Below are 230,014 nucleotides of genomic sequence, written 5' to 3' on the forward strand. Positions count from 1 at the left end.
CGGAATGCTCGCGGGCACCGTCGTCGTGGAGACCGCCTTCGGCATCAGCGGGATCGGCTCCCTGCTCGTCGGCGCCATCAACACGCACGACTTCCCCGTCGCCCAGGCCGTCCTGCTGCTCATGGTCACCGGCTATATCGCGGTCACCACGCTCGTCGACCTGGTGCACCCGCTCCTCGACCCCCGCGTGAGGGAGGCCCGCACCGCATGACCGCACTCACCCTCACCCCGGTCCGCATACGGACCCGCCGCCCCGTCGGCGTATCGATCGCCGCCGGATTCCTGGCCCTGGTGGTCATTGCCGCGGCGCTGGCACCCGTCCTCGCGCCGTACGCCCCCGACGCGATCGATCTGTCCGCCTCGCTCGCCGGCACCAGCGCCGACCATCTGCTGGGCACCGACTCCTCCGGCCAGGACCTGCTCTCGCGCGTCCTGTACGGGGCCCGCTCCAGCCTGGTCGCGCCGCTGCTGCTGCTCGCGGTTGCCGCTTTGCTCGGCGTCACCCTCGGCGTGCTCGCCGCCTGGCGCGGCGGCTGGGTGGACAGCTTCGTCTCCCGGCTGACAGACGTCATGTACGCCTTCCCCGGGCTGCTGTTCACCGTCCTGATCATCGCGGTCTTCGGCACCGGCATGACCACGTCCGTGCTGGCCCTGGGCCTCGCGTACACGCCGACCGTCGCGAAGTACACCCGCTCGCTCGCCCTGTCCGAGACCCGCAAGCCGTACGTCGACGCCTACCGGGTCCAGGGCATGGGCGGCGTCCGGATCTGCGCCCTGCACCTCGTGCCCAACCTGGGCCGTGCCGTCGTCGGCTACCTCGTGGTGCTGTTCGGCGAGGCGCTGATGTCGCTCGCGACCCTGTCCTACCTGGGCTTCGGCGCCCAACCCCCCAGCTCCGACTGGGGCTTGATGGTGCAGGAAGGGCAGGCCGCCGTCGTCCAGGGCGCCATGCTGCCCGCCCTCGTCCCCGGCACCGCCATCGCCGCGGTGGTCGTGTCCTTCAACGTGGTCGGCGTCTGGGCCGCCGACCGGCTCGGGAGGGAGGGCTGATGCTGCTCACCATCGACCAGTTGACCGTGGAGGTGCCGGGTGCCGCCCGGCCGCTCCTGGACGACGTCAGCCTCCGCATCGGGGAGGGCGAGGTCGTCGGCCTCGTCGGCGAGTCCGGATCCGGCAAGTCGACGACGGCGAAGGCCGCGCTGGGCCTGCTGCCGAGCGGAGCCACGGCATCCGGCACGGTACGTGTCGAGGGCGCCGACGTCCTTTCCCTCACCGGCGAGGACCTCCGCCGGCACCGCGCCCGCACCGTCGCCATGGTCCACCAGGACCCGCGCGCCGCACTCAACCCCGTACGCCGCATCGGCGACTTCCTCCTCGAACGCGGCGCCGACCGGGACCAGGCCGTCGGCCTCCTCGAGGCGGTCGGCCTGTCCGACCCGGAACACCGGATGCGGCAGCGCCCGCACGAACTGTCCGGCGGCATGCTCCAGCGCGTCGTCATCGCGGGCGCCCTGGCCACGCGACCGCGGCTGCTGCTCGCCGACGAGGCGACCAGCGCCCTCGACGTCACCACGCAGGCCGAGATCCTCGCACTGCTGCGCACCCTGCGCGCTGAGCACGGCGCCGGTCTGCTCTTCATCACCCATGATCTGCATCTGGCGGCCGCCTACTGCGACCGCGTGTACGTGATGTACGCGGGCCGCGTCGTCGAGGAACGCACCGCCCAGGCCCTGTTCGCGGCCCCCGCCCACCCCTACACCCGCGGCCTGCTGTCCTGTTCGCCCACCCTCGGCGCGACCCCACGCCGGCTGAAGCCCATCCCCGGACGCCCGCCGTCCCTGGGGGACGCCTTCACAGGCTGCCCGTTCGCGGCACGCTGCCCGGACGCGGAGTCCGCCTGCGACACCTGGTCCCCGGAGCCGGTGGCCCTGGCGGACGGCGGTACGGCCGCGTGCCGCCGTATCCCCGCAGCGGTGCCCGCCACCGCGGAAAGGAGCACCGCATGACCGACGACCTGCGGGCCGACAAGGGCGTACTGGAAGAGCCCCCGGCCCAGGACGAGATGGCGGACGCCCTCCTCGTCGTGGACGGCCTGGCCAAGACCTACCCGCTGCCCGGCGGCGGCCGGCTCACGGCCGCGGAGGACGTGTCGTTCCATGTGGCACCCGGTGGATCGGTCGGCATCGTCGGGGAGTCCGGATCGGGCAAGACGACCGTGGCGCGGATGCTCGTCGGCCTGGTGCGGCCCGACTCGGGAACCGTCACCGTCGGCGGCAGCCCGCGGGCCGCGCGGACGCCGCGCAGGCGGGCCGCCCGACTGGCCCGGGCGCGCGAGATCCAGATGGTCTTCCAGGACCCGTACGTCTCGCTCGATCCCAGGCTCACCGCCGGCCAGTGCCTCCGGACCGCACTGCGTCTGCACGGCCGGGACGAGGCACTGGCCGTCGAGTTGCTGGAGCGGGTGGGCCTCGGCGGACGGGAGGCGGAGGCGCGCCCCCGGCAGCTGTCGGGCGGCCAGCGGCAGCGGCTCGCGATCGCCCGCGCCCTCGCCGTCGAGCCCCAAGTGCTCGTCCTGGACGAGGCGGTCGCCGCCCTGGACGTATCGGTGCAGGCCCAGATACTCGAACTGCTCGACGACATCCGCCGGGACACCGGCGTCGCCCTCGTCTTCGTCAGCCACGACCTGGCCGTGGTCCAGCACATCACCGACGAGGTACTGGTCATGCGCCGCGGCCGGGTGGTCGAACAGGGCCCGACCCGCCGTGTCCTCACCGATCCGGCGGACCCGTACACCCGTCTGCTGCTCGCGTCCGTCCCCGGCGACGGCTGGGACCCGGACGACGCGGTCGCGGCACGGGCGGCGCTCGCCTGACATTGCCCACGGCCGGCGGCGTACGCATGGGTGGGGCACGTACATCTGGGCGACGCGGTGGTGACCGCGCAAGGTCTGCGGAAATGGCACGCATTCCCGGCCGGGCGCTGGCCGGGCGCCGGGCGGGCGCCGGCCGGGAAAAGGGCAAAAAGGCAGGAGCCCTGCGCCGGGAGGGCGCGGGGCTCCTTGGGTACTGCTATCCGGTTCCGGATCAGATCCCGAGTGCTCTCGGGACCCCGATTACATCGGGGTGACGTTCTCCGCCTGCGGGCCCTTCGGACCCTGCGTGACGTCGAAGCTCACGGCCTGGTTCTCCTCGAGGGAACGGAACCCGGACGCGTTGATCGCGGAGTAGTGGACGAAGACATCGGGGCCCCCGCCTTCCTGGGCGATGAATCCAAAGCCCTTTTCGGCGTTGAACCACTTAACGGTTCCGGTAGCCATAAGCCCTCCTTGGGCCAAAGGGTTGCCCTGCTCCAGAACCTGCCTTGTTAAACAATGCAAAAGTCTGAATACGACGAGAGCCCGCGGTCACATGCTCCGCAGGCTCTGTACTGCAAGGGAAACCAAACTGCAACTTGCGGCGAGCGTAGCACGCAGGCTGCCGAAATGGATAGTGGGCAAGATCACGTCACCCATATGTTTGAGTGATGCAAATAAGGTTGACGGAGCCCTCGGAAAGTGCCTGGTGTCGCTGGGTGGGGGGACCCAGGTCCTTGCACCGTACCCCATGGGTCTAATCTCGCGATGTGGACAACTCACAGGCGGACTCGCAGGACTCACCCACCGGGCCGGGCTTCAACACCGGCCCTCGTCGCTCCCGGCCCCGTGTCGGCCACATCCAGTTCCTGAACTGCCTGCCCCTCTACTGGGGCCTCGCGCGGACCGGAACGCTCCTCGACTTCGAGCTCACCAAGGACACCCCCGAAAAGCTCAGCGAGCGACTGGTGCAGGGCGATCTCGACATCGGTCCCGTCACCCTCGTGGAATTCCTCAGGAACGCCGACCGGCTCGTCGCCTTCCCCGATATCGCGGTCGGCTGCGACGGCCCCGTCATGTCCTGCGTGATCGTCTCGCAGGTGCCGCTGGAGCAGCTCGACGGCGCCCGCGTCGCGCTCGGCTCGACCTCGCGTACGTCCGTGCGCCTCGCCCAGCTGCTGCTGGCCGAGCGTTTCGGCGTCCAGCCGGACTACTACACGTGCCCGCCCGACCTCGGCGTGATGATGCAGGAGGCCGAGGCCGCCGTACTCATCGGGGACGCCGCGCTGCGCGCCAATCTGCACGACGCTCCGCGCCTGGGCCTGAAGGTGCACGACCTGGGCGCCATGTGGAAGGAGTGGACGGGGCTGCCGTTCGTCTTCGCCGTATGGGCGGCCCGCCGTGACTACCTGGAGCGCGAGCCCGTCATCGTGAGCAAGGTCCACGAGGCGTTCCTCGCCTCCCGCGACCTCTCGCTGGAGGAGGTCACCAAGGTCGCGGAGCAGGCGGCCCGCTGGGAGGCCTTCGACGAGAGCGTGCTGGAGCGCTACTTCACGACGCTCGACTTCCGCCTCGGCGCCGCCCAGCTGAAGGGCGTGTCGGAGTTCGCCCGCCGGGTCGGTCCGACGACGGGCTTCCCCGCGGACGTACGGGTGGAGCTGCTGCAGTCGTAGCACCCTCCCGACATGCTCCCGGTGCGGTGACACCCCGTAGGCTGCTGGGCACTGGAGTGCGACCGGGGGAGGCCATCGCCCCGTCCCTGCTGCGTTCGTCGGCACCTGGCAGGGCGAGGGCTGCGCTCTGGACGGCACGCCCCCAAGCGGCACGTTCCGGGTGACGGTCCGCCAGGCCGAGGCGGGCGAACAGTTCGCCACGGTCCGCCAGACCGATCTGCTCGGCGGCGTCTGCGACGACGTACTCATCCTCAAGAAGGCCACCGAGAAGGAGATCGTCGCGATCAGCCAAGCCAAGAAGACGAACGACTCCCACTGCACCACAGGCGACCACACGGTCTGGCTGCGCCCGGTCGGCGACGACCTCCGCTACGAGTCCGACAACCCGGACGCGGGAGACCCGGAAGCGAGGATGTCACGGCTCACATGACGTTCGGCCGTACTCCCGCCCGACCTCGGTGGACATGCGGCCGTGTCCGGCCTGACGTCGGGTGATCCAGAGCGCTGGCGTAGGCTGGTTCGGTCCGTCCAACCCTTACGAAAGGGACCCCCGGTGACCGAGAAGGCCGACCTCCAGTCCGTGCTCGACCGTGCCGCCGAGGGCGGGCGGATCACCCCGGAGGAGGCGCTCGTCCTCTACCGCGACGCGCCGCTGCACGCCCTGGGCGCTGCCGCCGACGCCGTCCGCCGGCGCCGGTACGCGGGCACCGAGCACATCGCGACGTACATCATCGAGCGCAACATCAACTACACCAACGTGTGCGTCACGGCGTGCAAGTTCTGCGCCTTCTACGCCCCGCCGAAGGACACCGCCAAGGGCTGGACGCGCGACCTCGACGACATCCTGCGGCGCTGCGCCGAGACCGTCGAGCTCGGCGGCACGCAGATCATGTTCCAGGGCGGGCACCACCCGGACTACGGCGTCGAGTACTACGAGAAGCACTTCGCCGCCATCAAGCGGGAGTTCCCGCAGCTGGTCATCCACTCGCTGGGCGCGTCCGAGGTCGAGCACATGGCCCGCATCTCGGGCGTCTCGGTCGAGGAGGCCATCCGCCGTATCCACGCCGCGGGTCTGGACTCCTTCGCGGGCGCCGGCGCCGAGTTGCTTCCCGAGCGGCCCCGCAAGGCGATCGCGCCGCTCAAGGAGTCCGGTGAGCGGTGGCTGGAGATCATGGAGATCGCGCACGGTCTCGGTGTCGAGTCCACGACGACGATGCTGATGGGCACCGGCGAGACCAATGCCGAGCGCATCGAGCACCTGCGGATGATCCGCGACGTACAGGACCGGACGGGCGGCTTCCGGGCCTTCATCCCGTACACCTACCAGCCCGAGAACAACCACCTGAAGGGCCGCACGCAGGCCACCCTCTTCGAGTACCTGCGGATGATCGCGATCGCGCGGCTCTTCCTCGACAACGTCGCCCACATCCAGGGCTCGTGGCTGACCACCGGCAAGGAGATCGGGCAGCTCTCGCTGCACTACGGCGCGGACGACCTCGGCTCGATCATGCTGGAGGAGAACGTGGTCTCGTCGGCCGGCGCCAAGCACCGCTCCAACCGGCTCGAGATCATCGACCTGATCCGCAAGGCCGGACGCGTTCCGGCCCAGCGGACCACCACGTACGAGCACATCGTCGTGCACGACGACCCGGCGAACGACCCGGTCGACGACCGCGTCGCCTCGCACATCTCGTCGACGGCGATCGAGGGCGGCACCGCCCACCCCGAGCTGAAGCTCGTCTCCTCGAACTAGGGCTGCTTCCGGCGATGTTGACCATCCATGTGGCCGAGGCATCGCCGGACCTCGCCGTCGTGGTCGAGGGAAACTCCATCGTGGCTGTCGGGGCGCCCGAGGAACTGACCGCCGCCCGTCCGGGGGCGCGGGTGCGGCGATGGCCCGGGATCCTCATGCCCGGACTCCTCAACCCGTACGGTCCCGAACTGCTCGAGCAGACCTACCACCCGGACCCGCGCGAGGCCGACGAGTTCGGCTCCGAGCCGCTCACCGGGCCTGCCGCGCAGGCCGTGTTCGGCGCGGACGAGGCACGCCGGGGCGCGAGCGCGCGGCGCGGGGTGCAGCGGATGCTGGCCCACGGCACGGTCGCGGTGGCCGGGCAGCTGCGCAATCGCGCCGTGCTCGATGCCGTGCGGCGGGCCGGTCTCGCGACGGCCGGGCGGACCGAGCCGCAGCCGGGGGTGCCTGCACTCGATCCGTGGGCAACGGGCCGGCCGGTCGTGTGGATGCCCGGGCCGGCTGTGGGCGGGCCGGCGCGGTTCGCGGTCTTCGATGTGCGGGACGAGGCGGAGCTCGCCGAGCGGGGCGGCGGGACGTGCGTGGCGACCGTTATCGATGGGCGGCTGGTGTACCGCCGCCGTTAGGTGTCGCGCGGGGGCGCCGGGGCTGGTAGTCCTCCGTGCCACCTCTTGCGGGCATACGTCCTTCCCCTCCCTGCCGCTTTCTCCGTCACCCTCTACTGCCACAATGGGCCCGTGACCCGCGCATCCCTGGACAAGCAGCCGCACGAAGTCGCCTCGATGTTCGACGGCGTGGCGGAACGGTACGACCTGACCAACGACGTGCTGTCCCTGGGCCAGGCACGGCTGTGGCGCAAGGAGGTCGCGAAGGCCGTCGACGCCCGCCCCGCGCAGAAGATCCTGGACCTGGCCGCCGGTACGGCGACGTCCTCGATGCCGTTCGCGCAGACCGGCGCGTACGTGGTGCCGTGCGACTTCTCGCTCGGCATGCTCCAGGTCGGCAAGCGCCGCCACCCCTGGATGCCGTTCACGGCGGGCGACGCCACGAAGCTGCCGTTCCGGGACGACACCTTCGACGCGGTGACCATCTCCTTCGGGCTGCGCAACGTCCAGGACACGGACGCGGCGCTGAGCGAGCTGTACCGCGTGACGAAGCCGGGCGGGCGGGTCGTGATCTGCGAGTTCTCGCACCCGACGTGGTCGCCGTTCCGCACCGTCTACACCGAGTACCTGATGCGGGCCCTGCCGCCCGCCGCCCGCGCCGTGTCGTCCAACCCCGACGCGTACGTCTATCTCGCCGAGTCCATCCGCGCCTGGCCCGACCAGCCGGCCCTCGCGCAGCGGCTGCAGAAGGCGGGCTGGTCGAAGGTCGCGTGGCGCAATCTGACGGGCGGGATCGTGGCGCTGCACCGCGGCGTCAAGTAGTCGCAGGACGGCCGGCGGCCACCCGTAGCCATCAGCTGCAAGGCAGCCGGAATCACGCAGGCCAGAGCGCCTCGAACGGCTCGCCCGGCTGGTCGAGCTCCCGGTACAGCCCGCCCGTGGGCGGTCCTGGACGGCGCGGCTCGCGCACCCCCGCACCGCCGCCGCCCTCACCCTCGCCGAGGTCGAACCAGACGGTGACGACGGCGCCGCGGGGCACCTCGACGCCCGGCAGCGGGTACTGCCGCACCACGTAGTCGACGACGGTCAGATGGAAGTCGGGCCGGTCCGGAGCCGCCAGCAGCACACCGCCTGCCTCGGCTCTCTCGCGTGCGTCCACGGCCATCAGGCCGACCAGTCGCGGTACGCGCACTTCGGGTGTCTTGGGTGTAAGGCGCACGGACGTCACCCCCAGCGGTACCGGAAGGGTAGACCCCAAACCGGGCATCCCGGAACAGCCGGGGGTAACCGTCAACGTGATTCGTTCGCGCCCGCCGTCAGAGCTCCAGCCGGAAGCAGTGCCCCTGCCGCTTCGACATGGGCGTCGTGAACGTCTCGGCGAGCTCCATGCCGAGCCGCCGCGTCACCGCGATGGAGCGTTCGTTGCGCGCGTCGACCATCGCCACGACGCTGCGTACGCCCGCCGCCCGCACCCGTTCCAGCGCCGCCTGCGCGGCCGCCGTCGCGTACCCCCTGCCCCAGTACGCCCGGCCCAGCCGCCAGCCGATCTCGATCTCGCCCTTCGGTCCCCACTCGTGCGGCCACGGCTGGGCGCCCGTGAAGCCGATCACCTCGCCGGGAAAGCTCTGCTCGTCGAGCATGCTCCAGAAGCAGAAGCCGTGCTGCGCGTCGTGCTTGCGCTGTCGGGCCGTCAACTCCTCGTACACCGACAGCTCGGCGGATTTCCCGCCGTGGAACTCCATCACATCCGGGTCGTCGAAGATCCGGTGCCAGGCGAAGGCGTCCTCGTCGGTCGGGACGCGCAGGTGTACGACGGGGAGACCTTGGTTCACGGGCGGCCCTTCGGCTGGGTGATCAGTGCTGCTGAATAGACTGCCCGTATCCGGTGCCAACCAGCACGCAGATTTCGAGTCTTGGGGAGATCCCGCTGTGACCGAGCCCGTCACCGAACACACCGCTGATGTGATCGTCGTCGGGGCCGGGCCAGCCGGTTCCACCACCGCGTACTACCTGGCGAAGGCCGGGCTCGACGTCCTCCTGCTGGAGAAGACCTCGTTCCCGCGCGAAAAGGTGTGCGGCGACGGGCTGACGCCCCGCGCCACCAAGCAGCTCGTGTCGATGGGCATCGACATCTCCGAAGAGGCGGGCTGGCTGCGCAACAAGGGTCTGCGCATCATCGGCGGCGGTGTCCGGCTGCAGCTGGACTGGCCGGATCTCGCCTCGTACCCGGACTACGGGCTCGTACGCAAGCGGGACGACTTCGACGAGCAGCTGGCGCGGCAGGCGCAGAAGGCGGGCGCGCGGCTGTACGAGCAGTGCAACGTCGGCGCGCCGATCGTGGACGACCGCACCGGCCACATCACCGGAGTGCACGCCAAGCTCGGCGACTCCGGGGAGAAGCGGGACGTCACCTTCCACGCACCGCTCGTCGTCGCGGCGGACGGTAACTCCACTCGGCTGTCCCTGGCCATGGGCCTGCACCGCCGCGAGGACCGCCCGATGGGCGTCGCGGTGCGGACGTACTTCACCTCGCCGCGCCACGACGACGACTACCTCGAGTCCTGGCTGGAGCTGTGGGACCGGCGCGGTCCGGGCGAGGACCGGTTGCTGCCCGGCTACGGCTGGATCTTCGGCATGGGCGACGGCACGTCGAACGTCGGCCTCGGCGTCCTCAACACCTCCGCCTCCTTCAAGGAGCTGGACTGGCGCGAGGTGCTCAAGGCCTGGTGCGCGTCGATGCCCGAGGAGTGGGGCTACGTACCGGAGAACATGACAGGACCGATCCGCGGCGCCGCCCTCCCGATGGCCTTCAACCGCCAGCCGCACTACACCAAGGGCCTGCTGCTCGTCGGCGACGCGGGGGGCCTGGTGAACCCGTTCAACGGCGAGGGCATCGCGTACGCCATGGAGTCCGGCCAGATCGCCGCCGACGTCATCGTCCAGGCACACGCCCGCGCGACCCCGGCCCAGCGCGAGCTGGCTCTGCACAACTACCCGAAGATCCTCAAGGAGACCTACGGCGGCTACTACACGCTGGGCCGCGCCTTCGTGAAGCTCATCGGCAACCCGAAGGTCATGAAGATCGCGGCGCAGCGCGGTCTGACCCACCCGCTGCTGATGAAGTTCACGCTGAAGCTGCTCGCCAACCTGACGGACCCGACGGGCGGCGACGCGATGGACCGGATCATCAACGGGCTGAGCAAGGTGGCGCCGAAGGCGTGACGGTTCGAGGATGATGCTCCGCGGTCGGCTGCTTCACTGTGTGAAGGTCCTCCGCAACCAGGCGATTTCCACCAAAGACCCCTCGATACGCAGAGCCTTGAGCCCCGGCCGCCACTGGCAGCCGGGGCTCAACGCTATCTGCTACGGCATGTGGCTGTGCGTCAGAGAACGCGGACCGCACCGCTCGCCGGGTATCCGGACAGGTCCTGGATGACGACGCCCTTGGACGGGTTGGCGGCGTCCAGGTACTGGCCGTTACCGATGTAGACACCGGTGTGGTACGCGGATCCGGCGCCGCCCCAGTACAGGATGTCGCCGACCTGGAGGTTCGAGAGCGAGACCGGGGTGCCGGCCGTCGACTGGTCCTGGGAGACACGCGGCAGGTCCACGCCGACCTGCTTGAACGCGGCCTGGACCAGGCTGGAGCAGTCCCAGGCGTTGGGGCCGGTGGCGCCCATGACGTACGCGTCGCCGACCTGCGCCTTGAGGAAGCTGATGACGGTGGCGACGCTGCCGCTCGCGGGGGCGGCGACGTCGGATGTGGCGGCGGCAAGGGTGGTGCGTGCGGAGGTCCGCGAGGCGCGCTCCTCGGCGGCCTTGCGCTCGGCCTCGGCCTCGGCCTTCTTCTTGGCCTCCGCCTTGCGCTTGGCCTCGGCGAGGTCCTTCTTGGCCTGCTTTGCGGCCTTCGCGGCGGCCGCGTCCTGCTCCGCCTGCAGCTCGTACTGGGCTGCTGCCTGCTGGGTGGCGTCCGCGGACTGGGCGATCTGCGCGGACAGGCCGGTGGTGAGCGTAGGCAGCTCGATGGTCTCGGTCACGGGCTCGGCCGCGGTCGCCGGCCCGGCCGCACCGGCCACTGCCAGGGTGCTGAGGACGCCACCGGCAACGCCGGCGCGCAGGGCGAGCTTCGACGCTCCGCGGCGGGGCTTCCGGTGGCTGGGTATGTGAGCGGTGTGGGACATGTGTAAAAGCGCTATCAGGGACTCCCCGTTACCTTCAAGAAACGTGTGGTGCGCCACAGTTGCTCATTTCGGACACCGAATCCCGGGTGTGTCGCTCTTTATTGACGCCGTAACGGACATTGCGGGCGGGGTCGATCAGGCCTGTGATCATGGGCTTTCGGTATTACGTCCGAATTGCCCGTCGCCTACCACTCGTTGGGGCGGTTGGCCAAGCCCGGCTTCTCGGCCCGGTCCGTTCGTGTGGCACAGGTCACGGAACGGCCATCGTCGTAAGGGCGTCCGGCTCGTGAACGGATGCACGCGTTCGATGTCCGCCCGCCGCCGCTCCGCCCGCGCGGGGTCGCGCTTCAATATCAGCCGGAGGGCGTCCAGCACCAATTTGCTGTGGAGTCCCCTCGCTTGATAGTGAGCCCCCACCTCCACCTGCGGAAACGAGACAACTTGTGACCTCTGGTGATCACTCAGGCGCTTCGCGTGTGAAGATCACTGCTCATCCGACTTCATGATCCTTCGACAGGTGGTGGAGATCACAAAGTCCGTGACCTACCCCGTGTCGCAGATCACAGACCCGCAGGCATAGGATGCGTGGCAGTTGGGCTTGTGACCTGCTTCACATGTACACGATCTCCGCGGGTCCTTACGGGACTTGTGGGTCACTCGGGGTTCGAGGAGTCCGTGTGGCCGATGGGACTCGTGTGACTAAGAGGAGCAGGGAGCCTGCCCGGCGCCGCCGAAACAGTCAGTGCCGACTGAGAGGAGCGACGAGCGGTGAACGCCTATGCGCCCATCCTCGTACTGGGAGCCCTCGGGGCAGGCTTTGCGATCTTCTCCGTGGTGATGGCCACGCTTGTCGGTCCAAAGCGCTACAACCGGGCCAAGCTCGAGGCCTACGAGTGCGGTATCGAGCCGACGCCGACACCGGCGGGCGGCGGACGATTCCCGATCAAGTACTACCTGACGGCGATGCTCTTCATCATTTTCGACATCGAGATCGTCTTTCTGTACCCCTGGGCCGTCACCTTCGACGCCCTGGGTGTTTTCGGGCTCGTGGAGATGCTGCTCTTCGTGCTCACCGTCTTCGTCGCCTACGCATACGTGTGGCGGCGCGGCGGCCTGGAATGGGACTGACACGCGCAAGGGACAAAGGGGTCTGAGGGGCCACTAATGGGACTCGAAGAGAAACTGCCGAGCGGTTTTCTGCTGACCACCGTCGAACAGGCCGCGGGCTGGGTGCGCAAGTCGTCCGTCTTCCCGGCCACCTTCGGCCTGGCCTGCTGCGCCATCGAGATGATGACGACCGGCGCGGGGCGCTACGACCTGGCCCGCTTCGGAATGGAGGTCTTCCGCGGCTCGCCGCGCCAGGCCGACCTGATGATCGTGGCCGGCCGTGTGAGCCAGAAGATGGCGCCGGTGCTGCGGCAGGTCTACGACCAGATGCCGAACCCCAAGTGGGTCATCTCCATGGGCGTCTGCGCTTCGTCGGGCGGCATGTTCAACAACTACGCGATCGTGCAGGGCGTCGACCACGTCGTCCCCGTCGACATCTACCTGCCCGGCTGCCCGCCGCGGCCCGAGATGCTGATGGACGCGATCCTCAAGCTCCATCAGAAGATCCAGACCTCCAAGCTCGGCGTGAACGCCGAGGAGGCGGCGCAGGAGGCCGAGGAGGCGGCGCTCAAGGCGCTCCCCATCATCGAGATGAAGGGGCTGCTGCGATGAGCGAGCACAACGGCGTGAACCCCGAGCAGGACCTCAACGCCTCGAATCTCCCTGGTCAGCGAGGCGACCAGGGCGAGGAGATCCGCGTCCAGCGCGGCATGTTCGGCGCGAACAACGGCGGCGACACCACCGGGTACGGCGGGCTCGTCCGGTCCGTACGGCTGCCCGGCCCGGCCGTGCGGCCGTACGGCGGCCCACGCGGCGGAGGCGCATATGGATACTTCGACGAGGTGGCCGACGAGCTCGAGGGCGCCCTGGAGGAGCAGGGACTTCTCCCCGAGAACGCCATCGAGAAGACCGTCGTCGACCGCGACGAGATCACCTTCCACATCGCGCGCGAGTACCTGCTCCGCGTCGCCCAGACCCTGCGCGACGACCCGGCGCTCCGCTTCGAGCTCTGCACCGGCGTCTCCGGGGTGCACTACCTCGGCGACAAGGGCCGCGAGCTGCATGCCGTGTACCACCTGCGGTCGATCACTCACAACCGGCTGATCCGTTTGGAGGTCAGCGCCCCCGACGCCGATCCGCACGTCCCCTCGCTGGTCTCCGTCTATCCGACGAACGACTGGCACGAGCGCGAGACGTACGACTTCTTCGGGCTGGTCTTCGACGGCCACCCGGCGCTGACGCGGATCATGATGCCGGACGACTGGCAGGGCTTCCCGCAGCGCAAGGACTACCCGCTCGGCGGCATCCCCGTCGAGTACAAGGGCGCCCAGATCCCGGCTCCGGACCAGCGGAGGTCGTACTCATGAGCGCCCACCCGTCACCCGACCACCACCCCTCATCGACTCCCTTCGGGAGGCACCCATTGGATGGCGCTTCAGCCCGTGAGACCACCGAGGGCACCGTATATACGGTCACCGGCGGCGACTGGGACGAGGTCGTCCAGACCGCGGCCAAGGCCGACGACGAGCGCCTCATCGTCAACATGGGTCCGCAGCACCCGTCCACCCACGGGGTGCTCCGCCTCATCCTGGAGATCGAGGGCGAGACGGTCACCGAGGCCCGCTGCGGCATCGGTTATCTGCACACGGGCATCGAGAAGAACCTCGAGTACCGCACGTGGACGCAGGGCACCACGTTCGTGACGCGCATGGACTATCTGACGCCGTTCTTCAACGAGACGGCGTACTGCCTCGCGGTCGAGAAGCTCCTCGGCATCGAGGACGACATCCCCGACCGGGCGACGATCATCCGGGTGCTCCTGATGGAGCTGAACCGGTTGTCCTCGCACCTGGTGTGCATCGCCACCGGCGGCATGGAACTCGGCGCCACCACGATCATGATCTATGGCTTCCGTGATCGTGAACTCATTCTCGACATCTACGAGCTGATCACCGGCCTGCGGATGAACCACGCGTACATCCGGCCCGGCGGACTCGCCCAGGACCTGCCGCCCGGCGCGGTCGACCAGATCCGCGAGTTCGTGAAGAAGATGAACAAGAACCTTCCCGAGTACGACAAGCTCGCCACCGGGAACCCCATCTTCAAGGGCCGCATGCAGGACATCGGCTACCTCGACCTCGCCGGCTGTATGGCGCTCGGCGCGACAGGACCGATCCTGCGCTCGGCGGGCCTCCCGCACGACCTGCGCAAGGCCCAGCCGTACTGCGGCTACGAGACGTACGACTTCGACATCCCGACCGCCGACACCTGCGACGCCTACGGCCGCTTCCTCATCCGGCTCGAGGAGATGCGCCAGTCGCTGCGGATCGTCGAGCAGTGCCTGGACCGCCTGGAGCCCGGTCCGGTCATGGTCGCCGACAAGAAGATCGCCTGGCCCGCGCAGCTCGCGCTCGGCCCGGACGGTCTCGGCAACTCGCTCGACCACATCAAGAAGATCATGGGCACCTCCATGGAGGCCCTGATCCACCACTTCAAGCTGGTGACCGAGGGATTCCGGGTCCCGCCGGGCCAGACGTACGCGGCCGTCGAGTCGCCCAAGGGCGAACTCGGGGTGCACGTCGTGTCCGACGGAGGCACCCGCCCCTACCGGGTCCACTTCCGCGATCCGTCGTTCACCAACCTGCAGTCCATGGCGGCGATGTGCGAGGGCGGCATGGTCGCCGACGTCATCGTCGCCGTCGCGTCCATCGACCCCGTGATGGGAGGCGTCGACCGGTGACCACCACCCCTTCCGAACAGGGCGTCAGCCTGGGCATGCCGCAGCTGCCCGCGCCCGACTACCCGGACGACGTCCGAGCCCGGCTCGAGGCGGACGCGCGCGAGATCATCGGCCGCTACCCGGACTCCCGCTCCGCGCTGCTCCCGCTGCTGCACCTGGTGCAGTCCGAGGAGGGGTACGTCACGCGCACCGGGATGCGGTTCTGCGCGGACATGCTCGGCCTGACCACGGCCGAGGTCACCGCGGTCGCCACCTTCTACACCATGTACCGGCGCAAGCCGAGCGGTGACTACCAGGTGGGCGTCTGCACCAACACCCTGTGCGCGGTCATGGGCGGCGACGCCATCTTCTCCGCCCTCCAGGAGCACCTGGGCGTCGGCAACGGCGAGACCACCGGCGACGGCAAGGTCACCCTGGAGCACATCGAGTGCAACGCGGCCTGCGACTTCGCGCCGGTCGTGATGGTCAACTGGGAGTTCTTCGACAACCAGACCGTCGAGAGCGCCAGGCGGCTGGTCGACGATCTGCGCGCGGGTGCCGAGGTCCGGCCGACTCGCGGCGCGCCTCTGTGCACGTACAAGGAGACCGCCCGCATCCTCGCCGGATTCCCCGACCCCCGGCCCGGCGCCGTCGACGCGAGCGGCAGCGCGGGCCCGGCCTCCCTGATCGGACTCCGCCTCGCCAAGGGCGAACAGCCCGAGCCGCGCATCGTGCACCCGCGCGGCGAGGAGATCAGGGGCGCGGCACCCCAGGACGAGCCGCCCGCCGAACACCGCAGCTCGCATGACGCGCCGCAGAAGACATCGGCATCCGACCCCGCGCACCCCGCGGGCCCGGTCACCGAGGAGGGGGAGTGATGACCGTGTCCACCGAATTCGGGGGGACCTCCCGGCCCGAGGCGGGCGGGGAGTCGAGCCCGGAGAAGCTGCTCGCTCCCGTGCTGTCGGCGTTCTGGGACGAGGACAGGTCCTGGACGCTGGAGGGCTACCGGCGGCACGAGGGATACGAGGGCCTGCGCAAGGCGCTCGCCATGTCGCCGGACGACGTCATCGCGTACGTCAAGGAGGCGGGCCTGCGCGGCCGCGGCGGCGCGGGCTTCCCCACGGGCATGAAGTGGCAGTTCATCCCGCAGGGCGACGGCAAGCCTCACTATCTTGTTGTCAACGCCGACGAGTCGGAGCCCGGGACGTGCAAGGACATCCCGCTCCTCTTCGCGAACCCGCATGCCCTGATCGAAGGGATCGTGATCGCGTGTCACGCGATCAGGTCGGAGCACGCCTTCATCTATCTGCGCGGCGAGGTCGTCCCCGTGCTCAGGCGGCTGCACGAGGCCGTCCGCGAAGCGTATGCGGCGGGCTACCTCGGCAAGAACGTGCTGGGCAGCGGACTCAACCTGGAACTCACCGTGCACGCGGGCGCGGGCGCGTACATCTGCGGTGAGGAGACCGCGCTGCTCGACTCGCTCGAAGGCCGCCGCGGCCAGCCGCGACTGCGTCCCCCCTTCCCTGCTGTCGCCGGCCTCTATGCGTGCCCCACTGTCGTCAACAACGTGGAGTCGATCGCGTCGGTTCCCGCGATCCTGCACAAGGGCAAGGAGTGGTTCAGGTCGATGGGCAGCGAGAAGTCCCCGGGCTTCACGCTCTACTCGCTCAGCGGCCATGTCGCCAACCCCGGCCAGTACGAGGCCCCGCTCGGCATCACGCTGCGTCAGCTGCTCGAGATGAGCGGCGGGATGAGGCCGGGACACCGGCTGAAGTTCTGGACCCCGGGCGGCTCCTCGACCCCGATGCTCACCGAGGAGCACCTGGACGTCCCACTCGACTACGAGGGCGTGGGCGCCGCCGGCTCCATGCTCGGCACGAAGGCGCTGCAGTGCTTCGACGAGACGACCTGCGTCGTACGGGCCGTCACCCGCTGGACCGAGTTCTACGCCCACGAGTCCTGCGGCAAGTGCACGCCCTGCCGTGAAGGGACGTACTGGCTGGTGCAGTTGCTGCGCGACATCGAGGCAGGCAAGGGCGCGATGAGCGACCTCGACAAGCTCGCGGACATCGCCGACAACATCAACGGCAAGTCCTTCTGCGCCCTCGGCGACGGCGCCGCCTCGCCGATCTTCTCCTCGCTCAAGTACTTCCGCGAGGAGTACGCGCAGCACATCACGGGCGGGGGCTGCCCCTTCGACCCGGCCAAGTCCACGGCTTGGGCCGATCACCGTACGGAGGTGAACGCATGACCATCGCCACAAGCGCTCCCTCCGGGGGCGGCGAGGCCGCGGTGCCGCGCGAGGACCTCGTATCGCTGACGATCGACGGCATCGAGATCAGCGTGCCCAAGGGCACCCTGGTCATCCGGGCCGCCGAGATGCTCGGCATCGAGATCCCGCGGTTCTGCGACCACCCGCTGCTCGATCCGGCCGGTGCCTGCCGACAGTGCATCGTCGAGGTCGAGGGCCAGCGCAAGCCCATGGCGTCCTGCACCATCACCTGCACGGACGGCATGGTCGTGAAGACCCAGCTCACCTCGCCGGTCGCCGAGAAGGCGCAGCGCGGTGTGATGGAGCTGCTGCTCATCAACCACCCGCTGGACTGCCCGGTCTGCGACAAGGGCGGCGAGTGCCCGCTGCAGAACCAGGCGATGTCGGTCGGCGACCCGGACACCCGTTTCGAGGGCAAGAAGCGGACGTTCGCCAAGCCCGTGCCGATCTCCACGCAGGTGCTGCTCGACCGCGAGCGGTGCGTGCTGTGCGCGCGCTGCACCCGCTTCTCCAACCAGGTCGCCGGCGACCCGATGATCGAGCTGCTTGAGCGGGGAGCACTGCAGCAGGTCGGTACGGGAGAGGGCGACCCCTTCGAGTCGTACTTCTCCGGGAACACCATCCAGATCTGCCCGGTGGGCGCGCTCACTTCGGCGGCGTACCGCTTCCGCGCCCGGCCCTTCGACCTCGTGTCCAGCCCGACCGTGTGCGAGCACTGCTCCGGCGGCTGCGCGACGCGTACCGACCACCGGCGCGGCAAGGTCATGCGGCGGCTCGCCGCCAACGACCCCGAGGTCAACGAGGAGTGGATCTGCGACAAGGGCCGGTTCGCGTTCCGGTACGCGCAGCAGCGAGACCGGATCGAACACCCCCTCGTCCGGAACGCCGAGAGCGGTGAGCTGGAGCCCGCAAGCTGGCCCGAGGCCCTGGAAGCGGCGGCCCGCGGGCTGACCGGGGCGCGCGGCAGGACCGGCGTGCTGACCGGCGGCCGGCTGACCGTCGAGGACGCCTACGCCTACAGCAAGTTCGCGCGCGTGGCGCTCGACACCAACGACATCGACTTCCGCGCGCGCGTGCACAGCGGCGAGGAGGCCGACTTCCTGGCCTCGCGGGTCGCCGGTCGCGGCAGGGACCTCGACGGGACGGGCGTGACGTACTCCGGGCTGGAGAAGGCCCCCGCCGTGCTGCTCGCCGGAATCGAGGCGGAGGAGGAGGCTCCCGGCGTCTTCCTGCGGCTGCGCAAGGCGTGGCGGAAGCACGGACAGCGCACCTTCGCCCTCGCCTCGTACGCCACGCGCGGCCTGGACAAGGCCGGCGGCACGCTGCTGCCCGCGGCGCCGGGCACCGAGACCGAATGGCTGGACGCGCTCGCGAGCGGGGTCGGTCTGGAAGGCGACGGGGCGAAGGCCTCCGAGGCGCTGCGCGCGGAGGGTTCCGTCATCGTCGTCGGCGAGCGGCTCGCCGCCGTGGAGGGCGGGCTGACCGCCGCCGTACGGGCGGCGACGGCGACCGGCGCACGGCTGGTGTGGATCCCGCGCAGGGCCGGTGAGCGCGGCGCGATCGAGGCGGGTGCGCTGCCGTCGCTGCTGCCGGGCGGGCGTCCGGCGACCGACCCGCGCGCGCGGGATGAGGTCGCGGCCGCCTGGGGGCTCGCGGAGCTTCCGCACCGCTACGGACGCGATACCGGGCAGATCGTCGAGGCGGCCGCAACGGGCGAGCTCGGTGCGCTGCTCGTCGCGGGCGTCGAGGTCGCCGATCTTCCCGATCCGGCACGCGCGCGTGAAGCACTTCACGAGGTGGGCTTCCTCATCTCGCTGGAGCAGCGCCCGAGCGAGGTCACGGAGCGGGCCGACGTCGTGCTGCCGGTGGCCGCGGTCGCCGAGAAGGCGGGCACCTTCCTCAACTGGGAAGGCAGGGCGAGGCCCTTCGAGGCCGCGCTCAAGCCGGACCACATGACGCGCCGCCTGGCACCCACCGACGCACGCGTGCTGCAGATGCTGGCGGACGCGATGGACGTCCACCTGGGTCTGCCCGATCTGCGCGCGGCACGTGTCGAGCTGGACCGGCTCGGCACCTGGGACGGGCCGCGGGCGACGGAGCCCCTCGAGACGGCGGTGCCCCTGCCGAGGCCGGGTGCCGGAGAGGCCGTACTCGCAGGGCATCGGCTGCTGCTCGACCTGGGCCGTCTCCAGGAGGGCGACGAGGCGCTCGCCGGAACCCGGCACGCGGCCGTGGCCCGGCTCTCCGCCGCCACCGCGGCCGAGGCGGGCGTCAAGGAGGGCGACGTCCTGGCCGTCACGGGCGACGCGGGCACCACGGAACTCCCGCTGCAGATCACGGAGATGCCCGACCGCGTGGTGTGGCTCCCGCTGAACTCCAGCGGGACAGGCGTCGCCTCGGACACGGGGGCGCGGCCCGGCGAACTCGTCCGTATCGGCCCGGCGGTGGAGCCGAAGGCCTCTTCTGTCACGGAGGTGACGTCATGACGCCGCAGGCAGTGGCGCCAGGGGCGCTGACGCCGCTGGCGGCGGAGGACCTGTCGATGTTCGGCACCGACCCCTGGTGGCTGGTCGCGATCAAGGCGGTCTTCTGCTTCGCCTTCCTGATGGTGACGGTGCTCTTCTCCATCGTGTGGGAGCGCAAGGTCGTCGCCTGGATGCAGCTGCGCATCGGCCCCAACCGGCACGGCCCCTGGGGCATGCTCCAGTCGCTCGCCGACGGCATCAAGCTGATGCTCAAGGAAGACGTGATCGTCAAGCGCGCGGACAAGGCCGTCTACATCCTTGCCCCGATCGTCGCGGCGATCCCGGCCTTCATGGCGATCGCCGTGATCCCCTTCGGGCCTGCGGGCAACGAGATCTCGGTCTTCGGCCACCGCACCGCGATGCAGCTCACCGACCTGCCGATCGCGATGCTCTACATCCTCGCGGTCGCCTCCGTCGGCATCTACGGAATCGTGCTGGCGGGCTGGAGCTCCGGATCCACGTATCCGCTGCTCGGGGGCCTGCGCTCCTGCGCGCAGATGATCTCGTACGAGATCGCGATGGGCGCCGCCTTCGCCTCGGTGTTCCTGTACTCCGGGTCGATGTCGACCTCGGCGATCGTCGAGTCGCAGCAGGACCGCTGGTACATCCTGCTGCTGCCGGTGTCGTTCCTCGTCTACATCGTCACGATGGTCGGCGAGACCAACCGGGCGCCGTTCGACATGCCGGAGTCCGAGGGCGACCTGGTGGGCGGATTCAACACCGAGTACTCGTCGATCAAGTTCGCGATGTTCATGCTCGCCGAGTACGTGAACATGGTGACGGTCTCGGCGGTGTCGGTGACGCTCTTCCTCGGCGGCTGGCGGGCCCCCTGGCCGGTCTCCACCTTCTGGGAGGGCGCGAACCACGGTTGGTGGCCGATGCTCTGGTTCGTCGTCAAGGTCCAGCTGCTGCTGTTCTTCTTCATCTGGCTGCGCGGCACCCTGCCCCGCGTCCGCTACGACCAGCTGATGAAGCTCGGCTGGAAGGTGCTCATCCCCGTCTCGGTGGTCTGGCTGATGCTCGTGGCGACCGTCCGGGCGCTGCGGAACGCGAACTACGCCGTCAGCGACATCGCGCTCTACGTCGGCGCAGGCGTCCTCGCCGTCCTGCTGCTGTCCTTCGTCGTCGACATGTTCCGCGCCAGGCAGCCCGCCGAGGAGGCACGCGAGAAGCCCGCGGCCTTCGACCCGATGGCGGGCGGATTCCCCGTGCCGCCGCTGCCGGGGCAGACGCTTCCGCCGGTGCCGAGGCGGCGCCCGCGACGGGAGCGGGAGCTCATTGTCAGTGGCGGCCCGGATACTCCAAGTGACGGACCTACGGATGGAAAGGAGGCGTCCGATGGCTGAGGAGCCCAAGGAGCCCGGGAAGTCCGGCGAGACCGACCAGGGGTTCCAGAACCCGGTGGCCGGCTTCGGCGTGACCTTCAAGGCCATGTTCAAGAAGCGGCTCACCGAGCAGTACCCGGAGCAGAAGAAGACCACCGCTCCTCGCTTCCACGGACGGCACCAGCTCAACCGCCATCCGGATGGCCTGGAGAAGTGCATCGGCTGCGAGCTCTGCGCGTGGGCCTGTCCCGCGGACGCCATCTACGTGGAGGGCGCGGACAACACGGACGAGGAGCGCTACTCGCCCGGCGAGCGGTACGGCCGCGTCTACCAGATCAACTACGCCCGCTGCATCTTCTGCGGTCTGTGCATCGAGGCGTGCCCCACACGCGCGTTGACGATGACCAACGAGTTCGAGCTGGCCGACTCGAGCCGCGAGAACCTCATCTACACCAAGGAACAGCTGCTCGCCGGCCTCCAGGAGGACATGGTCGACACGCCGCACGCGATCTACCCCGGAATGGACGAGCAGGACTACTACCGGGGCCTCGTGACGGAAGCGGCGCCGGGGACGGTCCAGCAGGTCGCGGTCTCCAAAGGGGAACTGCATCAATCAGCAGGCCCTTCGGGCGCGGCCCAAGAGGCATCCTCGGACTTCGGCCCTGACGAGCCCGCCTCGAAGAAGGTGATCGGCCGATGACACAGCTCGCCGCCTACACCACCTCGACCGGCGAGGCCTTCCAGTTCTGGGTGCTCGGGACGGTCGCCGTGATCGGCGCCCTGTGCACCGTGCTCATGAAGAAGGCCGTGCACAGCGCGCTGTGCCTGGCCGGAACCATGATCGTCCTGGCGGTCTTCTATCTCGCCAACGGTGCGTACTTCCTGGGCATCGTGCAGATCGTCGTCTACACCGGCGCGATCATGATGCTGTTCCTCTTCGTGGTCATGCTCGTCGGCGTCACCGCGGCGGACTCGCTGAGGGAGACCATCAAGGGCCAGCGCTGGCTGGCCGCCCTGTGCGGGCTCGGCTTCGCGGTGCTGCTCGTCGGCGGCATCGGCAACGCCTCGCTGAAGGAGTTCAACGGCCTCGGACAGGCCAACTCCGCCGGCAACGTCCAGGGCCTCGCGGAGCTCCTCTTCACCAAGTACGTCTTCGCCTTCGAGCTCACCGGCGCGCTGCTGATCACCGCCGCGGTCGGCGCGATGGTGCTCACGCACCGCGAGCGCACCGAGCGAGCCAAGACCCAGCGCGAGCTGTCCGAGCAGCGTGTGCGCGAGGGCAAGCACCTGCCGCCGCTGCCCGCCCCCGGCGTCTACGCCCGGCACAACGCGGTCGACATCGCGGGCCTGCTCCCGGACGGCACCCCGTCCGAGCTCACCGTCAACAAGACGCTGCGCTCCCGGGGCCAGATCCGCGACGTCTCCAAGGACGCACTGAACGATCTGAAGGCGCTCGAGCAGCGCGCGGAGGACCGCCTTGAACGGCCGCGGCCCGAGGAGGCCTCGAAGTGAACCCGGTCAACTACGTCTATCTCGCCGCCCTGTTGTTCGCGATCGGCGCCACCGGCGTGCTCATCAGGCGGAACGCGATCGTCGTGTTCATGTGCATCGAGCTCATGCTCAACGCCTGCAACCTCGCGCTCGTCGCCTTCTCCCGGATGCACGGCAATCTCGACGGCCAGATCATCGCCTTCTTCACGATGGTCGTCGCCGCCGCGGAGGTCGTGGTCGGGCTGGCGATCATCGTGTTGCTGTTCCGTTCCCGCCACTCGGCCTCGGTCGACGACGCCAGCCTGATGAAGCTGTAAGGGGTCGCTGAACGTGGAGAATCTGATTGCGCTGCTGGTAGCGGCGCCACTGCTCGGAGCGGCCGTCCTGCTGTGCGGCGGGCGCCGACTGGACCGTACGGGCCACTGGATCGGCACGGTGCTGGCGGCCGTCTCCTTCGTCATCGGTGCCGTGCTCTTCGCCGACATGCTGGGCAAGGGTGCCGAGGAGCGGACGCTCACCCAGCACCTGTTCAGCTGGATCCCGGTCGAGGGCTTCCAGGCGGATGTCGCCTTCCAGCTCGACCAGCTGTCGATGACGTTCGTCCTGCTGATCACCGGCGTCGGCTCGCTCATCCACCTGTACTCGATCGGGTACATGGAGCACGACGAGCGGCGCCGCCGCTTCTTCGGCTATCTGAACCTGTTCCTCGCGGCGATGCTGCTGCTGGTCCTCGCCGACAACTATCTCCTGCTGTACGTGGGCTGGGAGGGCGTAGGCCTCGCCTCGTACCTGCTGATCGGCTTCTGGCAGCACAAGCCCAGCGCCGCCACCGCCGCGAAGAAGGCCTTCCTGGTCAACCGCGTCGGCGACATGGGTCTGTCCATCGCGATCATGCTGATGTTCCTGTGGTTCGGCACCTTCGCCTTCGGGCCGGTGCTCGGCACGCACGAGGACCCCGGGCTCGCCGGCGCCGCCGGGGAGGGCGAGCTGACCGCGATCGCCCTGATGCTGCTGCTCGCCGCGTGCGGCAAGTCCGCGCAGGTGCCGCTGCAGTCCTGGCTCGGGGACGCGATGGAGGGCCCGACTCCGGTCTCGGCCCTGATCCACGCGGCCACCATGGTGACGGCGGGCGTGTATCTGATCACCCGGTCCGGCGCCATCTTCAACGGCGCTCCCGACGCCCAGCTGGCGGTCGTGGTGGTCGGCGCGGTCACGCTCCTCTTCGGTGCCATCGTCGGTTGCGCGAAGGACGACATCAAGAAGGCGCTGGCCGGCTCGACGATGTCGCAGATCGGGTACATGGTCCTGGCCGCCGGCCTCGGTCCCATCGGTTACGCGTTCGCGATCATGCACCTGGTGACGCACGGCTTCTTCAAGGCCGGGCTGTTCCTCGGTGCCGGCTCGGTCATGCACGGCATGAACGACGAGGTGGACATGAGGAAGTACGGCGGCCTACGGAAGTACATGCCGGTCACCTTCGTGACCTTCGGCCTCGGCTACCTCGCGATCATCGGTCTCCCGCCGTTCTCGGGCTTCTGGTCCAAGGACAAGATCATCGAGGCGGCCTTCGCTCAGCAGAGCGATCTGCGATCCTGGATCTTCGGTGGAGTCGCACTGCTGGGCGCGGGCATCACCGCGTACTACATGACGCGCGTGATGATCCTGACCTTCTTCGGGGAGAAGCGCTGGCAGCCGGCCCCCGACCCGGACACGGCGCCGAGCGTCGAGCCCGGCATCGAGGTGCACCCCGGCGAGATGCCGCATCCGCACGAGGCTCCGAAGTCCATGACGATCCCCATGATCGTGCTGGCCCTCGGGTCGGTCTTCGCGGGCGCGGTGTTCGGCATCGGCGAGCGGTTCGTGCACTGGCTGGAGCCGGTGACCTCCTTCGACCACCCGCACCCGGTGGTCGGCGTGCCGGTCATCACAACGGCCACGATCGTGGTGCTGCTGCTCGGCGTCGGCCTCGCCTACCTCCAGTACGGGCGCCGTCCGGTCCCCGTCGTCGCCCCGCGCGGCTCGCTCCTCACCCGGGCAGCCCGGCGCGATCTCCTCCAGGACGACTTCAACCACATCGTGCTGGTCCGCGGCGGCGAACACCTCACGCGCTCCCTGGTGTACGTCGACCACACGCTGGTCGACGGGGTCGTCAACGGCACGGCGGCCTCGGTCGGCGGGCTGTCCGGGCGGCTGCGCAAGCTGCAGAACGGCTACGCACGCTCGTATGCGGTCTCGATGTTCGGCGGTGCGGCAGTCCTGATCGCCGCGACCCTGCTGATGAGGGGAGTGTGACCACGATGTCGCAAGTAGTGAACGCGGGGTTCCCGCTCCTGACGGCGACGGCTGCGCTCCCGGCAGTCGGTGCGATCGCCACGGCCGCCGTTCCGGCCGCCCGGCGGACCGCAGCCAAGTGGCTGGCGCTGCTGGTCTCGCTGGCCACGCTCGTGCTGGCCGCGATCGTGGCCGTACGGTTCGAGCCCGGCGGCGACCGCTATCAGCTCGCCGAATCGCACGCCTGGATCGAGGACTTCGGCGTGCGGTACGAACTGGGGGTCGACGGCATCGCGGTGGCGCTCATCGCGCTGACCGCCGTACTGATCCCGGTCATCATCCTGGCGGGGTGGCACGACGCCGATCCCCTGGAGACCAAGTCGAAGAGGTGGCGGCCGACACAGGGCTTCTTCGCCCTGATCCTCGCCGTGGAAGCGATGGTGATCCTCTCCTTCGAGGCCACCGACATCTTCCTCTTCTACATCTTCTTCGAAGCCATGCTCATCCCGATGTACTTCCTCATCGGCGGCTTCGGGGACAGGGCTCATGCAGGGGGCGACGAGGCCGCGGCTACCCAACGCTCGTATGCCGCGGTGAAGTTCCTCCTCTACAACCTGGTCGGCGGCCTGATCATGCTGGCCGCGGTGATCGGCCTCTACGTGGTGGCGGGGAACTTCTCGCTTCAGGAGATCGCCGCGGCCCGGGCCAGCGGCCAGCTCGACATGGCGACCAACACCGAACGCCTGCTGTTCCTGGGCTTCTTCTTCGCCTTCGCGGTGAAGGCGCCCCTGTGGCCGCTCCACACCTGGCTGCCGAACGCCATGGGCGAGGCCACCGCCCCGGTCGCCGTCCTCATCACAGCGGTCGTCGACAAGGTCGGCACCTTCGCGATGCTCCGCTTCTGCCTCCAGCTCTTCCCGGAGGCCAGCAAGTGGGCGACACCGGTGATTCTGGTACTGGCCGTGATCAGCATCGTGTACGGCGCCCTGCTGGCCGTCGGCCAGCGAGACATCAAGCGCCTGGTGGCCTATGCGTCGATCTCCCACTTCGGCTTCATCATCATGGGCATCTTCGCGATGACGAGCCAGGGCCAGTCCGGCGCGACGCTCTACATGGTCAACCACGGGATCTCGACCGCCGCACTCATGCTGGTGGCCGGCTTCCTGATCTCGCGGCGCGGCTCGCGGCTCATCGCCGACTACGGAGGCGTGCAGAAGGTCGCCCCGGTGCTGGCCGGCACCTTCCTGATCGGCGGCCTGGCAACCCTGTCCCTGCCGGGCCTTGCCCCCTTCGTCAGTGAGTTCCTGGTGCTGGTGGGCACATTCACCCGCTACCCGGTGATCGGCATCATCGCCACCTTCGGCATCGTGCTCGCCGCGCTCTACACCCTCGTCCTCTACCAGCGGACGATGACGGGCCCGGTGAAGCCGGAGGTCTCGGCGATGCCGGATCTGCGGGTGCGCGAACTCGTGGTGGTCGCCCCGCTGATCGCACTGCTGATCTTCCTCGGCGTCTACCCGAAGCCGGTCACCGACATCGTCAACCCTGCGGTCGGGCACACCCTGTCCGACGTACAGCAGCAGGACCCCAAGCCCGAGGTGGAGGCGGCCAAGTGAGCGCATCAGCCGTCCACAGCCTGTGGACAACCGCAGCGACAGCGCCTTTGCAAGACCAGATCACCAAGATCGACGCGCCGAAGTTCGAGTACGGGCAGATGTCGCCCACCCTGATCGTCCTGGGCGCGGCGATCATCGGGGTGCTCGTCGAGGCCTTCGTGCCCCGCAAGTCGCGCTACTACGTGCAGGTCTTCCTGTCCGTCGTGGCGCTCGCCGCCGCCTTCGCTGCGATCGTCGCGCTGGCGGCCGGTGGATACGGCACCACGAAGGCGAGGATCTCGGCGATGGGCGCGATCGCCGTCGACGGGCCGTCGCTGTTCCTGCAGGGCACCATTCTGCTGGCGGGTCTGGTCGCGGTGTTCACCTTCGCCGAGCGCAGGCTTGACCCTGCGGCAGGCGCCAACCGCGTCGACTCGTTCGCCGCACAGGCCGCGGCCGTGCCGGGCAGCGACGGCGAAAAGGCCGCGGTGAAGGCGGGATTCACCACCACCGAGGTGTTCCCGCTGGTCCTGTTCGCGATCGGCGGCATGCTGATCTTCCCGTCGGCGAACGACCTGCTGACCCTGTTCATCGCCCTGGAAGTCTTCTCGCTGCCGCTCTACCTCCTCTGCGCCCTGGCCCGCCGCAAGCGGCTCGTGTCGCAGGAAGCAGCCGTCAAGTACTTCCTGCTGGGCGCCTTCGCCTCCGCGTTCACGCTGTTCGGCATCGCCCTCCTCTACGGCTACGCGGGCTCCGTGTCGTACGCGACGATCGCGCAGGTCGTCGACGGCAGCATCCAGAACGTCAGCCCGGCCCTCGCAGACACCATGGGCAACGACACGCTGCTGCTGATCGGCGCCGCCCTGCTGGTGATGGGGCTGCTGTTCAAGGTGGGCGCGGTGCCGTTCCACATGTGGACCCCGGACGTGTACCAGGGAGCGCCGACGCCGGTCACGGGCTTCATGGCGGCCGCGACGAAGGTGGCCGCGTTCGGCGCGCTGCTGCGGGTGCTGTACGTGGTCCTGCCGGGTCTGCGCTGGGACTGGCGGCCGGTGATGTGGGGCGTCGCGATCGTCACGATGCTGGGCGGCGCGATCGTCGCGATCACCCAGACCGATATGAAGCGGCTCCTGGCGTACTCGTCGATCGCGCACGCGGGCTTCATCCTCGCGGGTGTCATCGCCATGACCCCGGACGGCGTCTCGTCCGTGCTGTTCTATCTGGCCGCGTACTCGTTCGTGACGATCGGCGCGTTCGCGGTCGTGACGCTGGTGCGGGACGCGGGAGGCGAGGCCACGCACCTGTCCAAGTGGGCGGGGCTCGGACGACGCTCGCCGCTGGTCGCAGCCGTGTTCGCGGTGTTCCTGCTGGCGTTCGCGGGCATTCCGCTGACGTCTGGCTTCGCCGGGAAGTTCGCCGTGTTCAAGGCGGCGGCGGAGGGCGGGGCGGCACCGTTGGTCGTGATCGGTGTGATCTCGTCGGCCGTCGCGGCGTTCTTCTACATCCGCGTGATCGTCCTGATGTTCTTCAGCGAGCCGAAGCCGGAGGGGCCGACGGTCGCCGTCCCTTCGCCGCTGACGATGACGGCGATCGGGCTCGGTGTGGCGGTCACGCTGGTGCTCGGTGTGGCGCCGCAGTACTTCCTGGATCTGGCGGGGCAGGCGGGGGTGTTTGTGCGCTGAGGTTGGGTGATCTTGAACGCCGGGCGGGCTGAGTCACTCAGCCCGCCCGGCGTTTGAGGACGAGCCCGAAGGGCGATTCGGGGGTCTGGGGGCGGAGCCCCCAGCTTCGGGAAGGGGCGGGACTGGGGAAAGGCCCCGCAGGGCGCCCCACGCACCCCCCAGCCTGTGGATAACTCTTCGGGTGTCAGCGCAGGCCCCTATGGTGGCTGTGGTGGTCGAGGGACGACGCACGGGGGCACGGCAATGATGGCGATGGGCGGAACAGGCGTGATGGCCGAAGCGGAGGCAGGCTCGGAGCCGAGCACGGGGCTGGGCGCGGAGCCGAGCACAGGGCTAGGCGCGGAGCCGCAGGTCGGCTTCTCGGCGCCGGACGACGGCTTCCCCGCGCCGGCGGGCGCGGACGCCGGCGCCGGTCCGGCGCCCGGGTCCGGAGGGCCGACCGAAAGCGACGCGCTCGGCACCCTGCGCCGCGTCTTCGGCTACGAAGCCTTCCGCGGCGAGCAAGACGCGATCATCGACCACGTGGTGGCAGGCGGCGACGCCGTCGTGCTCATGCCCACCGGCGGCGGAAAGTCCCTGTGCTACCAGATCCCGGCGCTGGTCCGCCCCGGCACCGGAGTCGTCGTCTCCCCGCTGATCGCGCTCATGCAGGACCAGGTGGACGCGCTGCGGGCGCTAGGCGTGCGGGCCGGGTTCATGAACTCCACGCAGGACTTCGACGAGCGACGCATGGTGGAGGCCGAGTTCCTGGCGGGCGAGCTGGACCTGCTCTACCTGGCTCCGGAGCGGCTGCGCCTGGACGCCACCCTCGAGCTGCTGTCCCGCGCCAAGATCTCGGTCTTCGCGATCGACGAGGCGCACTGCGTGGCGCAGTGGGGGCACGACTTCCGGCCGGACTATCTGGCGCTGTCGGTGCTCGGCGAGCGCTGGCCGGACGTACCGAGAATCGCCCTGACGGCGACCGCGACGCGGGCCACGCACCAGGAGATCACCCAGCGCCTCGACATGCGGAACGCCCGCCACTTCGAGGCGAGCTTCGACCGGCCCAACATCCAGTACCGCATCGTGTCGAAGGACGACCCCAAGCGGCAGCTGCTGGCCTTCCTGCGCGAGGAGCACGCGGGCGACGCCGGCATCGTCTACTGCCTCTCGCGCAACTCGGTGGAGAAGACCGCGGAGTTCCTGTGCCGCAACGGCATCGAGGCCGTGCCGTACCACGCGGGCCTGGACGCCGGCACACGCGCCGCCCACCAGTCCCGCTTCCTGCGCGAAGAGGGCCTCGTGGTCGTGGCGACGATCGCCTTCGGCATGGGCATCGACAAGCCGGACGTCCGGTTCGTCGCCCATCTCGACCTCCCGAAGTCCGTCGAGGGCTACTACCAGGAGACGGGCCGTGCGGGCCGCGACGGCCTGCCGTCCACGGCCTGGATGGCGTACGGCCTGCAGGACGTCGTCCAGCAGCGCAAGCTGATTCAGAGCGGCGAGGGAGACGAGTCCTTCCGCCGGCGGGCGGCCTCCCACCTGGACGCGATGCTCGCGCTGTGCGAGACGGCCGGCTGCCGACGCGGCCGGCTGCTGACGTACTTCGGCCAGGAACCCGGAGCCCCGGCGTGCGGCAACTGCGACACCTGCCTCACGCCGCCCGAGACCTGGGACGGCACGATCCCGGCCCAGAAGGTGCTCTCCACGGTGGTGCGGCTGCAGCGGGAGCGCGGCCAGAAGTTCGGCACGGGGCAGATAGTGGACATCCTGCTGGGCCGCCGGACCGCCAAGGTCATCCAGTTCGATCACGACCAGCTGTCCGTCTTCGGCATCGGACAGGAGCTGTCGGAGGCCGAATGGCGCGGCGTGGTGCGTCAGTTGCTGGCGCAGGGGCTGCTGGCCGTCGAGGGGGAGTACGGGACGCTGGTGCTGACCGACACGAGCGGGACGGTGCTGCGGCGCGAGCGCGAAGTACCGCTGCGCAAGGAGCCGAAGAAGCCGGCCGCGTCCCGGTCCGGGGTGTCCGCGAAGGGGGAGCGCAAGGCCAAGACGGCCGCGGCCGACCTGCCCGCCGAGCTTGTGCCGGTCTTCGAGGCCCTGCGCTCCTGGCGAGCCGAACAGGCCCGCGAACAGGGCGTCCCGGCGTACGTCATCTTCCACGACGCCACGCTCAGGGAGATCGCCACGGCCTGCCCTCGTTCGGTGGCCGAGCTCGGCGGCATCAGTGGGGTGGGCGAGAAGAAGCTGGCGACGTACGGGGAGGGCGTGATAGGGGTGCTGGCCTCCCTGGACGCGGCCGGCGACGGAGCCCAGGTACCCGACGGAGCCCAGGTACCCGACGGAGCCCAGGTACCCGGGGGAGCCCAGGTACCCGGGGGAGCCCCGGTACCCGGGACCGCCGAGGCGTCCGCACCGGACCCCGACTGGCCCGAGCTGGACGCGGAGCCGGAGCCGGAGGACTGGATATAGAAGCCGCCGCGGTGTGTCTCGGGCGGCTGTCCACTCGGGTCGGCCGCGGACGGTACGTATCCGGCGGCTGACCACGTGGGCTGACCACGTGGGCCGGCCGCTCCATCCGGCGGCCGACCCAGGCCGGTCTGCCCGCCCCCGGTCCTACGCCGACGGGACGATCCTCCCGGTCACCTCGCCCAGAGCCACCTTCGTCCCGCCCGGCCCCGGCGCCCACGCCGACAGGGTCACCACGTCGCCGTCCTCCAGGAACGTCCGCTTGCCGTCGGGCAGATCGAGATGGTCGCGGCCGTTCCAGGTGAGTTCGAGCAGGGAGCCGCGCTCGTGCTCCTCCGGGCCGCTCACGGTGCCGGAGCCGTAGAGATCGCCCGTACGCAGCGAGGCGCCGTTGACCGTCATATGGGCCAGCTGCTGCGCCGCCGTCCAGTACATCGTGGAGAAAGGGGGCCGAGAGACCACATGGCCGTTGATCGCGACCGAGATGCGCAGGTCGTAGCCGCCGGGTTCGTCTGCCGCGGACTCCGCCGAGTCGTCGAGATAGGGGAGCAGTTGGTGTGTGCGCTCCGGGGGTGCCACGCGCGCCGCCTCGAGCGCCTCCAGGGGCGTGATCCATGCCGACACCGAGGTGGCGAAGGACTTGCCGAGGAAGGGCCCCAGAGGGACGTACTCCCAGGCCTGGAGATCGCGGGCCGACCAGTCGTTGAGCAGGCACAGCCCGAAGACATGCTCCCGGAAGTCCGACAGCGCCACCGATGCGCCCATGTCCGACGGCACGCCCACCACGAAGCCGACCTCGGCCTCGATGTCCAGGCGCACCGAAGGGCCGAAGATCGGTGCGGGATCCGCCGGCGCCTTCCGTTGGCCGGATGGGCGTACGACGTCCGTCCCGGACACCACCACGGTGCCGGATCGGCCGTGGTAACCGATGGGCAGATGCTTCCAGTTGGGGGTGAGGGAGTCCGCGGCGTCGGGGCGGAAGATCCGGCCGACGTTACGGGCGTGGTTCTCGGAGGAGTAGAAGTCGACGTAGTCCGCCACCTCGAAGGGGAGGTGCAGCGTGACCTCGGACAGGGGGTACAGCAGCGGCCCGACGACGTCCCGGTGGGCGGGCACGGTCACCCAGGCGGTGAGCGCGCGCCGGACGTCGCTCCATGTGGTGCGGCCTGCCGCCAGCAGCGGATTGAGGGTCGGCTGTGCGAGCAGCGAGACATACGGCGAGCCGAGGGCGGCGGCCGCCGCGCCCGCGTCCAGCACGAACTCGCCGAGCCGCACGCCGACCCGCCGCTCTGGAGAACCGTGCCCGGGGCGGGAGAACACGCCGTACGGAAGGTTGTGCGGGCCGAAGGGGTCGCCCTCGGTCAGGTCGAGCGGGATCTGCTCGGGCATCTGTTCCTGCCTCGCTTTCCGTGTGGTTGTGCCACACGTTACGGGGGAGTTGCGGGCGATGGGCAGTGTCCAAAGAATCCGCAATGCCCGTATGGAGCCGACCTCGCTCTGTCGGCTCAGCCGCGGCCCTCGAAGACCTCCCTGCTCAGAAACACCAACTGCGCCCGCTTCTCCGGCAGGTCGATCTGGGGACCGCGTACGAAGCCCTGCCGGACCAGGCGTGCGATGGCCTTGTCGTTGCGGGCGTCGGGTTCGGCCACGATCCGCTGCCGGCCCGGGACCGAGAGCACGAAGGTGAGGAAGACGGAGAGGAGGGTGCCGGTGAAGCCCGGCTCCGGGGCGCCATCTGGCGGACCGACCATCAGATGGATACCGAAGTCGCCTGGCTGGACGTCGTAGCACTCGCCGACCGGGTCGTGCTCCGGTTCGTACGTCTGGAAGAGTGCGACCGGCTTGTCGTCCCGGTGTATCAGGTACGCGTGGTGCGTGGTGAGGGAGTCCAGGAACTCGTAGATCTCCAGGACGCGCTCCCGGCCGACGTCGCGCATGCCCCAGAAGCGGGCCCGCTCCTCGGCGACCCAGTCGTGGATCAGGTCGATGTCGCCCGCCGGATCCACCGGGACGACGCGGACGGTGCCGAAGCCGTCGACCGTCTGCTCGTACACGGCTTCCCGCGGACGGGCAGGGGATTCAGGGGATTCGGCAGGGGACTCAACAGGGGAGTCGGCAGGGGATGCAGCGAGGGACTCAGAGGTCATGGCTCTCCTCGGTCAGAAGGTTCCAGTCGGTGATCACGGGCACGAGTTCTCCTTGGAGCCACAGCGGCAGCTGGTCGCGGTGGTGGGCGTCACCGGGTACGCCGGAGGCGCCGAAGGGGACCACCCAGAGGCTGTCCTCGCGCCGCGCGAGGTCCCAGACGTAGCGGGCGGCGGGGCCGCGTGCGCTGTGGTCCGTGACCCCGGGGACGCTGGAGGTGGACAGCACACAGTCGTGGTCGCCGGACAGTCCCGGCCACTGCGGCTCTGCGGCGTCGGGCAGAGCCTGCCAGGGTGCGAGCCGGTGCACCTCACCCCACGGCACCGGTTCCCGTCCGTCGGCGGCCATGTCGGCGGCCACCTCCTCCAGGGCCGCTCTGACGAGGTCGGTCCTCAGGTGGTCAGTCCTGTCGACGCCAGGGATCTGACGGGTCGACAGCAGTGCTCCCAGTGCGTACGCGACCCGCGGGACCAGGGCGAGCCACGGCTGGAAGATCGCGGGGTGGGGCGGGGGCTCGCTCAGGCCGGAGAGCGCCGGATGAGCCGCGAGCCGCCGCACCACCGCCGACCGTACGGCCGCATACGCCGTCGCGTCGGTGCTCCCGGCCTCCATCCGGCGGTCCCAGCGCAGCAGCCGCTCCCGCAGCCGCGCGGCCTCCGGGCTGAGCCCGTCCAGATCGCCCAGCCCCGCGAGCAGGTCGATGAGGGGTTGAGCCGAAGCCAGATGGGTGTCGGTGTGGATGGCCGCCATGTCCTTGCCGGACCAGGCCGTCGACTCGTCAAGGAGCTGCTGGATCCGCCGCTGCCGGTGCGGTGGTGCGAACTCGACGCCGACCGGGCCGGCGATGCCCCGCTGGTTCGCCATCACGGCGACGCCGTCGACGTCCTCGTGGGGCATTTCGTGCCAGCCGCGCCACTCGTGCCCCGGCTCCCAGGCCGGTACGACCCGCAGCATGTTGTCCCGGTGGCGGCGAGGCACCGCGCCCGCGACCCGGTGCAGCAGCCCGCCCCGGGTGTCCGCGGCCTGAACGACGTTGACGGGCTCGGCCCACTGGTCGAAGGCCCGGTCCACATCGTCGACGCTCCTGGCCCGGAGCAGCGCCGGCAGCACGCCGAACCCGAGGTCCTCGCGTACGCGCGGGGGATAACGGAGGCTGATGGCCATCGATTCGCCGGGGCCGCCGATCACGACGGGGCCGCGCTCGGTCTCGATCACCTCGACCTCGACGGGATCGGCCCCGGCGACCTCGATGGTCTCGACGTGAGCGGAGGCGGGTCGCCAGCCGTCCGGACCGAGAGCCTCGACGTCGCCTCCCTGTTGCCGGTCTTCGCGGCGCCGGAGCTGCTCCCGGTAGAGGTCCTGGTAGTCGGCCATGGCGTTGGTGATCGCCCAGGCCACCTGGCCGGTGTGCCCGAAGTGCGCGATGCCCGGGACGCCCGGCACGGCGAGCCCGACCACGTCGAACTCCGGGCAGGCCAGGCGGATCTGCTGGTAGACACCCGGGTCCTCGATGAACCGGTGCGGGTCGCCCGCGATGAGGGCGTTCCCGGTGGCGGTGCGGTCGCCGGCGATGAGCCAGCCGTTGCTCCCGGACGTACCCGGCCCGTCCGTGGCGAACAGTTCGATCGCCTCGGCACCGAGCCGGCGGACGACCTCCTCGCGCCACAGCTTGGTGGGGAAGCCCGCGAACAGAATGTGCGTGGACAGCCAGACGCCCAGCGGCGTCCACGGCTGCCAGCGGCCGGGTATCAGACCGGTCGCCTCGAACTGGGGCGCCCGTCGCGCGCCCTCGCCGAGACCTGCGTTGACCCCGTCGACGTAACTCCTGATCCAGGCGGCGGTGTCCGGATCGAGCCGGTCCAGCCTGTCGAAGCAGCGCCTGGCAGTGTCGTCCAGCAATGCCTGCCGCGCGAACCGGTCCCAGCCGACGACCTCGGCACCCAGAAAAGCGGCCGTGGTTCCCTGCGACCGGTGCCGCTCGACCTCGATCTGCCACGCCCGATCCAGGGCGACGTTCCGCCCCTGGGCGAAGGCGAGTTCGAGCGCGCTGCCGGCGCGTAGATGGGGGATCCCCCACGAATCCCGGTAGGCCTCGATGCTCACACCACTTCTCCATCCCTTGGGCCGGCCTTGGTGGGGCAAGGCTGACCGTCGTACGGCAGAGCCGGGCGGATGTGGTCCTTCGAGCCGTGTGGGGCCGGCGAGCAGGCGCCGCCCACCGCGTTTACTTCGGTTAGGTTAACCTAAGTTCGAACGACGTCCAGTGGCCCCCGAGTCAGACGAAGAAGAGAAGACGCCGCCATGTATCGAGCCAGAACCGCAGACCTCCTCCGACGCGGACCGCTCGGCACACAGTCGTGACGGCGGCCCCCGACACGGCCGCCGATGGATCCACCGCGGCCCCGGCAGGTGCCAGGCTCCCCGCCCGTTGGCTGATCCTCGCCGTGATCTGCCTCGCCCAGCTCACGGTCGTGCTCGACAACACGATCCTGAACGTCGCGGTCCCCACTCTCAGCAGGGACTTGAAGGCGACCACGGCCGACATCCAGTGGGTCATCAACGCGTACTCGCTCGTCCAGGCCGGCCTGCTGCTCGCCGCGGGCAGCGCCTCCGACCGGTACGGCCGTAAGAAGCTGCTGCTCGCCGGGCTCGCCCTGTTCGGCGTCGGATCGCTGGCGGCCGGACTCGCCCAGTCCAGCGGCCAGTTGATCGCCGCGCGGGCGGGCATGGGCGTGGGCGGGGCGCTGCTGCTGACCACCACGCTCGCCGTGGCGATACAGATATTCGACGCCGACGAGCGCCCCAAGGCCATCGGCATCTGGGCCGCGGTGAACGCCCTCGGCTTCGCGGCAGGGCCCCCGATCGGGGGGCTGATGCTCGCCCACTTCTGGTGGGGTGCGATCTTCCTGATCAACATCCCGGTCGTTCTGCTCGCGCTCGTCGCCGTCCAGGCACTGGTGCCCGAATCCAAGAACCCCAGCGGTCACCGGCCCGACCTCCTCGGCGCGCTGCTGTCCACCGTCGGTATGTCCGCGGTCGTCTACGCGATCATCTCGGGCCCCGAGCACGGCTGGGGCGCCGGCCGGGTCCTGCTCCCGGCCGCGGCGGGCGTAGTCGTACTCGTCGCCTTCGCCCTGTGGGAGCGCCGCGTCCCGTACCCCATGCTGGACATGCAGTTCTTCCGCGACCGGCGCTTCGTCGGGGCGGTCGCCGGCGTGGTGCTCATCACCTTCGGCAGTGGCGGCACGCTCTATCTGCTCACGCAGCAGCTGCAGTTCGTCCGCGGGTACGCGCCTCTGGAGGCGGGCCTGCGCATCGCGCCCTTCGCGCTCACGGTCGTCGCCCTCAACTCGGTGGGAATCTCGGCGCGGCTCATGCGCCGCCTCGGCCTGCCGCTGTCGATAGCCGTCGGCATGGCGCTGCTGGCAGCCGGTTTCATGGTCGCCGCGCTGCCCTCGTCCGACGGTTACGGTGTGCTGCTGGTCGGTCTCGTCCTCATGGGCGCGGGTTGCGCGCTCGCCAACCCGGCCATCGTCGAGGCGATCATGGGCGCCATCCCTCCGGAGAAGGCCGGCGCCGGCGCCGGGGTCGACGGCACCATGTCCGAACTGGGTACCAGTCTCGGCGTCACCGTTCTGGGCGCCGTCATGAACGCCCGCTTCACCGCTCTCCTTCCGGCCGCCGTCGCCGGCGCGGGCTCCCTCCCGGCCGCCCTCACCGCCGCCGACACGGAGGCCGAACGTGGCGCCGTCATGGACGCCTTCATCTCCGGCATCGAGACCAGCCAGCTCGCGGGAGCCGCGGCGGTCCTCGTCGGCGGCTGTGTGGCGGCGCTGCTGCTGCGGAGGGCGGAGCGGCCGGCGGTGGAGGGGGACGAGACGACGAAGGCGGAGTGAGGCGGACAGCCAGGTGCCGACGGCGCCGGGCAAGGGTGGTGCCGTTGTGACTGGATCCAACCTGTGCATCCCCTGGGGCTGATGAGCCGATGGTCCGTATTCTCAGGATCATGGCCGCACCCACCGCACCCACCGCACCCCTCGCATATTCGCTTATCGCCACAGACCTGGACGGAACGCTGCTCCGCGGCGACGACACGCTCTCCGACCGGTCGCGGGCCGCGCTGGCGGGGGCGGCCGCCGCCGGCGCGCGGCATCTCGTGGTGACCGGACGCCCCGCGCCCCGTGTGCGGCCACTGCTCGACGACCTCGGCTGCCAGGGGCTGGCGGTGTGCGGTCAGGGGGCGCAGCTGTACGACGCCGGGGCGGACCGCATGATCTGGTCGGTGACCCTGGACCGCGAACTGGCGGAGACGGCGCTCGGGAAGATCGAGGCCGAGGTCGGCGAGGTCTACGCGGCCGTGGACCAGGACGGGGTGGACGGTCTCACGCTCATCGAGCCCGGCTACCGCATGCCGCACCCGCTGCTCCCCGCCGTACGCGTGGACCGGCGCGACGACCTGTGGACGGCGCCCATCAGCAAGGTGCTGCTGCGCCACCCGTGGCTGTCGGACGACGAGCTGGCGGCGGCGGCACGGGAGGCCGTGGGCTCGCTGGCCGCGGTGACGATGTCCGGTCCCGGCACGGTCGAGCTCCAGCCGTGTGGGATAAACAAGGCGACCGGCCTTGCCCTGGCGGCCGAAAGCCTGGGCCTGACCCCCTCCGGCACGATCGCCTTCGGCGACATGCCCAACGACATCCCCATGTTCGACTGGGCCGCCCACGGCGTCGCCATGGCCAACGCCCATCCCGGCCTCAAGGCGGTGGCCGATGAGGTGACCCTCTCGAACGAGGAGGACGGGATCGCGGTGGTGCTGGAGCGGTTGTTCGTTTGATTTATTGGGCAATGTCGCTCGGGTGACGTGCAAACAAGTTCTTCGGCTGCCACTACGGCTGAGGCCTCTCCGCTCCCTCCGAGGCCGTCACCGAGAGGGGTGCCGAAACGTTACTTCTCCGCAGGGTTGGTGGACTTCCCCGGGGGTGGACCGGTGACGGTGGATGTCGAGGGCGGCATTGAGGGATGCGGGCCGGACGAAGAAGCTCGCTGGCACGCGGTGTTGCAGCAACGGGAAGCACTGATACGGGCTGCCCGTCCACGCACGGCCACCGTGGAGGACGCCGAAGACGTGGTGCAGGAGGCGATGACGCGCGCCGTCGAGTCCTACCGCGGTGACGAGGAGGGGCTCGCTCCCTGGCTCATGCGTGTGACGGTGCGGCTGTGCGCGGACACGCATCGGCAGCGTATCCGCGAGCAGCGCAGGTGGTCACGTCTTCCCGTTTCCATGGAGCCGGGGTCCTTCGACGAGCGAGTGTGCGATCAGGCGGAGGCCGCGTGGGCGGCGGAGGAGTTGTCCCGCCTGCCCGAGCGTCAGGCCAGGGCGCTGCGGCTACGAGCAGAGGGGCTCACGGTCTTACAGGTCGCCCGGCAGCTCGGGGTCAGTTACCGGACCGCTGAATCATTGCTGGCCCGGGCGAGAAGCACACTGAAAGCCGTGCTGGCATCGACGCTGGGACTGGCCGTCGTGTGGTGGAGATGGGCAGCGGATGTGGCCCGGCTCGCCCCCGCACACCCGGCTGTTGCCGCCGCGACGGCCACGACCGCCATGGCTGTGATGGTCGTCGTCACGCCCGTACCGGCGACGGTCGAATCGACGCCGCACCCTTCCCGGCCGGGCGTCCTGCCCGCCACAGTCACCGCCGACGTCCGCTCTACCCCGGCTCCGGCCCTGTCTCCGGCCCCGGCCTCGTCCCCGTCTGTGTCTTCATTACCGTCGTTGTCACCGTCGCCATCCGCGTCCTCCCCCTCGGCCGGGACCGGGCACTCGAATGAAGGGGGGCCCTCGGCTACGCCTGCCGCGGACCGGGGGAAGTCGGCGGATGGGGGGAAACCGGCGGACCGGGGCAAGTCGGCGGATCGGGGGAAGTCGGAGGATTCGGGCAGCGCTGCGGATCCCGGTAGGCCCGCGGATCGGGGTAGGCCCGCGGATCCAGGAGGGCCCGCAGACCCCGGAAAGCCGGTCGACCCCGGCAGGCCCGCGGACCCCGGTAAGCCCGCGGACCGTGGTAAGCCCGCGGATCCAGGAGGGCCCGCAGACCCCCGAAAGCCCGCAGACCCCGGAAAGCCCGCGGATCCAGGCAGACCCGCCGACCGGGGCAACCCCTCCATCGCGCTCGTGCCGACCGCCTGTGCGTGGCCTGGTGTCGGCGGCGGGGCCGCGCCGCCGGACGTGCCGCCGCTGCCGGGGGACATCCTGGCGGCACCCGCCAACCCCCGCAGCACGAGGCCGTGACCACGGAATATGAGGAAGTGTCATGAAAAAAGTGTGAGTGTTCACCGGCGGACGGGCCCTCCCGCTGCGTGAAGGACACAGGACTCGACAACCCGTCGCTGTCCTGTGATCGCTTACCGGCAGGAGACCATGCACAGAGCCCGGTCCTCGGAGACGACGATGCCCACCCCGCCTTCGCCCCATCAGACCGTATGGGCCAGAACGCGTGTCGACCACGGCTGTTTCCTCCTCTACGACCCCCCTGCCTTCCATCACGACGACGGTCTGAGGCTGTGGCGGGACGAGGACTACCGCAGGATGCTGGTCTGCACGCCCTCCGGCGTGGTCGCGCGCAGTGCCGTCACAGGCATTCGCCATGCATCCGTGAGCCTCGAGGTCTACGACACCGAACCCGTGATCGACGCCGAGTGGGCGCACGATGCGATGGAATGCGATGTCGCGCTGACGGAGGGTCTGGAGCTCCAGCTGCAGAACTTCATGGGGGACAACGTGGCCACGGTCTGGCTCGGTCGGCGCGGCGTCTGGCGGCTGCGCGGTCACCGACGATCGCCCCGGCACCCGGACGCCGTCGACCACCAGGAAGAGTGGCTGTTCCAGCTCTGGCCGACCCCCGAATCACCGGTCGACCCGGCCGGGGGCGCAGCCGCCGGAGGCCTGATGTGCCGGGAGCTTCCCCGGAGCTGCTGCTAGCCCTTCCGCAGAGCCCTCCTTCACGACGGGTCGTCGGATGCTCCGGCGACCCGTGCGCCCCCGACGGCACCGAGGCCGGCGGTCAGCCCGCTGTCCGCGGAATGCGGCGTTCCCACGTCCTGTGGAACACCACATCGTCGCCCTCCCGGCAGACGACCTCGTCCGACGTGATGAAGGACGTCGCGTCACACGCGATCTCCGAGCGCGTATCGATCCGTACGTCCCAGGGCAGCTCGGGCCGGTGCAGCCGGATCGACCGGTCCGAGCGGGTACGGGCCGACAGCGGGTCGGATTCGTTGATCGTGTACGTGTCCACGGCGTCCTCCGTCAACTCGAGGCCGTCCGGGTACGCGCGCGTGCCGCCGCTCGAGTGCAGTCGAGAATGGGGGAGGGGATCCACCTCCAGGCGCCACTCGCCCTTGGCGACATCGCGTACGACGAGGCGTTCCGGGCGCTGTTCGTTGAGCGTCAGGGGGATGACGACGCCCAGCGGCTCGGCCTGCTCCGGTTCGGAGAAGGTGATGGCACCGATAGCACCGGTGGCACCGATCGTGTCGATGGTGCCGATGGCCTCGCCCGTTCCCGCGCGGACCGGGAGTTCCAGCGTGCTGCCCGCCGGGTCGAGCAAGAAGCCCGTTTCGGAGCCCGGCTGGGGCCAGATCCATGGCCAGTACGCGGACGAGACGGCGAGCCGGATGCGGTTGCCGGGTGGGAACGCGTGGCCGATGCCGTTCAGTTCGAAGTCGAGGTCCTCGGTCGTGCCTGGCGTCCACTCGACCGCTTTGTCCCGGCCCCTGCGCGCCGAGAAATTCAGCGCACCGCGGGTGACCAGCGTCGACGCGCCGTCCGGTGCCACGTCGCAGAGGCGGGCGACCACCTGCCCCCGGGGCGCCCGCGAGGTCAGCCGCAGCCGAACCCGCGGGCGGCCCAGGATCCATGTCTCCCGCTCGACCCGGAAGTCGAAGCACACCGACTTCCCGTCCTCCTCTCGCTGGTCCGGCGGCAGATCGGCGTCGTTGCCCAGCGGGCAGAAGCGGCCGGCGTCCAGACCGGTGTGCATCGGCGACCGTACGAGGACGGGGGCAGGAGCCGGGACCTGGGCAGGGGGTTGGGTCGCGGCTTGGGAAGCCGCGACCCCCAGCCCGTACGACACGAAGCCGACGTTCGGTGACGGCCACGACGGGTCGCCCGCCCAGCGGCCCGGCAGCTCCTCGTACACCGTCGCCGGTGGATGGGAGTCGCTGATCCAGGAGCGGAGCCTCGGCTCCGCAGACACACCAGACGCACCAGTGTCGATGCTCTTCAGGTGCCGGTCCCACCATCGGAGCGTCTCCTGGAGGAAGCCGATCGCCGGACCCGGCGGCAGGCCCCGGTCCGGGTACTGGTGCGACCAGGGGCCGATCAGACCCCGTACCCGGTCGTCCGGAAGGTGCCGAAGGCGCTCCACCAGCCGCAGGACCGTGTCGCGGTAGGGGTCGTGCCAGCCGCCGACCGCGAGGACGGCGGCCTTGATCGCGCCGTAGTCCTCGCAGACGCTGCCGTGCTGCCAGTAGGAATCGCGTGTCTGGTGGCTCAGCCAGATGTGGATGAGGGGCTCGACGGCCTCCAGGCGCCACAGCCACATGTCGCGCCATGCGTCGCCCACGTACAGCGGGTCGGGCGGACGGGACACGGAGGCGAGCATCGTCGCGGACCATGCGTGCATGTCCACCGCCAGGACGGAGCCGCCCATGTAGTGCACGTCGTTGTCGTAGCGGTCGTCGGAGGAGCACACGGTGACGACCGCCTCGAGAGGCTCGGGGGCGAGGGCCGCGATCTGGAGGGCGTTGCAGCCGCCCCAGGAGATGCCGAACATGCCGACCCTCCCGCTGCACCATGGCTGGGCGGCCAGCCACTCGATCACCTCGACCCCGTCACGCAGCTCGACGGGCGAGTACTCGTCGCCGGGCATGCCCTCCGAGTTGCCGTGCCCGCGCACGTCGACCCGCACGGACGCGTACCCGTGCCCCGCGTACCAGGGATGCCGCTGCCAGTCGCGGGGCGCGGTCCAGTCGGTCAGGCCGTGCGGGAGGTACTCGAGCAGCGCCGGTACGGGTTCACCGGTCATCGGGCGCCACACGCGCGCGTACAGCCGCGTTCCGTCCGACAGCGGAATCCGGACGTCCTGGCGGGTCGTCTCGTACGGAAAAGAGGTGCGGATCTTCATGGGGGACCTCGGGGGCGGAACTCCGGCGACCACTTCTGCGTATGACGTGTTATGACGTGTGAGGCGTCGGACCTGGGTGAGGTGTACGGGTGGGCGCTTCGAAGGTGTGCGGCCGGGTGTGCGAGCGTGTGAGGGGTATGGGGGCATATGCGGATGATCACGAACATACCGGGGGAGGTCGCGCACCGCCCGGCTTGGACGGGCGGGCGCTCACTGTGATCGAAAGGCGACCGGATACGCTGACTTGAGTGATGGCAGCGACAGATCGACAAACACATCGACGAACCGTGTCATCGACCATGTGACCGACCTTGTGCTCGTCAGCAGACAGGAGATCCCTCGTGACCGTCGTCGGGCCGTTCGGGCTGAGCGTGCGGGACCAGGCTCTCGAAGCCGATGTCCAGGCCGGATTGGCGGCTGTCGAGGAGGGCCTCCTCGAGGCCACCAAGAGTGAGGTCCCCTTCATCACGGAGGCCGCGCAGCATCTCGTCCGCGCGGGCGGGAAGCGGTTCCGCCCGCTGCTCGTGACGCTCGCCGCGCAGTTCGGCGACCCGCATGCGCCGGGCGTGGTGCCCTCCGCCGTGGTCGTCGAGCTCACGCACCTCGCGACCCTCTACCACGACGACGTCATGGACGAGGCCGAAGTGCGCCGCGGCGTCGCGAGCGCCAACAGCCGATGGGGCAACTCCGTCGCGGTCCTGACCGGCGACTTCCTCTTCGCCCGCGCCTCGCACATCCTGGCGGACCTCGGCCCTGAGGCCGTCCGTATCCAGGCCGAGGCCTTCGAGCGCCTGGTCACGGGGCAGATCCTGGAGACCGCGGGGCCGCGCGACGGCCGCGACCCGGTCGAGCACTACCTGGACGTGATCGGCGGCAAGACCGGCTCGCTGATCGCTGTGGCGGGTCGTTTCGGCGCGATGATGTCGGGTGCCGACGAGACGGTCGTGGATGTGCTGACCCAGTACGGTGAGCGGCTCGGTGTCGCCTTCCAGCTGGCGGACGACGTCCTGGACATCGCCTCCGAGACGCGCGAGTCCGGCAAGACACCGGGCACGGATCTGCGGGAGGGCATCCCGACGCTGCCGGTGCTGCGGCTGCGCGAGCGCGTGGAGCGGCTCGGCCTGCCCGAGGACATCGCCCTGAGCGAGCTCCTCGACTCCGACCTCAGCGACGACGCCCGCCACGCGGAGGCGCTCACCCGATTGCGCGTCCACCCGGCGCTGGAGCAGGCCCGCCGGGACACTGTGCGGTACGCGGAGGAGGCGCGGAGCGTGCTCGCGCCCCTGCCTGAGTGCGGTGCGAAGGCGGCGCTGGTGGAGCTGTGCGACGCGGTGGTACATCGGGCGGGCTGAGCCCGGTCTCCCCTGCCCACCGGCCCGTTCCCCTTCCCACCGGCCCTGACGGCCCCTCAACGACGCAACAGCGGCGCCTCCCCTGGGGGTACCTCCCAGGCCCTCAAGGCACTGGGGGAGGGAAGAAGGAGGCGCCGCCGCGGCATGTCATACCGCAGGAGTACACGGAGTTGGGCCCCGGGTCTGACGCTTCCTCGTGGCCGATTTGGTCAGATGGACAACACCACTTCACAGCAATTCGGGTGAGAATGGCGGCGCGAGGTGGACGAGTACAGGGACAGGGAAGGCCGCCGCCGAACCACGGAGGTAGGGCACAGATGGCACCGTACGAATCCGGCAATACGTCAGCGGAGGGCCCCGGGGCCGCCGCGGAGGTCGAGGACCTGCGCGCGGGCCGCCGCAGGGCGGCGCGCTACGTGGTCCCGGTCGCGGTCGTGGGGGTGGCCGTGGCGACCATCGGGCTCGTCCCCGCGCTCGCCGACTCCGGTGACCCCGATCTGCCGAAGATCAGCGCCCAGGAACTCATCGAGAAGATCGCCGCGTCGGATGTGCAGCAGCTCTCCGGCACGGTGAAGATCAGCACCGATCTCGGGCTCCCCTCGCTGGGCGGCGTGGCGGGCAGCTTCGCGCCCGGCGGCGGCCCGAGCGGAGACGACAGCGGTTCGTCCGCCGATCCCCAGGCCAAGTTGATGGAGCTCGCGTCCGGTACGCACACGCTGCGCGTGGCGGCCGACGGCCCCGACAAGCAGAAGCTGTCCGTCCTGGACGACGCGGCCGAGTACAGCCTGATCCGCAACGGCGACGAGGTGTGGGCGTACGACAGCGCGTCGAACGAGGCATACCACGCGACGGGCGCGGAGCACGCCGAGAAGGGCGACAAGGCGGTGCCGGAGGACGTCCCGGCCACGCCCAAGGAGCTTGCCGAGGAGGCGCTGAAGGCGGCCGACGACACGACGTCGGTGACTGTCGACGGCACCGCGCAGGTCGCCGGCCGCGATGCGTACAAGCTGCTCATCAAGCCGAAGCAGTCCGGCTCGACGGTCGGCGCGATCTCGGTGGCGGTGGACGCCAAGACCGGTACGCCGCTGAAGTTCACGCTGACTCCGGCCAGTGGCGGCGCCGCCGTCGTCGACGCGGGCTTCACCAAGGTCGACTTCGCCAAGCCGGCCGCGTCCACGTTCGACTTCAGCCCGCCCAAGGGGGCGAAGGTCACCGAGGGCGACGAGTTGACGGCCCAGGAGTCCAAGGAGTTCCAGGACAAGGCGCCCAAGTCGGGGGAGGAACTCGAGGAGGGGCTGAGCGGCCTGAAGGTCATCGGTGAGGGCTGGAACGCCATCGCCACGTTCGAGATGCCGGGCGGCCAGGGCCTGCCGTCGGCCGGCTCGGGCGATGCCGCTCCGGAGGCGCAGCAGCTCCTGGACGCGCTGGGCGACAAGGTGTCCGGCAAGTTCGGCTCCGGCACGGTCTTCTCGACCCGCCTGGTCAACGCCCTCGTCACGGACGACGGCAAGGTCTACGCGGGAGCGGTGACGAAGGACGCGCTGGTGAAGGCGGCCGACGCGGCGAAGTAGCCCGCACGGTCAGGCACAGCACGGCACGGCACGGCACAAGCAGGTTGGGAGAGCCATGCAGGAACTGTCCGCCGCGGAACGGGGCACGGGCACGGTGATCGCCACCCGCGCCCTCACCAAGCGCTTCCGCGGCGGGCAGCTCGCCGTGGACGGGCTCGACCTCACCGTCCCGGAGGGCAGCGTCTTCGGGTTCCTCGGGCCGAACGGCTCGGGCAAGACCACCACCATCCGGATGCTGATGGGCCTGATCGAGCCGACTTCCGGCTCGGCCCGGGTCCTCGGCCGCCCCATGCCCCGCTCCACCCGGGACGTGCTCCCGCAGGTGGGCGCGCTCATCGAGGGCCCGGCGCTCTACGGCTTCCTGTCCGGCCGCGACAACCTCCTGCGGTACGACGCGGCGGACCCGACCGCCGACCCGCGCACCCGCCGGACGCGTGTCGCCGCCGCCCTGGACCGTGTGGGCCTCACGGCCGCGGCGGGCAAGAAGGCACGGGCGTACTCGCTCGGCATGAAGCAGCGGCTGGGGCTCGCGGCCGCGTTGCTGCAGCCGAGGCGGCTGCTCGTGCTCGACGAGCCGACCAACGGCCTCGACCCGCAGGGCATGCGGGAAATACGCGCGCTGGTGAGGGAGTTGGCGTCGGACGGCGCGACTGTCTTTCTCTCCTCGCACCTCCTGGACGAGATCGAGCAGGTGTGCACCCATGCGGCCGTGATGGCCCGGGGCCGGCTGATCACCCAGGGCCCGGTAGCCGAACTCGCGGCGGGTGCGCGCGGCCGTCTCGTCGTGACGACCCCGGACCCGGGTGACGCTGCCCGCGTACTGAAGGAGCAGGGCGTGTCGGACGTCGTCGTCACGGATGACCGGGTGACGGGCGAGCCGCCGGACGCGGACCGGGACCTCGCGGAGGTGAACGCGGCGCTGGTAGCGGCCGGTGTGCGGGTCCGCGGCTTCAGCCTCGAACGCGCCTCGCTGGAGGACGCGTTCGTGGCGCTGACCGGGGAGGGCTTCGATGTCGCAGGCTGAGGAGACCGCCGTACTCGCTACGCGAAGCGCGCCGACCCCGCCGCCCGCACCCTCCGTACGACGGCTGTGGACCCTGGGCCTGTTCCGCAGCGAGCTGACGACCACGTTCCGCCGCTGGCGCACTCTGGCGCTGCTCGGGGTGCTCGCGGCCGTGCCCGTGCTCGTCGGCATCGCCGTGAAGATCGAGACGAGCGACGGCGGCGGAATGGGGCCGGGCGGTGGCGGTGGCGGCCCGGCGTTCATCGCGCAGATCACCAACAACGGCCTGTTCCTGGTCTTCACCTCGCTGGCGGCGACCCTGCCGTTCTTCCTGCCGATGGCGATCGGCGTCATCGCGGGCGACGCGATAGCGGGCGAGGCGAACGCGGGCACCCTGCGGTATCTGCTGGTGGCCCCGGCGGGCCGTACGCGACTGCTGCTGACCAAGTACGCGACCACGATGGCGTTCTGCCTCGTGGCGACCCTCGTCGTGGCGGTGTCCGCACTGACCGTGGGCGCGCTGCTGTTCCCGCTGGGCGATCTCACCACGATCTCGGGGACACGGATCGGCATGGGCGAGGGGCTGCTGCGCGCGCTGCTGATCGCGTTGGTCGTCGCCGCGTCACTGACCGGTGTCGCGGCGCTCGGCCTCTTCGTCTCGACGCTGACCAACAGCGGGATCGCGGCGATGGCGACGACCGTGGGCCTGCTGATCACGGTCCAGATCCTCGACCAGATACCGCAACTGCACGCGATCCAGCCCTACTTCTTCTCCCACTACTGGCTGTCCTTCGCCGATCTGATGCGCGAGCCGGTCTACTGGGACGACCTGACACGCAACCTCGGGATACAGGCCGTCTATGCGGCCTTGTTCGGCTCGGCGGCCTGGGCGCGCTTCACGGCGAAGGACATCACGGCGTAGCGGACAGCTAGGCGGCCCTCGCAGGGATGGGGACCGGACCGCTGTGCGGCCTCGTAGGGATGCGGACCGCTATGCGGTCTCGTGGGGATAGCGGGCCGGTGGCGGTTCCTGAGCGAAGAACGTCTTGGCCCGCGCCAGCGCCTTGTCGTCGTTCAGTACGTCGCCGGGCTTGCTGCCGTTGCCCAGCAGCACCCCGCCGAAACGCATGCCCAGGTACGCGGCCGAGTTGTTCAGGGTGCCGATGAGCGGGTCCGCGACTTCCTGCTCCTCCTCGGCCAGTGCCGTCACGCCCCACAGCGTCCTCCCGGCCATCCGGGCCCTGAAGTCGAGTCCGGACATGCGAAGCCAGCCCGACCAGTGGTCGAGGTAGCGCTTCGTATGGGCCGAGACGGAGTACCAGTACAGAGGGGATGCGATGACGATGTCGGTGGCCTCGAGGGTCGCGTCGAGCAGCAGTTTCACGTTGTCGCCGGTGGGCCGGACGTGGTCGCTGTCGTGCCGCAGATCCTCGAAGTCGGGGAGGGGGTGGTCCGCGAGGTGCAGCCAGCGCTGCCGCACGTCACCGGGCAGCTGTTCGGCGGCCTTGCGGGCCAGGATCTCGGTGTTTCCTGAGCTTCGGCTGCTGCCCAGCACGAAGAGGAAGACGCGGCTGCTCACGGTAGGTACCCCCAGTTACTCGCCATAGGCGACAATGCACGCGCATGCAGTATATGCACACGCATGCAGTTGTGCCTGTCTCATCCCGTCAGCGGCTCGAGTCCTGCATGATCACCCACTCGCCCCCGGTTCCTTGACCCGGCTCAGCGCGGCTGCGCCCAGCCCTTCCAGCCGTGCGACCTCGGCGTCGCGCTGCCCGGCCGCGGAGTGGACGTCGATGTGGAGGCGGTTCTTGACGGTGAGGGATTCCGGGACGGCTCCGAAGCCGAGGAGCCGTTCGATCAGGGCGCTGCTGTCCTCGACCTCGTACCCGAGAGCCTCGGCCCAGAAGGCGGCCTGGGCCCGGGGATCGGCCGCGTCGATGACGAGCTTCCAGTGAAGCGTCTGCCGTTGGTGGCTCTGCTGCGTCATACGAACCAGTTATAGGCCCGTGCGCCGCGCGACACGCCGCGCGTCGCCGACCGGACCGAGGCGCCCGGAGAACGCCCGGAGAAGCCTCCGTCAGGCGGCCGCCTCACGCGTCGCCGGGGATCCCGCCCGCTGGGACGCCTCCCTCTGCAATTCCTCGGCCGCCGCGCGCGACCGGTGCGCGGTCCGCAGCGCGTCCCAGGTCAGCATGGCGAGTGCCAGCCACACCAGGGCGAAGCCCGCCCACCGCTCGGGCGGCATGGCCTCGTGGAAGTAGAGGATGCCCAGCAGGAACTGGAAGACCGGCGCCAGATACTGCAGCAGACCCAGCGTGGACAGCGGCACCCGGATCGCGGCCGCACCGAAGCACACCAGGGGAGCGGCCGTCACGATGCCCGTGGCCGCAAGCAGCGCCGCGTGCCCCGCGCCCTCGGCCCCGAACGTGGACCGGCCCTGCGAGCCGAGCCACAGCAGATAGGCGAGCGCGGGCAGGAACTGGATCGCGGTCTCGGCGGCCAGCGACTCGAGTCCGCCGAGGTTGACCTTCTTCTTCACCAGGCCGTACGTCGCGAACGAGAAGGCGAGGACGAGCGAGATCCACGGCGGCCGGCCGTAGCCGATCGTGAGCACCACGACCGCCGCGAAGGCGATGCCGACCGCGGCCCACTGGACGGGCCGCAGACGCTCCTTCAGCAGCAGGACGCCCATGGCGATGGTGACCAGCGGATTGATGAAATAGCCGAGTGAGGTCTCGACGACGTGGCCGGCGTTCACGGCCCAGATGTAGACGCCCCAGTTGACGGTGATGACGGTCGCGGCGATCGCGATGAGCCCCAGTTTGCGCGGCTGCCGGATCAGCTCGCCGGCCCAGGCCCAGCGCCGTATCACCAGCAGCGCGACGCCCACGACGCCGAGCGACCACACCATGCGGTGCGCGAGGATCTCGCCGGCCGCTGCGGGCTTGAGGAGGGGCCAGAAGAGAGGGACGAGCCCCCAGGCGCCGTATGCCGCGAAGCCGTTCAGCAGACCTATCCGCTGCTCACTCTTCGACTTCACGGGACCCCTCCTCCAGGCGCGGCAACTTCATGAAGGTAACGCCGAAAACCCCGCCTGTCATGCCCGTATCGCAATACGGTCATGACAGGCGGGGAGGTCCTCGAGGAGGCGGGGTCGTGGGGCCCGGGGGCCGGGGCTCAGCCCTTGAGCGCGGCGGCGATCGAGTCCGCGATCGGCGTGGTCGGGCGGCCGGTCAGCCGGGACAGGTCGCCGCTGGTGACGGCCAGCTCGCCCTTCTCGATGGACGTGTCGACGCCCGCCAGGATCTGGGCGAACATCTCGGGCAGACCCGCCCCGGTCAGGATGCCGACGAGGGCCTCGGCGGGAACGGCGTTGTAGACGATCTCCTTGCCGGTCTGCTTGCTCAGCTCCGCGGCGTACTCGGCGAAGCTCCACGCGGTGTCGCCGCTCAGCTCGTACGTCTTGTTCTCGTGGCCCTCGCCGGTCAGCACGGCGACGGCGGCGGACGCGTAGTCGGCGCGCGCGGCGGAGGCGACCTTGCCTTCACCGGCGGCGGCGACCACGGCGTTGTGCTCAAGGACGGGGGCGAGCTGCTCGGTGTAGTTCTCGTTGTACCAGCCGTTGCGCAGCAGGACATACGGCACGCCAGAGTCGAGGATCGCCTTCTCGGTGCCCTTGTGATCGTCGGCCAGCGCGGCCGTCAGGGTGCCGGGGGCGCTCGTGTACGCGAAGAGTGCGACGTCGGCCGCCTTGGCGGCGTCGAGGACGACCTTGTGCTGGCCGACGCGGCCCTTGTCGAACTCGTTGCCCGAGATGAGCAGCACCTTGTCCCCGGCGGAGAAGAGCCCGTCGAAGGTCTCCGGGGCGTTGTAGTCCGCGACGGCGAGCTTCACGCCGCGGGCCGCGAAGCCGGCGCCCTTCTCTTCGCTGCGGACGACGGCGGTGATCTGGTCGGCCGGAACCTTCTCCAGCAGGCCCTCGATGACGAAACGGCCGAGGTGTCCGGTGGCTCCGGTGACGATGATGCTCATGACTGACAACTCCCGTAAGTGCGGTATGCGACTCTTTCGATCTGACACTCACCCTAGGAGATGCACTAACTCTTCGAAAGTACCCACTTTGAAGTAAGGTACTGGCATGGCCGTAAGCGATGCAGCAGGCAGCAGGACGACAGCCGGCAAGTGGGACCTCGGCGCCGAGGCGATGTGCCCGTACCGCCTCGTCCTGGAGCACGTCACCAGCCGCTGGGGTGTCCTTGTCCTGATCGAGCTCCTGGAGCGCTCGTACCGTTTCAGCGAGCTGCGCCGCGCCATCGGCCGCGTCAGCGAGAAGATGCTCACGCAGACCCTGCAGACCCTGGAACGCGACGGCCTCGTCCACCGGGACGCGAAGCCGGTGATCCCCCCGCGCGTCGACTACTCCCTCACCGACCTGGGCCGCGAGGCCGCCGAGCAGGTCCGCGCACTGGCGCTGTGGACGCACGAGCGGATGGACGACGTGACGAAGGCCCGCCAGGCATACGACGAGGCGCGCGCCTGAAGCCGGGCGTACGACACGGAGAGGCCCGGACCTGAAGCGTCAGGGCTTCGGGTCCGGGCCTCATGCCTCGTGTGGACTGAGTGTCGGCGGTCAGCCGACCACCGTCCACGTGTCGCCTCCAGCGAACAGCGCGGACAGGTCGCCCTTGCCGTTCTGCTCGATGGCGGTGTCCAGCTGGTCGGCCATCTGCGTGTCGTAGACCGGCCGGTCCACGGACCGGAAGACGCCGATCGGGGTGTTGTGCAGGGTGTCCGGGTCGGCGAGCCGGGACAGCGCGAACGCCGTCGTGGGCGAGGCGGAGTGCGCGTCGTGGACCAGGATCTGCGACTCGTTCTCCGGCGTGACCGCGACGACCTTCAGATCGCCGGTGGCCGCGTCCCGTACGACACCCTTCGAGCGCTCGTGGCCGAAGCGGATCGGCTGCCCGTGCTCCAGGCGGATCACCGCTTCCTCGGCCTGCTGCTTGTCCTTGAGGGCGTCGAACGCGCCGTCGTTGAAGATGTTGCAGTTCTGGTAGATCTCCACCAGCGCCGTGCCCGGGTGGGCGGCCGCCTCGCGCAGCACGCTCGTGAGGTGCTGGCGGTCGGAGTCGACCGTGCGCGCCACGAACGACGCCTCCGCGCCGATCGCCAGCGAGACCGGGTTGAAGGGCGCGTCCAGCGAGCCCATCGGCGTCGACTTGGTGATCTTGCCGACCTCGGAGGTGGGCGAGTACTGGCCCTTGGTCAGACCGTAGATCCGGTTGTTGAACAGCAGGATCTTGAGGTTGACGTTGCGGCGCAGCGCGTGGATCAGGTGGTTGCCGCCGATCGACAGCGCGTCACCGTCACCCGTGACGACCCACACCGACAGGTCGCGGCGGGATGAGGCGAGCCCGGTCGCGATGGCCGGGGCGCGGCCGTGGATGGAGTGCATCCCGTACGTGTTCATGTAGTACGGGAAGCGCGAGGAACAGCCGATGCCCGAGACGAAGACGATGTTCTCCTTCGCCAGGCCGAGCTCGGGCATGAAGCCCTGCACGGCGGCGAGGATCGCGTAGTCACCGCAACCGGGGCACCAGCGCACTTCCTGATCGGACTTGAAGTCCTTCATGGACTGCTTGGCCTCGGCCTTGGGGACCAGCGAAAGCGCTTCGATGGTCCCTTCGGTGGTGGTCTCAGGCATCGATGGCCTCCTTGAGAGCCGTGGCGAGCTGCTCCGCCTTGAACGGCATTCCGTTGACCTGGTTGTGCGAGTGGGCGTCGACCAGGTACTTCGCCCGGATCAGGGTGGCGAGCTGACCGAGGTTCATCTCGGGGATCACCACCTTGTCGTAACGCTTCAGGACGTCGCCCAGATTCCCCGGGAACGGGTTGAGGTGGCGCAGATGGGCCTGGGCGACGCTCTCGCCGGCCTTGCGCAGCCGGCGCACGGCGGCCGTGATCGGTCCGTACGTCGAACCCCAGCCCAGGACGAGCAGCTTTGCGTCCCCGGTCGGGTCGTCGACCTCGATGTCGGGCACCTCGATGCCGTCGATCTTGGCCTGGCGGGTGCGGACCATGAAGTCGTGGTTGGCCGGGTCGTAGGAGATGTTGCCCGTGCCGTCCTGCTTCTCGATGCCGCCGATGCGGTGCTCCAGGCCCGGCGTGCCCGGCACCGCCCACGGACGGGCCAGCGTCTGCGGGTCGCGCTTGTACGGCCAGAAGACCTCGGTGCCGTCGTCCAGCGTGTGGTTCGGGCCCTGCGCGAACTGCACCTGGAGGTCGGGCAGCTCGTCGAGCTCCGGGATGCGCCAGGGCTCGGAGCCGTTGGCCAGATAGCCGTCGGAGAGCAGCATCACCGGCGTGCGGTAGGTCAGCGCGATCCGGGCCGCCTCGAGCGCGGCGTCGAAGCAGTCGGCCGGGGTCTGCGGGGCGACCACGGGCACCGGCGCCTCGCCGTTGCGCCCGTACATCGCCTGGAGCAGGTCCGCCTGCTCGGTCTTGGTCGGCAGACCGGTGCTCGGGCCGCCGCGCTGGATGTCGACGATCAGCAGCGGCAGCTCGAGAGAGACCGCCAGGCCGATCGTCTCGGACTTCAGCGCCACGCCGGGGCCAGAGGTCGTCGTGACCGCGAGCGAGCCGCCGAAGGCCGCACCCAGCGCGGCACCGATGCCAGCGATCTCGTCCTCGGCCTGGAAGGTGCGCACGCCGAAGTTCTTGTGCTTGCTCAGCTCGTGCAGGATGTCCGATGCCGGGGTGATCGGGTACGAGCCCAGGTACAGCGGCAGGTCCGCCTGACGAGACGCGGCGACCAGTCCGTAGGACAGCGCCAGGTTCCCGGAGATATTGCGGTACGTGCCGGTCGGGAACGCCTTCGTGGCCGGGGCGACCTCGTAGGAGACCGCGAAGTCCTCGGTCGTCTCGCCGAAGTTCCAGCCCGCGCGGAAGGCGGCGATGTTCGCCTCGGCGATGTCCGGCTTCTTGGCGAACTTGGACCGCAGGAACTTCTCGGTGCCCTCTGTCGGGCGGTGGTACATCCAGCTCAGCAGGCCGAGGGCGAACATGTTCTTGCTTCGCCCCGCGTCCTTACGCGAGAGGTCGAACTCCTTCAGCGCCTCCACCGTCAGCGTGGTCAGCGGCACCGGGTGCACGCTGTAGCCGTCCAGCGAGCCGTCCTCCAGCGGGGACGTCTCGTAGCCGACCTTCTGCATCGCGCGCTTGGTGAACTCGTCCGTGTTGACGATGATCTCCGCGCCGCGCGGCACATCACCGATGTTCGCCTTCAGCGCGGCAGGGTTCATCGCGACCAGCACGTTGGGCGCGTCGCCCGGCGTGAGGATGTCGTGGTCGGCGAAGTGCAGCTGGAACGACGAGACACCCGGCAGGGTGCCGGCAGGGGCACGGATCTCGGCGGGGAAGTTCGGCAGCGTCGACAGGTCGTTGCCGAAGGATGCCGTCTCCGAGGTGAAGCGGTCGCCCGTGAGCTGCATACCGTCGCCGGAGTCGCCCGCGAAGCGGATGATCACGCGGTCGAGACGGCGTACTTCCTTGTCGCCCGTCGCCCCCGCCTCGGACAGCGGCGTGCGCTGCCCGCCGACGACGGTCCCGTCGGCCTGCTCGGCTGGGCTACTGACCTGGCTGGTCACTGAACTGGACCTCCCTCGAGGCGGCTCTTACGAGGCGGCCGGCCGACCGGCCTCCCCATAGCCCACCCTACGTCGGTAAGGGTGTCCTTCCCTGGACCGTTCGCATGGTGGACGCACTTTTGAGATGATCCGATGTCCTGGTTTGGCATGTTCTGCTGGCCCCTGACTCTTCCCGTAGACGACGCCGACCGCTCATCCTTTGGTTCTAGGGCTCACGCCTGGTGCGCCTTGCCGGTGCCTTGCTGTGCGTCGCGTGCGCCTTGCTTTTGCCTGGCGTGCGCCTTGCTTTTCGCCTCGTCGCATGCCGTGACTGACATCTGACAGAGTGTCAGTCGGCTACGAGTTCAGATAGGTCAGAACCGCCAGAACACGCCGGTGATCCCCGTCACTCTGGGAGAGACCGAGCTTCAGGAAGATATTGCTGACGTGCTTCTCGACCGCACCGTCGCTGACCACGAGCTGCCTGGCGATCGCCGAGTTCGTCCGTCCCTCGGCCATCAGGCCCAGGACCTCCCGCTCACGCGGTGTAAGACCCGCGAGCACGTCCTGTTTGCGGCTGCGGCCCAGCAGCTGCGCCACGACCTCCGGGTCGAGCGCCGTACCGCCCTCGGCCACCCTCACCACGGCGTCCACGAACTCGCGCACCTCGGCCACCCGGTCCTTCAGCAGATACCCGACGCCGCGGCTGGAGCCCGCGAGCAGCTCCGTCGCGTACCGCTCCTCCACGTACTGCGACAGCACCAGCACGCCGAGTCCGGGGTGGAGCCCCCGCAGCTGCACCGCGGCCCGTACGCCCTCGTCCGTGTGCGTCGGCGGCATCCGCACATCGGCGACCACCACGTCGGGCAGCGAGCCCTCGGCGGCGAGGCCGGTGATGGTCTTGATCAGCGCTTCCGCGTCGCCCACGCCCGCGACGACCTCGTGCCCGCGGTCGGTCAGCAACCGGGTCAGGCCCTCCCTGAGCAGCACTGAATCCTCGGCGATGACCACCCGCACCCTGTCCTCCACGATTCTTCGGCCCCCCATAGCCTCTCTCGGCTCGCCCTGGCTCGGTCCCTGCTCGGCTCCGCTGGTACGCCTCTGGTCGTACGACCTCGTGGGGCCGTACGACCAGGGACCAGCATTCCAGCATTCGGGACGTACCGGGCCTGAGGCACGGGAATCGGGGGTCTGACTCCGGTGCGGTCTGGCCTGCGGGCGGGGCGGGAGGCTCAGCCGCGCCAGGGCAGCTCGGCCGTCACGCGGGTCGGGCCGCCCGGCGGCGAGTCGACGACGAGGATGCCGTCGACGGCGTCCAGTCGCTCGGCGAGTCCCGCGAGGCCGGAGCCCTTGGTCACGTCAGCGCCGCCCGTGCCGTCGTCCGCGACCTGCAGCAGCAGGCGGTTCTCGACGCGCCATACGTCGACGGTGGCCCGTGTCGCCTGAGTGTGCTTGCTGATGTTCTGCAGCAGCTCGGAGACCGTGAAGTAGGCGATGCCCTCGATCGCCGGTGCCGGGCGGGACGGCAGGTCCACGTCGACCTGCACCGGGACCGTGCAGCGGGAGGCCACCGCGGACAGGGCCGCGTCCAGGCCGCGGTCGGTGAGGACGGCCGGGTGGATGCCGCGCGCCAGGTCGCGCAGCTCCTGCAACGCCGTCTTCACCTCGCCGTGCGCCTCGTCCACCATGCGGGCCGCGGCCTGAGGGTCCTCCGCCAGCTTCTCCTTGGCGAGCCCCAGATCCATGGCGAGGTTCACCAGGCGGGCCTGCGCGCCGTCGTGCAGATCGCGCTCGATGCGGCGGAGGTCGGCCGCCGCCGTGTCGACCACGATCCCGCGGTCCGACTCGAGCTCCACCACCCGCGTGGCCAGTCGCGACGGCCCCAGCAGACCCGACACCAGCAGCCGGTCCACGGTGGTCAGGGCCCGCAGGATCCACGGCGTGGCCAGCGTGATCAGCAGCCCGACCGCCGCTGTCACGGTGATCTCGAACGGGTTGTCCAGATAGACGTTGTGGGTGCCGTCGCCGTAGAGCTGGAGGCCGCCGACGCCCACGTACACCGGGAAGACCCACTGCCACAGCGGGTACGTCAGCATCGCCCAGCCGTACGTCCAGAAGGACACCGCCACCGAGAAGGCGAACACGGCCCACGGGAAGTGCACGATCGCGTACACGACATGCCGCCAGGAGGCGCCGCTCCTCATGAGCGCGATCCCCCAGGACAGCGGGGTGCGCTTCGTCGGCCGTACCGGCTCCGGGTCCGCCACGTCGAGGCGCAGCAGCGCCCTGGCCCGGGTCCGCTCCAGCGCGCCGAGGCCGCGGCAGCCCGCCAGTGCCGCGGCGAGCACGGGGATGCCGAGGAAGGTGATCAGCAGGCCCGCGCCGAGCGACAGCATCGTCACGGCGAAGGTGAACATCAGGATGCTGACCGGCAGGCTCAGCATCAGATAGCCGAACTCGCGCCAGGTGCGTCCCTCGAACGGCGCGCGCAGCCCGGCCGGCAGAAGGTGCCGCCGCGCCGGTTCCTCGTCGCCCGCCCCGCCGAACCCGGGACGGCCGAGCCGCCCGTACCCCTGTTCGTACTCCGTGGCCATCGCTGTCGCCCGTCCGTTTCTGCCCGGTGTCCCGCCACATGGCTGCTCAGGTGGCTGTCGTCGTAGGTCAACAGTGCTGCCGGCTGAGCCCGCGAACCATGGAGCGGGTCGGCGTCTTGGGGCGGGGGTTTTCCCTACCTCAAGGCTTCTTGGGCGCCGAACGTCAAGGCTTCTTGGGCGCCGAACGTCAAGGCTTCTTGGGTGCCGAGTCGTCGTCCGTCCGGTCCCGCCAGGGCAGTTCGGCCGTGATCGTCGTCGGCCCGCCCGCGGGGGAGTCGATCACGAAGAGCCCGTCGACCGCGCCGAGTCGCTCGGCGAGCCCCGCCATCCCCGTACCGCCCTCCAGGTGAGCGCCGCCGCGCCCGTCGTCCCGTACCTGGATCAGCAGCCGCTGGTCCGCGCGCCACACGTCCACGGCCGCGGAGCGCGCACCGCTGTGCTTGCTGACGTTCTGCAGCAGCTCGGAGACGGTGAAGTAGGCGATGCCCTCGATGGCGGCCGCCGGGCGCGCGTCCAGGTCGGCGGTCACCTGCACCGGCACGGTGCAGCGCGACGCCACCGAGGAGAGGGCCGCGTCGAGGCCGCGGTCGGTGAGGACGGCCGGGTGGATACCGCGCGCCAGATCGCGCAGCTCCTGCAGGGCGAGCTTCACCTCGCCGTGTGCCTCCTCGACCATCGCCGCCGCCGCGTCGGGGTCCTCCAGGAGCTTCTCCTTGGCGAGACCGAGACCCATGGCGAGGTTCACCAGGCGGGCCTGGGCGCCGTCATGGAGATCGCGCTCGATACGGCGCAGGTCGGCCGCCGCCGTGTCGACCACGACACCCCGGTCCGACTCCAGCTCGGCGATGCGCCGCTCCAGCTCGTCGGAGGGCGACAGCAGCCCGCGCACCATGGCCCGGTCGGCGTTGGTGAGCCCCCGCGCGATGAACGGCAGGACCGGCCAGAGGACGAACAGCGACGTGAACGTGACCGTGAAGGTGAGCACGCCCCACGGCAGCCGTATGAACTCGTAGAGGACCGTGCGCCAGCCCACCGGGTCCTTCAGGGCCAGCCACAGCTGTGCGAAGAAGCCGCCGCGCCCGCGAAGCGGGAGCGGGCTGGGCTCGTCCACCCGCACCCCGAGCAGCGCCCTGGCCCGCGCCCGCTCCAGCTTGCCGAGCTGCCGCGCCCCCATCAGCCCGGCCGCGAGCAGCGGAAAACCGATCACGGTCACGGTCAGCCAGGCCCCGGTGAAGAGGACCGTCATCACGTACGTGAAGCCCAGCAGCGACACCGGCAGGTTGGCGAGGAGATGCGCGATCTCCTTCCACGTCTGCGGGTCGAAGGCGAAGCGGGCGGGCGGCAGCCGCTCCTCGCTGCGCTCGGCGCCGTCATCCGGGGCGGCTGCGGCGGCGGCTGCGGCGGCGACTGTGTCGGCGGTACTGGTGCTGGTCCCTGCGGTCATGGCCGCCAGCGTGCCCGGTTGTGCTCCGTTGCGCCATGAGGTCCGCCGCCGCGGTTAACTGGGGATAACCCCACCTCGTGCGGGCCGCCGCGAGGAACCCGCCGACTGCACGCATGACGGGCCGCTTACCGTTTCTTTAGCAGGCCCTAGACTCCCGTGCGTACAGATCGTCGAACACGGCCCACCACGGGGCGCAACGAAACGCCCGTCACAGGGCGAAACGAAGCCGCCCGACACCGGGCGCAATGAGGGAACGAGGGGCGGACGTGCCGGAACCGACCGTTCTCGCGGCAGGCCACGTCGCTGCGGGCGACGTCGCGGGGGTTCACGTCGCCGTGGGCGACCTCGCAGCCGACTATGCAGCCGACTATTTCGAGGCGTACTCCGTCGTCGGGCTCCTCGCCGTCATCGGCGTGCTCTTCGTCGCCGTCGCCTTCGGCGCGGGACGGCTGCTGCGACCCGTCGTCCCCACGCCCGAGAAGCTGCTGACCTACGAATGCGGCGTCGACCCGGTCGGCGAGGGCTGGGCGCACACCCAGGTCCGCTACTACGTCTACGCCTTCCTCTACGTGATCTTCGCCGTGGACTCGATCTTCCTGTTCCCCTGGGCCACGGTGTTCGCCGCGCCCGGTTACGGCGCGACGACGCTGGTGGAGATGTTCATCTTCCTCGGCTTCCTGGCCGTAGGCCTGCTGTACGCATACAAGAAGGGCGTCCTGACATGGGCGTGACCCAGCGCGACGCGGACGCGCCCCGGAACACGGACGCGCATCAGAACGTGGACGCGACCCGGAACATGGACCCGACCGGGCCCGAGCCCGTGCTGCTTCCCGAGCCGAAACGGCTGGGGGCGCTGGCACGGCTCGCCCCCGAGCCGATGAAGGTGATCCTCAACTGGGGTCGCCGCTACAGCCTGTGGGTGTTCAACTTCGGCCTCGCCTGCTGCGCGATCGAGTTCATCGCCGCGTCCATGGCCCGGCACGACTTCATCCGGCTCGGCGTGATCCCCTTCGCGCCCGGCCCGCGCCAGGCGGACCTGATGGTCGTGTCCGGGACCGTGACGGACAAGATGGCCCCGGCCGTGAAGCGGCTCTACGAGCAGATGCCCGAGCCGAAGTACGTCATCTCGTTCGGGGCGTGCAGCAACTGCGGCGGCCCGTACTGGGACTCGTACTCGGTGACGAAGGGCGTCGACCAGATCATCCCGGTGGACGTGTACGTGCCCGGGTGCCCGCCGCGTCCGGAGGCGCTGCTGCAGGGCATCCTCAAGCTCCAGGAGAAGATCGCACGGGAGTCGCTGGGGGAGCGGTACGGCTCGGGTGCGGGTGCGGGGGCCGGTGCGGGGCGGCCTTCGGCCGCGGCGCTGCAGAGCGGACTGGTGCAGCCGCCTGTTCAGTCGTCTGCTCAGCCTTCAGTCGTTCCGCCGTCTGTTCCGGGGGAGGCGTCCGAGTGACCGGTTGGCTCACCGCTCCCGTCGAGGAACTCTTCGGTGCGGACGCGACGGCCGAGGAGTCGTACGACGTGCTGACCGTCGACGTGCCCTCGTCCTCCTGGACGGCGGCCCTCGAGACCGCGCGTTCGGTGCTGGGCTGCACCTATTTCGACTGGCTGAGCGCCGTGGACGAGCCGGGTACGGGCTTCCGCGTCTCCGCACACGTGGTGGCGCTGGCGCCGGTACGCCGCCTCCTCGTCCGAACGACCGTTCCGCACGACGCGCCCGTACTGCCGTCCGCGGTCGGCGTCTACGCGGGCGCGGCCTGGCACGAACGCGAGACCCACGAGATGTTCGGCGTGAGTTTCGAGGGCCACCCGGGGCTGGCACCTCTCCTTCTCCCGGATGGTTTCGAAGGACACCCTCTGCGCAAGGACTTCGTCCTCGCGGCGCGGGTGGCCAAGGCCTGGCCGGGCGCCAAGGAGCCGGGGGAGTCGGAGCACGGCGGCCCCAAGCGCCGCCAGATGCTGCCGCCCGGCGTGCCCGACCCCAACGAGTGGGGCCCGTTGAAGGGCCAGCTTCCCGCGGCCCCGGCCCGTCCGGCGCGCGGCGCGGCCCGCGCCGCGGGCGACCGCCCGGCTCGCCGTACTCGTACGGCGAGCGAGGGATCGGCGAGCCAGGCGGGCGCGGGGGCCGCCGGCGGGGCGGGCGCAGGCGCCGCCGGCCAGGCGGGCGCGGGGGCGGCGGCTGCGGGCGCGGCATCCCCGGCTGCCGGTGCGGCGTCCCCGGCTGCCAGTGCGGAGTCGGCGGCTCGGTCGGCGGGGGTGGCGACGCCGCGACGGTCGCGCAGTGTGAGTCAGGGTTCGGTGAGCCAGCGGGCTGCGGCTGCGCAGGAGGGCGCGGGGGCTGAGGGCGCGCGGGCTGAGGGCGCTGAGGCCGCGGCATCCCCGGCTGCCGGTGCGGAGTCGGCGGCTGGGTCGGCGGGGGCAGCGGCCCAGCGCCGGTCGCGGAGCGCGAGCCAGGGTTCGGCGAGCCAGCGGGCGGAGACTGCGGAGGCTGCGAGGGCTGAGGGAGCGCAGGCCGCCGCGGCAGCAGCTGAGACCAGTGGTGACCCGGAGAGCCCGACCACGTCCGCACCCGCGGAAGCACCCGGTGCGCCCTCCCCTGCAGACGCCCCCACGCGCGGGGGGACCTCCCGTCCTCCTCGTAGCGCCGACGCCCCCTGGCACCATGCACGACCGGCCTTCAACGAGCCGGAGCCCGGAGCCACAGCTTCGGAGCGCCCGGCAGCTGAGCGCCCGGCCTCGCAGCCCCTGCCAGCGGAGCCCCCGGCAGTGGAGCCCAAGCCCCCGGCACCGGAGCCGTCGGCATCGGAGGGCGCCGAGCCCACCGAGAACACCGGCTCACCCGGCCCGAGCCAGAAACCCAAGTCCCCGGACGAGACTGCGGAGAAGCCGCAGTCCCCGGACGGGCCCGCCGAGAACCCCCAGTCCCCGGACAGGCCCGCCGAGAACCCCCAGTCCCCCCAGTCCCCGGACGCCCCGACCGACAACCCAGGAGGCCCGCAGTGAACGACGCGCTCGACGTCGCCCTGCGACTCCTCGTCGTCTTCGTCGTCTTCCTCACGCTGCCCCTGATCATCGGGCAGACCGAGCACAAGGTGATGGCGCACATGCAGGGCCGCCTCGGCCCCATGTACGCAGGTGGTTTCCACGGCTGGGCCCAGCTGGTCGCCGACGGTGTGAAGTTCGCGCAGAAGGAAGACGTCGTACCGGCCGGCGCCGACCGCCGTATCTTCCAGCTCGCTCCCGCCGTCGCCCTCCTCCCCTACCTCCTCGTCCTGGTGGCCATCCCGATCGGTCCGAGCGAGAGCGCCGTCGGCCAGATCGTCGACGCGGGCATCTTCTTCGTACTCGCCGTCATGGGCGTCGGCGTACTCGGCTCGCTCATGGCCGGGTGGGCCTCCGCCAACAAGTTCTCCCTCCTCGGCGGTCTCCGCACCGCCGCGCAGCTCCTCGCGTACGAGCTGCCGATGCTGCTCACCGCCGCCTCGGTGGCGATGGCGGCCGGCACCGTCTCGCTCCCGGGCATCGTCAACGCCTTCGAGTGGTGGTGGCTGCCCTGGCAGATCGTGGGCGCCATCGTCTTCTTCGTCGCGGGCCTCGCCGAACTCCAGCGCCCGCCGTTCGACATGCCGGTCGCCGACTCGGAGATCATCTTCGGTGCCTACACCGAGTACACGGGCCTCCGTTTCGCTCTGTTCCTGCTGGCCGAGTACGCCGGCATCGTCGTCCTCTGCGGCCTCACCACCGTCCTGTTCCTGGGCGGCTGGCACGGCCCGTGGGGTGCCGACGGGCTCGGCTGGGTCTGGACCCTCCTCAAGACGGCCGTGCTCGCCTTCATCGTGATCTGGCTGCGCGTGACCTATCCGCGGCTGCGTGAGGACCAGCTCCAGAAGCTCTCCTGGACCCTCCTCGTCCCGCTCGCCCTCGCCCAGATCGCCCTCACCGGCGTCGTCAAGGTGGTGATCCAGTAACCGTGGCCGAGTCCCTCCCGCCCACGCGGTCCCGCATTCCCGGTTCCGGCCTCGCCAAGGGCCTGGCCGTCACCCTCCGCACGATGACGAGGAAGTCCGTCACCGCGCAGTACCCGGACGTCCAGCCCGAGCTCCCGCCGCGCACCCGCGGTGTCATCGGTCTGTTCGAGGAGAACTGCACCGTCTGCATGCTGTGCGCACGCGAGTGCCCGGACTGGTGCATCTACATCGACTCCCACAAGGAGACGGTCCCGGCCGCCACACCCGGCGGGCGCGAACGCAGCCGCAACGTCCTCGACCGCTTCGCCATCGACTTCTCCCTCTGCATGTACTGCGGTATCTGCATCGAGGTGTGTCCTTTCGACGCGCTGTTCTGGTCCCCGGAGTTCGAGTACGCCGAGACCGACATCCGCGACCTGACCCACGAGCGCGACAAGCTCCGCGAGTGGATGTGGACGGTCCCGGCCCCGCCCGCTCTCGATCCCGGAGCGGAGGAGCCCAAGGAACTGGCCGGGGCCCGCAAGGCCGCGGAGAAGCTGGCCGCCGCGCAGGCGGAGCCAGGCGCTCCCGAGTCCGGCGCCTCCCGGGCTTCCGGTGGCCCCGCCACCTCCGGCACCGCAGACGCCTCCGGCACCGCAGACGCCTCCGGCACCGCAGACGCCTCCGGCACCTCCGGCACCGGCACTCCCGGAACCGCCGGAACCCCCGGACAGGAGGGACCCGCGTGACCCTCGCAGCGAGCAGCCACGGCTTCCTCTCCCCGACCGGCGTCGAGGTCGCCTTCCTGCTGGTCGGGATCGTCACACTCGGCGCGGCGGTCATAACCGTCACCACCAAACAGCTGGTGCACGCCGCCCTGTGGCTCGTGGTGGCGCTCGGCGGCCTCGCCGTCGAGTACCTCCTGCTGACGGCCGAGTTCATCGCCTGGGTGCAGGTCCTCATCTATGTCGGTTCCGTGGTGGTCCTCCTTCTGTTCGGACTGATGCTCACCAGGGCGCCCATCGGCCGCTCCCCGGACGCCGACTCCGGCAACCGGTGGGCGGCGCTGACCGTGGCCGTCGCCGCGGCCGCCGCCCTGGTCTGGGTCGTCGTCGACGCCTTCCGTACGACCTGGATCGACTTGGACGGCGCGGCCGGCGCGGCCGACGGCGGCTCCACCGCCGTGACCGGAGCGAGCCTCTTCCAGAGCTGGGTGCTGCCTTTCGAGGCCCTCTCGGTCCTGCTTCTCGCCGCCCTCGTCGGCGCGATCGTCCTCTCCCGCAAGGCGGCAGCCGAGGGCGAACGCCCGCAGGGCTCAACGAACAAGGCATCGGCCGACAAGAGCAAGGCGCCGTCCGACAAGGACACGGCACCGTCCGGCAAGAACACGGCGGCCTCCGGCAAGGACCAGGCGGCCTCCGGCAAGGAAGGGGTCCGCTGATGCACCTCGCCTATCCCGCCGTGCTCTCCGTCCTCCTCTTCTGCACCGGCCTGTACGGCGTCCTGGCCCGCCGCAACGCGATCCTGGTGCTGATGTCCGTCGAGCTCATGCTCAACGCCGTCAACCTCAACCTCGTCGCCTTCGACGTCTGGCTCAGCCGGGCCGCCCGCGACGCCCTGCACTCCGGTCAGGCGCTCACCCTCTTCACCATCGCCATCGCCGCCGCCGAGATCGGCATCGGCCTCGCGATCGTGCTGGCCGTGTACCGCGCCCGGGGCACCTCGGACATCGACAAGCTCCGCGACACCGCCGAAACGCGCCCCGGCCCCGGCGACGACGGCACCGAACCGGCCGCCCCCGCCATGGCAGAAAAGACTGAGGCCGCCGCGTGACCACGACCACCCTTGCCGTACTCGTTCCTCTCCTTCCGTTCCTGGGCGCCGCGGCCGGCCTGCTACTCGGCCGCACCGCTCCCGGCTTCGTACGCCCCCTCGCGGTCCTGCCCACCCTGCTGTCGACGGTCTTCGCGGTGCTGGTCGCCCTCCGCCAGGGCGGCGGCCAGGCCATCGACGCGGCCACCGAGCTCACCCCCACCGGCTCGGTCCCCGTCGAACTCGCCCTGCACCTGGACGGCTTCGCCGTCCTCGTCGCCGTACTGGTCGGCGTGGTCGCGTCCTGCGTGCAGATCTACTCCACGGGCTATCTGCGCGACGACCCGCGCTACCCCTCGTACGCGGCGCTCATCTCCCTCTTCACCTCCGCGATGCTGCTCGTCGTCTACTCCGGCGACCTGATCGTGCTGCTGGTCGGCTGGGAGATCATGGGCATCTGCTCGTACTTCCTCGTCGGCCACTACTGGGAGACACCCGAGGCGCGTGCCGCATCCCTGAAGGCCTTCCTGGTCACCAAGCTCGGCGATGTCCCCTTCCTCTTCGGTCTGTTCGCCCTCGCCGCCGACGCCGGGTCGTTCCGCATCACGACCGTCCTCGGGGCCGTCGCGAGCGGCGGGCTCGACCACCCGACGCTGATCGCACTACTGCTCCTGGCGGGCGTCGCGGGCAAGTCCGCGCAGTTCCCGCTGCACACCTGGCTGCCCGACGCGATGGCCGGCCCAACGCCGGTCTCCGCGCTGATCCACGCCGCGACGATGGTCGCCGCCGGTGTCTACTTCATCGCCCGGCTCCTCCCCGTCTTCGCCGCGTCGGCGGCCGCACTGGTCGTTCTCGCCGTCATGGCCGCCGTCACGATGACCGGTTCGGCGCTGGCCGCGCTCGCCCAGGACGACATCAAGCGCGTCCTCGCCTACTCGACCATCGGCCAGCTCGGCTACATGACCGGCGCCCTGGCCGTCGGCGACCGCGGTGCCGCCGTATTCCACCTCCTCTCGCACGGCGCCTTCAAGGCGCTGCTGTTCCTCGCCGCGGGCGTGATCATCCACGCCGCGGGCACCAACTCGCTGGCCGCCATGTCCCGGATGAGGGACCTGCGCAGCCGCGTCCCCGACGCCTACTGGACGATGTCCGTGGCGCTCCTGGCGCTCGCCGCGATCCCGCCCTTCGCCGGCTTCTTCTCCAAGGAGGCCGTGCTGGGCGTCGCCGAGCACGCCGCCGCCGGTGAAGGCGCGGCCGTCCCCGCCTCGGCGGGCTGGATCGTCCTCGTCTCCGGACTCGTCACCGCCCTCCTCACCGCCGCATACGCCACCCGGCTGTGGCTGCTGGCCTTCCGGGGCCACGGCGCCGAGGCCCCGGACCATGGCCCGCAGCCCGCTGTCATGAACGCCGTGCTGTGGGTACTCGCCGTGCCGTCCCTCGCCTTCGGCCTCACGGCCGGCGTGCTGCCCGACTGGTTCGACGGACACGCCCTCACCCCGACCCTCACCACCTCCGTTCTCGGCACCGGCCTGGCCCTGGTCGGCGGACTCGTCACGTACGGCGCATGGCGGCACACCACGGCGCTGGCCGCCCGCGCCCCCGTCGGCGCCGTCGCGGCCCACCCCGAGGCGGATGCCGGCGTGGTCGAAGCGGAGGCCATCGCGAGTCACGCCCCCGCGTACGGAGACGTGGCCTACGCCTCCGACCCCGCCGACCCGGGCCGACTGCTGCTAGGCCCGCTGCACCGCCACGCGGCCGTCGGCTTCCATCTCGACGCCGTCTACACGGCCCTGTTCGTACGCCCCGTGCGGGCCGCCGCCGAACTGGTCCGCTTCCTCGACCGCGAGGTCGTCGACACCTACGTACGCGGTGCGGGCACCGCCCCCCGCTGGCTCGGCACGGCCGTACGCCGCGCCCAGACCGGCAACGTGCAGACCTACCTCAGCGTCCTGCTCGCCGGCTCGGCCGTCCTGGCGGCCGTCGCCGTCCTCGTCGCCACCAGGGGAGCGTGAGCAGCCGTGATCGATATCAGCGAATCCGTGATGCAGTTCCTTCTTGCGTTCATCGTCGTCGGGCCGCTCATCGGCGCCGCCGCCGCTCTCCTCCCGGCCCCGCCCGGGCTGAAGGGGAAGTCGCCCGAGCAGGCCGTGCTGCGCCACGGCGTGACCGTGACCGGCGCGGTCCTCGCCGCCGCGATCGTCCTCGCGCTCGGCTTCGACCACGACCAGCCGTCGAAGATGCAGGCCACGACCGACATCAGCTGGATCCCCGCACTCGACGTGCGGATCCACCTCGGCATCGACGGCATCTCGCTCCCCCTCCTCGTCATGACAGCGCTGCTGACCTTCCTCTGCGCGCTGTACAGCTACTTCAAGATGCCTGCGGGCCCGTCCCCCACGGCATTCGTGGCCCTGCTCCTCGTCCTCGAGTCCGGCACCCTTGCCACCTTCGCCGTCCTCGACCTGCTGCTGTTCTTCCTCGCCTTCGAGATGGTCCTCATCCCGATGTACTTCCTCATCGCCCGCTGGGGCGGTGAGGGGCGCGGTCCCGCCGCCTGGAAGTTCATCCTCTTCACGCTGCTCGGCTCCGTCGTGATGCTGCTGGGCCTCCTCCTCGTCGGGCTCAACTCCGGCACGTTCGACATGCTGGCACTCGCCACTGACAACGGCCGGTCGCTCACCACATCCGTGCAGGTCATCGCCGTTCTCGCGATCGGAATCGGGCTCGCGGTCAAGACGCCGATGTGGCCGCTGCACAGCTGGCTTCCGGACGCCCACACCGCCGCGCCCACGGTCGGCTCGGTGCTCCTCGCCGGTGTCCTGCTGAAGATGGGCACGTACGGGTTCGTCCGCATCCTGCTGCCGATCACGCCCGACGGCATGCACACCTTCGCGCCCTACCTCGCCGCGTTCGCGGTCGTCGGCATCATCTACGGATCCCTCGCCTGCCTCGCCCTCGCCAAGCAGGGCGCGAAAGGCGACCTCAAGCGCCTCATCGCGTACTCGTCCGTCGGCCACATGGGCTTCGTCCTGCTCGGCATCGCCACGATGACCCCGACCGGCGTCAACGGCGCGCTGTTCGCCAACGTCGCCCACGGCCTCATCACCGGCCTGCTGTTCTTCCTCGTCGGCGCCCTCAAGGACCGCACCGGCACGACGGACCTCGACGCCCTCGCGCAGGAGACGGGGGCCGCGCTCTACGGCCGCGCCCCGCGCTTCGGCGGCCTGCTCGCCTTCGGCGCCGTCGCCTCGCTCGGACTGCCGGGCCTCGCCGGGTTCTGGGGCGAGATGCTCGCCCTGTTCGGCGCGTTCCAGCCCGCCGACGGCCTCAGCCGCCCCGCGTTCCTGACCTTCATGGTGTTCGCCGGCATCGGCACCCTCCTCACGGCCGCATACATGCTCGTGGTCGTACGCCGCGTCTGCATGGGGTCCGCCGAGCAGGAGTCCCGGGCGGTCATCGACGTCCAGGGCTACGAGTTCGCGGCCTGGACCCCCCTCGTCGCCCTCACCGTCCTCGCCGGACTCTGGCCCGCGGTCCTCCTCGGCCTGACCGACCCGGCCGTGCAGCAGCTCCTCGCAGGAGGCACCCGATGAGCTCCCTGGTCCAGTCCGTCGACTGGCTCGCGATCGCGCCGCCCACCATCGCCGCGGTCGTCGGACTCGTCGTGCTGGTCGCCGACCTGTTCGTACGCGACGACAGGAAGGCCCTCCTCGGCTGGGTGTCCGTCGCGGGCCTGGCAGCGGCCACGCTGTCGCTGCTGCCCCTCCTCGACGGCGACCGCTCCACGTTCTGCCTGCGAGGCGACGCGACCGTCTGCAGCTACACCGCCGACCGGTTCACGCTCGTCATCCAGTTCCTCGTCCTCGGCGGAGCCCTGCTGACGGCCCTGCTGTCGGCAAGCGCCATCAAGGACGCGCAGGACTCAGGAAAGGAACTCCCCGAAGGGGAGTTCTGGTTCCTGCTGCTCTCCTCCGCCGCGGGCGCCGCCCTGCTTCCCGCATCCCGCGACCTCGCCACCCTCGTCGTCGCCCTCGAGGTCGCCTCGCTGCCCGCCTTCGCCCTGGTCGGCCTCAAGCGCGGCGACAGACAGTCCGCCGAAGCCGCGCTGAAGTTCTTCCTGTCGTCCGTCACCGCGACCGCCGTCACCCTCATGGGCGTCAGCTTCCTCTACGCCGCGACGGGCACGCTGTATCTGACCGAGATGGCCTCGGCGCTCCAGGACGTCGACGCGCAGCTGAGCACGCTCGCCCAGGCAGGTGTCGTCCTCACCCTGGTCGGCTTCGCCTTCAAGACGGCGGCGGTGCCCTTCCACTTCTGGGTGCCCGACACCTACATCGGCGCGCCCCTGCCGGTCGCCGCGTACCTGTCCGTCGTCGGCAAGGCGGTCGGCTTCTCCGGGCTGATCCTCGTCACCGTCGTCGCCTTCCCCTCCTACGCGGACGTGTGGGGCCCTGCGATGGCCGTCCTCGCCGCGCTCACCATGACCGTGGGCAACGCCGGCGCGCTACGCCAGCAGGCCACGCGCGCGTACAGCGCGGTCCGGCTGCTCGCCTGGTCGTCCGTCGGACAGGCCGGCTACCTGCTGGTGCCGATCGCCGCCGCGGGCTACTCCAAGGACGCCGAGCGGGCCATCGGCTCGACCGTGGCGTACGCCCTGATGTACGCCGCCGTGAACCTCGGCGCCTTCGCCGTGGCCGCTCTCGTGGCCCGTACGAAGCCGCTCAACCGCATCAGCGACTACCGCGGCCTCTACGCCGGTCAGCCGCTGTCGGCCCTGGTGCTCGCGTTCTTCCTGCTCTGCCTCGCGGGACTGCCGCCCGGCATCATCGGCCTCTTCGCCAAGGTCACCGTCTTTTCGGCAGCTGTCGACGCCGGACTGGGCTGGCTCGCGGTGGTCATGGCCGTCAATGTCGTGATCGCGCTCTACTACTACCTGCAGTGGACCGCGCTGCTCTTCCGCGCCCCCGAGGGAGAGCCCGAGAGGCACCGCATCCCGGCCCCGCTGACGGCCGCGATCGCACTGACCGCCGTCCTCGGCATCGCACTCTCGGGGGCGCCCCAGATGGTGCTGCGCTTCGCGGACACCGGGCTGTTCTGACCGCGCGCTTCTGACCCGCGCGGTTCTGACCCGCGCGGACAACTCCGCGGACGACTCCACCGGCACGTGGACGACGTCACCGGCACGCGTGCGTGGCCCGTCACCCGGACGGCCCACGCACGGCCGTGCGCGCACAAGGGAACTCGTATCTCCCGCCTGGCGTTGACCAGTACGGAAGCGTCCACTGGACAGTGAGCATCTACCGACAGTGGAAGCACCAGAGCGTCAACAAGCAGAGGGTTCCCCTGCCGCACCACCAGGAGGGCGTACCGTGCACCGCCGGCACAACGGGTTGAAGACCGCCGTACTCCTCGGGGGACTGTCCGCACTCATCCTCGTGATCGGCAGTTTCTTCGGGCGTACGGGCCTGTTCGTCGCGCTCTTCGTCGCCCTGGGCACGAACGCGTACGCCTACTGGAACAGCGACAAGCTCGCGCTGCGCGCCATGCGTGCGCGCCCGGTGAGCGAGTTTGAGGCACCGGCGCTGTACCGCATGGTCCGGGAACTCTCCACACAGGCACGCCAGCCCATGCCCCGGCTGTACATCTCGCCGACCGAGGCGCCGAACGCGTTCGCCACCGGACGCAACCCGCGCAACGCCGCCGTCTGCGTCACCGAGGGCATCCTCCGGATCCTCGACGAACGTGAGCTCCGGGCCGTGATCGGCCACGAGCTCAGCCATGTCTACAACCGCGACATCCTGATCTCCTCGGTCGCCGGCGCCCTCGCTTCCGTGATCATGTTCCTGGTCAACTTCGCCTGGCTGATCCCGATCGGCCGCTCGGACAACGACGAGGGCCCGGGCATCTTCGGCATGCTGCTGATCATGATCCTGGGGCCGCTCGCCGCGAGCATCATCCAGCTGGCGATCAGCCGTTCCAGGGAGTTCGAGGCGGACGCATCCGGAGCCCAGCTCACCGGCGACCCGCTGGCCCTCGCCAGCGCCCTGCGCAAACTCGACGCCGGAACCAAGCAGTTGCCCCTGCCGCCCGAGCCCCGCCTCGAGACGGCAAGTCACATGATGATCGCGAACCCGTTCCGTCCAGGCCAGGGAATGTCGAGGATGTTCTCCACGCATCCGCCGATGGCGGAGCGCATCGCCCGGCTCGAGCAGATGGCAGGTCGTCACCGGTGAAGACAATCCTCAACGTCATCTGGCTTGTCCTGAGCGGCTTCTGGCTTTTCCTCGGGTACATGCTCGCGGGCCTGATCCTCTGCATCACGATCATCGGCATCCCGTTCGGCATCGCGGCGTTCCGCATCGGCGTCTACGCCCTGTGGCCCTTCGGCTATACGACGGTCGAGCGCAGGGACGCGGGCGCGCCCTCCTGCGTCGGCAACGTCCTCTGGGTGGTCCTCGCGGGCTGGTGGCTCGCGCTCGGCCACATCACGACCGGCATCGCCCTCTGCGTCACGATCATCGGCATCCCCCTGGGCATAGCCAACTTCAAGCTCATACCGGTCTCGTTGTTCCCACTGGGCCGAGAGATCGTGCGCACCGACCAGCCCTTCGCGGCGACAGGCTGGTAGCGGGCGGCGCGGGGGTGCAGCTGCCGAAGTACGCCCTGGCCGCGTACGACGCCGAAGAGCCCGAACACGACCAGATCTGGGCCCTGTGCGCGGACGCGGAGGATCTCTTCGCCGATCCACCGCCCCCCGAACGTGTGCGCTTCGAACTGCTCGGCTGTGCGCCGGAAGGACGACTGGCCGCCGCTCTGGCCCACGCACGGGCCGAAGGCTCCGCACCGCTCGGACTCCTGGCCCTCGAGATCCTCGACAAGGCGGGCAACCGCATCGACGAATGGTGCCTGGAGGACGTACGCATCGTCGGCGACCGCCCCTGCGCGCGAGAGCTGTCGCTGCGCGACATCTCCGTGGAGGCGCGCGAGGCCGACAGCCGGCGCGACCACCCGGGACGGCCCCCGCTGTCCCCGGGCTACCTGTTGCTCGGCGGGCCGGACGAACCGTACGGCCGCTGCCGGGACCTGGGCCACGTTGGTGAGCCGTACCCGGAGCCGCGGCCCGAGCCTCCGCTGCGGCTGCTCGGCTGCTCACCGCGCGGCGCCCTGCGGACGGCACTGGACGCGGGCGACGAGGAACTCGGCCACGCCCAGATCCTGCGTCTCGACGCCTTCGGGCGGGCGCTCCAGTACGCGGTGGAGGGCGAGATCACCGCCTGGATCCCCTCGGCCCACGGCCGCGGACTGGTCGACCTCACCCTCGAACCCTGGTCGCAGCGGCCTCCGTACGCGGCACGCGCGGTCTGGGACCTGTGGTGGGACGGCCTTCCCGCCGAGCCGAATCTGTGGGCGCGGTGCGACACGGCGAGCCGCGACTTCTGGCTCGGCACCGCCCTGACCAACCGCGACGGCCGCAAACCGGACGCGGCGCCGGGCACCACCTACCACCTCGACGGCCGCCACATCACCGACGAGCCGGGCTTCTACTGCGCGCTCGGCGAGGCGGTGAACGGCCCGGGCGGGTACTTCGGCCGGAACCTCGACGCACTCGCCGACTGCCTGCGCGGCCGCTTCGGCGCCCGCCGGCCCTTCACCGTCGTATGGCACGACGCGCATATCGCTCGTGCCTGCCTAGGTGTGACCCCGCAGACGCACGGCCGCCCACCGACGTTCGAAGAGCTTCTGGAAATTCTGGCCGAGGAGGGGATCGAGGTGGTGCTGGCCTGACGGGGGCCCCGGCCCTCACCGCGTATGTGTGCACCGGATCCACCGGCCCCATCACTGGACCGACCGGGCCGACCGTCACTGCGACGACCGGCGCCCCACCGCGTAAGCGACCATCCCTGCCGCAAGTACGCCAACCCCCGCAGCCACCGACGTGAACGGCAGGGAGAAGGCCAGCACAAGGCAGCCCAGCAGGCCGACTACGGGGAGTGTTCGCCGGGAACTCAGCGTGGAGGCCGAGACGTTGGCAATGGCGTAGTAGACGAGCACGCCGAACGAGGAGAAGCCGATGGCTCCGCGCACGTCGATGGTCGCAGCCAGCACCGCGACCACCGTTCCCACGGCGAGCTCCGCCCGGTGCGGCACCTGGAATCGGGGATGCACGGCGGCCAGGGCGCCCGGCAGATGCCGGTCCCGTGCCATGGCGAACGTCGTCCGCGACACCCCGAGGATCAGCGCCAGCAGCGACCCGAGCGCCGCCACCGCGGCCCCCACCTGCACGATGGGCGCCATACCCGGCACTCCTGCGGCCCGCACCGCGTCGGCCAGCGGGGCGGACGCATCGGCCAGGCCGCCGGACCCCAGCACCGAGAGAGCCGCCACGGCCACGGCGGCGTATACGCAGAGCGCGATACCGAGAGCCAGCGGGATCGCGCGCGGAATAGTGCGCGCCGGATCGCGCACCTCCTCGCCCAGCGTCGCGATACGCGCGTACCCGGCGAAAGCGAAGAACAGCAGCCCGGCCGCCTGAAGCACCCCGGCAGCCGTGGCGTCGGCCCCGACGTCCAGACGGGCGTAGTCCGCGTCCCCCGCGCCCAGACAGAGCACGGCGACCGCGGCGAGCACCGCAAGCACCACGGCGACGATCGCCCGTGTCAGCCAGGCGGACTTCTGCACGCCGCCATAGTTCACGGCGGTCAGCGCGACCACGGCGGCGACAGCGACCGCATGTGCCTGCTCGGGCCAGACGTACGCTCCGACGGTCAGCGCCATCGCCGCGCACGAGGCGGTCTTGCCGACGACGAACGCCCAGCCGGCCAGATACCCCCAGAACTCGCCGAGCCGCTCCCGCCCGTACACATACGTCCCACCGGACGCCGGATACAGCGCGGCCAGCCGTGCCGACGACATCGCATTGCAGTACGCGACCACGGCGGCGAGCCCGAGCCCGAGCATCAGCCCCGACCCGGCCGCGTCCGCCGCCGGACCGAGAGCCGCGAAGATTCCGGCCCCGACCATCGACCCCAGCCCGATGACGACGGCGTCGAAGACGCCCAGCGTTCTCCGCAACTCCTGCGTCATGCGCTGCGCCCCCGTGTCATATGTCGCGCTCGTGTGTCATGTGCCGCACCCTACTGATCACCGCAACCGGGCGCCGCCCCGCCGACGTCATCCCCGACAAGAGCGCACGAACACCGTGCAGGAAAGGCAGGTTCAGGCATGAGCATCATCAGCTGGATCGTTCTCGGATTGCTGGCCGGTGCCATCGCCAAACTCCTGCTGCCCGGACGCGATCCGGGCGGCTTCATCGGCACGACCCTCATCGGCATCGCGGGCGCCTTCGTCGGCGGCTGGATCTCCGCCCGGTACCTCGACCGCCCGGTCGTCAACGACTTCTACGACGGAGCCACCTGGGCCGCCGCGATCGGAGGCTCCCTCGTCCTGCTGATCGCCTACCGTCTCCTGTTCGGGCACTCCCGCCGCTGACCGAGACCGCAGCCGGGGCAGCAGCGAGGGCGGTACCCGATCTGTCGGGTACCGCCCTCCGCTGTGCGATCAACCGGTCTCAGCCTGTCGAAGCCGCACTACGACCACCACCACAGGTGATCGAACGAACTACCGATAGTTCACGAACTGCAGCGCGAAATCGAAGTCCTGGCCCTTCAGCAGTGCGATCACGGCCTGCAGGTCGTCGCGGCTCTTCGAGCTGACGCGCAGCTCGTCGCCCTGCACCTGTGCCTTCACACCCTTCGGGCCCTCATCGCGAATGATCTTCGCGACCTTCTTCGCGTTCTCCTGGGAGATGCCCTCCTGGATCGACGCGAAGATCTTGTACTCCTTGCCGGACAGCTGCGGCTCGCCCGCATCCAGCGCCTTGAGCGAGATCCCGCGCTTGATCAGCTTGGACTGGAACACGTCGAGGACAGCCTTCACCCGGTCCTCGGAGTTCGCCTCCATCAGGATCTTCTCGCCGGACCAGGCGATCGACGCGCCGACGTTCTTGAAGTCGTATCGCTGCGAGATCTCCTTGGCGGCCTGGTTGAGGGCGTTGTCGACCTCCTGCCGCTCGACCTTCGAGACGATGTCGAAACTGGAGTCGGCCATGTCCTGTGGCTCCTTGTATCGGGGTGTGTAGAGGCGGCCGCCGGTCCCGTGGCCGCATCAGCAAAGCCTATCCACCGGGCCACGGGCAGGCGCTGATCAATAGGGTGGCGAAGCACCCCCGCGCATCAGGTATCGTTTACGTCGTTGCCACGGAGCACCGCGAAAGTGGAGGCTCAACGGCAGCAACCCCCGGCGGTGTGCCCGAGCGGCCAAAGGGAGCAGACTGTAAATCTGCCGGCTCAGCCTTCCCAGGTTCGAATCCTGGCGCCGCCACGCTGAGGAATGCCCCCTCCGAACTGCGGAAACGCAGAGCGGAGGGGGCATCTTTTTATTCGAACGGCGCCGTTCGATGGGGGGACCGAAATACGAGGCTTGTCTCACCTGGCCCCGGGGGGATCCCAAGCCTGATCAGGGCGCGTCCCCCAGGCGTCCCCCGGGGCTGGGCGCAGTTGGGGACGGCGGGGGTGCAGGGTGAGCAAGAGGGCGCTGAAGGGCATCATCTGGACCGCATTGGGCGTGGCCGGCGTTGTCGCTGCGGTCCTGATCGTCGGGCTGCTCTCGCTTGCGATCCTGGCAATCAGCGCTGATCACTAACTTCCCCCAGGGGGAGGCCCGGCCCCGTCCCATTCGCGTAGCCAGCCTCGATCTGGCGGTTAGCGCGATCCTGCCCCTGGGCCAGAACTCTCGCGTAGACGCGGAGCAGCACGCCGTGGCTCGTGCGGAACAGCCGGCCGTCGAGGCTGTTCCGTGGCGATCGATGTGGCCGCGGAGCATCGCGACGAAGTGCGGCGGGATGGGCACCACACGGGAGCCTCGCTCCGCTCGTGCCTTCAGGTGACGGTCCTGGTGGGCCCGGCCGTCGTCGGTCCAGTCACGGTCGGCGTGGACGATGCCGCCGCGCAGGGTGAGCTTGCCCCAGCCGCTCTCCGGCAGGTGGCACTGAGAGAACGTCAGGCCGACGGCTTCCGCGGGCCGCATGGCCGCGTAGTACAGGCACCCGAAGAAGGCTTCAAGGTGCGCGCCGCGCTCGCGGTGGTCTTCACCAGGGCGGGCGTGATGGTTGCCAGGGCGTCGGCGTTGTTGCGACGGGACTTGGCGGGGAGGCGGTCCCATCTGCGGTCGAAGTGGCCTGCCTGCTCGGTCAGCTGTTCTTGCGGGCCACCGGGGCGAGCAGACGGCGCACGTAGTCGCGCATGCGGCAGCGGAGCTCGACGCGGCGGAAACGGTAGCAGATGGTCAACGAGCCCGGTGTAGCCGTGATCTGAACGTGCCGTTGGGGACACCGAGGGCCTGGGCCACCCCCTCGTAGCCGAGACCGCCCCACGCCACCAGCAGCAGCACGTCGCGGTGCCGCGCGGGCAGTGCGGCCAGTGCCGCCGCCAGCTCGCGGCGTACGGCCTGTGCCCCTACCCGGGCCGCAGCCCGGTCGGCCAGCGGCTCCTCGTGGTCGGCGGGAGCCGGGATGCGGGCCAGGGCCTTGAACCGGCGGGCCTCGGCCCGCCGGTGCCGGCCGACCAGGTTGGTCGCTATGCCGAACAGCCAGGGCCGGGCGTCGTCGCCCGTGGCCCGCGCGGGGTCGTACCGGTGCCGCTGCGGGAAAGCAGTGGTGAAGGTCTCCGCCATGAGGTCGTCGGCCGGCTCGCCGCCGAGCCTACGGGCCAGATAACGGTGTACCGCATCCGCGTGCCGGTCGAAGAGCACGGCGAATGCCTCGGGCTCATCCCGGGACCGCGCAATTACCGAGGCATCGCTCTCCGCCCCCGTGCGGACGCCTGGCTGGACGGTCATCGGGGCTCCTCTCGTCGTGGGGAACGCTTCGAAGGCTTGGGCTTTCATCTCTCCTTCGCCCGTCGCCCCCGGCGAGTTCCCTCGGGCCCCTGGCCCCTGGCCGCTGGTCCCTAGGGCTGGGCAGCCGCGGCTTGGAAGTGACGGCGCTCCGGCTTCCGGGCCCCGGCCTCCTCCGAGACGCAGATCCCAGTGTGCTGCGTGCGTGGTCGTGGGACGGTCCTTCTTGGTGGGTGCGTTTCTCTTGAAGTGACCCCTCATCCCACCTGCGAAGATGCGCCGAATCGGCAAGTCTCATGGCAGGCGCGAGAATCGTCCCGGGCGCCGTGGGCGCCTCCGACCTGGGAGCCTGGGTTCGACAGGTACATGGCGGTCACTCAGGAAGAAACACACCCTGCCCGGCCTGGCCCGCACCGTCTTATACAGCCGACCCGCGGGACGCGGCGGTGACGCAGGAACTCGCATCTCACCTTGCAGGTACGGCCGATGATGATGCGGTGTGGGCACGGCGGACGGGACGGCCGAAGAGAGCGAGACGACCGCGGCCGTCGTGAACCCGTGACCGACTTCCCCTTCTGAGGTTGCCGGTCACGGGCCGGCCCGGAGTGGGCGGGTTGGTCAGTTGGCTGCGGATACACGTGCGTTGCTTGTGATGCGCCCGCCGATTTCCAGCCGCCCGTTCGCGACTCGACGCGGCACTGCTCCCCAAGCGGAGGGGTCCGGTCGGATTCTTCTCGGCACAGCACGTCGATCGGCGCGGCAACGCATCGAACACGCACGGGGAAAATTCGCGAAATCACCGTGGGAATGGGCACAACTGGACTGTCCAATCCCGCTGTTCTTCCGCCTGCGGCCTTCTGGCTACGGTGTGGCCGAGGCCGTCAGGTGCGGCCACGGGGGACTGCGCCACCCGGGGGATACGGGCGCAGGATGAGGAGGGGCACCATGAGGCGTGCCCGCGTGCTTTCCGCGGTGGGAGGAGCCATTCTGCTTGCGCTCGCCGCTACACCTGCCCAGGCATCACCGGACATTCCGTCCGGCACAGACCAGTGCGATTCGTCTGTGGATCATTTGGGCGACTGGTACAGCCTGACCGACGAGAAATCTCACCATGGGCGAAACATCGAGCTCCACACCGGGAGTATCCGGGACGCCTATGCCGTCTCCCGCATCGATGACGTCGAACGCGGGGACAAGCTGTGGATCGACCGCAGTTTCGGAAAGTTCGAAATGAAGGCCGGGGAGGGAGGAACGCACCCGAGCGACGCGGACGTCGAAAGGACCGGGGGATGGAAGCAGTGCGGCCCGTTCACCGCGACCTGGCTCGATGACCTCGCCGGGTGGGCTGTGACGGACGGCGTCTATTTGCAGGCCAGCGACACGCACAGCTACGCGGTGCGCGCCTGCATGCGGCCCGCTGACTCAGACGACTCCGAGTGCACGGACTGGTTCGTCGATCATCTGTGATCGTGGGTGCCGGGGCTCTAGGTAGCGTCTGGCGCATCCAGGGGACAGGAGGCACCGCCAGGGCGATCCACGTGACCTTGCGGTGTCTCCTGTGGATGCTGAGTGTGCTCGGGCAGCTCGGCGCGATTCCCCCAGGTGTCCCCCGAAGGGGGCCGGAGATCGCATACGCCTCGAAGAACTGCCCGATCCCCAGTCCCGCGTGGAGGTCGGGCAGACCGGGCCAGGCATCCGACACCACCGCCATCCGCACGCCGCGCCGGCTCAGCTCTTCCAGGGTTCCCAGGACCTCTGGGTATGTCTCCAGGACCGTGGACGGGGGGACTTCGCGGCGCAAGTCGGCGAGGAGTTGCGAGGTCGGGTCCACGCCGAGGTCGCGAAGCAGCACCCGGTGGTAGTCGTCGTAGTCAGGCGTCGACGACGAGGCGGCGAAGAAACGTTCGCCCGCGGCGATGGCCGACGCGAACTGTTCCGGCGTGATTGTGGGGTCGTAGGCGAGGACGGTCTGCTCGAAGTCCGCTCGTGGGTTCCACCGGCCGCCGATCGGCTGCATCAGCACGCCGCCTGAGTCGAAGAGAACAGCACGGAGATCTTCAGGAGAGGATGGTCGTGTCGTCACCCGCTCAGTCTGGTGAGCGGACGCACCGCTGGTCGACTCCCTGCACCGTGTTCCGCAGGCGATCACAACGCTGCATGGCATAGCAAGAGGACTCAGGCCCGTCTTCTGACGGCAGTCTGACGGCAACGTCAGCGGACGCCACGGTCCATTGGGGAGAGCGGCATACATGTCATCCATTGGGAAGAGGCCCGCCTCGAAACCGACCGTACTTTCACGTGGCCCCACAGCGAACAGCTACCGGTCGCTCCCCAACCACTTGAGTGACGTACAACGTGGCCCTGCGGGAGAACTGACCCTCTCCCGAGGCGACTGGAACAGCACCGGAGCGGCGCGCCGACCGAGCTGCCACGCACCCGGCCGACGCGCCGCTGCCGCGGATGCGCTCAGGCACCCGGACGACATCAGACTGCCCACAGCCGGGCTTCGGCCATCACCTCGAGCATGACTGCCTCCTTCGCGTCGCCGTATCGGGCACGGCTGTCGGGATGCAGATCGGCCGCCCGCCGCTTGGACGCCTCGTATCGCCGGGCCGTCTCTGGGCGGGCCCTGAGGTAGTCGCGGAAGATCCGGTTCTCACGCGGGTGCGGCGGCGCCACGCCACTGCGGGCGTTGGCTTCCACACCGTGGGGCATAGGCGGGGCGGACGGACCTCAGGGCCGACGAAGCCCAGCTCGGGCGGGAAGGCCCGCGCGGTCTGTAAATCTGCCGGCTCAGCCTTCCCAGGTTCGAATCCTGGCGCCGCCACGCTGAGGGAGACCCCCTCCGACTGCGACACGCAGGTCGGAGAGGGTCTGTTCATCTCTGTGCCAGGCCGGTGGCCGTCGCTCAGGGCCGCCGAACATCCATCCTGCTCACCAGCCCGTCCGCCCCGAAGGAATAGAGGTGTTCGACCGGGGCGTCGGCCCAGTGGTCGCCCGTCTCGTCCCGCATGCCGACACGCACCGTTGCGACGACTCGCCGAGGTCCGTCCGAGGAAGCCTGGGTGCCCGGCTGCTCCTCCTCGTCGAGCCGCAGCCCCTCCAGCCGTACGAGAGGAGTGCCGGCGGCGAACTGGCGTGCCCAGTACGCGCGTACCTGCTCGTGGCCGTGGAGGCGGACGCCGTCGAGAACGTTGGGCCAGTCGACGTCCGGGGCGAGCGCGACTGCCATGACGGCCTCGCGCTCATCGGTACTGAACACCTCGTACATCCTGCGGAGCAGGGCGGCCTGCTGCGCAGGTACTTCCTGTTGTTGCTTCAGGGGATCGTCTTGCTGCTTCAGGGGATCGTCGGTGCTCATGGCAGGCGCTCCTCACTCGGAAAGAGGCGTGACGGACGCACGGCGTCCGGGCGGCCGGACAGCCAGGCAAGCCCCGGCGCGCCCGAGCAGCCCTCCGACTTACGTCCACAGCGAACGCGTTACGCCAAAGGCGAACCCGCCCAGCCACGAAGGGGCCGGGAGCGGGGCCTCAGTTCCCCGCCACCGACTTGACCGCCACTGACACTGGCGTCGAACCGCTGATCAGCTCCAGCGTCAGCCCCGCTGTCGCCGGCGTGTCGACCAGCTCCGTCAGCACCCCGGCGACGTCGTCACGCGGGACCGGCCCGCGTCCGGTGTGCGCCTCCAGGCGTACGAGACCGGTTCCGGCGTCGTTCGTCAGCATGCCGGGCCGGAGGATCGTCCAGTCCAGGTTCTTCCGCTGCCGGATGTCGGCGTCGGCCTCGCCCTTGGCACGCAGATACACATCGAAGACCTCGTCGCCCTGGTGGGCCGGATCCGCCCCCATCGACGACACCACCAGATACCTCCGTACGCCGGCCCGTTCCGCCGCGTCCGCAAACAGGACGGCCGCCGCGCGGTCCACCGTGTCCTTGCGCGCGGCGCCGCTTCCCGGCCCCGCGCCGGCCGCGAAGACGACCGCGTCCGCGCCCTGCAGATGCCCCGCAACCTCCTCCACGGAAGCGGACTCGAGGTCGCACAGAATCGGTTCGGCCCCCGCGGCCTCGAGGTCGGGGGCCTGCTCGGCGCCCCGGATGAGTCCCGCGACCTCGTCCCCGCGCGCGGCGAGCAACCGCTCCAGCCGCAGCGCGATCTGACCGTGCCCTCCAGCAATGACAATGCGCATGCTTCCGACCGTACGCCCGGCCGGGCGAGTTCGCTGCACGGCCGGTTCAATGCTGACTCGCCTGACCAGCCCGGCCAGTTGAGAGCCAGTTGTGCCGGCCGCGCCGCACGGCCGGCTCGCAGTCCCGCCCGAGCACAACCTCGCCCACGCAGTGAGCACGCATTGCCCGGAGGCGGTCACCGCGTCGCAGCTCTCACGGCGAATCGGGGCCCTTCGACCGTCCCTGTCGAGGCAGGTCCAGCGCCACCGCCGCCGCCGAGTCGCAGTACTCGCGTACCGCGCTGGTACGCGCCACCACGCGCCCCCGGTGCACCACGATGCGGCTGTACGCGAGGGAGAGCGCACCCGCGAGCTGGGCCCCCCGCACGGCCAGCAACTCGGCTGGAAAGCCCGCTTCCACACGCACCTCGGGCAGTCCCAGCACGGCCCGGGCCCGGGCGCTCACCGCGTCGTAAGCCTCCTCGGGGCGCAAGCCCTCCCGCGAGGCCAGCAGATACGCCGCCTCCAGCGGATCGCCGCGCCCCACCGGATTGGACACGTCCCGAAGCGCGCCGCTGCCGGCCGCGACGCGCACGCCGGCCGCTCGCAGCAGCCGTACGGGAGCCGTGCCGCCGCCCTCCACGCCACCACCCCCGCACCCGCTCTGCGGAAGGCACACCACGGCCACTCCGGCCGCGGCGAGCTGGTCCGCGTTGCGCGACGCCGCCTCGGCGGGCAGCCGCCCGAGCCCCGCGCACGGCCCGATCGTCACTCCTGGCCGCAAGCCGCCCGCAATGGCCGCGAGCCGCGACAGGCGCGCCGGATCACCCGCGTCCGTATGCAGATCGACAGGGCAGCCGTGCTCCGCGGCGACCTCCAGCACCGCCTCCACATACCCCGTCGGATCGGGGTCGAGGTCGGGACAGCCGCCGATCACGGAGGCGCCCATTTTGACCGCGTCCCGCAGCATCGCCAGCCCATCCGCCCCGGCGACGCCCGTCAGGAGCCGAGGCACCGCCACCGCCGTCAGATCGACCAGTCCGCGCAGCGACCGTCGTGCCTGGAGCACCGCCTCCATCGGTCTGAGCCCCGGCACATCGCCGATCCGCACATGGGAGCGCAGCGCCGTCGCACCATGCCCGAGCTGAAGCAGCGCGGCCTCGGTGGTCCGCCGCTGCACGTCCTGGACGTCGTACGAGACCGGGCCGGGGGTCTCGGCCGAGAGGGCCGTGTCGCTGTGGGCGTGCGGCTCCGCGGGCGCGGGCAGCAGGAGATAGCCGGTCAGGTCCACGCGCGCGGCATGCGCGGTCAGGCTGCCGGCCGTGCCGACCGCCTCGATGCGTCCCGCGGAGAGTCGCACGTCCACCGTCCGGCCATCGGTAAGACGTGCGCCGCAGAGGAGCAGCGCCGTGCCGTCACCGATCGCCGGGTCACACTTGCCGCTTCCCGACCGGCCGGACGAGCCCGAGGAGCCCGACGAACCCGACGAACTCGAGGAGTCCGAGGAGCCCGAGGAACCCGACGACTCCTGGAAGCCACCTGACCGACCGGACAAGCCTGCGGGTCCCGAGGACCCCGACGGGCCGGCGTGGCCCGGGGAACCGGGGGAGTCGGGCTGCTGCGGCTGGCTGTCGGGCATCGCGCTCCTGGGGCTCGGGGACGGCTGCAGGCGTCATGTCGAACGCGGGCGACGCGCGCAAGATCACGCAGCGTGAGTCGAGCCTAGGGTGACGGCTCGTCGGCTTCGAGGAGGAGCGGAATAGTCGTACCGGCGTGGTGCGACCTGGCCGAGGGCCGCTGTGGCGGGACGGCGGACACGAGGACGGGGGAGCCGTTGCGTAACTGCAGGGGCTGGAGAAACACCTGGCGACAGCCGGAGTCCGCTGGTGCGGGGCTGATGGGAGCCCGCGACTGAGGTCGTCACCGCTGTGAGGCAGGCCCGGGGAAACGGATTTGGGCGATCGGTGGGCGAGCGTGTAATGTCTTCATCGCTCGCCCCAATAGCTCAGTCGGCAGAGCGTCTCCATGGTAAGGAGAAGGTCTACGGTTCGATTCCGTATTGGGGCTCTGATGTGTAAGGCTTTTCGTCTCGGCGGAAAGCCCGCCACATCGCAGCGGTGTAGCTCAGTCGGTAGAGCAAGCGGCTCATAATCGCTGTGTCACCGGTTCAAGTCCGGTCACCGCTACTCTCAGTAGCCGATTGCGGGGTCGGTCCTTCGATCGGCTACTATTTCTGCGTTAAATGACCCATCCGTTCGTCAAGGAGCACTCACGTGGCTGCCACCGACGTCCGCCCGAAGATCACGCTGGCCTGCGTGGAGTGCAAGGAGCGGAACTACATCACCAAGAAGAACCGGCGCAACAACCCGGACCGTCTTGAGATGAAGAAGCACTGCCCGCGTTGCAACGCGCACACCGCGCACCGCGAGACGCGATAAATCAGGCTCGTACGTGAGGCCGTCCCCATCTCCGGGGACGGCCTCACGTCGTTCTGGGGGATGGCCTCGCGCCGTTCCGCGGGACGGCCTCGACGTCGCGGAGAGTGGCCCTCGCGACGCTGCGGGGGTGGCCTCGCGTCCTGACCGGCTCATCCGTGGAACCCTGGCCGGGCAGCCAGCGGGTGCGAGCCGTGCCAGCCAGTGAAAGCCGTGGAAACCAGGAGGTGCCGAGCCCATGGCGCTCGACCAGTCCTTCGTGGGGCGGTCCTACCCGCCCACCGACCCCTATGAGGTCGGCAGGGAGAAGATCCGCGAGTTCGCGGAGGCGGTGGGGGACGCCAACCCCGCGTACACCGACCCGGACGCCGCCAAGGCGCTCGGCCACGCCGATGTGATCGCGCCACCGACCTTTGTGTTCGCGATCACCTTCAAGGCGGCGGGCCAGGTCGTCGCGGACCCGCAGCTGGGGTTGGACTACAGCCGCGTCGTGCACGGCGACCAGAAGTTCGCGTACACGCGTCCGGTGCGTGCGGGCGACCGGCTCACGGTCACCTCGACCATCGAGGCCATCAAGTCCCTGGCGGGCAACGACATCCTGGACATCCGCGGTGAGGTCCACGACGAGGCCGGCGAGCATGTCGTGACGGCCTGGACCAAGCTCGTGGCGCGTGCGGCGGAGGAGGCATGACGGTGAGCACGGCGGCGAAGATCGCATACGACGACGTCGAGGTCGGCGCGGAACTGCCGGCCCAGACCTTCAACGTGACCCGCGCGACGCTCGTGCAGTACGCGGGCGCCTCCGGTGACTTCAACCCGATCCACTGGAACGAGAAGTTCGCCAAGGAGGTCGGACTGCCGGACGTCATCGCGCACGGCATGTTCACCATGGCTGAGGCGATCCGTGTCGTCACCGACTGGGTGGGCGACCCAGGCGCCGTCGTCGAGTACGGCGTGCGGTTCACCAAGCCGGTCGTCGTCCCGAACGACGACAAGGGCGCGCTGATCGAGGTCAGCGGCAAGGTCGCGGCCAAGCTCGACGACAACCGCGTACGGGTCGACCTGACGGCCACATCCGGAGGCCAGAAGGTGCTGGGCATGTCCCGGGCGGTCGTACAGCTGGCTTAGACCGACCGCCGGTCGGTCTTGGGGCAGCAGCCGAATCACCCCAGGTAAGGGGCGCCCTCCATGGCGGGGCGCCCCTTACCTGTTTCGTCCGACGACGTGCACCCTTGACGTAGATAGTGATTGACCACTAACTTACTCGTATGGTCAGGATGAGCGCCGAGGAGCGGCGCGAGAGCGTCATCCGCGCGGCGATGAGCGAATTCGCCAAGGGCGGCTATCGCGGCACGTCCACCGAAGCGATCGCCAAGCGCGTGGGTGTCTCGCAGCCGTATCTCTTCAGGCTCTTCCCCGGAAAGAAGGCGATCTTCCTTGCCGCGGCGGAGCGGTGTCTGGAGGACACCTGCCGCCTTTTCGAGGAGGCGTCCAAGGGTCTGCACGGCGAAGAGGCCCTGCATGCGATGGCGAACGCGTACACCAAGGTCATCGCGGAGGAGCCGGAGCGGCTCCTGATGCAGATGCAGATGTACGTCGCGGTGGCGGCCGCCGATGAGGCCGGTGACCACGAGCTGGGCGAGGCGGTGCGGGCCGGCTGGATGCGGCTGTTCGACACCGTCCATCTGCCGCTCGGCGCCGACGTGGACGAGACCACGACCTTCCTGGCGTACGGAATGCTCGTCAACTGCCTGGTGGCCATGGGTTTCCAGCCGGAACACCGGGTCTGGGAGGGGCTCTATCCATCGGCGCGGGTCAAGGGCCGCCTCGAGCGCTGAACCCCGAAAGACCTCGCACGCTGAACGACGGAGGCGGAAGTGGGCGCCTCTTTGTGCTCGCGAAAGTTAGTCATCAATAACTAACAATCACCGTGGGGGAGCGATGTCACAGCAAGCAGCACGGGGCGGGGGAGCCGTCTGGGCCCTCGTCATCACCAGCGCCGCCGGTTTCATGGCGGCTCTCGACAACCTCGTCGTCACGACCGCCCTGCCGTCCATCCGCGAGGATCTCGGGGGAGGGCTCGACGACCTCGAATGGACCGTGAGCGCCTACACGCTCACCTTCGCCGTGCTGCTGATGTTCGGCGCGGCCCTGGGCGACCGGTTCGGGCGCCGCCGGCTGTTCCTCGCCGGTCTCGCCGTGTTCACCGGCGCCTCCGCCGCCGCGGCCATGGCGCCGGGCATCGACTCGCTGATCGCCGCCCGCGCGGTGCAGGGCGTCGGCGCGGCGGTCATGATGCCACTGACGCTGACCCTGCTGACCGCCGCCGTACCGGCCGCCAAGCGCGGCATGGCCTACGGGATCTGGGGCGCCGTCAACGGGCTCGCCGTCGCCTCCGGGCCCCTCATCGGCGGCAGCCTCACCGAACACATGTCGTGGCAGTGGATCTTCTGGCTGAACGTCCCGCTCGGTCTCGCCCTGCTGCCGCTGGCCCGGCTGCGCCTCACGGAGTCGTACGGCACGGGCGCCCCGCTCGACATCCGCGGCACCGTGCTTGCCAGCGGCGGTCTGTTCGGGATCGTGTACGGCCTCGTCCGCGGCCCTGTCGACGGCTGGACCAGCGGATTCGTCCTCACGGGCCTCGTCCTGGGCGGGGTGCTGCTCGCCGGCTTCGTGCTCCACGGCATACGCGCTGAGAACCCGATGCTGCCGATGCGGCTCTTCCGCAGCCGGGCCTTCACCGGCATCAACGGGGCGAGCCTGCTGATGTTCCTCGGGATGTTCGGCTCGATCTTCCTGCTCAGCCAGTACATGCAGGGCGTCCTCGGCTACTCGCCCACCGAGGCGGGGCTCCGGATGCTGCCGTGGACCGGCATGCCGATGCTCGTCTCGCCGGTCGCGGGCTATCTGTCGGACCGGATCGGCGGGCGCGTGGTCGTCGCCGCGGGTCTCTTCCTGCAGGGCGTCGGCCTTGCCTGGTTCGCCTCCGTGGTGGCGGCCGACACCTCGTACGCCGCTCAGCTTCCCGCCCTGGTCATCAGCGGTGTCGGAATGTCGCTGTTCTTCGCCCCGGCCTCGAGCCTGGTCATGTCCAGCGTCAGCCCGCACGAGCAGGGGATCGCGTCGGGCGCCAACAACGCGCTCCGAGAGGTCGGCGGCGCGCTCGGCATCGCGGTGATGGCCTCGATCTTCTCCGCCCAGGGCGGGTACGAGACCGCCCAGCGCTTCGTCGACGGCATCGAGCCCGCCCTGTGGGCCGGCGCCTCGACGGTGGCCCTGGCAGGCGTCATGGCCCTGCTGATCCCGACCCGTCGCCGCGCGGCGACCGAGAAGGAGGACGAGGTGGCAGCGGTCTCACCCGCCCCCGTCCTGGAAGCGTCCTCGGCCTCGCACTGAGCCGACGAGTCCGGAAATCCAACTCGAGAAACCGAACCGAACTCGAAAGGGACCCGCCATGCCCACCCTCCCCTGGTCAGTGCCCAACACCCCGCCCCGGCACGCCGAGGCCCATGTCATGGCCTCCCGGTTCGAGACCCGCACTCTCTGGGGAGCGCTCCGGTTCTTCTTCAGGACACCGGCCGTCTGGCACCAGGTGAGCAGGGCGCCCGGCGCGTACGGGGCCTCGCTGAAGGCGTCGCCGCTGCGGCGCACCTTCTGGACCCTGTCCGCCTGGGAGTCGCCCGAGGCGCTCCGGCGCTTCGCCCGCTCCGGACCGCACGGTCCGGTCGCCCGGGGGCTGCGTCCGCTGATGCGCGACGCGAAGTTCGTCACATGGTCGGCGACGACCGACGAACTGCCGCTCGACTGGGCCGACGCGCTGGAGCGCTTGGAGTGACAAGCCCTGCATACGGCTCCGGGAACTGCCCTGCGTAGAACTTTGAGAACGGCCCCTGTGCGGCCACGCGAACGGCCCCGCCCTGACCCGCGGGGCCGTTCTCGTACTCTGGTGCGCGTGCAGGAACTCCACGACGCCCCGCTGGCCCCGCTGACCACCTTCCGTCTCGGCGGCCCCGCGAGCCGCCTGATCACGGCGACCACCGACGACGAGGTGGTCGCCTCCGTCCGCGAGGCCGATGAGGCAGGCACCCCGCTGCTGCTCATCGGTGGCGGATCGAACCTGGTCATCAGCGACGAGGGCTTCGCCGGCACGGCCCTGCGCATCGCCACGCGCGGCTTCGCGCTCGACGGTACGGAGCTGGAACTCGCCGCGGGCGAGGTCTGGACCGACGCGGTCGCGCGCACGGTCGAGGCGGGTCTCGCCGGAATCGAGTGCCTGGCCGGAATTCCGGGTTCGGCGGGCGCGACGCCCATCCAGAACGTCGGCGCGTACGGTCAGGAAGTCTCCTCGACGATCACCGAAGTGATCGCGTACGACCGCAGGACGCACGAGACGGTCACCATTCCGAACGCCGAGTGCGACTTCTCGTACCGCCACAGCCGTTTCAAGGCCGATCCCGAACGGTTCGTGGTGCTGCGCGTCCGGTTCCGGCTGGAGGACGCCGACGGGCTCTCCGCCCCGCTCAAGTACGCCGAGACGGCCCGCGCCCTGGGCGTCGAGCCGGGCGACCGCGTGCCGCTCGCCGACGCCCGTGACACCGTGCTCAAGCTGCGCACCGGCAAGGGCATGGTGCTCGACCCGGAAGACCACGACACCTGGTCGGCCGGGTCCTTCTTCACCAACCCGATCCTCACCGAGCAGCAGCTCGCGGCGTTCCACGCGCGCGTGGCCGAGCGGCTCGGCCCCGACGTCACCGCGCCCGCCTATCCCGCGGGCGACGGCCTCACCAAGACCTCCGCCGCCTGGCTCATCGACAAGGCAGGCTTCCACAAGGGCTATGGCAACGGCCCCGCCAGGATCTCGACCAAGCACACGCTGGCGCTCACCAACCGGGGCTCCGCCACGACCGAGGACCTGCTCGCCCTCGCCCGCGAGGTCGTCGCCGGAGTGCGGGACGCCTTCGGCATCACGCTGGTCAACGAGCCGGTGACGGTGGGCGTCAGCCTCTGACGAGGCCGACCGCCGCCAGGCCCGAACAGCGTCAGCGGAACGCCGTCAGCCAACCAGCCACGCGTCGATCCCCGCCAGCAGCTTCTCCCGTACGTCGACGGGGGCGGCGGAGGCGCGTACCGACTGCCGCGCCAGTTCGGCCAGTTCCGCGTCGGTGAATCCGTGGTGCGTACGCGCGATCTCGTACTGGGCGGCCAGCCGGGACCCGAAGAGCAGCGGGTCGTCGGCGCCCAGCGCCATCGGCACACCGGCCTCGAACAGCGTCCGCAGCGGCACGTCCTCCGGCTTCTCGTACACGCCGAGCGCGACGTTCGACGCCGGGCACACCTCACACGTCACGCCGCGGTCCGCGAGCCGCTTCAGCAGGCGCGGGTCCTCCACGGCCCGCACGCCGTGCCCGATGCGGTGCGCGTGCAGGTCGTCCAGGCAGTCCCGTACGGAAGCCGGGCCCGTCAGCTCCCCGCCGTGCGGGGCGGACAGCAGCCCGCCCTCGCGCGCGATGGCGAAGGCGCGGTCGAAGTCGCGCGCCATGCCTCGCCGCTCGTCGTTGGACAGCCCGAAGCCGACGATGCCGCGGTCGGCGTAGCGCACGGCGAGCCGGGCCAGCGTCCGGGCGTCCAGCGGGTGCTTCATGCGGTTCGCAGCGACCAGGACGCGCATGCCGAGCCCCGTTTCACGCGAGGCGCTGTCCACGGCGTCCAGGATGATCTCCAGGGCCGGGATGAGGCCGCCGAGCCGCGGCGCGTAGGACGTCGGATCGACCTGGATCTCCAGCCACCCCGAGCCGTCCTTCAGGTCCTCCTGAGCGGCCTCGCGCACCAGCCGCTGGATGTCCTCGGGCTCCCGCAGACAGGCCCGCGCCGCGTCGTACAGCCGCTGGAAGCGGAACCAGCCGCGCTCGTCGGTCGCCCGCAGCTTGGGCGGTTCCCCGCTGGTCAGCGCGGACGGCAGATGGACGCCGTACTTGTCGGCCAGTTCGAGCAGGGTTGTGGGCCGCATCGACCCGGTGAAGTGCAGGTGCAGATGTGCCTTCGGCAGCTGACTCACATCACGTACTAGGCGCTCCATCCGGAGATCTTGCCGCATACAGGTGTCGCCCCGGTAGCCGCATTCCCCGTTCGTGGCCTTGCCCGAACGAAGAAACGGGCCGCCTCCCCGGAGGGAGACGGCCCGCACGCGCGCGTGAAGCGCCGAAGCCGCAAAGATCAGTCGCGGGCCTCGGCGAGCAGCTTCTGGATCCGCGAGACGCCCTCGACCAGGTCCTCGTCGCCGAGCGCGTAGGACAGCCGCAGATAGCCCGGCGTACCGAAGGCCTCGCCCGGCACCACCGCGACCTCGGCCTCCTCCAGGATCAGCGCGGCCAGCTCGACCGAGTCCTTCGGGCGCTTGCCGCGGATCTCCTTGCCGATCAGGGCCTTCACCGACGGGTACGCGTAGAAGGCGCCCTCCGGCTCGGGGCAGACGACGCCGTCGATCTCGTTGAGCATCCGCACGATCGTCTTGCGGCGGCGGTCGAAGGCCTCACGCATCTGCGCGACGGCCGTCAGATCGCCGGAGACGGCGGCGATGGCCGCGGCCTGCGAGACGTTCGCGACGTTCGACGTGGCGTGCGACTGCAGGTTGGTGGCGGCCTTCACGACGTCCTTCGGGCCGATGACCCAGCCGACACGCCAGCCTGTCATCGCGTACGTCTTCGCCACACCGTTGACCACGATGCACTTGTCGCGCAGCTCGGGCAGCAGCGCCGGCAGCGACACGGAGACCGCGTCGCCGTAGACCAGGTGCTCGTAGATCTCGTCGGTCAGCACCCACAGGCCGTGCTCGACGGCCCAGCGGCCGATGGCCTCGGTCTCGGCCTCGGAGTAGACCGCGCCGGTCGGGTTCGACGGCGACACGAACAGCACGACCTTCGTACGCTCCGTGCGCGCGGCCTCCAGCTGCTCCACGGAGACCCGGTAGCCGGTCGTCTCGTCGGCGACGACCTCGACCGGCACACCGCCTGCCAGCCGGATCGACTCCGGGTAGGTGGTCCAGTACGGCGCGGGGACGATGACCTCGTCGCCCGGGTCCAGGATCGCGGCGAAGGCCTCGTAGATGGCCTGCTTGCCGCCGTTGGTGACGAGGATCTGCGACGCGTCGACCTCGTAGCCGGAGTCGCGGAGGGTCTTCGCGGCGATCGCGGCCTTCAGCTCGGGCAGGCCGCCGGCCGGCGTGTACCGGTGGTACTTGGGGTTCTTGCAGGCCTCGACGGCCGCCTCGACGATGTAGTCCGGGGTCGGGAAGTCGGGCTCGCCCGCGCCGAAACCGATCACCGGACGGCCGGCGGCCTTGAGGGCCTTGGCCTTGGCGTCGACGGCGAGGGTCGCGGACTCGGAGATCGCGCCGATGCGGGCGGAGACCCGGCGGTCGGTGGAAGGAGTTGCAGCGCTCATACACCCCATCGTTCCAGACCGGAAACCGGCGCGGCACACGGGTTTCACACACCGGACACGGCGGGACGGACCAGGACCCTCGCCACGGGACTGACCAGGGCACTGAGCGGGACCTGCCGCTTTCTGTTCGACGAGGGGCTCCGGAACACGTACACTCACTCCTCGTTGGCCTTCACCGGCCGTACTCGTCCCACGCACTCCGTGCATGTGGATGGATGCGGTACGTTGGGGGAACCAAAGGGTCGTAGCTCAATTGGTAGAGCACTGGTCTCCAAAACCAGCGGTTGGGGGTTCAAGTCCCTCCGGCCCTGCTACACACACCTTCGCCAGGATGTGTGCGCATGTACGTACTGCAATGCACCGCCGTGCGGCTCAACCGGGCGCGGCACGGCCACGACCCGGAATCAGGTGAGGACGAGTGACGGACGCCGTGGGCTCCATCGACATGCCTGATGCCCAGGACGAGGCACCGGAGTCCAGGAAGAAGACCCGCAAGGGCGGCAAGCGCGGCAAGAAGGGCCCGCTGAAGCGGCTCGCGCTCTTCTACCGCCAGATCGTCGCCGAGCTGCGCAAGGTCGTCTGGCCGACTCGCAGCCAGCTGACGACATACACCACAGTGGTGATTATCTTCGTCGTCATCATGATCGCCCTGGTGACCGTGATTGACTATGGGTTCAACCAGGCCGTCAAGTACGTCTTCGGCTGAGCCGAGAGCGGAGGGCGCCCTACCCGGCGCCCATTTCGCGTGTTCCACCCCCATGTATCCAGGAAGAAGCAGCCACAGTGTCTGACCCGAACCTGAACGAGGCGATCGAGCCGGTCGAGTCCGCTGAGGACGAGCTCGACATCGTCGAGGCGGCGGACGCCGTGGACCCGGACCAGGCCGAGGCTGCCGACGCCGCCGCCGGTGAGCCCGCCGAAGAGGCCGCCATCCACGTCGTGGGCGAGGACGAGACCGCTTCCGAGGACGAGGCCCCCGCAGCGGACGCCGAGGCCGAGGCCGAGGCCGAGGAGGAGAGCGAGCCGGTCGACCCGGTCGCCGCGCTCCGCGAGGAGCTGCGCACCCTCCCCGGCGAGTGGTACGTGATCCACACCTACGCGGGCTACGAGAACCGCGTGAAGACCAACCTCGAGCAGCGAGCCGTCTCGCTGAACGTCGAGGACTACATCTTCCAGGCCGAGGTGCCGCAGGAAGAGGTCGTCCAGATCAAGAACGGCGACCGCAAGACCATCCGTCAGAACAAGCTCCCCGGCTATGTGCTGGTGCGCATGGACCTGACGAACGAGTCCTGGGGCGTCGTCCGCAACACCCCCGGCGTCACCGGCTTCGTGGCAACGCCTACGACCCCTACCCGCTGACCCTGGACGAGATCGTCAAGATGCTCGCCCCGGAGGCCGAGGAGAAGGCCGCGCGCGAGGCCGCCGAGGCCGAGGGCAAGCCCGCTCCGCAGCGCAAGGTCGAGGTCCAGGTGCTGGACTTCGAGGTCGGCGACTCGGTCACCGTCACCGACGGCCCGTTCGCGACGCTGCAGGCGACCATCAACGAGATCAACGCCGACTCGAAGAAGGTCAAGGGCCTCGTCGAGATCTTCGGCCGCGAGACCCCGGTCGAGCTGAGCTTCGACCAGATCCAGAAGAACTAACAGCTTCTGGACCAACCGCCTCCGACCAGGTCAGGCGAGCTGCCAAAGCTCGTCTGACCTGCTCGGTTTCAGGCCGCGCAGCCATAGCCGTTATCGTTGTGCGGTATGCCTCCATCCGGATGATCCGGACTGGATGGCTGAACACTCTCACTAAGACCCGGAGAGAGAGCACATGCCTCCCAAGAAGAAGAAGGTCACGGGGCTCATCAAGCTCCAGATCCAGGCCGGCGCAGCCAACCCGGCCCCGCCGGTCGGCCCCGCGCTGGGCCAGCACGGCGTCAACATCATGGAGTTCTGCAAGGCCTACAACGCCGCGACCGAGTCGCAGCGCGGTTGGGTCATCCCGGTGGAGATCACGGTCTACGAGGACCGTTCCTTCACCTTCATCACCAAGACTCCGCCGGCGTCGAGGATGATCCTCAAGGCCGCGGGCGTGGACAAGGGCTCCGGCGAGCCGCACAAGACCAAGGTCGCGAAGCTGACGCGTGACCAGGTCCGCGAGATCGCCACCACCAAGATGCCCGACCTCAACGCCAACGACCTGGACGCCGCCGAGAAGATCATCGCCGGCACCGCCCGTTCCATGGGCATCACGGTCGAGGGCTGAACCCAACCGTAGTCACCGTGGGAGGGCCTGCTCGGCCCCTACCACGACTCCTCAGAACACACAGGAGCAGCAGTGAGCAAGCGCAGCAAGACTCTCCGCGCTGCGGACGCAAAGATCGACCGGGAGAAGCTCTACGCCCCGCTCGAGGCCGTCCGTCTCGCCAAGGAGACCTCCGCCACCAAGTTCGACGGCACCGTCGAGGTGGCCTTCCGCCTGGGTGTTGACCCGCGCAAGGCCGACCAGATGGTCCGTGGCACCGTGAACCTTCCGCACGGCACCGGTAAGACCGCCCGGGTCCTGGTCTTCGCGACCGGCGACCGTGCCGAGGCCGCGCGTGCCGCGGGCGCCGACATCGTCGGCTCCGACGAGCTGATCGACGAGGTTTCGAAGGGCCGTCTGGACTTCGACGCCGTCGTCGCCACCCCGGACCTCATGGGCAAGGTCGGCCGCCTCGGCCGCGTGCTCGGTCCCCGTGGTCTGATGCCGAACCCGAAGACCGGCACCGTGACCCCGGACGTCGCCAAGGCTGTCAACGACATCAAGGGCGGCAAGATCGAGTTCCGCGTCGACAAGCACTCGAACCTGCACTTCATCATCGGCAAGACCTCCTTCGACGAGGCCAAGCTGGTGGAGAACTACGGCGCCGCGCTGGAGGAGATCCTCCGTCTGAAGCCGTCCGCCGCCAAGGGCCGGTACATCAAGAAGGCCGCCATCAGCACCACGATGGGCCCCGGCATTCCGCTCGACCCGAACCGCACCCGCAACCTCCTCGTCGAGGAGGACCCGGCCGCCGTCTGAGCCTGAAGCTCTCATGGCAGCCGCGTCGCGCACGGGCTGAAGTGGACGGGCCCCGCACCTCTAGAGGTGCGGGGCCCGTACCCGTTTCTCCCGCACCTGTCTCGTACTTCCTCGTTCCGGACTGGGTGACAGTGGCCTGCGCTAGCGTGCGGGACCACAGGAGGCTCATGGGGGTGGGACGTATGAAGAGCACGGCGGCGCGGTGCTTGGCCCTCTCGATCGCGGTGAGCGCCGTCCTGGCCACGGCCGGCTGCCGGTCCCCGGGAGACTCCGGCGTGGACGACAAGGCGTCCCGCCGCCAGGGCGGCGGCGTGCAGGTCAGCCCCATGGCCGAGCTGCGCACCGTGGCGAGAACCACCGAACGGGCCGATTCCGCCAAGGTCGAGTCCACGACGATCATGGGCACGACGCTGTCCATGACGGCGGACGGCGCGCTCGCCTGGGCCGGCGGCCTCAAGGGCACCCTGACGATCACGTACACCGGCGGACGGCTGGCCGACACGATGCGTCAGCTGGGGAGCACCTCGATGGAGGCCCGGTATCTGCACGACGCCTACTACGCGAGGATGAGCGACAAGTTCGCCGCTCGGGCGAGTGGCAAGCACTGGATCAAGTACGAGTACGAGGCCCTGGCGGATTTCGCCGGCGGCTCCGGGGCGTATCTGGAGGACCAGATGCAGAACACCACCCCGAACCAGTCCGTGAAGCTCCTGCTGGCCTCCGGAGACGTGAGGAAGGTCGGCGAGGAGAGGGTCCGCGGCGTCGCCACCACGCACTACTCGGGCACGGTCGACGTCACCGACCTCGAAGGCAGGAATGCGAACCTCGGCGACGACCACCTGGCCGACGTGAAGAGGCAGCTCGAGCAGGCCGGCATCACCACGGAGAAGGTCGACATCTGGGTCGACGGCCGGAACCTGCTGGTGAAGAAGACCGAGAAGGCCGAGATGGCGATCGGCGCGATGTCCTCCACGGCCTACTACAGCGACTACGGCACACCGGTCTCGGCTCTGAAGCCTCCCGCCGCCGACACGGCCGATTTCCGGGATCTCGTCCACCAGCAGTCGGCGGGCTGAGCGCCCGAAGCGAGCGCCGGTGGATCCTGCGTCGCCGGGACCGAGACCGCCTGAGCCCGACAGATCCCCACCATTGCGGTCGGATTTGCTCGACGGGGAGCCGTTCGCGTACTCTTCCACGGAAGCCAAAGACCGCTGGTCGTTGCCGTGCCCTCGCAAGAGAGTGCGGTGGCCGAAGGATCCGCTGAACAGCGGACGACCCGCGCAGGTGACAGTGGAAGTGCTCCCGGATGGATCCCTCGTGGATGTTTTCCGGTCGAGCTCACGCCCCGTGCGCCTGCGCCGGGGCGTTTCGTTTTCCCAGCCTCCTTCTGAGCGGTCCTCATCACCCGGAAGGAGGCCGACGCTCTATGGCAAGGCCCGACAAGGCTGCCGCGGTAGCCGAGCTGACGGACCAGTTCCGCAGCTCGAACGCCGCCGTGCTGACCGAGTACCGGGGTCTCACCGTGGCGCAGCTCAAGACGCTGCGTCGTTCGCTCGGTGAGAACGCCCAGTACGCCGTGGTGAAGAACACGCTGACCAAGATTGCGGCCAACGAGGCCGGGATCAACACGCTCGACGACCTGTTCAACGGTCCGACGGCGGTTGCCTTCATCACCGGTGACCCGGTGGAGTCGGCGAAGGGTCTTCGTGACTTCGCCAAGGACAACCCGAACCTCGTCATCAAGGGCGGTGTCCTTGACGGCAAGGCGCTGTCCGCCGACGAGATCAAGAAGCTTGCGGACCTCGAGTCCCGCGAGGTTCTGCTCAGCAAGCTGGCCGGTGCCATGAAGGGCAAGCAGTCGCAGGCTGCCGCGCTCTTCCAGGCGCTGCCGTCGAAGCTCGTCCGCACCGTGGACGCTCTTCGCGCCAAGCAGGCCGAGCAGGGCGGTGCCGAGTAATTCGGCTCGCACATTGACCGTCGCCTCCAGGCACGCCTGAGGCAACGGTCGACGCGGGCCAAACGTACGCCCGCCGACATGTACATCCGGCACCAGCCGAATTAGTGGAAGGATCGCCCCTCATGGCGAAGCTCAGCCAGGAAGACCTGCTCGCGCAGTTCGAGGAGATGACCCTCATCGAGCTCTCCGAGTTCGTGAAGGCCTTCGAGGAGAAGTTCGACGTCACCGCCGCCGCCCCGGTCGCCGTTGCCGCCGCCGGTGCCCCGGGTGCCCCGGCCGCCGAGGCCGCTGAGGAGAAGGACGAGTTCGACGTCATCCTCACCGGCGCCGGCGACAAGAAGATCCAGGTCATCAAGGTCGTGCGCGAGCTGACCTCCCTGGGCCTGAAGGAGGCCAAGGACCTCGTGGACGGCGCTCCGAAGCCGGTCCTCGAGAAGGTCGCCAAGGACGCCGCCGAGAAGGCCGCCGAGTCCCTCAAGGGCGCCGGCGCCTCCGTCGAGGTCAAGTGACCCGACGAGCCGTTGCGACGCGCCGCTAGGCGCGCGGCTCGGCTCGCGCGTGCGGGCGCTGTCAAAGCGCTGTTGACGCATACGCACTGAAGGGCGATCACCCATCCGGGTGGTCGCCCTTCGGCGTTCCCGGCCCTCCCGGGAGGGCAGCCTTGCGCTGTCGGCCGCGACGAGTATGGTGATCTTCGTTGCGCCTCCGGCCGCCGGGTGAGGGGCTCCACGTGACAATGGCAGCACCCGGTTCGGGCTTGGAAGGCCTTGACGAACTGCACGCAGCGCGCAATTCTCAGGACGCGTCGTCACAACGGTCCATATCCGAGGCATGGATCGACGGCGAAGAGGGCAGTATCGATGTGCACTGAAGGCGTGGCTTGCCGCAGGTGTTGAGAACAACTTGCCGCAGGTGTTGAGAACAATGAGGGTCTCCCAAAACCCGCACTGGACATCAGTGGGCCGAGTGGCTACACTGACCCTTTGCGCTGCCTGTTAGCTGCCTCCTGCCCGTCACCAGGGGCATGCCCATGTATGAGCACAGTGGACCGAAGCCACCCCGCCTGGGGTTCTCTGTCCCTGTACCCAGCGTGGGACCGGTACGCGCGTAGTGAGTCCGAGCCCTCGGAAGGACCCCCTCTTGGCCGCCTCGCGCACTGCCTCGACCGCGAATACGAACAACGGCGCCAGCACCGCCCCGCTGCGCATCTCCTTTGCAAAGATCAAGGAGCCCCTCGAGGTTCCGAACCTTCTTGCTCTGCAGACCGAGAGCTTTGACTGGCTGCTCGGCAATGACGCGTGGAAGGCTCGTGTCGAGGCGGCTTTGGAAAGCGGACAGGACGTCCCCACCAAGTCCGGTCTGGAGGAGATCTTCGAGGAGATCTCCCCGATCGAGGACTTCTCCGGGTCGATGTCGCTGACCTTCCGCGACCACCGCTTCGAGCCCCCGAAGAACTCCATCGACGAGTGCAAGGAGCGCGACTTCACCTACGCGGCTCCGCTGTTCGTCACTGCGGAATTCACCAACAACGAGACCGGTGAGATCAAGTCTCAGACGGTCTTCATGGGTGACTTCCCCCTCATGACCAACAAGGGCACCTTCGTCATCAACGGCACCGAGCGTGTCGTGGTGTCGCAGCTGGTCCGTTCGCCCGGTGTCTACTTCGACTCCTCCATCGACAAGACGTCCGACAAGGACATCTTCTCGGCCAAGGTCATCCCGTCCCGTGGTGCCTGGCTGGAGATGGAGATCGACAAGCGCGACATGGTCGGTGTGCGCATCGACCGCAAGCGCAAGCAGTCCGTGACCGTTCTGCTCAAGGCGCTCGGCTGGACCACCGAGCAGATCCTCGAGGAGTTCGGCGAGTACGAGTCCATGCGCGCCACCCTGGAGAAGGACCACACCCAGGGCCAGGACGACGCGCTGCTCGACATCTACCGCAAGCTGCGTCCGGGCGAGCCCCCGACCCGTGAGGCCGCGCAGACGCTGCTCGAGAACCTCTACTTCAACCCGAAGCGCTACGACCTCGCCAAGGTCGGCCGCTACAAGGTCAACAAGAAGCTGGGCGGCGACGCCCCGCTGGACGCCGGGATCCTGACCGTCGAGGACATCATCTCGACGATCAAGTACCTGGTGAAGCTGCACGCCGGTGAGACCGAGACGGTCATGGGCGACAACAACGCCTCGATCGTCGTCGAGACCGACGACATCGACCACTTCGGCAACCGTCGTCTGCGCAACGTCGGCGAGCTCATCCAGAACCAGGTCCGCACGGGTCTGGCTCGTATGGAGCGCGTCGTGCGCGAGCGCATGACGACTCAGGACGTCGAGGCGATCACGCCGCAGACGCTGATCAACATCCGGCCGGTCGTCGCCTCCATCAAGGAGTTCTTCGGCACCAGCCAGCTGTCCCAGTTCATGGACCAGAACAACCCGCTGTCGGGTCTCACCCACAAGCGCCGTCTGTCGGCTCTTGGCCCGGGTGGTCTGTCCCGTGAGCGGGCCGGCTTCGAGGTCCGTGACGTGCACCCGTCCCACTACGGACGCATGTGCCCGATCGAGACCCCTGAAGGCCCGAACATCGGTCTGATCGGTTCGCTCGCCTCGTACGGCCGCGTCAACGCGTTCGGCTTCGTCGAGACGCCGTACCGCAAGGTCACCGACGGCCAGGTCACCGATGAGGTGGACTACCTGACCGCCGATGAGGAGGACCGCTTCGTCATCGCGCAGGCCAACGCGCCGCTGACCGACGAGCTCCGGTTCGCCGAGGCACGCGTGCTGGTCCGCCGCCGTGGCGGCGAGGTCGACTACGTCGCGCCCGACGACGTGGACTACATGGACGTCTCGCCGCGCCAGATGGTGTCGGTCGCGACCGCCATGATCCCGTTCCTCGAGCACGACGACGCCAACCGTGCCCTCATGGGCGCGAACATGATGCGGCAGGCCGTGCCGCTGATCAAGTCCGAGGCACCGCTCGTCGGTACTGGCATGGAGTACCGCTGCGCGGTCGACGCCGGCGATGTGCTGAAGGCCGAGAAGGACGGTGTGGTCCAGGAGGTCTCCGCGGACTACATCACCACCGCCAACGACGACGGCACGTACACCACGTACCGCCTCGCCAAGTTCTCGCGCTCCAACCAGGGCACCTCCGTCAACCAGAAGGTCGTCGTGGACGAGGGCGACCGGATCGTCACCGGCCAGGTGCTGGCCGACGGTCCGGCGACCGAGAACGGCGAGATGGCGCTCGGCAAGAACCTGCTCGTGGCGTTCATGCCGTGGGAGGGTCACAACTACGAGGACGCGATCATCCTGTCGCAGCGCCTCGTGCAGGACGACGTCCTCTCCTCGATCCACATCGAGGAGCACGAGGTCGACGCCCGTGACACCAAGCTCGGCCCGGAGGAGATCACCCGGGACATTCCGAACGTCTCCGAGGAGGTCCTCGCCGACCTCGACGAGCGCGGCATCATCCGCATCGGTGCCGAGGTCATCGCCGGTGACATCCTCGTCGGCAAGGTCACGCCCAAGGGTGAGACCGAGCTGACGCCCGAGGAGCGCCTGCTGCGCGCGATCTTCGGTGAGAAGGCCCGTGAGGTCCGTGACACCTCGCTGAAGGTGCCGCACGGCGAGACCGGCAAGGTCATCGGCGTTCGCGTCTTCGACCGCGAGGAGGGCGACGAGCTTCCGCCCGGTGTGAACCAGCTGGTGCGCGTGTACGTGGCGCAGAAGCGCAAGATCACCGACGGTGACAAGCTCGCCGGCCGTCACGGCAACAAGGGTGTCATCTCGAAGATCCTGCCGATCGAGGACATGCCGTTCCTGGAGGACGGCACCCCGGTCGACATCATCCTCAACCCGCTGGGTGTCCCGTCCCGAATGAACCCGGGACAGGTCCTGGAGATCCACCTCGGCTGGCTCGCCAGCCAGGGCTGGGACGTCTCCGGCCTGGCGGACGAGTGGGCGGAGCGCCTGCAGGTCATCGGCGCCGACCAGGTCGACCCGCGTACGAACGTGGCGACCCCGGTCTTCGACGGTGCCCGTGAGGACGAGCTGGCCGGTCTGCTGGAGCACACCATCCCGAACCGCGACGGCAACCGCATGGTCCTGCCGTCCGGCAAGGCGCGGCTGTTCGACGGCCGCTCCGGTGAGCCGTTCCCGGACCCGATCTCCGTCGGGTACATGTACATCCTCAAGCTGCACCACCTGGTCGACGACAAGCTGCACGCCCGCTCGACCGGCCCGTACTCGATGATCACCCAGCAGCCGCTGGGTGGTAAGGCTCAGTTCGGTGGCCAGCGCTTCGGTGAGATGGAGGTGTGGGCGCTGGAGGCTTACGGCGCCGCGTACGCCCTCCAGGAGCTGCTGACCATCAAGTCCGACGACGTCACCGGCCGCGTGAAGGTCTACGAGGCCATCGTCAAGGGCGAGAACATCCCCGAGCCCGGCATCCCCGAGTCCTTCAAGGTGCTCATCAAGGAGATGCAGTCCCTGTGCCTCAACGTGGAGGTGCTGTCCTCGGACGGCATGTCCATCGAGATGCGCGACACCGACGAGGACGTCTTCCGCGCCGCGGAGGAGCTCGGCATCGACCTGTCCCGGCGCGAGCCGAGCAGCGTCGAAGAGGTCTGACGGGTCTGGCCGGGGCCTCCCTGAGGTCCCGGCCACGCCCCGGACCCGTACAGACCATTGATTGAGACACGACCCTGAGAGGGATTGACGCATAGTGCTCGACGTCAACTTCTTCGACGAGCTCCGGATCGGCCTGGCCACCGCTGACGATATCCGCCAGTGGTCCCACGGCGAGGTCAAGAAGCCCGAGACCATCAACTACCGCACCCTCAAGCCCGAGAAGGACGGCCTCTTCTGCGAGAAGATCTTCGGCCCGACCCGGGACTGGGAGTGCTACTGCGGCAAGTACAAGCGCGTCCGCTTCAAGGGCATCATCTGTGAGCGGTGCGGCGTCGAGGTCACTCGCGCCAAGGTGCGCCGTGAGCGGATGGGCCACATCGAGCTGGCCGCTCCCGTCACCCACATCTGGTACTTCAAGGGCGTCCCGTCGCGGCTGGGCTACCTGCTCGACCTCGCCCCGAAGGACCTCGAGAAGGTCATCTACTTCGCCGCGTACATGATCACGTACGTGGACGAGGAGCGCCGTACGCGTGACCTGCCCTCGCTGGAGGCCCATGTCTCCGTCGAGCGCCAGCAGGTCGAGAACCGCCGCGACGCCGACCTCGAGGCCCGCGCCAAGAAGCTCGAGGCCGACCTGGCCGAGCTCGAGGCCGAGGGTGCCAAGGCCGACGTGCGCCGCAAGGTGCGCGAGGGTGCCGAGCGCGAGATGAAGCAGCTGCGCGACCGCGCCCAGCGCGAGATCGACCGTCTCGACGAGGTGTGGAACCGCTTCAAGAACCTCAAGGTCCAGGACCTCGAGGGCGACGAGCTGCTCTACCGCGAGCTGCGTGACCGCTTCGGCACGTACTTCGACGGTTCGATGGGTGCCGCGGCGCTGCAGAAGCGCCTGGAGTCCTTCGACCTCGAGGAGGAGGCCGAGCGCCTCCGCGAGATCATCCGTACCGGCAAGGGCCAGAAGAAGACCCGTGCGCTCAAGCGCCTGAAGGTCGTCTCCGCGTTCCTGCAGACCAGCAACAGCCCCAAGGGCATGGTTCTGGACTGCGTCCCGGTGATCCCGCCGGACCTGCGTCCGATGGTGCAGCTGGACGGTGGCCGCTTCGCGACCTCCGACCTGAACGACCTGTACCGCCGTGTGATCAACCGCAACAACCGTCTGAAGAGGCTCCTGGACCTCGGCGCGCCCGAGATCATCGTCAACAACGAGAAGCGCATGCTTCAGGAGGCTGTTGACGCCCTCTTCGACAACGGTCGTCGCGGCCGTCCGGTCACCGGTCCCGGTAACCGCCCGCTGAAGTCCCTCAGCGACATGCTGAAGGGCAAGCAGGGTCGTTTCCGTCAGAACCTGCTCGGTAAGCGAGTCGACTACTCGGCGCGTTCCGTCATCGTCGTCGGCCCGCAGCTCAAGCTGCACCAGTGCGGTCTGCCCAAGGCCATGGCGCTGGAGCTCTTCAAGCCGTTCGTGATGAAGCGCCTGGTCGACCTGAACCACGCGCAGAACATCAAGTCGGCGAAGCGCATGGTCGAGCGCGGCCGCACGGTCGTGTACGACGTGCTCGAAGAGGTCATCGCCGAGCACCCGGTGCTGCTGAACCGTGCACCGACCCTGCACCGCCTCGGCATCCAGGCCTTCGAGCCGCAGCTGGTCGAGGGCAAGGCCATCCAGATCCACCCGCTCGTCTGCACCGCGTTCAACGCGGACTTCGACGGTGACCAGATGGCCGTGCACCTGCCGCTGTCCGCGGAGGCGCAGGCCGAGGCCCGCATCCTGATGCTGTCCTCGAACAACATCCTCAAGCCCGCTGACGGCCGTCCGGTGACGATGCCGACCCAGGACATGGTCCTCGGTCTGTTCTTCCTCACCACCGACGGTGAGATGCGGGACGTCAAGGGCGAGGAGCGCTCCTTCTCCTCCGTGGCCGAGGCGATCATGGCGTTCGACGCCGGCGAGCTCTCGCTGCAGTCGCGCGTGGACATCCGCTTCCCGGTGGGCACCATCCCGCCGCGCGGCTGGACCCCGCCGGCGCGTGAGGAGGGCGAGCCGGAGTGGCAGCAGGGTGACACCTTCCGCCTGCGGACGACCCTGGGCCGCGCGCTCTTCAACGAGCTGCTGCCCGAGGACTACCCGTTCGTCGACTACGAGGTCGGCAAGAAGCAGCTCTCCGAGATCGTCAACGACCTCGCCGAGCGCTACCCGAAGGTCATCGTGGCGGCGACGCTCGACAACCTGAAGGCGGCCGGCTTCTACTGGGCCACCCGTTCCGGCGTCACCGTCGCCATCTCCGACGTCGTCGTTCCCGAGGCGAAGAAGGAGATCGTCAAGGGCTACGAGGCGCAGGACGAGAAGGTCCAGAAGCAGTACGAGCGCGGTCTGATCACCAAGGACGAGCGCACGCAGGAGCTCATCGCGATCTGGACCAAGGCGACCAACGAGGTCGCCGAGGCGATGAACGACAACTTCCCGAAGACCAACCCGATCTTCATGATGGTGAACTCGGGTGCACGAGGCAACATGATGCAGATGCGTCAGATTGCCGGTATGCGTGGTCTGGTGTCGAACGCGAAGAACGAGACGATCCCGCGTCCGATCAAGGCGTCGTTCCGTGAGGGTCTGTCCGTGCTGGAGTACTTCATCTCCACGCACGGTGCCCGTAAGGGTCTCGCGGACACCGCTCTGCGTACCGCCGACTCGGGTTACCTCACCCGTCGTCTGGTCGACGTCTCCCAGGACGTCATCATCCGCGAGGAGGACTGCGGCACCGAGCGCGGTCTGAAGCTGCGGATCGCCACGCGCGACGCCGATGGCACGCTGCGCAAGGCGGACGACGTCGAGACCAGCGTCTACGCCCGCATGCTCGCCGAGGACGTCGTCATCGACGGCAAGGTGATCGCGCCGGCCAACGTGGACCTGGGCGACGTGCTCATCGACCAGCTGGTGCGCCACGGTGTCGAGGAGGTCAAGACCCGCTCGATCCTGACGTGCGAGTCCCACGTCGGCACCTGCGCCATGTGCTACGGCCGCTCGCTGGCCACCGGCAAGCTGGTCGACATCGGTGAGGCGGTCGGCATCATCGCCGCCCAGTCCATCGGTGAGCCCGGTACCCAGCTGACGATGCGTACCTTCCACACCGGTGGTGTGGCCGGTGACGACATCACCCAGGGTCTGCCCCGTGTCGTCGAGCTCTTCGAGGCCCGTACCCCGAAGGGTGTCGCCCCGATCTCCGAGGCCTCCGGCCGCGTCCGGATCGAGGAGACCGAGAAGACCAAGAAGATCGTCGTCACCCCGGACGACGGCAGCGACGAGACGGCGTTCCCGATCTCGAAGCGCGCCCGTCTCCTGGTGTCCGAGGGCGACCACGTCGAGGTGGGCCAGAAGCTCACCGTGGGTGCCACCAACCCGCACGACGTGCTGCGCATCCTGGGTCAGCGGGCCGTCCAGGTCCACCTGGTCGGCGAGGTCCAGAAGGTCTACAACTCGCAGGGTGTGTCGATCCACGACAAGCACATCGAGATCATCATCCGGCAGATGCTGCGCCGTGTGACGATCATCGAGTCCGGCGACGCAGAGCTGCTGCCGGGCGAGCTCGTGGAGCGCTCGCGCTTCGAGACCGAGAACCGTCGTGTGGTCCAGGAAGGCGGCCACCCGGCCTCCGGCCGTCCGCAGCTGATGGGTATCACCAAGGCCTCGCTGGCGACCGAGTCGTGGCTGTCGGCGGCGTCCTTCCAGGAGACGACCAGGGTCCTCACGGATGCGGCGATCAACGCCAAGTCCGACTCCCTGATCGGCCTCAAGGAGAACGTCATCATCGGTAAGCTCATCCCGGCCGGTACGGGTCTGTCCCGCTACCGCAACATCCGGGTCGAGCCGACCGAGGAGGCCAAGGCCGCGATGTACTCGGCCGTGGGCTACGACGACATCGACTACTCGCCGTTCGGTACGGGGTCTGGGCAGGCCGTGCCGCTGGAGGACTACGACTACGGTCCGTACAACCAGTAAGCGGGTCGCTTGAGTCGAAGGGCGGCCACCCCTCGGGGTGGCCGCCCTTCGGCGTTGCCGCCGTCGTTGCCTGCTGCTGCTGCTGCTGCTGCTGCTGCTGCCGCTGCCGCTGTGCCTGTGCGGGCACCCTTGGTACTGCGCGCGCCCCCCGCTGGGTGCGGAACCCTTGTCGCACGGCGAACCCGCCGTCGTGGGCTGTGCCCACCCTCCCCCAGCTACCGCTGGGAGGTGCCCCCAGCCCTGCGGAACGCCTGCCCACAGGGGTGTCGGACGGCTGCCCGCAGCGGTGTGGGACGTCTGCCCACGGTGGGGCCTGCGGGAGGCCTGCGCGCCGCAGCGGTAGCGTCAGGGCATTTGTTTTGACCGGAGTGGATGCGATAGGTACGCTCAGACCTTGTGCCTGGGGTGTGCCCTGGCTCCCGTGCGTGCCTGCAACCGTAGGGGAAGCCGTAAGCGCCGCACCGCAATCTGCCGCCCTTTCCGCCTCGCAGCGGGGGTCTGCAGTATTCGACACACCCGACCGCGTGGGTCGGCGAAGTTCCAGGTTAGCTTTACTACTCGGCACACAGAAACCGGAGAAGTAGTGCCTACGATCCAGCAGCTGGTCCGGAAGGGCCGGCAGGACAAGGTCGAGAAGAACAAGACGCCCGCACTGGACGGTTCCCCCCAGCGCCGCGGCGTCTGCACGCGTGTGTTCACGACCACCCCGAAGAAGCCGAACTCGGCCCTGCGTAAGGTCGCGCGTGTGCGTCTGACCAGTGGGATCGAGGTCACCGCTTACATTCCGGGTGAGGGACACAACCTGCAGGAGCACTCCATCGTGCTCGTGCGTGGCGGCCGTGTGAAGGACCTGCCTGGTGTTCGCTACAAGATCATCCGCGGATCCCTTGACACCCAGGGTGTCAAGAACCGCAAGCAGGCCCGCAGCCGCTACGGCGCCAAGAAGGAGAAGTAAGAATGCCTCGTAAGGGCCCCGCCCCGAAGCGCCCGGTCATCATCGACCCGGTCTACGGTTCTCCTCTGGTGACCTCCCTCATCAACAAGGTGCTGCTGAACGGCAAGCGCTCCACCGCCGAGCGCATCGTCTACGGCGCCATGGAGGGTCTGCGCGAGAAGACCGGCAACGACCCGATCATCACCCTGAAGCGTGCGCTTGAGAACATCAAGCCCACCCTCGAGGTCAAGTCCCGCCGTGTCGGTGGCGCGACCTACCAGGTGCCGATCGAGGTCAAGCCCGGCCGCGCCAACACTCTCGCGCTCCGCTGGCTCGTGGGTTACTCCCGTGCCCGTCGCGAGAAGACCATGACCGAGCGTCTGCTGAACGAGCTGCTCGACGCCTCCAACGGCCTCGGCGCTGCCGTGAAGAAGCGCGAGGACACCCACAAGATGGCCGAGTCCAACAAGGCCTTCGCGCACTACCGCTGGTAGTCGCTACCCCATCGAGAACCGAGAGAAGACTGAAGCCTTATGGCTACCACTTCACTTGACCTGGCCAAGGTCCGCAACATCGGGATCATGGCCCACATCGACGCGGGCAAGACGACGACCACCGAGCGGATCCTGTACTACACCGGTGTCTCGTACAAGATCGGTGAGGTCCACGACGGCGCTGCCACGATGGACTGGATGGAGCAGGAGCAGGAGCGTGGCATCACGATCACGTCTGCTGCCACCACCTGTCACTGGCCGCTCGAGAACGTCGACCACACGATCAACATCATCGACACCCCGGGCCACGTCGACTTCACCGTCGAGGTGGAGCGCTCGCTGCGCGTGCTCGACGGTGCTGTGACGGTGTTCGACGGCGTCGCCGGTGTGGAGCCGCAGTCCGAGACCGTGTGGCGTCAGGCGGACCGCTACGGCGTTCCGCGTATCTGCTTCGTCAACAAGCTCGACCGTACGGGCGCCGAGTTCCACCGCTGCGTCGACATGATCACGGACCGCCTCGGCGCGACCCCGATCGTGATGCAGCTGCCGATCGGTGCCGAGGCCGACTTCAAGGGCGTCGTCGACCTGGTCACGATGAAGGCGTTCGTGTGGTCCGCCGAGACCGCCCTTGGCGAGGCGTACGACATCGTCGACATCCCGGACACGCACCGCGAGGCCGCCGACGAGTGGCGCGGCACGCTCCTGGAGACCGTCGCCGAGAACGACGAAGAGATGATGGAGCTGTACCTGGAGGGCGAGGAGCCCACCGTGGAGCAGCTGTACGCGGCGATCCGTCGCATCACCATCGGCTCCGGCAAGGGCGGCGGCACCACCGTCACCCCCGTGTTCTGTGGCACCGCCTTCAAGAACAAGGGTGTCCAGCCGCTGCTCGACGCCGTTGTCCGCTACCTTCCGTCGCCGCTCGACATCGAGGCGATCGAGGGCCACGCGGTCAACGACCCGGAGGAGATCGTCAAGCGCAAGCCCTCCGAGAGCGAGCCGCTGTCGGCGCTGGCGTTCAAGATCGCGAGCGACCCGCACCTCGGCAAGCTGACCTTCGTCCGGGTGTACTCCGGCCGCCTCGAGGCGGGTTCTCAGGTGCAGAACTCCGTCAAGGGCAAGAAGGAGCGCATCGGCAAGATCTACCGGATGCACGCCAACAAGCGTGAGGAGATCGACTCGGTGGGTGCCGGCGACATCGTCGCCGTCATGGGTCTGAAGCAGACCACCACCGGTGAGACCCTCTGCGACCCGGCGAACCCGGTGATCCTCGAGTCGATGGACTTCCCGGCCCCGGTCATCCAGGTCGCCATCGAGCCCAAGTCGAAGGGCGACCAGGAGAAGCTGGGCATCGCGATCCAGCGCCTGGCCGAGGAAGACCCCTCCTTCAAGGTGCACACCGACGAGGAGACCGGCCAGACCATCATCGCGGGCATGGGCGAGCTGCACCTGGACGTGCTGGTCGACCGCATGAAGCGCGAGTTCAAGGTCGAGGCCAACGTCGGCAAGCCGCAGGTCGCGTACCGCGAGACCCTCCGCAAGGCGGTCGACCGGTACGACTACACCCACAAGAAGCAGACCGGTGGTTCCGGTCAGTTCGCGAAGGTGCAGATCGCGCTCGAGCCTCTCGAGGGCGACGGCTACGAGTTCGTCAACAAGGTCACCGGTGGCCGTATCCCGAAGGAATACATTCCTTCCGTGGACGCGGGCTGCCAGGAGGCCATGGAGTTCGGTGTGCTCGCCGGCTACCCGCTCACGGGTGTCCGCGTGGTCCTCCTCGACGGTGGCTACCACGAGGTCGACTCCTCCGAGATGGCCTTCAAGGTCGCCGGTTCGATGGCCTTCAAGGAGGCCGCGCGCAAGGCCTCCCCGGCCCTGCTCGAGCCGATGATGAAGGTCGAGGTGACGACGCCCGAGGACTACATGGGCGACGTCATCGGCGACATCAACTCCCGTCGCGGTCAGATCCAGTCCATGGAGGACCGTCACGGTGCCAAGCTCGTCACGGGCCTGGTCCCGCTGTCGGAGATGTTCGGCTACGTCGGCGACCTCCGCAGCAAGACGTCGGGTCGCGCGAGCTACTCGATGCAGTTCGACTCCTACGCCGAGGTTCCGCGGAACGTCGCCGAGGAGATCATCGCGAAGGCCAAGGGCGAGTAACTCACCGAGTCAGACTCAATCGAGTTCACACCTTAGGCTTGACTCCGGAGCCTGCTGGGGCATTCCACCGCAACCGCGGCGGAATGCCCCGGGCCCCGGCTTTCCAGCAAAGATCACCTGGCGCCGATGAGTAAGGCGTACAGAACCACTCCACAGGAGGACCCCAGTGGCGAAGGCGAAGTTCGAGCGGACTAAGCCGCACGTCAACATCGGCACCATCGGTCACATCGACCACGGTAAGACGACCCTCACGGCCGCCATTACCAAGGTGCTGCACGACGCGTACCCGGACCTGAACGAGGCCTCGGCCTTCGACCAGATCGACAAGGCTCCTGAGGAGCGCCAGCGCGGTATCACCATCTCCATCGCGCACGTCGAGTACCAGACCGAGACGCGTCACTACGCCCACGTTGACTGCCCCGGTCACGCGGACTACATCAAGAACATGATCACGGGTGCGGCGCAGATGGACGGCGCCATCCTCGTTGTCGCCGCCACGGACGGCCCGATGCCGCAGACCAAGGAGCACGTGCTCCTGGCCCGCCAGGTCGGCGTTCCGTACATCGTTGTCGCCCTGAACAAGGCCGACATGGTGGACGACGAGGAGATCCTGGAGCTCGTCGAGCTCGAGGTCCGTGAGCTGCTCTCCGAGTACGAGTTCCCGGGCGACGACCTGCCGGTCGTCAAGGTCTCGGCGCTCAAGGCCCTTGAGGGCGACAAGGAGTGGGGCCAGTCCGTCCTCGACCTGATGAAGGCCGTCGACGAGAACATCCCGCAGCCTGAGCGTGACGTCGACAAGCCGTTCCTGATGCCGATCGAGGACGTCTTCACGATCACCGGTCGTGGCACCGTTGTCACCGGCCGTATCGAGCGCGGTGTCCTCAAGGTCAACGAGACCGTCGACATCGTGGGCATCAAGCCGGAGAAGACCACCACCACGGTCACCGGCATCGAGATGTTCCGCAAGCTGCTCGACGAGGGCCAGGCCGGTGAGAACGTCGGTCTGCTGCTCCGCGGCATCAAGCGCGAGGACGTCGAGCGCGGCCAGGTCATCATCAAGCCGGGCTCGGTCACCCCGCACACCGAGTTCGAGGCCCAGGCCTACATCCTGTCCAAGGACGAGGGTGGCCGCCACACGCCGTTCTTCAACAACTACCGTCCGCAGTTCTACTTCCGTACGACTGACGTGACTGGTGTTGTGACCCTTCCCGAGGGCACCGAGATGGTCATGCCGGGCGACAACACTGAGATGAAGGTCGAGCTCATCCAGCCCGTCGCCATGGAGGAGGGCCTGAAGTTCGCCATCCGTGAGGGTGGCCGGACCGTGGGCGCCGGCCAGGTCACCAAGATCACGAAGTAAGACTCTTACTTCGTGATCGGGGAGACCCGGCGCTCCTAGGGGCATCCGAAAGGGCCCGTACGACTTCGGTCGTGCGGGCCCTTTCGCTGTCTTCAACCGGATGGGGAGGGGTGCCTCAAAGAGCTGAAAATTTTTCGGCACTGTAGACCCATTGTTTCCGGGAAATTATCGCTCCACCATGTGGCACGGCAGTCGGCGCACGCATCTGCCGCCCCAACCCGGAGGAGCGCTTGATGGAGAGGTCTGTCCCTTCGCGGCCCAGCCGCAGAGCCCTTCTGGGGACGGGTGCGGGCGCCGGTCTCGGTGCCCTGACCCTGTCGGCCCTCGGAACTCTTCCAGGGCTTTCCGGCGTCGCGCAGGCTGCCTCGGCAGAGGCCGGCGGGGTTCGGCCGACGGATCCCGGTTCCTACATCTCCTTCACGGCGAGGACGGGCGCCTTTCCTCTCGTACGCGACGGGCGGGCCGTGCCGCTCGTGGTGAGCACCGACGACCACACCGGGGTCGTGCGCGTGGCGGGCGATCTCCGGGACGACATCGAGCGCGTCACGGGCGTGCGTCCGCGCCTGGTGAAGGACGTCGTCCCGAGCGACCGCGAGATCACCCTGATCGGCACCATCGGCCGCAGCCCCCTGATCGACGGCCTCGTCGAGGCAGGCAAGCTCGATGTCGGCGGGATCAGCGGCAAGTGGGAGACGTCCCTGCAGACCGTGGTCGAGCAGCCGCTGCCGGGAGTAGAGCGCGCACTTGTCATCGCGGGCAGCGACCCGCGCGGCACGATCTTCGGTGCGTACGACGTCTCGCTCGGGATCGGCGTCTCGCCCTGGTACTGGTGGGACGACGTCCGCCCGGTCCACCGCGACGCGCTGTACGTCCTGCCGGGCCGCCACACCCAGGGCACCCCGGCAGTGAAGTACCGCGGCATCTTCATCAACGACGAGAACCCGGCCCTCGGCACCTGGGCGCCCGCCTACTTCGGCCCCGGCAAGGCGCAGGGCTTCCCGGGCGGCTTCAACGCCGACTTCTACGCCAAGGTCTTCGAGGTCCTGCTGCGTCTGAAGGCGAACTACCTCTGGCCGGCGGTGTGGGGCCGGGCCTTCGCCGAGGACGACCCGCAGAACCACGCCCGCGCCACGGAGTACGGGATTGTCATGGGCACCTCTCACGAGGCGCCCATGATGCGGGGCATCGAGGAGTGGAACCGGCACGCCGTCGCCGCCAAGCGCGACAGCAGCGGGGCCATCACGACCCCGGGCCATGACCCGTACGGCGGCACCGGCGAATGGTCTTTCCGGCGCAATACCGAGGCCATCAAGGCGTACTGGACGGACGGCATCCGCCGCATGGTCGACCAGGACTTCGAGGGCGTGGTGACCCTCGGCATGCGCGGCAACGGCGACACCAGCCTGCCCGACGGCGACGCCATCGAGCTGATGCAGGAGATCATCGCGACCCAGCGCGAGATCATCGCCGAGGTCACCGGCAAGGACCCCGCCTCGATCCCGCAGGTGTGGACCCTCTACAAGGAGGTGCAGCGCTACTGGGACCGGGGCCTGCGCGCCCCCGACGACGTCACCGTCGTCCTGACCGACGACAACTGGGGCAACATCCGCAAGCACCCGGACCCGTCGGAGCCCGCGCGCAGCGGCGGCTACGGCCTCTACTACCACTTCGACTACGTGGGTGCCGGCCGCAACTACAAGTGGGTGGACACCACGTCGCTGCCGAACATGTGGGACCAGCTGCGCCAGGCCATCGCCTACGGCAACCACGGCCTGTGGGTCACCAACGTCGGCGACCTCAAGGGCAACGAACTGCCCACCCAGTTCTTCCTCGACTACGCCTGGAGCCCGGGCCGCTGGGGGCTGGAGGACATCCCCGTGTGGGAGCGCCGCTACGCCCGGCAGAACTTCGGCGAGGCCCAGGCCTCCGCGATCGCCGAGGTGCTCGCCACGTACGCCCAGCTCCAGTCACGCCGTAAGCCCGAGTCACTCAATCGCCGTATCACCGTGAACCCGGCGAAGGACCCGGCCAAGGACTCCTCGGCGATCGTGTTCGACGACAAGGCCACGCCGTTCTCGGTAACCGGTCACCGTGAGCTGGAGCGGGTCACCGACGAGTGGCGCAAGCTCGCCAAGGCCGCCGACCGCATCGCGCGGCATCTGCCGGAGGCCGAACAGGACGCCTGGTTCGAGCTCGTCGGCTACGAGGTGCAGGCCACCGCGAACGTGTACGCACTGCGCGAGGCCCAGTTCACCAACCTGCACTACGCGCGGCAGGGCCGTGCCGCCACCAACGATCTGGCGGCCGCCGCCGAGGCCCGGCTCGCCGAGGACTTCGCGCTGGCCGACCGCTTCAACACCCAGGTGGCGGGCGGCAAGTGGAAGGGCTTCCAGACCCAGCCGCACATCGGCTACGGCGATGTGGAGCGCTACGGCCCGAACGCCTCCTGGCAGCAGCCCGAGAAGAACAACGTCGCCCTCCCGGATGAGATCTTCCCGGCGGTCAAGCGCATCGAGGTGCCGGACGCAGCGGACATGGGCGTGGCGATCGACGGCTCGGACGAGTGGTGGCCGGGGGCCGAGGGCTCGTCGGTCCTGCCCGTCTTCAGCCCGTACCAGACACGCCCCGACCAGTACATCGAGGTCTTCAACCGGGGCCGGGAGCCCTTCGACTACCGCATCACGCCGTCCGTGCCGTGGATCACGGTCGACCGGCCGGAGGGCCGGATCGACCAGCAGGTGCGGGCGAACGTGACCGTGGACTGGTCGAAGGCGCCGCGCGGGCGGACGGAGGCGGACATCACCGTGCACGGGCCCGACGGCGCCACGGTCACCGTCACGGCGATCGCCGAGCACCCGTCCGCACGCGGCCTCAGCGGTTTCGTCGAGGCCGGCGGCTATGTCGCCATCGACGCGGAGCACTGCACGCGCGCGGTCGGCGCCGGGGACATCCGCTGGCAGCGCGTCGACCGCGTCGGCCGTACGGGCGCCGGCATGACGCCCGTCCCGGTCACCGCCGCCCGCCAGACGCCCGGCGGCAGCTCGCCCCGCCTGGAGTACGAGGTGACCCTGCACGCCCCCGGCCAGGTCACGGTGTGGGCGTACCTCTCGCCGCGCAACCCGGCCCTGCCCACCGGCGGCCTGCGCTACGCGGTCTCTTTCGACGACGACACCCCGGGGACCGTGGACATCACCGCGGTGACCGGTGCCGACGACGGAGCCATGAACGCCCCGTGGGCCCGCAACACCTCCGACAACGTCAACCTCACCGCCACCGGGCACACCATCGCCCAGGCCGGAGTGCACCGCCTCAATTTCTGGATGGTCGACCCGACCGTCGTACTCCAGCGCCTGGTGATCGACACCGGTGGCCTCACGCCCACGTACCTCGGGCCTCTGGAGAGCCACCGCGTGCGCTGACCAGCACCACCGCCCGTACTACCCGTACCGGCGAACAATCCGTACCGACGAAGGAAGAACATGACGCGTTTCCGCACGCCCATCGCAGCAACCGCCCTGCTCAGCGCCGTACTCATGGTCACCGGGACGCAGGCGGCCTCAGCCGCCGACCAGGACCCCAGCCTCCGCCAGCTCGCGGGCCGCGCGGACCTCCTGATCGGTACTGCCGTGAACACGTCGGCCCTGGCCGACGACACCGCGTACCGGAAGTCGACCGCCAAGGAGTTCAGCTCCGTCACGGCCGAGAACGTCATGAAGTGGGAGGCCGTCGAGCCGGAGCGCGGGGTGTACGACTGGTCCGAGGCCGACGACCTCATCCGCTTCGCCCACGACAACGGGCAGGCCGTACGCGGCCACACCCTGGTCTGGCACAGCCAGCTGCCGACGTGGCTGACCTCGGGCGTCGCCGACGGCTCGATCGACTCGGACGAGCTGCGCGCGATCCTGAAGAACCACATCACCACCCAGGTCAAGCACTTCAAGGGCAAGATCTACCAGTGGGACGTCGTCAACGAGGTCTTCGAGGAGGACGGCACCCTGCGCAACTCGATCTGGCTCCAGAAGCTCGGCCCGTCCTACATAGCCGACGCCTTCCGCTGGGCCCACGAGGCCGACCCCAAGGCGAAGCTGTTCGTGAACGACTACAACGTCGAGGGCATCAACGCGAAGTCCACGGCCTACTACGAGCTGGCCAAGCAACTGAGGGCGGAGGGCGTCCCGGTCCAGGGCTTCGGCATCCAGGGCCACCTCGGCATTCAGTACGGCTTCCCGGGCAACGTCGCCGCGAACCTGAAGCGCTTCGACGACTTGGGGCTGGAGACCGCCTTCACGGAGGTCGACGTCCGGATGATCCTGCCCGTCGACGACACCAAGCTGGCCCGCCAGGCCGACGACTACCGCCGCCTGCTCGACGCCTGCCTGGCCACGACCGGCTGCAAGTCCTTCACCGTCTGGGGCCACACCGACAAGTACAGCTGGATCCCCGGCGTGTTCGACGGCCAGGGTGCCGCGAACCTGCTGGACGAGAACTACGCGCCGAAGCCGGCGTACTCCGCGGTCCGTGAGGAGCTGGCCTCGGGCCGCTGATCCCGTCGACCATATGGGTGCCCCGGCCGCTCGGTCGGGGCACCCGCGTGTGGGGGAGCAGCCCGGAGCGTCGTTCCGCGGTCATCCCGCCTGTGGCGCAGGCACCCAATGGTTTGATCCGAGACCGGCACCGGGTACGCTCTTCGGCTCGATTGGCGATGGCCCCGTCCCGTATGGCAGACTATCGGGGTTGCTCGGTTGAGTGCCGATGCTGCGCGCCTCCCGCCGGGAGGACCGGAAGCGAGTCCCACAGTACTCGTCGCCTCTTCTCAGGGGCGGAAGTACGGGAATCTTCCGGGAAGCGTCAGCGGGGTACCGGCCAGGCACCCGGCGGGTGGTCTCACCCCCGCACCGCGGTCGACGATCGCACCCCCTAGCAGGGAAATCCATCCGGATATCCGTGTCAGCGGGGCAGCGACACGCCCGACCGCGGGGGTCGGAGAAGAGGCCCGGCTTTCACGAGCCGGCCCTCCGGGTTCCAGAGCGTTTACGAGAGACAGGACTACGAAGTAGCCATGGCGGGACAGAAGATCCGCATCCGGCTCAAGGCCTACGACCACGAGGTCATCGACTCCTCGGCGAAGAAGATCGTCGAGACGGTGACCCGCACTGGTGCGTCGGTCGCGGGCCCGGTGCCGCTGCCCACTGAGAAGAACGTGTACTGCGTCATCAAGTCGCCGCACAAGTACAAGGACTCGCGCGAGCACTTCGAGATGCGCACGCACAAGCGCCTGATCGACATCCTCGACCCGACGCCCAAGACCGTTGACTCTCTGATGCGACTCGACCTCCCGGCCGGTGTCGACATCGAGATCAAGCTCTGAGGCCGGTGATCTGAGAATGGCTAAGCAGATCAAGGGCATCCTGGGCGAGAAGCTCGGCATGACGCAGGTGTGGGACGAGAACAACCGTGTTGTTCCGGTCACCGTCGTCAAGGCCGGCCCCAACGTCGTCACCCAGGTCCGTACGAACGACACCGACGGCTACGAGTCGGTCCAGATCGCCTTCGGCGAGATCGACCCGCGCAAGGTGAACAAGCCCCTCAAGGGCCACTTCGCCAAGGCCGATGTCACCCCCCGTCGTCACCTCGTCGAGATCCGTACCGCTGACGCCAGCGAGTACACCCTCGGCCAGGAGATCACCGCCGAGACCTTCGAGGCGGGCGTCAAGGTGGACGTGACCGGCAAGAGCAAGGGCAAGGGCTTCGCCGGTGTCATGAAGCGCCACAACTTCCGTGGCCTCGGCGCCGGGCACGGCACCCAGCGCAAGCACCGCTCTCCCGGTTCCATCGGTGGCTGCGCCACCCCGGGCCGCGTGTTCAAGGGCCTCCGCATGGCGGGCCGCATGGGCAACGAGCGGGTCACCACCCAGAACCTGACCGTCCACGCCGTTGACGCGGAGAAGGGTCTGCTGCTCATCAAGGGCGCGGTTCCCGGTCCGAACGGCGGCCTCGTCCTGGTCCGCACCGCGGCCAAGGGGGCCTGAGGTAACCGATGAGCACTGTTGACATCCTTTCGCCGGCAGGCGACAAGGCCGGTACCGTCGAGCTCCCCGCGGAGATCTTCGACGCCAAGGTCAGCATTCCGCTGATCCACCAGGTCGTCGTCGCCCAGCTGGCCGCTGCCCGCCAGGGCACGCACAAGACGAAGACCCGCGGCGAGGTCCGCGGCGGTGGCAAGAAGCCGTACCGCCAGAAGGGCACCGGCCGCGCCCGCCAGGGTTCGACCCGTGCGCCGCAGTTCGCCGGCGGTGGCGTCGTCCACGGCCCGCAGCCGCGTGACTACTCGCAGCGGACCCCGAAGAAGATGAAGGCCGCCGCCCTGCGCGGTGCCCTCACCGACCGGGCCCGCAACAACCGCATCCACGTCGTCTCCGGCGTGGTCGAGGGCGAGATCTCCACCAAGGCCGCGAAGAACCTGCTCGGCAAGATCTCGGAGCGCAAGAACGTGCTCCTGGTCGTCGAGCGGAACGACGAGGCCGCGCTGCTCTCCGCCCGCAACCTGCCCCAGGTGCACATCCTGGAGCCGGGCCAGCTGAACACGTACGACGTGCTCGTCTCGGACGACGTGGTCTTCACCCAGGCCGCCTTCGAGTCCTTCGTGTCTGGCCCCAAGGCCGATGAGACCGAAGGGAGCGAGGCCTGATGGCTACGCGTCACCCGAGCATTGCCCCCAAGGCCGCCAAGGCCGCGAAGGCCGCGCGCATCGCCAAGGCGAAGCGCCACGCCACCGAGGGCAAGAACACCGTTGAGACCCCGCTGAGCAAGAGCTTCACGGACCCCCGTGACGTCCTCCTCAAGCCGGTCGTCTCCGAGAAGAGCTACGCGCTCCTCGACGAGGGCAAGTACACCTTCATCGTCGACCCGCGTGCCAACAAGACCCAGATCAAGCAGGCCGTCCAGGCGGTCTTCTCGGTCAAGGTCACCGGGGTCAACACGATCAACCGCCAGGGCAAGCGCAAGCGGACCCGCACGGGCTTCGGCAAGCGTGCCGACAGCAAGCGCGCGATCGTGACCCTCGCCGAGGGCGACCGTATCGACATCTTCGGCCAGGCCTCCTAACGGAGCGCCCTGGTCCGATATCGGACGAGGACTGAGAAATGGGTATCCGCAAGTACAAGCCGACGACTCCGGGCCGTCGTGGCTCCAGCGTCGCCGACTTCGTCGAGGTCACGCGGTCCACGCCGGAGAAGTCGCTGGTCCGCCCGCTGCACAGCAAGGGCGGCCGTAACAACGCCGGTCGTGTGACCGTTCGCCACCAGGGTGGCGGACACAAGCGCGCCTACCGAGTGATCGACTTCCGTCGTCACGACAAGGACGGCGTGCCGGCGAAGGTCGCGCACATCGAGTACGACCCCAACCGCACCGCGCGCATCGCGCTGCTGCACTACGCGGACGGCGAGAAGCGCTACATCCTCGCCCCGCGCAACCTGTCGCAGGGCGACCGCGTCGAGAACGGTCCTGGGGCCGACATCAAGCCGGGCAACAACCTGGCGCTCCGCAACATCCCGGTCGGTACCACGATCCACGCGATCGAGCTCCGTCCCGGTGGCGGTGCCAAGTTCGCCCGCTCCGCCGGTGCCTCCGTGCAGCTGCTGGCGAAGGAGGGCCAGATGGCCCACCTTCGTATGCCGTCCGGTGAGATCCGCCTGGTCGACGTGCGCTGCCGCGCCACCGTCGGCGAGGTCGGCAACGCCGAGCAGTCGAACATCAACTGGGGCAAGGCCGGCCGTAAGCGCTGGCTGGGCGTCCGCCCGACCGTTCGCGGTGTGGCGATGAACCCGGTTGACCACCCGCACGGTGGTGGTGAGGGCAAGACCTCCGGTGGTCGCCACCCGGTCTCCCCGTGGGGTCAGAAGGAGGGTCGTACTCGTTCGCCGAAGAAGGCTTCGAGCAAGTACATCGTCCGCCGCCGCAAGACGAACAAGAAGCGCTAGGAGCGGGTTTAGATGCCGCGCAGTCTCAAGAAGGGGCCCTTCGTCGACGACCACCTGATCAAGAAGGTGGACGCACAGAACGAAGCCGGTTCCAAGAACGTCATCAAGACCTGGTCCCGTCGCTCGATGATCATCCCGGCCATGCTGGGCCACACGATCGCGGTGCACAACGGCAAGACCCACATTCCGGTGTTTGTCACCGAGTCGATGGTCGGCCACAAGCTCGGCGAGTTCTCGCCGACGCGCACCTTCCGGGGTCACGTCAAGGACGACCGGAAGTCGAAGCGCCGCTAGTAGCGGGGTGGAATGACCATGACAGACACTGGAAGGACAACCATGGAAGCCAGGGCCCAGGCGCGGTACATCCGCGTCACGCCCATGAAGGCCCGCCGCGTGGTGGACCTTATCCGTGGCATGGACGCCACGGAGGCTCAGGCGGTCCTGCGTTTCGCCCCGCAGGCCGCGAGCGTGCCGGTCGGCAAGGTGCTTGACAGCGCCATCGCCAACGCCGCGCACAACTACGACCACACCGACGCCGACAGCCTCTTCATCTCCGAGGCCTACGTCGACGAGGGTCCGACCCTGAAGCGGTTCCGTCCGCGTGCCCAGGGCCGTGCCTACCGGATCCGCAAGCGGACCAGCCACATCACCGTGGTCGTCAGCAGCAAGGAAGGAACCCGGTAATGGGCCAGAAGGTTAACCCGCATGGGTTCCGGCTCGGCATCACCACGGACTTCAAGTCCCGCTGGTACGCCGACAAGCTGTACAAGGACTACGTCAAGGAAGACGTCGCCATCCGTCGGATGATGACGTCCGGCATGGAGCGCGCCGGCATCTCGAAGGTTGAGATCGAGCGCACCCGTGACCGCGTGCGGGTGGACATCCACACCGCGCGTCCCGGCATCGTCATCGGCCGCCGTGGCGCCGAGGCCGACCGCATCCGCGGCGACCTCGAGAAGCTCACGGGCAAGCAGGTCCAGCTGAACATCCTCGAGGTCAAGAACCCCGAGACCGACGCTCAGCTGGTTGCCCAGGCCGTTGCCGAGCAGCTGTCGTCCCGCGTCTCCTTCCGCCGCGCCATGCGTAAGAGCATGCAGTCGGCGATGAAGGCGGGCGCCAAGGGCATCAAGATCCAGTGTGGTGGCCGTCTCGGCGGCGCCGAGATGTCCCGCTCGGAGTTCTACCGCGAGGGCCGTGTGCCCCTGCACACGCTCCGCGCGAACGTCGACTACGGCTTCTTCGAGGCCAAGACGACCTTCGGCCGCATCGGTGTGAAGGTCTGGATCTACAAGGGCGACGTCAAGAACATCGCCGAGGTCCGCGCCGAGAACGCTGCTGCCCGCGCCGGCAACCGCCCGGCCCGTGGCGGCGCCGACCGCCCGGCCCGTGGTGGCCGCGGTGGCGAGCGTGGCGGTCGCGGTCGTAAGCCGCAGCAGCAGTCGGCTCCGGCTGCCGAGGCCCCCAAGGCCGAGGCTCCCGCCGCTGCCGCTCCGGCTGAGAGCACCGGAACGGAGGCCTGACCGACATGCTGATCCCCCGTAGGGTCAAGCACCGCAAGCAGCACCACCCGAAGCGCCGCGGTCAGGCCAAGGGCGGTACGACGGTTGCGTTCGGCGAGTACGGCATCCAGGCCCTCACGCCGGCGTACGTGACCAACCGCCAGATCGAGGCGGCTCGTATCGCGATGACCCGTCACATCAAGCGTGGCGGCAAGGTCTGGATCAACATCTACCCGGACCGCCCGCTGACGAAGAAGCCTGCCGAGACCCGCATGGGTTCCGGTAAGGGTTCGCCGGAGTGGTGGGTCGCGAACGTTCACCCGGGCCGGGTGATGTTCGAGCTGTCCTACCCGAACGAGAAGATTGCGCGTGAGGCGCTTACCCGCGCTGCTCACAAGCTTCCGATGAAGTGCCGCATCGTGCGGCGCGAGGCAGGTGAAGCGTGATGTCGGCCGGCACCAAGGCGTCCGAGCTGCGCGAGCTGGGCAACGAGGAGCTCCTCAACAAGCTCCGCGAGGCCAAGGAAGAGCTGTTCAACCTCCGCTTCCAGGCGGCGACCGGGCAGCTCGAGAACCACGGCCGTCTGAAGGCGGTCCGTAAGGACATCGCCCGGATCTACACCCTGATGCGTGAGCGCGAGCTGGGCATCGAGACGGTGGAGAGCGCCTGATGAGCGAGAGCAACGTGACTGAGAAGACCGAAGGCCGCGGTTTCCGCAAGACCCGTGAGGGTCTGGTCGTCAGCGACAAGATGGACAAGACCGTCGTCGTCGCTGTCGAGGACCGCGTCAAGCACGCGCTGTACGGCAAGGTCATCCGCCGCACCAGCAAGCTCAAGGCGCACGACGAGCAGAACGCTGCGGGCGTCGGCGACCGCGTCCTCCTCATGGAGACCCGGCCGCTGTCGTCGACGAAGCGCTGGCGCATCGTCGAGATCCTCGAGAAGGCCAAGTAACCCCTTCCGAGGGGCATTCCCCTCGGACCAGTTCCGCCAGGCTCCGGGGGCTGCGACCAAGCAGCCCCCGGGGAACCGGCAGACGATCAGGAGATAGACGTGATCCAGCAGGAGTCGCGACTGCGCGTCGCCGACAACACTGGTGCGAAGGAGATCCTTTGCATCCGTGTTCTCGGTGGCTCCGGTCGCCGCTACGCGGGCATCGGTGACGTCATCGTCGCCACCGTCAAGGACGCGATCCCCGGTGGCAACGTGAAGAAGGGTGACGTCGTCAAGGCGGTCATCGTTCGCACCGTCAAGGAGCGCCGTCGCCAGGACGGCTCGTACATCCGCTTCGACGAGAACGCCGCCGTCATTCTGAAGAACGACGGCGACCCTCGCGGCACCCGTATCTTCGGCCCCGTGGGCCGTGAGCTGCGCGAGAAGAAGTTCATGAAGATCATCTCGCTCGCGCCGGAGGTGCTGTAAGCATGAAGATCAAGAAGGGTGACCTGGTCCAGGTCATCACCGGCAAGGACAAGGGCAAGCAGGGCAAGGTCATTGCCGCTTACCCGCGCGACGAGCGTGTCCTGGTCGAGGGTGTCAACCGGGTCAAGAAGCACACCAAGGCCGGCCCGACGGCCCGCGGCTCCCAGGCCGGCGGCATCGTCACGACCGAGGCCCCGATCCACGTGAGCAACGTTCAGCTCGTCGTGGAGAAGGACGGCAACAAGGTCGTCACTCGCGTCGGCTACCGCTTCGACGACGAGGGCAACAAGATCCGCGTTGCCAAGCGGACGGGTGAGGACATCTGATGGCTACCACCACGACTCCGCGTCTCAAGACGAAGTACCGCGAGGAGATCGCGGGCAAGCTGCGTGAGGAGTTCTCGTACGAGAACGTCATGCAGGTTCCCGGCCTCGTCAAGATCGTGGTCAACATGGGTGTGGGCGACGCCGCCCGCGACTCCAAGCTGATCGAGGGCGCCATCCGCGACCTCACCACGATCACGGGCCAGAAGCCGGCCGTCACCAAGGCCCGCAAGTCCATCGCGCAGTTCAAGCTGCGTGAGGGCCAGCCGATCGGTGCCCACGTCACGCTTCGTGGCGACCGCATGTGGGAGTTCCTGGACCGCACCCTGTCGCTCGCGCTCCCGCGCATCCGCGACTTCCGTGGTCTGTCCCCCAAGCAGTTCGACGGCCGTGGCAACTACACCTTCGGTCTCACCGAGCAGGTCATGTTCCACGAGATCGACCAGGACAAGATCGACCGCACCCGGGGTATGGACATCACCGTGGTGACCACGGCGACCAACGACGCTGAGGGCCGCGCGCTCCTTCGTCACCTCGGCTTCCCCTTCAAGGAGGCGTGAGCGAGATGGCGAAGAAGGCTCTGATTGCCAAGGCTGCTCGCAAGCCCAAGTTCGGTGTGCGTGCGTACACCCGCTGCCAGCGCTGCGGCCGTCCGCACTCCGTGTACCGCAAGTTCGGCCTGTGCCGCGTGTGCCTTCGTGAGATGGCTCACCGCGGCGAGCTGCCGGGCGTGACCAAGAGCTCCTGGTAACAGCCCACTTGGGTTGATACCGGACTCTCGGTAAGCAACTGGGTCGGCAGGAGCCCGACTTCACATGGCTTAGGCTTGTGTGGTTGGGCGCCTGCCGCCCTGGACCGACTTACTACGCCGTAGGTCCCCGTGCCGCACCCGTCCCGTCTCGGATCGGGGAGAGGGATGGCACAGACAGGAAACCCCGGCGAGAGAGGCCGAAGGCCAATTCATGACCATGACTGATCCGATCGCAGACATGCTTACGCGTCTGCGGAACGCGAACTCGGCATACCACGACTCCGTGTCGATGCCGGCATCGAAGATCAAGTCGCACATCGCGGAGATCCTCCAGCAGGAGGGCTTCATCACGGGCTGGCGCGTCGAGGACGCCGAGGTCGGCAAGAACCTCGTCCTCGAGCTGAAGTTCGGCCCGAACCGTGAGCGCTCCATCGCGGGCATCAAGCGGATCTCCAAGCCCGGTCTCCGGGTGTACGCGAAGTCCACCAACCTGCCGAAGGTGCTCGGCGGCCTGGGCGTGGCGATCATCTCCACCTCCCACGGGCTCCTCACCGACAAGCAGGCCGGCAAGAAGGGCGTGGGTGGGGAAGTCCTCGCCTACGTCTGGTAGCGGAAGGGAACGGAGGAAACAGCTATGTCGCGTATTGGCAAGCTCCCCATCACGGTTCCCGCCGGCGTGGACGTCACCATCGACGGCCGTACGGTCCAGGTGAAGGGCCCCAAGGGCACCCTCTCTCACACCGTTGCCGCGCCGATCGACATCGTTAAGGGCGAGGACGGCGTTCTCAACGTCACCCGTCCGAACGACGAGCGTCAGAACAAGGCCCTGCACGGCCTGTCCCGCACGCTGGTGGCGAACATGATCACCGGCGTGACCCAGGGTTACGTGAAGAAGCTCGAGATCAGCGGTGTCGGTTACCGCGTCGTGGCGAAGGGCTCGAACCTCGAGTTCTCGCTCGGCTACAGCCACCCGATCCTGATCGAGGCCCCCGAGGGCATCTCGTTCAAGGTCGAGAACCCGACCCACTTCTCGGTCGAGGGCATCGACAAGCAGAAGGTCGGCGAGGTTGCGGCCAACATCCGCAAGCTGCGCAAGCCCGACCCGTACAAGGCCAAGGGCGTCAAGTACGAGGGCGAAGTCATCCGCCGCAAGGTCGGAAAGGCGGGTAAGTAAGCCATGGCATACGGTGTGAAGATCGCCAAGGGTAATGCCTACAAGGCGACTGCCATCAAGCGCCGCCACATCCGCATCCGCAAGAGGATCTCGGGTACGGCCGAGCGTCCGCGCCTGGTCGTGACGCGCTCGAACCGCCACATCGTGGCCCAGGTCATCGACGACATCCAGGGTCACACCCTGGCGTCGGCGTCGACCCTGGACACGTCGATCCGCGGTGGCGAGGGCGACAAGTCCGCGGCCGCCGGCAAGGTCGGCGCCCTGCTCGCCGAGCGCGCCAAGGCCGCGGGTGTCGAGGCCGTCGTGTTCGACCGTGGTGGCAACAAGTACGCCGGGCGCATCGCCGCCCTGGCGGACGCCGCCCGCGAAGCCGGCCTGAAGTTCTGAGCCGGTTCCGTAGCTCAGCGGAAAACGAAGAGAGGTAATTCCAATGGCTGGACCCCAGCGCCGCGGAAGCGGTGCCGGTGGCGGCGAGCGGCGGGACCGGAAGGGCCGTGACGGCGGCGCAGCTGCCGCCGAGAAGACCGCGTACGTTGAGCGCGTTGTCGCGATCAACCGCGTCGCCAAGGTTGTGAAGGGTGGTCGTCGCTTCAGCTTCACCGCGCTGGTCGTGGTGGGCGACGGTGACGGCACCGTGGGTGTCGGTTACGGCAAGGCCAAGGAGGTGCCGGCCGCCATCGCCAAGGGCGTTGAGGAGGCCAAGAAGCACTTCTTCAAGGTCCCCCGTATCCAGGGCACCATCCCGCACCCGATCCAGGGTGAGAAGGCTGCCGGCGTCGTGCTGCTCAAGCCCGCGTCCCCGGGTACCGGTGTTATCGCCGGTGGTCCGGTGCGTGCCGTGCTCGAGTGCGCCGGTATCCACGACGTCCTGTCGAAGTCGCTCGGCTCCGACAACGCGATCAACATCGTGCACGCGACCGTGGAGGCCCTGAAGGGCCTGCAGCGCCCCGAGGAGATCGCGGCCCGCCGTGGTCTGCCCCTCGAGGACGTCGCCCCCGCGGCTCTGCTTCGTGCGCGTGCCGGGGCGGGTGCGTAATGGCTCGCCTCAAGATCACGCAGACGAAGTCGTACATCGGCAGCAAGCAGAACCACCGTGACACCCTGCGGACCCTGGGCCTCAAGCGCCTGGGTGACGTGGTCGTCAAGGAGGACCGCCCCGAGTTCCGCGGCATGGTTCGCCATGTCCGTCACCTCGTGACGGTCGAGGAGGTCGACTGATCATGGCGGAGCAGAACCCGCTGAAGATCCACAACCTCCGTCCCGCCCCGGGCGCCAAGACCGCCAAGACCCGCGTCGGTCGTGGTGAGGCGTCGAAGGGTAAGACGGCCGGTCGTGGTACCAAGGGCACCAAGGCCCGCTACCAGGTTCCGGAGCGCTTCGAGGGTGGCCAGATGCCGCTGCACATGCGCCTCCCGAAGCTGAAGGGCTTCAAGAACCCGTTCAAGACCGAGTACCAGGTCGTGAACCTCGACAAGCTGGCCGCGCTCTACCCCGAGGGTGGCGAGGTCACCGTCGAGGGCCTCGTGGCCAAGGGTGCCGTTCGCAAGAACAGCCTCGTCAAGGTCCTCGGCCAGGGCGAGGTCTCCGTGGCGCTGCAGGTGACGGTCGACGCCGTCTCCGGCTCCGCCAAGGAGAAGATCACCGCCGCCGGCGGTACCGTCACCGAGCTCGTCTGATTCTTCAGCAAACGGGCTTGATGACCTGAACGATCCCACCGGGGATGCTCCACAAATGGGGTATCCCCGGTTGGTCGTTCCAGGGGAGCACGGACGCCGGTAAGGTGGCCTGCACTGTTAACTTTTCGCCTGGTGTGCCTCCAGGGGGGCGCCAGGCGGCTTGACCGTATTCGTCGAACCTCAAGACCGTCACCTCTGACGCATGTGCGCGGGGGTCGCAGGAGGCACCGTGCTCACCGCGTTCGCCCGGGCGTTCAAGACGCCCGACCTGCGCAAGAAGCTGCTCTTCACGCTCGGCATCATCGTGGTCTACCGGCTCGGTGCCCACATTCCGATTCCGGGCGTCAGCTATCAGAACGTCCAGGTCTGCATGGACCAGGCGAGCGCCAACCAGGGCCTCTTCGGTCTGGTGAACATGTTCAGCGGCGGCGCTCTGCTGCAGATCACGGTCTTCGCGCTCGGCATCATGCCGTACATCACGGCGAGCATCATTCTGCAGCTGCTGACCGTGGTGATCCCGCGCCTCGAGGCCCTGAAGAAGGAGGGCCAGGCCGGTACGGCGAAGATCACGCAGTACACGCGCTATCTGACCGTGGCGCTCGCCATCCTCCAGGGCACCGGCCTGGTCGCGACCGCCCGCAGCGGCGCGCTGTTCCAGGGCTGCCCGGTGGCCGGTCAGATCGTTCCGGACCAGTCGATCTTCGTGACCATCACCATGGTCATCACCATGACCGCCGGTACGGCCGCCGTCATGTGGCTCGGTGAGCTCATCACCGACCGCGGCATCGGCAACGGCATGTCGATCCTGATGTTCATCTCGATCGCCGCGACCTTCCCGAGCTCCCTGTGGGCCATCAAGAAGTCGGGTGACCTCGCGGGCGGCTGGATCGAGTTCGGCGTCGTGATCCTCGTCGGCCTCGTCATGGTGGCCCTGGTGGTCTTCGTCGAGCAGGCCCAGCGCCGTATCCCCGTGCAGTACGCGAAGCGCATGATCGGCCGCCGGTCCTACGGTGGTACGTCGACGTACATCCCGCTGAAGGTGAACCAGGCGGGTGTGATTCCTGTCATCTTCGCGTCGTCGCTGCTCTACATCCCGGCGCTGGTCGCGCAGTTCGCCGGCGGCACCTCGGGCTGGAAAACCTGGATCGACCAGCACCTGGTCAAGGGAGATCACCCGTACTACATCGTCAGCTACTTCCTGTTGATCGTCTTCTTCGCCTTCTTCTACGTGGCGATCTCGTTCAACCCCGAGGAAGTTGCAGACAACATGAAGAAGTATGGTGGCTTCATCCCGGGCATCCGGGCTGGCCGACCGACCGCTGAGTACCTGAGCTATGTACTCAACCGGATCACCTGGCCGGGCTCGCTGTATCTGGGCCTGATCGCTCTCGTTCCGACGATGGCATTGGCCGGCTTCGGCGCGAACCAGAACTTCCCGCTCGGCGGGACGAGCATCCTCATCATCGTGGGTGTGGGTCTGGAGACCGTGAAGCAGATCGAGAGCCAGCTCCAGCAGCGCAACTACGAAGGGTTCCTCCGCTGATGCGTATCGTCCTCGTCGGGCCGCCCGGTGCGGGCAAGGGAACGCAGGCCGCGTTCCTCGCCAAGAACCTGTCGATCCCGCACATCTCCACGGGCGACCTGTTCCGAGCCAACATCAGCCAGGGCACGGAGCTGGGCAAACAGGCGAAGGCGTACATGGACGCCGGCAATCTGGTGCCGGACGAGGTCACCATCGGGATGGCCAAGGACCGCATGGAGCAGCAGGACGCCGAGAAGGGCTTCCTGCTCGACGGCTTCCCGCGCAACGTGTCGCAGGCCGAGGCGCTCGACGAGACGCTCAAGGCCGAGGGCATGAAGCTCGACGCCGTGCTCGACCTCGAGGTCCCCGAGGACGAGGTGGTCAAGCGCATCGCCGGCCGCCGCGTCTGCCGCAAGGACTCCAGCCACGTCTTCCACGTGACGTACAGCCCGGCGAAGCAGGAAGGCGTCTGCGACGTCTGCGGCGGCGAGCTGTACCAGCGCGACGACGACAGCGAGGAGACCGTCCGCAAGCGGCTGGAGGTCTACCACACGCAGACCGAGCCGATCATCGACTACTACCGGGCTCAGGGGCTGGTCGTAACGATCTCGGCGCTCGGGAAGGTGGACGAGGTCACCAAGCGGGCGATGGATGCGCTGTCGCGCGAGAGCGCGTAGCGGTTGGTTTCTCGTCGGCCGCGGCACCCTGTGGGGGTGCCGCGGCCGACGTGTTTCTCACAGTGGGGCGGCGAGGGCGCTGTCACGGGGCCGTATCGTTGACGTAGCTCGTGCTTCCCCCTTCAGAAAGGCGTCAGCCGCAGATGGTGCAGATCAAGACCCCCGAGCAGATCGCCAGAATGCGTGCGGCGGGCCTTGTCGTCGCCGCCATCCACGCGGCCACCCGTGAGGCCGCGGTGCCGGGTGCCACCACCCGTGACCTGGACGAGGTCGCCCGCAAGGTGCTCGACGAGCACGGGGCGAAGTCGAACTTCCTGGGCTACGGCGGCTTCCCCGCCACCATCTGCACCTCGGTGAACGAGGTCGTCGTCCACGGCATCCCGGACGACAGGACCGTCCTGAAGGACGGCGACATCATCTCCATCGACTGCGGTGCCATCATCGACGGCTGGCACGGCGACGCCGCGTACACGGCGTTCGTGGGTAGCGGTCACGCCTCGGAGCTGATCGAGCTCTCCCGGGTGACCGAGGAGTCGATGTGGGCCGGCATCGCCGCGATGAAGAACGGCAACCGGCTCGTCGACATCTCCCGCGCCATCGAGACGTACATCCGGCGCCAGCCGAAGCCCGGCGGCGGCAAGTACGGGATCATCGAGGACTACGGCGGCCACGGCATCGGCACCGAGATGCACATGGACCCGCACCTGCTGAACTACGTCGAGCGCCGTCGCGGCAAGGGCCCCAAGCTGGTCCCCGGCTTCTGCCTCGCGATCGAGCCCATGGTGAGCCTTGGCACACCGAAGACCCGGGTCCTCGAGGACGACTGGACGGTCATCACCACGGACGGCACCTGGTCGTCGCATTGGGAGCACTCCGTCGCTCTGACGGAGGACGGCCCGCTGGTCCTGACGGCGCCGGACGGTGGGAAGGCGAAGCTGGCGGAGTACGGGATCACGGCTGCGCCGGATCCTCTCGCGTGACGATGGCCTGAGCCGGGGCCGCTGGCCGGAGGCCGGCGCAGCCGCTCGAAGCTTGTGAGGCGCCCCGGCGCCGAGCCCGCGAGAGGGGCGTCGAGAGTCGGTCGACTGGACGGTCATCACCACGGACGGCACCTGGTCGTCGCATTGGGAGCACTCCGTCGCTCTGACGGAGGACGGTCCGCTGGTCCTGACGGCCCCGGACGGTGGGAAGGCGAAGTTGGCGGAGTACGGGATCACGGCCGCGCCGGATCCCCTCGCGTGACGATGGCCTGCCGCCTCGGACCCGCTGGCGTAACGATCACCCGATGCGGGCATTCTTTGTCGATTCGTCTTTCAGAGGGCGCTGACGTAGACTGACTCGTCGGCTCTCGTGTACTCGCATGCCCGCATGCACCCGCACGGAGTCGATCAAGGTAGTCGATTCGAAGGGCGAAGCGTGGCCAAGAAGCAAGGTGCCATCGAGATCGAGGGCACTGTCGTCGAGTCTCTTCCGAACGCCATGTTCAAGGTCGAGCTCCAGAACGGCCACCAGGTCCTGGCACACATCAGCGGCAAGATGCGTATGCACTACATCCGCATCCTCCCTGACGACCGGGTCGTGGTGGAGCTGTCTCCGTACGACCTGACGCGTGGCCGGATCGTCTACCGGTACAAGTAGATCTTGCCCGCACTCCTCCCCGGTTCCTCCCGGTGCCGGGACGGGGTGGTGGCACTGACCCGGAGAACCTCACCTAATGAAGGTCAAGCCGAGCGTCAAGAAGATCTGCGACAAGTGCAGGGTGATCCGCCGTCACGGCCGGGTCATGGTCATCTGCGACAACCCGCGCCACAAGCAGCGCCAGGGCTGACGCACGACCGCATCCTCTGCACCCGCAGATCTCGCGCGACGCAAGCACATATGTACATACGCAGGGCCCGGATCCGAGTGATCCGACACCCCCGGTCGGAGGCCGGGGACCCGGTCCGTACCGAATCTTCGGCAGCATCTTTTGAAGGCGCGAAGAGGACGGCGGACGGGATTCGGTCCTGTGGAAGACCTCCGACAGACAACTGGAGCCATTGAATGGCACGCGTTTCCGGTGTTGACATCCCGCGCGACAAGCGCGTGGAGGTCGCCCTCACCTACGTGTTCGGCATCGGCCGGACCCTTTCCCAGCAGACGCTGGCCGAGACCGGCGTGAACCCGAACACCCGCGTTCGTGACCTCTCCGAGGAGGAGCTGGTCAAGATCCGCGAGTACGTGGACGCCAACCTGAAGACCGAGGGTGACCTCCGTCGTGAGGTTCAGGCCGACATTCGCCGCAAGGTCGAGATCGGCTGCTACCAGGGTCTGCGCCACCGCCGTGGCCTGCCCGTCCACGGTCAGCGCACCAGCACCAACGCCCGCACCCGCAAGGGCCCGCGTCGCGCCATCGCCGGTAAGAAGAAGCCGGGCAAGAAGTAGTCCGCAGCGGACACTGCGGTTTTTCGGGGGACGACCCCCGAGGGCCGCGTGGCCCCCGCATTCCAGCGGTCTTCGCTGTAGGACCGACCACCTCCCGTAGGAGTTAAGACATGCCCCCCAAGGGACGTCAGGGCGCTGCCAAGAAGGTGCGCCGCAAGGAAAAGAAGAACGTCGCTCACGGCCACGCGCACATCAAGAGCACGTTCAACAACACCATCGTTTCGATCACCGACCCGACCGGCAACGTGATCTCCTGGGCCTCCGCCGGCCACGTCGGCTTCAAGGGCTCGCGCAAGTCCACCCCCTTCGCCGCGCAGATGGCCGCCGAGTCGGCCGCCCGCCGCGCGCAGGAGCACGGCATGCGCAAGGTCGACGTCTTCGTCAAGGGCCCGGGCTCGGGTCGTGAGACGGCCATCCGTTCGCTGCAGGCGACCGGTCTCGAGGTCGGCTCCATCCAGGACGTCACCCCGACCCCGCACAACGGCTGCCGTCCGCCCAAGCGCCGTCGCGTCTGAGGTCCGGTTGTCTTGAGGATTCGGGCGGTACGTCCCCTTCGGGTCGTGCCGCCCGTACCCTTGCAGTACCCCGCCGGGTGACCGCGCGGGTTCCGTCGGGCGTCAAATAGCGGGCGCCCACGACTGAAGGATCTGATCCACACATGCTGATCGCTCAGCGTCCCTCGTTGACCGAAGAGGTCGTCGACGAGTTCCGCTCCCGGTTCGTGATCGAGCCGCTGGAGCCGGGCTTCGGCTACACCCTCGGCAACTCCCTGCGTCGTACGCTCCTGTCCTCGATCCCGGGTGCGGCGGTCACGTCCATCCGTATCGACGGCGTTCTGCACGAGTTCACCACCGTGCCGGGCGTCAAGGAGGACGTCACCGACCTGATCCTCAACATCAAGCAGCTGGTCGTCTCCTCCGAGCACGACGAGCCGGTCGTGATGTACCTGCGCAAGCAGGGCCCGGGTCTGGTCACCGCCGCCGACATCGCGCCCCCGGCCGGTGTCGAGGTGCACAACCCCGACCTCGTCCTCGCCACGCTCAACGGCAAGGGCAAGCTGGAGATGGAGCTGACCGTCGAGCGCGGTCGCGGCTACGTCTCCGCCGTGCAGAACAAGCAGGTGGGCCAGGAGATCGGCCGTATCCCGGTCGACTCCATCTACTCGCCGGTTCTCAAGGTCACCTACAAGGTCGAGGCGACCCGTGTCGAGCAGCGCACCGACTTCGACAAGCTGATCGTCGACGTCGAGACCAAGCAGGCCATGCGTCCGCGCGACGCCATGGCGTCGGCCGGTAAGACCCTGGTCGAGCTGTTCGGTCTGGCGCGCGAGCTCAACATCGACGCCGAGGGCATCGACATGGGCCCGTCCCCGACGGACGCCGCGCTCGCTGCCGACCTTGCGCTGCCGATCGAGGAGCTCGAGCTCACCGTTCGCTCGTACAACTGCCTGAAGCGCGAGGGCATCCACTCCGTGGGTGAGCTCGTGGCTCGTTCCGAGGCCGACCTGCTCGACATTCGCAACTTCGGTGCGAAGTCGATCGACGAGGTCAAGGCGAAGCTGGCCGGTATGGGCCTGGCCCTGAAGGACAGCCCGCCCGGATTCGACCCGACCGCTGCGGCCGACGCCTTCGGCGCGGACGATGACGCGGACGCAGGTTTCGTGGAGACCGAGCAGTACTGATCGGTCTTCGGGTGCGGGTGCACTGTGGCTGGTCGCGCCCACGCGGCGGAGTCGCATATTGACAACGCCCCGCGCCCCTTCCGGGCGCCCCTTCGGGGACGCCCGGATCTCCGACGGGCGACCGCCCGCTCGGATACTGACCCCGGTACCTGATACGGCCGGGGCAGACACCTAGGAGAAACACCATGCCGAAGCCCACCAAGGGTGCCCGTCTGGGCGGCAGCGCCGCGCACGAGAAGCTGCTCCTCGCGAACCTGGCGAAGTCGCTGTTCGAGCACGGCCGTATCACCACCACCGAGGCGAAGGCCCGCCGTCTGCGGCCGTACGCCGAGCGTCTGGTCACCAAGGCGAAGAAGGGCGACCTTCACAACCGCCGTCAGGTGCTCCAGGTGATCACGGACAAGAGCATCGTCCACACGCTCTTCACCGAGATCGGCCCGCGGTACGAGAACCGCCCGGGTGGCTACACCCGCATCACCAAGATCGGTAACCGCCGTGGCGACAACGCGCCCATGGCTGTCATCGAGCTGGTCGAGGCGCTGACGGTCGCGCAGCAGGCCACGGGTGAGGCCGAGGCTGCCACCAAGCGTGCGGTCAAGGAGGCCGAGGAGGCCAAGGTCGAGGAGACCAAGGTCGACGTCACCAAGGATGTCGCCGAGGCTCCGGCCGAGGAGACTGCGGCCGAGGAGTCGAAGGACGCCTGAGGCTGAGCTCTCGCTGAGCGGGCCTGCCCTTGACGGGGCGGGCCCGCTTTCGCGTACCTGAGAGGATCAAGGGGTGAGTGACGAAGTACAGCCCGGGTTCGTACGCCTACGGCTCGATCTGTCCTACGACGGCACCGACTTCTCCGGCTGGGCCAAGCAGGCCGGCGGGCGGCGGACGGTGCAGGGGGAGGTCGAGGACGCGCTGCGTACCGTCACGCGGTCGAGGGATACGTACGAGCTGACCGTCGCCGGACGGACCGACGCCGGGGTGCATGCGCGCGGGCAGGTGGCGCACGTGGATCTGCCGGAGGCTGTCTGGCGCGAGCATCACGAGAAGCTGCTCAAGCGGCTCGCCGGGCGGCTGCCCCGGGACGTGCGGGTGTGGGCCCTCAGGGAGGCGCCCAGCGGCTTCAACGCTCGTTTCGCGGCGATCTGGCGGCGCTACGTCTACCGGGTCACCGACAATCCCGGCGGCGTGGACCCGCTGCTGCGCAACCATGTGCTCTGGCACGACTGGGACTTGGACGTAGACGCGATGGACGCCGCCGCCAAGTCTCTTGTCGGGGAGCACGACTTCGCGGCGTACGCGAAGAAGCGCGAGGGGGCGACGACGATCCGCGAGATCCTCGACTTCGGGGTGCGTCGGCACGCGGACGGCATCGTCGAGATCGAGGTCCGCGCCGACGCGTTCTGCCACAACCAGGTGCGTTCCATGGTCGGTGCGCTGTTGTTCGTGGGCGACGGCCACCGCGGTGTGGAGTGGCCGCGGAAGGTCCTCGACGCCCGGGTCCGCCACAGCGCCGTCCACGTCGTCCGCCCGCACGGACTGACCCTGGAGGAGGTCGGCTACCCCGCGGACGGCCAACTCGCGGAGAGGCAGCGGCAGGCGCGGCGGGTGCGCGTCCGGGGGCAGTAACGGGTTGACGGGTCTGTTCCGGCCGCTCCGGCCGGGGTGGCCGGAGCGGGACGGGAGGCGGACTATGCCTTGTCCAGTACCTCTTCCAGGGCCGGCTTGAGGAAGGGCTTCAGGGTCTTCGAGTACGTCGACGTGATGTGGCTGTTGTCGAAGTAGACGACCTGGTCACCGATCACCGCCGGGCAGATGTCCACGGCGCAGAACGCGTCCGTCGTGTCGATGATCTCCGCACCGTACTTCTCGGCCACCTCCCGCTCCATGGCACGGAACTCCGGGTACTCGAGCGCCTGCCACTCCTTGCGGTTGCAGAGGGAGATGTTGTCGATGTGCGTGGCGAGACAGTCGGGGACGTTCTGGCCGGGCTGCGGGGTGTCCGTCATGTAGACGAGCCTGGCGCCCGTCTCCTTGAACACCTTGAACGAGGTCTCGGCGCCCGCCCGGTTCGCCTCACGGCGGGCCCGGTCGGCGATGACGAGGACGTCGGGCTGGATCTTCTTCAGCTCGGCGAAGGCAGATTCGCGCCAGCTGTCGCACTCGGTGTACGCGCGGTTCACGTTCGGGTTGACGATGCGGTAGACCTGCGGCGAGCAGCCGCCCTTCGCGATGGTCACCACCCGCACGCCGAGTTCCTTGCCGATCTCGTGGTAGACGTCGTTCCACTGCCAGGCGTGGGAGTCCCCCATGAGGACAAGGGTCTTCTTGCCCTCCGGGTCGCCGGCGACACAGCCGTCCCGCATCTCGAACTTCTTGACCTCGAAGTCGTCGATGCAGCCGTGCTCGGCGAAGTTCTTGGGCGTGTCCTGAAGAGCGCTTTGCACGGTCGCGGAGAGCTGCGTGCGGTGCACGGCGTCCTCGACCGATGCCTGGCTGGTGAACCCGACGCCGAGCGTGCTCCCCGAGGGTGCGGTCGCCAGGTTCAGCGGGATGATCGTGGCCAGGACCATCGCCCCCGCCGTGCCCGCGGTGGTGAACCCGCCGCTGAAGACGCCCTTCCAGGGGCGGGCCACCCACTGCACGTTCTTCTTGAACTTGCGCTCGACGGCGTAGTGCAGGACGACGGCCACCAGGAACGAGAGGACGGCGACCCGCAGCCGGTCCTGGAACGCGAACTCCCGGTCGGTGATCGACGGCCAGAGCACCAGCAGCGGCCAGTGGGTCAGGTACCAGCCGTAGCTGACGTTGCCGACGAAGTCGAGGACGGGGTTGTCGAGCAGCCGCTCCGCGCCGAAGCCGGGATTGGCGCAGCCACCGGCGATGACCATGACGGTGCCGAGGACCGGGCCCGCCACCGCGTACCCCGGCAGCGGGGTGTGTTCGGTGATGAGCATCGCCGTGACGAGCACGGTGCCGAGCCCGAGCCACGAAACGACTGCGGCCACGCCCCTGTTCATGCGGGAGGCGAGGGGAGCGGCGAGGGCGAGCAGAACGCCGCAGGTGATCTCCCAGATCCGGGTGTGGGTGCTGAAGTACGCGAGCGGCTGGTTCTCGGGAGTCTGAGACCAGCCCAGATAGAACGATCCGCCGATGATGGCCATGAGGAACAGCGCCACCAGAGCGCGGTTGCGGAAGATCAGGCGGCTGATCCACACCATCGCGACGAGAAGGAGCGGGGCGACGACGTAGAACTGCTCTTCGATGGCCAGCGACCAGAAGTGCTGATACGGGGACTGCGACCCGTCGTTGGCGAAATAGTCGGTGCCGGTCTCGACCAGGCGCCAGTTCATGAAGCTGAGGGAGGCGGCCAGACCGTCGGCCATGAAGTCGCGGAACTTGAGCGGGCTGCCGTACATCCACGCCAGGGCCGCGGTGCCGACGATGACGACGGCCATGGGCGGCGTCAGACGGCGGAAGCGGCGCGCCCAGAACTTGGTCAGGGACACCTTGCCGGTCTTCTCGATCTCCGCGAAGAGCTGGCTGCCGATGAGGAAGCCGCTCAGCACGAAGCTCACGTCCACGCCACCGTGGATGTCGAGTATGCCGCAGTGCATGCTGACCACCATCATGATGGCTACGGCACGCAAGCCCTGAATATCAGGCCGGTACTTGCGAAGACGCTCTGTCTTCACGGCCTTGGTGCGATGGCGGGACATGTTTCTCCAGTAACTGACTGTCCGGGACGAGCCGTGTGGCAGACAGGTGACTTCAGTGGACCGCCGCGCAGGCGGCAGCCGTACCGCTGACGCGTACTCCTTGGGCGGGAATGCGGATGCCGCACGACAGCCTCAGCTGGGCGGGCAGCTCGTTCTCGGCACCGACGTGCGCATGGCAGCCCACCACCGCCTCACGAAGGAGCGATGCGCTGCCGATGGAGGCGTCGTGGTCCACCACTGAGTCGTGGATCTGTGCGCCCTCGGCGACCGTGACGCCCTCGCCGATGATGGAACGGTCGACAACCGCGTGCGGACCGATGACGGCGCGCGGTCCGATCGTCGAGCCGCCGGTGATGCGGGCTGTCGGGGCGATGGCGGCCGTGGGATGGATCAGAGCCTCGGCCGGCCGCTCCACGAGGGGAGAGGTCGCCTTGCCGGTGACCAGGTCGGCGGAGCCGTGGACGAAGGCCAGCGGGGTGCCGAGGTCACGCCAGTAGTCGTCCGTGGTGTGGCCGAACACGCGCTTCCCCTGGGCGACGAGTTCCGGGAACGTCTCCTGTTCGACGGAGACTTCACGGCCGGTCGGGATGGAGTCGAGCACAGAGCGGCGGAAGACGTAGCAGCCGGCGTTGACCTGGTCGGTAATGCATTCCTCGGCGGTCTTGGGCTTCTCCAGGAAGGACAGCACCCGTCCGGCCTCGTCGGTCGGTACGAGGCCGAAGGCGCGCGGGTCGGAGACGCGGGTGAGGTGCAGGGTGACGTCCGCTTCCCGCGCCTCGTGCCGCTGAAGGACGTCCCGCAGGTCAAGGCCGGACAGGATGTCGCCGTTGAGGATCAGGACCGGCGCGTCCGCCGGACCACGCAGCAGGCGCCCGGCGTTGCGGATCGCACCGCCCGTGCCGAGCGGCACCTCCTCGACTGCGTAGGAGATCTCCAGGTCCCGGGTGAAGTCCCTGAACTCCTCCTCGAAGAGGCCGGCGAGATACGAGGTGGCGAACACCACGTGCCCGACCCCGGCGTCCATGAGCTTGGCGATCTGGTGCCGGATGAAGGAGGAGCCCGCGACGCTGAGAAGCGGCTTCGGGGTGTGGTTCGTCAGGGGGCGCAAGCGGGTTCCCTTGCCGCCCACCAGGATGATGGCTTCTTGCATGATGGCCTCGCTCGGTCAGCTGGTGGCGTCGGCGCCAGGGCCTGCGTAGTCGGAGGTGAAGCAGGACTTGATGGCCTTCTCCGTGAGGGGGCGTCCCGCGAAGTCGAGCCGGGAGGCGACCTTGTCGTCAGGCTTGGTGTTTGGGTCGTCGTCGAACCAGATCGACCACCAGTAGACGCCCTGCATCTGCCGGTCCTGGACGACCTGGCAGACGGCGGTGTACCAGTTGGCCTGCACCCTGGGGTTGACGGCGCGCTTGGTGTAGAAGTCGCCGGGAGCGTGGTAGGCGCCGTTCATGGCGCCGATGCCGGCCTCGGCGATGATGATGTTCGGCAGCGAGCCGGTGGCCTTCTTGTCCAGCCAGTCGTTCCAGCCCTCGACCAGGGTCTCGACGCGTGCGGTGTCCGCCACCTTGACGGGGAAGTAGGCGTCGACGCCGAGGTGGTTGACCGGCATGTTGATGCGGCCGGAGACGTAGTTGTCCCAGTTGGCGTCGTAGGCGACCTCGCCCGAGAAGGTCTTCTCGGCGAAGGCGACCAGGGCGTCCCAGCCTGGGTCGCCCTCCAAGGAGTTGAGCTCGGTGCCGACCACGAAGGTGTTCGCCTTCGTCTCCTCGGCGGCTTCGAAATACGGGGTGAGGAACTGCTTGTACGACGCGAACCAGGCGGAGCGCGAGGCAGGTTCGATGTTGCCGCGCCAGCCGTCTGGCGGGTTCAGGGACTTCTCGTCCATGATCGGGCGGAGCGTGGTGCGGAAACCGGCGTCCTCGAACACCTTCAGCACCCGCTGGAGGCGTTCCGGGGACGGTGTCTTGGCCCCGGCCGAGAGTTCGTTGGATGCGACGCCCTCGGTGAAGAAGGGGAAAGAGATGGACACCGAGTTCGCGCCCAGGCCGATGAGGTACTCGGCGTGCTTGCGGGCCTGGTTCTCGATGAACGTGTCGGAGCGCTTCTTCTTCTCCTCCTCCCAGTAGAGCTGTACGCCCCACTGCGCCATGCCGGCCTTCCAGGGCTTGGCGACCTTGAGGGCGTCGGCGGAGGAAGAGGAAGAGGGAGAGGGGGAGGACGCGGATGTCGAAACGGTGGCGTCGTCGGACGGGGTGGCGGACTCCTCGGCGTCGCCCCTCACGATTCTGGGCAGGGCTGAGCCCGACTCCCAGCGCACCGGGTGGTCGCCGAGGACGAAGGGGGTGCCCAGCACGATGGTGAGGACGGTCACCGGGAAGATGGCGAGCAAGGGCAGTCGCGAGCGCATGTCAGTTGTCTTCCGGGCGGTCAGGCGGGCTTGGCGATCACGACGAACTTGTTCTCCTCGCGACGGACGAACTTCAGGAAGCCCTTGAAGCCGCCGAGCCCTTCCAGTACGGAGAAGACGGGGATGAGCGCGACCACCACGATCGGCTCCCACCACTTGCGCCGGCCGCTGACCGACGCGAGCGCGTTCAGCCGCAGCCCCTCCCAGTAGGTCCAGATCACGTAGGCGAAGTTGAGGGCCCAGAGGATCACGATGGACTGGGTCACGGGCGAGGTGTTCATGTCGTTGATGAGCCAGCCGAGGAGCAGCACGGCGCCGATGTGCTGGAGGGGGCCGAGGATCCAGGTGGCCACACAGATCGACAGGAACCAGCGGTAACGCAGCGGCACGGCCCTGTTGAAGCAGAGCGCCACCAGGCCCCAGGCCCACCGGTCGCGCTGCTTGACGAAGTCTGCCGCGCTGGCGGGGGAGGCGCCGTAGCAGCGGCCGTTGAACCAGTCGCTGCGACCCGGGTACCTGCGGCAGAAGGTCAGGGCGAGGCGGGCGTCCTCGACGATCTCCTTGGGACCGAAGTCCCAGCCGATCTCGGCCTCGATGGACGCGCGTAGCACCAGCAGCTCGCCGTGCACACCGGCGGCCGGGGTGCCCATGCCGGTCAGCGCGCGGAAGCGGGCGATGTCGTCGGCGGGGCGCACCGCGTCCGCGAGCCAGGTGAAGAGGTTGACCGCGTTCTCGCGGGGATACGTGAGGATGCCCTGGGCCATGTGCTTGGCCTTGTCGGGGTGGGCCCGGCGCTGGCGGTTGATGAACTGGGCGAGCGAGGACGCGGTGTCGGGGCCGACGCCGGTGTCGTCGTCCATGTGCAGCACCCAGACGTAGTCGAGGGCCTCGCCCTCCGCGATGCGCAGCTCGTGGGCATAGTGGTTGGCGCGGGCCTTGAAACGGGTGCCGTTGGCCGGGACGTAGTCCTTGGGGACCGTGATCACCCGGATCAGCGGGTGCGAGTCGGCGAGCCGGTCGATGTCCTCCGACGCCTCGCAGCCCTCCTCGGTGAGGATGTCGACGCGCATGTAAGGGAACCACTCCGGCAGGTGCTCGACGTACGAGAGGATCGAGCGCTCCAGGGCCGGGTAGGTGTCATGCCGTCCGATGGTCGGGCACAGGACGATCAGGAAGTCCTGCTCGGCCGGCGCGGGAGGGACCATCTTGCCGCTCTTGCGGACCCGGCGGCGGATCAGCAGCGCACCCTGGATGCCGACCATCACACCGACCACCGGCAGGGACCAGACGACGGTCAGGGCCCAGCTCAGCAGCGACGAGCTGGGCCGGTAGGTCCACAGCCCGAAGGTGACCAGCAGGACGAAGGGCAGCAGGAACGGGAGGATCCCCGGCTTCCACGCCGCAGTGCGCTTGGCCAGTTTCTGACTGTGCCGCGAGTACGGCAGACCCCCGTCGACGACTGTCGTTGCCATGACGTGCGCAACTCCCATGAGATCGGTGGTGCGTTGAGGCAGCGACAGATCTCGGCCGAGGCACGACGGAGCGCGCCACGGCACATTCACTCTGGGTTTTGCCCCCCAACGCCTTCTTTGGCGCTATCGGCCACTCACCAGTCAGAAGCCCCCCCAGGCGCCTAAACCACTGGCCGAACAGGAATGCGATTGTGCCACATGAGTTCGAGGTGAAGTGTTACCCCTGTGAAAAATGTGCGTGAAGAGTGAACCAACTCAGGTTTTGTGGAGCGATCTCCAGTCGAAGTTTCCCTGTTGGTCATCCGCACCGCCGGTGATGACCAGCGGTGAACCATATGTCCGCTTCACGTCCCCGTTGGTGTTCTTGCCCCGGGGCGAGGACACGTTGTCGTACGAAAGCGCCTGGCCCCACACGGTCCAGAGCACCCACGGCGTGGCCGAAAGGGTGCGCGGCTGTGCCGCGTTGAGCGGAACGTGGAAGGACTCGGCCATGATCCGGGGCTTGTGGTACTGCTCCAGCCCGCGGTACCAGACCTCGGTCCAGGTCTCTCCGCGGAAGGGGCGCGACGGGGTGTCGCTGTAGTCGTCCACCCCCACGATGTCCACGTACCGGCTGCCCGGGTAGTAGTCCCGCGGCTCCTGCCCGTAGGTGCCGTCCCAGGAGTTCGGTGACCAGACGAAGATCAGGTTGTGCAGGCCGCGGCTGCCCACGAGGTAGTCGTGCATGATGCGCCACAGCTTCCGGTACGCGGCCGGGTCCTGCCCCGCCCACCAGAAACCGCCCTTGCCAGGGGCCGTGTTCATCTCGTGGTAGGGGCGGAGGAGGACCGGTACCCCGAGAGCCGCGAGGTACTGGAGGTGGTCGGCGAGGTAGCTCAGGTCGTGCAGCAGGTTCTTGTGCTCGTCGCTGCCCTGGGTGACCACCCGGCCGAACCAGCCGGAATCGTTCGCCGCGGGCGATTTCCGGCGCATCGTCTGCTCGTACCCCTTCACCTCGCTGCCCGGGTACGGCTGGTGGAAGGAGAAGCCGACGATGCCGGCCGGGCCGCCGCCGTTGTGCGGAAGGCTGACCGTGGTACCGGACGCGCAGTCCTCGCGGGTGCCGGTCGGGTTGTACGAGCCGTCCGCCTCGCGCGGCAGGCCCGCCCATACGCCCACGGCCAGGTCCACCGCGTCCTCGGCGTATCCCCAGTGCGGGCGGCAACTCGGCCACGACGACCGCGAGTAGGAGCGCGGCTCGCCCACCGCCCAGCCCTGCCGTCCGTAGCCGGGCCCCAGATCCACCTCCACGAAACCGGGCAGATCTCCGGAGATGTCCCGGGCCTTGCGGTAGTAGTAGCCGGGCTGCTTGACGCCCCGGTAGTCGCCGTACTCCGCGTTGTACCGCTCGTTCTGGAGCTCGACGTGCTGGCCGATCACGGTGCGGGTGGAGCGCCCCTGGCGGGCGTCGTTCTCGAGGCCGGCCAGCATCGCGTAGACCCGGCGCGCGGCGGTCGTCGCCTGTGGATCACGGTCGCGCAGGTCGGTCGGGACCAGCGTCGGCTTGCGCTCGGCGGCCTCCGGCCAGGCCCACAGCGTCAACGGCGTCAGCAGGGCGGCGCAGACCCCCGCCCCGATGAACTGCACTCGCCCGCGCATCCGCATGGTCTCAGCCCTTTCCAAGCGATCCGCGAGGTGATTCTGCCCCGTTCACGGATGAAGCAGGAGGATCTCTCAGGGCGCCGGGGAGTTGGCTGCCGCCGACGCCTGTGCCTCGCCGCGGCGGCGGATCTGCCGGAACGTGAACTCGGCGAGGTCGTCGCCCGTGGTGAAGACCGCGCTGTCCTTCTGCGTCACGTTCTCGCCGTTGGTGAAGCCGGAGACCGTGAAGTACGTGTAGCGCCCGTACGAATTGGCCGTGGAGCGGCAGACCGCCGTGGTGCAGAAGGCCGGGACGCCGGAGCCGGACAGGGAGGCGACATTGCCCTTGTCCCACTCCTGCTTGGCCTTGGTGGCCTTGGCCTCGGTGTCGAACAGCGCGACGCCGACGGTGACCGCGACGCCTTTCCTGGTGTACGTGGCACGGATCACGCGGGTGCAGTCGTTGGTGGTCAGGACCTTGGCGAGCGCGCCCCGGACCGCCGTCGCGCACTTCATCGTGCTGCTGGTGGAGCCCTTCTTGTAGATCCGCTCACCCATCGTCAGGCTGCTGCCGGGGAAGAGGGTGTCCGCGCTGAGCGGCGCGGTGTCCTTCTTGACGCTGGAGACGAAGTCCTTCGGGTCCAGCGGGGGCGGGGCGGTGGTCGCCTCGAAGGACGGGCCGGGCTGTGTGGTGTCGCTGGGGATGTCCGCGGAGGTGGGGAGCTCGTCGGCGGGCTGGTTCGACGCCGAGCTGCTGTTCGCGGATACGACCGCCATGGCCACGAGCGCGCCGACCACGACCGTGGCCAGGGCGCTGCCGCCTATCCACAGCCACCTGCGGCGGCGGGCGCGCGCCTCCGAGGCCTCGGCGAGCGCCGCCCAGTCGGGAGTGTCCGAATCCGAACCCCAGTTGGGGGGACCCGAACCCGGCCCCCCGGGGCCCCACTGAGGCCCTCCTTGCCCAAAGCTCATGGGGCGCATCTTAGACGTGCCGAACGGGGACGCGAACACGCGCAAGCGGGGCCGGTGGAGGGCCCGTTCGGGCCGATCGTCATTCCTTCCCTTTGTGGTGTGCCCATGCCGGCTGTGTGCGCGGGACGCCGCCACTGGGCGGCGGCATCGTGGACACAGATGCCGCCTGCGGGGGCGACGCTGCGATGCCTCGTGTGGCCGGTGGGCCTGAGCCGTGCGCTGGCGGTTCCGGGTCGCGCGGCGGGCGCTGCCGGCGGCGGGTGGTCCCGCATCGCGCGGCCGGCGGTCCCGCGCCTCGCCGTCAGCCGCTCGGCCACACGCTCGGGTCGCGACCCTCCGCAGATCCGGGTCACCCACGGCGACCGGCCGTACGCAGTGGGCACGCGTGCGTGGCGACCCCGATCCGCGGCGGGGACTACTCCGTATGTCTCTGGCCCGTACGTCTCTATGAGGTCGCCTCTTCGCGGCCGCCCCTGAGCGGTCCTTCCGGGCGTCCCCCTGGGCGGGCGGTCCCCTGGGCGGTCCCAAGGCGGTCCTCCCGGGGAAGCGCCGCTGCGGCCGGAGCCGGGGTGCCGCAGACGGCCGCGAGCCGGGCTCATCGGGCAGCCCGGGGGCATCGCGGGTGCGGTGTGCGTGCGCGCCGACGGCGGCACCACTGTGACGTCGGCCTTCGGGGGACTCCCAGCCTGTGCCCGCTCCCGCCGGCGACGCCCGGCGGAGGCCGGCTGCCCAGCGCCGCCGGGAGCGAAGCCCCGACGCACCGCCGCAGGGGAAGCCCCGCGACGCCGTGCCACCGGGCGAGGCCCTGCGACGCGGTGCCGCCAGGCGAACGCCCGACGCACCGCCGCCCGGCTCAGGCCCCCGACGCGGCCGCGCCCGGCGCAGGCCCCGACGCACCGCCGCCCGGCCCAGGCCCCCGACGCGGCCGCGCCCGGCGCAGGCCCCGACGCACCGCCGCCCGGCCCAGGCCCCCATGCGGCCGCGGACGGTCTCCGTGGCGGTTAACCTGGAGGCGCAGGGCCGCCCACGGCGGTCGAGTGCCGGCTGCGAACGGCCCCCGGCCCCGCGTTTTGACCCGTACGGGCAGGCGCGGGTATCCTGCTTGTTCGTTATGTGTATTGGCTTGCTCATTCTCACGTGAGGGGCCCTTACACCGGTCCACCGGGCCGATGACCAGCGGCAAGCACTCGGTTTGCGTCACCGACGTGCGGCAAGGGCTGTCGTGATCGTCCGTGGTGGCCTTGTCAGGACCCACTCACTGAAGAAGCGAAGGCTACGAACCGTGCGTACGTACAGCCCCAAGCCCGGCGATGTCACGCGCCAGTGGCACGTCATCGACGCTCAGGATGTTGTCCTGGGCCGTCTGGCGTCGACTGCCGCCACCCTTCTGCGGGGCAAGCACAAGCCGATCTACGCGCCGCACGTCGACGCTGGTGACTTCGTCATCATCATCAACGCCGACAAGGTGCACCTCTCCGGCAACAAGCGGACCCAGAAGATGGCGTACCGCCACTCGGGCTACCCGGGTGGTCTGCGCTCCGTCCGCTACGACGAGCTGCTCGAGAAGAACCCGGAGAAGGCCGTCGAGAAGGCCGTCAAGGGCATGCTCCCCAAGAACACCCTGGGCCGTCAGATGCTCTCCAAGCTGAAGGTCTACTCGGGCGACCAGCACCCGCACGCTGCCCAGCAGCCGGTGCCGTTCGAGATCACCCAGGTCGCGCAGTAAGTCCGGCCACCCCCTAAGACTGAAGAGAATCTGAGGAGAATCGTGGCCGAGACCACCGTTGAGCAGCCGCTCGAGGACGTCGCCGACGTCGAGCACTACACCACCGAGTCGGAGGTCCCCGTCGAGGGCGAGTACACCTCCGAGTCCCTCGCTTCCCGCTTCGGCGAGCCGCAGCCGGCCGCCGGCCTGGGTCGCCGCAAGAACGCCATCGCCCGCGTCCGGATCGTCCCGGGCACCGGCAAGTGGAAGATCAACGGTCGCACCCTCGAGGACTACTTCCCGAACAAGGTGCACCAGCAGGAAGTCAACGAGCCCTTCAAGGTGCTCGAGCTCGAGGGCCGCTACGACGTCATCGCCCGTATCGCGGGTGGCGGCGTCTCCGGCCAGGCCGGCGCCCTGCGCCTCGGCGTGGCCCGCGCCCTGAACGAGGCGGACGTGGACAACAACCGCGGCGCCCTGAAGAAGGCCGGCTTCCTCAAGCGCGACGACCGTGCGGTCGAGCGCAAGAAGGCCGGTCTGAAGAAGGCCCGCAAGGCCCCGCAGTACAGCAAGCGCTAATCGCTGCTGCTTGTACAGCACTTTCGCCCCGGCGGCACGCAGTGTGCTGCCGGGCGTTCGTTTATCACAGGCGTGCGGCGTATAACGGCATGAGGCCATGAGGCCATGAGGCCATGAGGCCATGAGGCCATGAGCCCATAAGGCCATGAGGCGTTCATACGCCTGCCTGGTCGGACTGTTTCCGAAGCTTCCTGAGCTGCTTCGAGAATTCTGAAAGTTCGGAGGACACCAGTGGGACGACTCTTCGGCACGGACGGCGTGCGCGGTGTCGCCAACGCGGATCTGACGGCTGAGCTCGCGCTCGGGCTGTCGGTCGCGGCGGCGCACGTGCTCGCCGAGGCGGGCACCTTCGAGGGCCACCGGCCGGTGGCGGTGGTCGGGCGGGACCCGCGCGCGTCCGGGGAGTTCCTCGAGGCCGCGGTGGTCGCGGGCCTGGCCAGTGCCGGTGTCGACGTCCTGCGTGTCGGCGTGCTGCCCACCCCCGCGGTGGCGTATCTCACCGGCGAGCTGGGCGCCGACCTCGGCGTGATGCTCTCCGCCAGCCACAACGCGATGCCCGACAACGGCATCAAGTTCTTCGCCCGCGGCGGCCACAAGCTCGCCGACGAGCTCGAGGACAAGATCGAGGCCGTGTACGAGGAGCACCGCACCGGTGCCCCCTGGGACCGTCCCACGGGCGCGGGCGTCGGGCGCCTGAAGTCGTACGACGAGGGCTTCGAGCGGTACGTCACGCACCTCCTCGGCGTCCTGCCGAACCGGCTCGACGGGCTGAAGGTCGTCCTCGACGAGGCGCACGGCGCGGCCGCCGGCGTCTCGCCCGAGGCGTTCAAGCGGGCCGGTGCCGAGGTCGTCACGATCGGCGCCGACCCCGACGGGCTGAACATCAACGACGGCTGCGGCTCAACCCATCTGGACCTGCTGAAGGCCGCCGTCGTCGAGCACGGCGCCGACCTCGGCATCGCGCACGACGGCGACGCCGACCGCTGCCTCGCCGTGGACCACACGGGTGCCGAGGTGGACGGCGACCAGATCCTCGCCGTGCTCGCTCTGGCGATGCGCGAGCGCGGTGCCCTGCGCGAGGACACCGTCGTCGCGACCGTCATGTCCAATCTGGGCTTCAAGCTCGCCATGGAGCGCGAGGGCCTGTTCCTTGTGCAGACCGCCGTCGGCGACCGCTATGTGCTCGAGGAGATGAAGGAGAACGGCTACGCGCTGGGCGGCGAGCAGTCCGGGCACGTGATCATCCTCGACCACGCCACGACCGGTGACGGCACCCTGACCGGCCTTCTCCTGGCGGCGCGGGTCGCCGAGACGGGTCGTACGCTCGCGGACCTCGCCGCCGTCATGGAGCGGCTGCCGCAGGTGCTCGTCAACGTTCCGGACGTCGACAGGTCCCAGGTGCACACCTCCGCCGAGCTGACCGCCGCGGTCGCCGACGCGGAGCGCGAACTGGGCTCCACGGGCCGGGTGCTGCTGCGCCCGTCCGGCACCGAGCCGCTCGTACGCGTCATGGTGGAGGCCGCCGACATCGAGCAGGCACGGTCGGTGGCCGGGCGGCTCGCCGACGTGGTGAAGTCGGCTCTCGGTTAGGCCGACAGGACCTGGGGGCTCGGTCAGAGCCTGCTCTTCGCGGCGGTGCGTTCACGCTGCCTGTTCCAGAACAGCTTCTGGGCGAGCAGCGTGAGCGTACCGGCGAGGACGATGCCGAGCAGGTTGAGCAGGAGCTGTTCGGTGGAGCCCAGGGTCTGGGCGGTGTCGCCGTAGCTGAGCGCCACGGCCGCGTTCGCGGCCGCCGGGACGGTCGTCACGGAGATGGCGACGCCGACCAGGGCGCCCGACTTGGCGGAGGTCAGCGAGAGCGTTCCGGCGGCGCCCGCGAGAACGGCCACGACGAACGAGAACCAGTCGGGGGCGTAGATGAAGCCCGTGTTGGGCCGGTCCGCCTCCAGCTGCGCCTCGCTGAACAGCCCGACCCAGTCCATGAAGAGGCTGAAGCCCACCGTCATCAGCATCGCGATGGCGAACCCCGCGAGCAGAGCCGTCACCGCGCGCAGGGCGAGGCGCGGTGCGCGCCGCACCAGGGCCGTGCAGATCCCGGCCAGGGGCCCGAACTCGGGGCCGACCGCCATCGCGCCCACGATCAGGATCGCGTTGTCGAGGACCACACCGCAGGCCGCGATCATCGTGGCGAGCGTGATGAAGGCGACATACGTGACGGAGAGCGTCGACTCCTCGTGCGTCGCGTCGGTCAGGTGCTCCCACAGCACCGCGTCCGCGGCCTCGCCCGGCGCCTCCTCCTCGGCCTTGTCGGCGCGTTTGGACAGCGACAGGTCGATGTTCTCGACTGCGATCGAGCCCCGCTCGTGGATACCCAGTGCCTGCAGCCCGGAGAGGAGTTCGTCGCCGGCCTCGCGGGCGACGTCGCACAGCACCACGTCGCCGGCGGGGTTGCGGGCGGCGCCCGGCAGCACGGCGAGATGCGTTGTGCCGGGGGTCCGCTCGATGAGGCGCACCGCCTCTTCGGTGACGTCCGCCGGGGTGATCAGGCGCAGATGCAGCATGGCGGCAGGGTAACCGGCGCGGTTTGCGGCGGGGTCACGGCTTCCGGTTCTCGGCGGTCACAGCTTGCGCAGGCTCAGCCGCTGCACCTTGTGGTCCGGGCCCTTGCGCAGGACGAGGGTGGCGCGGCCGCGCGTGGGCGCCACGTTCTGCAGAAGGTTGGGCTTGTTGATGGTCCGCCAGGTCCTGCGCGCGTAGTCGAGGGCCTCCTCCTCGGAGACCTGGGTGTACTTCCGGAAGTACGAGGACGGGTTCTGGAAGGCCGTCTCGCGCAGCTTGCGGAAACGGTTCAGGTACCAGTTCTCGATGTCCTCGGTGCGCGCGTCCACGTACACGCTGAAGTCGAAGTAGTCGGCGAGGCCGACCCGGGTGCGGCCGTCCTTGCCCGGCAGCGCGGGCTGCAGGACGTTGAGGCCCTCGACGATGAGGATGTCGGGGCGGCGGACCGTGAGCTTCTGGCCGGGCACGATGTCGTAGATCAGGTGCGAGTAGACGGGGGCCGTCACCTCCTCCTTGCCGGCCTTGATGTCCGCGACGAAGCGGGTGAGGGCGCGGCGGTCGTACGACTCGGGGAAGCCCTTGCGGGACATCAGGCCGCGCGCCTCGAGCTCCTTGGTGGGGAGCAGGAAGCCGTCGGTGGTGACCAGTTCGACGCGGGGGTGCTCGGGCCAGCGGGAGAGCAGGGCCTGCAGCAGACGGGCGACGGTGGACTTGCCGACCGCCACGGACCCCGCGACCCCTATGACGAAGGGCGTGCCGGACTGCGAGCCGTTCTCGCCGAGGAAGGTGTTGAGCGCGCCGCGCAGCCCGCTCGTCGAGCCGACGTACAGATTGAGCAGGCGGGACAGCGGCAGATAGATGTCCCGCACCTCGTCGAGGTCGATGACGTCGCCCAGACCGCGCAGTCTCTCGACCTCCTCCGCGGTCAGCGGCAGTGGCGTCTTGGCGCGCAGGGCGCTCCACTCGGCACGGGTGAGGTCGACGTAGGGAGTCGCCTCCGGCCTTGACCGGTGGGCGCTCCGCGGCGGCGAGGAGACCGGAGAGATCACAGTCCATTGTTACGGGAGTTCGAACACCGCGGGGCGTGGGGTCGGTCACGCGGGTATCTCCGGCATTCCGGCCACCTGCGGCACGAGGTCTGGACCAGCGTTCCCCACGGGGATACGGTCCCGCCACCCGGTGCCGAGCCGCGCACCGGGGGTTGCAGGGGGTTTGGGGGTCGCCATGTCCGTACATCTTCGTGTTTTCGCCCGTCGCCGAGGTGCGGCGGGAGATGCGAGGACGGCTGCGCGGGCGGGTGTGCGGGCGGATTTCGAGGGGCGCGTCTGCAGCGAACTGTCCGCCGATCTGCCCGACGAGGACCTGGGCGAGAACCTCGGCGATGTCCTGGACCTCTACGAGATGGGCAGCAAGCCGCGGTGCGAGGAGGTCGAGTACCTGGAGCTGGTCCAGGAGGCGATCGAGCGCATCGAGCGGGGGGAGTAACCCTCTGGATCCACAAGCCGGTACCACGGGGTGCACGAGGTGGCGGCCGGCCTGCCGGGTGCGTGGCAAACCTCCCGGTGCATAACACAAGATGGCCGGATCTGCCGGAAACGCGTGGCCGGTGAAGAGGGTGAAACGACCTTCGAGTCGTGGGGGGTGAGGGCTCGCCGTAGGCTGCGGCCATGTGCGGAATCGTGGGTTACGTCGGCTCGCAGTCGGCGCTTGATGTCGTCCTCGCCGGGCTGAAGCGGCTGGAATACCGGGGCTATGACTCGGCCGGTGTCGCCGTGCTCGCCGACGGTGGGCTGGCCGCCGCCAAGAAGGCCGGGAAACTCGGCAACCTGGAGAAGGAGCTGGCCGAGCGGCCGCTGCCGACCGGTTCCACGGGCATCGGGCACACCCGCTGGGCCACCCACGGAGGGCCCACGGATGCGAACGCACATCCGCACCTCGACAACGCGGGCCGTGTCGCGATCGTGCACAACGGCATCATCGAGAACTTCGCCGCCCTGCGCGCCGAACTGGCGGAGCGTGGGCACGAGCTGGCGTCCGAGACGGACACCGAGGTCGTCGCGCACCTGCTCGCCGAGGAATTCTCCGGCTGCGCGGACCTCGCCGAGGCGATGCGGCTGGTGTGCCGGCGTCTGGAGGGCGCGTTCACACTGGTCGCCGTGCATGCGGACGACCCGGATGTGGTGGTCGGGGCGCGGCGGAACTCGCCGCTGGTGGTGGGCGTTGGGGAGGGTGAGTCCTTCCTCGCCTCGGACGTCGCCGCGTTCATCGCCCATACGCGCTCGGCGATCGAGCTGGGACAGGACCAGGTGGTCGAGCTGCGGCGCGACGGGGTGACGGTCACCGACTTCGACGGCCGGCCCTCCGAGGTGCGCTCGTACCACGTGGACTGGGACGCCGAGGCGGCGGAAAAGGGGGGGTATGACTACTTCATGCTCAAGGAGATCGCCGAGCAGCCCAAGGCGGTCGCCGATACGTTGCTGGGGCGCATCGACGCCTCGGGTTCCCTGACGCTGGACGAGGTCCGCATCCCGGGCGCCGTGCTGCGGGAGGTCGACAAGGTCGTCATCGTCGCCTGCGGTACGGCATTCCACGCCGGACTGATCGCGAAGTACGCCATCGAGCACTGGACGCGGATCCCCTGCGAGGTGGAGCTCGCCAGCGAGTTCCGCTACCGGGACCCCATCCTCGACCCGGGGACGCTGGTCATCGCCATCTCGCAGTCCGGCGAGACCATGGACACCCTCATGGCGCTGCGGCACGCCCGCGAGCAGGGCTCCAAGGTGCTGGCGATCTGCAACACCAACGGGTCGACGATCCCGCGCGAGTCCGACGCCGTGCTGTACACGCACGCGGGTCCGGAGGTCGCCGTCGCCTCCACCAAGGCGTTCCTGACGCAGCTCGTCGCCTGCTATCTGGTGGCGCTCTATCTGGGCCAGGTGCGCGGCACCAAATGGGGCGACGAGATCCACGCCGTCGTCAGGGACTTGGCGAAGATCGCCGACCAGGTCGAGCGGGTCCTGGAGACCATGGAACCGGTGCGGGAGCTGGCGCGTTCGCTCGCCGACAAGGACACCGTGCTGTTCCTGGGCCGCCATGTGGGCTATCCCGTAGCCCTGGAAGGCGCCTTGAAGCTCAAGGAGCTCGCGTATATGCACGCCGAGGGCTTTGCGGCGGGCGAGCTGAAGCACGGGCCGATCGCCCTCATCGAGGACGACCTGCCGGTGGTCGTCGTGGTCCCGTCGCCGCGCGGACGCTCGGTACTGCACGACAAGATCGTTTCGAACATACAGGAGATCCGGGCGCGCGGTGCCCGGACGATCGTGATCGCGGAGGAGGGGGACGAGACGGTCGTCCCGTACGCCGACCACCTGATCCGTGTCCCGGCCACGCCGACGCTGCTCCAACCGCTCGTCGCCACCGTGCCGCTGCAGGTCTTCGCCTGCGAGCTGGCCACGGCGCGCGGCAACGAGGTGGACCAGCCGCGCAACCTCGCGAAGTCTGTGACGGTGGAGTGATGAGGGCGCGCGCTGTCGGCACCGTGGGAGCTGCCGGGGGAGCGAGATCGTGATCATCGGGGTGGGCATCGACGTCGCCGAGATCGACCGGTTCCGGAAGTCCATGGAACGCACGCCCGGGATGGCCCGACGGCTGTTCGTGGAGCGGGAGTTGCTGCTGCCCAGCGGGGAGCGGCGCGGTATAGCCTCACTGGCCGTCCGTTTCGCGGCCAAGGAAGCCATCGCCAAGGCCCTCGGCGCCCCGGCCGGCCTGCACTGGACGGACGCGGAGGTCTACGTGGAGGACAGCGGCCAGCCGCGCGTACGCGTACGCGGCACGGTCGCGGCCCGCGCGGCCGAACTGGGCGTCCGCTCCTGGCACGTGTCGCTGAGCCATGACGCGGGGGTGGCTTCGGCGGTGGTGATCGCGGAGGGGTGACTACTGCTGCACCGCTGCAAACCACGCGTCAGGGCGCACCGAAAAGCAACGGCACCCCCGGCTAGGCCCTATCGTCAAACTCCCGTCGTCCGCCCGAAGGGCGGGCCCCGCGGCGTCTGGTACGTGTAGCTGCAAGGCGGAGGAGGGAGGCGACGCGGAGCGTCGTTGACCGACGACAACGCCGCAGATGCGCGTGCCAGGCGTCGCGGGGCAGGCGGGAGTTTGACGACAGGGCCTAGGGGAGACTCGACGGCATGCGTACTGCGTACAGCGTGGAAACCGTAAGGACAGCCGAACTCACCCTCATGGCGAGGCTCCCGGAGGGAACCCTTATGCAGCGCGCAGCGGCAGGCCTCGCCGCCGCATGCGCGGAGTTGCTGGGCCGCGTCTACGGCACCCGCATCGTCCTCCTCGTCGGCAGCGGCGACAACGGCGGCGACGCCCTCTACGCGGGCGCCCGCCTGGCCCGCCGCGGCGCGGGCGTGACGGCGGTACTGCTGGCGGCCGAGGACCGAACTCACCCAGGGGGCCTCGCGGCCCTGCGGGCGGCCGGGGGAAGCACGGCCCGACCGCCCGCCGCCGAAGCGCTGATCCACCGCGCCGACCTGGTCGTCGACGGCATCGTGGGCATCGGCGGCAAGGGCGGTCTCCGCCCGGACGCCGCGCAACTGGCGGCGCTGGTCGGGGACGCGGGCGTGCCCGTCGTCGCCGTCGACCTGCCCAGCGGCATCGAGCCCGACACGGGCGAGGTCCGCGGCGAGGCGGTACGGGCCGATGTGACCGTGACATTTGGCACATACAAGCCGGGCCTGCTCATCGACCCCGCGCGGGAGCACGCGGGCACCGTCCGGCTGGTCGGCATCGGGCTCGACCTGCCGGCCGAGGCGGATCTCGAGGCGCTCCAGTACGCCGATGTGGAGCGGCTGTTGCCGGTGCCGGTGGCCGAGAGCGACAAGTACCGGCGGGGCGTCGTGGGCATCGTCGCCGGGTCCGCCCGCTATCCCGGCGCGGCCGTGCTGGCCGTCGCCGGGGCGCTGCGGGGCGGGGCCGGGGCCGTGCGCTACGTCGGGCCCGCGGGCGACGCCGTGATCGCACGCTTCCCGGAGACCCTGGTGTCCGCCGGGCCGCCCGCGAAGGCGGGCCGCGTGCAGGCCTGGGTCGTCGGACCGGGCATCGGCGACAACGCGCAGGCGGTGGCGGAGGTGCTCGACGCCGACGTACCGGTGCTGGTGGACGCGGACGGTCTGCGCCTCGCCGACCCGGACGCGGTGCGGGCCCGCACCGCACCGACCCTGCTCACTCCGCACGCGGGCGAGGCGGCCGCGCTGCTCGGCGTCGACCGCGCGGAGGTGGAGGGCGCACGGCTGGCGTCGGTACGGGAGCTCGCGGCGCGGTACGGGGCGACGGTGCTGCTCAAGGGTGCGACCACGCTGGTGGCCGGGCCCCGTGGGGGCGCCGTGCGGGTGAACCCGACGGGGACGCCGTGGCTGGCCACGGCCGGGAGTGGTGATGTGCTGTCGGGGCTTGCGGGGTCCTTGCTGGCGGCGGGCCTGGAGGCGCGGGACGCCGGATCTGTTGCGGCGTATATGCATGGGCTGGCGGGGCGGTTCGCTGCGCATGGCGCGCCCACGGGTGCGCTCGAGGTGGCCGAGGCCTTGCCTCGGGCTTGGCGGGACGTCACTGCGTGACGCTCGCCACGGGGGCGAACGCGCGCCCCGTTGGGGGCGGGCGCTGCGGGGCGGGCGCGGCGCCGCGGTGGTTCCTCCCCCAGCTAACGCTGGGAGGTGCCCCCAGTGCCCACCCGTTCCGCCCCAGCGGAACGACTGCCCACAGGCGCAGCGGCGCCCAACGTCGCAGTGGGGTGTCGTAGGGCTCTGAGACACTGGGTGCGCCATGAATGAGACTGCCCCGTTGCGCGCCCGCGCTGAGATCGATCTGTCCGCCCTTCGGGCCAACGTGCGGACGTTGCGTGCCCTGGCGCCCGGGGCCGCGTTCATGGCCGTCGTGAAGGCGGACGCGTACGGGCACGGGATGATCCCCTGCGCGCGTGCCGCACTGGACGCGGGCGCGACCTGGCTCGGCACCGCGACGCCCGAGGAGGCGCTCGCGCTGCGGGCCGCCGGGATCGGGCCCGACGGCGCCCGCGTCATGTGCTGGCTCTGGACGCCCGGCGGCCCGTGGCGCGAGGGCATCGAGGCGGATCTCGACATCGCGGTGAGCGGGATGTGGGCCCTGCGGGAGGTCAAGGCCGCCGCGCGGCAGGCGGGCCGCCCCGCACGCATCCAGTTGAAGGCCGACACCGGCCTCGGGCGCAACGGCTGCCAGCCCGCAGACTGGCCCGAACTCATCGCCGAGTCCCTCGCCGCGCAGGCCGAGGGGCTCGTCCAAGTCACCGGCCTCTGGTCGCACTTCGCGTGCGCCGACGAGCCCGGCCACCCGTCAATCGAGGCCCAGCTCACCCTGTTCCGCGAGATGGTGGCGTACGCGGAGGCCAAGGGCGCGCGCCCCGAGGTGCGGCACATCGCCAACTCGCCGGGCACGCTGACCCTTCCGGAGACGCACTTCGATCTCGTACGACCGGGGATCGCGATGTACGGGATCTCGCCGAGCCCCGAGATCGGCACGTCGGCGGACCTCGGGCTGCGTCCGGTGATGACGCTCTCCGCGTCGCTCGCGCTCGTGAAGCATGTGCCGGGGGGCCACGGCGTGAGTTACGGACATCACTACGTCACACCGGGGGGCACGACTCTCGGCCTCATCCCCGTCGGTTACGGTGACGGGATCCCGCGTCATGCGTCCGGCACCGGGCCCGTGTTGGTCGGGGGCAAGCTCCGGACGGTGGCGGGGCGTATCGCGATGGACCAGTTCGTGGTCGATCTCGGAGGGGACGAGCCTCCGGCCGGCGCGGAAGCGCTGCTGTTCGGACCGGGCGACCGGGGCGAGCCGACCGCCGAGAACTGGGCACAGGCGGCGGGGACCATCGCGTACGAAATCGTCACCCGCATCGGATCGCGCGTTCCACGCGTCTATGTGAACGAGCGGCCCGAGGGCGACGAGCGGTGCGACGGCGAGGAACGGTGCGACGGCCAGGAGCGGTCCGACGGTGAAGCGGGCCCCGGCGGCGGACGGCGCGACGGCACGGACTGACCCGGTGCCGGCGACCGGCCCCGCGATGGGGCCCTGAGCCGGCAACCGAGCGGCCCAACACCCAGCACCGCACCCAGCACCAAGTACCGAGCACCAAGCACCGAGCCCGACGACCGGGCACCCGAGCACCGAACGCACAGCCCTATGACCGAGCACGACCCCGACGACCGAGCACCGAGTGAGGAGCGGCACGTGAGCGAGAGCAGCGCGGAGGCTGTCGCGGAAGCGGCCACGGCGGCCGCCTCCGCCGCCGGCAGCTGGCGCCGCGCCGGACTGGTGGGCACCGCGATAGGCGTGATCGCCGCGGGAGCCGCCGCCGGCGTCGCCATCGAACGGATGACAGTGGGCCGCGGGATGCGACAGAAGGCGCGGCTCGCCCTGGATTCCACCGGACCCTACGGAGCGCTGCGCGGCAAGCCGGGCAAGGCGTACGCGGACGACGGCACCGAGCTGTACTACGAGATAGACGAGGTCGAGCCCGACGGCGGGACGGCGCCACGCCGCAGGAGGCTGTTCGGCCGCAAGGCCCCGGCGCCCGTGACCGTCGTCTTCTGCCACGGCTACTGCCTTAACCAGGACTCCTGGCACTTCCAGCGGGCCGCGCTGCGCGGGGTCGTACGGACCGTGCACTGGGACCAGCGCAGCCACGGCCGCTCCGGGCGCGGTGTGGCGCAGGCCCCGGGCATCGACGGGGACGGCGTGCCGATCTCCATCGACCAGCTGGGCCGCGATCTGAAGGCCGTCATAGACGCGGCCGCCCCCGAGGGGCCGCTCGTGCTCGTCGGACACTCGATGGGCGGCATGACCACGATGGCGCTGGCCGGCCACTACCCGGAACTGATCCGCGACCGTGTCGTCGGCGTGGCCCTCGTCGGTACGTCGTCCGGGCGGCTCGGCGAAGTGAACTTCGGGCTGCCGGTGGCGGGCGTCAACGCTGTGCGGCGCTTGCTGCCAGGCGTACTGAAGGCGCTGGGGCAGCGCGCCGAGCTGGTGGAACGGGGACGGCGGGCGACGGCCGACCTGTTCGCGGGGATCATCAAGCGCTACTCGTTCGCGTCCAGGGACGTCGACCCGGTGGTCGCGCGGTTCGCCGAGCGGATGATCGAGGCCACGCCGATCGACGTGGTCGCCGAGTTCTATCCGGCGTTCCACGAGCACGACAAGACCGAGGCCCTCAAGCGGTTCGCCGACGTCCCCGTTCTCGTCCTGGCCGGCGACCAGGACCTGGTCACGCCCAGCGAGCACAGCGAGGCGATCGCGGACCTGCTGCCCGACGCCGAACTGGTGCTCGTGCCGGACGCGGGGCATCTGGTGATGCTGGAGCACCCCGAAGTGGTCACGGACCGTCTCGCGGACCTCCTCGCCAAGGTCGGTGCCGTCCCGGCAGGGGCTAACGTGGGCAGCTATGGAAGCACCGCACAACCCGGCCACTGAACAGGCCGAACCGGTCGACCGCACCAGCACCCCGACCAGCGCCCGCCTCACCGTCACCTCGCCGGCGCAGATGCAGGAGCTGGGCCGCCGCCTGGCCAAGCTGCTGCGCGCCGGCGACCTCGTGATGCTCAGCGGCGAGCTGGGGGCAGGAAAGACGACGCTGACCCGCGGGCTCGGCGAGGGCTTGGACGTGCGCGGCGCGGTCACCTCGCCGACCTTCGTCATCGCCCGCGTCCACCCGTCGCTGGGCGGGGGCCCGCCGCTGGTGCACGTGGACGCGTACCGGCTGGGCGGAGGGCTCGACGAGATGGAGGACCTCGACCTCGATGTGTCGCTGCCCGAGTCCGTGATCGTCGTGGAGTGGGGCGAGGGGAAGGTCGAGGGCCTCTCGGACGACCGGCTGCAGGTCCTCATCCACCGGGCCACCGGAGACACCACGGACGAGGTACGCGAGGTCATGCTCACCGGCTATGGCGAGCGGTGGGCGGCGACGGACCTGGCCGTGCTGGCCGCCTGACCGGCGGGCTTTCGTGGGTTCGCCCGTCTTCTTCGTAGGTTCACCCGAAGGTGCCGACAGGACGTCGGGAAGATGTTGCGTTGTGCGGGCCGCGCGTGGTCACATGGACACCTGTACGGGTTAGGTCTGCCTAACCACGGCTGCTCCCGGAGCCCGCAGGAGGCGTCCATGTCGGCTTCTGAACGTGATGTGCCGGCTGCTGCGCAGGCGGGGGACCGGCCGGTCGTGTCGCCTGAGGCGCCGCGCGCGACGGCGTCTGTGCGGCCGTCGATGCGAGAGCTGCTCGATGCCTGTGCGGCGGCTGCCGCGGTTTCGACGCCGCCGTGGGCGCACCGTCCGGTGGGGCGGTGCCCTTGAATTCGCGGATGCCGTAACGGGTGGGCTGTGCCCACCCCCGTTCCACCCTGGGGCCTACGGCACCACTACGACCGTCGTGCCCACCGTCGCGAACGTCCACATCGCGTTGCCGTCCTCGCGGGACTCGCGGATGCCGCCTGTCTGCTTCGACGGGTCGGGCTTCGGGGTCGAGCCGTCGACGGCCGCGCTGAAGCCGATCACCACGCCGTCGACGTCGGTGAAGCGCACCACGTGCTCGATCGGCACGCCGTCGGAGCCCGTCACCGTGCTGGACCGCGAGGTGACGCTGTAGGTGCCCACCTCGGGGTCGACGGTGCTCGGCGTGACCTGAAATGTCCGCTTCGTCTCGCCGTCCGCACCGACCAGCCAGACGCGGTCGTCCCCCAGCGAGTAGACGACCCGCTCGCCGGTGCCGGACTCCTCAGGGGGCGCCGTCGACTCCTGCTTCGCGCTCTCCGTGGGGGACTGCGACGCGGTGGGGGAGGGGGACGGCTCGGCCTTGCCGAGCGTGTCGGGCACATTGGCCGAGGCCTGGAAGGCGAGGAAAGCGACCGCGGCGATGGCGGCCGCGGTCAGCCCGGCCACGAATCCCGAGCTGCTCCTTGCCACGTGTGCCCACCTCTCGTACGTACGCCCGTCTCGACCCTCGACGGTGACGGTAGCAGCAGGTGTGCGGCACACCGGTGCGGCCGTGCCTCCGGCGCCCAAGCCGTAGGCTGTTTGCGTGCTCTTGCTCGCTCTGGATACCGCCACACCCGCCGTCACCGTCGCGCTGCACGACGGGGAGTCCGTCGTCGCGTCGTCGAGTCAGGTGGACGCCCGCCGCCACGGCGAGCTGCTGCTACCCGCCGTCGACCGTGTGCTGGCCGAGGCCGGACGGAAGCTCGACGCGGTCACCGGCATCGTCGTCGGCGTCGGCCCGGGACCGTACACCGGGCTGCGCGTCGGCCTGATGACCGCCGACACCTTCGGCCTGGTGCTGGGGGTGCCCGTGTACGGCCTGTGCACGCTCGACGCCCTCGCGTACGCCTCATGCACCGAGGGCCCCTTCGTCGCGGCGACGGACGCCCGGCGCAAGGAGGTCTACTGGGCCCGGTACGCCGACCGGCGCACCCGCGTCACGGAGCCGGCCGTGGACAGGCCCGCCGACATCGCGCACCAGGTCGCCGGGCTGCCGGCGGTCGGCGCGGGGGCTCGGCTCTACCCGGACACGTTCCCGAACGCACACGAGCCGGAGCACGTGTCCGCTGCCGCGCTCGCCTCGCTCGCGGTGGAGAAGCTGGAGGCGGGCGAGGAACCGGCCGCACCCAGGCCGCTGTATCTGCGCCGCCCGGACGCTCAGGTGCCCAAGAACTACAAGGTGGTCACACCGAAGTGACAGCTGTCGTACTGCGCGAGATGCGCTGGTGGGACATCGATCCCGTGCTGGAGCTCGAGCGCGAACTGTTTCCCGACGACGCCTGGTCGCGAGGCATGTTCTGGTCGGAGCTCGCCCATGCGCGCGGCCCGGGCGCGACCCGCCACTACGTCGTGGCCGATGACGGCGAACGGCTCGTCGGCTACGCGGGACTCGCGGTCACCGGATCGGGTGACGACGAGCACTCCGCGGTGGTGGGTGACGTACAGACCATCGCCGTGGCCCGCGAGCAGTGGGGCACGGGGCTCGGCGGGCGGCTGCTCACCGAGCTGCTGCGGGCCGCGACCGCGTTCGAGTGCACCGAGGTGCTGCTCGAATGCCGTGTCGACAACATCCGCGCCCAGAAGCTCTACGAGCGCTACGGCTTCGAACCCATCGGCTTCCGGCGCGGCTACTACCAGCCGGGGAACGTCGACGCCGTCGTCATGCGGCTGGCCGGACCCTCCTCAGGCGCCGCGGCCTTTGCCGATGCCTCCGCCGACTCCCCCGATGCGGCGACCCACCATCCCTCCACCCCCGTGAACGGCGTACAAGGAAACCGGATCCATGGCTGACTCACGCGATGCCCCTCTCGTACTCGGCATCGAGACCTCCTGCGACGAGACCGGCGTCGGCATCGTCCGCGGCACCACGCTGCTCGCGGACGCGGTCGCGTCGAGCGTGGACGAGCACGCCCGCTTCGGTGGCGTCGTGCCGGAGGTCGCGAGTCGCGCGCATCTGGAGGCGATGGTGCCGACCATCGACCGTGCGCTGAAGGAGGCGGGGGTCGTCGCCACCGACCTGGACGGCATCGCGGTGACCGCAGGGCCCGGGCTCGCGGGGGCGCTGCTGGTCGGCGTCTCGGCCGCGAAGGCGTACGCGTACGCGCTGGGCAAGCCGCTCTACGGCGTGAACCATCTGGCCTCGCACATCTGCGTGGACCAGCTGGAACACGGCGCGCTGCCCGAGCCCACGATGGCGCTGCTCGTCTCCGGCGGGCACTCGTCGCTGCTGCTCTCCACCGACATCACCTCGGACGTACGGCCGATGGGCGCCACCATCGACGACGCGGCGGGCGAGGCCTTCGACAAGATCGCGCGGGTGCTGAACCTCGGCTTCCCGGGCGGCCCGGTCATCGACCGGTACGCGAAGGAGGGCGACCCGGAGGCGATCGCGTTCCCGCGCGGCCTCACAGGCCCGCGCGACCCCGCGTACGACTTCTCCTTCTCCGGCCTGAAGACGGCCGTGGCCCGCTGGATCGAGGCGAAGCGGGCGGCGGGCGAGGAGGTGCCGGTGCGCGATGTCGCCGCGTCCTTCCAGGAGGCCGTCGTGGACGTGCTGACCCGGAAGGCCGTCCGGGCCTGCCGCGACCAGGGCGTCGACCATCTGATGATCGGCGGCGGTGTGGCGGCCAACTCGCGGCTGCGGGCGCTCGCTCAGGAGCGCTGCGACGCCGCCGGTATCCGGCTGCGCGTGCCGCGGCCCAAGCTGTGCACCGACAACGGCGCGATGGTCGCGGCGCTCGGCGCGGAGATGGTGGCGCGCGGGCGCGCCGCGTCGGACTGGGATCTGTCCGCGGACTCCTCGCTGCCGGTGACGGACCCTCATGTGCCCGGTGTGTCCCACGGGCACGACGACGACCACGACCATGTGCACGAGTTCGCGAAGGACAACCTGTACTCATGACGGTCGCGTTGATGTGGGAGGCGCGGGCGGCCGAGGGCCGGGGCGAGGAGCTGCTCGCCTGGGCGCGGGCCCAGGAGTTGGCCCCCCGGCCCCTGCGCCGGGAGACCTTTCGCGCACCTGGGGGTACCTCCCAGGCCCGGGTCCTGGTCATCACCTGGTGGGACGCCGAGTACGGTGCCGAGTTGCCCGAACTGCCCGATCCTGACGAGGAGTTGGTGGCGCGCGCGGTGCACCGGTGGCGGTTCGAGTCGGTGGGCGCGGAGGCGTAGCCGCACGTATGACGTGGGCGCGGGCCCCCGAAGAACCGTGACTGCGGCCGTTTCTGAGAATTCTCTGTGAACTCTGAGAGTTTCCGAAGGAAACCCGAGAAGCGGTATCCGCTGTAATAATTCGGACTTACGTTCTTGCGCGTGACGGAAGACAGAGGCAGCGGAAGCCGGGACGGAGTGCACGGCGACGGCGGGAACCGCGACGCGGACGGCAGGAGACGCGGCCGGCGGTCCCTTGCGCTCAGGACCGCCGGAGTCATGCTCGGCTGCATCCTCGTGCTCACCGGCGCCGGAGCGGGCTGGATGTACTGGCAACTGAACGACAACATCCAGAGCGTGGACATCGACAGCGCGCTGGGCGACGACCGGCCGGAGAAGGCCGCAGCGGTGTCGCCCCCGTCTCCCACGGCGTCGCCCTCCGACGAGGCCACCCCGTCCCCGTCCCCGTATCCCTCCGCGTCGGCCCTCCCGGCCGGAGCGCTGAACATCCTTGTGCTGGGCTCGGATTCGCGCAGCGGTGAACGGAACTCCGAACTCGGCGGCGGCAACAGCTCGGGCGCCCGCTCCGACACGGCGATGATCGTGCACCTCGACGCGGACCGGACCGAGGCGACGGTGGTCAGCATTCCGCGCGACACGCTGGTCACGCGCCCGTCGTGCCCCACGTCGTCGGGAGGCAGCACGGCGGTCGCGTACAACGCCATGTTCAACAGCGCGTACTCCGTGGGTGGTCCGGTGTGCGCGATCAAGACGGTGGAGCAGCTCACCGATGTCCGCATGGACCACTACATCGAGATCGACTTCGCCGGTTTCGCGGACCTGGTGGACACGCTCGGCGGGGTGACGGTCACCACGGAGGAGGACATCGACGACGACAAGAGCCAACTCCACCTCGACGCCGGCACGCACCACCTCGACGGCACCGAGGCCCTTGCGCTCGCCCGGACCCGGCACGGCATAGGGGATGGCAGCGACCTCGGGCGCATCGGCCTCCAGCAGCAGCTGATCAAGGCGATGCTCGAAGAGGCGACGGCGAGCAACCTCCTGACCAGTCCCACCCGCCTGTACGAGGTGACCGACGCCGTCACGGGAAGCCTCACGACGGACACGGGACTCGACTCGCTCGGCGAGCTGATGGGCCTGGCGGACGCGCTGAGCGGCATCTCCGCCGACGATCTGACGACGGTGACCATGCCGGTCGTGACGGCCCCCTACGACGCCAACCGGGTGGTGGCGGACGAGCCGGAGGCGAGCGAGCTGTGGGCGTCGCTGCGCTGAGGCCGCCGTGGCGGTGAGGCCGCCGTCGGCCCGTCCGGAGAATTCCTCGAAGAATTTCCCGCCCGGTGTCGATTCACGTGTCCCCCGATCGACGCACGGGTGAGAGGCGGGGACGGACCCCGCCCCCGAGCGATGGGAGACGATCATGCCGCGTTATCTGTCGATGATCCGTATCGATGAGAACAACCCGCCCGCCGAGGGCCCGAGCGAGGCCCTCATGCAGCGCATGGGCGAGCTGATCGAGGAGATGACCAAGGCCGGAGTGCTCCTCGACACCGCGGGCCTCAGGCCGACCGCACAGGGCACCCGCGTGCGCTGGGAGGGCGGACAGCTGTCCGTCACCGACGGCCCGTTCACCGAGTCCAAGGAGGTCATCGGCGGCTACTCGATCGTCCAGGCCAAGGACATGGCGGAGGCCGTCGAGTGGACCAAGCGCTTCCTGAAGGTCCACGAGGAGTACTGGACGGTGACCTGCGAGGTCCGGGAGATCGAGGAGCCCTGACGGGACATCGAGGAGCCCTGACGGGGGAGAGACGGGCCGGGGGACGGCGGCGGCCGTCGACTGGGCGAGCGGAGCAGCGCTACGCGGCCGCCGCCGGCCGCCCGATCAGCATGGTCGGCGCTCCGGCCACCCGTGTGAGGAAGACCGTCGCCGAGTTCGGCCCCTGCGGCCTCACCTTGCGCCGCAGCTCCTCCGGTTCGACGGCGGACCCCCGCTTCTTGACGGTCAGGATCCCGACCTCGCGTTCCCGAAGCAGCGCCTTCAGCCTCTTCACGTTGAAGGGAAGCCGGTCGGTGATCTCGTAGGCGGTGGCGTACGAGGTGGGGCGCAGGTCGTCCGCGGTGACGTACGCGATGGTCTCGTCGATCAGGCCTCCGCCGACGTCCTGGGCGACTTCGGCGACCAGATGCGCGCGGATCACGGCGCCGTCCGGTTCGTAGAGATAGCGGCCGACGGGCCGTACCTCCGGATCGGGCAGTCCGCGGCCCACCAGCGAGCGCGGGCCGGGCAGCAGCGTCGCCCGGACCGTTCCGGGCTCGGTGCCGAACCACAGCACCGCCTCCTTGACGTCCCCGTGGTCCGAGATCCACTCGGCCCCGGCGTCGGCGGGGATCGTCTCGTGAGGGATGCCCGGCGCGATCTTCAACGCGGCGCGGGGCGCCGTGCGGGCCGCTCCGACGGCCCAGGAGAGCGGCGGCGAGTACGCCTCGGGGTCGAACACGCGGCCTCTCCCGCCGCGCCGTGCGGGATCCACGAACACCGCGTCGTACGACCCCGTGTCCACCTCCGTGACATCGGCTTCCCGCACCTCGATCAGGCCGTCGAGGCCGAGCGCCCCGGCATTCGCGCGGGCGACCGCGCACGTCAGCGGGTCCCGGTCGACGGCCAGCACCGAGATGCCCGCGCGGGCCAGCGCGATCGCGTCGCCGCCCACCCCGCAGCACAGGTCGGCGACGCTGCGGACGCCGAGGTCGGCGAACCGGCCCGCGCGGTACGCCGCGACCGACGCGCGGGTCGCCTGCTCCACGCCGTTCGGGGTGAAGAACATCCGGCCGGCGTCCGCCGCGCCGAACTTCGCCGCGGCCCGCTGCCGCAGCCGGGCCTGCCCGATGGCCGCCGAAACCAGCGCGGCGGGGTGCTCACGGCGCAGCCGCGTGGCGACGGCCAGCTCCTGCGCCGGGTCGATGTCGCGCACCTCGTCGAGGAGGGCGCGGCCCTCTTCGGTGAGCAGTGCGGAGAAGGCGGAGACGTCGGAGGCGGCGGAGGCAGCGCGAGCACGGTCGTTCACCGGCCCATTGTGGGCCAGCCGGTGGACGATGCGCGCCCGGCGGCGGTGTCAGCCCATTCCGGGCGTCCGCCGCTGAAAGGATGCGGCGCCATGCGGCAAATGCGACAAAAAGACAAGATTCCCGGCACTGGGCTGCGTCAGGTCTGTCTCGCCGTAGCCGCCGTCGCCGTGATCGCCTCGGGCTGCGGCGACTCCGGCTCAGCTTCCGGTTCCCGCTCGGGCGCCGTTTCCCGACCGGGCCCCGGTCCCGGCTCGGGGCCCGGCGGGGCCCAGCCCCTTCAGGCCCCTCCCGCCCGCGCCCTCGACGAGTACGCGCAGGAGCTGCGCGACTCGCAGGCCGCCCGGGTCGCCGCCGCTAAGCGCTGGGGGCTGTCCGGGCCCCCGCTGCCCGCCCCCGCCCCGCCCTCCGTCAAACCGGGTATCGAGACCCGCGAGGGCTTCGAGGTCACGGACGGCGAGGGCCTGCCGCCCGTCTTCACGACCGTCCCGACCAAGGACAAGGTCGTCTTCCTCACCATCGATGACGGGGCCGAGAAGGACCCGGCGCTGCTGAGGATGATGAGCGAGCTGAAGATTCCGTATACCGCCTTCCTCAGCGACTACCTCGTGAAGGAGGACTACGGCTACTTCAGGAAGATGCAGGAGCGCGGCGTCACGCTGAACAACCACACCCTCAACCACCCCTATCTGCCCGGCCTCTCCTACGCCGAGCAGCGGCGCGAGATCTGCGGCATGCAGGACGTCATCGAGAAGGAGTACGGCTCACGTCCCACCGTGTTCCGTCCGCCCTTCGGCAACTACAACCGGGACACGCTGCGTGCCGCCAAGTCCTGCGGCATCAAGGCCGTTCCGTTGTGGAACGCCGAGGCCTTCCCGGACCACATGGACTGGCGCGAATGGGACCGCGACCTCCACCCCGGCGACATCATCCTCACCCACTTCCGGGGTCGCGAGGACTGGAACGGCGCGATGCCCGACATGATCCGGCATGTCATGAAGGTGATCACCGCCAAGGGATACGCGGTGGCCAGGCTGGAGGACTACCTCTGACGCGGGCGACACCGAACCGGGCGCGGCCGCTTCGTACGCCGTATTCGTACAAACGTCCCGTAACCAGCCCGTGCGGGCGATTCGCGGTGTTGTCTGCGCCGCGTTGGCACTCCGCTTGACCGAGTGCTAATCGCGGTCATAGTCTCGGCCCTGGCACTCCCCCCTGGAGAGTGCCAATAGCGACGGGCAGGTCCGGCACCCGCGACGACGGATCGACCTGGTCGCCACCTCAGACAGTTAACCCCGTGAGATCTCCGAAGGGGGAGGTCGGATCGTGACGACCACCAGCTCCAAGGTTGCCATCAAGCCGCTTGAGGACCGCATTGTGGTCCAGCCGCTCGACGCCGAGCAGACCACCGCCTCTGGCCTGGTCATCCCGGACACCGCCAAGGAGAAGCCCCAGGAGGGCGTCGTCCTGGCCGTGGGCCCGGGCCGCTTCGAGAACGGCGAGCGCCTTCCGCTCGACGTCAAGACCGGCGACATCGTGCTGTACAGCAAGTACGGCGGCACCGAGGTGAAGTACAACGGCGAGGAGTACCTCGTCCTCTCGGCTCGCGACGTCCTCGCGATCATCGAGAAGTAATTCACCGCAGATTTGCTTTGTGAGCTGCGCCCCTGGTCACCCCGCTGAAGCCGGGCGGCGAGGGGCGCAGTTCTTTAAACCGAGTTCCGAGAGGGCTGAACCGCTCCCATGGCGAAGATCCTGAAGTTCGACGAGGACGCCCGTCGCGCCCTCGAGCGCGGCGTCAACAAGCTTGCCGACACGGTCAAGGTGACGATCGGCCCCAAGGGCCGCAACGTCGTCATCGACAAGAAGTTCGGCGCGCCCACCATCACCAACGACGGTGTCACGATCGCCCGTGAGGTCGAGATCGACGACCCGTACGAGAACCTCGGCGCCCAGCTGGTGAAGGAGGTGGCGACCAAGACCAACGACATCGCGGGTGACGGCACCACCACCGCCACCGTGCTGGCCCAGGCCCTCGTCAAGGAGGGTCTGCGCAACGTCGCCGCCGGTGCTTCCCCGGCCGCCCTGAAGAAGGGCATCGACGCGGCCGTCGCCGCGGTCTCCGAGGAGCTCCTCGCCACCGCCCGTCCGATCGACGAGAAGTCCGACATCGCCGCCGTCGCCGCGCTGTCCGCCCAGGACCAGCAGGTCGGCGAGCTCATCGCCGAGGCGATGGACAAGGTCGGCAAGGACGGTGTCATCACCGTCGAGGAGTCCAACACCTTCGGTCTGGAGCTGGACTTCACCGAGGGCATGGCCTTCGACAAGGGCTACCTGTCGCCGTACATGGTGTCCGACCAGGAGCGTATGGAGGCCGTCCTCGACGACCCGTACATCCTCATCAACCAGGGCAAGATCGCCTCCATCCAGGACCTGCTGCCGCTGCTGGAGAAGGTCATCCAGGCCGGCTCCTCCAAGCCGCTGCTGATCATCGCCGAGGACGTCGAGGGCGAGGCCCTGTCGACCCTCGTCGTGAACAAGATCCGCGGCACCTTCAACGCCGTCGCGGTGAAGGCCCCCGGCTTCGGCGACCGCCGCAAGGCGATGCTGCAGGACATGGCGGTCCTCACCGGCGCCCAGGTCGTCGCCGAGGAGGTCGGCCTCAAGCTCGACCAGGTCGGCCTCGAGGTGCTGGGCAGCGCCCGCCGCGTGACCGTCACCAAGGACGACACCACCATCGTCGACGGCGGCGGCAAGTCCGAGGACGTCGCGGGCCGCGTCAACCAGATCAAGGCCGAGATCGAGAACACCGACTCCGACTGGGACCGCGAGAAGCTCCAGGAGCGCCTCGCGAAGCTGGCCGGCGGCGTGTGCGTGATCAAGGTCGGCGCCGCCACCGAGGTGGAGCTGAAGGAGAAGAAGCACCGCCTGGAGGACGCCATCTCCGCGACCCGCGCCGCGGTCGAGGAGGGCATCGTCTCCGGTGGTGGCTCCGCGCTCGTCCACGCCGTGAAGGTGCTCGAGGGCAACCTCGGCAAGACCGGCGACGAGGCCACCGGTGTCTCGGTCGTCCGCCGCGCCGCCGTCGAGCCGCTGCGCTGGATCGCCGAGAACGCCGGCCTCGAGGGCTACGTCATCGTCTCCAAGGTGGCCGAGCTCGAGAAGGGCAACGGCTACAACGCCGCCACCGGCGAGTACGGCGACCTGGTGAAGTCCGGCGTCATCGACCCGGTCAAGGTCACCCGCTCCGCGCTGGAGAACGCCGCGTCCATCGCCTCCCTGCTGCTCACGACCGAGACCCTGGTCGTCGAGAAGCCGGCCGAGGAGGAGGCCGAGGCCGGTCACGGCCACGGTCACGGCCACGCGCACTGACGTCGTGCCGGCGCACGCCGGCTGACGAGCACGTCGGCTGACGACGAAGGGAAGGTCCCCGCTCCCTCAGGGAACGGGGACCTTCACGCGTTCAGGCGTACGCATCTCCCGGTGCCGGTGCCGGTGCCGGTGCCGGTGCCGGTGCCGGTGCCGGTGCGGTGCCGGCGCAGAGGCCGTCGGCGGCCGCTACATCTCCAGTGCCTCCAGCTGCCCCATCAGGCCAAGCCTGTCGTACTGCCACCAGCCCTCGACGATCTTGCCGTCCTCGCGGCACCGGTGGATGGTCGTCCCGGTCATGGTGACCTGCTTGTTGCTGGCCGGAATCCCCATGAACTCGCCGCTGTGAGTGGCGTTCCAGGTCCAGCGGGTGCAGACCCTGTCGCCCTCGGCGAGCTGGTCGTCGATGGTGAACTCGAAATCGAAACCGCCGCGCCACATCTCCATCTCGCGGCGCATCGCATCCATCCCGATGTTGTCCGGGTCGTTGGCCGGATCGTGGTCGTGATAGTTCTCCGCCAGGAAGCCGTCGAGCGGCGGAAGGTCGCCCTTGACGGCGATCGTCTCGAAGAACCCTCGGCAGGTGTCCTTGTAGAGCTGCTCGTCGCGGACGATCTCCAGGTCCGTGAACGTCGGCATCTCGTCGCAGAGGGCCACCATCTCCCGGAAGACCCGGTCCGTCTCCGGGAGGTTCGAGTTCCTCATCGCGTCCTCGTACGACGGGAACTCGACGATCTCGATGAAGTGGGAGTCGTCGGACCGGTCCTTGCCGATGATGCTGTGCGAGGCGGTCCTCTTGCCCTTGGTCTGCTCGACCCATGTGTCCATGAGCCGGCTCATCTCGTCGAATCTGCTCGTCTTGCAGTCAATGAGCTGCACGAACGTCATGGCGCCTCCCGACGTGCTCAGGCCTGGTGAGATGCACCCATTTTAGTGAAAAATCCCATTCCGCCGATGTGGCGGAACGGGATTCGGGAGGTCACTGGGGTCCGTATTTCCGACCCGTCTTCGAGGAGACCCCGCCCACCAGGGACCGCGGGGCGACCTTCACCAGGCCCATCAGCGCCTTGTACCGAGGATCCGGAATCGACAGGGTCTTGCCGCGGGACAGATCGGTCAGTGCCGCGGTGACCAGCTTGTCCGCATCCAGCCACATCCACTTCGGGATGTTGTCCGTGCTCATCCCGGCACGCTCGTGGAACTCGGTCCGTACGAAGCCGGGGCACAGCGCCATCAGCCGTACGCCCGATCCGGCCAGGTCCTTCGCGGCACCCTGCGTGAACTGCACGACCCACGCCTTCGAGGCCCCGTACGTCCCGCGCGGGACGAACGCCGCCACCGAGGCGACGTTGATCACGGCTCCACGGCCGCGCTCCCGCATCGCCTCCGCCGCCGCCGACGTCAGCCGGAGCACGGCCTCGCAGTGCACCTTCAGCATCGTCAGCTCGTCGGCCATGGAGACCTCCAGATAGCGGCCCTTGTTGCCGAAGCCCGCGTTGTTCACCAGGAGGTCGACCGGCCTCTTGCGGTCCGAGAGGCGTGCGGTGACCGCCTCGATGCCGTCCTCCGTCGCGAGGTCCGCCGTCAGCACCTCCGCCTCGATGCCGTGCCGGTCGTGCAGCTCGGTGGCCTGCTCGCGCAGCCGCTTGGTGTCGCGGGCCACCAGGACCAGGTCGCGACCGTCTGCGGCGAGGCGCCGCGCGAAGGCGGCGCCGATGCCCGCCGTGGATCCCGTAATCAGAGCCGTTGTCATGGATCAAGGCTAGTCAACTGCCCGTTTCCGGGGCGCGGCCAGTCCACCCGCCCAGCCGGATGGCGGGGTATCGGCCGTACGGGTGACAGGCCGTCAGGAGCGGTACGTCGCCACGTAGTCGCGGGCGTCCCTGAGCGCCCCGGCGTGCAGCCCCTCCGCTGCCGCAAGCAGCCGCGGCAGCAGCTCCCGCTCACCGCAACGCCAGGTACAACGCCCGGTACAACGCCAGATAATCGAGCGCCAAAGCGTCCACTCACTATTAGCCGCTGTATCCAAGACTCGCTTATGCTCGAACCGTGATCGAGGCCCGTCATCTCCGTGTCCTGCGTGCCGTGGCCACCACGGGTTCCTTCTCGGCGGCGGCCCGCGAACTCGGCTGCACCCAGCCCGCGGTCAGCCAGCAGATGAAGGCCCTCGAAGCCACCACCGGCACGCCGCTGCTGATCCGCACGGGCCGCGAGATGCGTCTCACCCAGGCAGGCGAGGCGCTGGTCCGGCACGCCACGACCATCCTCGCCGGGCTCACCGCGGCCGAGGAGGAGATCGCCGCCATCGCGGGCCTGCGGGCCGGCCGGGTCCGGCTCGTCTCCTTTCCCAGCGGCAGCTCCACGCTCGTTCCCTCGGCGCTGGCCGCGCTGCGCGCCGCGCACCCCGGCACCCGTGTCTCGCTGGTGGAGGCCGAGCCGCCGCGCTCGGTCGAGATGCTCCGCGAGGGCGACTGCGATGTGACGCTGGCCTTCCGCTACGAGGGCGCTCCGGGCGCTGAGGAGTGGGACGACCTGGTGGTGCGCCCCCTGCTCGCCGACCGGCTCGTCTGTCTCGTCCCCGAGGGGCACCGGCTCGCCGGGACGGAGTCGCTCGCCATCGGGGAGCTCGCCGACGAGCCGTGGATCGCGGGCTGCCCGCGCTGTCGGCGGCAGCTGGTCGAGGTCTGCGAGAGCGCGGGATTCGCGCCGCGGATCGATTTCGCCACCGACGACTATCCGGCGGTGGTCGGGCTGGTCCGGGCAGGTCTTGGCGTGGCGGTGCTGCCTGAGCTCGCACTGGAGTCCGTACGCCCGAAGGGGGTGCGCGCGGTGGCGGTCGAGCCTCCGGTGCAGCGGGAGATCGTGGCGCTCACGCTGCCGGATCTGGCACAGGTGCCGGCGGTGGCGGCGACGCTCGATCATCTGGCTCAGGCCGCGACGCGTTAGGCGCGAAGGCCGCCGGGAGGCGGTACGAGGAGCGCGGGGAAGCCGGACGGGTAAGCGCCGGGAGTCGGACGGGCGGCGCGGGGAAGCCGGACGGGCAAGCGCCGGGAGTCGGACGAGCGGCGCGGGGAAGCCGTACGAGCAGCGTGGGGAAGCCGGACAGGGAACAGCCGGACCGGAAACAGAACAGGCACGCATGCGCGTGCCCCACGCAGGAACCCCTCCTGCCGAATCGATCCTTCAGTTGGCTGCTGCGCTGCGCGTCAGCTGTCGTCGATGCCGCCGATGCCGCCGCCCGTCGTGGAAGCCGAGACCAGCCGGTTGCGCGCGCGCCCCATGAGCTCCTCGCGTTCGTCCTCGGTCAGCCCGCCCCACACGCCGTAGGGCTCGCGCACCGCCAGGGCGTGGGCGGCGCACTGGGCCCGTACCGGGCATCGCATGCAGACCTCTTTGGCCGAGTTCTCGCGGGCACTCCGCGCCGCGCCCCGCTCGCCCTCCGGGTGGAAGAAGAGCGAGCTGTCGACTCCGCGGCAGGCCGCGAGCAACTGCCAGTCCCACAGATCTGCGTTCGGTCCGGGAAGGCGGGAGAAATCTGCCATCGCTTGTCCCCTTGTAGCCGTTCTGGCGCGGACAGTGTCCACGACCGTACATCTACTGTCTAAGGAGATGAAAATATGACTCTTTGCGAATCTAGTCGCAGACACCAGGAAATGGAAAGAAAAGGGGCCTGAATGGGGCATAGGGGTCGTCGGAACAGCGAGCAGTGACCGCGCGACCTGCGGTGTGTCCGTACCCTCACGTAGAGTGCCGAAGGTGGCTGACCGACCCGTAACTCTTTCGAGTGACCATCGTTGAGTCTGCGGAAGCGGTTGAAGGAACAAGCGCTCGGGCAGACGGCAGTCGTCGTCGGCGAGTGTCGACCGCACAGGTGACGATCCGTAACAGCCTGGAGGTTCAAGGTGACGCGCATCAGCTGCGGAGGGCGGCCATGACATCCGTCCTCGTCTGCGACGACTCCCCGCTTGCCCGAGAGGCGCTCCGGCGCGCGGTCGCGACCGTGCCCGGTGTCGAGCGTGTGACGACAGCGGCCAACGGCGAGGAAGTCCTCCGCCGCTGGGGGGCCGACCGCTCGGACCTGATTCTGATGGACGTACGCATGCCCGGCCTGGGGGGCGTGGAGACCGTCCGGCGGCTGCTCTCCGCCGACCCGGGTGCCCGGATCATCATGCTCACCGTCGCCGAGGACCTGGACGGTGTCGCGCTCGCCGTCGCCGCAGGTGCCCGCGGCTATCTGCACAAGGACGCCTCGCGCGCCGAACTGCGTGCCACCGTGACGCAGGCACTCGCCGACCCGACCTGGCGCCTCGCACCGCGCAGGCTGCGCTCCGCCGAGATGGGGGCGGCGCCGACGCTCACCGCACGTGAGATCCAGGTCCTCGAGGGCATGAGCCACGGCCGGTCGAACGCCGAGATCGGCAGGGAGCTCTTCCTCTCCGAGGACACCGTCAAGACGCACGCCCGGCGGCTTTTCAAGAAGCTCGGCGCCTCGGACCGGGCGCACGCGGTGGCGCTCGGTTTCCGCTGGGGCCTGGTCCGTTAGGTGTGCCGCCGCGGGGGTACGGCGATCCCCGCCCGCCGTACGGTGGGCGGGGCGGCGAATGCCCGCTTCCGCCCACCACGACAGCGGCCGATGTCCCCGCCGCGGCGGGGGCTTATGTCGCTTCGCGGCCGATGCCGCATCCTTGAGGTGTGGAGTTCCTCGGGGACAAGTCGGTCGAGCGGAAGGGGAGGGCGCAGGAGATGAGTTCCGGCGCACCTGCTCATAACGCTTCGGTGCACAACTACGGACGTGGTGCCACGGAGCGGTCAGCCCCAAGGCACCATGGACCGATGCGCGAGGACGGGACGACGGTGATCGGTGCGCTCGTCCATCGTGCCGTCGAGGGTGATGAGCAGGCCACGCATGACCTGCTCGCCCATGTTCACCCCCTCGCCCTTCGCTACTGCCGTACGCGGCTGTCCCGGCTGCCTGGTGATGCCCGCCACTTCGTGGAGGACCTGGCGCAGGAGGTGTGCGTCGCGGTGCTGCTGGCGCTGCCGCGCTACAAGGACACAGGGCGCCCGTTCGAGGCCTTCGTCTTCGCCATCGCCGCGCACAAGGTCGCCGACCTGCAGCGCGCCGCCATGCGCCACCCGGGTTCCACGGCGGTGCCGTCGGACGAGATGCCCGAGCGGCCCGACGACTCACTCGGCCCGGAGGAACGGGCCGTGCTGAGCAGCGATGCCGAGTGGGCGAAGAAGCTCCTCGCGAACCTTCCGGAGAACCAGCGTGAGCTGCTGCTCCTCAGGATCGCCGTCGGGCTCACGGCCGAGGAGACGGGCCAGATGCTGGGGATGTCGCCGGGGGCTGTGCGGGTGGCGCAGCATCGGGCGCTGAGCCGGCTGAGGGCGTTGGCCGAGCAGTAGATACGGCTTGGGGCCCTGGGGCCGGTCGGACCAAAACCGCAGGCCGCCGTCACGTACGAACGTACAAAGCTACCTGGCGATCTTGTTCGTGGAATGAGACGCCTCCAGATCCCGTTAGCATGGACATCCGCACCGATCAAGGCCATTTGGAGAAGGTGTCATGACTGCCAACGTCGACGGAGTGCCCGACAAATTCGCGACACTCGGGCTGACCTACGACGATGTGCTGCTGCTGCCGGGCGCGTCGGACATGGCGCCCGACCAGATCGACACCTCCTCGTATCTGTCCAGGAACGTCCGGATCAACATCCCGCTGCTGTCCGCGGCGATGGACAAGGTCACCGAGGCGCGCATGGCGATCGCCATGGCCCGGCAGGGCGGCGCCGGTGTGCTGCACCGGAACCTCTCCATCGAGGACCAGGCCAACCAGGTCGACCTGGTGAAGCGGTCCGAGTCCGGCATGGTCGCCGACCCGATCACGGTGCACCCGGACGCGACGCTTGCCGAGGCCGACGCGCTCTGCGCGAAGTTCCGCATCAGCGGCGTCCCGGTCACCGACCCCGCGGGCAAGCTGCTCGGTATCGTCACCAACCGTGACATGGCCTTCGAGCCCGACCGCTCGCGCCAGGTGCGCGAGGTCATGACGCCGATGCCGCTGGTCACCGGCAAGGTCGGCATCTCCGGCGTGGACGCCATGGAGCTGCTGCGCCGCCACAAGATCGAGAAGCTGCCGCTGGTCGACGACAGCGGCGTCCTCAAGGGCCTCATCACGGTCAAGGATTTCGTGAAGGCCGAGCAGTACCCGAACGCGGCCAAGGACGCGGAGGGCCGGCTCGTCGTCGGTGCCGCCGTCGGTGTCGCGGGCGACGCCTTCGAGCGTGCCCAGGCGCTGATCGAGGCGGGCGCCGACTTCATCGTCGTCGACACCGCGCACGGCCACTCCAGGCTTGTCGGCGACATGGTCGCCAAGATCAAGTCGAACTCGTCCGGCGTCGACGTCATCGGCGGCAACGTCGCTACCCGCGACGGAGCCCAGGCGCTGATCGACTCCGGTGTCGACGGCATCAAGGTGGGCGTCGGTCCCGGCTCCATCTGCACGACCCGTGTCGTCGCCGGCATCGGCGTACCGCAGGTCACGGCCATCTACGAGGCGTCGCTCGCCGCCAAGGCGGCCGGGGTCCCGGTCATCGGCGACGGCGGTCTGCAGTACTCCGGTGACATCGCGAAGGCGCTGGTCGCGGGCGCGGACACGGTGATGCTGGGCTCGCTGCTCGCGGGCTGCGAGGAGTCGCCGGGCGAGCTGCTGTTCATCAACGGCAAGCAGTTCAAGTCGTACCGCGGCATGGGTTCGCTGGGCGCGATGCAGACCCGCGGCGAGCGGAAGTCCTTCTCCAAGGACCGCTACTTCCAGGAGGGTGTCGCCTCCGACGAGAAGCTGGTTCCCGAGGGCATCGAGGGTCAGGTCCCTTACCGGGGTCCGCTCTCGGCCGTCGTCCACCAGCTGGTCGGCGGGCTTCGCCAGTCGATGTTCTACGTCGGCGGGCGCACCGTTCCCGAGCTGCAGGATCGCGGACGGTTCGTACGGATCACCTCGGCGGGCCTCAAGGAGAGCCACCCGCACGACATCCAGATGACGGTCGAGGCGCCCAACTACAGCCGCAAGGGCTGAGCACACGCGCGTGAAGGGCGGTCCCGGAGGTTCCGGGGCCGCCCTGGTCGTGTGTGTCGGCGATACTGGAAAGCGCTGAAACGCAGAGGGAAAGGCCACACACGTGACTGAGATCGAGATCGGGCGCGGCAAGCGCGGCCGCCGGGCGTATGCGTTCGACGACATCGCCGTCGTCCCGAGCCGTCGTACGCGGGACCCGAAGGAGGTCTCGATCGCCTGGCAGATCGACGCCTACCGCTTTGAGCTGCCGTTCCTGGCCGCTCCCATGGACTCGGTCGTCTCGCCGGCCACCGCGATCCGCATCGGTGAGCTCGGTGGCCTCGGCGTGCTGAACCTCGAGGGCCTGTGGACGCGGTACGAGGACCCGCAGCCGCTGCTCGACGAGATCGCGGGGCTGGACGCCGAGACCGCGACCCGCCGCCTCCAGGAGATCTACGCCGCCCCGATCAGGGAGGAGCTGATCGGGCAGCGGATCAAGGAGGTGCGCGACTCGGGTGTGGTCACCGCGGCCGCGCTGTCGCCCCAGCGCACGGCCCAGTTCTCCAAGGCCGTCGTGGACGCGGGCGTCGACATCTTCGTGATCCGCGGTACGACGGTGTCGGCCGAGCACGTGTCGGGCGCGGCCGAGCCGCTCAACCTCAAGCAGTTCATCTACGAGCTGGACGTCCCGGTGATCGTCGGCGGCTGCGCCACGTACACCGCGGCGCTGCACCTGATGCGTACGGGCGCGGCGGGCGTGCTGGTCGGTTTCGGCGGCGGCGCCGCGCACACCACGCGCAACGTGCTCGGCATCCAGGTTCCGATGGCGACCGCCGTCGCCGACGTTGCCGCCGCCCGGCGTGACTACATGGACGAGTCCGGCGGTCGCTATGTGCACGTGATCGCGGACGGCGGCGTGGGCTGGTCCGGCGACCTGCCGAAGGCCATCGCGTGCGGTGCCGACGCCGTGATGATGGGCTCCCCGCTGGCGCGCGCCACGGACGCGCCCGGCAAGGGCCACCACTGGGGCATGGAGGCAGTCAACGAGGAGCTGCCTCGCGGCAAGAAGGTGGACCTCGGCACGGTCGGCACGATCGAGGAGGTCCTCACCGGCCCCTCGCACACCCCCGACGGCTCGATGAACTTCTTCGGCGCCCTTCGCCGCGCCATGGCGACCACGGGCTACAGCGAGCTCAAGGAGTTCCAGCGGGTCGAGGTCACGGTGGCGGACTCGCAGCACAAGCGGTGACGCTGTCCGCTGCCTGAACTGGTCCGGGGGCGCCCTCTTTGGCGGGGCGCCCCCGGAGGTTTTCGTGTGGGCGCGGAGTGCCTGCCCGCGGGCGTCACAGGCGGTGCGCCGCCCCCGCCGGCGTGGCCCCCCGTGTGTCCAGCAGCAGCTGGGCCTTCACAGAGAGGCCCTGGAGGTCGTACGTGCGGTGGTGCTGGAGGAGCAGCGTCAGGTCCGCCTCGGCTGCCGCCTCGTAGAGCGAGTCGGCGCGGGGGACGGGGTGGCCGAGCACGCTCCAGGCGGGGACGTACGGGTCGTGGTAGCTGACCGCGGCGCCCAGTTCCAGGAGGCGGGTGGCGATCTCCCGGGCGGGTGAGCCCTGTTGATCGGCCAGATCCGGCTTGTACGTGACGCCCAGCAGCAGGATGCGCGCGCTGCGCACTGACTTCCCGTGCTCGTTGAGGAGGGTCGCGGCGCGCTGGATGACGTACCGGGGCATATGGCCGTTGACCTGCTGGGCGAGCTCGACCATGCGCAGGGGGCGGACGGTGTGCGGAGGGCCCGACAGGTCCTGGGGGACGCCGTGGCCGCCGACTCCGGGGCCCGGTCGGAACGCCTGGAAGCCGAACGGTTTGGTCTCGGCGCAGCGGATGACGTCCCACAGGTCGACGCCCAAGTCGTGGCAGAGGACGGCCATTTCGTTGACGAGGGCGATGTTGACGTGCCGGTAGTTGGTCTCCAGGAGTTGCACCGTCTCGGCTTCGCGCAGGCCACGCGCGCGTACCACCTTGTCGGTGAGGCGGCCGTAGAAGGCCGCGGCCGATTCGGTGCAGGCGGGGGTGAGGCCGCCGATGACCTTGGGTGTGTTGGCGTGGCCGTGAGTGCGGTTGCCGGGGTCGGTGCGGCTGGGGGAGTACGCGAGATGGAAGTCGCGGCCCGCGCGGAGCCCTGAGCCCTCTTCGAGGAAGGCGCGCACGATGTCCTCGGTGGTGCCCGGCGGCACGGGCGACTCGAGGATGACGGTGGTGTGCGGGCGCAGCCGGGCGGCCAGGGCGCGGGCCGCGTCGGCCAGGTGGCCGAGGTCGAGCGCGCCGTCCGCGCCCTGCGGAACCGGCGCGCAGATCACCGCTGTCCGGACCCGGCCGAGCTCGGCGGGGTCGGCGGTGGGCCGGAAGCCTCCCGAGAGCATCCGGCGCAGTTCGGCGGCGGTGAGGACGCCGGTGTCCATGAGAGCCCCGGTGTCCGGAAGGGCGCCGGTATCCGTGCCGTCGGCCGGTAGCCGGGCGGCTGAGCGGTCGGTGGCGAGGCCGGGATCGTAACCGAGAGTGGCGACACCGGCGGCGACGGCGGCCTGGGCGAGGGGCAGCCCGATATGGCCGAGTCCGATGACTGCGAGATCTGCGGGCATGGGGGTGGGACGTCCTTCCCAGTAACCGGAGCGGGCGGATCGCGCAAGTCCTGTGGACAAGGTGGACCAGCGCAATGTCAGACTAGGAGTAAATATGACCGTTATGCGGCATTGCTGGCCTGGTGATCTCTGAGTGTTGTCCACAGGTTGGGAGGTGGGCGGTGGCTGAAGTCGGGCGGCGCGGTCAGAATTTGCGCATGGGGGATGCGGGCCCGGGCAACACCCGAAGGGGTGCGGCAGCGAGCGCGACGACAACGGGAGGCGGCAGTGAGGACAGCGACACTGGGGCCGGCGGAGCGCGCGGAGTCACTCGCGGGCATGGCCGAGCGTGAGCTGGACGTCCTGGTCGTGGGTGCCGGCGTGGTCGGTGCGGGCACCGCACTCGACGCCGCCACACGCGGCCTGTCCACAGGCCTGGTCGAGGCGAGGGACTGGGCGTCCGGCACCTCGAGCCGGTCGAGCAAGCTGATCCATGGCGGTCTGCGCTATCTGGAGATGCTCGACTTCGCGCTGGTGCGCGAGGCGCTGAAGGAGCGGGGCCTGCTCCTGGAGCGGCTCGCACCCCATCTGGTCAAGCCGGTGCCGTTCCTCTATCCGCTCCAGCACAGGGGCTGGGAGCGGCTCTACGCAGGATCGGGCGTGGCCCTGTACGACGCCATGTCGATGGCGCGCGGGCACGGACGGGGGCTGCCGGTGCACCGCCATCTGAGCAGGAGTCATGCACTGCGGGTCGCGCCGTGCCTCAAGAAGGAGGCGCTGGTGGGGGCCCTGCAGTACTACGACGCGCAGATGGACGACGCCCGCTATGTGGCGACGCTGGTGCGCACGGCCGCGGCGTACGGCGCGAAGGTCGCCAACCGCGCCAGGGTGACCGGCTTCCTGCGCGAGGGCGAGCGCGTCGTCGGCGCCCGGGTCCAGGACGTGGAGGCCGGAGGGGAGTACGAGGTCCGCGCCCAGCAGGTCGTCAACGCCACCGGTGTGTGGACGGACGACACCCAGGCGATGGTGGGCGAGAGGGGGCAGTTCCATGTCCGGGCGTCCAAGGGCATCCACCTCGTTGTGCCCAAGGACCGGATCCACTCCACCACGGGCCTGATCCTGCGGACCGAGAAGTCCGTTCTCTTCGTGATCCCGTGGGGGCGGCACTGGATCATCGGGACGACGGACACGGACTGGGACCTGGACAAGGCACACCCGGCGGCGTCGAGCGCCGACATCGACTATCTGCTGGAGCACGTCAACTCGGTGCTCGCGGTCCCACTTTCGAGGGATGACGTGCAGGGGGTGTACGCGGGTCTGCGGCCGCTGCTCGCCGGGGAGTCGGAGGCGACGAGCAAGCTCAGCCGCGAGCACACGGTCGCGCATCCGGCGCCCGGTCTCGTCGTCGTGGCGGGCGGCAAGTACACGACGTACCGGGTGATGGCCAAGGACGCGGTGGACGAGGCGGTGCACGGCCTCGACCAGCGCGTCGCGGACTGCGTCACGGAGGACATCCCGCTCGTCGGCGCAGAGGGATACCGGGCGCTGTGGAACGCGCGGGCACGGATAGCGGCGCGCACCGGTATCCATGTGGTCCGCGTGGAGCACCTGTTGAACCGCTACGGTGCGCTCACCGAGGAGCTCCTCGACCTCATTGCCGCGGATCCCACGCTGGGCGAGCCGCTCCAGGCGGCGGACGACTATCTGCGGGCCGAGATCGTCTACGCCGCTTCCCACGAGGGCGCGCGGCACCTCGACGACGTCCTGACGCGGCGCACCCGCATATCCATCGAGACCTTCGACCGGGGCACGCGCAGCGCCCGGGAGGCCGCCGAGTTGATGGCTCCGGTGCTGGGCTGGGACAAGGACCAGATCGAGCGCGAGGTGGAGCACTATCAGAAGCGGGTCGAGGCCGAGCGCGAGTCGCAGCGCCAGCCGGACGACCTGACGGCGGACGCGGCACGGCTGGGGGCGCCGGACATCGTGCCTCTGTAGCGGGGCCGGAGCGGGTCCGGGGTACGCGGGAGGCCGTTCTCAGGTTCTCAGGGCGCCCGGGGACAGAATTCGGCGGCCAGGAGGGCGGGTTCGAGCTTCGGGTCGGCTATGCCGTCCGTGTTGACCCGGAGTATGAGGACGCGTCGGCCGTCGGCGGTGGCCGCGGTGCGCACATAGCTGCCGGCTATGCGTCCGTTGTGCCCCCACACCGTGGTGCCGCAGGGCAGCCGCAGAGGGTACAGGCCCATTCCGTAGCGGCCGTGCGTGGCGTGGGTGTTGAGCATCTCGTGCAGTTCGGCGGGCGGGAGCAGCCTTCCGCCGAGCAGGGCGGCGTAGAAGCGGCCGAGATCAGCGAGGGTGGAGACGAGTTCGCCGGCCGCACCGGCGACCCGGGGGTCAAGGGCTGTGACGTCCGTGCCGTCGGCGGTGTAGGAGCGGCCGTGCGGCGAGGGCAGCGAGGTGTGGGCGCCCGGGAAGGAGGTGCCCGTCAGATGGAGGGGGGTGATGATGCGGCGCTGGGCCTCGGCGGCGTAGGAGCGGCCGGTGACCTGCTTTATGACCATGCCGAGCAGCACATAGTTGGTGTTCGAGTACGCGAAGCCGCCCCGCGCGGACGGGGAGTGCGCAAGCGCGGTGCGGACCGCTTGGAGGGGAGAGAGGGGGACGGTGCCCTGGGTGTCCGCTGTGAAGTCGTAGAGGCCGCTGGTGTGGGTGAGCAGCGTCCGCAGGGTCAGCTTTCGGCCATCGTTGCCGTGGCCCCGTATGAGGCCGGGCAGATGGCGGTCCACGGTATCGGACAGGGAGAGCCGTTGTTCGGCCGCGAGTTGCAGCACTACCGTGGCGATGAACGTCTTGGTGACGCTGCCCGCGCGGAAGTGGTCGGCGCGCCGTATGGCGGGACCCGTACGGGCGAAGCGGGAGCCGTTTTCCTCGCGGGTCAGAAGGGCCGCCGCCGGAGCCCTGCCGCGGGTGACGAGCAGCGGAAGAGCGGCGTCCGCGGGCGGTGTCGCCGAGGCCGGGGCGCTGCCCGGGGCCAGGGCGAGGAGGACCGCGGCCAGCAGCACGGCCAGCGGTGTCCGGGGCAGGGGCATACGGTCCTCCATGTGTGCGACCCATCATGGGGGACGGCGGACCCTGGGCGTCGGCCGGTCCCCGGGTGAGGGACAATGAAGGCTCTGTCAGGGCGGGTTGCAGAGGGGACGCATGTCGGAGGCCGAGCAGACGGGTAACGCCCGTCAGGACAACACCGCACGTCTCCTCGCCGGGCGCTACCGGCTGGGAGGGGTCCTCGGCCGCGGCGGCATGGGCACCGTCTGGCGCGCCCTGGACGAGACGCTGGGCCGTGCGGTCGCCGTCAAGGAGCTGAGGTTCCCCTCGAACATCGACCAGGAGGAGAAGCGCCGCCTAGTCACGCGCACGCTGCGTGAGGCCAAGGCCATCGCCCGGATCCGCAACACCAGCGCGGTGACGGTGTACGACGTGGTCCACGAGGACGACCGGCCGTGGATCGTGATGGAACTCGTCGAGGGCAAGTCGCTCGCCGAGGTCATCCGCGAGGACGGGCTGCTGACGCCGAAGCGCGCGGCCGAGGTCGGCCTGGCGGTCCTCGACGTCCTGCGCTCGGCGCACCGCGAGGGGATTCTCCACCGCGACGTGAAGCCGTCCAACGTGCTGATCGCGGACGACGGCCGGGTCGTGCTGACCGACTTCGGCATCGCCCAGGTCGAGGGCGACCCGTCCATCACCTCGACCGGCATGCTCGTCGGCGCGCCCTCGTACATCTCGCCGGAGCGGGCGCGCGGGCACAAGCCGGGCCCCGCGGCCGACCTGTGGTCGCTCGGCGGTCTGCTGTACGCGTCGGTGGAGGGCTTTCCTCCGTATGACAAGGGCTCCGCGATCGCGACGCTCACCGCCGTGATGACCGAGCCGCTGGAGCCGCCGAAGAACGCGGGCCCGCTGGAGAAGGTCATCTACGGCCTGCTCGCCAAGGACCCCGAGCAGCGGCTCGACGACGCGGGTGCGCGGGTTCTGCTCACCGACGTGATCCACGCCCCCGAGCCGGAGCCGGTCGACGCCACGAAGGTTGTGCCGTTGCCGCCGGTGCCGGAGAAGCGGCCGCGCAGGGGCGGTTCCAAGGCGGGCGGTTCGAAGGCAGGCGGTACGTCGGGCGGAGGTTCGGCGTCCGCGGATGCGGGCGCCTCCGGTGGCGCTGCGGCTGGTGCTTCCTCCGGTGCCGCGTCGTCCGGTGCCGCGTCGTCCGGTGGCGCGGCGGCCGCCGCGGGGCGGAAGGCCGAGGACGCTGCGGATCGGCTGCGCGGTGCGCTGCGCTCGCTGCGGCCGGCGCGGAAGACCACCGCGGGATCGTCCGCGGCGTCGGCGCCGGCGCCGGCCGCGCCCGCGGACGGGACGCGAGGCACCACGGCGGATGCGGAGGGGACCCCGGGCCGGTCGGCGACAGGCGCGGCTGGTTCCCCCGGCACCGGAACCGGCGCGGATTCCGTCAGTGGTTCCGGTGTGGCATCCGGGAATGGCGCCGATGCCGGAGCTGCCGGTACCGGTGGCTCTGCCCGTTCCGCCGGTACCGGTGCCCGTGGCGGCGGGGCGGAAGTAGCCGACCCCGAGGCGGCGCGCACCACCGCTTCGGGACCGGACGCCTCGGGAGCGGACGCTTCGGGAGCGGACGCTTCGAGAACAAACGCTTCGGCAGGCACCGCGTCCAAGGCAGCCGCCGACGACGCCGGCTCGGGGGCCACTCGCGCTGCTGGTGCTGTGGGTGCCGCTGGTGCGGCCACGAGTGGGATGTCCGGTGCCCAGGGCGCCGCCGGGGCGAATCCGACGGTGGCGCACGGTGCTTCCGGCCTACCGGCCACTCCGCCGCCCCCGGTCGCTCCGCCGCGTCCTCATCCCAAGGCGTCGCTCACCGATGTGGTGTCACGGCGCGTGCTCGTGGCCGTCGCCGTGGTCGTGGCGCTCGCCGTGCTCGGCACCGTGCTGGCGCTCTCGTTGAGCGGCGGCGACGGCGCGCAGGACAGCAGCAACGGCAGCGACAAGTCCGCATCCAGCGGTGCGAGCGCCGACAGCGGCGAGACGGACAAGGGCAGCGGGGGCGACGCCGGTACCGACAAGGGCAGCGGCGAGGCCACGGGTTCGAGCGAGGACAGCGGCTCGGGGGAGTCCGCGGGCCAGGGGAAGGACCGTGGCGAGAACTCGAGCAGCGGCACCGGCAGCGGCAACGGCGACGGCACCGGCTCGCGGTACGGCGCCGTGACGACGTACAAGCACGATCAGGGGTTCTCGATAGGGCTGCCGAAGGGCTGGAAGTACGTCTCCTCGGATGCCGCGGGTGCGCGTTTCACCGGCCCGGACGGACAGAAGCTGCTGGTCGGCTGGACGACGACGCCCAAGGACGATGCGGTGCGCGACTGGGAGAACCAGGAGCGGTACATGACCCGCGCCCAGTACCACCGCATCCGGATCGAGAAGGTGGGCTACCGCGGCTGGAACGCTGCGGACTGGGAGTTCACCTACGTGGATGGCGGCACCAAGTGGCGGTCGATAGACCGTGGCTTCGTCGTGAACTCGCGACTCGGCTATGCGCTCATGTACACGGCGAAGGCGGCGGACTGGAGCAGCGAGCAGCGGCGTGGAACCTGGCAGACGTTCGCCCGGACCTTCACGCCCAAGTCCTGACCCGTCGCAACCCGTCCAGGCCGGACCTGGCCCGTCCAAGTCGGACCCAGACCGTCCCAGCCCGTCCGATTCCGCGGCACGTCCCGTGAGATCTCGCATCCCGTCAATACGGATTGCCTTCGGCACGTATCGTGAGTGGTTGCGGACGGTGCGCAGCCGCATCCGTGCGTAAGAAGTACGAAAGTCGAACGGAATTGACCACCGTGCGGGGACGGGGGATGCGTCGTGGACGACTACGCGGGGCGAGTGCTCGCCGACCGCTACCGCCTGCCGCTGCCGCCGTCCGACGAGTACGAACTGGCGCAGACGCGGGCCTTCGACACCTTCAGCGGGCAGGAAGTCCTGGTCAGGCAGGTGCCGTTGCCGGAGGTCGTCGAGGCGGAGGTGCTCGACGCCGACGGTCTTCCCGAGGGGTTCGTCAGCGCGGGCCCGCGGCACGCCCCCGGTCGCGCGACGCGCAGGGCCACGGACCCGGCGGTGCGGCGCGCGATCGAGGCGGCGCAGGCGGCCGCGCAGATTCCCGACCATCCACGGCTCGACCAGGTCTTCGACGTGTTCGCGGAGGGCGGTTCGCTGTGGATCGTCAGCGAGCTGGTGGCGGCCCGGCCGCTGGCCGCGCTGCTCGCCGAGAAGCCGCTCACGCCCTACCGGGCGGCAGAGGTCGCCTCGGACGTTCTGACGGCGCTGCGGGCGCTGCACGCCCACGGCTGGGTGCATCGCAACATCACCACGCGTACGGTCCTGGTCTGCGACGACGGTCGCGTGATGTTGACGGGCCTGGCCTCCGGCGCGGCGGAGGAGGCGCTGTGCGGATACGATCCGCGGCCGGCCGCTGACTTCGCCGGAGCCGCTGACTTCGCCGGTGCTGATGGCTTCGGCGGTGCTGATGGCTTCGGCGAGGCCGACGACTTCGCCGGGGCCGATGGTTCCGTCGGGTCCCATGGCTCTGGCGCGGCCGACGGGCTCGCCGGTGGCCGGCCCGGGGACTTCGACAGGAGCGCCTCTGGCCGTGGCGGCGGGCCAGGTGACTCGCGTCCTGCCGGTACGCCGGCCATCGGCCCGCCCTCCTCCGGACCGGCGGTGCCGACGTCGTCGTACAAGCAGTCCGGCACCTCCCCGGCCACGGCTCTCGGGCGGCGCGACCTGGAAGCGGGTGGTGACGTCAGGGCGGCACGCGCGGGCGCCATCGCGGCCTATCGCGCCGGAGCCCGGGCGGCCGCGCGGGTCAGCCAGGAACAGCGCACCGGCGCGACGCCCGCCCTGCCCGCGCCTCGCTCCGACGAGGCACCAACCCCCGACCGGAACGGGGACGCACAGCGCGGTGAAGCCGTGGCGCACGGACACATTGCCCACCCCTATGGAGTGGGCCGAGCACAGCCCCAGCCCTGGCACGGGGCGGTTCCGCGAGCCCGCGGGGCGGCGGGGCAGCGCGACGAGACCGGAACCGAAACCGAACCCAGACGCGGAACCGAAACCGGACCCGGAAGCGAAACCGGACCCGGAAGCGAAACGGGACCCGGAACCGGAGTCGAATCGCCGTCCAGCGGCGAGATGATCCCGGCCGCGCGCCGCGACGGAGCAGCAGTACTCGCCGAATCCGGCACCGACTCCACCCGTCCCGGAACCCGCTGGGGCGAGCTCGTGGCACCCGGTCGCGAGAACCGGGGGCCCGCCACACCACTGGCCGCCGAGCGGGCACGGCAGGCCCGGATGGTGGTGGTCGGACCCGTCACCGAGCGGTGGGCGCCGGAACAGGCCGGCCCTGTGCACGAGAACTGGCAGCTGGCGCCCCCCATCGGCCCGGCCACCGACCTGTGGGCGCTGGGTGCGCTGCTGTTCCGTGCCGTGCAGGGACACGCGCCGTATCCGGAGGAGAGCACCGCGGAACTGGTGCAACTCGTGTGCGCGGAGCCGCCCGCGTTCGCGGAGGAGTGCGGACCGCTGCGGCCCGTCGTCGAGTCGCTGCTGCGTCAGGACCCCACCGAGCGCATCGACTTCGAGGAACTGCGCGGCTGGCTGCGCTCCCTCGTCAGGTCGGCGCCGGAGCCGGACGCGGGCGCCAACGTCGTGGCGGCGCCGCCGTACGACGCCGGCCGTCTGCCCGTCGTACGCCGTCGCGGTGAGATCGTACGGAAGCGCCGCGCCGCCCCGCCCGCCACCACCGGACACAGCGGCCGGCACAAGCGGGCCAGGCCGGAGCGGCAACCGCGGCAGCGGGGGCCGCGGTCGCTCGGCCGGACGCTGCTTCTGCTCATACTGCTGGGAGTGGTCGCGGCCATCGCCTACGCGATGCTGTTCATGCCGAAGGCCGAGACCAGTAGCGACGGCAGTCAGGGGCAGGACCGTACGGGCACCGCGGGCGAGGCGATGTCGGCCGCCCCGGGATCCACGCAGGGGCAGGACAGCAGCCAGAGCGGCAGCCAGGACGGCGACTCGGAGAAGTCGCCCGGGGCGTCGTCCGGCAAGACGCCCGAGGAGAGCGGCGGTTCGCAGCACACGCAGACCACCGGTCCCGATCTGCCGGACGGGTTCGTTCTGCGCAAGGACCCGGAGGGCTTCCAGGTCGCCGTGGCCCGCGGATGGGACCGGAAGCCCGAGAACGAGCAGGGCCAGATCCGCTACACGGACGGCGACTTCACGCTGATCGTCGTCTCGGGCCGGGACAGCACCTCGGTGTACGGCGGCGACCCCATGGTGTACCAGCGCGAGAAGGAGCTGGAACTGCAGCCCTTCCGCGACTCCAGTTGGGCCACCTCCAGCGGGATGCGCCGTATCGAGGTGGGCGGACGCGTCATGGCGGAGGGGCAGTTCACCTGGCAGGACGCGAAGGGGCGGGAGATCTACGTACGCAACCTCGCGATGATCCTCGACGGCCGGTATCACGTCGTCCAGGTCCGTGGTCCGGAAGCGGAGCGTGACGAGGTGACGAGGCTGTACGAGCAGGCTTCGGCGACATATCAGGTCACGTGAGGGACTGACCCGGTCGCGGCGGGAGCCGTCACAGGGCGGTCCTACCGTCGGCCTGCCGGTCTTCCCCGAGCGTGGCCGACTCCTGGAGTGGCCCCGTCAGCCCCGTCAAGAACAGGGCGGGAACGTCACCTTCTCGGCACCGTGAACGGCCGAGTTGTGTACGGCGGACCTGACAGCGCGCCGAGCCCACTGCGGCGCCCTTTACGGCGCACCGTCGGCCGGACGGTGTTCGCACCTGCGTACGGAATGCCACGGCGCGCAACCGCCTGCATACCTGATCCGGTCACGTCGGCCGGAGGATGACCTTCCATGTGCACACGCGTGCGGCATGATGGGGCGCATGGGGACCGAGGGGGACAACGTCCGCGTCATCGCCGGCCGTTACCGGCTGGAGGCCCGCATTGGACGGGGCGGAATGGGCGTCGTCTGGCGTGCCACCGACCAGCTCCTCGGCCGTCAGGTGGCCGTCAAGGAGCTGGCGCTCGACGAGACGCTGTCCCTGGAGGAGGCCCGGCACCAGCGCGAGCGCACGCTGCGGGAGGCGCGGGCGGTCGCCCAGCTCAGCCACCCCAACGTGGTCGTCGTGCACGACGTCGTCGAGGACGACGAACGCCCGTACCTCGTAATGGAGTTGATCGACGGCGGGTCCCTCGCCGAGCGGATCGCCCGGAACGGACCGGTGGACGCCGCCGAGGCGGCCCGTATCGGACTCGCGCTGCTGGCCGCCCTGCAGAAGGCGCACCAGGCGGGAGTGCTGCACCGCGACCTCAAGCCCGCCAACGTCCTGATGGAGGCGGGTACCGGCCGCGTCGTGCTCACCGACTTCGGGATCGCGCAGGTCACCGGGGCGACGACGCTCACCGAGACCGGGTCGTTCGTCGGCTCGCCCGAGTACACCTCGCCCGAGCGGATGTCCGGCGACAGAACCGGACCCGAGTCCGACCTGTGGTCTCTCGGAGCGCTGCTGTGCACGGCGCTCAGCGGGGAATCCCTTTTCCACCGCGACTCCTTGGGCGGCGTCCTGCACGCAGTCGTCATGGATGACATCCGGATCCCGGATGCGGCCGCCCCGCTGCTGCCGGTCGTCCTCGGGCTGCTGGAGCGCGACCCCGACCGGCGGCTGACCGCGGCGGAGGCGGAACGCATGCTGCGCGCCTACGCCGACACGGGCCGCACCCCGCACCTGCCCGCCGACTACGTCCCCACCCAGCGCGATGTGCCCCGTCACCAGGGCCACCACATGCCGCGCCCTCATGTGCCGCGTCCACACGTGCCGGTGCCGCATGCCCCCGAGCCGGGGCCCGCGAAACAGAGGCGCTCGGCCCGTACGATCCTGGCCGCCGCGGCCCTGGCCGTTGCCGTGGTCGGGGCCGGAGTCTCCGCCGCCGCGCTGCTCATGGGCGGAGACGGCGAGGGGGAACGGGCGCCCGGCACCTCGGCATCGTCGCCCACCGGCTCCCCGGAAAGCCCCACCCCGACGGTGACCGTGACCCGGCAGCAGACGGAGACCGCGACGGCGACCCCGGCGCCCGCGGCACCGGCCGGGTATCGCATCGTCAAGGACCCGAAGGGGTTTTCACTCGCCGTACCGGACGGCTTCAAGCGCGACCCGCAGGGGTCGCGCGTCTTCTACATGTCGCCGGGCGGCACCTTCCGTATCGGCATCAAGGTGGCCGACCCGGAGGAGGGCGGTCCGCTCGAGGTGATGCGTCGCTCCCACGCCAAGGGCCCGGAGAACAACTTCGGTTACCGCGACGGCGAGGTCGTCGCCACCACGCACAACGGACGTCCCGCGGCCCTCTGGGAGTTCACCTGGGACGGCTTCACCGAGGCGGAGGGCGCCCGGCACACGTACGACCTGTGCTGGGAGGAGGGCGGCCGGATGTACGACGTGTGGGTGTCGGCGCCGGTCGGCCGGTCCGACGAGGCGAAACGGTATTTCGATACCGCGGTTGACTCGTTCGTGCGGACGCAGTGAACCGAGCCGGCCGAGTGTGGTTTGTCACGGTGCTGCATCCGAACCCCACCCCATGTGGTCTTCCCCCGTTCCCCTTCGCAAGGATGTGGCCATGATGAACCAAGGGGGACAGCCGAACGAGCCGACGAGCTACGGGCTGCAGCCACCGCAGCACAACCCGCAGAACGTCCCGCACCCGCAACACCCCCAGCACGCGCAGCACAATCCGTACGCCCAGCAGCCGCCCGCCGCTCCGTACGCCGCCCCCGCCCAGGTCGCGCCGCAACAGCAGCCTCCGCACCAGCAGCAGACTCCGCAGGAGCCGCACCAGCAGCCCCCTCGGCCACAGCACCCGCAGGCGCAGCCGGACCCGGGCGCAGGCCGCCTGATAGCAGGCCGCTACCGGCTGCTGTCCAAGCTCGGGCACGGCGGCATGGGCACCGTATGGCGGGCGAAGGACGAGACCGTCGACCGTGAGGTGGCCGTCAAGGAGCCCCGGGTTCCCGACCACGTTCCCGAGCGCGAGCGCGCCAACGCCTTCGAGCGCATGCGCCGCGAGGCCCGCGCCGCGGCCCGGCTCGACCACCCGTCGGTCGTCACCGTGCACGACGTGGCCGTCGAGGACGGACGGCCGTGGATCGTCATGGAGTTCGTGCAGGGCCGGTCGCTGGGCGATGCGCTGAAGGAGGGCACCCTCGACGCCCGCGAGTCCGCCCGCATCGGGCTCGAGGTCCTGGGCGCGCTCGAGGCCGCCCACCAGGCGGGCATCCTGCACCGCGACGTCAAGCCCGACAACGTCATGCTCGGGCGGCACGGAAGGGTCGTCCTCACCGACTTCGGCATCGCCCAGATCGAGGGCGAGACCAGCCTGACGGACACCGGCGGCTTCGTCGGCTCGCCCGAGTTCATCGCCCCCGAGCGGGTGCTGGGCCAGCGCCCGGGACCGTCCTCCGACCTCTGGTCGCTGGGTGTCGTCCTGTACGCCGCGACGGAGGGCGTGTCGCCGTTCCGCCGCACCACCACGCCGTCGACGCTGCAGGCGGTCCTCAACGCCACACCCGCGGCGCCAGCCTCCGCGCAGGGCCCGCTGGCCGAGGCGATCAACGGGCTGCTCCAGAAGGATTCCGCGCACAGGCCCGGTGCCGCCCGGATCCGCCATCTGCTGGAGCAGGCCGCTCAGCCGCCCCAGCCCCAGCCGACGCAGGTCGTCCAGATCGGCGGCGGGTCCGGCGGGTCAGGGGGCAGGAGGATCCGCCTCGGCCGCAAGGCGTGGCTGGGCGCGGGGGCCGCGGTCGTGGCCGCGGCCGTGGCGGCGTATCTGGTGATCGCGAGCCCGTTCGCGGGCCCGCTGCCGGAGGGCTGGAAGACACGCGAGGAGAAGGCGCTGGGTGCGACGCTGGCCGTGCCCACGGACTACGTGAAGTCCGTGCCGGACGGCACCGACGACAAGGAGCACTGGGTCACCTACACCGACCCGAGCTACTCGCTCTCCATCGCTCTCACCCTCTACAAGAAGTCCGAGGACACCCTCGACGAGATCGCGGGCTCCGCGACCTCGGAGGCGTACGACGACATGGACTCCATGGAGGACACCGAGGACGGCGACTTCTCCTTCATGGCGGAGAAGCCCGCGCCCAAGGGGAGCACGACGAAGACCTCGTACGAGGAGCGCGACGCGGCGGAGAACACCGTCACCTACGTCGACGACCAGACCGACTCGGACACCCCCCGCCCGCGCGAGGCCAGGGTCTTCTACTACATGACCAAGTCCGGTGACCTGTACAAGCTCTGGATCGACTATCCGGGCAAGGGCGACTTCACGGAGCGCGGCCGGGAGGTCGCCAAGGCGGCCATCGAGAACCTGACGATCGAGAAACTCTGACCGTCGGCGGCGCGGACGGGGACCGCCTGAGGTTCGCCTGAGGGGGTGCCTGGAGAGGGCCTGAGCGATCCCCCCTAACCCTGGGTAACCCCTGCTCGGGGTATTCGCTGCCAGTGATCACTGGCTCCATGTGCGCAGTCCGTGAAAGCCATTACCGACGGGTACCCAAAAGGTCGGCGTGCCCCTACGCTCACGCCCATGACGGACTCGCAGGCCACCGCCCCCTCGCCTGGGGCCACTTCGGACAGCACGGCCGGTACGAACCCGCTCGCCCCCGCCCCGGCGGGCGCGCGCGCGGCGGCCGACGTGGTCACGCCCGAGCTGGTCGCCCAGCTCACCCGAGACGTCGTCGGCTCAGGCCGGACGGCCAACCACACGCCGTTCACCGGCGAGAAGCTGGCCGACCTGCCCGAGTCCACGCCCGCGGACGTCGAGGAGGCCTTCGCGCGGGCCCGCGCCGCCCAGCCGGTGTGGGCGGCGACGCCCGTACGGCAACGGGCCGCCGTCCTGCTCCGTTTCCACGATCTCGTCCTCGCCCGCCAGGCCGAGGTGCTCGACCTCATCCAGCTGGAGACCGGCAAGGCCCGGCTCCACGCGCACGAAGAGGTCCAGGCGGTTGCCGTGGCCGCGCGGCACTACGGCCGCAAGGCCCCCTCGTATCTGCGCCCCAAGGGGCACACCGGAGCCGTGCCGACCCTCACCAAGGTCACCGAACACCGCCACCCGCGCGGCGTCATCGGCCAGATCGCGCCCTGGAACTACCCCCTCGAACTGTCCGTCGGCGACGCCCTGCCCGCCTTCGTCGCGGGCAACGCGGTCGTCATGAAGCCCGACACGGAGACCGCCCTCACCGCCCTCTGGGCGCGCGATCTGCTGATCGAGGCCGGGCTGCCCGCAGGGGTCTTCCAGGTCGTGCTCGGCGACGGCCCGGTCGTGGGCCCTGAGGTCGTCAAGCACGCGGACTACGTCTCCTTCACCGGCTCCACGCGCACCGGCCGCGAGGTCGCCCAGGGTGCCGCCGCCCGCCTGGTCGGCGTATCCCTCGAACTCGGCGGCAAGAACGCCATGCTGGTGCTCCACGACGCCGACATCGAGAAGGCCGCGGCGGGCGCGGTGCGCGGCTGCTTCTCGACCGCGGGGCAGCTGTGCATCTCCATCGAGCGGCTCTACGTCCACGAGTCGGTCGCGGACGCTTTCGTGGAGCGGTTCGCGGCGCGTACGAAGGCGATGCGGCTCGGCACATCCCTCGCGTACGGCGCCGACATGGGCTCGCTGGCCGGAGCGCGGCAGCTGGAGGTCGTGGCCCGGCATGTCGAGGAGGCCGTCAAGCAGGGTGCGAAGGTGGTGGCGGGCGGCGTGGCCCGCCCGGACATCGGGCCGTACTTCTACGAGCCGACCATCCTGGACGGCGTCGAGGCTCCGATGGCGGTCTGCAGCGACGAGACCTTCGGCCCAGTCGTCTCCATCTACCGCTTCAAGGACGAAGACGAGGCGGTCGAGCTCGCCAACTCCACGCCGTACGGCCTGAACTCCTCGGTCTGGACGAAGGACGGCCGTCGCGGGCGCCGGATCGCGGCCCGTCTGCGCAGCGGCACGGTCAACGTCAACGAGGCGTACGCGTCCGCGTACGGCAGCGTCCAGTCCCCGATGGGCGGCATGAAGGACTCCGGCCTCGGCCGCCGCCATGGCTCCGAGGGCATCCTCAAGTACACCGAGCCGCAGACCGTCGCCCATCAGCGGATCATGCCCATGGCACCCGCGTTCGGCATGGACGACGAGAAGTACGCGGCCTTCATGAGCCGGAGCCTGCGGGTGATGAAGGCGCTGCGCCTGCGCTAGCAGCCACCCCGCTCTCAACCACCCGTTTTCAGCAGTTCTCAACGAGGAGAGCCAGTGTCACAGGAGGACTCTGCCCAAGTCCGGGGCAGTGACGGCCACGACGATGCCTACGACTACGACTACGACGTCATCGTCATCGGCTCCGGCTTCGGCGGCTCGGTGTCCGCGCTGCGGCTGACCGAGAAGGGGTACCGCGTCGGCGTCCTGGAGGCGGGCCGCCGCTTCACGCGCGAGACCCTGCCGCGCAACTCCTGGGACCTCAAGAACTACCTGTGGGCCCCGCCGCTCGGCCTCTACGGCATCCAGCGCATCCATCTGCTCGGCAATGTGATGGTGCTGGCGGGCGCGGGGGTCGGCGGCGGCTCGCTGAACTACGCCAACACGCTCTACGTACCGCCGGCGGCGTTCTTCAACGACCCGCAGTGGAAGGACATCACGGACTGGCAGGAGGAGCTGAAGCCCTACTACGACCAGGCCGAGCGCATGCTCGGAGTGCGGCTCAACCCGACGATGACGCCCTCTGACGTCCATCTGAAGGCGACCGCGGAGGCCATGGGCGTCGGGGACTCCTTCCATATGGCACCGGTCGGTGTCTTCTTCGGCGACGGCAAGGACGCCGACGGTTCGGAGGCGGTCAGGGCGGAACCGGGCCGGGAGGTCGCCGACCCGTACTTCGGCGGCGTCGGACCGTCCCGCAACGCCTGCACCGAGTGCGGCGAGTGCATGACGGGCTGCCGCCACGGCGCGAAGAACACCCTCAACGAGAACTATCTCTATCTCGCCGAGAAGGCCGGCGCGGTCGTCCACCCCATGACGACGGTCGTCTCCGTCACCGAGGACTCGGGGGCCGGCTTCGCCGTCGCCACGCTGCCCACGGACGACAAGCGCAAGGGCGAGGGCCGGACGTATCGGGCCCGCAAGGTCGTCATCGCAGCCGGTACGTACGGGACGCAGACGCTCCTGCACCGGATGAAGGACGGCGGACAGCTGCCGTATCTCTCGGACCGGCTCGGCACCCTGACCCGTACCAACTCCGAGGCGCTGGTGGGCGCCCAGACGGACAACCGCCGCTACCGCAAGAAGCATGGCGTCGCCAAGGCCGACTTCACCAAGGGCGTGGCGATCACGTCCTCGATACACCCCGACGAGAACACGCACATCGAGCCGGTCCGCTACGGCAAGGGCTCGAACGCGATGGGCGGCCTGACGACCCTGCAGGTGCCCTACCGGCCGGGCGCGCGGGTGCGGGGATGGCTTGCGAACCTGGCCCGCCACCCGTTGCTCGCGGTGCGCCAGTTGTCCAACCGGCGCTGGTCGGAGCGGACCATCATCGGCCTGGTCATGCAATCGCTGGACAACTCCCTGACCACGTACCGCAAGCCGAAGGGCATCGGCAAGGGGCTGCTCACCGCCCGCCAGGGTCACGGCGCCCCGAACCCGGAGCAGATCCCCGAGGCCACGCAGGCCGCGAGCCTCCTCGCCGAGGAGATCAACGGCTTCGCCGGCTCCAACATCGGCGAGCTGATGGGCACTCCGCTGACGGCCCACTTCCTGGGCGGCTGTCCGATCGGGGACTCGCCCGAGTCCGGCGTGATCGACCCGTACCACCGGGTCTACGGCCACCCGGGCATCTCGGTCGTCGACGGCGCCGCGGTCTCGGCGAACCTGGGCGTCAACCCGTCCCTGACGATCACCGCGCAGGCCGAACGGGCCATGTCCTTCTGGCCGAACAAGGGCGAGGAGGACCCGCGCCCGGCCCAGGGCACCGCGTACGAGCGGCTCCCGGCCGTCGCGCCGAAGGCCCCGGTCGTCCCGGCGGACGCGTTCGGCGCGCTGAAGCTGCCGTTCCTGGGTATGCCGGCGGTGCCGCCGAAGAAGCCGTAACGCCTCATCGGCGTTACGCGAAAAGGACCCGTGCTCCCCTCCGAGCGCGGGTCCCTTTCCGTTTACGGGGCTTGGGCTGTGCCTTACGCGGCAGCGCCCTCGCTCTTACGACGCCGGACGACGAAGACCGCACCGGCACCGCCGACGACCGCGACACCGCCGACGAGGGCGATGGTGGGCAGCATCGAGGAGGAACCGGTCTCGGCGAGGTTGCCGGTGGCCGGGATCTTGTCGGCGCCGCCCTGCGGCTCCTTGCCGCTCTCCGGCTTGTCGCCCTTGCCCGGCTTGGCCTTGCCCGGGTCGTCGTTGTCGCTGCCGGCCGGGAGGACGGTGAACTCGTAGAACGCGAACGAGCTGTGGACGCAGTTCTTCTCCTCGTCCACGTAGCCGCCGAGGCCGATGGTGAAGCCGTCGCCGGCAGGCGCCTTCGCGCTGATGTTGACGCGCAGCTTGATGGCGACGATCTCCTTGGCACCCAGCGAGGTCTCGCCGAAGTACCAGCCGTTGCCGACCTCGTCGGCGATCGACTCCCAGGTCTTGCTCGCGGGGTTGAAGTACTCGAGCTGGGCGTAGGTGCTCAGCCAGTCCTTCTCGTTGTCGCTCTCCGACCAGTTGTCCACGGCCGCGAGCCACTGGACGGTGCCGAGAGCCTTGTCGCTCTTGTTGGCGGCGGTCAGCGTGAACTTGTGCCAGCCGCTGCCCGCGACGATCTTGCCGGGCAGGCCCGCGACGGACAGCTCCAGCTGGGAGTCGACGTCGACACCGTCCTCGTCGACGGGGCAGTCGTCGGGCCACTCGCTCGGCTCGGCGCTCGGCGACGCGGACTCGCTCGGCGAGGAGGACGCGCTGCTCTCACCGGTGGCCGGGGTGCTCTCGGTGGCCGAGGGGCTGCTCGCTTCGGTGGCCGGGGTGCTCTCGGTGGCCGAGGGGCTGCTCGCTTCGGTGGCCGGGGTGCTCTCGGTGGCCGAGGGGCTGCTCGCTTCGGTGGCCGGAGTGCTCTCGGTCGCCGAAGGCGAGCTGCTCTCCGTCGTCGTGGTCGTGGTGTCGTCCGCGAACGCGGCCGGCGCCGACAGCAGCGCGATCGGGGCTATGACAGCCGTCGCGGCCGCAGCGGCCAGGGCACGGCGAAGCTTCATGAAGACCTCGGTGAAGTCCGGCGTACTGCGGCACCGCAGTACGAAGTGAGGAGGCCTCCGCCTCATGGGGGGACGCGGATGTGGCCGTTGGTTCCGCACATGTGACCTGTGGTCCCTGGGAATGGTTGTGCCCGCTCTCAGGGATTTCTCATGTGGCTTGGGTCACATGGGGTCGAGCTGGTTCCGGGCCTGGGCCTGTGAGTCGTCTGTGGGTTCGTTGTGTTGCCGTGATCAAGCCCGTACAACCATTTCCGCGATCTTGGATCGTTACGTGAATCGCTGGCAAAACGGGCTTGTCGGGGGCTTGGATGGCGCTTCCGCGGACGGATTCGGGTTTCCGTGCGGACGGCCTTTCGGGCCGTGAGACATGAAGGTGGAGAACAAGACGTGAAGTCAGCTGCGCAGCGGGCCCTCGTGGCCGCGTCCGTGGTGGCCGCTCTGGGCCTGACCGCCGCGTGCGGCGGGAACAGTGGCGGGGACGACGCCAAGGCGTCGTCGAAGGAGACCTCTCAGAGCAAGGAGACCGCGGCCGCGGAGGCCGGGGCAAAGGCGCTGACCGCCGCGCAGCTGGACAAGGCCGTCGTCACCAGCGCCGAGCTCAAGGGCTACAAGATCGACAAGATGTCCGGTGCGGACATGCCGTCCGAGATCGTGCCCGCCGACCCGGCCGAGTGCCAGCCGCTCGCGGACATGTTCATGTTCAGCACCCAGCCGAAGGCGCAGGCCCGTATCGGCCGTACTCTCACCGGCCCCGACGAGCTCGACGCCACGGTCACCTCGCTCGCCCTGCTCGCGCACGAGCAGGCCGACGCCGAGAAGATCATGGCGGGGCTGCGCACGGCCGCCGAGAAGTGCACCGGATACGAGCACGCCGACTACGAGTACAGCGGTGTGAAGGTGCTGGACACCCCCGACGCGGGCGACGAGGCCGTCGCGTACAAGGTCACGGGCGACATAGACGGCGACACCGTGCCGATGGCCTTCACCGTCGTCCGCAGCGGCCCGACCGTCGTGGCGTTCTACGCGATGAACATGCTCGACGCCGACAAGACCAAGGTTCCCGCGGAGGTCATCGACGCCCAGCTCGCCAAGCTGGAGAAGGTCGCCGGCTGAGCGCACAAGCAGGCTGACCGCAAATAGAGAGACCGGCCGGCCCCGGGCGTCCCCGGAGCCGGCCGGCCCTTTGTCGACCGGGCTGCTGTCCCCTGCCGTCCGGTCACATGTCTGGAGCGAGGTCCCACGACGCACAGCACGATCCGTACGCCTCATCGCTCCAGCGGAGCCACGCGTGGTTCTCCAACGAGCCGCCCCTGGCTGGCACGGACACTCGGACCAACGAAGCCTGCGAAAGCCCGGTCACGCGCCGTATGGGTGAGAGCGGATGCGAACGTGTGCGCGGCTGTACGCCTGCGACCGGCACGGGTGCGCCCGCGGCCGGTACGAGCGAGCACGCCTGCGACCGTCACGCGTGCGCCCGTGACCGTCAGGTGGTGCGCCTGCTGCCGGGCGCGTGCTGTCGTGGCACGTGCCCGGCCGCGCGGCTGTGATGCAGGCGGCCGCTCAGATCGTGATGCAGGCGGCCGCTCAGATACGGCCCCGGCACAGCTCCAGCAGCGTCATGGCCAGCGACGTGCCGGGCTTGCCCAGTGCGTCCCTGTAGCGGCCGAGGACCTCCATCTCGCGGGAAAGGTTCACACGGCGTCCGCCGGATGTGATCCGGGCGTCCTGGATCACGGCCGAGACGGCCATCCGTTCCTGGACCAGGCCGATGATCCTGTCGTCGAGTGCGTCGATGCGCTCGCGCGCGCCGGTGATCACGTCGGCCGCCTCGTCGGTACGGGCGCCGGTCTTCTCCGCGGAGGTGGTGGTCATCTCGGTGGCTCCTTTTCGGGTGGTCCCCTGGTCGGGGGTGGTGCCCCGGAGCGGCAGGGCCCGTAACGACAGAGCGCCCCGGGCCTTGTCGGCCCGGGGCGCCTGGGAAGTCGCTTGTCAGTTGCTCAAGCAGCACGACCATGGCAGCCGGTGGGCCGGTTGCCATAGGTAAAGACGAAGGTCTGGTGCTTGCGCATGGGAGCAGTATGGCCCGCGGCGCGGACAGCGTCCACGCGGGTTCGGATGGTGAGACGAAGGCGGAGACCGAGCAGGGACGAAGGCGAGGGTGCGCGCCCCGGTAGAATCGACATATCAGACCCCCTGCCGCACGCAGCCCGGGCTGATGCCAGACACCTCTGCTCACGCAGATCCGCCTGCTCAACGCCGGAAGGCCGCCGCCGTGCCATCAGCGTCCCCCGCCGCCCCCGACACCGTCCTGGTCGTCGACTTCGGTGCGCAGTACGCCCAGCTCATCGCCCGTCGCGTCCGTGAGGCCCGGGTCTACAGCGAGATCGTGCCGAGCACCATGCCGGTCGAGGAGATGCTCGCCAAGAACCCCGCGGCGATCATCCTCTCCGGCGGTCCGTCGTCGGTGTACGAGGAGGGCGCGCCCACGGTCGAGCGCGCGCTGTTCGAGGCCGGCGTCCCCGTCTTCGGCATGTGCTACGGCTTCCAGCTGATGGCCACCTCGCTGGGTGGCGTGGTCGACAACACGGGCGCCCGTGAGTACGGCCGTACGCAGCTGGCCGTGTCCCGCCCCGGCTCGACCCTCTTCGAGGGCACCCCGTCCGAGCAGGCGGTGTGGATGTCGCACGGTGACGCCTGCTCCGCGGCGCCCGAGGGCTTCACGGTCACCGCGTCCACGGACGTCGTGCCGGTCGCGGCCTTCGAGAACGACGAGAAGAAGCTGTACGGCGTGCAGTACCACCCCGAGGTGATGCACTCCACGCACGGCCAGCAGGTTCTCGAGCACTTCCTCTACCGCGGCGCGGGCCTGAAGCCGTCGTGGACCACGGGCAACGTCATCGAGGAGCAGGTCGAGTCCATCCGCGCCCAGGTCGGCACCAAGCGCGCGATCTGCGGTCTGTCCGGCGGCGTCGACTCCGCGGTCGCGGCCGCGCTCGTGCAGAAGGCCATCGGCTCCCAGCTGACCTGCGTGTACGTCGACCACGGCCTGATGCGCAAGGACGAGACCGAGCAGGTCGAGAAGGACTTCGTCGCGGCCACGGGCGTGCAGCTCAAGGTCGTCGACGCGGAGGAGCGGTTCCTCGACGCGCTCCAGGGCGTCTCGGACCCCGAGGAGAAGCGGAAGATCATCGGCCGCGAGTTCATCCGGGTCTTCGAGCAGGCCCAGGCCGAGATCATCGCCGAGGCCCCCGACGACCAGCCGGTCGAGTTCCTCGTGCAGGGCACGCTCTACCCGGACGTCGTCGAGTCCGGCGGCGGCACTGGCACCGCGAACATCAAGTCCCACCACAACGTGGGCGGCCTGCCCGAGGACCTCGAGTTCAAGCTCGTCGAGCCGCTGCGCAAGCTGTTCAAGGACGAGGTCCGGATGGTCGGCGCCGAGCTGGGTCTGCCGGACGAGATCGTCCAGCGTCAGCCGTTCCCGGGCCCCGGCCTCGGTATCCGTATCGTCGGCGAGGTCACCAAGGAGCGCCTGGACCTGCTGCGCGAGGCCGACGCCATCGCCCGCGAGGAGCTCACCGCGGCCGGCCTCGACCGCGACATCTGGCAGTGCCCGGTCGTGCTGCTCGCGGACGTCCGCAGCGTCGGCGTCCAGGGTGACGGCCGTACCTACGGCCACCCGATCGTGCTGCGGCCCGTCTCGTCCGAGGACGCGATGACGGCCGACTGGTCGCGCCTGCCGTACGACGTACTGGCCAGGATCTCGACCCGGATCACCAACGAGGTCAAGGACGTCAACCGCGTCGTGCTCGACGTGACGAGCAAGCCGCCGGGGACGATCGAGTGGGAGTGACCTCCCCAGAGTGACGAACGGCGCCGCCCAGATCCGTGGGCGGCGCCGTTCGCGTACGTGGCTGGGTCCTGTGCCTACGTGCCTCAGGTCCGCTTGACCGTGCGTACCGCATCGCCCGGCTTCCACACCTCCACGACCAGGTACTTCTCGTCCTCGACATACGTCCGCACCACCTCCGTCACCTCGGTGCGGAAGAGATGGAACGGTTCCGGCGGCTTGACCTCGCCCGCATAGAGAGCCACGGTCTCCGGGTCCTCGACCTCGATCGCGCGGCCGGAGATCCGGACGTCACCGCCCGCCATGTGCGTACCCGCCCCGGGGTTCGCCTGGAGCGAGAAGCGCGGATCGCGCCTGAGATCGAGCGCCTTGAGGGAGTCCGGCATCATGCCGAACCACAGCTCGCCGTGCAGAAATCGGACCTCGAGCCCGGTGGTGCGGGGCGAACCGTCCTTGCGAAGGGTCGCAAGGATGTGATGCGTGAACTTTCCGAAGCGGTCTTCGACGGTTCTGGCGAGTTCGGGTTCGGCTGCCGAGAAGGCTGCCCAGTTATTCGACTGCGACGTCATACGGCCAGTCTGGCGCGGAAAGCCGACACCTTCTGTCGTCTTGCCGCGCCGATGCCATTGGTGTCGCTGCCCATGTATCAGGTGGCGTACCCGGACTGCTGGCCGGGGCCAGGGCGTACGAAGCGGTCCCGGCCGTACTCGTCGCGGACCGGCGTGCATCCCGCGGCCGCCAGCCGCTGCCCCAGCTTCTCGCGGCGGGCCGTGCCGATCCGGAGGCTGCCCAGCAGGAACACGGGCGTCAGCACGGCGAGCGGCAGCAGCACGGCGAACTTGCCGGTCAGCAGTGCCAGCAGCAGGAAGAGGCCGGCACTGCCCCAGGCCATCGTCATCAGCTGCTTGCGGTTGACGGCCGAGCCGGCGGCGTCGTACCGGATGAGCGTCGTGACCAGATCCACGTCCGCCTGTGCCTCGGGCAGCGGTACGAGGGTGCCCGGGTGCATGCCCGGGACGGGGCCGCCACCACCCGCCTGCGGATACGCGGCCGCGGTGGCCGCAGCCCGCTGCTGGGCCGCGGGACTCGTGTCACGGACCAGGAAGATCCGGATCTCCTTCTGTCGGCCCACATGGCGGACCTCCGCGTACCGGAAGCCGTAGCACTCGGCGATGTGGACGAGCGCGCCGAACGTCTTCCACTCCGCGAACGGATGGATGAGTTCGACGACGTCCTGGGACGCGACTTGCCGGAGGAGGGCGGAGATCTGGCGCTCGGCGATGCTCATGGTGGTCTTTCTGATGGGGGCGGTGCGTTGTCCGGTGGTACGGACAGGACGTACTGGATGGACAGGACGCACTGGACCGGACCGGGCGGACAGGGGACATACAGCGAGACTCGTCAGCACCCGTGACGGTTGTGCATGCGGTCTCTTCACATCCGTGCCCTGTCTTCCTGCGCTGACCGGCGGTAACTTCCGCTCCGTACGACTCCGTACCACTCAGTACGCACGGCGGGACCGGTGAAGGTCCGCACTTCCAGGGCTGGAGGACATATGCAGGCGCCGACGCCGATCCCCACCGAGCAGCTGCGGTTCGCGATGCCACCGGTGCACGAGTCGGTCGCCGATGAGCGGCAGTACCGCAAGGAACGGCTGGCAGGCGCCCTGCGGGTGTTCGGGCGGCTCGGATACGAGGACGGGGTGTCCGGGCACATCACCGCGCGGGACCCCGAGTACACGGACTGCTTCTGGGTGAACCCCTTCGGGGTGCCGTTCCAGCACATCACCGCGGGCGATCTCGTCCTCGCCAACTCCGAGGGGCAGGTCGTCGAGGGCCGATACCACGTCAACCAGGCGGCGTTCACCGTCCACGCGCAGGTGCACGCCGCCCGCCCCGACGCGGTCGCCGTCGCCCACTGCCACTCGGTGTACGGGCGCGCACTGTCGACGCTGCGCGAACTCCTCGACCCGATCACGCAGGAATCCTGTGCTTTCTACGAGGATCACGCTCTCTACGACGATTACACGGGCGTCGCCGTGGACGCAGAGGAGGGCCGCCGGATCGCGTCCGCGCTCGGCTCGCGCAAGGCGGTGATCCTGCGCAACCACGGGCTGCTGACGGTCGGCGACTCGGTCGACGCGGCGGCCTGGTGGTTCATCTCGATGGAGCGCTCCTGCCAGGTCCAGCTGAGCGCCAGGGCCGCGGGCCGGCCGACGCTGATCGACCACAAGCAGGCGCTGGCCACCCGCGAACAGCTCGGCGGCGATCTGGTGGCGTGGATCAACTACCAGCCGCTGTGGCGTGCCGTCAGCAGCACGGAACCCGATCTGCTGCCGTAGAAGCAGCCACCGGCACCCGCTCGCCGACGTCACCGGAGTCGTCAGAAAATCAGCTCAGAACCCGCGCAGCACCGCCTGCTTCGTGGCGGCGAACTCCTCGTCGGTCAATATGCCTTCGCGGTGCAGTGCGCCCAGTTCGCGCAGGCGGCGCAGAAGGACGTCGTGGTCCACGGGGGTCTGCGCGGGTGGTGGCGCGGCGTCGCGGGGGCCCGCCGGGCGCGGCAACTCCCGCACGGCGTTCTCACCGGTGCGGGTGGACGGGTGCGGCAGCCGGGCCGTGACTGCCGTCGCGACCAGGGCCGTGAGTACGTCGCGGCGCGCGTTGCCCCACAGGTCCAGGGCGTACGGGTCCTTCTCCGGCGGCAGTTTGGAGAAGGCGGTCTCCCGGGTGACGAACCGCAGGAAGCCGTCCTCGTAGCCGGAGTTGGGCAGCCATTCGACCGAGACGAGATCGGCGAGCGCCAGGATGCGCGGTCCCGTCGCCCGCTTCACCCGGTCCGAGCTGTCACTCCAGTCGATACGGACCTGTGTGCCGTCGAACGAGACCGTGCCGTCGCTGGACCGCACCGACACCGGCACCGGAGGGCCCATCAGCAGATAAGACGTGGTGGGTTCCTTCGGGATCTGCTCAAGGAGCAGGGTCTGGCGGATCTCCTCCGCGACGTACTCGGCGACGCCCGAGCGGTCCGTGTCGACGATCAGCCGGTAGGGGTCGGCGGTGTCGGGCAGCCGGCCGCCCGTGGCCTGCAGCAGAGGGTCGGCGCCCTCGCGCAGCCGGATCCGCAGGCGTCCGCGCCTGCGTTCCGGCTCGAAGGCGACGCCCGCCACGGCTTCCAACGGCACCGCCACCTCCCCGTACGTCTGGCGGAACAGCGATACGGAGCGGTGGAGGCCGGGCGTGATCCGGACGGTGGCGCCGTCGAACGCCCATGCCCCGTCCCGCTGGATGATCTCGGCCATACCGAAATTCTCGCAGCCGGGTCAACACGGCTTCCCCGCAATCACCCGTCCTGACCTGACCCGCGGGAAAGGCGACGGTTGAGGTGCGGCACAATTCCCTGACACGGCAGGCGGATTCGGCGGACAAGAATCCCATAACGGGATCACAGTCAATAAGCGGGATCAAAACCCGTAACAGGGTTGAAAACCATAACGGGATCTTCGGCCTCTTCGGGATCCTCAGGAAGCGGCGCGGGAAGGCGGCGGCAGTCGTGGCGGTGCAGGAGGCGAGACAGGGCTCGCACGAGGGCGGCTGCGCCTGCGGCGACTGCCCGCACGGCGCGCGTGAAGGGCACCGTCGGGCTGTGGCGGCGTTCCTCGCGAAACGTGACGAGTTGGCCGCCGGGCAGGGCCTGCCCGCGGCCGTCGCGCACTCGGCCGGCGCCTCGCGGCAGTGGGTGTCGGACGAGCTGACGCAGTCCGCGGCCCTCGTCGCCGAGCGCAGTCGCGCGGAGGGCGAGGCATGGCTGGCGCGGCTGTGGCGGCGCACCCTCGTCGTCGTCTGGGCCGCCGTCGCCGTGCTGCTGCTGGTGCAGGCGGTCACGGCGATCGGCGCCGGGTGGTCGGCGGCCCGGACGGCCGGGTTGCTCTCGGCGCTCGTCGTGGCCGGTCTGCTGAGCGGTGCCGGTTATGCCCACCGAGCGCGCGGAGGCGTGCTGGCGCCGGTGATCGGCGAGGACAACAGGCTGTCGACCTCCCGGGCCGTAGCCGCCTGCTGGGTGCTGTTCGTCGTCTTCGCCGTGCTGGTACTCGCGGGCGAACTCGCCGCCGCCTCGGGCCACCGGGAGCGCGACGAGCTGATCGCCGGGCTCGAACTCGCCCGAGGCGCCGGGGTGGTGACCGTCGTCGCCGTGGTGTGCGGCGTCGCCGTCCTCGTACGCCGGGTCGTGGCGCTGCGCGTGCTGGGCCAGCGGCTGCAGAAGGTACGCGCGGACCGGCCGCGGGCCGCCGACCTCCTCACCGACGACGCGGGCCGCGGCAGCTTCGCCGACACGCAGTACGTCCTTGTCAGCGCCGTCGCCGTGATCTTCGCGGCGGTACGGCTCGCGCGCCACCCCGAACAGCTGCCCGATCTGCCGTGGGGGCTTGCTCTGCTGGTGCTCGTCTCGGCCGCGACGTATCTCGCCGGCAAGTACGCGGAGGGCGGCCGGCCGGTGATCCTCTCGGTCGTACGGGCACGGGAGGCCGGCGACCTCGACGCGCCCATCCGTACCGGCGACGACATCGAGATCCGCGGCGCCGGCTTCGTCCCGCCGGGCGCGGGCACCGCGGACCGGCTGGCGCGCATGGTCGTCCGGATCGGCACGGTGCACGCTCATGTGCCGCTCGTCCCGGTGCCCGGCGGCTTCACCAACCCCACGGACACCGTGCTGACGGTGCCGGTCTCCGTCGATGTGGAGCCCGGCCGGGTCGAGGTGCAGGTGATCACGGCGGCGGGCGTCGAGACGAACCCGTGTGCGATTGACGTAGTGGACTGAGACGGGGAGCGCGGGGTGCGCGGTTCCGCCGCCTTCGCCGCCGTCCTCCGCGTCCCGGACCGGTCGGGGTCACGCGTGCGCCGTGACCGCCGCCGTCGTACGCAGAGGCACCGCGATACCGCCGAACGTGGGGGACATACCGCCGAATCGCTGGAAGATGCCGCGCAATTGTTGGGTCTGCCGACGAATACGTCATATGCCTGGTGAACCACGTCTTCTTGGCGTACGTATTAAGTCTGTTGAAGAGTAAAGCGACGGCGGGCAGGAGAGGCGGCTCAGCGCGATGGTGCACGGTATGCGAACGGACAGTCACATCAGCTATGTCAATGGAGAACGCAGCGACTGGCGGGAGACCGCGACTCGCTACGCGCTGGTCCCGTTGCGGATCTTCCTCGGGTTCACCTTCATCTACGCGGGCATCGACAAGCTCACCGACAGCGCCTTCATGTCCGCGACGGGAACGGGCTCGGTCGGCGACATGATGCGCGGCGTGCGCGACGTCTCCGCGATCCCCTCGCTCGTCGACCTGGCGCTGAAGAACCCGGTCGGCTTCGGGTACGCCATCGCCCTCGGTGAACTGGCCGTCGGTCTCGGCACCCTGTTCGGGCTCCTGGCGCGCCTTGCCGCCCTCGGCGGCGCCCTGATCTCCCTCAGCCTCTGGCTGACGGTGAGCTGGGCGACCACGCCGTTCTACTACGGCAACGACCTGGCGTATCTGATGGCCTGGCTGCCGCTCGTGCTCGCGGGCGCGTCGGTGCTGTCGGTGGACGCGGCCATGAGGGGGCGGCGCGGGCGGGGAGCCGAGTACGCGTAGGCGGGACTGCGTTCGGTCGCTTCGCTTCGGGGTGGTCGCTCGGTCGCTCCGCCGCCGGTGCCCGGGATCAGGTGTTCAGGGTGCCGGTGGCGGGCCGTCCAAGGTCCGAGGGCCTGTGGTGTTCCGGCGGCTACGGCGTACCGCATAGGTCGTGCCCGTGGTGACCGCGGCGAGGAACAGCCCGACCGCCACGATCGGGATGATCGCGTACCACGGAGTCTCCCAGGCGCCGCCCGCGTCGCCCAGGTAGGCGACCCCCGCGGCCAGCAGGAAGACGCCCGCGACCAGCTTTCCCGGCTGGAACTCATGACGCAGCACGGGCCACCTCCGCCTGTCCGACGCCTACTTCGAGCCGCAGGTCGACGGTTCCGCCGTCCTTGCTGCCTGCCGGAGGATCAAGCGTCACCGTTTTCTCCTTGCCCGGTGCGATGTCCACGTCCTGCTGGGCCTCGCCCGGCAACTGGATGTCGCCGATGCCCACTTCGACGTGCAGTTTCACCGTCGTGTCCGGCGGGACGACGACCTCGAGGCGGCCCATGCCGACCTGGGCCCGCGTGGTGAGCGTCTCGCCCTCGCCGACGTCCACACGGCTCAGGTCGAGGGTGCCGACACCCGTGTCCAGCTTGTACACCGGCTGGACCTTCGCGACTGTGGCGGGCGCCCACTCCGTACGCACCCAGTTCGTGTCGATGTCCTTCGGCAGAGCCGCCGACATCGCCAGGAGTCCCGCCGTGACGACCGCGAGCAGGATCGACCCGACCCCTGTCCGGCCGACGAAGGCGCTGACCGTGATGCCCAGCGCGAACACGGTCAGAGCAGCGGCGAGACCGGTCTGGAGGCTGGTGACGAGGGCGTGGTCGTCCCAGGTCAGGCCGGTGCCGACGGCCCCTGCGGCCAGTGCCAGCAGGAACACCCAGCCGCCGATCCAGCGCGGGCCCTGGGAGCCGTGCCCGCGCGGCCCGCTCGGCAGGGGTGGGCGGGCCCCTGCGTACGTGCTTGTCGCGTGGGGCTGCCGGGAGGTGCTCGGCTCGGTGGCGGAGCCCTTTGTGTCCGGAGGGCCCCACAAGTAGCCCGTACCGCCGACGTGTGTGCCGTCCTTGACGATCGGATCGCGCCACCAGGACGTTATGGGGGCGGCGACCGGAGGCGCCTGTGCCTCGGGCGGAGCGTCGGCTACCGCCTGTGCGGCGAGGGGGTCGGCGTCGGCGGTGCCGCGCTGCGCCGACCAGTAGCCGGCGCCGGCGAGAAGCAGCGCCAGGACCGCGGCGAAGGTGAGGAGCCCGCCGTTGCTCAGCATCGACAGGAACAGGCCGCAGCCGACGAGCGCGCAGAGCACGGCCGTCAGCGCCGGGCCGTCCACGCGGCCCGACAGCAGCCTGCGCGCCTCGTTCTCCTCCTCGTCGTCGAAGGGTACGAACAGCCAGGCGAAGCCGTAGAAGATGAGGCCGATGCCGCCGGTGACCGCGAGAACGGCGAGACCGATCCGGAAGATCACCGGATCCATGTCGCACTGACGACCGAGACCGGCGCAGACCCCGCCCAGCATCTTGTGCCGACGGTCCCGGCGGAACTTCGTCGGGGGTGCCGGCGCGGCGGGGTCCTGAGCGGCGGCGGCATCCGACAGCCCCCCGGCCGGGGGCCCGCCTGCGCCTTCCCGCGGGCCGCCGTGGCCGCCGCCCGGCCCGGGCGCGGCATCTGCGGCGGCACGCTGCTGATCGGTCATGCGTCCATGGTGACGTCCCACAACCCACAACGGCATCGGGCTGGACCCTGGCCGAACCCTGATATTGCCCCCTGGGGCCGTCCCGGGGGAGGGTGGGCACAACCCACGACGGCGAGTGCCTCGCGTACGGCCTGTGCACAGGTTCCCGTGGGCGCAGCCCGTGTCAGGGAAGCTTAGGGGTCCAACCCTGATGTCCCGCGCCGCAAGGCGTGTGACCATCGGTGGCATGCCGGAAGCCGCCGCCGCCCCCACCCCCACCGCGCGCCCCCTCCGCAAGCTCTACCGCAGCAGCGACGGTCGCTGGCTCGGCGGAGTGGCCAGGGGTCTCGCCGGGCACCTGGGGCTGCCCGTCATCTGGGTGCGGCTCGTCTTCGTAGGACTGTTCATGGCGGACGGCCTCGGCGCCCTGCTCTACGCGGCGTTCTGGTTCTTCGTCCCGCTCGGCGTCGGCGGCGTCGACGCCGAGCGCCCCCCGGCGGTCACCACGGAGGCGTCTCCTGACGGCCGCCGCAGACTCGTGGCCCGCAAACCGGACAAGGGCCAGATCGTCGCGCTGCTCGCCATGGTCGTCGTGGCCATGGTCTTCGTCGGCAACGTCGACCTGGGCGGCCCGGCCAAGGCGTACCTGTGGCCGGCCCTGCTCGTCGGCGCGGGCGTGGCCCTGGTCTGGCGCCAGGCGGACAACGCACGGCGAGCCCGCTGGATGGAGGTCGGCCGGCGCCGCCGCACCCTGACCCTGGTCCGCTCGGCGGCGGGCGTGCTGCTCGTCGGCACCGGAGTCACGGGCATCTTCGTACTGCAGGGATCGGCCGAGCACCTCGGCTCCGTGCTGCAGGCGGCGCTCGCCGTCCTGGTCGGCATAGCCCTGCTCGCCGGCCCGTATCTCGTACGCATGACCCAGGACCTGTCCGAGGAGCGGCTGATGCGTATCCGCGCGCAGGAACGTGCGGAGGTCGCCGCGCATGTGCACGACTCGGTCCTGCACACGCTGACGCTGATCCAGCGCAACGCGGAGAACGCCGGCGAGGTCCGGCGCCTGGCGAGGGCCCAGGAGCGCGACCTGCGCGCCTGGCTGTACAAGCCGGAGGGCAACGGCAAGTCCGCAGAAGACGCAGACGAGGAGCCGGACACGCTCGCCGAGGCCGTGCGGCGCAATGCCGCCGAGGTCGAGGACAAACACGGCGTCCCCATCGAGGTCGTGGTCGTAGGCGACTGCCCCCTCGACGAGAAACTGGGAGCACAGATGCAGGCCGCGCGGGAAGCGATGGTGAACGCCGCCAAGTACGGTGGCGAGGGCGGCGCGGTGCAGGTCTACGCCGAGGTCGAGGACCGGACCGTCTTCGTGTCGGTCCGTGACCGCGGGCCCGGTTTCGATCTGGGTTCCGTCCCCGAGGACCGGATGGGCGTACGAGAATCGATCATCGGCCGTATGCAGCGCAACGGCGGTACGGCGCGGCTGCGGGCCGTGCCGGACGGCGGCACCGAGGTCGAGCTGACCATGGAGAGGGCGGAGAGGACGTCATGAGCGACGTGGCGGGGGCGAACGAGCCGACCGGTACGAACGATCCTGCGGAGGGCGCTGGCGGGCGTCGCGTACGGGTCGTCCTGGTCGACGACCACCGTATGTTCCGCACGGGAGTCCAGGCGGAGATCGGCCAGACCGAGCGCACCGGGGTCGAGGTGGTCGGCGAGGCCGCCGACGTCGACCAGGCGGTCTCGGTCATCACGGCCACCCGCCCCGAGGTGGTGCTGCTCGACGTGCATCTGCCCGGTGGCGGGGGCGTCGAGGTGCTGCGCCGCTGTGCTTCCCTGATGGGCGACGCGGAGCGTCCCGTCCGGTTCCTGGCGCTGTCCGTCTCGGACGCCGCCGAGGACGTCATCGGTGTCATCCGCGGCGGTGCACGGGGCTATGTCACCAAGACGATCACGGGCACGGACCTGGTCGATTCGATCTTCCGCGTCCAGGACGGCGACGCGGTGTTCTCGCCGCGTCTGGCGGGCTTCGTCCTCGACGCGTTCGCGTCCACCGACGCCCCGCCGGTCGACGAGGACCTGGACCGTCTCACCCAGCGCGAGCGCGAGGTGCTGCGGCTCATCGCCCGCGGCTATGCGTACAAGGAGATCGCCAAGCAGCTCTTCATCTCCGTGAAGACGGTCGAGTCGCACGTGTCGGCGGTGCTGCGCAAGCTCCAGCTCTCCAACCGGCACGAACTGACCCGCTGGGCCACGGCGCGGCGGCTGGTCTGACGCACCGTCCGGCAGGCACCGAGGCCGAGGGGGTCGGCCGGTGGGCCGGCAGGACCGGACCCCGGCTCCGGAGAGCCAGGGACCCGTCGCTCGTACTCGGCTGCCGCAGTCAGCTGCCGAACTCAGCTGCCGCCGAGGGCCCTCTTCAGCTCGGCCTTGTTCATGCTGGAGCGCCCGTCGATATTGCGCCGCTTGGCTTCGGCGTAGAGCTGGTCGTACGTCGGTTCCTGGGAGCCGGAGCGGGACCTCTCGCCGCCGCGCTTCGACGCGGACTTGTCCTGGGTCGAACTACGGCTGGCGGTGCGGGACTCGCCGGACTGTGCGCGTTCCTTGTTCACGGTGCGGGCCGCGATCTCCTTGGCTCGTTCCGTGCTCTCTCCACGCTGTTCGGCACTCTCCTTGATGTGCTCGTACTGGCGCTCGCGTTTCTGGCTGGATCCTCTTGGCATGATCCTCACCTGTCTGTTTCTCTCAGCTGTGTTTGTGCGTTCTCACACCCGTTGTGTTCTCAGGCCCCGTTTGCGCGGCACGATCGGATCAGGCGGCCTTCTTCCGGCGAGTGGCCTTGCTCAAGGCCTCGATGAGCTCTTCGCGGTTCATCCGGGAGCGGCCAGGAACTCCGATTTCCGTGGCGCGCTCGTAAAGTTCTTCCTTCTTCAGATTCCTCAGATCCTGTCGTGGCTCCGGCTCCGGCTCCGGCTTCGCTTTCTTCGCGGCCGACGGAGTGCCGCGGGCGGTCTTCTTACGCCTCTTGCCGCCGGCCTTTTCCCCCGCACGGTCGATGCTGGCCTGAAGGACCTGCATCAGGTCGACGACATTGGTGGCCTGGGGCGGTTCCTCCGCGACGGCGATCTCCTCGCCCTGGCGCTTGGCCTCGACGAGTTCCGCGACCTTTTCCTCGTACGTGTCCCGGTAGTCCTCCGGATTCCAGTCGACCGCAAGACCGTCGATGAGGCGGAGTGCCATGTCCAGTTCCTTGCCGGACAGGTCCACGCTTTCCGGCAGGCCAGGCACCGTCTCGTGTGGATCGCGTACTTCATCGGCCCAATGCATGGTCTGCAGAACCAGTACGTCCGGCTGGGCGCGCACAGCCGTCAGATACTGCTTGCTGCGCATCACGAACGTGGCGATCCCGGCGCGGTTCGATTTCTCCAGAGCGGTACGCAGCAGCTGGTACACCTTCGCGTACTCCTCGCCGCGCGGCCCCAGGTAGTACGTCCTGTCGAAGTGCACCGGCTCCACGTCGTCCAGGTCCACGAAGCCGCTGATCTCCACCAGCTGGGACTTTCCGGGGGCGATCCGGTCGAGCTCCTCCCGCTCGACGACGACGTACTCGGCGTTCTCCTCCTCGTCGCCGAGCGGGTAGCCCTTGGCGATGTCCTCGAAGCGCACCTCCTTGCCGGTGCGCTGGTTGACACGCTTGTTGCGGACCCGGTCGGAGGTGCCGCGCTGCAGCAGGCGGAAGTGCGTGGTGTGGTCCTCGATGGCCGTGTAAAGCGATACGGGGACCGTCACCAGGCCGAAGCTGAGGACGCCCGACCAGATCGCTCGCGCCATCGCGGATCACCTCCGCATCCCGGGTTCGTTCCACGACCGACGGATCGTGTCGCCAGACCTCGTGTCCTCAGGAGAGGCGGTCAGCCCCTCAGGAGAGGCGGTCAGCCGCCCGGAGAGATCCGGCCGCGCCAGGCACCCGTTTCGGTGCCGCGCTCCTCGATGAAGTGCTTGAAGCGCTTCAGGTCGCCCTTGGCCCGGCGGCCGATGACGCCCGCCATGTCGGCGGTCTTCTCCGCGAGACCGGAGGGCTCGACGTCCAGGGCGAGGTTGACCCTGGTGTGCGTGTCGTCCAGGCGCTGGAACGTCACGACGCCCTTCTGCTTCACCTCGCCGGAGGTGGTGCGCCAGGCGACCCGTTCGTCGGGGAGCTGGTCGACGATCTCCGTGTCGAACTCCCTGCGGGCCCCGGCGATGCTCGTGACCCAGTGGTTGTGCCGGTCGTCGATCTGCTGGACCTGTTCCACACCTTCCATGAAATTCGGGAACTCCTCGAACTGCGTCCACTGGTTGTACGCGGTGTGCAGCGGGACGTCCACGTCGACGGACTCCATGGTCGTGCTCATGAGGTGTCTCCTCCTTCCGACGGGAGACCGCTCAGGCGATCCCCCCTGAGCAACGGAATCGTCTGTATTCGGCTTCCCCTAAGAGGAGGGCCTAACCGGCTGTGCTTGTCCCGATTGGTGTGGATGTGTACCGGGCGTATTGGGTGAGGTGCGCGACCTGGGGGCGGGCGTGGAGGGCGTGGAGGCGCTCACGCACGGCGGATGTCGCCGGCGCCACGCCACCCGCGTCGAGGGCGCAGTGGCACAAGCATCCCCGGTGCGATGCCACCCGCATTCCCGGTGCTACGCCACCCGCGTCGCCCCCGCGAACGGCATTTCGTCGATGGGTGCGACGCGCACCGGCGCGCTGGGATTAGGGGCGTGGATCATCCGGCCGTTGCCCACGTAGATGCCGACGTGGCTGACGCTCGAGTAGAAGAAGACCAGATCGCCCGGGAGCAGTTCGGCGCGCGGGATGCGCCGGCCGGCGTCGATCTGGGCATACGTCGTGCGAGGCAGGGACACGCCCGCCGAACGGTACGCGGCCTGGGTGAGGCCGGAGCAGTCGAAGGCGTTGGGGCCGGTGGCACCCCACACGTAGGGGCTGCCCAGCGCCCGGAACGCATAGGAAACAGCCTCGGCGGCACGGGAGTTGGGGGCTGCGGCCGATCCGTCCGGGAAGGCCTCGAGTCCTCCGGGACCGGAGGCGGGGAACGCGCCCCCCGTCCCGTCCCCGAAGATCCCGGCGCGCTCGCCCGCGGAGAGGCGGTTGAGCAGCTGCTGAGCCTCGGCCAGCTTCGTGGTCACGGTCTTCTTGTGCCGCTTCAGTTCGGCCTGGCGGGCCGTGAGTTCGGCGAGCCGGCCGTCGGCCTCCTCGCGGAGCTGCTCGATCTGCTGCAGCTGCTTCTGGACGCCTGCCACGTCCGCGGCCTGGCGGTGACCGGCGCGCTCCGCCAACGCCGCGCGCTCCAGGTACTGGTCGGGGTCGGAGGAGAGTGCCAGCTCCACGCCCGGGTCTACGGCGCCTGAACGATACTGCGCAGCCGCCGCCGAACCCAGCGCACCGCGCGCGGAGTTCAACTGCTCCATCCTGCGGGCCGCCTCGTCGCGCAGCTCGTCGACGCCCTTCTCGGTCTCGCCGGCGTCCTCCTTCGCGCCGTTGTACTTCTCGGTGGCGATCTCCGCCTCGTGGTAGAGCTTGTCGACCTTGGCCTTCACCTGGGCTGGGGTGAGATCCGGTGCCGCGTGACCGGCGCCGTCGAAGGCCGTCGCGGTCGCCGCTCCGGCGAGTGCGAGGGTGGTGGCGGTGCGGGCCGTATGGCCGCTGAGCGAGCGCTGTCTGGGCTTCCGGTGCGCTGCCACGGGGGTCCACGTCCTTCCGGGGGGCGTACGACGTACGACCGCCGAGGAACCGGCATGGGGACGGGTGTCCGGCGGCGGCCCGCACAGGGGGAGCGCGCCGCCGCCGGACCTTCTCGGCGGAGGTGTCCGACTGCCGCCCTCGGCCCGGGCGGCGGTGGGGAGCCGGGCACCTGGGGAAGCACGCTAAACCCCTCCGTCACCCCGCGGTGACGCCATGTGCGCAACTGGCCGGAGTGGACTGCCCGGTGCCCGTATGTGACCGCGGCGCCGACAGGCCGCCGCCCCCTTGCCGTACGGCTGTGACCGTTGCCCCGGAAGTGGCCCCCCTGCCCGGAGGCCGGTGCTAGTGGTCCGGTTAGGCTCCGGCCTCATGGACGTACTCATCCATCTCTTCGTCGGCCTGCACATCATCGGCATCGCCTCGCTTCTGGGCGGCTTTCTGACCCAGATGAAGGCGATGGGCGAGGGCACGGCACGGTTCGGCCCGGCGATGCTGCACGGCGCGCTCACGATGCTCGTCACGGGAGTGATCCTGGTCGGCCTCAACCAGGCCGACGACCAGCCCGTCGACAACATCAAGATCGGCGTGAAGCTGGCGCTGCTGATCGTGATCCTCGGACTCGTCTACGTGAAGCGCGACGAGGAGAAGGTGGACAAGAGGTCGTTCGGTCTGGTGGGCCTGCTGACGATGGCGAACGTGTTCATCGCGGTGCTCTGGACGTGAGCGACAAGCAATAGCCCGTCCGGCGTTTGAGGACGAGCCCGTCAGGGCGATCGGGGGTCTGGGGGCGAAGCCCGGAGAACCCAACCGGCGCGACGCACCCGCAGCCCCCGCCCCCACGCCCCGCACCTACGCGGGCCGCACCACGCTGTGAATCGGCATGTAGTAAATCGACTCGACCCGAACATTCGCCCCCGGCTTGGGCGCATGGATCATCTCGCCATTCCCGATGTAAATCCCGACGTGGCTGATGTCGTCGTAGAAGAAGACCAGGTCCCCCGGCTCGGCATTGTCGACAGACACGGTCGTGCCGACCTTCACCTGATCCCAGGTGGTACGCGGCAGCGACACCCCGGCCGTCTTCCACGCGGCCTGAGTGAGCCCTGAGCAGTCGTACGACTCGGGCCCCGTGGCCCCCCACACGTACGGCTTCCCTATCTGGGCCTCGGCGAAGTCGATGACCTTGGCGGCCATCGTGGCGTAGCTGGAGGATCCGGTGCTGCCGGAGTCACTCCCGGTGCCCGTCCCGGAACCGGTGGCAGCCTCCTGCTCGGCCTGCTCCTGTTCGGCCTGCGCCTGCGCCTCCTGACGCTGCCGCTCCTCCTCGGCCTGCCGGCGCGCCAGCTCCTCCGCCTTGCGCCTGGCCTCTTCCTCCTTCGCCTTCTCGATCGCGGCGAGCCGCGCCTTCTCCTCTGCGGTCAGCTCCGACAGCAGCTCGCGCGCCTCGCTGAGCTTCTGCTGGACGTCCTGCTTGCTCGCCTTCAGGTCCGCCTGCGACTCGGTCAGCGACGCGAGGGACTCCGTCGCCTCCTCGCGCTTCTTCGTCGTCTCGATCTGCTGCGTCTGGTAGTCGTCGACCGCTTCCTTCTGCCGGTTGGTGAGCCGGCTCATGAGCTGGCTCTGGTCGAAGTACTCCTGCGGGTCCTCGGCGAGCAGCAGCGTGGCGGTGTCGGAGACGCCCCCGGTGCGGTACTGGGCGGCGGCGAAGGAGCCGAGCTCGCGGCGCGCCTCGTTCAGCTTCTCGGTGCGCTTGGCCACGTCGTCGAGCAGCCCGTCGACGTGCTTGCGCTGCTCGTCGGTCCGTTCCTGGGCCGCGTTGTACTTCTGGGTGGCGACGCCCGCCTGACGGTAGAGGTCGTCGACCTTCTTCTGGACCTCTTCGAGGCTGGGCTTCGGTTCGGCGGGCGCGGCGGTCGCCGTCTGTGACATGAGCGCCACGGAGGTGAGGGCGGCGGCGGTGAAGCCGACCGCGGGGGACGTGCGGAGACCGGCGACGAGCTGGCCGGTGGTCCGCGGCTTGCGGTGCGACGCCAAGAGAGGCGACTCCTTCCGTGGACCGCCTACCGGGTTAGCTGTCGGGTTCGGGCGGGTGGTTCGGAAGGCTGCCCTACGGTCCGTGCCTCGTGCCCGCGGGTGTCGCGCGCACTCGGTACGGGACCGATTCACCCCAAGGTCAAAGTGGGTCCCCGGCTCCGGCTGCCGTGAGGGCGCACCGGACTCGGCGGAGGCAACCCGTCCCGGCGTCGTTCGCCGGCGGGGGTACGGGCGGCCCGCCGGGCACGCTAGCCAACTCGTGTGGCCGCTGTGAAGGTTGATGTTCGATATGCCCGATACATTTTCGTGACCTTGACCATTCGGCGGGGTCGTAGGGGGTGCTTCTAGGCAAAGCAGAAAGACCGCTGATATCTGCACCTGTAGGGATCTATCTGGCTTTTTCAAGCCAGTGTTCGGCTTCCGAGTCGAGATCTCTCGCCGCTGTCGACGGCGATGCGGCCGACTTCCCAAGGCGGCAGTGACTGTCAGCGCGGCGGCCTAGACTCGAGGAGCGATGAGCAGCCTCTTTGACGACAGCTTCCTGGCCGATCTCCAGCCCGCGCGGCGCGCGGACGAGGAGCCCCCGCCGCCGCCCGAGGACAGCGCTCCGGAGGACATCCCGGACGACCTGTTCGAGGGCCGGTTCGACGTGCCTTCGCCGCCCCGTGACGCGTACTACCGGGACGGCGCGCCCCGCCCCGCCATCGACCCAGCCGAGCTGCTCCACGGGCTGAACGACGAGCAGCGCGCCGCCGTCGTGCACTCCGGCTCCCCGCTGCTCATCGTGGCCGGCGCCGGCTCCGGCAAGACGCGCGTGCTGACGCACCGCATCGCGTATCTGCTGGCCGAGCGCGGCGTGCACCCCGGGCAGATCCTGGCGATCACGTTCACGAACAAGGCCGCGGGCGAGATGAAGGAGCGCGTGGAGCACCTCGTCGGCCCGCGCGCGGGCGCGATGTGGGTGATGACCTTCCACAGCGCGTGCGTCCGAATCCTGCGCCGCGAGTCGAAGAAGCTGGGCTTCACCTCCAGCTTCTCGATCTACGACGCCGCGGACTCCAAGCGCCTCATGGCGCTGGTCTGCCGTGATCTCGATCTCGACCCGAAGCGCTATCCGCCGAAGTCCTTCAGCGCCAAGATCTCCAACCTCAAGAACGAGCTCATCGACGAGGAGACCTTCGCCGCGCAGGCCGCCGACGGTTTCGAGAAGACCCTCGCCCAGGCCTATGCGCTGTACCAGTCGAGGCTGCGCGAGGCGAACGCGCTGGACTTCGACGACCTGATCATGACGACCGTCCATCTGCTCCAGGCGTTCCCGGACGTCGCCGAGCACTACCGGCGGCGCTTCCGGCACGTCCTGGTCGACGAGTACCAGGACACGAACCACGCCCAGTACGCCCTCGTGCGCGAGCTGGTGGGACAGCCCGGAGGGGACGACGACCCGGAGCCGGCCGAGTTGTGCGTCGTCGGTGACGCGGACCAGTCGATCTACGCCTTCCGCGGCGCCACCATCCGCAACATCCTCCAGTTCGAGGAGGACTACCCGGACGCGACGACGATCCTGCTCGAACAGAACTACCGCTCCAGCCAGACGATCCTGAGCGCCGCAAACGCCGTCATCGAGCGCAACGAGAGCCGCCGCCCCAAGAACCTGTGGACGAACGCCGGCGCGGGTGCGCGGATCACCGGCTATGTCGCCGACACCGAGCACGACGAGGCACAGTTCGTCGCCGACGAGATCGACCGGCTGACGGACGCGGACGAGGCGAAGTCGGGCGATGTCGCCGTCTTCTACCGCACCAACGCACAGTCCCGTGTGTTCGAGGAAGTCTTCATCCGCGTCGGCCTGCCGTACAAGGTCGTCGGCGGCGTCCGCTTCTACGAGCGCAAGGAGGTCCGGGACGTCCTCGCGTATCTGCGCGTGCTGTCGAACCCGGAGGACTCCGTCCCGCTGCGCCGCATCCTGAACGTCCCCAAGCGCGGCATCGGCGAGCGCGCCGAGGCGATGATCGACGCCCTCGCCCAGCGCGAGAAGATCAGCTTCGCGCAGGCGCTGCGCCGCGTCGACGAGGCGTACGGCATGGCGGCCCGCTCGACCAACGCCGTCAAGCGGTTCAACACGCTGATGGAGGACCTGCACACCATCGCGGAGTCCGGCGTCGGCCCGGCGACCGTCCTCGAAGCCATACTCGAACGGACCGGCTACCTCGCCGAGTTGCAGGCATCCACCGACCCCCAGGACGAGACACGCATCGAGAACCTGCAGGAACTGGCCGCAGTGGCCCTGGAGTTCGAGCAGGAGCGGGCCGAGGGCGAGGCGGGCACGCTGTCCGACTTCCTGGAGCAGGTGGCGCTCGTCGCCGACTCCGACCAGATCCCGGACGAGGACGAGGAGGGCAGCGGCGTCATCACGCTCATGACGCTGCACACCGCCAAGGGCCTCGAATTCCCCGTCGTCTTCCTGACGGGCATGGAGGACGGCGTCTTCCCGCACATGCGTTCCCTCGGCCAGACCAAGGAGCTCGAGGAGGAACGGCGCCTGGCGTATGTCGGGATCACACGCGCGCGGGAGCGTCTCTATCTGACGCGGTCCACGATGCGCAGCGCCTGGGGCCAGCCGGCGTACAACCCGCCGTCGCGCTTCCTGGAGGAGATCCCCGCCCAGCACGTGGAGTGGAAGCGGACGGGATCCACCGCTCCGGTCTCTTCAGGACCGGCCGCCGGTGTCGCCGCCTCACTGTCCTCGTCGCGCTCGCGCAGCGCGGCCTCCGGGGCCTCGGGGTTCGCCACGCGACGGGCGTCCGAGAAGCCGGTGGTCTCGCTGGCGGTCGGGGACCGGGTCACGCACGACCAGTTCGGCCTGGGCACGGTGGTCGGCGTGAAGGGTACGGGCGCGAACGCCGAGGCGACGATCGACTTCGGCGACACCAAGCCGAAGCGCCTGCTGCTGCGATACGCACCGGTGGAGAAGCTGTAGGAATATGAGCCCGCCAGGGCTAAGCCGGGTCGAGACCGTGACTCCGCAGCCACGGCAGCGGGTCTATCGCAGCCCCGCCGCCCGGCCGCACCTCGAAGTGCAGATGCGGCCCGGTGGAGTTGCCGGAGTTCCCGGAGTACGCGATGACGTCACCGGCCTTGACGGTGCCGCTCGAGATCTTGTGGCTGGAGAGATGGCAGTACCACGTCTCGGTACCGTCCTTGGCTGTCACGATCGCCATGTTGCCGTACGCGGGATTCCACTCCACGCGTACGGTGCCGTCCGTCGCGGCCATCACAGGGGTGCCGTAGGAGACGGGGAAGTCGATGCCGCTGTGCACGGACATCCAGTTGATGCCCGACTGTCCGTAATAGGCGCTGAGTCCGTGCTGTGCCACCGGCAGGGCGAACTTCGGGCGGAGCCGCTCTTTGCGCGCCGCTTCCTCGGCAGCCCTCTTCCGCTCGGCCTCCTGCTGGGCCTTGAGGTCGATGCGCTCCTGGGTGCGGCTCGCCCGGTCGGCGAAGTCGCCCGCGTCAGCGGAGAGGTTCTCGAGCTGAGTGTCCAGCTTGTTGTTGGCGACGGACGGCTTCACGGAGCTGGTGTCCGGGGCCGCGGTCGTCGTGGTGTCGTCGTCGCTGCCCAGGTTGCTCACGGAGGCGGCCGCGATTCCCGCGACGCCCATCACGCACGCGGATGGCACGGCCACGGTGAGCAGCGCGGAACGCTTGGCGGGGGAGCGGCGCCGGGACCGTGCGCGGGGCACTCGGGCCGAAGAGGACACCGTGGAGACCAGCGGTTCAGCGGCTTTCTCTTCAGAAGTCGCCTCGTCGAGGGGAAGATCGCGATCGTGGTGATCGCCGCCGTGGTCGCGTTCGTGGCCCCGGAGGCCCTCCTCGGGAGCGAACTCGACTTCGGGGGAGTCGTGTTGCTCGTACTGCTCGTACGAGACCTGCTCGAACGCGCCGGTCGTCTGCTCGTACGACTCCTGCCCCGGCTCAGGGGCGAGGTCCGAGACCGGCTCCGGCTCAGGGGCCGGGTTCACGCTCTCGTACGCCGTCGAGCCGCCGTCGGAGTTCCATGCGGTGGCGTCGTACGCGCCCGTGTCGAAGCTCTGGTCTCCGAAGGCCCCTGTTGAGAAGGCCTGCGTATCGAGCGGCGGCTGTCCGAAGTCGTGCTGCCCGAAATCGCTCTGCCCGAAGTCGCTCTGTCCGAGATCGTGCTGCTCAAAGGCCTGTTGGTCGTACGCTTGGTTTGCGTGGGTCTCCCACTGGCCGGTCTGACCGGTCTGGCCGTCGACGGCCCATGCTCCCGAATCCCACTGGCCCGTGCCGGTGGCATCCGGGCTGGTGGCCTGCGTGGGGATGTGGGCGGCGAGCTGGTCGTAGCCGGCGGACGCCCAGACCCCGGTCGTGTCATAACTGCCGGTCTCGTACGCGGCATGGTGCTGCGCCGCATACGGGTCGTAGTTCAGCGTCTCCTGCGGGGCGACCGTCTGGTGCTGATACGTGCCGGTGGCATCACCCCCGGCCGCGGCTCCCAGGCCGGACCACTGGCCGCTGTCGTACGAGTCGCCGGGGAGGTCGCCGAAGAGCGGATCGGTCTCGAAGCCGGGGCTGGTGTAGGAGCCGGTGGCGTAGGAGCCCGTGGAGAACGTGTCGGTGGAGTAGCCGTCGTACCCGGTGTAGCCGCCGTGCTGCGCGCTCTGCCCCTCGTAGGAGGCGTAGTCGTAGCGCGCATAGTCGGCGTCTGTGGCCGGTGCCGGGGGAGTTGCGGTCCCCGACGGGTGACGGTCGTTCACCAACTTCTCTTTCGCCTCGACAGCAGGAGCTGGGGTCTGAACCCGCGGCGCTAACCACTGAAGTCACACAGTCCCAGGGGCAGAGCAGTGCGGTGACTGTACCCGGCGGTTCGCGGGCGCGACAATCTTCGGCAGGTTTCGCGCACGCAGGAAACGGGCAATCAGTGGCCTTTCGGCGAACTGCGGGCAGAGCTTTGGCTCTGCGTTCGACTGGCGTTCGACATCAGGCCACCGTCAGACCATCGGTTCGGCCGGCTGCGCGGGCCTTCGTCGCCTCCTCCGCGTCGAGCGCCTGCCGGATGCCGTTGGCCACTGCGGGGTGAACGGGCAGGGCGAGATGCCCGATCCCGCTCACCTGCACGTTGTGCGCGGTCAGATCCGGGTGGTCGAGGCATGCACTGTCGAGCGGGTCCATCATCTGGTCGAGATCGCTCCAGAAACTCACGAACCGCGTACGGCAGTCAGGTGAAGGCTGCTTCAGCTCTTCGATCACCTCGGAACCCGGCCGCATCTGCCGGACGATCGGATGCGCGTCCAGCAGCGGCGCTATACGGGTGCCCGAGTGCGGCGTACCGAGCGTGACCAGCGTGCGCACCTTTACATCACCGCCGAGGCGCTGCACGTAGTAGCGGGCGATCAGCCCGCCGAGGCTGTGCCCCACGATGTCCACCTCGCGATGGCCGCTGCGCTCGCAGATCTCCTCTATATGGCGGCCTAGCAGTTCGGCCGCGGTGCGGATGTCGCACGTGAGAGGCGAGTAGTTGAGCGACTCCACATGCTGCCTGCCGTGCTGGGCCAGGGAGCGCCGCAGCAGTACGAAGACCGAGCGGTTGTCGATGAAGCCATGCAGCAGAACGACGGGGAGTTTCCTCTCCGTCGGCAACTGGGGAGCATCCGGCTGAGGCAGCGCCGCGGCGGCTCTGCGCTCCTGCGTGATGCCTGAGGGGTACAGCAGGAGGTGACCGGCGAGTATCGCGATCTCGAGGGCCGTCGCCTTCAGCAGGGTGATGGAGAGCCCTGCCAGCCTCCAGGGAAAGAGACGCTGACAGAGCGGAAGAATGGGCAGAACCGTCGTGGCCTTCATCGTCGACCGACCTCCCGTCGGCACACGAAGGACGGCTCTGTCCCCCGTATGCCCTCGTGGGCAGCCGCGATGGAGGAGGTCGGCAGTGCACAGGCTGCGCGGTGGTGCTCTTGTCCCGTCTGCGGTGCGTGTAATTCCATTTTTCTGACGGATGCGACTCTGATAGTGGCTCTGTGTAGTGGTTCGGTGGCTCCCTGTGCGATAGCCGATACGTCGCCTCGGCGCGCCATGCCGAGCGGCTGACGGCGCGGAGGCCGGCGACCTCGTAGGCGGCTCCCCTGACGCCCGCCCCGGCTGCGGCCTGGTGCCGCAGGATGCGGAGCAGTGCGCGGCGAACGTGTCCCACCGTGTGATTTCCCCCTCGGTCACCGTCGTAAAACTGCCTGTTGCGGGATGCTGGCGATAACGTTCGTTCACTTCCTCGTGTCCGCACGGCGGGGCAGTGCCGGGTAGGGCGGCCGCAAACCGTGCTTCCGCTTGCTCTCGCATGCTCGGTCTCGTGCTCTCAGGGGGCGGGAATGGGGGCAATGGGGCATGGGCCGGTCGGGTGGACGGTCGGAATCAGGGCCGCCGGTGCAGTCGGTGGCGCAGTGGGTACATGCCGGAGGGCATGTCGGTACATGGAGGCAGTGATGGGTGTGGCAACGGGGCCGATCCGCGTGGTGGTCGCCAAGCCGGGGCTCGATGGCCATGATCGCGGGGCCAAGGTGATCGCGCGGGCGCTGCGTGACGCCGGAATGGAGGTCATCTACACCGGCCTGCACCAGACGCCCGAGCAGATCGTCGACACGGCGATCCAGGAGGACGCCGACGCGATCGGTCTCTCCATCCTGTCCGGCGCGCACAACACGCTCTTCGCGCGCGTGCTGGAGCTTCTCAAGGAGCGCGACGCGGAGGACATCAAGGTCTTCGGCGGCGGCATCATCCCCGAGGCGGACATTGCCCCGCTCAAGGAGAAGGGCGTCGCCGCGATCTTCACCCCGGGCGCCACGACGGCCTCGATCGTGGACTGGGTCCACGCGAACGTACGCCAGCCGGCGTAGTGCCATGGGGGCTGGGCTGGGCCCTGGCCCCATGGCACCTGCGGCGGCTGACTGGCGTTCGCAGGGGCTGTTGGAGTGAGAGCGCCGGCAGGCTCGGGCTTCTGTACGGTTCCGGTGGCTTGTGTGGTGGGCAGTCGTTCCTCCCCCAGCTACCGCTGGGAGGTCCCCCAGGCGATGGGGTGCCTTCCCGAGGGCCTTAAGGCACTGGGGGAGGGTGGGCACAACGCATGGTGGCGGGTGCGCTTTCGTGGGGCTAGGGGCTAGGGGCTAGGGGCTAGGGGCTAGGGGCTAGAGGCCGGCCGCCGACGGCATCAGCGGCCGTGGTGCCGCCTGCGGGGCACCGCGGGGTTAGTGCGACGCGGGGCCGCTGTGAGCGTCGCGCCGCTGTGAATCGCGGGCTACTTGTGAGTGCGGGCCGCTTGTGTATCAGGGGCCGCTCGTGGCGCGGGCCGCTTGTGAAGCAGGGCCGCTCATGGGGTGCCCTTGTGCATGCGAGGGCAGCGTTTGGGGACCCGCAACGTCGTAGGCGACCACCGCCTGTCAAGGAGCTCACGATGCCGTGGGTCCCTGGACGCTCACGGCGCCGTAAGTTCCGCCCGCATGGTGGCTCGTAGGCGAAGCGTGCCTACGAGGCGTTGGAAGGCTTCCGACCAGTAGCCCACGGCGCCCGGGGAGGCGTCCTCCGGCTCGTCGGGTATGGCAGTGAGTCCGTCCAGGCGGGCTGCCGTCGCCGGGTCCAGGCAGCGCTCCGCGAGCCCCATCACACCGCTGAAGCTCCACGGATAACTCCCCGCATCCCGTGCGATGTTCAAGGCATCCACCACCGCGTGGCCCAGCGGCTCGGCCCACGGAGTCGCGCACACCCCCAGCAGCTGGAACGCCTCCGACAGGCCGTGCGCCGATATGAACCCCGCGACCCACTCGGCCCGTTCGCCGGCCGGCAGCGCGGCCAGCAGCTTCGCGCGCTCGGCGAGCGACACCGCGCCCGGTCCCGCGGCACCCGGCGATGCCGGAGCGCCGAGCAGCGCCCGTGACCAGGCCGCGTCACGCTGCCGTACCGCGGCCCTGCACCACGCACCGTGCAGCTCGCCCTGCCAGTCGTCGGCGACCGGCAACGCGACTATCTCCTCCGGCGTACGACCCCCGAGCCGCTCCGACCAGATGGCGAGCGGCGCCGCCTCTGCCAGCTGGCCCAGCCACCACGACCGTTCTCCCCGGCCTGCGGGGGGCTTGGGCACCACGCCGTCCCGCTCCATGCCCGCATCGCACTCGTGCGGCGCCTCCACCACGACCGTCGGTTGCGTCTGCGTATGGTCGAGGGACACGCAGGAGGCGGCGCGCGCCGCCATACGCGCAGCCAGCGCCGAGCCCGGCAGTGCGGACAGCAACTCAGCAGCCGTCGCCCGGACGTTGCGGCTCCTGTCGGCCAGGGCCCGCTCGAGGAACGGCTCGTCCGCGTCGCTCAGCCCCGTACGCAGTGAGTCGAGGAACATCAGCCTGTCCTCGGCACGCTCAGTGGACCAGGTCGTGCCCAGAAGATCACGGCCGGCCGACGCGTCCTGTGCACGCATCGCGGCCAGCAGCGTGACGCGTTCAGCGAACAGCCCCTCCTGCCAGAGCCGTTCGACCTCGACCGAGTCCCCGAGGGCGGGTACTGCGGTGCCGCCGCCCGGAGTGGAACGCAGCGCGAACCTCCAGTCCGGGTTCAGACGCGCCAGCCATATCGCGCGCGGTCCCGCGAAGGCGAGCGTCTGCGGCCGCAGATCGGTTCGGCCCCTGGCCGCGTCAAGGAGCGCGGGCAGCAGCTCCGGTGGGGCCGCGTAGCCGTGCTCGTTCGCCGCCGCGAGCCACTGGGGCAGCAGCTCCATGAGGTCCGGTGCCGTTCCGCGACGGCCACCGCTGCCGGCGCCCGGGCGGTCGGCGAGCAGCACCGCGAGCCGCCGCCTGGCCGCCGACGGCAACGCGGGCCGGGGATCCTCCGCCGCGCGCTCGGGCAGCGTGGCGGCGGACGCGGGCCGGAGTCCTGCTCTGCGCCGCACGGTCTGCACCGCAGCCGTGTCCAAGAGGGCGGTCGGCGCATCTTTTCCGGCGGTGCCGACGGGAGGCGTGCGCCGGTCAGTACCGAGCAACGCAGCCGTGATGAGCTCCTCCCAGGAGGACTCCCTCATGACAGGGTTCCTGTTCATGCGATTCCCTTCCGTAGGGAATGAGCTGGACTGGTGTGGGTGTGGTGTCGGCGCGGGCGAACACTCATGCGGGCGTGCGTGGGCCTGGGGATGTCCAGGCGTGTCTGGTCGAGTGGACCGAGGCGGTGCCTCTCTGCGTGGGCCTCCCCCGTCGGATCAGCACAGTGGAATCGGCTCTCCCGGTCCTTCGGGCCAGACCCCGAGCGGGGTGAAGCCGCGGTGCCCGCACTCGCCGAAGACCGTGACGGGAGCGCCGCCCGACACAGCGACCAGGCGCCACAGCCCTGAGCCGGACAGGGCGGGGGCCGCAAGAGGCAGCGCGGACTTGCCGTCGGCGTCGGCCAGTTGCCAGCCGTCTCCGTCCGGGGCCGGTATGACGCGGTCCAGCGTCACCGGCCAGGACTCCAGCCAGGGGTCGTCCCGCAGCGCTTCGCCGTACCGCGCCACAGCCTGCGTCGTGCTCACCCCCGCCGGCCGCACGGCCGACGGTGTAGGTGGAGTGAACTGCTCGCCGAGATCGGCCCTCAGCTGTCCGGCGCCCGGGTACGAGGACGCCTCGGCGTCGAGCGCAAGGCCCACCGGCAGGGCGAGTGCCGGCGCCCGGCCCGCCGCCCCGTACGACAGCAACAGCACCATGCGCCCGGACTCCTCGCCGTACAGCCATATCCGGCGGGTGGTCAGGTGGCTGTCCGCTGTGTCGTACTGCGCGAGGACCAGCCAGCGGTCGCGCACTGCCGGACCGGCCGCTGCCGCGGGCAGCCCGATGCGCGAACGAACCGTGGCGGCCAGGGAGTCCGGCAACTGGTCGCGGCGCAGCCAGCCCTGGTCGAGGAGATGGATGAGCGCACACTCCTCCAGCAGCCGAACCGGCCAGCCGGATCCGGAGGACGGTATGGCCCCCAACTCCCTGACCCGCGCGGCCAGCCCGGGCGCCTGGGCGTCGACCATGCGGGCCGCGGTCTCCTCCCACAGCCCGTACCCACTGCTCTCCGCCGAGGCCAGCCCGGACCGGAGGAGATCGGCCAGGCGCTGCTCCAGTTCCATCGCCCCCGCGGTGACCCGCTCCGCCCGTTTCTCCGCACGGCGCCGCGCCGCCTCCGGATCACCGGACCTGGCCGATGCCGGGCCGGCCGTCCGCTTCTGCTCAGCCCGCTGTCTGCGCCCTCCTATCCACTGCTCCGCCCACTCCGGCGCCTGCGCATCCGGCACGCCGCCGTCCCCGCCCGCCCAGAGCAGCAGCAGCCCCAGAGCGTGCTTGCACGGGAACTTGCGGCTCGGACAACTGCACTTGTACGCCGGACCTGCGGTGTCCGCGATGTCGACGACCGTTTGATACGGCTTGCTGCCGCTGCCCTTGCACAGCCCCCACACCGTCCCCTCGCCGGAACTGCCCGTCTCCGACCACGGCCCGGCCGCGCCGAGCCTGCTTCCCGCTTTGCGTGACGCGGCGTCAGGTGCCAGTGCAAGCACCTGGTCCGCCGTCCAGCGCACCCCCTGCTGAGTCATGTCGTCGAAGGTAGGTCCCGCCACTGACAATCGACCTTGCGTGGGGTGTCTGCGCAGGTCAGAGCCGATTGTCAGTGGCGTGGTGCACGGTGGTGACCAGACCCGAGCAGGCCAAGCTGGAGGGGGACCGAGCCATGTCCGTGTCCGTTGAACCGACGTCCGTCGACGCGAGCGGCAACAACCCGTCGGAGGCGCTGCGGCCGCACGCGGAGACCGCGTTCGCCGACGAACTCGCGGCGCTCGCCGCGCAGGACGACCGGCCGCGGCCGGCCCGCTGGCGTATGTCGCCGTGGGCGGTCGCCACGTATCTGCTCGGCGGCTCACTCGCCGACGGCACAGTGATCACGCCGAAGTACGTGGGGCCGCGCCGCATCGTCGAGGTGGCCGTCACCACGCTCGCCACCGATCGCGCCCTGCTGCTGCTCGGCGTGCCGGGCACGGCGAAGACCTGGGTGTCCGAGCATCTGGCCGCCGCGATCAGCGGCGATTCCACGCTGCTGGTGCAGGGCACGGCCGGGACGCCGGAGGAGGCGATCCGGTACGGCTGGAACTACGCGCAGCTGCTGGCGCACGGGCCCAGCCGGGACGCGCTCGTACCGAGCCCCGTCATGCGGGCCATGGCCGAGGGGATGACGGCGAGAATCGAGGAGCTGACCCGCATCCCGGCCGACGTACAGGACACGCTGATCACGATCCTGTCGGAAAAGACCCTGCCGATACCGGAACTGGGTCAGGAGGTCCAGGCCGTCCGCGGTTTCAACGTGATCGCCACGGCCAACGACCGCGACCGCGGTGTCAACGACCTGTCCAGCGCGCTGCGCCGCCGTTTCAACACGGTGGTGCTGCCGCTGCCGGAGAGCGCCGATGCCGAAGTCGACATCGTGGCCCGCCGCGTCGACCAGATCGGGCGCTCGCTGGACCTGCCGACCGCGCCCGACGGCATCGACGAGATCCGCCGGGTCGTCACGGTCTTCCGTGAGTTGCGCGACGGTGTCACGGCTGACGGGCGTACGAAGGTGAAGTCGCCCAGCGGCACCCTGTCGACTGCCGAGGCAATCTCGGTCGTCACCAACGGGCTCGCGCTTGCTGCGCACTTCGGCGACGGCGTGCTGCGGCCGTCGGACGTGGCCGCCGGAATCCTGGGCGCCGTCGTCCGCGACCCGTCGGCGGACCGCGTGATCTGGCAGGAGTATCTGGAGGCCGTGGTGCGTGAGCGCGACGGTTGGAAGGACTTCTACCGCGCATGCCGGGAGGTGAGCGCATGACCGGGCCCGACAAGTCGGACGCCAGGCGCGGAGCGGGCGGCGAGGGTGCCGTGTCCGGTGGGCCGCTGCTGCTGGGCGTGCGGCACCACGGGCCGGGTTCGGCCCGGGCCGTGCGGGCAGCCCTGGATGCTGCCCGGCCCCGGACCGTGCTCATCGAGGGCCCACCGGAGGCGGATGCGCTGATCGCTCTGGCCGCTGACGAGGACATGCGCCCCCCGGTCGCACTCCTCGCTCACGTCGTGGACGAGCCTGGCCGCTCCGCGTTCTGGCCGTTCGCCGAGTTCTCGCCGGAATGGATCGCCATCCAATGGGCCCTGGAGCATGACGTTCCGGCCCGCTTCATCGACCTCCCGGCGACGCTCTCGCTGGCCTGGCCAGAGAAGACGACCGGGTCCCCGCCGCCAGTACCCGAAGCGTCGCCCGAACCCCCCGCGCAGCCCGGACAGGACCTGTCACCTGAAGCCGCCGCGCAGCCCGGACCAGATGCGTCGCCCGGACCGGCCGTGTCGCCCGGACCGGCCGCGTCGCCCGGCGAATCCGACAACCCCGAGGACCCGGACGCCGTGAAGACGCCCGCGCCGGCGGGTACTCCCGAGGCAGCCGCGCAGGAGGACGCGCTGCGGATCGATCCGCTCGCCGTGCTCGCCGACGCCGCCGGTTACGACGACCCGGAGCGCTGGTGGGAGGACGTCATCGAGTACCGGGGTGGCGGCACCTCCCAGGCCCTCAAGGAACTCGGGCACAACGGCGAGGCGTTCGCGCCGTTCGATGCGCTGGCGGAGGTCATGGGAGCGCTGCGTGACGAGTACGGGTCCGGCGGGCACGACCGCGACCTGGTCCGCGAGGCGTACATGCGGATTCAGTTGCGCGCCGCACAGCGCGAGTTCGGCGACGATGTGGCAGTCGTCTGCGGAGCCTGGCATGTGCCCGCGCTGCGGCAGCGGACCACGGTGACCGCCGACCGGGCGCTGCTCAAGGGACTGCCCAAGGTGAAGGCCGACATGACCTGGGTGCCCTGGACGCACCGGCGTCTGTCCCGCACGAGTGGGTACGGCGCAGGAATCGACTCCCCGGGGTGGTACGGGCATCTGTTCAGCGCCCCTGACCGGCCGGTCGAGCGCTGGATGACGAAGGTCGCTGGGCTCCTCCGGGAGGAGGACAGGATCGTGTCGTCCGCGCATGTCATCGAGGCGGTCCGGCTCGCCCGTACGCTCGCGGCGATGCGCGGCCGCCCGTTGCCCGGCCTGACCGAGACCACCGACGCGATACGGGCCGTGATGTGCGAGGGCTCGGACGTACCGCTCGCGCTGGTCCACGACAAGCTGGTCGTGGGGGACGTACTCGGGGAGGTGCCCGCTGCGGCGCCGGCCGTCCCGCTGCAGCGCGACCTCACCCGCCTGCAGCGGAGGCTGCGACTCAAGCCCGAGGCGCTGGAACGGGAGTTGGAGCTGGACCTGCGCAAGGAGACGGATGCGGCGCGCAGCACGCTGCTGCACCGGCTCCGGCTCCTCGGAGTCGACTGGGGCGAACCTGCAAGATCGGCACGCGGCAGCACCGGCACATTCCGGGAGACCTGGCGGCTGCGCTGGGACCCGGAGCTGTCGGTGCGGGTCGCCGAGGCAGGGATATGGGGCACCACCGTGCTCACCGCCGCCACGGCGAAGGCCGAGTCGGAAGCCGTCGCCGCCGGAGCGCTCGCCGATGTCACGGCGCTCGCCGAGCGCTGCCTCCTGGCGGAACTCCCGGACGCGCTCCCGGTGGTGATGCGCGTCCTCGCCGACCGGGCGGCCCTCGACACGGACGTCGGTCACCTCGCGCAGGCGCTCCCGGCACTGGTCCGTTCCCTGCGCTACGGCGATGTGCGCGGCACGGACACCCATGCGCTGGCCGAGGTCGCCGCAGGCCTCGCCGAGCGCGTCTTCGTCGGACTTCCACCCGCTTGCGCATCACTCGACGCGGATGCGGCAGCGGAGATGCGCAGCCACGTCGATGCCGTGCACGGGGCCGTCGGACTGCTGGACGAGCCCCGCGAGGCCGGGGCGGAGCCCGGCGGAGCTGAGATGGAGCCCGGCGACGGCGAGGCGGCGCGCGGCGGAATACGGACGCGCTGGCACTCGGTGCTCCGGGTGCTCGCCGGGCGGGACAGCGTGCCCGGAGTGATCCGCGGCCGCAGTACGCGACTGCTGCTCGACGACGTGGAGTTGGACCGGGACGAGGCCGGGCGCCTCATGGGGCTCGCCCTCTCGCCGGGCACACCGCCAGGGGACGCGGCGGCATGGATCGAGGGGTTCGTCGGCGGCGGTTCCGGGGGCGGCATGCTGCTCGTGCACGACGAGCAGCTGCTGGCCCTGGTCGACGCGTGGCTCACCGGAGTCTCCGCGGAGGCGTTCACCGACGTACTGCCGCTGCTGCGTCGCACTTTCTCGGCGTACGAACCGGGAGTGCGCCGCACTCTCGGCGAGCTGGTGCGCCGCGGGCCGGCGGGGGCGTCCGGCCCGGCCCACGGCGGGGCGGCACCGCACGGATTCGCGCCGGAGCTCGACGGGCCTCGCGCGGACGGCGTGCTGCCCGTGCTGTCCCTGCTGCTTGGGCTGGACATCCCGGCAGAAGACATTCCGGCAGAGGCAGACGCGATACCCGCACCCGCCCACAACGATCTTGCGTTCGCGGAGGCATCGACATGAGTACGGCTCTGAACACCGACACGGCCGCGCAGCGGACCGATGAGCGGCTGCGGCGCTGGCGGCTTGTGCTGGGCGGGGACGCCGCGGACGGTACCGGTTGTGCCCTCACCGGGCAGGACGCGGCGATGGACGGAGCACTCGCCGCGTTGTACGGGAACGGAGAACAGCGGAACGGGAACAAGGCCCAGCGCGGCAGGGAGCTCCCCCACAGCCTTAAGGGCGTGGGCGGTACCCCCATGGCGGGGCTCGGAGCGTCCGCGCCGTCCGTGGCGCGCTGGCTCGGCGACATCCGGACGTACTTCCCGTCCTCCGTGGTCCAGGTCATGCAGCGCGACGCGATCGACAGGCTCGGCCTGTCCACGCTGCTGCTCGAACCGGAGATGCTGGAGGCCGTGGAGGCCGATGTGCATCTCGTCGGGACCCTGCTCTCGCTCAACAAGGCCATGCCGGAGACGACGAAGGAGACGGCGCGGGCCGTGGTGCGCAAGGTCGTCGAGGACCTCGAGAAGCGGCTCGCCACCCGCACCCGCGCCACCCTCAGCGGAGCTCTCGACCGCAGCGCCCGGATCAGTCGGCCGCGCCATCACGACATCGACTGGAACCGCACCATCGCGGCCAACCTGAAGCACTATCTGCCGGAGTACCGGACGATCGTGCCCGAACGGCTGATCGGGTACGGGCGGGCCTCACAGTCGGTCAAGAAGGAGGTCATCCTCTGTATCGACCAGTCGGGATCGATGGCGGCATCCGTGGTCTACGCCTCGGTGTTCGGCGCGGTGCTGGCGTCCATGCGTTCCATAGCGACCCGGCTCGTCGTCTTCGACACGGCGGTGGTCGACCTCACGGACCAGCTCGACGACCCCGTCGACGTTCTCTTCGGCACCCAGCTCGGTGGTGGGACGGACATCAACAGGGCTCTCGCGTACTGCCAATCGAAGATCACGCGGCCCGCGGACACGGTGGTGGTGCTCATTTCGGACCTCTACGAAGGGGGGATACGGAACGAGATGCTGAAGCGGGTCGCGGCGATGAAGGCGTCCGGAGTGCAGTTCGTCACGCTGCTGGCGCTGTCCGACGAGGGGGCACCGGCGTACGACCGTGAACATGCGGCGGCGCTCGCGGCCTTGGACGCTCCGGCCTTCGCCTGCACTCCCGATCTCTTCCCGGAGGTGATGGCGGCGGCGATCGAAAGGCGCCCTCTTCCCATACCGGATATGAGTACCCATCGGTAACGGGGGACTTGCGCAACCTCGGGAGTCCCGTGCGAGGATCGGCGTATCGCCTTGACGGAGCGTCGTGTTCCGGCCCGTCCCCTCGCACGGGAGGACTCTTCCCGATCTTGACTTCCCCAGCAGCTCTGCCCCTTGCCGCTCTGCGCGCTGTGCGCACGGCGGCTGGGCGGCGTGCACTGCAAGTGGCGCTGCTGCTCGGGGGGTTGTTCGTACTGGGGCTGGTCTGCGGCGAGCAGGCGCATGCAGCGGAGAGCACCAGGGCTGTGCAGAAGTCGGCTGATGCTGTGCAGCAATCGGCCGATGGTGCGCAGCAATCGGCTGACGCGGTGCAGCGGTCGGCTGATGGTGCGCAGCGGTCGGCTGATGCGATGCAGCGGCCTGCTGATGCAGTGCAGCGGTCCGTAGATCCCGGGCAGGCCGTCGGTCCTTCCGTGGGGACCGTCAGGGGTGGCGCGATTGACGTCGGCGAAGCCGCCGCCCGTGCGGTCCGGTCCCCGGTCGGTCAGGCACACGAGGTCGTGCGCCCGGTCGCCGAGTCGGCCGCGAAGACGGCCAACGGGGCAGTCGACGGCGTAGTCGAGGAGCAAACCGGCAAGCAGGTCGGCGAGTCGGTCGTGCGCCCTGTGGGGCGGCTGGTCGACGGGGTCACCGGGGCGCTTCCTGAGATGTCGCCGCCGGCGGATTCCGAATGGCCGGAACTGCCTGGGCTGCCCGGACTCCCCGGGCTGCCGTCGCTTCCTGGTGGGACGCCGCCCGGCGGCGAAGGGGTGCAGCAGCCGCAGGCCGGTACCGGTGACCAGCCCGGTGGCGAAGCCGCGGTGGAGGATGACGCGAGGAAGTCGTCCGACGCTGCATTCGGGTCGGCGTACGGCCCGCACGCGCAGGTCGCCGGCCCGGCCGGCCACATGACGGATCTCCACGACGACGCCGCCGCGCGCCCGGTGCATGTCCCCGCCCGTACCCCCGGTGGGCAGCCGACAGGCGCGCTCGTCAACCAGTCGCTGTTCGACACTGGTTCTCCGCGGCACGGCGACCTGCATGCCGCGTCATTCGCGGAAGCCGCCCCGTTCCGGCTGGTGCCGGGCGGCACCGCCACAACCTCCGCCGCGGGCGTCCGCGACAGGCACCGCGACATCAACGAATTCCCCGGCTAGGGCAGCCCTTTCCCCGCTCGAGACCTGCCGCGCGGGGGCGGGACAGGTCTGCCCGCCGTCCGGACACCTCTCTCATCTCCGGACGGATGCCGTCGGCTCCGGTCCATCGCACCGGGCCGGAACCAGAATTCGACTTTCCGAAGGATCTGACGCAATCATGCACAAGAACATCCGCCGTTCCATTGTGATAGCCGCCGGAGTCACGGGCGCGTGGGCGATCGGCTCCGCCGTCGCCAGCGCCGACGAGCTGCCCGCCCACTCCCTCTCCGTGCCGGACACGGTCACTGACACGGTCGGGGAGGTCCAGGGCGAGGTTGCCGGTGTGCAGGACGCGGTCTCCGGCGTCACCTCCGGCGTCGCCGTCGCCGAGGCCGAGTCGACCGTGACGGACACCGCCGCCAAGGCGAATTCCATGGCCGGCACGGCCACCGGCAAGACCGCCGCTGCCAAGTCCGGCGCAACCGGTGCCGCCACCGGTACGGTCGCCGAGACCAAGTCCACGGTCGCCGACACCGCTTCCAGGGCGACGGCGAAGGCCAAGGCCACCCACGCGGTGACGAAGGCCGCGGACCGCGCCGAGCAGGCGCGCGCGTACATCGACGCGCAGATCCCCGAGTACGTTTCGTACGACTCGGCCGCCTCGCAGGAGGCCACCGTCGCGGAGGTCTCCGTGCGCGCCACCGCGGAGGCCGCCACGCCCGAGGTCGACAGCACGCAGGACGCTGTCGACTACTTGTTCGGCCCCCTCTCCGCGTTCGCACCGGAGCTCGAGAAGGCCCTCGCCCAGGCCCAGGGCAAGGCCACCCAGGTGGCCTTCGGCGTGCGGGGCACGGCCGATCAGATCGTCCACGGCGCCCACGGCACGGCCGGTCAGCTGACCAGCGATGTCCAGGGCGTGGCGGGACAGGTGGCCTACGAGGCGCATGGCGTCGCGGGCCGGGTGGCCCCCGCCGCGCAGGCCGTGGCGGGTCAGGTGACCTCCGGGGTGCCGGGTACCGCTGGGCACGTCGCCCACCAGACACGGGGCGCCGCCGGCCAGGCGGCCTACGAGGCGCAGGGCACCGTCGGCCAGGTGGCCTACGAGGCGCAGGGCGCGGCCGGTCAGGCGGCCTACGAGGCGCAGGGCACCGTCGGCCAGGTGGCCTACGAGGCGCAGGGCGCGGCCGGTCAGGCGGCCTACGAGGCGCAGGGCACCGTCGGCCAGGCGGCCTACGAGGCGCAGGGCACCGTCGGCCAGGCGGCCTACGAGGCGCAGGGCACCGTCGGCCACGTGGCCTACGAGGCGCAGGGCGCGGCCGGTCAGGCGGCCTACGCGGCGCAGGGCACGGCCGGTCAGGCGGCCTACGAGGCGCAGGGCGCCGCCGGTCAGGCGGCCTACGCGGCGCAGGCCACTGTCGGCCAGGCGGCCTCCGGCGCGCACCGCACTGCCGGGCATGCCGCGTACGAGGCAAAGGCCACCGCCGGCCAGGTCGCCTACGCAACCCAGTCCACCGCCGGTCAGGCGGTTTACGACGCCCAGGGCACCGCCGGTCAGGTGGTTTACCACGCCCAGTCCACCGCTGGCGAGGCGGTCTACGACGCCCAGGCCACCGCTGGCGAGGCGGTCCACGCTGCCCAGGCCACCGCTGGCGAGGCGGTCTACTACGCCCAGGCCACCGCCGGTCAGGCGGTTTACGCCGCCCAGGCCACCGCTGGCGAGGCGGTTTACGACGCCCAGGCCACCGCCGGCCAGTCGGTCCACGCCGGCCAGGCCACCGCCGGCCAGTCGGTCCACGCCGCCCAGGCCACCGCCGCCCAGCTCCCCGCCGATGTGCAGAGCCGTGTCGGCGGTTCTGTCGCCGCCGCGCCGGCGTACGTCCACGGAGCGGCGGCGACCGCGGCGGCGACCGCGGTGCCGATCGTCGACGAGACCGCCGCGTCCGTGCTGCCGCCTATCGCGGCCACCGCGGTCGACGGTGTCACCCCGGTCGCCGGGCATGCCGTCGGGGACGCGAGCGTGTTGGCGGGTGGCGTCGTCGGTGATGTGCAGCCGTTCGCGGGCGGGGTCGTGGCCGAGGTCTCGCCGTTCGCGCACGGTGTCGTGGCCGAGGTCGCGCCCTTCGCGGAGGGTGTCGTGAGTGACGACGTGCAGCCCTTCGCCGGTGGCGCCGTCGGTGCCGTGCGGCCGTTCGTGGAGACCGTTGTCGATCAGGTGCAGCCCGTCGTGCAGGGCGTCGGCGGCAGCGCCAACGACCTCGCGTGGGGCGTCACGGGCGACGTCCAGCCGTTCGCCACCCGAGTGGCGGACCAGGCGGAGCCGTTCGCCGGCGGCGTGGCCGGGCAGGTCCAGCCGTTCGCGGAGGACCTGACGGGGACCGTCACCGCCGACGCGCAGCCGCTCGCCGGGAACGCGGTGACGGGCGCCCAGGGCGTCGCCGAGTCGGTCACCCCGAGCTGGGTGCCGTCTGCGTCCGAGGCCACCGCGCACTACACGCAGTACTCCGCCTGACCTCGGAGTACATCGCTGACCTCGCAGCAAACCATCTGACGCCTCAATGCGCCCACGGCGCTTACGGCGTTTACGGGCACTAGCGGCGCGTACCGCGGCTTCCACGTACCTCACCCGGAAGCCCGACGGCGGACGGACGGCGGGCGGTCCCCTGTGACATGGGGACCGCCCGTTTTCCCTGCCTGTGGGTGGCCTGAGGGGCGCAATCTGTGACCGGTATCACCGCCTGGGTGTGATCTGCGATTTATGGACCGGAGGCCTACGGCGATAACCTGCGAGACGGACATGCCGCGTGCCCGGACAACCGTGTACGCCTCCCTTGTGACCCCTAGTGACAGCGGAAGTCACGTTGCCCTTCGCGGCACGCCCACGCAGAAAACGAACCGCGAGATCACTGATAGGGACGGACGCGCGTGGACCTGTTCGAGTACCAGGCGAGGGACCTCTTCGCCAAGCACGGTGTACCGGTGCTGGCCGGTGAAGTCATCGACACGCCTGAGGCGGCGCGCGCGGTGACCGAGCGTCTGGGCGGCCGTTCGGTCGTCAAGGCGCAGGTCAAGACCGGCGGCCGCGGCAAGGCCGGTGGCGTGAAGCTGGCCTCCGACCCGCAGGACGCGGTCGAGAAGGCCGGCCAGATTCTGGGCATGGACATCAAGGGCCACACGGTCCACAAGGTGATGCTGGCCGAGATGGCGCCCGAGATCGCGGAGGAGTACTACGTCTCCTTCCTCCTCGACCGCACCAACCGCACCTTCCTCTCCATCGCCTCCGTCGAGGGCGGCATGGAGATCGAGGAGGTGGCGGCCACCCGCCCCGAGGCCGTCGCCAAGATCCCGGTCGACGCCAACGAGGGCGTCACCGAGGCCAAGGCCCGCGAGATCGTCGCGGCCGCCAAGTTCCCGGCCGAGGTCGCCGACCAGATCGCCGAGATCCTGCAGACCCTGTGGAAGACCTTCATCGCCGAGGACGCCCTCCTCGTCGAGGTCAACCCGCTCGCCAAGGTCGCCGACGGCCGCGTCATCGCCCTCGACGGCAAGGTGTCCCTGGACGCCAACGCCGAGTTCCGTCACGCGGACCACGCGGAGCTCGAGGACAAGGCCGCGGCCAACCCGCTCGAGGCGGCTGCCAAGGCCAAGGGCCTCAACTACGTCAAGCTGGACGGCGAGGTCGGCATCATCGGCAACGGCGCCGGCCTGGTCATGTCGACGCTGGACGTCGTCGCGTACGCCGGTGAGAACCACTCCGGCGTCAAGCCCGCCAACTTCCTCGACATCGGCGGCGGCGCCTCCGCCGAGGTCATGGCGAACGGCCTCGAGATCATCCTCGGCGACCCGGACGTCAAGTCCGTGTTCGTCAACGTGTTCGGCGGCATCACCGCGTGCGACGCGGTCGCCAACGGCATCGTGCAGGCCCTGGAGCTCCTCGAGTCCAAGGGCGAAGAGGTCACCAAGCCGCTGGTCGTGCGCCTCGACGGCAACAACGCGGAGCTGGGTCGCCAGATCCTCGACGACCGCAACCACCCGCTGGTCCAGCGTGTGGACACCATGGACGGTGCGGCCGACAAGGCCGCCGAACTGGCTGCGAAGTAAGGGACGAGGGACACCGACACCATG

At 69.6% G+C, this 230,014-nt stretch carries 206 protein-coding genes, 4 tRNA genes, 3 pseudogenes and 1 riboswitch (2 of these 214 cut by a window edge); of the genes and pseudogenes, 156 read left to right on the forward strand and 57 right to left on the reverse strand.

All coding sequences use genetic code 11. The features are described from left to right. The 4 genes in view from ACSMXV_RS24300 to ACSMXV_RS24315 are tightly spaced (at most 56 nt apart) and all read left to right on the forward strand, a layout consistent with a single transcriptional unit that may run on beyond the window. Positions 1-211: the 3' end of an ABC transporter permease gene (locus ACSMXV_RS24300; protein WP_473173400.1), read on the forward strand. 740 nt of this gene lie to the left of the window's left edge; only the last 211 of its 951 coding nucleotides appear in the window; the start codon falls outside the window, past its left edge; it ends in the stop codon at positions 209-211. Continuing rightward, positions 208-1,050 carry an ABC transporter permease gene (locus tag ACSMXV_RS24305; RefSeq protein ID WP_473173401.1) on the forward strand — a complete coding sequence of 281 codons (843 nt, stop codon included), beginning with the start codon at positions 208-210 and terminating at the stop codon, positions 1,048-1,050. Before ACSMXV_RS24300 ends, ACSMXV_RS24305 begins: the two co-directional genes overlap by 4 nt. Continuing rightward, positions 1,050-2,006, forward strand: a complete 957-nt coding sequence (locus ACSMXV_RS24310) for an ABC transporter ATP-binding protein (RefSeq protein WP_473173402.1) — start codon at positions 1,050-1,052, stop codon at positions 2,004-2,006. Before ACSMXV_RS24305 ends, ACSMXV_RS24310 begins: the two co-directional genes overlap by 1 nt. A gap of 56 nt (positions 2,007-2,062) precedes the next feature. Continuing rightward, on the forward strand, positions 2,063-2,872 hold the full coding sequence (locus ACSMXV_RS24315; protein ID WP_473179054.1) for an ABC transporter ATP-binding protein: 810 nt from the start codon (positions 2,063-2,065) through the stop codon (positions 2,870-2,872). 240 nt (positions 2,873-3,112) lie between these two features. Here ACSMXV_RS24315 and ACSMXV_RS24320 read toward each other — a convergent pair whose 3' ends face one another. Continuing rightward, the gene (locus ACSMXV_RS24320) at positions 3,113-3,316 is read right to left on the reverse strand and encodes a cold-shock protein (protein WP_067282429.1); all 204 of its coding nucleotides are present in this window, start codon (positions 3,314-3,316) and stop codon (positions 3,113-3,115) included. 395 nt (positions 3,317-3,711) lie between these two features. On the opposite strand from ACSMXV_RS24320, the gene ACSMXV_RS24325 reads away from it, so the two are divergent. From ACSMXV_RS24325 to ACSMXV_RS24345, 5 genes are all read left to right on the forward strand, one after another. Beyond that, positions 3,712-4,524, forward strand: a complete 813-nt coding sequence (locus tag ACSMXV_RS24325; protein WP_473179055.1) for a menaquinone biosynthetic enzyme MqnA/MqnD family protein — start codon at positions 3,712-3,714, stop codon at positions 4,522-4,524. A gap of 160 nt (positions 4,525-4,684) precedes the next feature. Next, positions 4,685-4,954, forward strand: a complete 270-nt coding sequence (locus ACSMXV_RS24330; protein WP_473173403.1) for a hypothetical protein — start codon at positions 4,685-4,687, stop codon at positions 4,952-4,954. Positions 4,955-5,077: 123 nt separating this feature from the next. Continuing rightward, complete coding sequence (gene mqnC, locus ACSMXV_RS24335; protein ID WP_473173404.1) at positions 5,078-6,277, forward strand: cyclic dehypoxanthinyl futalosine synthase; 1,200 nt, start codon at positions 5,078-5,080, stop codon at positions 6,275-6,277. Positions 6,278-6,291: 14 nt separating this feature from the next. Continuing rightward, positions 6,292-6,903: a hypothetical protein gene (locus ACSMXV_RS24340; RefSeq protein WP_473173405.1), complete on the forward strand. Its 612-nt coding sequence runs from the start codon at positions 6,292-6,294 to the stop codon at positions 6,901-6,903. Positions 6,904-7,014: 111 nt separating this feature from the next. After that, positions 7,015-7,704, forward strand: a complete 690-nt coding sequence (locus ACSMXV_RS24345) for a demethylmenaquinone methyltransferase (RefSeq protein ID WP_473173406.1) — start codon at positions 7,015-7,017, stop codon at positions 7,702-7,704. 52 nt (positions 7,705-7,756) lie between these two features. Here the strand turns inward: ACSMXV_RS24345 and ACSMXV_RS24350 are convergent, their stop codons facing one another. Both ACSMXV_RS24350 and ACSMXV_RS24355 read right to left on the reverse strand, forming a co-directional pair. Further along, the gene (locus ACSMXV_RS24350; RefSeq protein ID WP_473173407.1) at positions 7,757-8,101 is read right to left on the reverse strand and encodes a PASTA domain-containing protein; all 345 of its coding nucleotides are present in this window, start codon (positions 8,099-8,101) and stop codon (positions 7,757-7,759) included. Between the two features lie 97 nt (positions 8,102-8,198). Next, positions 8,199-8,714, reverse strand: a complete 516-nt coding sequence (locus ACSMXV_RS24355; protein ID WP_473173408.1) for a GNAT family N-acetyltransferase — start codon at positions 8,712-8,714, stop codon at positions 8,199-8,201. A gap of 97 nt (positions 8,715-8,811) precedes the next feature. Between ACSMXV_RS24355 and ACSMXV_RS24360 the strand changes: the two genes are divergently transcribed. Further along, a complete protein-coding gene (locus ACSMXV_RS24360; protein WP_473173409.1) occupies positions 8,812-10,104 on the forward strand; it encodes a geranylgeranyl reductase family protein in 1,293 nt (430 codons plus the stop codon). Between the two features lie 161 nt (positions 10,105-10,265). On the opposite strand, the gene ACSMXV_RS24365 is transcribed toward ACSMXV_RS24360, so the two are convergent. Next, positions 10,266-11,063 carry a C40 family peptidase gene (locus tag ACSMXV_RS24365; protein ID WP_473173410.1) on the reverse strand — a complete coding sequence of 266 codons (798 nt, stop codon included), beginning with the start codon at positions 11,061-11,063 and terminating at the stop codon, positions 10,266-10,268. 768 nt (positions 11,064-11,831) lie between these two features. Between ACSMXV_RS24365 and ACSMXV_RS24370 the strand changes: the two genes are divergently transcribed. The 15 genes from ACSMXV_RS24370 to recQ all read left to right on the forward strand — a co-directional run bounded on the left by ACSMXV_RS24370 (position 11,832) and on the right by recQ (position 30,504). Further along, positions 11,832-12,191, forward strand: a complete 360-nt coding sequence (locus tag ACSMXV_RS24370; protein ID WP_181659006.1) for an NADH-quinone oxidoreductase subunit A — start codon at positions 11,832-11,834, stop codon at positions 12,189-12,191. A 36-nt stretch (positions 12,192-12,227) separates the two neighbouring features. Continuing rightward, a complete protein-coding gene (locus ACSMXV_RS24375) occupies positions 12,228-12,782 on the forward strand; it encodes a NuoB/complex I 20 kDa subunit family protein (protein ID WP_181659007.1) in 555 nt (184 codons plus the stop codon). Beyond that, on the forward strand, positions 12,779-13,537 hold the full coding sequence (locus ACSMXV_RS24380; RefSeq protein WP_473173411.1) for an NADH-quinone oxidoreductase subunit C: 759 nt from the start codon (positions 12,779-12,781) through the stop codon (positions 13,535-13,537). Before ACSMXV_RS24375 ends, ACSMXV_RS24380 begins: the two co-directional genes overlap by 4 nt. Then, positions 13,534-14,910, forward strand: coding sequence for an NADH-quinone oxidoreductase subunit D (locus tag ACSMXV_RS24385; RefSeq protein WP_246460136.1), 1,377 nt, complete (start codon positions 13,534-13,536; stop codon positions 14,908-14,910). The genes ACSMXV_RS24380 and ACSMXV_RS24385 overlap by 4 nt, the downstream gene beginning before the upstream one ends. Continuing rightward, positions 14,907-15,767, forward strand: a complete 861-nt coding sequence (nuoE, locus tag ACSMXV_RS24390; RefSeq protein ID WP_181659010.1) for an NADH-quinone oxidoreductase subunit NuoE — start codon at positions 14,907-14,909, stop codon at positions 15,765-15,767. Before ACSMXV_RS24385 ends, nuoE begins: the two co-directional genes overlap by 4 nt. Then, a complete protein-coding gene (gene nuoF, locus ACSMXV_RS24395) occupies positions 15,767-17,143 on the forward strand; it encodes an NADH-quinone oxidoreductase subunit NuoF (RefSeq protein WP_181659011.1) in 1,377 nt (458 codons plus the stop codon). Before nuoE ends, nuoF begins: the two co-directional genes overlap by 1 nt. After that, positions 17,140-19,650, forward strand: a complete 2,511-nt coding sequence (locus ACSMXV_RS24400) for an NADH-quinone oxidoreductase subunit G (protein ID WP_473173412.1) — start codon at positions 17,140-17,142, stop codon at positions 19,648-19,650. The genes nuoF and ACSMXV_RS24400 overlap by 4 nt, the downstream gene beginning before the upstream one ends. A gap of 26 nt (positions 19,651-19,676) precedes the next feature. Continuing rightward, positions 19,677-21,035, forward strand: coding sequence for an NADH-quinone oxidoreductase subunit NuoH (nuoH, locus tag ACSMXV_RS24405; RefSeq protein ID WP_473179056.1), 1,359 nt, complete (start codon positions 19,677-19,679; stop codon positions 21,033-21,035). Next, complete coding sequence (gene nuoI / locus ACSMXV_RS24410; protein WP_473173413.1) at positions 21,028-21,714, forward strand: NADH-quinone oxidoreductase subunit NuoI; 687 nt, start codon at positions 21,028-21,030, stop codon at positions 21,712-21,714. The genes nuoH and nuoI overlap by 8 nt, the downstream gene beginning before the upstream one ends. After that, complete coding sequence (locus tag ACSMXV_RS24415; RefSeq protein ID WP_181866174.1) at positions 21,711-22,526, forward strand: NADH-quinone oxidoreductase subunit J; 816 nt, start codon at positions 21,711-21,713, stop codon at positions 22,524-22,526. The genes nuoI and ACSMXV_RS24415 overlap by 4 nt, the downstream gene beginning before the upstream one ends. Continuing rightward, positions 22,523-22,822 carry an NADH-quinone oxidoreductase subunit NuoK gene (gene nuoK, locus ACSMXV_RS24420; protein ID WP_181866175.1) on the forward strand — a complete coding sequence of 100 codons (300 nt, stop codon included), beginning with the start codon at positions 22,523-22,525 and terminating at the stop codon, positions 22,820-22,822. The genes ACSMXV_RS24415 and nuoK (ACSMXV_RS24420) overlap by 4 nt, the downstream gene beginning before the upstream one ends. Before the next feature lie 13 nt (positions 22,823-22,835). Continuing rightward, positions 22,836-24,797, forward strand: a complete 1,962-nt coding sequence (nuoL, locus tag ACSMXV_RS24425; protein ID WP_473173414.1) for an NADH-quinone oxidoreductase subunit L — start codon at positions 22,836-22,838, stop codon at positions 24,795-24,797. Positions 24,798-24,802: 5 nt separating this feature from the next. Beyond that, positions 24,803-26,392, forward strand: a complete 1,590-nt coding sequence (locus ACSMXV_RS24430) for an NADH-quinone oxidoreductase subunit M (RefSeq protein ID WP_473173415.1) — start codon at positions 24,803-24,805, stop codon at positions 26,390-26,392. Next, entirely contained in the window at positions 26,389-28,053 is a 1,665-nt protein-coding gene (gene nuoN / locus ACSMXV_RS24435) for an NADH-quinone oxidoreductase subunit NuoN (RefSeq protein ID WP_473173416.1), read from the forward strand. The genes ACSMXV_RS24430 and nuoN overlap by 4 nt, the downstream gene beginning before the upstream one ends. A gap of 270 nt (positions 28,054-28,323) precedes the next feature. After that, positions 28,324-30,504: a DNA helicase RecQ gene (recQ, locus tag ACSMXV_RS24440; protein WP_473173417.1), complete on the forward strand. Its 2,181-nt coding sequence runs from the start codon at positions 28,324-28,326 to the stop codon at positions 30,502-30,504. 144 nt (positions 30,505-30,648) lie between these two features. Here the strand turns inward: recQ and fahA are convergent, their stop codons facing one another. The 3 genes from fahA to ACSMXV_RS24455 all read right to left on the reverse strand — a co-directional run bounded on the left by fahA (position 30,649) and on the right by ACSMXV_RS24455 (position 34,749). Beyond that, a complete protein-coding gene (gene fahA / locus ACSMXV_RS24445) occupies positions 30,649-31,890 on the reverse strand; it encodes a fumarylacetoacetase (RefSeq protein WP_473173418.1) in 1,242 nt (413 codons plus the stop codon). A gap of 116 nt (positions 31,891-32,006) precedes the next feature. Continuing rightward, a complete protein-coding gene (locus tag ACSMXV_RS24450; RefSeq protein ID WP_473173419.1) occupies positions 32,007-32,648 on the reverse strand; it encodes a GNAT family N-acetyltransferase in 642 nt (213 codons plus the stop codon). Next, entirely contained in the window at positions 32,638-34,749 is a 2,112-nt protein-coding gene (locus ACSMXV_RS24455; RefSeq protein ID WP_473173420.1) for a penicillin acylase family protein, read from the reverse strand. The genes ACSMXV_RS24450 and ACSMXV_RS24455 overlap by 11 nt, the downstream gene beginning before the upstream one ends. A 329-nt stretch (positions 34,750-35,078) precedes the next feature. On the opposite strand from ACSMXV_RS24455, the gene ACSMXV_RS24460 reads away from it, so the two are divergent. The 4 genes from ACSMXV_RS24460 (at position 35,079) to ACSMXV_RS24475 (ending at position 39,622) form a co-directional block, all read left to right on the forward strand. Then, positions 35,079-36,542 carry an MFS transporter gene (locus ACSMXV_RS24460; protein WP_473179057.1) on the forward strand — a complete coding sequence of 488 codons (1,464 nt, stop codon included), beginning with the start codon at positions 35,079-35,081 and terminating at the stop codon, positions 36,540-36,542. A gap of 110 nt (positions 36,543-36,652) precedes the next feature. Beyond that, a complete protein-coding gene (locus ACSMXV_RS24465) occupies positions 36,653-37,477 on the forward strand; it encodes an HAD family hydrolase (protein WP_473173421.1) in 825 nt (274 codons plus the stop codon). Positions 37,478-37,696: 219 nt separating this feature from the next. Next, positions 37,697-38,932, forward strand: coding sequence for an RNA polymerase sigma factor (locus ACSMXV_RS24470; protein WP_473179058.1), 1,236 nt, complete (start codon positions 37,697-37,699; stop codon positions 38,930-38,932). Between the two features lie 159 nt (positions 38,933-39,091). After that, positions 39,092-39,622, forward strand: a complete 531-nt coding sequence (locus ACSMXV_RS24475; RefSeq protein WP_473173422.1) for a hypothetical protein — start codon at positions 39,092-39,094, stop codon at positions 39,620-39,622. Between the two features lie 82 nt (positions 39,623-39,704). Here the strand turns inward: ACSMXV_RS24475 and ACSMXV_RS24480 are convergent, their stop codons facing one another. Beyond that, positions 39,705-41,828: a CocE/NonD family hydrolase gene (locus tag ACSMXV_RS24480; RefSeq protein WP_473173423.1), complete on the reverse strand. Its 2,124-nt coding sequence runs from the start codon at positions 41,826-41,828 to the stop codon at positions 39,705-39,707. 341 nt (positions 41,829-42,169) lie between these two features. On the opposite strand from ACSMXV_RS24480, the gene ACSMXV_RS24485 reads away from it, so the two are divergent. The 4 genes from ACSMXV_RS24485 (at position 42,170) to ACSMXV_RS24500 (ending at position 46,676) form a co-directional block, all read left to right on the forward strand. Further along, entirely contained in the window at positions 42,170-43,180 is a 1,011-nt protein-coding gene (locus ACSMXV_RS24485) for a polyprenyl synthetase family protein (RefSeq protein WP_473173424.1), read from the forward strand. Positions 43,181-43,497: 317 nt separating this feature from the next. Next, positions 43,498-44,751: a LolA family protein gene (locus tag ACSMXV_RS24490; protein WP_473173425.1), complete on the forward strand. Its 1,254-nt coding sequence runs from the start codon at positions 43,498-43,500 to the stop codon at positions 44,749-44,751. Between the two features lie 55 nt (positions 44,752-44,806). Further along, complete coding sequence (locus tag ACSMXV_RS24495; protein ID WP_473173426.1) at positions 44,807-45,775, forward strand: ABC transporter ATP-binding protein; 969 nt, start codon at positions 44,807-44,809, stop codon at positions 45,773-45,775. Continuing rightward, on the forward strand, positions 45,762-46,676 hold the full coding sequence (locus ACSMXV_RS24500; RefSeq protein WP_473173427.1) for an ABC transporter permease: 915 nt from the start codon (positions 45,762-45,764) through the stop codon (positions 46,674-46,676). The genes ACSMXV_RS24495 and ACSMXV_RS24500 overlap by 14 nt, the downstream gene beginning before the upstream one ends. A 69-nt stretch (positions 46,677-46,745) precedes the next feature. Here ACSMXV_RS24500 and ACSMXV_RS24505 read toward each other — a convergent pair whose 3' ends face one another. From ACSMXV_RS24505 to ACSMXV_RS24520, 4 genes and pseudogenes are all read right to left on the reverse strand, one after another. Beyond that, complete coding sequence (locus ACSMXV_RS24505) at positions 46,746-47,333, reverse strand: flavodoxin family protein (RefSeq protein ID WP_473173428.1); 588 nt, start codon at positions 47,331-47,333, stop codon at positions 46,746-46,748. An 88-nt stretch (positions 47,334-47,421) separates the two neighbouring features. Further along, a pseudogene (locus ACSMXV_RS24510) lies at positions 47,422-47,744 on the reverse strand (VOC family protein). A gap of 90 nt (positions 47,745-47,834) precedes the next feature. Further along, entirely contained in the window at positions 47,835-48,797 is a 963-nt protein-coding gene (rarD, locus tag ACSMXV_RS24515; protein WP_473173429.1) for an EamA family transporter RarD, read from the reverse strand. Positions 48,798-48,934: 137 nt separating this feature from the next. Next, positions 48,935-49,789 carry an SDR family oxidoreductase gene (locus tag ACSMXV_RS24520; RefSeq protein WP_473173430.1) on the reverse strand — a complete coding sequence of 285 codons (855 nt, stop codon included), beginning with the start codon at positions 49,787-49,789 and terminating at the stop codon, positions 48,935-48,937. Between the two features lie 106 nt (positions 49,790-49,895). Between ACSMXV_RS24520 and ACSMXV_RS24525 the strand changes: the two genes are divergently transcribed. Further along, positions 49,896-50,297, forward strand: a complete 402-nt coding sequence (locus tag ACSMXV_RS24525; protein ID WP_473173431.1) for a winged helix-turn-helix transcriptional regulator — start codon at positions 49,896-49,898, stop codon at positions 50,295-50,297. 90 nt (positions 50,298-50,387) lie between these two features. On the opposite strand, the gene ACSMXV_RS24530 is transcribed toward ACSMXV_RS24525, so the two are convergent. From ACSMXV_RS24530 to ACSMXV_RS24550, 5 genes are all read right to left on the reverse strand, one after another. Beyond that, a complete protein-coding gene (locus tag ACSMXV_RS24530) occupies positions 50,388-51,461 on the reverse strand; it encodes a 2-oxoacid:ferredoxin oxidoreductase subunit beta (protein ID WP_351293599.1) in 1,074 nt (357 codons plus the stop codon). Next, entirely contained in the window at positions 51,454-53,403 is a 1,950-nt protein-coding gene (locus ACSMXV_RS24535; RefSeq protein ID WP_473173432.1) for a 2-oxoacid:acceptor oxidoreductase subunit alpha, read from the reverse strand. Before ACSMXV_RS24535 ends, ACSMXV_RS24530 begins: the two co-directional genes overlap by 8 nt. A gap of 336 nt (positions 53,404-53,739) precedes the next feature. After that, complete coding sequence (locus ACSMXV_RS24540; protein ID WP_473179059.1) at positions 53,740-54,411, reverse strand: LuxR C-terminal-related transcriptional regulator; 672 nt, start codon at positions 54,409-54,411, stop codon at positions 53,740-53,742. 203 nt (positions 54,412-54,614) lie between these two features. Continuing rightward, the gene (locus ACSMXV_RS24545; protein WP_473173433.1) at positions 54,615-55,976 is read right to left on the reverse strand and encodes a sensor histidine kinase; all 1,362 of its coding nucleotides are present in this window, start codon (positions 55,974-55,976) and stop codon (positions 54,615-54,617) included. 187 nt (positions 55,977-56,163) lie between these two features. Beyond that, complete coding sequence (locus tag ACSMXV_RS24550) at positions 56,164-57,420, reverse strand: sensor histidine kinase (RefSeq protein ID WP_473173434.1); 1,257 nt, start codon at positions 57,418-57,420, stop codon at positions 56,164-56,166. 266 nt (positions 57,421-57,686) lie between these two features. On the opposite strand from ACSMXV_RS24550, the gene ACSMXV_RS24555 reads away from it, so the two are divergent. The 13 genes from ACSMXV_RS24555 (at position 57,687) to ACSMXV_RS24615 (ending at position 70,964) form a co-directional block, all read left to right on the forward strand. Continuing rightward, on the forward strand, positions 57,687-58,151 hold the full coding sequence (locus tag ACSMXV_RS24555) for an NADH-quinone oxidoreductase subunit A (RefSeq protein WP_374064264.1): 465 nt from the start codon (positions 57,687-57,689) through the stop codon (positions 58,149-58,151). A gap of 65 nt (positions 58,152-58,216) precedes the next feature. Continuing rightward, a complete protein-coding gene (locus ACSMXV_RS24560) occupies positions 58,217-58,873 on the forward strand; it encodes an NADH-quinone oxidoreductase subunit B (RefSeq protein ID WP_473179060.1) in 657 nt (218 codons plus the stop codon). After that, positions 58,870-60,423 carry an NADH-quinone oxidoreductase subunit C gene (locus tag ACSMXV_RS24565; protein ID WP_473173435.1) on the forward strand — a complete coding sequence of 518 codons (1,554 nt, stop codon included), beginning with the start codon at positions 58,870-58,872 and terminating at the stop codon, positions 60,421-60,423. The genes ACSMXV_RS24560 and ACSMXV_RS24565 overlap by 4 nt, the downstream gene beginning before the upstream one ends. Beyond that, positions 60,420-61,388: a complex I subunit 1/NuoH family protein gene (locus ACSMXV_RS24570; RefSeq protein ID WP_473173436.1), complete on the forward strand. Its 969-nt coding sequence runs from the start codon at positions 60,420-60,422 to the stop codon at positions 61,386-61,388. The genes ACSMXV_RS24565 and ACSMXV_RS24570 overlap by 4 nt, the downstream gene beginning before the upstream one ends. Before the next feature lie 2 nt (positions 61,389-61,390). Continuing rightward, the gene (locus ACSMXV_RS24575; RefSeq protein WP_473173437.1) at positions 61,391-62,116 is read left to right on the forward strand and encodes a NuoI/complex I 23 kDa subunit family protein; all 726 of its coding nucleotides are present in this window, start codon (positions 61,391-61,393) and stop codon (positions 62,114-62,116) included. After that, entirely contained in the window at positions 62,113-62,808 is a 696-nt protein-coding gene (locus ACSMXV_RS24580; RefSeq protein WP_473173438.1) for an NADH-quinone oxidoreductase subunit J family protein, read from the forward strand. Before ACSMXV_RS24575 ends, ACSMXV_RS24580 begins: the two co-directional genes overlap by 4 nt. Continuing rightward, positions 62,808-63,200, forward strand: a complete 393-nt coding sequence (gene nuoK / locus ACSMXV_RS24585; protein ID WP_181659048.1) for an NADH-quinone oxidoreductase subunit NuoK — start codon at positions 62,808-62,810, stop codon at positions 63,198-63,200. Before ACSMXV_RS24580 ends, nuoK (ACSMXV_RS24585) begins: the two co-directional genes overlap by 1 nt. Beyond that, positions 63,197-65,191, forward strand: coding sequence for an NADH-quinone oxidoreductase subunit 5 family protein (locus ACSMXV_RS24590; protein ID WP_473173439.1), 1,995 nt, complete (start codon positions 63,197-63,199; stop codon positions 65,189-65,191). Before nuoK (ACSMXV_RS24585) ends, ACSMXV_RS24590 begins: the two co-directional genes overlap by 4 nt. A 6-nt stretch (positions 65,192-65,197) precedes the next feature. Continuing rightward, positions 65,198-66,772 (forward strand): complex I subunit 4 family protein, encoded by a 1,575-nt coding sequence (locus ACSMXV_RS24595; RefSeq protein WP_473173440.1) that lies wholly within the window; start codon positions 65,198-65,200, stop codon positions 66,770-66,772. Continuing rightward, a complete protein-coding gene (locus ACSMXV_RS24600) occupies positions 66,769-68,277 on the forward strand; it encodes an NADH-quinone oxidoreductase subunit N (protein WP_473173441.1) in 1,509 nt (502 codons plus the stop codon). The genes ACSMXV_RS24595 and ACSMXV_RS24600 overlap by 4 nt, the downstream gene beginning before the upstream one ends. A 271-nt stretch (positions 68,278-68,548) precedes the next feature. After that, positions 68,549-69,412 carry a zinc metalloprotease HtpX gene (htpX, locus tag ACSMXV_RS24605; protein WP_473173442.1) on the forward strand — a complete coding sequence of 288 codons (864 nt, stop codon included), beginning with the start codon at positions 68,549-68,551 and terminating at the stop codon, positions 69,410-69,412. Further along, positions 69,409-69,807, forward strand: coding sequence for a YccF domain-containing protein (locus tag ACSMXV_RS24610; protein WP_473173443.1), 399 nt, complete (start codon positions 69,409-69,411; stop codon positions 69,805-69,807). Before htpX ends, ACSMXV_RS24610 begins: the two co-directional genes overlap by 4 nt. A 14-nt stretch (positions 69,808-69,821) precedes the next feature. Further along, complete coding sequence (locus ACSMXV_RS24615) at positions 69,822-70,964, forward strand: barstar family protein (RefSeq protein WP_473173444.1); 1,143 nt, start codon at positions 69,822-69,824, stop codon at positions 70,962-70,964. A 75-nt stretch (positions 70,965-71,039) separates the two neighbouring features. Here the strand turns inward: ACSMXV_RS24615 and ACSMXV_RS24620 are convergent, their stop codons facing one another. Beyond that, a complete protein-coding gene (locus ACSMXV_RS24620; RefSeq protein ID WP_473173445.1) occupies positions 71,040-72,263 on the reverse strand; it encodes an APC family permease in 1,224 nt (407 codons plus the stop codon). A 138-nt stretch (positions 72,264-72,401) separates the two neighbouring features. Between ACSMXV_RS24620 and ACSMXV_RS24625 the strand changes: the two genes are divergently transcribed. Next, positions 72,402-72,668, forward strand: coding sequence for a GlsB/YeaQ/YmgE family stress response membrane protein (locus ACSMXV_RS24625; RefSeq protein WP_181863386.1), 267 nt, complete (start codon positions 72,402-72,404; stop codon positions 72,666-72,668). Between the two features lie 129 nt (positions 72,669-72,797). Here ACSMXV_RS24625 and ACSMXV_RS24630 read toward each other — a convergent pair whose 3' ends face one another. Next, positions 72,798-73,286: a YajQ family cyclic di-GMP-binding protein gene (locus ACSMXV_RS24630; RefSeq protein ID WP_181659057.1), complete on the reverse strand. Its 489-nt coding sequence runs from the start codon at positions 73,284-73,286 to the stop codon at positions 72,798-72,800. Between the two features lie 191 nt (positions 73,287-73,477). Here ACSMXV_RS24630 and ACSMXV_RS24635 point away from each other — a divergent pair. Next, positions 73,478-73,559 (forward strand) — tRNA-Tyr (locus tag ACSMXV_RS24635). A gap of 963 nt (positions 73,560-74,522) precedes the next feature. On the opposite strand, the gene ACSMXV_RS24640 is transcribed toward ACSMXV_RS24635, so the two are convergent. Then, on the reverse strand, positions 74,523-75,074 hold the full coding sequence (locus ACSMXV_RS24640) for an RNA polymerase sigma factor (protein ID WP_473173446.1): 552 nt from the start codon (positions 75,072-75,074) through the stop codon (positions 74,523-74,525). Positions 75,075-76,016: 942 nt separating this feature from the next. On the opposite strand from ACSMXV_RS24640, the gene ACSMXV_RS24645 reads away from it, so the two are divergent. Next, the gene (locus ACSMXV_RS24645; protein ID WP_473173447.1) at positions 76,017-76,538 is read left to right on the forward strand and encodes a hypothetical protein; all 522 of its coding nucleotides are present in this window, start codon (positions 76,017-76,019) and stop codon (positions 76,536-76,538) included. Positions 76,539-77,555: 1,017 nt separating this feature from the next. Here the strand turns inward: ACSMXV_RS24645 and ACSMXV_RS24650 are convergent. From ACSMXV_RS24650 to ACSMXV_RS24665, 4 genes are all read right to left on the reverse strand, one after another. Next, positions 77,556-77,774, reverse strand: a complete 219-nt coding sequence (locus ACSMXV_RS24650; protein WP_473173448.1) for a GrpB family protein — start codon at positions 77,772-77,774, stop codon at positions 77,556-77,558. Positions 77,775-77,979: 205 nt separating this feature from the next. Next, complete coding sequence (locus ACSMXV_RS24655; protein WP_473173449.1) at positions 77,980-78,432, reverse strand: nuclear transport factor 2 family protein; 453 nt, start codon at positions 78,430-78,432, stop codon at positions 77,980-77,982. A 169-nt stretch (positions 78,433-78,601) separates the two neighbouring features. Beyond that, a complete protein-coding gene (locus ACSMXV_RS24660) occupies positions 78,602-79,258 on the reverse strand; it encodes an SDR family oxidoreductase (protein WP_473173450.1) in 657 nt (218 codons plus the stop codon). Positions 79,259-79,451: 193 nt separating this feature from the next. Further along, positions 79,452-80,660, reverse strand: coding sequence for an amidohydrolase family protein (locus ACSMXV_RS24665; protein ID WP_473179061.1), 1,209 nt, complete (start codon positions 80,658-80,660; stop codon positions 79,452-79,454). On the opposite strand from ACSMXV_RS24665, the gene ACSMXV_RS24670 reads away from it, so the two are divergent. The 10 genes from ACSMXV_RS24670 to ACSMXV_RS24715 all read left to right on the forward strand — a co-directional run bounded on the left by ACSMXV_RS24670 (position 80,647) and on the right by ACSMXV_RS24715 (position 86,680). Then, complete coding sequence (locus ACSMXV_RS24670; RefSeq protein WP_473179239.1) at positions 80,647-80,952, forward strand: hypothetical protein; 306 nt, start codon at positions 80,647-80,649, stop codon at positions 80,950-80,952. The two genes, ACSMXV_RS24665 and ACSMXV_RS24670, sit on opposite strands and share 14 nt — an antisense overlap. Positions 80,953-81,231: 279 nt before the next feature. Then, positions 81,232-81,304: transfer RNA gene (locus ACSMXV_RS24675), tRNA-Thr, on the forward strand. A 46-nt stretch (positions 81,305-81,350) separates the two neighbouring features. Then, positions 81,351-81,423 (forward strand) — tRNA-Met (locus tag ACSMXV_RS24680). Positions 81,424-81,510: 87 nt separating this feature from the next. Then, entirely contained in the window at positions 81,511-81,675 is a 165-nt protein-coding gene (rpmG, locus tag ACSMXV_RS24685) for a 50S ribosomal protein L33 (RefSeq protein WP_003948671.1), read from the forward strand. A 235-nt stretch (positions 81,676-81,910) separates the two neighbouring features. Next, positions 81,911-82,363, forward strand: coding sequence for a MaoC family dehydratase N-terminal domain-containing protein (locus ACSMXV_RS24690; protein ID WP_181863392.1), 453 nt, complete (start codon positions 81,911-81,913; stop codon positions 82,361-82,363). Next, on the forward strand, positions 82,360-82,800 hold the full coding sequence (locus ACSMXV_RS24695; protein ID WP_181659066.1) for a MaoC family dehydratase: 441 nt from the start codon (positions 82,360-82,362) through the stop codon (positions 82,798-82,800). Before ACSMXV_RS24690 ends, ACSMXV_RS24695 begins: the two co-directional genes overlap by 4 nt. A gap of 140 nt (positions 82,801-82,940) precedes the next feature. Continuing rightward, positions 82,941-83,510: a TetR/AcrR family transcriptional regulator gene (locus tag ACSMXV_RS24700; RefSeq protein WP_473173451.1), complete on the forward strand. Its 570-nt coding sequence runs from the start codon at positions 82,941-82,943 to the stop codon at positions 83,508-83,510. Positions 83,511-83,613: 103 nt separating this feature from the next. Next, on the forward strand, positions 83,614-85,068 hold the full coding sequence (locus ACSMXV_RS24705) for a DHA2 family efflux MFS transporter permease subunit (protein WP_473173452.1): 1,455 nt from the start codon (positions 83,614-83,616) through the stop codon (positions 85,066-85,068). Positions 85,069-85,126: 58 nt separating this feature from the next. Beyond that, positions 85,127-85,507 carry a DUF3291 domain-containing protein gene (locus ACSMXV_RS24710; RefSeq protein ID WP_473173453.1) on the forward strand — a complete coding sequence of 127 codons (381 nt, stop codon included), beginning with the start codon at positions 85,127-85,129 and terminating at the stop codon, positions 85,505-85,507. Between the two features lie 117 nt (positions 85,508-85,624). After that, on the forward strand, positions 85,625-86,680 hold the full coding sequence (locus tag ACSMXV_RS24715; RefSeq protein WP_473173454.1) for a UDP-N-acetylmuramate dehydrogenase: 1,056 nt from the start codon (positions 85,625-85,627) through the stop codon (positions 86,678-86,680). 45 nt (positions 86,681-86,725) lie between these two features. On the opposite strand, the gene ACSMXV_RS24720 is transcribed toward ACSMXV_RS24715, so the two are convergent. Both ACSMXV_RS24720 and ACSMXV_RS24725 read right to left on the reverse strand, forming a co-directional pair. Further along, complete coding sequence (locus tag ACSMXV_RS24720) at positions 86,726-87,748, reverse strand: adenosine deaminase (RefSeq protein ID WP_473173455.1); 1,023 nt, start codon at positions 87,746-87,748, stop codon at positions 86,726-86,728. A gap of 137 nt (positions 87,749-87,885) precedes the next feature. Next, complete coding sequence (locus ACSMXV_RS24725; RefSeq protein ID WP_181659071.1) at positions 87,886-89,112, reverse strand: pyridoxal phosphate-dependent aminotransferase; 1,227 nt, start codon at positions 89,110-89,112, stop codon at positions 87,886-87,888. A gap of 238 nt (positions 89,113-89,350) precedes the next feature. Here ACSMXV_RS24725 and ACSMXV_RS24730 point away from each other — a divergent pair. From ACSMXV_RS24730 to truA, 48 genes and pseudogenes are all read left to right on the forward strand, one after another. Continuing rightward, a tRNA-Trp gene (locus tag ACSMXV_RS24730) sits at positions 89,351-89,423 on the forward strand. Between the two features lie 107 nt (positions 89,424-89,530). Next, positions 89,531-89,818 (forward strand): preprotein translocase subunit SecE, encoded by a 288-nt coding sequence (gene secE, locus ACSMXV_RS24735; RefSeq protein WP_181659072.1) that lies wholly within the window; start codon positions 89,531-89,533, stop codon positions 89,816-89,818. Between the two features lie 77 nt (positions 89,819-89,895). Further along, a pseudogene (gene nusG / locus ACSMXV_RS24740) lies at positions 89,896-90,755 on the forward strand (transcription termination/antitermination protein NusG). A gap of 172 nt (positions 90,756-90,927) precedes the next feature. Next, positions 90,928-91,362 (forward strand): 50S ribosomal protein L11, encoded by a 435-nt coding sequence (rplK, locus tag ACSMXV_RS24745; protein WP_473173456.1) that lies wholly within the window; start codon positions 90,928-90,930, stop codon positions 91,360-91,362. A 72-nt stretch (positions 91,363-91,434) separates the two neighbouring features. Continuing rightward, entirely contained in the window at positions 91,435-92,160 is a 726-nt protein-coding gene (rplA, locus tag ACSMXV_RS24750) for a 50S ribosomal protein L1 (protein WP_181659074.1), read from the forward strand. A 182-nt stretch (positions 92,161-92,342) separates the two neighbouring features. After that, the gene (locus ACSMXV_RS24755; RefSeq protein WP_473173457.1) at positions 92,343-93,236 is read left to right on the forward strand and encodes an SCO4651 family lipoprotein; all 894 of its coding nucleotides are present in this window, start codon (positions 92,343-92,345) and stop codon (positions 93,234-93,236) included. Between the two features lie 350 nt (positions 93,237-93,586). Continuing rightward, positions 93,587-94,117 (forward strand): 50S ribosomal protein L10, encoded by a 531-nt coding sequence (gene rplJ, locus ACSMXV_RS24760; protein WP_181659076.1) that lies wholly within the window; start codon positions 93,587-93,589, stop codon positions 94,115-94,117. 122 nt (positions 94,118-94,239) lie between these two features. Further along, entirely contained in the window at positions 94,240-94,626 is a 387-nt protein-coding gene (rplL, locus tag ACSMXV_RS24765; protein ID WP_181659077.1) for a 50S ribosomal protein L7/L12, read from the forward strand. Between the two features lie 631 nt (positions 94,627-95,257). Continuing rightward, entirely contained in the window at positions 95,258-98,746 is a 3,489-nt protein-coding gene (rpoB, locus tag ACSMXV_RS24770; RefSeq protein ID WP_181659078.1) for a DNA-directed RNA polymerase subunit beta, read from the forward strand. Between the two features lie 94 nt (positions 98,747-98,840). Next, entirely contained in the window at positions 98,841-102,740 is a 3,900-nt protein-coding gene (locus tag ACSMXV_RS24775; protein WP_473173458.1) for a DNA-directed RNA polymerase subunit beta', read from the forward strand. A gap of 583 nt (positions 102,741-103,323) precedes the next feature. Further along, a complete protein-coding gene (rpsL, locus tag ACSMXV_RS24780; RefSeq protein WP_007823146.1) occupies positions 103,324-103,695 on the forward strand; it encodes a 30S ribosomal protein S12 in 372 nt (123 codons plus the stop codon). Positions 103,696-103,697: 2 nt separating this feature from the next. Continuing rightward, positions 103,698-104,168 carry a 30S ribosomal protein S7 gene (gene rpsG / locus ACSMXV_RS24785; protein WP_003992340.1) on the forward strand — a complete coding sequence of 157 codons (471 nt, stop codon included), beginning with the start codon at positions 103,698-103,700 and terminating at the stop codon, positions 104,166-104,168. Between the two features lie 39 nt (positions 104,169-104,207). Further along, positions 104,208-106,328 (forward strand): elongation factor G, encoded by a 2,121-nt coding sequence (gene fusA / locus ACSMXV_RS24790; protein ID WP_473173459.1) that lies wholly within the window; start codon positions 104,208-104,210, stop codon positions 106,326-106,328. 166 nt (positions 106,329-106,494) lie between these two features. Continuing rightward, entirely contained in the window at positions 106,495-107,688 is a 1,194-nt protein-coding gene (gene tuf / locus ACSMXV_RS24795; RefSeq protein ID WP_181659081.1) for an elongation factor Tu, read from the forward strand. A gap of 233 nt (positions 107,689-107,921) precedes the next feature. Continuing rightward, complete coding sequence (locus tag ACSMXV_RS24800) at positions 107,922-111,107, forward strand: glycosyl hydrolase 115 family protein (RefSeq protein ID WP_473173460.1); 3,186 nt, start codon at positions 107,922-107,924, stop codon at positions 111,105-111,107. Positions 111,108-111,167: 60 nt separating this feature from the next. Beyond that, a complete protein-coding gene (locus tag ACSMXV_RS24805) occupies positions 111,168-112,232 on the forward strand; it encodes an endo-1,4-beta-xylanase (protein WP_473173461.1) in 1,065 nt (354 codons plus the stop codon). A 515-nt stretch (positions 112,233-112,747) separates the two neighbouring features. After that, the gene (gene rpsJ, locus ACSMXV_RS24810) at positions 112,748-113,056 is read left to right on the forward strand and encodes a 30S ribosomal protein S10 (protein ID WP_003948644.1); all 309 of its coding nucleotides are present in this window, start codon (positions 112,748-112,750) and stop codon (positions 113,054-113,056) included. Positions 113,057-113,072: 16 nt separating this feature from the next. Next, positions 113,073-113,717, forward strand: coding sequence for a 50S ribosomal protein L3 (gene rplC, locus ACSMXV_RS24815; RefSeq protein ID WP_181659083.1), 645 nt, complete (start codon positions 113,073-113,075; stop codon positions 113,715-113,717). A gap of 8 nt (positions 113,718-113,725) precedes the next feature. Beyond that, positions 113,726-114,376, forward strand: coding sequence for a 50S ribosomal protein L4 (gene rplD, locus ACSMXV_RS24820; RefSeq protein WP_181863399.1), 651 nt, complete (start codon positions 113,726-113,728; stop codon positions 114,374-114,376). Further along, a complete protein-coding gene (rplW, locus tag ACSMXV_RS24825) occupies positions 114,376-114,792 on the forward strand; it encodes a 50S ribosomal protein L23 (RefSeq protein WP_181659085.1) in 417 nt (138 codons plus the stop codon). The genes rplD and rplW overlap by 1 nt, the downstream gene beginning before the upstream one ends. Positions 114,793-114,830: 38 nt before the next feature. Then, positions 114,831-115,667: a 50S ribosomal protein L2 gene (gene rplB / locus ACSMXV_RS24830; RefSeq protein ID WP_473173462.1), complete on the forward strand. Its 837-nt coding sequence runs from the start codon at positions 114,831-114,833 to the stop codon at positions 115,665-115,667. A 12-nt stretch (positions 115,668-115,679) separates the two neighbouring features. After that, a complete protein-coding gene (rpsS, locus tag ACSMXV_RS24835; protein WP_010986346.1) occupies positions 115,680-115,961 on the forward strand; it encodes a 30S ribosomal protein S19 in 282 nt (93 codons plus the stop codon). A 42-nt stretch (positions 115,962-116,003) separates the two neighbouring features. Then, positions 116,004-116,351: a 50S ribosomal protein L22 gene (gene rplV / locus ACSMXV_RS24840; RefSeq protein WP_003974262.1), complete on the forward strand. Its 348-nt coding sequence runs from the start codon at positions 116,004-116,006 to the stop codon at positions 116,349-116,351. Next, positions 116,351-117,187: a 30S ribosomal protein S3 gene (rpsC, locus tag ACSMXV_RS24845; RefSeq protein WP_473173463.1), complete on the forward strand. Its 837-nt coding sequence runs from the start codon at positions 116,351-116,353 to the stop codon at positions 117,185-117,187. Before rplV ends, rpsC begins: the two co-directional genes overlap by 1 nt. A 5-nt stretch (positions 117,188-117,192) precedes the next feature. Then, positions 117,193-117,612 (forward strand): 50S ribosomal protein L16, encoded by a 420-nt coding sequence (rplP, locus tag ACSMXV_RS24850; RefSeq protein ID WP_033319640.1) that lies wholly within the window; start codon positions 117,193-117,195, stop codon positions 117,610-117,612. Further along, a complete protein-coding gene (rpmC, locus tag ACSMXV_RS24855) occupies positions 117,612-117,836 on the forward strand; it encodes a 50S ribosomal protein L29 (protein ID WP_010036720.1) in 225 nt (74 codons plus the stop codon). The genes rplP and rpmC overlap by 1 nt, the downstream gene beginning before the upstream one ends. Next, positions 117,836-118,120: a 30S ribosomal protein S17 gene (gene rpsQ, locus ACSMXV_RS24860; protein ID WP_473173464.1), complete on the forward strand. Its 285-nt coding sequence runs from the start codon at positions 117,836-117,838 to the stop codon at positions 118,118-118,120. The genes rpmC and rpsQ overlap by 1 nt, the downstream gene beginning before the upstream one ends. A gap of 99 nt (positions 118,121-118,219) precedes the next feature. After that, entirely contained in the window at positions 118,220-118,588 is a 369-nt protein-coding gene (gene rplN / locus ACSMXV_RS24865) for a 50S ribosomal protein L14 (protein WP_003956455.1), read from the forward strand. A gap of 2 nt (positions 118,589-118,590) precedes the next feature. Further along, positions 118,591-118,914 (forward strand): 50S ribosomal protein L24, encoded by a 324-nt coding sequence (gene rplX, locus ACSMXV_RS24870; protein ID WP_053674523.1) that lies wholly within the window; start codon positions 118,591-118,593, stop codon positions 118,912-118,914. Continuing rightward, on the forward strand, positions 118,914-119,471 hold the full coding sequence (gene rplE / locus ACSMXV_RS24875; protein ID WP_077796752.1) for a 50S ribosomal protein L5: 558 nt from the start codon (positions 118,914-118,916) through the stop codon (positions 119,469-119,471). The genes rplX and rplE overlap by 1 nt, the downstream gene beginning before the upstream one ends. A 5-nt stretch (positions 119,472-119,476) precedes the next feature. Continuing rightward, the gene (locus ACSMXV_RS24880) at positions 119,477-119,662 is read left to right on the forward strand and encodes a type Z 30S ribosomal protein S14 (RefSeq protein ID WP_003956452.1); all 186 of its coding nucleotides are present in this window, start codon (positions 119,477-119,479) and stop codon (positions 119,660-119,662) included. 211 nt (positions 119,663-119,873) lie between these two features. Next, positions 119,874-120,272, forward strand: coding sequence for a 30S ribosomal protein S8 (gene rpsH, locus ACSMXV_RS24885; RefSeq protein ID WP_473173465.1), 399 nt, complete (start codon positions 119,874-119,876; stop codon positions 120,270-120,272). Between the two features lie 24 nt (positions 120,273-120,296). Further along, positions 120,297-120,836: a 50S ribosomal protein L6 gene (gene rplF / locus ACSMXV_RS24890; RefSeq protein ID WP_473173466.1), complete on the forward strand. Its 540-nt coding sequence runs from the start codon at positions 120,297-120,299 to the stop codon at positions 120,834-120,836. Positions 120,837-120,839: 3 nt separating this feature from the next. Next, positions 120,840-121,223 (forward strand): 50S ribosomal protein L18, encoded by a 384-nt coding sequence (rplR, locus tag ACSMXV_RS24895; RefSeq protein WP_473173467.1) that lies wholly within the window; start codon positions 120,840-120,842, stop codon positions 121,221-121,223. 43 nt (positions 121,224-121,266) lie between these two features. Further along, positions 121,267-121,872 (forward strand): 30S ribosomal protein S5, encoded by a 606-nt coding sequence (gene rpsE / locus ACSMXV_RS24900; RefSeq protein WP_019753099.1) that lies wholly within the window; start codon positions 121,267-121,269, stop codon positions 121,870-121,872. After that, the gene (gene rpmD / locus ACSMXV_RS24905) at positions 121,872-122,054 is read left to right on the forward strand and encodes a 50S ribosomal protein L30 (protein ID WP_181659089.1); all 183 of its coding nucleotides are present in this window, start codon (positions 121,872-121,874) and stop codon (positions 122,052-122,054) included. Before rpsE ends, rpmD begins: the two co-directional genes overlap by 1 nt. A 2-nt stretch (positions 122,055-122,056) precedes the next feature. After that, entirely contained in the window at positions 122,057-122,512 is a 456-nt protein-coding gene (gene rplO / locus ACSMXV_RS24910; protein ID WP_030745257.1) for a 50S ribosomal protein L15, read from the forward strand. 229 nt (positions 122,513-122,741) lie between these two features. After that, on the forward strand, positions 122,742-124,055 hold the full coding sequence (gene secY, locus ACSMXV_RS24915) for a preprotein translocase subunit SecY (RefSeq protein ID WP_473173468.1): 1,314 nt from the start codon (positions 122,742-122,744) through the stop codon (positions 124,053-124,055). Beyond that, positions 124,055-124,711, forward strand: a complete 657-nt coding sequence (locus ACSMXV_RS24920) for an adenylate kinase (RefSeq protein ID WP_473173469.1) — start codon at positions 124,055-124,057, stop codon at positions 124,709-124,711. Before secY ends, ACSMXV_RS24920 begins: the two co-directional genes overlap by 1 nt. A gap of 143 nt (positions 124,712-124,854) precedes the next feature. Further along, on the forward strand, positions 124,855-125,691 hold the full coding sequence (map, locus tag ACSMXV_RS24925; RefSeq protein WP_473173470.1) for a type I methionyl aminopeptidase: 837 nt from the start codon (positions 124,855-124,857) through the stop codon (positions 125,689-125,691). A gap of 97 nt (positions 125,692-125,788) precedes the next feature. Beyond that, positions 125,789-125,953: pseudogene (locus ACSMXV_RS24930) on the forward strand (type I methionyl aminopeptidase); the annotation flags it as partial. Between the two features lie 174 nt (positions 125,954-126,127). Then, on the forward strand, positions 126,128-126,349 hold the full coding sequence (gene infA / locus ACSMXV_RS24935; protein WP_003948620.1) for a translation initiation factor IF-1: 222 nt from the start codon (positions 126,128-126,130) through the stop codon (positions 126,347-126,349). A gap of 76 nt (positions 126,350-126,425) precedes the next feature. Beyond that, positions 126,426-126,539 (forward strand): 50S ribosomal protein L36, encoded by a 114-nt coding sequence (rpmJ, locus tag ACSMXV_RS24940; protein WP_003974245.1) that lies wholly within the window; start codon positions 126,426-126,428, stop codon positions 126,537-126,539. Positions 126,540-126,754: 215 nt separating this feature from the next. Continuing rightward, positions 126,755-127,135: a 30S ribosomal protein S13 gene (gene rpsM / locus ACSMXV_RS24945; protein WP_181659093.1), complete on the forward strand. Its 381-nt coding sequence runs from the start codon at positions 126,755-126,757 to the stop codon at positions 127,133-127,135. Between the two features lie 110 nt (positions 127,136-127,245). Next, positions 127,246-127,650 (forward strand): 30S ribosomal protein S11, encoded by a 405-nt coding sequence (gene rpsK, locus ACSMXV_RS24950; protein WP_003948617.1) that lies wholly within the window; start codon positions 127,246-127,248, stop codon positions 127,648-127,650. A gap of 143 nt (positions 127,651-127,793) precedes the next feature. Further along, positions 127,794-128,816, forward strand: coding sequence for a DNA-directed RNA polymerase subunit alpha (locus ACSMXV_RS24955; protein WP_003966937.1), 1,023 nt, complete (start codon positions 127,794-127,796; stop codon positions 128,814-128,816). A 185-nt stretch (positions 128,817-129,001) separates the two neighbouring features. Then, positions 129,002-129,520 (forward strand): 50S ribosomal protein L17, encoded by a 519-nt coding sequence (rplQ, locus tag ACSMXV_RS24960; protein WP_181659094.1) that lies wholly within the window; start codon positions 129,002-129,004, stop codon positions 129,518-129,520. 73 nt (positions 129,521-129,593) lie between these two features. Beyond that, entirely contained in the window at positions 129,594-130,436 is an 843-nt protein-coding gene (gene truA / locus ACSMXV_RS24965) for a tRNA pseudouridine(38-40) synthase TruA (protein ID WP_473173471.1), read from the forward strand. Positions 130,437-130,498: 62 nt separating this feature from the next. Here the strand turns inward: truA and ACSMXV_RS24970 are convergent, their stop codons facing one another. From ACSMXV_RS24970 to ACSMXV_RS24995, 6 genes are all read right to left on the reverse strand, one after another. After that, entirely contained in the window at positions 130,499-132,457 is a 1,959-nt protein-coding gene (locus tag ACSMXV_RS24970) for an acyltransferase family protein (protein ID WP_473173472.1), read from the reverse strand. Positions 132,458-132,578: 121 nt separating this feature from the next. Beyond that, positions 132,579-133,676 (reverse strand): mannose-1-phosphate guanylyltransferase, encoded by a 1,098-nt coding sequence (manB, locus tag ACSMXV_RS24975; RefSeq protein ID WP_181659097.1) that lies wholly within the window; start codon positions 133,674-133,676, stop codon positions 132,579-132,581. 15 nt (positions 133,677-133,691) lie between these two features. Further along, entirely contained in the window at positions 133,692-134,930 is a 1,239-nt protein-coding gene (locus ACSMXV_RS24980; protein WP_473173473.1) for a glycoside hydrolase family 113, read from the reverse strand. Positions 134,931-134,950: 20 nt separating this feature from the next. Then, positions 134,951-136,402 (reverse strand): glycosyltransferase family 2 protein, encoded by a 1,452-nt coding sequence (locus tag ACSMXV_RS24985; protein WP_473173474.1) that lies wholly within the window; start codon positions 136,400-136,402, stop codon positions 134,951-134,953. Positions 136,403-136,657: 255 nt separating this feature from the next. Further along, positions 136,658-138,040: a glycoside hydrolase family 26 protein gene (locus ACSMXV_RS24990; protein ID WP_473173475.1), complete on the reverse strand. Its 1,383-nt coding sequence runs from the start codon at positions 138,038-138,040 to the stop codon at positions 136,658-136,660. Between the two features lie 75 nt (positions 138,041-138,115). Next, a complete protein-coding gene (locus ACSMXV_RS24995) occupies positions 138,116-138,994 on the reverse strand; it encodes a hypothetical protein (RefSeq protein WP_473173476.1) in 879 nt (292 codons plus the stop codon). Positions 138,995-140,276: 1,282 nt separating this feature from the next. Here ACSMXV_RS24995 and rplM point away from each other — a divergent pair. The 3 genes from rplM to glmM all read left to right on the forward strand — a co-directional run bounded on the left by rplM (position 140,277) and on the right by glmM (position 142,868). Next, positions 140,277-140,720, forward strand: coding sequence for a 50S ribosomal protein L13 (gene rplM, locus ACSMXV_RS25000; RefSeq protein WP_473173477.1), 444 nt, complete (start codon positions 140,277-140,279; stop codon positions 140,718-140,720). A 42-nt stretch (positions 140,721-140,762) separates the two neighbouring features. Further along, positions 140,763-141,278, forward strand: coding sequence for a 30S ribosomal protein S9 (gene rpsI, locus ACSMXV_RS25005; RefSeq protein ID WP_473173478.1), 516 nt, complete (start codon positions 140,763-140,765; stop codon positions 141,276-141,278). Positions 141,279-141,509: 231 nt separating this feature from the next. Beyond that, the gene (gene glmM, locus ACSMXV_RS25010) at positions 141,510-142,868 is read left to right on the forward strand and encodes a phosphoglucosamine mutase (protein WP_473173479.1); all 1,359 of its coding nucleotides are present in this window, start codon (positions 141,510-141,512) and stop codon (positions 142,866-142,868) included. A gap of 23 nt (positions 142,869-142,891) precedes the next feature. On the opposite strand, the gene ACSMXV_RS25015 is transcribed toward glmM, so the two are convergent. Further along, on the reverse strand, positions 142,892-143,839 hold the full coding sequence (locus ACSMXV_RS25015; protein WP_473173480.1) for a DUF389 domain-containing protein: 948 nt from the start codon (positions 143,837-143,839) through the stop codon (positions 142,892-142,894). 57 nt (positions 143,840-143,896) lie between these two features. Then, complete coding sequence (gene coaA, locus ACSMXV_RS25020; RefSeq protein ID WP_473173481.1) at positions 143,897-144,886, reverse strand: type I pantothenate kinase; 990 nt, start codon at positions 144,884-144,886, stop codon at positions 143,897-143,899. Positions 144,887-145,061: 175 nt separating this feature from the next. On the opposite strand from coaA, the gene ACSMXV_RS25025 reads away from it, so the two are divergent. From ACSMXV_RS25025 to tsaE, 7 genes are all read left to right on the forward strand, one after another. Next, a complete protein-coding gene (locus ACSMXV_RS25025) occupies positions 145,062-145,322 on the forward strand; it encodes a hypothetical protein (protein ID WP_246458832.1) in 261 nt (86 codons plus the stop codon). 182 nt (positions 145,323-145,504) lie between these two features. Then, positions 145,505-147,352 (forward strand): glutamine--fructose-6-phosphate transaminase (isomerizing), encoded by a 1,848-nt coding sequence (glmS, locus tag ACSMXV_RS25030; RefSeq protein WP_473173482.1) that lies wholly within the window; start codon positions 145,505-145,507, stop codon positions 147,350-147,352. 46 nt (positions 147,353-147,398) lie between these two features. After that, on the forward strand, positions 147,399-147,770 hold the full coding sequence (locus ACSMXV_RS25035) for a holo-ACP synthase (protein WP_181659196.1): 372 nt from the start codon (positions 147,399-147,401) through the stop codon (positions 147,768-147,770). A 254-nt stretch (positions 147,771-148,024) separates the two neighbouring features. Continuing rightward, complete coding sequence (locus tag ACSMXV_RS25040; RefSeq protein ID WP_473173483.1) at positions 148,025-149,458, forward strand: NAD(P)H-hydrate dehydratase; 1,434 nt, start codon at positions 148,025-148,027, stop codon at positions 149,456-149,458. A 205-nt stretch (positions 149,459-149,663) separates the two neighbouring features. Further along, positions 149,664-150,917: an alanine racemase gene (gene alr / locus ACSMXV_RS25045; RefSeq protein ID WP_473173484.1), complete on the forward strand. Its 1,254-nt coding sequence runs from the start codon at positions 149,664-149,666 to the stop codon at positions 150,915-150,917. 192 nt (positions 150,918-151,109) lie between these two features. Further along, complete coding sequence (locus ACSMXV_RS25050; RefSeq protein WP_473173485.1) at positions 151,110-152,351, forward strand: alpha/beta fold hydrolase; 1,242 nt, start codon at positions 151,110-151,112, stop codon at positions 152,349-152,351. Continuing rightward, the gene (gene tsaE / locus ACSMXV_RS25055) at positions 152,323-152,868 is read left to right on the forward strand and encodes a tRNA (adenosine(37)-N6)-threonylcarbamoyltransferase complex ATPase subunit type 1 TsaE (protein ID WP_473173486.1); all 546 of its coding nucleotides are present in this window, start codon (positions 152,323-152,325) and stop codon (positions 152,866-152,868) included. Before ACSMXV_RS25050 ends, tsaE begins: the two co-directional genes overlap by 29 nt. Before the next feature lie 411 nt (positions 152,869-153,279). On the opposite strand, the gene ACSMXV_RS25060 is transcribed toward tsaE, so the two are convergent. Beyond that, positions 153,280-153,834: a hypothetical protein gene (locus ACSMXV_RS25060; RefSeq protein WP_473173487.1), complete on the reverse strand. Its 555-nt coding sequence runs from the start codon at positions 153,832-153,834 to the stop codon at positions 153,280-153,282. Between the two features lie 115 nt (positions 153,835-153,949). On the opposite strand from ACSMXV_RS25060, the gene tsaB reads away from it, so the two are divergent. The 6 genes from tsaB to ACSMXV_RS25090 all read left to right on the forward strand — a co-directional run bounded on the left by tsaB (position 153,950) and on the right by ACSMXV_RS25090 (position 158,356). Further along, positions 153,950-154,603 carry a tRNA (adenosine(37)-N6)-threonylcarbamoyltransferase complex dimerization subunit type 1 TsaB gene (gene tsaB, locus ACSMXV_RS25065; protein ID WP_473173488.1) on the forward strand — a complete coding sequence of 218 codons (654 nt, stop codon included), beginning with the start codon at positions 153,950-153,952 and terminating at the stop codon, positions 154,601-154,603. 20 nt (positions 154,604-154,623) lie between these two features. After that, positions 154,624-155,196, forward strand: a complete 573-nt coding sequence (gene rimI / locus ACSMXV_RS25070; protein WP_473179062.1) for a ribosomal protein S18-alanine N-acetyltransferase — start codon at positions 154,624-154,626, stop codon at positions 155,194-155,196. Further along, positions 155,189-156,307: a tRNA (adenosine(37)-N6)-threonylcarbamoyltransferase complex transferase subunit TsaD gene (gene tsaD / locus ACSMXV_RS25075; RefSeq protein ID WP_473173489.1), complete on the forward strand. Its 1,119-nt coding sequence runs from the start codon at positions 155,189-155,191 to the stop codon at positions 156,305-156,307. The genes rimI and tsaD overlap by 8 nt, the downstream gene beginning before the upstream one ends. Beyond that, the gene (locus ACSMXV_RS25080) at positions 156,304-156,576 is read left to right on the forward strand and encodes a hypothetical protein (protein ID WP_473173490.1); all 273 of its coding nucleotides are present in this window, start codon (positions 156,304-156,306) and stop codon (positions 156,574-156,576) included. The genes tsaD and ACSMXV_RS25080 overlap by 4 nt, the downstream gene beginning before the upstream one ends. 141 nt (positions 156,577-156,717) lie before the next feature. After that, positions 156,718-157,854: an LCP family protein gene (locus tag ACSMXV_RS25085; protein ID WP_473173491.1), complete on the forward strand. Its 1,137-nt coding sequence runs from the start codon at positions 156,718-156,720 to the stop codon at positions 157,852-157,854. Positions 157,855-157,999: 145 nt separating this feature from the next. Next, positions 158,000-158,356: a YciI family protein gene (locus tag ACSMXV_RS25090; RefSeq protein WP_473173492.1), complete on the forward strand. Its 357-nt coding sequence runs from the start codon at positions 158,000-158,002 to the stop codon at positions 158,354-158,356. Positions 158,357-158,435: 79 nt separating this feature from the next. Here the strand turns inward: ACSMXV_RS25090 and ACSMXV_RS25095 are convergent, their stop codons facing one another. After that, a complete protein-coding gene (locus tag ACSMXV_RS25095) occupies positions 158,436-159,644 on the reverse strand; it encodes a THUMP-like domain-containing protein (protein ID WP_473173493.1) in 1,209 nt (402 codons plus the stop codon). A gap of 90 nt (positions 159,645-159,734) precedes the next feature. Between ACSMXV_RS25095 and ACSMXV_RS25100 the strand changes: the two genes are divergently transcribed. From ACSMXV_RS25100 to groL, 3 genes are all read left to right on the forward strand, one after another. Next, a complete protein-coding gene (locus ACSMXV_RS25100) occupies positions 159,735-160,694 on the forward strand; it encodes a polysaccharide deacetylase family protein (RefSeq protein ID WP_473173494.1) in 960 nt (319 codons plus the stop codon). A 274-nt stretch (positions 160,695-160,968) separates the two neighbouring features. Continuing rightward, positions 160,969-161,277: a co-chaperone GroES gene (groES, locus tag ACSMXV_RS25105; protein WP_003998759.1), complete on the forward strand. Its 309-nt coding sequence runs from the start codon at positions 160,969-160,971 to the stop codon at positions 161,275-161,277. 108 nt (positions 161,278-161,385) lie between these two features. Continuing rightward, entirely contained in the window at positions 161,386-163,014 is a 1,629-nt protein-coding gene (gene groL, locus ACSMXV_RS25110; protein WP_473173495.1) for a chaperonin GroEL, read from the forward strand. Positions 163,015-163,200: 186 nt separating this feature from the next. Here groL and ACSMXV_RS25115 read toward each other — a convergent pair whose 3' ends face one another. Both ACSMXV_RS25115 and ACSMXV_RS25120 read right to left on the reverse strand, forming a co-directional pair. Further along, the gene (locus ACSMXV_RS25115; RefSeq protein WP_473173496.1) at positions 163,201-163,899 is read right to left on the reverse strand and encodes an ester cyclase; all 699 of its coding nucleotides are present in this window, start codon (positions 163,897-163,899) and stop codon (positions 163,201-163,203) included. Between the two features lie 91 nt (positions 163,900-163,990). After that, the gene (locus tag ACSMXV_RS25120; RefSeq protein ID WP_181659119.1) at positions 163,991-164,764 is read right to left on the reverse strand and encodes an SDR family NAD(P)-dependent oxidoreductase; all 774 of its coding nucleotides are present in this window, start codon (positions 164,762-164,764) and stop codon (positions 163,991-163,993) included. Positions 164,765-165,060: 296 nt separating this feature from the next. Here ACSMXV_RS25120 and ACSMXV_RS25125 point away from each other — a divergent pair, with 296 nt between their 5' ends. Continuing rightward, the gene (locus ACSMXV_RS25125) at positions 165,061-165,957 is read left to right on the forward strand and encodes a LysR family transcriptional regulator (RefSeq protein WP_473173497.1); all 897 of its coding nucleotides are present in this window, start codon (positions 165,061-165,063) and stop codon (positions 165,955-165,957) included. Between the two features lie 260 nt (positions 165,958-166,217). Here the strand turns inward: ACSMXV_RS25125 and ACSMXV_RS25130 are convergent, their stop codons facing one another. Next, positions 166,218-166,553, reverse strand: coding sequence for a WhiB family transcriptional regulator (locus tag ACSMXV_RS25130; RefSeq protein WP_181659121.1), 336 nt, complete (start codon positions 166,551-166,553; stop codon positions 166,218-166,220). Positions 166,554-166,942: 389 nt separating this feature from the next. On the opposite strand from ACSMXV_RS25130, the gene ACSMXV_RS25135 reads away from it, so the two are divergent. The 4 genes from ACSMXV_RS25135 to ACSMXV_RS25150 all read left to right on the forward strand — a co-directional run bounded on the left by ACSMXV_RS25135 (position 166,943) and on the right by ACSMXV_RS25150 (position 171,317). Then, positions 166,943-167,554 (forward strand): response regulator transcription factor, encoded by a 612-nt coding sequence (locus tag ACSMXV_RS25135; RefSeq protein WP_003948568.1) that lies wholly within the window; start codon positions 166,943-166,945, stop codon positions 167,552-167,554. 290 nt (positions 167,555-167,844) lie between these two features. Beyond that, complete coding sequence (locus ACSMXV_RS25140; protein ID WP_281399109.1) at positions 167,845-168,420, forward strand: sigma-70 family RNA polymerase sigma factor; 576 nt, start codon at positions 167,845-167,847, stop codon at positions 168,418-168,420. Positions 168,421-168,580: 160 nt separating this feature from the next. Continuing rightward, positions 168,581-170,089 carry an IMP dehydrogenase gene (guaB, locus tag ACSMXV_RS25145; RefSeq protein ID WP_473173498.1) on the forward strand — a complete coding sequence of 503 codons (1,509 nt, stop codon included), beginning with the start codon at positions 168,581-168,583 and terminating at the stop codon, positions 170,087-170,089. A 103-nt stretch (positions 170,090-170,192) separates the two neighbouring features. After that, positions 170,193-171,317 carry a GuaB3 family IMP dehydrogenase-related protein gene (locus ACSMXV_RS25150; RefSeq protein ID WP_473173499.1) on the forward strand — a complete coding sequence of 375 codons (1,125 nt, stop codon included), beginning with the start codon at positions 170,193-170,195 and terminating at the stop codon, positions 171,315-171,317. 94 nt (positions 171,318-171,411) lie between these two features. Here ACSMXV_RS25150 and ACSMXV_RS25155 read toward each other — a convergent pair whose 3' ends face one another. Further along, positions 171,412-172,704 (reverse strand): nucleotide sugar dehydrogenase, encoded by a 1,293-nt coding sequence (locus ACSMXV_RS25155; protein WP_473173500.1) that lies wholly within the window; start codon positions 172,702-172,704, stop codon positions 171,412-171,414. A gap of 267 nt (positions 172,705-172,971) precedes the next feature. Here ACSMXV_RS25155 and ACSMXV_RS25160 point away from each other — a divergent pair, with 267 nt between their 5' ends. After that, positions 172,972-174,678: a glycerol-3-phosphate dehydrogenase/oxidase gene (locus ACSMXV_RS25160; protein ID WP_473173501.1), complete on the forward strand. Its 1,707-nt coding sequence runs from the start codon at positions 172,972-172,974 to the stop codon at positions 174,676-174,678. A gap of 47 nt (positions 174,679-174,725) precedes the next feature. Here the strand turns inward: ACSMXV_RS25160 and ACSMXV_RS25165 are convergent, their stop codons facing one another. Beyond that, entirely contained in the window at positions 174,726-175,769 is a 1,044-nt protein-coding gene (locus ACSMXV_RS25165) for a serine hydrolase domain-containing protein (protein ID WP_473173502.1), read from the reverse strand. 112 nt (positions 175,770-175,881) lie between these two features. Here ACSMXV_RS25165 and ACSMXV_RS25170 point away from each other — a divergent pair, with 112 nt between their 5' ends. The 6 genes from ACSMXV_RS25170 to ACSMXV_RS25195 all read left to right on the forward strand — a co-directional run bounded on the left by ACSMXV_RS25170 (position 175,882) and on the right by ACSMXV_RS25195 (position 188,900). Continuing rightward, positions 175,882-178,368 (forward strand): serine/threonine-protein kinase, encoded by a 2,487-nt coding sequence (locus ACSMXV_RS25170; RefSeq protein ID WP_473173503.1) that lies wholly within the window; start codon positions 175,882-175,884, stop codon positions 178,366-178,368. Between the two features lie 225 nt (positions 178,369-178,593). Next, a complete protein-coding gene (locus tag ACSMXV_RS25175) occupies positions 178,594-181,338 on the forward strand; it encodes a protein kinase (RefSeq protein WP_473173504.1) in 2,745 nt (914 codons plus the stop codon). Between the two features lie 340 nt (positions 181,339-181,678). After that, positions 181,679-183,316: a serine/threonine-protein kinase gene (locus ACSMXV_RS25180; protein WP_473173505.1), complete on the forward strand. Its 1,638-nt coding sequence runs from the start codon at positions 181,679-181,681 to the stop codon at positions 183,314-183,316. Positions 183,317-183,407: 91 nt separating this feature from the next. Further along, positions 183,408-185,177 (forward strand): serine/threonine-protein kinase, encoded by a 1,770-nt coding sequence (locus tag ACSMXV_RS25185; protein WP_473173506.1) that lies wholly within the window; start codon positions 183,408-183,410, stop codon positions 185,175-185,177. Positions 185,178-185,375: 198 nt separating this feature from the next. Beyond that, positions 185,376-187,016: a succinic semialdehyde dehydrogenase gene (locus tag ACSMXV_RS25190; protein ID WP_473173507.1), complete on the forward strand. Its 1,641-nt coding sequence runs from the start codon at positions 185,376-185,378 to the stop codon at positions 187,014-187,016. A 54-nt stretch (positions 187,017-187,070) separates the two neighbouring features. Continuing rightward, the gene (locus ACSMXV_RS25195) at positions 187,071-188,900 is read left to right on the forward strand and encodes a GMC oxidoreductase (RefSeq protein ID WP_473173508.1); all 1,830 of its coding nucleotides are present in this window, start codon (positions 187,071-187,073) and stop codon (positions 188,898-188,900) included. Positions 188,901-188,983: 83 nt separating this feature from the next. Here the strand turns inward: ACSMXV_RS25195 and ACSMXV_RS25200 are convergent, their stop codons facing one another. After that, positions 188,984-190,036, reverse strand: coding sequence for an LAETG motif-containing sortase-dependent surface protein (locus ACSMXV_RS25200; RefSeq protein ID WP_473173509.1), 1,053 nt, complete (start codon positions 190,034-190,036; stop codon positions 188,984-188,986). Positions 190,037-190,423: 387 nt separating this feature from the next. Here ACSMXV_RS25200 and ACSMXV_RS25205 point away from each other — a divergent pair, with 387 nt between their 5' ends. Then, positions 190,424-191,149, forward strand: coding sequence for a hypothetical protein (locus tag ACSMXV_RS25205; RefSeq protein ID WP_473173510.1), 726 nt, complete (start codon positions 190,424-190,426; stop codon positions 191,147-191,149). A gap of 471 nt (positions 191,150-191,620) precedes the next feature. Here the strand turns inward: ACSMXV_RS25205 and ACSMXV_RS25210 are convergent, their stop codons facing one another. Continuing rightward, on the reverse strand, positions 191,621-191,908 hold the full coding sequence (locus ACSMXV_RS25210; RefSeq protein WP_473173511.1) for a chorismate mutase: 288 nt from the start codon (positions 191,906-191,908) through the stop codon (positions 191,621-191,623). 400 nt (positions 191,909-192,308) lie between these two features. On the opposite strand from ACSMXV_RS25210, the gene guaA reads away from it, so the two are divergent. Continuing rightward, positions 192,309-193,889, forward strand: a complete 1,581-nt coding sequence (gene guaA, locus ACSMXV_RS25215; protein WP_473173512.1) for a glutamine-hydrolyzing GMP synthase — start codon at positions 192,309-192,311, stop codon at positions 193,887-193,889. 83 nt (positions 193,890-193,972) lie between these two features. Here the strand turns inward: guaA and ACSMXV_RS25220 are convergent, their stop codons facing one another. Both ACSMXV_RS25220 and ACSMXV_RS25225 read right to left on the reverse strand, forming a co-directional pair. Beyond that, positions 193,973-194,455, reverse strand: coding sequence for a pyridoxamine 5'-phosphate oxidase family protein (locus tag ACSMXV_RS25220; protein ID WP_181659136.1), 483 nt, complete (start codon positions 194,453-194,455; stop codon positions 193,973-193,975). Between the two features lie 77 nt (positions 194,456-194,532). Next, positions 194,533-195,174: a hypothetical protein gene (locus tag ACSMXV_RS25225; RefSeq protein ID WP_473173513.1), complete on the reverse strand. Its 642-nt coding sequence runs from the start codon at positions 195,172-195,174 to the stop codon at positions 194,533-194,535. A gap of 267 nt (positions 195,175-195,441) precedes the next feature. Here ACSMXV_RS25225 and ACSMXV_RS25230 point away from each other — a divergent pair, with 267 nt between their 5' ends. Continuing rightward, positions 195,442-196,227, forward strand: a complete 786-nt coding sequence (locus ACSMXV_RS25230) for a class II aldolase/adducin family protein (protein ID WP_473173514.1) — start codon at positions 195,442-195,444, stop codon at positions 196,225-196,227. A gap of 54 nt (positions 196,228-196,281) precedes the next feature. On the opposite strand, the gene ACSMXV_RS25235 is transcribed toward ACSMXV_RS25230, so the two are convergent. Beyond that, entirely contained in the window at positions 196,282-197,187 is a 906-nt protein-coding gene (locus ACSMXV_RS25235) for a DUF4429 domain-containing protein (protein WP_473173515.1), read from the reverse strand. A 251-nt stretch (positions 197,188-197,438) separates the two neighbouring features. Between ACSMXV_RS25235 and ACSMXV_RS25240 the strand changes: the two genes are divergently transcribed. Next, on the forward strand, positions 197,439-198,704 hold the full coding sequence (locus ACSMXV_RS25240; protein ID WP_473173516.1) for a hypothetical protein: 1,266 nt from the start codon (positions 197,439-197,441) through the stop codon (positions 198,702-198,704). Positions 198,705-198,987: 283 nt separating this feature from the next. Then, positions 198,988-199,518: a DoxX family protein gene (locus ACSMXV_RS25245; RefSeq protein ID WP_473173517.1), complete on the forward strand. Its 531-nt coding sequence runs from the start codon at positions 198,988-198,990 to the stop codon at positions 199,516-199,518. A 75-nt stretch (positions 199,519-199,593) separates the two neighbouring features. On the opposite strand, the gene ACSMXV_RS25250 is transcribed toward ACSMXV_RS25245, so the two are convergent. Beyond that, positions 199,594-199,836 (reverse strand): hypothetical protein, encoded by a 243-nt coding sequence (locus ACSMXV_RS25250; RefSeq protein ID WP_181659141.1) that lies wholly within the window; start codon positions 199,834-199,836, stop codon positions 199,594-199,596. Further along, positions 199,823-201,241, reverse strand: coding sequence for a PspC domain-containing protein (locus tag ACSMXV_RS25255; RefSeq protein WP_473173518.1), 1,419 nt, complete (start codon positions 201,239-201,241; stop codon positions 199,823-199,825). The genes ACSMXV_RS25250 and ACSMXV_RS25255 overlap by 14 nt, the downstream gene beginning before the upstream one ends. A gap of 226 nt (positions 201,242-201,467) precedes the next feature. Here ACSMXV_RS25255 and ACSMXV_RS25260 point away from each other — a divergent pair, with 226 nt between their 5' ends. Both ACSMXV_RS25260 and ACSMXV_RS25265 read left to right on the forward strand, forming a co-directional pair. After that, complete coding sequence (locus ACSMXV_RS25260; protein WP_473173519.1) at positions 201,468-202,766, forward strand: ATP-binding protein; 1,299 nt, start codon at positions 201,468-201,470, stop codon at positions 202,764-202,766. Next, positions 202,763-203,488 carry a LuxR C-terminal-related transcriptional regulator gene (locus ACSMXV_RS25265; RefSeq protein WP_473173520.1) on the forward strand — a complete coding sequence of 242 codons (726 nt, stop codon included), beginning with the start codon at positions 202,763-202,765 and terminating at the stop codon, positions 203,486-203,488. The genes ACSMXV_RS25260 and ACSMXV_RS25265 overlap by 4 nt, the downstream gene beginning before the upstream one ends. Positions 203,489-203,610: 122 nt before the next feature. On the opposite strand, the gene ACSMXV_RS25270 is transcribed toward ACSMXV_RS25265, so the two are convergent. From ACSMXV_RS25270 to ACSMXV_RS25285, 4 genes are all read right to left on the reverse strand, one after another. After that, positions 203,611-203,937 (reverse strand): plasmid stabilization protein, encoded by a 327-nt coding sequence (locus tag ACSMXV_RS25270; RefSeq protein ID WP_473173521.1) that lies wholly within the window; start codon positions 203,935-203,937, stop codon positions 203,611-203,613. Positions 203,938-204,025: 88 nt separating this feature from the next. Beyond that, a complete protein-coding gene (ku, locus tag ACSMXV_RS25275) occupies positions 204,026-205,045 on the reverse strand; it encodes a non-homologous end joining protein Ku (RefSeq protein ID WP_473173522.1) in 1,020 nt (339 codons plus the stop codon). Positions 205,046-205,146: 101 nt separating this feature from the next. Further along, on the reverse strand, positions 205,147-205,608 hold the full coding sequence (locus ACSMXV_RS25280; protein ID WP_473173523.1) for an SRPBCC family protein: 462 nt from the start codon (positions 205,606-205,608) through the stop codon (positions 205,147-205,149). Between the two features lie 282 nt (positions 205,609-205,890). After that, positions 205,891-206,949, reverse strand: coding sequence for a C40 family peptidase (locus tag ACSMXV_RS25285; RefSeq protein WP_473173524.1), 1,059 nt, complete (start codon positions 206,947-206,949; stop codon positions 205,891-205,893). Between the two features lie 370 nt (positions 206,950-207,319). Here ACSMXV_RS25285 and ACSMXV_RS25290 point away from each other — a divergent pair, with 370 nt between their 5' ends. Then, complete coding sequence (locus ACSMXV_RS25290) at positions 207,320-207,673, forward strand: hypothetical protein (RefSeq protein ID WP_473173525.1); 354 nt, start codon at positions 207,320-207,322, stop codon at positions 207,671-207,673. A 126-nt stretch (positions 207,674-207,799) separates the two neighbouring features. Here ACSMXV_RS25290 and ACSMXV_RS25295 read toward each other — a convergent pair whose 3' ends face one another. Next, on the reverse strand, positions 207,800-208,984 hold the full coding sequence (locus ACSMXV_RS25295) for a C40 family peptidase (RefSeq protein WP_473173526.1): 1,185 nt from the start codon (positions 208,982-208,984) through the stop codon (positions 207,800-207,802). Positions 208,985-208,992: 8 nt separating this feature from the next. Further along, positions 208,993-209,184, reverse strand: a riboswitch (cyclic di-AMP (ydaO/yuaA leader). A gap of 314 nt (positions 209,185-209,498) precedes the next feature. On the opposite strand from ACSMXV_RS25295, the gene pcrA reads away from it, so the two are divergent. After that, positions 209,499-211,961 (forward strand): DNA helicase PcrA, encoded by a 2,463-nt coding sequence (pcrA, locus tag ACSMXV_RS25300; RefSeq protein WP_473173527.1) that lies wholly within the window; start codon positions 209,499-209,501, stop codon positions 211,959-211,961. Positions 211,962-211,980: 19 nt separating this feature from the next. Here pcrA and ACSMXV_RS25305 read toward each other — a convergent pair whose 3' ends face one another. Next, the gene (locus ACSMXV_RS25305; RefSeq protein WP_473173528.1) at positions 211,981-213,759 is read right to left on the reverse strand and encodes a M23 family metallopeptidase; all 1,779 of its coding nucleotides are present in this window, start codon (positions 213,757-213,759) and stop codon (positions 211,981-211,983) included. A gap of 223 nt (positions 213,760-213,982) precedes the next feature. Further along, on the reverse strand, positions 213,983-214,843 hold the full coding sequence (locus ACSMXV_RS25310; protein WP_473173529.1) for an esterase/lipase family protein: 861 nt from the start codon (positions 214,841-214,843) through the stop codon (positions 213,983-213,985). Between the two features lie 632 nt (positions 214,844-215,475). Between ACSMXV_RS25310 and ACSMXV_RS25315 the strand changes: the two genes are divergently transcribed. Beyond that, positions 215,476-215,886: a cobalamin B12-binding domain-containing protein gene (locus ACSMXV_RS25315; RefSeq protein ID WP_451398743.1), complete on the forward strand. Its 411-nt coding sequence runs from the start codon at positions 215,476-215,478 to the stop codon at positions 215,884-215,886. Between the two features lie 575 nt (positions 215,887-216,461). Here the strand turns inward: ACSMXV_RS25315 and ACSMXV_RS25320 are convergent. Together ACSMXV_RS25320 and ACSMXV_RS25325 are read right to left on the reverse strand one after the other, a co-directional pair. Continuing rightward, positions 216,462-218,072, reverse strand: a complete 1,611-nt coding sequence (locus ACSMXV_RS25320; RefSeq protein WP_473173530.1) for a DUF5691 domain-containing protein — start codon at positions 218,070-218,072, stop codon at positions 216,462-216,464. A 156-nt stretch (positions 218,073-218,228) separates the two neighbouring features. Then, positions 218,229-219,578: an SWIM zinc finger family protein gene (locus tag ACSMXV_RS25325; protein WP_473173531.1), complete on the reverse strand. Its 1,350-nt coding sequence runs from the start codon at positions 219,576-219,578 to the stop codon at positions 218,229-218,231. A 134-nt stretch (positions 219,579-219,712) separates the two neighbouring features. Here ACSMXV_RS25325 and ACSMXV_RS25330 point away from each other — a divergent pair, with 134 nt between their 5' ends. From ACSMXV_RS25330 to sucD, 7 genes are all read left to right on the forward strand, one after another. Next, positions 219,713-220,843: an ATP-binding protein gene (locus ACSMXV_RS25330; protein ID WP_181659202.1), complete on the forward strand. Its 1,131-nt coding sequence runs from the start codon at positions 219,713-219,715 to the stop codon at positions 220,841-220,843. After that, positions 220,840-223,527, forward strand: a complete 2,688-nt coding sequence (locus tag ACSMXV_RS25335) for a DUF5682 family protein (protein ID WP_473173532.1) — start codon at positions 220,840-220,842, stop codon at positions 223,525-223,527. The genes ACSMXV_RS25330 and ACSMXV_RS25335 overlap by 4 nt, the downstream gene beginning before the upstream one ends. Further along, on the forward strand, positions 223,524-224,759 hold the full coding sequence (locus ACSMXV_RS25340) for a VWA domain-containing protein (RefSeq protein ID WP_473173533.1): 1,236 nt from the start codon (positions 223,524-223,526) through the stop codon (positions 224,757-224,759). The genes ACSMXV_RS25335 and ACSMXV_RS25340 overlap by 4 nt, the downstream gene beginning before the upstream one ends. Before the next feature lie 182 nt (positions 224,760-224,941). Next, complete coding sequence (locus ACSMXV_RS25345; RefSeq protein WP_473173534.1) at positions 224,942-225,913, forward strand: hypothetical protein; 972 nt, start codon at positions 224,942-224,944, stop codon at positions 225,911-225,913. A 157-nt stretch (positions 225,914-226,070) separates the two neighbouring features. Then, on the forward strand, positions 226,071-228,401 hold the full coding sequence (locus ACSMXV_RS25350) for a hypothetical protein (RefSeq protein WP_473173535.1): 2,331 nt from the start codon (positions 226,071-226,073) through the stop codon (positions 228,399-228,401). 413 nt (positions 228,402-228,814) lie between these two features. Further along, positions 228,815-229,990 (forward strand): ADP-forming succinate--CoA ligase subunit beta, encoded by a 1,176-nt coding sequence (sucC, locus tag ACSMXV_RS25355; protein ID WP_473173536.1) that lies wholly within the window; start codon positions 228,815-228,817, stop codon positions 229,988-229,990. 21 nt (positions 229,991-230,011) lie between these two features. Beyond that, positions 230,012-230,014, forward strand: partial view of a succinate--CoA ligase subunit alpha gene (gene sucD / locus ACSMXV_RS25360; protein ID WP_473173537.1) — the beginning only. Its footprint extends 879 nt past the window's final position; only the first 3 of its 882 coding nucleotides appear in the window; the start codon lies at positions 230,012-230,014; its stop codon lies beyond the right edge, outside the window.

This window comes from Streptomyces sp. DSM 42067 (assembly GCF_055792885.1).

Excerpts from the sequence above, each read along its gene's own strand:
- rplX (WP_053674523.1), top strand. The coding sequence starts at position 118,591 with ATGAAGATCAAGAAGGGTGACCTGGTCCAGGTCATCACCGGCAAGGAC.
- ACSMXV_RS24495 (WP_473173426.1), top strand. The coding sequence starts at position 44,807 with ATGCAGGAACTGTCCGCCGCGGAACGGGGCACGGGCACGGTGATCGCC.
- ACSMXV_RS24600 (WP_473173441.1), top strand. The coding sequence starts at position 66,769 with ATGAGCTCCCTGGTCCAGTCCGTCGACTGGCTCGCGATCGCGCCGCCC.
- ACSMXV_RS24490 (WP_473173425.1), top strand. The coding sequence starts at position 43,498 with ATGGCACCGTACGAATCCGGCAATACGTCAGCGGAGGGCCCCGGGGCC.
- ACSMXV_RS24660 (WP_473173450.1), bottom strand. The coding sequence starts at position 79,258 with ATGCGCATTGTCATTGCTGGAGGGCACGGTCAGATCGCGCTGCGGCTG.
- ACSMXV_RS24990 (WP_473173475.1), bottom strand. The coding sequence starts at position 138,040 with ATGCGCGGGCGAGTGCAGTTCATCGGGGCGGGGGTCTGCGCCGCCCTG.
- rpsC (WP_473173463.1), top strand. The coding sequence starts at position 116,351 with ATGGGCCAGAAGGTTAACCCGCATGGGTTCCGGCTCGGCATCACCACG.
- groL (WP_473173495.1), top strand. The coding sequence starts at position 161,386 with ATGGCGAAGATCCTGAAGTTCGACGAGGACGCCCGTCGCGCCCTCGAG.
- rpsE (WP_019753099.1), top strand. The coding sequence starts at position 121,267 with ATGGCTGGACCCCAGCGCCGCGGAAGCGGTGCCGGTGGCGGCGAGCGG.
- ACSMXV_RS24340 (WP_473173405.1), top strand. The coding sequence starts at position 6,292 with ATGTTGACCATCCATGTGGCCGAGGCATCGCCGGACCTCGCCGTCGTG.
- ACSMXV_RS25190 (WP_473173507.1), top strand. The coding sequence starts at position 185,376 with ATGACGGACTCGCAGGCCACCGCCCCCTCGCCTGGGGCCACTTCGGAC.
- ACSMXV_RS24380 (WP_473173411.1), top strand. The coding sequence starts at position 12,779 with ATGAGCGAGCACAACGGCGTGAACCCCGAGCAGGACCTCAACGCCTCG.
- alr (WP_473173484.1), top strand. The coding sequence starts at position 149,664 with ATGAATGAGACTGCCCCGTTGCGCGCCCGCGCTGAGATCGATCTGTCC.
- ACSMXV_RS24450 (WP_473173419.1), bottom strand. The coding sequence starts at position 32,648 with ATGACCTCTGAGTCCCTCGCTGCATCCCCTGCCGACTCCCCTGTTGAG.
- ACSMXV_RS24640 (WP_473173446.1), bottom strand. The coding sequence starts at position 75,074 with ATGACCGTCCAGCCAGGCGTCCGCACGGGGGCGGAGAGCGATGCCTCG.
- glmS (WP_473173482.1), top strand. The coding sequence starts at position 145,505 with ATGTGCGGAATCGTGGGTTACGTCGGCTCGCAGTCGGCGCTTGATGTC.
- ACSMXV_RS25100 (WP_473173494.1), top strand. The coding sequence starts at position 159,735 with ATGCGGCAAATGCGACAAAAAGACAAGATTCCCGGCACTGGGCTGCGT.
- rpsJ (WP_003948644.1), top strand. The coding sequence starts at position 112,748 with ATGGCGGGACAGAAGATCCGCATCCGGCTCAAGGCCTACGACCACGAG.
- ACSMXV_RS25140 (WP_281399109.1), top strand. The coding sequence starts at position 167,845 with ATGCGCGAGGACGGGACGACGGTGATCGGTGCGCTCGTCCATCGTGCC.
- ACSMXV_RS25255 (WP_473173518.1), bottom strand. The coding sequence starts at position 201,241 with ATGACCGATCAGCAGCGTGCCGCCGCAGATGCCGCGCCCGGGCCGGGC.
- ACSMXV_RS24480 (WP_473173423.1), bottom strand. The coding sequence starts at position 41,828 with ATGAAGATCCGCACCTCTTTTCCGTACGAGACGACCCGCCAGGACGTC.
- ACSMXV_RS25330 (WP_181659202.1), top strand. The coding sequence starts at position 219,713 with ATGTCCGTGTCCGTTGAACCGACGTCCGTCGACGCGAGCGGCAACAAC.
- ACSMXV_RS25335 (WP_473173532.1), top strand. The coding sequence starts at position 220,840 with ATGACCGGGCCCGACAAGTCGGACGCCAGGCGCGGAGCGGGCGGCGAG.
- ACSMXV_RS24365 (WP_473173410.1), bottom strand. The coding sequence starts at position 11,063 with ATGTCCCACACCGCTCACATACCCAGCCACCGGAAGCCCCGCCGCGGA.
- ACSMXV_RS25015 (WP_473173480.1), bottom strand. The coding sequence starts at position 143,839 with ATGCTGCATCTGCGCCTGATCACCCCGGCGGACGTCACCGAAGAGGCG.
- ACSMXV_RS25165 (WP_473173502.1), bottom strand. The coding sequence starts at position 175,769 with ATGCCCCTGCCCCGGACACCGCTGGCCGTGCTGCTGGCCGCGGTCCTC.
- ACSMXV_RS24430 (WP_473173415.1), top strand. The coding sequence starts at position 24,803 with ATGTCGCAAGTAGTGAACGCGGGGTTCCCGCTCCTGACGGCGACGGCT.
- ACSMXV_RS25230 (WP_473173514.1), top strand. The coding sequence starts at position 195,442 with ATGCAGGCGCCGACGCCGATCCCCACCGAGCAGCTGCGGTTCGCGATG.
- ACSMXV_RS25245 (WP_473173517.1), top strand. The coding sequence starts at position 198,988 with ATGGTGCACGGTATGCGAACGGACAGTCACATCAGCTATGTCAATGGA.
- ACSMXV_RS24805 (WP_473173461.1), top strand. The coding sequence starts at position 111,168 with ATGACGCGTTTCCGCACGCCCATCGCAGCAACCGCCCTGCTCAGCGCC.
- tsaE (WP_473173486.1), top strand. The coding sequence starts at position 152,323 with ATGGAAGCACCGCACAACCCGGCCACTGAACAGGCCGAACCGGTCGAC.
- rimI (WP_473179062.1), top strand. The coding sequence starts at position 154,624 with ATGCGCTGGTGGGACATCGATCCCGTGCTGGAGCTCGAGCGCGAACTG.
- ACSMXV_RS24465 (WP_473173421.1), top strand. The coding sequence starts at position 36,653 with ATGGCCGCACCCACCGCACCCACCGCACCCCTCGCATATTCGCTTATC.
- ACSMXV_RS24415 (WP_181866174.1), top strand. The coding sequence starts at position 21,711 with ATGACACAGCTCGCCGCCTACACCACCTCGACCGGCGAGGCCTTCCAG.
- ACSMXV_RS25115 (WP_473173496.1), bottom strand. The coding sequence starts at position 163,899 with ATGACGTTCGTGCAGCTCATTGACTGCAAGACGAGCAGATTCGACGAG.
- rplP (WP_033319640.1), top strand. The coding sequence starts at position 117,193 with ATGCTGATCCCCCGTAGGGTCAAGCACCGCAAGCAGCACCACCCGAAG.
- ACSMXV_RS24520 (WP_473173430.1), bottom strand. The coding sequence starts at position 49,789 with ATGAGCATCATCGTCACCGGAGCCACCGGACACCTCGGCCGTTTCGTC.
- ACSMXV_RS24475 (WP_473173422.1), top strand. The coding sequence starts at position 39,092 with ATGCCCACCCCGCCTTCGCCCCATCAGACCGTATGGGCCAGAACGCGT.
- rplC (WP_181659083.1), top strand. The coding sequence starts at position 113,073 with ATGGCTAAGCAGATCAAGGGCATCCTGGGCGAGAAGCTCGGCATGACG.
- ACSMXV_RS25220 (WP_181659136.1), bottom strand. The coding sequence starts at position 194,455 with ATGACGTCGCAGTCGAATAACTGGGCAGCCTTCTCGGCAGCCGAACCC.
- rpsM (WP_181659093.1), top strand. The coding sequence starts at position 126,755 with ATGGCACGCGTTTCCGGTGTTGACATCCCGCGCGACAAGCGCGTGGAG.
- ACSMXV_RS24720 (WP_473173455.1), bottom strand. The coding sequence starts at position 87,748 with ATGGAGCGCCTAGTACGTGATGTGAGTCAGCTGCCGAAGGCACATCTG.
- ACSMXV_RS24985 (WP_473173474.1), bottom strand. The coding sequence starts at position 136,402 with ATGGCAACGACAGTCGTCGACGGGGGTCTGCCGTACTCGCGGCACAGT.
- ACSMXV_RS24385 (WP_246460136.1), top strand. The coding sequence starts at position 13,534 with ATGAGCGCCCACCCGTCACCCGACCACCACCCCTCATCGACTCCCTTC.
- rplE (WP_077796752.1), top strand. The coding sequence starts at position 118,914 with ATGGCTACCACCACGACTCCGCGTCTCAAGACGAAGTACCGCGAGGAG.
- ACSMXV_RS25210 (WP_473173511.1), bottom strand. The coding sequence starts at position 191,908 with ATGACCACCACCTCCGCGGAGAAGACCGGCGCCCGTACCGACGAGGCG.
- ACSMXV_RS24710 (WP_473173453.1), top strand. The coding sequence starts at position 85,127 with ATGCCCACCCTCCCCTGGTCAGTGCCCAACACCCCGCCCCGGCACGCC.
- ACSMXV_RS24655 (WP_473173449.1), bottom strand. The coding sequence starts at position 78,432 with ATGAGCACCGACGATCCCCTGAAGCAGCAAGACGATCCCCTGAAGCAA.
- rpmJ (WP_003974245.1), top strand. The coding sequence starts at position 126,426 with ATGAAGGTCAAGCCGAGCGTCAAGAAGATCTGCGACAAGTGCAGGGTG.
- tsaD (WP_473173489.1), top strand. The coding sequence starts at position 155,189 with ATGGCTGACTCACGCGATGCCCCTCTCGTACTCGGCATCGAGACCTCC.
- map (WP_473173470.1), top strand. The coding sequence starts at position 124,855 with ATGGTGCAGATCAAGACCCCCGAGCAGATCGCCAGAATGCGTGCGGCG.
- ACSMXV_RS24630 (WP_181659057.1), bottom strand. The coding sequence starts at position 73,286 with ATGGCCGACTCCAGTTTCGACATCGTCTCGAAGGTCGAGCGGCAGGAG.
- ACSMXV_RS24560 (WP_473179060.1), top strand. The coding sequence starts at position 58,217 with ATGGACCCGACCGGGCCCGAGCCCGTGCTGCTTCCCGAGCCGAAACGG.
- rplR (WP_473173467.1), top strand. The coding sequence starts at position 120,840 with ATGGCATACGGTGTGAAGATCGCCAAGGGTAATGCCTACAAGGCGACT.
- ACSMXV_RS25315 (WP_451398743.1), top strand. The coding sequence starts at position 215,476 with ATGGGTGTGGCAACGGGGCCGATCCGCGTGGTGGTCGCCAAGCCGGGG.
- rplK (WP_473173456.1), top strand. The coding sequence starts at position 90,928 with ATGCCTCCCAAGAAGAAGAAGGTCACGGGGCTCATCAAGCTCCAGATC.
- ACSMXV_RS24695 (WP_181659066.1), top strand. The coding sequence starts at position 82,360 with ATGACGGTGAGCACGGCGGCGAAGATCGCATACGACGACGTCGAGGTC.
- ACSMXV_RS25290 (WP_473173525.1), top strand. The coding sequence starts at position 207,320 with ATGGACGTACTCATCCATCTCTTCGTCGGCCTGCACATCATCGGCATC.
- ACSMXV_RS24400 (WP_473173412.1), top strand. The coding sequence starts at position 17,140 with ATGACCATCGCCACAAGCGCTCCCTCCGGGGGCGGCGAGGCCGCGGTG.
- ACSMXV_RS25170 (WP_473173503.1), top strand. The coding sequence starts at position 175,882 with ATGTCGGAGGCCGAGCAGACGGGTAACGCCCGTCAGGACAACACCGCA.
- ACSMXV_RS25135 (WP_003948568.1), top strand. The coding sequence starts at position 166,943 with ATGACATCCGTCCTCGTCTGCGACGACTCCCCGCTTGCCCGAGAGGCG.
- ACSMXV_RS24645 (WP_473173447.1), top strand. The coding sequence starts at position 76,017 with ATGAGGCGTGCCCGCGTGCTTTCCGCGGTGGGAGGAGCCATTCTGCTT.
- fusA (WP_473173459.1), top strand. The coding sequence starts at position 104,208 with ATGGCTACCACTTCACTTGACCTGGCCAAGGTCCGCAACATCGGGATC.
- pcrA (WP_473173527.1), top strand. The coding sequence starts at position 209,499 with ATGAGCAGCCTCTTTGACGACAGCTTCCTGGCCGATCTCCAGCCCGCG.
- ACSMXV_RS24995 (WP_473173476.1), bottom strand. The coding sequence starts at position 138,994 with ATGAGCTTTGGGCAAGGAGGGCCTCAGTGGGGCCCCGGGGGGCCGGGT.
- rpmD (WP_181659089.1), top strand. The coding sequence starts at position 121,872 with ATGGCTCGCCTCAAGATCACGCAGACGAAGTCGTACATCGGCAGCAAG.
- ACSMXV_RS25280 (WP_473173523.1), bottom strand. The coding sequence starts at position 205,608 with ATGAGCACGACCATGGAGTCCGTCGACGTGGACGTCCCGCTGCACACC.
- rpsH (WP_473173465.1), top strand. The coding sequence starts at position 119,874 with ATGACCATGACTGATCCGATCGCAGACATGCTTACGCGTCTGCGGAAC.
- ACSMXV_RS24955 (WP_003966937.1), top strand. The coding sequence starts at position 127,794 with ATGCTGATCGCTCAGCGTCCCTCGTTGACCGAAGAGGTCGTCGACGAG.
- ACSMXV_RS25040 (WP_473173483.1), top strand. The coding sequence starts at position 148,025 with ATGCGTACTGCGTACAGCGTGGAAACCGTAAGGACAGCCGAACTCACC.
- ACSMXV_RS25265 (WP_473173520.1), top strand. The coding sequence starts at position 202,763 with ATGAGCGACGTGGCGGGGGCGAACGAGCCGACCGGTACGAACGATCCT.
- ACSMXV_RS24620 (WP_473173445.1), bottom strand. The coding sequence starts at position 72,263 with ATGACGCAGGAGTTGCGGAGAACGCTGGGCGTCTTCGACGCCGTCGTC.
- ACSMXV_RS24725 (WP_181659071.1), bottom strand. The coding sequence starts at position 89,112 with ATGAGCGCTGCAACTCCTTCCACCGACCGCCGGGTCTCCGCCCGCATC.
- ACSMXV_RS25080 (WP_473173490.1), top strand. The coding sequence starts at position 156,304 with ATGACGGTCGCGTTGATGTGGGAGGCGCGGGCGGCCGAGGGCCGGGGC.
- ACSMXV_RS25155 (WP_473173500.1), bottom strand. The coding sequence starts at position 172,704 with ATGCCCGCAGATCTCGCAGTCATCGGACTCGGCCATATCGGGCTGCCC.
- ACSMXV_RS24545 (WP_473173433.1), bottom strand. The coding sequence starts at position 55,976 with ATGGCCACGGAGTACGAACAGGGGTACGGGCGGCTCGGCCGTCCCGGG.
- nuoK (WP_181659048.1), top strand. The coding sequence starts at position 62,808 with ATGCACCTCGCCTATCCCGCCGTGCTCTCCGTCCTCCTCTTCTGCACC.
- rpsS (WP_010986346.1), top strand. The coding sequence starts at position 115,680 with ATGCCGCGCAGTCTCAAGAAGGGGCCCTTCGTCGACGACCACCTGATC.
- ACSMXV_RS24375 (WP_181659007.1), top strand. The coding sequence starts at position 12,228 with ATGGGACTCGAAGAGAAACTGCCGAGCGGTTTTCTGCTGACCACCGTC.
- nuoI (WP_473173413.1), top strand. The coding sequence starts at position 21,028 with ATGGCTGAGGAGCCCAAGGAGCCCGGGAAGTCCGGCGAGACCGACCAG.
- rplV (WP_003974262.1), top strand. The coding sequence starts at position 116,004 with ATGGAAGCCAGGGCCCAGGCGCGGTACATCCGCGTCACGCCCATGAAG.
- ACSMXV_RS24980 (WP_473173473.1), bottom strand. The coding sequence starts at position 134,930 with ATGCGCTCGCGACTGCCCTTGCTCGCCATCTTCCCGGTGACCGTCCTC.
- rpsQ (WP_473173464.1), top strand. The coding sequence starts at position 117,836 with ATGAGCGAGAGCAACGTGACTGAGAAGACCGAAGGCCGCGGTTTCCGC.
- ACSMXV_RS24625 (WP_181863386.1), top strand. The coding sequence starts at position 72,402 with ATGAGCATCATCAGCTGGATCGTTCTCGGATTGCTGGCCGGTGCCATC.
- rplW (WP_181659085.1), top strand. The coding sequence starts at position 114,376 with ATGGCTACGCGTCACCCGAGCATTGCCCCCAAGGCCGCCAAGGCCGCG.
- recQ (WP_473173417.1), top strand. The coding sequence starts at position 28,324 with ATGGCCGAAGCGGAGGCAGGCTCGGAGCCGAGCACGGGGCTGGGCGCG.
- rplJ (WP_181659076.1), top strand. The coding sequence starts at position 93,587 with ATGGCAAGGCCCGACAAGGCTGCCGCGGTAGCCGAGCTGACGGACCAG.
- ACSMXV_RS25025 (WP_246458832.1), top strand. The coding sequence starts at position 145,062 with ATGTCCGTACATCTTCGTGTTTTCGCCCGTCGCCGAGGTGCGGCGGGA.
- ACSMXV_RS25185 (WP_473173506.1), top strand. The coding sequence starts at position 183,408 with ATGATGAACCAAGGGGGACAGCCGAACGAGCCGACGAGCTACGGGCTG.
- guaB (WP_473173498.1), top strand. The coding sequence starts at position 168,581 with ATGACTGCCAACGTCGACGGAGTGCCCGACAAATTCGCGACACTCGGG.
- ACSMXV_RS25340 (WP_473173533.1), top strand. The coding sequence starts at position 223,524 with ATGAGTACGGCTCTGAACACCGACACGGCCGCGCAGCGGACCGATGAG.
- ACSMXV_RS24310 (WP_473173402.1), top strand. The coding sequence starts at position 1,050 with ATGCTGCTCACCATCGACCAGTTGACCGTGGAGGTGCCGGGTGCCGCC.
- fahA (WP_473173418.1), bottom strand. The coding sequence starts at position 31,890 with ATGCCCGAGCAGATCCCGCTCGACCTGACCGAGGGCGACCCCTTCGGC.
- ku (WP_473173522.1), bottom strand. The coding sequence starts at position 205,045 with ATGGCGCGAGCGATCTGGTCGGGCGTCCTCAGCTTCGGCCTGGTGACG.
- rplB (WP_473173462.1), top strand. The coding sequence starts at position 114,831 with ATGGGTATCCGCAAGTACAAGCCGACGACTCCGGGCCGTCGTGGCTCC.
- ACSMXV_RS24320 (WP_067282429.1), bottom strand. The coding sequence starts at position 3,316 with ATGGCTACCGGAACCGTTAAGTGGTTCAACGCCGAAAAGGGCTTTGGA.
- rplL (WP_181659077.1), top strand. The coding sequence starts at position 94,240 with ATGGCGAAGCTCAGCCAGGAAGACCTGCTCGCGCAGTTCGAGGAGATG.
- ACSMXV_RS24525 (WP_473173431.1), top strand. The coding sequence starts at position 49,896 with ATGGCCGTAAGCGATGCAGCAGGCAGCAGGACGACAGCCGGCAAGTGG.
- ACSMXV_RS24800 (WP_473173460.1), top strand. The coding sequence starts at position 107,922 with ATGGAGAGGTCTGTCCCTTCGCGGCCCAGCCGCAGAGCCCTTCTGGGG.
- ACSMXV_RS25320 (WP_473173530.1), bottom strand. The coding sequence starts at position 218,072 with ATGAACAGGAACCCTGTCATGAGGGAGTCCTCCTGGGAGGAGCTCATC.
- rplQ (WP_181659094.1), top strand. The coding sequence starts at position 129,002 with ATGCCGAAGCCCACCAAGGGTGCCCGTCTGGGCGGCAGCGCCGCGCAC.
- ACSMXV_RS25225 (WP_473173513.1), bottom strand. The coding sequence starts at position 195,174 with ATGAGCATCGCCGAGCGCCAGATCTCCGCCCTCCTCCGGCAAGTCGCG.
- ACSMXV_RS24700 (WP_473173451.1), top strand. The coding sequence starts at position 82,941 with ATGGTCAGGATGAGCGCCGAGGAGCGGCGCGAGAGCGTCATCCGCGCG.
- ACSMXV_RS24305 (WP_473173401.1), top strand. The coding sequence starts at position 208 with ATGACCGCACTCACCCTCACCCCGGTCCGCATACGGACCCGCCGCCCC.
- ACSMXV_RS25325 (WP_473173531.1), bottom strand. The coding sequence starts at position 219,578 with ATGACTCAGCAGGGGGTGCGCTGGACGGCGGACCAGGTGCTTGCACTG.
- rplD (WP_181863399.1), top strand. The coding sequence starts at position 113,726 with ATGAGCACTGTTGACATCCTTTCGCCGGCAGGCGACAAGGCCGGTACC.
- ACSMXV_RS24755 (WP_473173457.1), top strand. The coding sequence starts at position 92,343 with ATGAAGAGCACGGCGGCGCGGTGCTTGGCCCTCTCGATCGCGGTGAGC.
- ACSMXV_RS24690 (WP_181863392.1), top strand. The coding sequence starts at position 81,911 with ATGGCGCTCGACCAGTCCTTCGTGGGGCGGTCCTACCCGCCCACCGAC.
- ACSMXV_RS24880 (WP_003956452.1), top strand. The coding sequence starts at position 119,477 with ATGGCGAAGAAGGCTCTGATTGCCAAGGCTGCTCGCAAGCCCAAGTTC.
- ACSMXV_RS24500 (WP_473173427.1), top strand. The coding sequence starts at position 45,762 with ATGTCGCAGGCTGAGGAGACCGCCGTACTCGCTACGCGAAGCGCGCCG.
- ACSMXV_RS25200 (WP_473173509.1), bottom strand. The coding sequence starts at position 190,036 with ATGAAGCTTCGCCGTGCCCTGGCCGCTGCGGCCGCGACGGCTGTCATA.
- ACSMXV_RS24315 (WP_473179054.1), top strand. The coding sequence starts at position 2,063 with ATGGCGGACGCCCTCCTCGTCGTGGACGGCCTGGCCAAGACCTACCCG.
- ACSMXV_RS25235 (WP_473173515.1), bottom strand. The coding sequence starts at position 197,187 with ATGGCCGAGATCATCCAGCGGGACGGGGCATGGGCGTTCGACGGCGCC.
- ACSMXV_RS25350 (WP_473173535.1), top strand. The coding sequence starts at position 226,071 with ATGCACAAGAACATCCGCCGTTCCATTGTGATAGCCGCCGGAGTCACG.
- ACSMXV_RS25090 (WP_473173492.1), top strand. The coding sequence starts at position 158,000 with ATGCCGCGTTATCTGTCGATGATCCGTATCGATGAGAACAACCCGCCC.
- ACSMXV_RS24550 (WP_473173434.1), bottom strand. The coding sequence starts at position 57,420 with ATGACCGCAGGGACCAGCACCAGTACCGCCGACACAGTCGCCGCCGCA.
- ACSMXV_RS24530 (WP_351293599.1), bottom strand. The coding sequence starts at position 51,461 with ATGCCTGAGACCACCACCGAAGGGACCATCGAAGCGCTTTCGCTGGTC.
- ACSMXV_RS25310 (WP_473173529.1), bottom strand. The coding sequence starts at position 214,843 with ATGAAGGCCACGACGGTTCTGCCCATTCTTCCGCTCTGTCAGCGTCTC.
- rpmC (WP_010036720.1), top strand. The coding sequence starts at position 117,612 with ATGTCGGCCGGCACCAAGGCGTCCGAGCTGCGCGAGCTGGGCAACGAG.
- rpsK (WP_003948617.1), top strand. The coding sequence starts at position 127,246 with ATGCCCCCCAAGGGACGTCAGGGCGCTGCCAAGAAGGTGCGCCGCAAG.
- ACSMXV_RS25130 (WP_181659121.1), bottom strand. The coding sequence starts at position 166,553 with ATGGCAGATTTCTCCCGCCTTCCCGGACCGAACGCAGATCTGTGGGAC.
- ACSMXV_RS24705 (WP_473173452.1), top strand. The coding sequence starts at position 83,614 with ATGTCACAGCAAGCAGCACGGGGCGGGGGAGCCGTCTGGGCCCTCGTC.
- manB (WP_181659097.1), bottom strand. The coding sequence starts at position 133,676 with ATGCAAGAAGCCATCATCCTGGTGGGCGGCAAGGGAACCCGCTTGCGC.
- ACSMXV_RS24920 (WP_473173469.1), top strand. The coding sequence starts at position 124,055 with ATGCGTATCGTCCTCGTCGGGCCGCCCGGTGCGGGCAAGGGAACGCAG.
- ACSMXV_RS25180 (WP_473173505.1), top strand. The coding sequence starts at position 181,679 with ATGGGGACCGAGGGGGACAACGTCCGCGTCATCGCCGGCCGTTACCGG.
- rplO (WP_030745257.1), top strand. The coding sequence starts at position 122,057 with ATGGCGGAGCAGAACCCGCTGAAGATCCACAACCTCCGTCCCGCCCCG.
- ACSMXV_RS25270 (WP_473173521.1), bottom strand. The coding sequence starts at position 203,937 with ATGCCAAGAGGATCCAGCCAGAAACGCGAGCGCCAGTACGAGCACATC.
- rpsG (WP_003992340.1), top strand. The coding sequence starts at position 103,698 with ATGCCTCGTAAGGGCCCCGCCCCGAAGCGCCCGGTCATCATCGACCCG.
- ACSMXV_RS25120 (WP_181659119.1), bottom strand. The coding sequence starts at position 164,764 with ATGACAACGGCTCTGATTACGGGATCCACGGCGGGCATCGGCGCCGCC.
- rplF (WP_473173466.1), top strand. The coding sequence starts at position 120,297 with ATGTCGCGTATTGGCAAGCTCCCCATCACGGTTCCCGCCGGCGTGGAC.
- nuoF (WP_181659011.1), top strand. The coding sequence starts at position 15,767 with ATGACCGTGTCCACCGAATTCGGGGGGACCTCCCGGCCCGAGGCGGGC.
- ACSMXV_RS25260 (WP_473173519.1), top strand. The coding sequence starts at position 201,468 with ATGCCGGAAGCCGCCGCCGCCCCCACCCCCACCGCGCGCCCCCTCCGC.